The organism is Photobacterium sp. CCB-ST2H9 (genome assembly GCF_023151555.2).
Classification (GTDB): Bacteria; Pseudomonadota; Gammaproteobacteria; order Enterobacterales; family Vibrionaceae; genus Photobacterium.
The window spans coordinates 749,545-979,393 of the sequence record NZ_CP100425.1; the positions used below are offsets into that span (position 1 = coordinate 749,545).

Sequence of the window (229,849 nt, forward strand, 5' to 3'; positions counted from 1 at the left end):
CACGGATACAGTCAGCAAAGTGCTGTGCACCGCCGTCACGCAGATCATCGCGGTCAACGGATGTGACAACCACGTAGCGCAGCTTCATATCAGCGATGGTCTGAGCCAAATGAACCGGCTCTTCAGCACTTGGCGGCAGCGGACGGCCATGGGCAACGTCACAGAACGGGCATCGACGGGTACAGATGGCACCCAGAATCATGAAGGTGGCCGTACCGTGACTAAAGCACTCTGCCAGGTTCGGACAGGATGCCTCTTCACAGACCGAGTGCAGGTTGTTCTTACGCATCGCGTCCTTGATGTCCCGGATACGTTGGGTATCCGCCGGCAGTTTGATTTTCATCCACTCCGGTTTACGCAGCATTTCACGGGGTTTTTCTTCCGCTTCCATGTTACGTACTGGGATCAGGGCCATTTTGTCGGCGTCACGATATTTGACACCTGGTTCTATTACGATCGGTTTGCTCATGATTAATTGCTTTCCGTTATCCACTCTATGCTCTGGTAATCGAGCAAATTCACTAACTCATCGACAAGTATAGGTTGCACATCAGCCAGTTCTGTAGGGCCATTGAACATAGCCAGCTGAGTCATTTCCATACCCGCATAGCCACAGGGATTGATGCGCATGAAAGGCGATAAATCCATGTTGACGTTGAGGGCCAGGCCATGAAAAGAACAGCCGCGACGGATACGTAGACCGAGTGAGCAGATTTTTTTGCCGTCGACATAGACACCAGGGGCGTCCGGACGGGCATTAGAGGTTACCCCGAAACGGGATAGCGTGTTGATTACTGTGTTTTCAATGTGCGTGACCAGCTCACGGACGCCCAGTTTGAGGCGGCGCAGATCGAGCAGAAGATACATCATTTGCTGCCCCGGGCCATGATAGGTCACTTGTCCACCGCGATCACTCTGAAAAATAGGGATATCACCAGGATTCAGCACGTGCTCGGCTTTGCCGGCTTGCCCCTGAGTAAAAACGGGAAGGTGCTCAACCAGCCAGATCTCATCGACGGTGTCGTCATCGCGATCGGCGGTAAAATCATGCATGGCCTCATAAGTGACAGAATAGTCTTTCAGGCCCAGGTTGCGGACAATGAGATTTCTTTGCACATTCACACCCATGTTGTCTGTCGGGATCTGCTGCGAGTCAGAAGATACCAATAATGGTGCATTATAAAACTTGGCGGCTGAAATTTCAGCCGCCAATTGCTCGGTAGGACCAGGTCTCAGAGGACGACACGGACAATCTCAATCTCGCCCAGTTCCTTATAAAGCGTTTCAACCTGCTCAATGTGAGTCGCTGTGATTGTAATTGAAACGGCACTGTAAGTGCCTTTGCCGCTTGGTTTCACCAACGGCGTGTAGTCACCTGGCGCATGGCGTTGAATCACTTCTACCACCAGGTCCGGCAGTTCAGGCTTATTAAAGCCCATTACCTTGTAGGTAAACTGACAAGGGAACTCGAGTAAATCTTTAAGTTTTGGCTGTTCTTGCTGTTGCATGCTGAACTCCCGGAAATGTATGCGGTGTATCACAATTAAGGGCAGCATATTAATGGCTCGCCGTCCAGAACACAAGTCATGCAAAGGGAACGGAACAGTACAAACGATGCCATCAGCGGGTTAAAAAGAAAAAGGACAGCGAGGCTGTCCTTTTTCATGCGAAAGCGATTAGCTCAGCCAGCCCTTAAACAACAAGACGATATAATCAATCAGACGGCTGAAAATGCCTCCCTGATTGACATCGTTCAGTGCCAGCAGCGGGTATTCAGCAACATCGTCATCGCCCAGGCGGTAGTACAGTTTACCGACAACATCGCCTTTGTGGATTGGCGCTTTCAACTCTTTTTCCAGCACAAAGTTGGCTTTCAGATCTTTGACCGAACCACGCGGCAGCGTGACGAAAGTATCCTGACTGACACCCAGTGAGACTTCATCCGTGTCACCCATCCAGACTTTTTCAGTCACGAAGGTCTCGTTGGCTTTATGCGGAGAAACGGTTTCGAAAAAGCGGAAACCATAGTTCAGCAGCTTTTTACTTTCAGCTTTACGGGCGTTGGCATTTTTGGTGCCCATCACAACAGCGATCAGACGCATCTGACCTTCGGTTGCAGTACTGACCAGGCTGTATCCGGCGTTATCCGTATGGCCGGTTTTCAGACCATCCACATTCAGGCTCTTGTCCCACAGCAGGCTGTTTCGGTTGAACTGCTCAATGCCGTTATAGCGGAAAGATTTTTCCTTATAGATTGCGAACTCGTCCGGCACGTCACGGATCAGGCCCTGTGCCAGCAGCGCCATGTCATAAGGGGTGGTGAACAGATTGGCATTATCCAGACCGTGTACGTTGGCAAAATGGGTGGAATCCATCCCCAGTGTTTTTGCCCATCCGTTCATCAAATCGACAAAAGAGTCTTCAGAACCAGCCACATGTTCGGCCATGGCAACACAAGCATCATTGCCTGACTGAATGATGATACCGCGGTTGAGGTCAGACACTTTGACTTCACTACCAACCTCGATAAACATTTTGGATGAGCCAGGGAAGTTTTTCGCCCAGGCATTTTTACTGACCACAACAGTATCATCCATAGAGATGTTACCGCGTTTGATTTCCTGACCGATGACATAACTGGTCATCATCTTGGTCAGGCTCGCAGGCGGCAGCTTCTGGTATTCATTTTGTCCGGCCAGAATTTTGCCTGAATGGTAATCCATCAGGACATAACCTTTAGCGGCTATCTGCGGGGCTTCTGGAACAACGGCTGGTGCCGCTGTCGCGGAAAGGCTTGTCATCAAAACGGCAGAGGCTGTGACAGAGCGAAAAAATGCAGCAGATTTATTCATGATAGTTGTTACTTGGATTGCGGATAACAAAATTGGAACCACTATATCAGATTGAGTCCTGATAAACAGTTCTCAACCCGACGATATAAGGGCCCACACAAGAATCTTATGAAATTTTTACATACTTTTGTCAGACTTCAGGTTGGCAAATTAGTTCAACTCGCGCAACTCGGATACCACAAAAGCTTCCGGGAACTGTGATGCTCTGGCTTGATCACGTAAATGTTCAGCCTCCTGTGAGTCCAGATAGGGCCCCAGGCGCAGCCGGTATACCGCTGCGGATTTTGCTTTTTTCAGTTCCACCTGAGTATTGAATTCAGTTTTGAGCTTCTGAGCTGCAGCCTGTGCTTTGCTCAGATCGCTGAATGCCGCGAGTTGAACGAAAAACCATCTCGGGTTGGCACTTTGCCACTCTGCCTTGTCTGGCTTGGGCATCTGAATCAGTTCAATGCTGACCGGTGCAGTGCCATGACCAATCACGTCCAGTTTGGTCGCGGCAGCCATACTGAGGTCGATAATTCGTCCTTCGTGGAATGGACCACGGTCGTTTACCCGGACGATGGCGGTTTTGCCGTTATTTCTGTTGGTGACTCTGACATAGCTCGGCAACGGCAGGGTTTTATGCGCTGCCGTCATGGAATACATATCGTAAATTTCGCCGTTCGAGGTTTGATGGCCGTGAAATTTTTTGCCGTACCAGGAGGCCAGTCCCTCTTGCGTGAAAGGCTGATCAGACGGCAAAATCGTGTAATGCTGACCATTGAGATTGTAATTCACATTACCGGCCAGACTTTTAGCTTCATATCTTGGCTGGGCATCTTCAATATGATCCAGTGTCGGAGAGCTGTCCGGTGCACGGTCTTCTTTGATTTGATACCGATCTGAAGTCGATGTGGTGCTACACCCGGCCAGCAGCAGGGTGAAGCACAGAGAGAAAATGAACGATTGAGAAGCAATGCGCATCAGTTCGCCTTAGACAGCATTTTTCTGTGAGTGTGGATAGACATCAGGATACCAAAGCCCGCCATCAGGGTGACCATTGAGGTGCCGCCGTAACTGACCAGGGGCAGGGGAACACCAACAACGGGCAGCAAGCCACTGACCATCCCGATATTGACGAAAACATAAACGAAGAAACTCAGGACAATACTGCCTGCCATCATGCGGCCAAAGGCCGTTTGTGCCCGGCTCGCCAGCAGAAGTCCGCGGCCGATGATGAAAATATAGAGAGCCAGCAGGCCGACCACGCCAGCCAGTCCCCATTCTTCAGCGATCACGGCAAAGATAAAGTCGGTATGACGCTCCGGCAGAAATTCTAGCTGTGACTGAGTGCCGTGCAGCCAGCCCTTGCCGGTAATACCACCGGAACCAATGGCAATTTTCGACTGGATGATGTGGTAGCCGGCACCTAGCGGATCTGATTCAGGATTGAACAGCGTCAGGACCCGGGTTCGCTGATAATCATGCATCAGGAAAAACCAGAGCAGCGGGATGAAGGCAGCCACGAGCAACCCGGCAAAAATGATAATGCGCCAGCTGATCCCGGACAGAAACAGGACGAAGACCCCGGAGGCCGCGATCAGGATTGAGGTTCCCAGATCGGGCTGCTTGGCAATCAGAATCGTGGGCACGAAAATCATGAGTGTGGCGATTACGATATTCTTCAGGCTGGGGGGCAGCGGATGATTCCCGATAAACCGGGCCACCATCAGCGGTACCGCCAGTTTAATCAGCTCTGAGGGCTGGAAACGCACCACACCGAGATCCAGCCAGCGTTGCGCGCCTTTGGAAATTTCCCCGAACAGCAGGACGCCAAGCAGTAAGAGCAGGCCGACACCGAACAGGTAAGGTGCCCAGGCTTCGTAGTGTCGGGGCGCGATTTGAGCCAGGATAAACATAATGGCCAGTGACAACAGCATCCGGACCGCCTGACGCTCCATCATAGCCAGATTCTGGCCGCTGGCGCTGTACATGACCACCAGAGCAAAACCCATCACGGTCAGGATCCCCAGTAACAGCGGCACATCGATATGCAGCCGGTCACTCAGGGTTGTTTTACTGCCTGCGGCAGCCATGATACTCATCGGGTTACCTCGGCAAGTGTTGATTTGTTGGTGTCATGTTCATCACTGTGATCCAGTAACATGTGATCGAAGATCTGCCGTGCGACCGGGCCACCGTTACTGGAACCGCCACCGGCGTTTTCCAGCACCATTGCAACCACAACCTGTGGATCATCAAAAGGTGCGAAAGCGGTAAACAGCGCGTGATCCCGCAGATGTTCTTCCAGCTCTTCGGCGTTATATTCTTCATCTTCAGCCAGACCAAAGACCTGTGCGGAGCCTGACTTACCGCCAGCTTTATATTGCGCGCCATAGAAAGCACGCCGTGCCGTTCCCCGGTTGCCGAAAAGCACCCGGTACATGCCGTCTTTTGCTACTCTCCAGTACTTTGGCTCTACGCCGGTCACCGGCGGGAAGATCTCATATTTGGCCGGTGTTTCGCCTTCAGGCCCGATGATATCTTTCAGCAGATGGGGGGCCCGGACTACGCCATTGTTTACCAGAACCGTGGTGGCTTTCGCGATCTGCAACGGGGTTGCCGTCCAGTAGCCCTGACCGATACCGACAGGAATGGTGTCGCCCTGATACCAGGGCTGACGGAAACGCGCCTGTTTCCACTCTCGGGTGGGCATGTTGGCTTTACTTTCCTCGAAAATATCAATACCGGTATATTCCCCGTAACCAAATTTGCTCATCCAGGAAGACAGACGGTCAATCCCCATGTCGTAGGCAATCTGGTAGAAAAAGGTATCAACAGATTCTTCAATGGCTTTGTGAATGGTCACCTTTCCGTGTCCCCAACGCAACCAGTCGCGGAATGGCCGGCTCTTGGAGTTCGGAATTTTCCAGAACCCGGGATCATTACGTGTGGTACTGGTAGTAATCACCCCTTCAGACAAGGCTGCGACGGCAATTGCAGGTTTTACGGTTGAAGCTGGCGGATAAATACCAAGGGTGACACGGTTCACCAGCGGTCTGTCCCTGTCATCCAGCAAGTCCCGGTACGCTTTGCCGGAAATACCATGGACAAAGAGGTTAGGGTCATAACTCGGGCTGGAAACCATCGCCAGAACGGAGGAATCTTTCGGATCCAGGACGACGACAGAACCGCGTTTGGGCTTGATAAATTCTTCGCCGGTTTCCGGATCGACTTTTTTCTCGGTCAGCAATTGCTTCACATAAAGCTGCAGCTCGATATCCAGATTCAGGCGGATATCTTTACCGGGGACGGGCGGGACATATTTCAAAGTCCGGATGATACGGCCCCGGCTGTTCACTTCCACTTCCTGATAACCGGATGTGCCGTGCAGCATCTCTTCATAGTATTTTTCAATACCGAGTTTGCCGATATCCCGGGTTGCCTTGTAGTTGTTCAGGTGGCCCTGGCGATCCAGCATCTCCAAATCACGGTCATTGATTTTAGCAACGTAGCCGAGGACGTGGGTGAGGGCGTCACCATAAGGGTAATAACGCTTCAGATAGGCTTTCACCTCAACACCGGGGAAACGGTGCTGATTCACAGAAAACAGCGCGACTTCTTTTTCAGTCAGCTGATTGCGCAGCGGAACAGAGTTGAAACGGCGCGTACGGCGGCGTTCTTTTTCAAAACGTTCGATTTCTTCATCCGTGATGCCCAGCAAGGCTCTGAGCCGTTCCAGGGTATCATCCAGCATCGGAACCTTTTCTGTCACGACTTCCAGAGAGTAAACCGGCCGGTTTTCAGCTAACAGAACACCGTTACGGTCGTAGATCATCCCGCGGTTCGGGGCGACCGGCACAACCTTGATGCGGTTATCGTTGGAGCGAGTCTTGTAGTCCTCAAACTCGCTGACCTGAATGTGATAAAGGTTACCGACCAGGACACCAATCAGGACCAGAATACCGGCGAAGGAAAAAATAGCTCGCCGGAAAAACAGCGATGATTCTGCCTGATGGTCACGGATCTGAAGTCGCTTCTTGCGCATGCCGTTTTATTCCCTGTGGTATGGATGATTAGCCGTGATACTCCATGCCCGGTACAAGCTTTCCGCCATGACGATACGCACCAGAGGATGTGGCAGGGTTAACGGAGAGAGTGACCAGCTTTGCTCGGCCGCAGCTTTACAGGCTGGCGCCAGACCTTCAGGCCCGCCAATCAGGATAGAGACATCGCGCCCGTCCAGTTTCCAGTTTTCCAGCTGTCCGGCCAGTTGCTCGGTATCCCAGCGTTTACCGGGAATATCCAGCGTGACGATGCGGTTCCCTTTGGCTACTGCGGCCAGCATGGCTTCGCCTTCTTTTTGAAGAATACGGGCAATATCAGCATTTTTGCCCCGTTTTCCGGCTGAAATCTCAATCAGTTCCAGCGGCATGTCTTTTGGAAATCGGCGGCGATATTCTTCAAAACCGGTTTCTACCCACTTCGGCATTTTGGTGCCGACGGCGATCAGTTGTAACTTCATCCGTCAATCAGCCCCAGAGCTTTTCCAATTGATAAAGCTGTCGGGCATCTTCCTGCATGATATGCAGCATCACGCTTCCCATATCAACGACAATCCATTCGCCGTCTTCTTCACCACTGATGCCAAACGGGGGAAAATCGATCAGCTTGGAGGCTTTGTTGACATTGTCAGCAATTGAAGCGACGTGTCGGTTCGAGGTACCGGTGCAAACGACCATGAGATCTGTAATGCTGGATTTGCCGCGGACATCCAGAGTGACGATGTCCTGCGCTTTCATGTCATCAATTTTATCAATGATAAAGTCGTGTAGTTCTTGTACCTGCAAAAGGGGCTCCCTCATTTCAGTTTGCATTCCGGGTGAACAGGCTCTGTTTGTTAGAGTCGGATGAGCCGATCGGGTTCACATTTTAACGCCGGAGTATAGCATGCTCAATCGGTGCTGCTGCTTGCGTGACCAGCAGAGGTCGGTTTTTTTGAGCAGCAGCCAGATTTAACAATATTTTGCCTTCGTCAAAGCAAAGGCAAGTTCTTGTTCATCCCGCACATCAGTGCACAAAGAGTACTTAAATCGGGCCAGACATGGCTGTTGAAGTCTGTTTTCACCTGGCGTTCCAGCTGGGTGAGCTGGTGCAGTGCCTGTAATAACATCGGTAACGTCAGGCGGTGGAGGGCGCCGACATAAAGCTCGCGCCGGTTTTGCCAGACCCGGAAGTTTTCAAAGATCCGGTTCAGCGGAACCCCTTGCCGCCCCATTTCCTGCATCCGGTACAGCTGAGTCAGTTCCCGCTGCAGCGTCCGCAGAATGATGATGGCTTCGACACCTTCAGCTTCGAGCTGGCGGAGGATCCGCTGGCTGCGTTTGGCCTGCCCGGCCAGCAGAGCGTCCAGTAACTGAAACGGCGTGTAGTGGTTGTGCCGGCTCAGGGCATCCTGAATACGAGGAACCGTCAGTGTGTTGTCCGGATAGATCAGGGTCAGTTTGTACAGGCTTTGCGTCAGTGCTAACAGGTTCCCCTCATGCCATTGGGCGAGCAGCTGGATCGACTCGGCGTCTGCGTTCAGTCCAAGCTGCTGGCATCGCTGCTGAATAAACCGGGGTAACTGTCGGGCATCCGGCGTATTACAGGGGACGTAAATTCCCTGCGCAGTCAGCGCTTTGAACCAGGCAGTGGATTCCTGTTTTTTGTTCAGACGGGGACCAAATACCAGTAACAGAATATCCGGGTGCAGTGCATCAATCACCGTTTGCAGTGATTTGGCCTGATTGGCATTGAGGCCATTTTCCGGCAGGGTCAGCTCAATGATCTGACGTGAAGAGAACAGGCTCAGTGCCTGGCAGTTATCCAGAACTTCATGCCAGTCGAGCTGATTATCAATGGTGTAGCTGTGCCGTTCCAGAAAGCCTTCCGCTTTGGCTTGTTGTCTGAGGCGGTCTGAGGTCTCCTGCAATAAGAGCGGCTCGTTGCCAGACAGCAGGTAAGCGGCTGATAACCCTTGTTTCAGCCGCTCACTCAGTTGTTCCGGGTAGATCCTCATTGTGCAACAGTGCCTTTGGTCTCAAAAAGCTGCTCTGCGGCCTGTTTGTCGGCATCTGTTTCCGTTTCAATCGTGGACACGCCCTGTTCGTTTTCAGTCTCGGTGTCCAGCTGATTGAGATCGGCGGTCAGACGGGCAAGTTGGCGCATGATCTGGCGGGCGGCTTGCTGGCGCATTTCATCCAGCAGCATGTCGCGTTCTACGGACTTTGCCAGTGCGGTCAGCGGGTTGTCCAGAAAGCTGCGGTTCACCCTGGTGGTAAAACGCTTTGCGCCTTTTTCCGGTATAACCACCTGATAGTTGACGGTATAGGTCAGCTCGTATTCGGCAGCCCGGCTGTTCTGATAGAGCGACAGGGTACGTTCGCCCTGGGATTCGCTGAGCAGATGCAGGTTTGGAACCTGCGCCGATGGCGGCACTGCTTCAATACCGTGTAATTTGAATTGGGATTTCACCATACGGGTCAACGGCCCGTATTGATCAAAACTGGTCAGAGACAGGCGGGCAATGTCGTCGGGCAGCATGTAGTTCCCACGCAGGTGGAATCCGCAGGCTGTTGTCGTCAGCGCGAGAACCATGACAATGACCAGACGAAAGCGGGACAGTAGAGATGAAGCTGTGCTCACCGTGTCTACTCCTTGTTCAGCAAATACAGAGGTAAAAAGAGAAAACGCCTTCCCGGGGGAAGGCGTTGTTCGTTAGCCTGAATTAGTTGGCAACGATGTTCAGTAACTTGCCCGGCACGTAAATCACCTTACGAATTGTTTTATCGTCGGTGAATTTCGAGACGTTCTCGTCAGACAAGGCCATAGCCTCAACCTGATCTTTGTCAGCATCGGCAGCAACCGTCAGTTTGGCACGCAGCTTGCCGTTGACCTGAACAATGATCAGTTTCTCATCTTCGACCATGGCTTTCTCGTCAGCGACGGGCCACTGAGCCTGATCAACATCAGTTTCACCCAGCGCTTTCCACAGCTCAAAGCTGATGTGCGGGGTGATTGGGTACAGCATACGAACCACTGCTTTCAGTGCTTCGTCCAGCAGGGCGCGGTCTTGCGCAGACGCTTGCGGCGCCTTACCCAGCTTGTTCATCAGCTCCATAATCGCAGCAATTGCCGTATTGAAGGTCTGACGACGGCCAATGTCATCGCTCACTTTGGCAATGGTCTTATGAACGTCACGACGCAGGGCTTTCTGATCAGCATTCAGTGCCTGGGCATCCAGAACTTCGATCGCACCTTTGGCCGTATGTTCATAAACCAGTTTCCAGACACGTTTCAGGAAGCGGTTTGCACCTTCAACGCCGGATTCCTGCCATTCCAGTGTCATATCTGCCGGAGAAGCAAACATCATGAACAGACGCACGGTGTCTGCACCGTACTTATTAACCATTTCCTGCGGGTCGATACCATTGTTTTTCGACTTGGACATCTTGGTCATGCCGGAATGCACCAGCTCGTTACCATCCACATCGGTCGCTTTGGTGATACGGCCTTTCTCGTCGCGATCCAGCGTCACTTCGGTTGGGGATACCCAAACTTTGGCGCCTTTGTCATTGGTATAGTAGAAGGCATCAGCCAGTACCATGCCCTGACACAGCAGTTGCTTGAACGGCTCGTCGCTGGTCACCATACCGCTGTCGCGCAGCAATTTGTGGAAGAAACGGGAATACAGCAGGTGCATACAGGCGTGTTCAATACCACCGATGTACTGGTCGACCGGCAGCCAGTAGTTGGCGGCATCGGAGTCCAGCATTTCATCCGCTTGTGGCGAACAGTAACGCGCGTAGTACCAGGACGACTCCATAAAGGTGTCGAAGGTATCGGTTTCACGCAGTGCAGGTGCACCGTTGAAGGTGGTTTCTGCCCAGCTCTTGTCTGCTTTGATCGGGCTGGTCACGCCGTCCATCACGACATCTTCCGGCAGGATCACCGGCAGCTGATCGGCTGGGACCGGATGCACTTGACCGTCTTCGGTCGTCACCATCGGGATTGGTGCACCCCAGTAGCGCTGACGGGATACGCCCCAGTCACGCAGACGGAAGTTCACGGTTTTCTTGCCTTTGCCTTCCGCTTCCAGTTTGGCGGCGATGGCATCGAATGCTGCCTGGAAGTCCAGACCATCGAACTCACCCGAGTCGAACAGGACACCTTTCTCGGTGTATGCAGCTTCACTGATATCCAGCTCACTGCCGTCAGCAGGTTTGATCACAGGAACAATGTCCAGGCCATACTTGGTCGCGAACTCGAAGTCACGCTGATCGTGGGCAGGAACAGCCATCACGGCACCTGTGCCGTAATCCATCAGAACAAAGTTAGCCACGTAAACCGGGACACGGAGGCCGTTCAGCGGATGAATGGCATACAGGCCGGTCGCCATGCCTTTTTTCTCCATGGTTGCCAGTTCAGCTTCAGCAACCTTGGTGTTTTTGCATTCGTCGATGAATGCGGCCAGCTCAGGTTTGTTTTGTGCCGCCAGCTCTGCCAGCGGGTGACCCGCAGCGATACCGACGTAAGTGACGCCCATCAGGGTATCCGGACGGGTGGTGTACACTTCCAGTGGTGCGTTCTGGCCTTCAACCTCAAAAGACAGCTCAACCCCTTCGGAGCGGCCGATCCAGTTGCGCTGCATGGTTTTCACCATCTCAGGCCAGCCTTCCAGGTTTTCCAGATCGTCCAGCAGCTCCTGCGCGTAGGCGGTGATCTTGATGAACCACTGAGGGATCTCTTTTTGCTCTACAGGCGTATCACAACGCCAGCAGCAGCCGTCTTCAACCTGTTCGTTTGCCAGAACGGTCTGGTCGTTCGGACACCAGTTGACCGAGGACGTTTTCTTATAAACCAGGCCTTTGTTGTACAGTTTGGTGAAGAATTCCTGTTCCCAGCGGTAGTATTCCGGCGTACAGGTGGCAAATTCACGGTTCCAGTCGTAACCGAAGCCCAGCAGTTTCAGCTGGTTCTTCATGTAGTCGATGTTTTCGTATGTCCATGGCGCCGGAGCCGTGTTGTTTTTCACTGCGGCGTTTTCAGCAGGCAGGCCGAAAGCATCCCAGCCGATTGGCTGCATGACATTTTTGCCCTGCAGGCGCTGATAACGGGAGATGACATCACCGATGGTGTAGTTACGAACGTGACCCATGTGAAGTCGTCCGCTTGGATAAGGGAACATAGAGAGACAGTAGAACTTCTCTTTATTCGGGTCTTCACTTACAACAAAGGTCTTATTGTTGTCCCAATGTTCTTGAACTTGCTGTTCAATGTCCTGAGGACGGTATTGTTCTTGCATCGATGACATCCGGGATTTTTGTGAGTTGAATACAAACACAGTCAAAATAATCGACATAGAATAACTAAAGGTAAAGGGAGCAACAATAGCTGAGGCCGAATCGGTGTGCTTATTCTTGTGATATTTCAGACAAGGCAGACCCGAGTTGGCGGATTAGCTTGGGAGAACTGAGATGGTGAAACAAAAAGCTGCGTATGAATCGATGCTGGAAGACATTACGGAAACACTGAAACACAGTCCGGAAGAGTTAAAACACTGGATCGATACCAGCGAGAAATACCGGGAAGCTGCCAGTGACATGACGAAAGATGAACTGGCGTTGATCCGGGAGTATTTCAAACGGGATCTGAAGGAATTCGGCCAGAATGTGCAGGAAAGTCCGGAGCCGTTTTCAGAAAGCCCGTTCTATAAGCTGGTATCCGAAACGATCTGGAGCGGTCTGGCAGAAGTGACTGACAAGACTCAGCTGGAATGGGTTGAAGTGATGGATGATCTCAAGCACCGGGGCGTGTATAAGGCCGGTGAAGTGGTCGGGCTGGGGAATCTGGTCTGTGAGAAGTGCGGTCACCATGAGCAGTATACCCATGTCCGTATTATTGAGCCCTGCGTGCAATGCGGAGGCACCCAGTTCACCCGTCAGCCACTGGCACCTTAGTCTTTGGCACTGCAGGTGCAGGTGGCTCTCTCCCGGCCATCCATGACTGATCTTCAAACACCGAACATCTGGCATTGGGTGAAAAACAAAAGAGGGCCAGAGCCCTCTTTGTGATTTCGCGGTGTGGATGGGGATCAGTGTACCCCTTCCTGCGGATTGGTATCTCTGAAATCTCCCCGACGCCGTTTCACGAGCAGCCAGGACAAGGTGACGGACCATAACAGATAGAGATAGAGCGGCCAGCTGCCCAGCGAGGTAAAAGGCGTCATTCCTTTGGTCGGAGTAACGGTGGCACGCAGGACGCCGGTTTCAAACTGCGGCAGCTCTGCAATAATCTTGCCCTGATAGTCGACCACGGCTGTGACACCGGTATTGGTGGCTCTCAGCAAAGGCTTTCCGGTTTCCAGTGCGCGCATCTGGGCGATTTCCATGTGCTGGTGCGGGCCGATAGAACGACCAAACCAGGCATCATTGGATAATGTCAGCAGCATGTCTGTACCTGAACTGACGTTCTGGCGCACCTGCTCGCTGAACGCAATCTCATAGCAGAGCGCTGGCGCCAGTGCATAACCGTTAGCCTCCAGATTCTGCTGGATAAAGCTACCCCGGCTGAACGAGGACATCGGCAGGTTAAAAAACGGTGCCAACGGGCGCAGCAAGTCCCCGAAGGGCACAAACTCGCCAAACGGTAGCAAATGATGTTTGCTGTACCGGCTCGCCGTATCGTAGTGGTATGCGCCGTTGCGATTGACGCCCAGCGTCAGGATATTGTTGTAATACTCACCTTCACCGGTTCTGTCCAGCACTCCGGTGATCACCGCACTCTGATTCATCCGGGCCGCTTCATCGAGACGACTCAGGAAAGTGCCGACCTGCTGCTCCAGCGCCGGTATAGCGGCTTCCGGCCAGACAATAATATCGGCATCCCAGTTTTCACGGGTCAGATCTAGATATTTCATCAGCGTGGGCCAGCGTTGATCCGGCTGCCATTTCAGGGCCTGCGGAATGTTGCCCTGCACCAGAGCGACTTTCACCGGCTTATATGGGTCAGGCTGAACCCAGTCAATTCCTTTGGCCTGATAAGCCAGCAACAGGAGCAGCGCGGGTATCATCAGTGGTTTCCAGTTGCGGTAGTAACCGGCCGCAACCAGAGCACCGCAGCCGAGAACCAGCGCAAGTGTCAGGCCTTCAACACCCAGTATTGGCGCAAAACTGGCAAATGGTCCGTGAATCTGGCCGTAACCCAGCCATAACCATGGAAAGCCTGTGAACAGCCAGCCACGTAACCAGTCAAGTACTAACCAGAGCACCGGGCCGATGAGCATCAGCTGGTGGAAAGGGCGGCCCTGGCCGAACCGGGCAAGGAGTGCACCAAACAATGCAGGGTAGATCGCCAGATAGCCGATCAGCAGGACCATCAGGAAGAGTCCGGCGGCAATGGGCATCCCGCCAAAGTCGGCAATGCTGACGTGAACCCACCAGACACCACTGCCAAACAGGCCCAAACCCCATGCCAAACCCGTCTGGAAAGCGGTTTTCGGACGTTGGTTTTGCAGCAGGGTAAAGAAAATAATGAGGGAGAGCGGAGCAAGGAACCAGAACTTATAAGGGGCGAAAGACAGGGTCGCCAGCGCACCGGCCGGGACGGCCAAAAGCAGCCGTCCCCAAAGGTTTAGATTGTCGATTCGTCTCATCAGGGCGTCATCGTTGGTTGATGTGCCTCCTGCGGCACCGTCACTTGTAACTGAATGATCCGGCGGCTGTCCGCGGCGGTAACTTTGAACGAATAACCTTCCAGTTCAACCACTTCACCCCGGCTTGGCAGGTGACCAAAACTGGTCATGACCAGACCACCGATGGTATCGATGTCGTTGACGCTGAAGTTGGTCTGGAACAGTTTGTTGAAGTCATCAATCGTCGTCAGTGCCTTCACATTCCAGGTGTGCTTACTCAGTTGACGGATTTCCTGCTCTTCTTCGTCATCGAATTCGTCTTCGATTTCACCGACGATTTGTTCCAGAATATCCTCAATGGTGATCAAACCGGAAACACCACCAAATTCATCGACCACAATGGCCATGTGGTAGCGTTCTTCCCGAAATTCTTTCAGCAGGCGATCAACCCGCTTGCTTTCCGGCACAACAACAGCCGGGCGCAGGATAACGTCGAGGTCAAACGGCTCACTGTCCGGACGCAGATACTGCAACAGGTCTTTGGCCAGCAGAATACCTTCAACGTGGTCTTTGTCATCGCTGATAACCGGATAGCGTGAGTGCTGGGCATCAACAATGATATCAATCAGGTCTTCAACCTTCTGAGAACGTTCAATGGTGACCATTTGCGAGCGGGGGATCATGATGTCGCGAACTCGCATTTCGGAGATCTGCATCACGCCTTCCAGCATGTCGCGGGTATCGTGATCGATCAGGGCATTCTCTTCGGAATCACGGATCACGCTGACCAGCTCTTCCTTATTTTGAGGCTCTCCCTGAAAGAGCTGTCCAATACGTTCAAAGAAGGTCTTTCGACTCGGACCGTCAGAATTTTGGGGGTTATCGTCGTTCATTGCTTTCTATTCAAATAGGTGGCCTGAGCCACGGAAAGCCGGTTCCTGAAAAGCAACCGACTGTATTTCTGGCGATGACGGCCAGGGCTGATGTTAGTATTGGTCAGCCTCGTAAGGATTGGCAAACCCTAAACCTTGCATAATTTCGGTTTCCAGAGCTTCCATTTCTTCGGCTTCGTCATCTTCAATATGGTCATAACCTAGCAGATGAAGCGAGCCGTGTACAACCATATGTGCCCAGTGCGCGAGCAGGGGTTTATTCTGCTCCTCAGCTTCTTTTTCAACGACCTGGCGACAGATAATCAGATCGCCCAGCAGTTCCAGCTCAACACCCGGCGGGGCTTCGAATGGAAATGACAGCACATTGGTCGGCTTGTCTTTCCCCCGGTAGTCCCGGTTCAGGGTCTGACTTTCAGCTTCATCGACCAGCCGGACCGTGACTTCAGCATCCGCCTGAAATGGCGTTACGGCGGCTTCCAGCCAGCGCTGGAAGTCGGCTACCGCTGGCATGCCACTTTCATCAGCAGTGGCAAGCTGTAAATCCAGATAAACTGACATCTGTGTGATTATTCCGTTTCAGAGCTGACCTGACGCGCTTCCTGTTGTTCACGGCGACGCTGTTCAGCCAGTTTACGTTGTTTCTGATCTTCGGTTTCCCAGACTTCGTACGCTTGAACAATTCGGGCGACAACCGGGTGGCGAACCACGTCGGTGGCCTGGAAGAAGTTAAAGCTGATCTCATCAACATCGGCCAGAACTTCAATGGCATGACGAAGACCGGAGCGGGCACCGCGCGGCAGGTCAATCTGAGTGACGTCGCCGGTGATGACTGCACGGGAGTTAAAACCAATCCGGGTCAGGAACATTTTCATCTGTTCGACCGTGGTATTCTGGCTTTCATCCAGGATGATAAAGGCATCGTTCAGTGTGCGGCCGCGCATATAGGCCAGCGGGGCAACTTCAATGACATTGCGTTCGATCAGCTTTTCGACGCGCTCGAAACCCAGCATTTCAAACAGGGCATCGTAGAGCGGGCGCAGATAAGGGTCGACTTTCTGGCTCAGATCCCCCGGCAGGAACCCCAGTTTTTCGCCGGCTTCAACCGCAGGGCGGGTCAGCAAGATCCGACGGATTTCCTGACGTTCCAGTGCATCAACGGCAGCTGCAACAGCCAGATAGGTTTTCCCAGTACCAGCCGGTCCCACACCAAAGGTAATATCATGGCCGACCATGTTGGCAATGTACTGGGCCTGATTTGGGGTACGCGGTTTAATCACCCCTTTTTTGGTCTTGATGTGAATTTCTTTGCCGTAAGGGATGCTTGAACTGACATCCTGTTCCAGAACGCCGGATTCTTTAATGGCCAGATGAATTTGTTCCGGTTCAATATCCGGGATCACATTGCGCACCGGGGCGGTGTCAACATACAGATCTTTCAGGATATTCGCTGTCGCTTCGGCCGTATGTGGCTGACCGACGATACTGAAACTGTGGCTGCGGTGATTGATTTCAACGCCGAGGCGGCGTTCCAGTTGCTTGATGTTGTCGTCGAATGGACCGCAAAGGCTGGCCAGGCGGTGGTTATCGGCGGGTTCGAGATTCAGTTCAACAGTAATAATTTTGCTCAAGATTTGCCTCTCAATAGGCCGCCCACTGTGACGGGCGGCCGGTATAACTGGGCATGGGCAGATATTTCTGTCCTCTTATTAAGGAGTATAAACGCCTACACCCAATTCATCTTCTTTACGGGTTTTCTCCATGACCTCACTCGGAGACATGGCAATACGCAGGTTCATGTCAGCCTCAGTGCGGACCAGTTCACCACGCAGGGAATTGTTGAATACGTCCGTGATTTTGACATCGACAAACTGACCGATCAAATCCACAGAGCCTTCAAAGTTCACGACCCGGTTGTTTTCGGTACGGCCGCGCAGTTCCATAATGTTTTTCTTTGATGGACCTTCAACCAGAATGCGCTGCTCTGTATCCAGCATCTGACGTGAGTAACGCATGGCCTGGGTATTGATCTGCTGCTGCAGTTCATACAGGCGCTGTTTCTTCACATCTTCAGGCAGATCACACGGGTAATCTGCAGCCGGGGTTCCCGGACGAGGGGAATAAATGAAGCTGAAGCTCATGTCGAAATCAATTTCGCGGATCAGCTTCATTGTATCCTGGAAATCCTGATCGGATTCGCCCGGGAACGCCACGATAAAGTCTGAACTGATGGTGATTTCAGGACGGGCCTGACGCAGCTTACGGATTTTTGATTTGTACTCAATGGCCGTATGCGGGCGCTTCATCATCGCCAGAATCCGGTCTGAGCCGCTCTGTACCGGCAGGTGCAGGAAGCTGACCACTTCCGGCGTGTCTTTGTAGACCTCAATGATGTCGTCCGTAAACTCAATCGGGTGGCTGGTGGTGTAACGAATCCGGTCAATGCCGTCGATAGCGGCAACCAGGCGCAACAATTCAGCAAAAGAAGCGATTTCACCATCATGAGTTGCACCACGGAAGGCGTTCACGTTCTGGCCCAGCAGGTTGACTTCACGAACGCCCTGCTCAGCCAGTTGTGCGATTTCGAACAATACATCGTCCAGCGGACGGCTGACTTCTTCACCACGAGTGTAAGGAACAACACAGAAAGTACAGTATTTTGAGCAGCCTTCCATGATGGAAACGAATGCTGTCGGACCTTCTGCCCGTGGTTCTGGCAGGCTGTCGAATTTCTCAATCTCAGGGAAAGAGATATCCATGACCGGCGCTTCAGATGACTGCGACTGAGAAATCATTTCCGGCAGACGGTGCAGTGTCTGAGGGCCAAAAATGACGTCTACGTAAGGAGCACGTTCACGAATGGAATCCCCTTCCTGAGTCGCTACACAGCCACCGACACCAATCACCAGATCCGGTTTTTTGTCTTTCAGTGTTTTCCAGCGGCCAAGCTGATGGAAAACTTTTTCCTGAGCTTTTTCACGGATCGAGCAGGTGTTCAGCAGCAGTACATCTGCTTCTTCTGGTTCTTCTGTTAATTCATAACCGCCATTAGCGTTGAGAAGATCGGCCATTTTGGATGAATCGTATTCGTTCATCTGACAGCCCCAGGTTTTGATAAGCAGTTTCTTCGCCATGTCTAACTCTTCACTCGTAGTGTTAATTCGGTGCATTTTCTGCTGCTGATGCAGCGTCGGCCGGGAGTTGAAGGGCCTAAAATCCCTCTACTGTGGGCCAGCTTAAATTGCAAGCCGCGTATTGTACTGCTTTCGACACGGCCTGACCAGATCATCAATGCTGATTATAAAACCGGCAGGCGTTGTGTTTAGAAACGTAGACAGTCCGGCAGAGATCAAGCTTCAGGGACAAAGCGGATTGAATTGACTGCGGACTTCAGCTTGAAGGTGGTCAACTTGCGGAAAGCCGTTAGAATGTCGGCATTGCAATGAATTGAGATACCAGCATGGAACAGTTTGATGTAGTGATCGCCGGCGGCGGTATGGTTGGTGCAGCAGCGGCACTGGGAATGGCCCGTCAGGGGCGGAAAGTGGCGGTGATTGAGGGGGAGCGCCCCGCACCTTTCAATGAAAGCCAGGCGATGGATCTGCGGGTCTCTGCAATCTCGGCCCAGTCGGTGAAACTCCTGAAGCGACTGAATGCCTGGGACAGTATTTGCGCGATGCGGCTTTGCCCGTTCAGACGGCTGGAAACCTGGGAACATCCGGAGTGCCGGACCCGGTTCAATGCCGCAGATCTGGGACTGCCAGAGCTGGGTTTTATGGTCGAAAATCGTCTGATTCAGCTGGGGCTGTGGCAGGCTTTTGAAAGTCTGCCGAATCTGACACTGATTTGCCCGGCACGGCTTGCCCATTTTGACCGTCATGAAGCGGGTTATCAAGTGACGCTGGATAACGGTCAGGTACTGCAATCCCGTTGGCTGGTTGGTGCGGATGGTGCAAACTCCCGTGTGCGCCAGCAGGCCAACATTGGGATCACCGCCTGGGATTACCGCCAGCATTGTATGCTGATCAATGTGGAAACTGAGTTGCCGCAGCAGGATATCACCTGGCAGCAGTTCACGCCGCAAGGACCTCGTTCTTTCCTGCCATTGCCCGGCCATCAGGGATCGCTGGTCTGGTATGACAGCCCGGCCCGGATCAAACAGTTATCGGCGATGACATCGGTACAACTGGAAACAGAAATTTTCAGGACGTTTCCGGCTGAACTGGGGCCAATTAAAGTGCTGAACCGAGGCAGTTTTCCGCTGACCCGGCGGCATGCGCAGTCCTATTATTCGGATGGTATTGTCTTGCTCGGTGATGCCGCACATACCATTAATCCATTGGCAGGGCAGGGTGTGAACCTGGGGTTCAAAGATGTGGAGGTTTTGCTGGATGAAATGGCAAACGGCGGCCAGTACTGGTTTGAAACCCAGGTGCTTAAGCGTTACGAACAACGACGCCGTCCGGATAACCTGCTGATGCAAACGGGGATGGATGTGTTCTATAAAGCTTTCAGTAATGATCTGAAACCTGTTGTGATGCTGCGGAATCTGGGACTCAGGCTGGCCGAACACACGGGGCCACTGAAGCACCAAGTGCTGAAATATGCTTTAGGGTTGTAATTCAAGATTCAGGATAATGACAAATGCGAAAGCCACCTGTGTGTGGCTTTTTCTTGTTCTGTATTCTGGCAAAGGGGGGCAACAGAGACAAAAAAACCAGCTTTCGCTGGTTGATTGCATGGATATGACAGGGTAGCCTATCCGGATTTTAATAACTTTCTGTATGAGAGAAAGTTGGTGCGGAGGGAGAGACTTGAACTCTCACGTCCTTGCGGACACTAGCACCTGAAGCTAGCGCGTCTACCAATTCCGCCACCACCGCACGTGGTATTTACCTGTCTGAGCAGGAAAGATATCGAGATGGTAAAGCTCGGTACCTTGAATAATGGCAGGGCTACCTGGATTCGAACCAGGGGATGACGGGATCAAAACCCGTTGCCTTACCGCTTGGCGATAGCCCTAGAGTGCAACTTATTTACAAAGAAGTCAATTGGTGCGGAGGGAGAGACTTGAACTCTCACGCCCTTGCGGGCACTAGCACCTGAAGCTAGCGCGTCTACCAATTCCGCCACCACCGCGTGTATTGACTCTTTTTTCCATTTACACCTGGTAGGGGAGTAAATGGTGGCTACGACGGGATTCGAACCTGTGACCCCATCATTATGAGTGATGTGCTCTAACCAACTGAGCTACGTAGCCAATTTACAAACGTAAAAAACGTTTTGTAAATGGCAGGGCTACCTGGATTCGAACCAGGGGATGACGGGATCAAAACCCGTTGCCTTACCGCTTGGCGATAGCCCTGCTGATGATCTGAATCAGATCGAAAGTTGGTGCGGAGGGAGAGACTTGAACTCTCACGTCCTTGCGGACACTAGCACCTGAAGCTAGCGCGTCTACCAATTCCGCCACCACCGCACGTGGTATTTACCTGCTTGAGCAGGAAAGATATCGAGATGGTAAAGCTCGGTACCTTGAATAATGGCAGGGCTACCTGGATTCGAACCAGGGGATGACGGGATCAAAACCCGTTGCCTTACCGCTTGGCGATAGCCCTAAATGGTGCGGAAGGAGAGACTTGAACTCTCACACCTTGCGGCGCCAGAACCTAAATCTGGTGCGTCTACCAATTCCGCCACTTCCGCAAATTGTTGGATGTCTGAGACATCAGAAAAGTCATTGGTGCGGAGGGAGAGACTTGAACTCTCACGTCCTTGCGGACACTAGCACCTGAAGCTAGCGCGTCTACCAATTCCGCCACCACCGCATTGTGTGACTTTTCAATCAGATACATATTCTGTATCTGCTTCCGGTATTCACCGGAGAAGACACCGAGCTGGTAATACTCGTTATCTTTAAACAGATGGCAGGGCTACCTGGATTCGAACCAGGGGATGACGGGATCAAAACCCGTTGCCTTACCGCTTGGCGATAGCCCTATATGGTGCGGAAAGAGAGACTTGAACTCTCACACCTTGCGGCGCCAGAACCTAAATCTGGTGCGTCTACCAATTCCGCCATTTCCGCATATTGTTTGCCTTTACAAGGCCGGATGTCATTGGTGCGGAGGGAGAGACTTGAACTCTCACGTCCTTGCGGACACTAGCACCTGAAGCTAGCGCGTCTACCAATTCCGCCACCACCGCGTGGAATGACATCTTGTTTCTCACTCGAGGTGAGAATGGTGGCTACGACGGGATTCGAACCTGTGACCCCATCATTATGAGTGATGTGCTCTAACCAACTGAGCTACGTAGCCACTTTGTGTTCAACGCCGGCGTTGCCTACGTTTTGAAAATGGCAGGGCTACCTGGATTCGAACCAGGGGATGACGGGATCAAAACCCGTTGCCTTACCGCTTGGCGATAGCCCTGCAGAATGTCACAAAGTATTGTGCTATTCAAGAAAGAAATAATTTTACCGTTATTTCTTTCGTGTTCACCTCAGAGATTGGTGCGGAGGGAGAGACTTGAACTCTCACGTCCTTGCGGACACTAGCACCTGAAGCTAGCGCGTCTACCAATTCCGCCACCACCGCAATACGCTGGGTGAACGATTTGCCTTTCGGGCAAATTATGGTGGCTACGACGGGATTCGAACCTGTGACCCCATCATTATGAGTGATGTGCTCTAACCAACTGAGCTACGTAGCCATCAATTTTGTACCAACGCCGGTCAAAAGACCCACGTTTTGAATATGGCAGGGCTACCTGGATTCGAACCAGGGGATGACGGGATCAAAACCCGTTGCCTTACCGCTTGGCGATAGCCCTACATGGTGCGGAAAGAGAGACTTGAACTCTCACACCTTGCGGCGCCAGAACCTAAATCTGGTGCGTCTACCAATTCCGCCATTTCCGCATATTGTTTGCCTTTACAAGGCCGGATGTCATTGGTGCGGAGGGAGAGACTTGAACTCTCACGTCCTTGCGGACACTAGCACCTGAAGCTAGCGCGTCTACCAATTCCGCCACCACCGCATGGAATGACATCTGTTTCTCACTCGAGGTGAGAATGGTGGCTACGACGGGATTCGAACCTGTGACCCCATCATTATGAGTGATGTGCTCTAACCAACTGAGCTACGTAGCCATCATGCCGATTCAGCCAGTTTTCACTGTTGCCTTTTCATCAGGCGCTGTCTCGGGAACGGGGCGCATTATGCTTATCCCTGTCTGGAGCGTCAATAGTTTTTTTAAGAATCCCCAGAAAATCTGCTTGTTCGGTGGTTATTTGGACGAAATGACCGAATGCCATGCTAGGTCAGTGATTTGGCGGGTAAAAAATCAGCAACCTTGTTCATTCCGCAAAAAAAGGGCCGGCAAATGCCGGCCCTGAAGTGTAGGTTTTTCGCTTTGCATCAGACGTTGAAACGGAAGTGAACCACATCGCCGTCTTTTACGATGTAATCTTTACCTTCCAGACGCCATTTACCAGCTTCTTTCGCACCACTTTCGCCATTGAACTCGATAAAGTGCTCGTAACCGACAACTTCAGCGCGGATAAAGCCCTTTTCAAAGTCGGTGTGGATCTTACCGGCAGCCTGAGGTGCAGTTGCGCCGACAGGAATGGTCCAGGCGCGGACTTCTTTCACACCAGCGGTGAAGTAAGTCTGCAGATTCAGCAGCTCATAACCGGAACGGATCACACGGTTCAGGCCCGGTTCTTCAATGCCCAGATCTGCCAGGAACTCTTCACGATCTGCATCGTCCAGCTCAGCAATTTCAGATTCGATTGCCGCACAAACCGGAACCACGACGGCGTTTTCTTTGCTGGCGTGTTCAATCACCATTTCCAGATGCGGGTTGTTTTCGAAGCCATCTTCGCTGACGTTTGCGATGTACATGGTTGGCTTCAGCGTCAGGAAGTTCAGGTAATCAATCGCTGCTTTTTCTTCTTTCGTCAGCTCAACGGAACGTGCCATACCACCTTCAGTCAGTGTCGGCAGCATTTTTTCCAGTACAGTGATTTCAAATTTCGCATCTTTGTCACCGCCTTTGGCACGTTTGGCCTGGCGCTGAATGGCACGCTCACAGGTATCCAGATCGGCCAGTGCCAGCTCAAGATTGATGATTTCAATATCGTCCAGCGGGTTGATCTTGCCGGCAACGTGCACGATGTTGTCGTTTTCGAAGCAGCGAACAACATGGCCAATCGCATCGGTTTCACGGATGTTCGCCAGGAATTTATTGCCCAGACCTTCACCTTTAGAAGCACCGGCAACAAGACCTGCGATATCAACGAATTCCATGGTCGTCGGCAGGATGCGCTCAGGATTGACGATTGCCGCCAGTTTATCCAGACGCAGATCAGGCACAGGAACCACGCCGGTATTTGGCTCGATCGTACAGAACGGGAAGTTAGCTGCCTCGATGCCTGCTTTCGTTAATGCATTGAAAAGTGTGGATTTACCTACGTTCGGCAGGCCCACGATACCACATTTAAAACCCATGGCTTGAAACCCTTTAGTGATGCTTCCGGCATCCCGCTTTCGGGCGGGATGGTGAAAAAGTCAGATTAAACTTACTCGGCTTTGAACGAATGAAGCCGGTTTTGTGCCTTGGTCAGACCGTCTTTCAGCCAGATATCAAGGCAGCGAACGGATTCGTCAACGGCAGCGTCAATCATGGATTGTTCGCCGACAGGGGCTTTGCCCAGTACGAAGCCGGTTACTTTGTTTTTGTCCCCGGGATGGCCGATGCCGACCCGCAGACGGTAGAAATTCTTGTTGTTGCCCAGTTTGCTGATGATATCGCGCAACCCATTATGGCCACCATGGCCGCCGCCCTGTTTGAACTTTGCCACCCCTGGCGGCAGATCCAGCTCATCATGTGCGACCAGAATTTCTTCCGGAGTGATCTGGAAGAAATTAGCCAGCGAGGAAACGGACTTGCCCGACAAGTTCATAAAAGTTGTTGGGATCAGCAAACGCAGATCTTCACCGTTCAGTTGGATCCGGCCTGTCAGACCAAAATATTTTGGATCGTTTTTCAGGCTGATGTTGTGGATTCTGGCCAGCTCTTCAACCACCCAGGCCCCTGCATTATGGCGTGTTTTGGCATATTCCGGACCCGGATTTGCCAGGCCAACCAGTAAACGGATTTTTTGACTCACGCTGGTCTCTCTATGTCGTCGGGATCAAAACGCGCGCTATGTTACCACCGCTGAGGAGATAAATAAAAACAAACACGCCCCGCACTGGGCGAGGCGTGTTGGCTGTCGTTCAGTTATTCTGAGCGATTAGTGCTCGAACATCGCAGAGATAGACTCTTCGTTGCTGATACGACGGATGGCTTCAGCCAGCATACCAGACAGGCTCAGAACAGAGACTTTGCCGGTATCCAACATGGCTTGAGACAGTGTAATCGAGTCCGTCACAATGACTTCGTCAATCACAGAATTTTTGATGTTTTCCGGTGCATTGCCAGAGAAAACCGGGTGAGTTGCGTAGGCAAAGACACGACGTGCGCCGCGCTCTTTCAGGGCTTCGGCAGCTTTACACAGGGTACCGCCAGTGTCGATCATGTCATCCACGATGATACAGTCACGGCCTTCAACATCACCAATCAGATGCATCACCTGAGAAACGTTCGCACGTGGACGGCGCTTGTCGATGATGGCGATATCGGTATCGTCCAGCAGTTTTGCCGTTGCACGGGCACGGACAACGCCGCCGATATCCGGAGAAACGACAACTGGATCTTCCAGTTTCTTCGCCAGCATATCTTCCAGCAGTACCGGAGAACCGAAGATGTTGTCTACCGGTACGTCGAAGAAGCCCTGGATCTGTTCGGCGTGCAGGTCAACGGTCAGGACGCGGTCAACACCTACGTTCGACAGGAAGTCAGCAACAACTTTAGCCGTGATAGGAACACGAGCAGAACGGACGCGGCGGTCTTGGCGGGCATAGCCAAAGTAAGGGATAACGGCAGTGATACGGCCAGCGGAAGCGCGACGCAGCGCGTCAATCATAACCACCAGTTCCATCAGGTTATCGTTGGTAGGGGCGCAAGTCGATTGAATGATAAAGACGTCGCTACCGCGGACGTTCTCATTAATCTGAACACAGACTTCACCATCGGAGAAACGGTTCACTGTCGCGTCTCCTAGTGAAATGTAAAGACGGTCAGCGATGCGTTGGGCTAGCTCTGGTGTAGCGTTACCAGCAAACAGCTTCATATCAGGCACGGGGTAAACCTCAGTTGCGTCCAAGTTGTATTGACTGACTTTCTGCAGCATGTTCACTCAGGGCCGTCATCAAAGGTGACTGATTCACCCCTTTCGCGACAAAACCACGGAGCCAGTCGGGTAGTTTTTTCAGGGTTGCAGTAGCCGCTTGCTGAGAGCTAAATTCAGCAAAAACACAAGCGCCAGTGCCGGTCAATCTCGACGGCGCGTATTCTAACAGCCACGAAAGCGCCATATCAACCTCAGGGTAAATTCTTCTCACGATTTTTTCGCAATCGTTTTCGTATTTGCTGTCCAACAGCACATTTAACTGGCGTTTCGGCGTATTTCGCGTTAAATCGGGAGCTGTGAATACATCTACCGTTGCAATGCTGACCTCAGGTTTGGCCACCAGGTACCATTTTTCCTCGGGTTCTGCCGGTTGTAACTGCTCACCAATGCCTTCTGCAAAGGCGCTGAAACCACGGACGAAAACCGGTACATCCGCCCCCAGAGCCAGCCCGATTTCGGCCAGTTCATCCGTGCTGAGCCCGGTTTGCCAGAGAAAGTTTAATGCAACCAGTGCGGTTGCGGCATTTGATGAGCCGCCACCCAGGCCTCCGCCCATGGGGAGAACTTTCCGGATGCCAATATCTGCTCCCGCGGTAATCCCGGCTTTGCGGCGCAGCGAATCTGCCGCCCGGTAAATCAGATTATCTTCAAGTGCCACGCCTTCAACGGCTGGCGTTAAAGTGATCACATCGTCCGGGCGGGCGGTGATCGTTAAGGTGTCGCCGTAATCCAGAAACTGAAATAAGGTTTGCAGTTCGTGGTACCCGTCAGGGCGTTGGCCGGTAATGTACAGAAACAAATTAAGTTTAGCGGGCGCAGGCCAGCTTGTCGTTTGTGTGTTCATCATTGAAGTCTGTGTCTGTTATTTTTGAGTCTGCCAGCGGCTGATCACCAGTTTGATGCGTTTATCACCCTGCGAAAGTACCAGTTTGCTGGGTAAGGCCGGGGAGACGCTTTCATCGTAAGCGTTGTAGTCAAGCTGCCACAGCTGGCCTCCGACTTCTTTTGCCAGATAGGCCACCCGGTTTTCAGCATTGAGCTGATACGTATCGGCACCTGTAGGTAATCCCAGCAGCCAGTCCCGCATCTGATTAATCGGCAGGGAGATATGGGTCAGAGACAGCACCAGCTGCGCAGGATCGCTTCCCTGATAGCGTTTGCCGTCATTATCAATGAGAACAGCCCGGCCCGGCTGGCTGTCGAGCTTCAGCAAGGTCGAACCAAGAAAATTGGTCAGCAGCAGATGATCGGAGCCCGTATTGGTTTTCCAGCTCAGGTTTGCGGTAAAGCGCTGCTCCGGGCTGATATAGCCCAGCTTTCCGTTCGCCTGAAAGGCAGAGATGGCGGATAATGCTTTCTGGTGTGTTTCCCAGTCGGTGGTGATCTGACTGATTTTTGGGGTTGTTGTACAACCGGCCAGTAAAATGATCAGGCTGCCCGTGAACAATGCTCGGGCCGGACGGAGCGACCGGATAAAGCGCTGTCCGGCCATCAGACCATCAGTCAGCGCAGAAAGGGGCGAAAACGCCTTTTGCATAAAATTCCCCTGAATGTCAGCAAGAGCTGAATTGCGTGTTTATCTTCTTCATTAAGAAATACATTAAAGCGCTATCATAGCATGACTTTATTTTCAGAATCTGTACGCCTCAGGTTCATGACATTTGTAAAAATTGTCTGTAAAGTCAGTTTTTGAATCGTTGCCGGGACGCAAGAAAACGTGTTCCGGCATACAGAATCGAGTCATATCCTTTTATTACGCAGGGGCATCAAGTAAAATGCGCCGCTGGATCTTTATCATCGAGAAGTAGGTAACACCACCTCCATGACCTTGCTTGCATTAGGAATCAATCACAAAACAGCGTCTGTTGACCTGCGTGAGCGTGTTGCCTTTTCGCCGGAGAAACTGACCGAAGCGCTGGAGACACTGGCACAGCACCCGGAAGTAAGCAGTGGTGTGATCGTTTCTACCTGCAACAGGACGGAAATTTACTGCGATGTTTCACACACCGGCCCGGGTGTCATGATCGACTGGCTGAGCCGTTTTCATGATTTGCCTGCCGAAGAACTGATGCCGAGTTTGTATTTCCATGAGGAGCAGGCGGCGGTCAGGCACTTAATGCGTGTGGCATGTGGTCTGGATTCTCTGGTGTTGGGAGAGCCGCAGATTCTGGGGCAGGTGAAGCAGTCTTATTCGGATTCGCGAAAGCATGAAGTCATGCACGGCATGCTGGAGAAACTGTTTCAGAAAGCATTCTCGGTGGCAAAGCGAGTCAGAACAGAAACCGATATCGGCGGCAATGCTGTGTCGGTGGCATTTGCTGCCTGTACGCTGGCAAAACAAATTTTTGAATCGATGAGTAAAGCGAGCGTGCTGCTCATCGGTGCCGGTGAGACTACTGAACTGGTCGCTCGCCATATGGTAGAACACGGCTGCCGAAAGATTATTATCGCCAACCGCACCCTGGAACGGGCGCAGACGCTGGCCGATGAATTTGGTGCAGAGGTGATCAGCCTGCCGGAGATCCCGGAGCATATTCATCGGGCGGATATCGTGATCAGCGCCACCGCCAGCCCGCTGCCTATCGTCGGCAAGGGAATGGTTGAAAAGGCGCTGAAAATGCGTCGCCATCAGCCAATGTTGCTGGTGGATATTGCCGTGCCGAGGGATGTTGAACCTGAGGTGGGTGAGCTGGAAGATGCTTATCTGTATTCGGTGGATGATTTGCAGAGTATTGTGGAACGGAACCGCGAGCAGCGAAAAGTGGCGGCGATTCAGGCTGAGGCGATTGTCAGTGAGGAAAGTGCAGCGTTTATGCACTGGCTGCGTTCACTGGAAGCGGTCGACAGTATCCGCCAATATCGTTGTTATGCTGATGAAGTGAAGCATGACCTGCTGAGCCGAAGCCTGCAGGCGCTGGCGAACGGCAGTTCTCCGGAAAAAGTCCTGACAGAGCTCAGCAACCGGCTGACGAATAAACTGATCCACGCGCCGACCAAGGCAATGCAGCAGGCTGCGCAAGACGGTGAACCGGAAAAACTGGCTGTGATCCGTGAAACCCTGGGGCTGGATGGCCTCAAAGAGTAACCGGGCCGCAAGGTGCTGGTAACGCGAACTGAATTATTTTCTGACACGCCATGCCGAGCGGGCATCGCGGGTCGTTATTAGGATCTGACGTTGTAAACATGATGAAACCGTCCATTTTAGCGAAATTAGAATCCCTGGTTGAACGCCATGAGGAAGTGCAGCATTTGCTGGGTGATGCTGCAATCATTGCTGACCAGGATAAATTCCGTGCTTTGTCCCGGGAATATTCGCAGCTTGAGGAAGTGAGTACATGCTTCCGTGCCTACCAGCAGGCACAGTCAGATTTGGCCACAGCCGAAGAAATGGCGGGAGAGGATGACCCGGAATTGCGCGAAATGGCGCAGGATGAAATCAAGCAGGCTAAAAGCGATATCGAACGTCTGGAAGATGAGCTGCAGGTTCTGTTGCTGCCGAAAGATCCGAATGATGAGCGCAACTGCTTTATTGAAATCCGTGCCGGTGCCGGCGGTGATGAAGCCGGTATCTTTGCCGGTGACCTGTTCCGCATGTACAGCAAATTTGCTGAAAGCCGCCGCTGGCGGGTTGAGGTGATGAGTTCCAACCCGGCTGAACATGGCGGTTATAAAGAGATGATCGCCAAAGTCAGCGGAGAAGGGGCATACGGCGTCCTGAAATTTGAGTCTGGCGGCCACCGTGTTCAGCGGGTGCCAGCGACTGAATCTCAGGGGCGGGTCCATACCTCTGCCTGTACCGTGGCGATTCTGCCTGAAATTCCTGAAGCGGAAATTCCGGAGATCAATGCCGGGGATCTGAAAATCGATACTTTCCGCGCATCCGGTGCCGGTGGTCAGCACGTTAACACCACAGACTCTGCTATTCGGATTACTCACTTACCAACAGGCATTGTGGTTGAGTGTCAGGACGAGCGTTCCCAGCACAAAAACAAAGCCAAGGCGATGTCTGTTCTGGCCGCCCGTATTATCAAAGCCGAGGAAGAAAAGCGTCATGCTGAAGAAGCCAGCACGCGCCGAAATCTGCTGGGCTCGGGTGACCGTTCCGACCGTATCCGGACCTACAACTACCCGCAGGGCCGGGTCTCGGATCACCGGATTAACCTGACGCTTTACCGTCTGAATGAAGTGATGGAAGGCGAGCTGAACAGTCTGATTGATCCTGTCCTGCAGGAACACCAGGCTGATTTGCTGGCAGCCATGGCTGATCAAAACTGATGAACCCTTCGATTGACTCTGCCCTGAAGCAGGCTGTGGCTCAATTGTCCGCTTCAGGCTCAGACAGTCCGCAAATTGATGCGGCGGTTTTGCTGTGTCATGTGCTTGGCAAGCCCCGCAGTTATCTGCTGACCTGGCCAGAAAAAGCGCTGTCGGATGCAGAGTCGGATGCATTTTCAGCGCTGCTGGCCCGTCGTCAGACCGGAGAGCCGGTCGCTTACATTGTCGGCGAACGTGAGTTCTGGTCGCTGCCATTCAAAGTTGCATCTCATACGCTTATCCCACGCCCGGATACAGAGCGGCTGGTCGAAGTTGCGCTGGAAAAAATTCCTGCAGGCTCCGCCGTGCTTGATCTGGGCACCGGCACAGGCGCGATTGCGCTGTCTCTGGCCTCTGAACGGCCCGATTGCCGCTTCACCGGGATTGATGTCCGGCCGGATGCGGCTGTGCTGGCAGAAGAAAACCGCCAGCGTCTGCAAATCAGTAATGCCCGGATTCTTTGCGGAAGCTGGTTCAGCCCGTTATCTGAGGATGAGCGTTTTGCGGTCATTGTCAGCAATCCGCCTTATATTGACGAAGCGGATCTGCACCTGAGTCAGGGAGACGTCCGTTTTGAACCCCGGACGGCGCTGGTGGCAGAAGAGGCGGGTCTGGCGGATATTCGTCATATCTGCGAACAAAGCAGAAGGTTTTTGACGCCGGGGGGCTGGTTATTGCTGGAGCATGGCTATCAGCAAGGCGAAGCCGTCCGGAATATTTTTGAACAACTCGGTTATCAGGAAGTGATGACCGTTCAGGATTATGCGGGCCTGGACAGAGTAAGCTTAGGCTGCTGGTCTGTCTGATCATTACGATCGGGTCGGTATTATTCGAAGGAAACGATAAAGAGAAAAACCAGATGTACATAGCACTGAAACATTTTCATTTAACGATTATCGCGCTGAGCGCTCTGCTGTTTGTCGTCCGTTTTGGCCTGATGATGGCAGATTCACCGTTGCTGCAGAAAAAAGTCCTGAAAGTGACTCCACATGTGGTGGATACCTTTCTGCTGCTGAGCGGTATTGCGCTGATCCTGTACACTGGCTTTATTCCGTTCACTGCGGGTGCGAGTTGGCTGACTGAAAAACTGACCTGCGTGCTGGCCTATATAGCACTGGGTTTCTTTGCCCTGAAATATGGCAAAAATAAGGTCTTCAAGACTTTCGCATTCCTGGGAGCCCTGGGCTGGTTAGCAATGGCCGGGAAGCTGGCTGTGACAAAACTGCCATTGCTGGGGTAAGACAGATGCAGTTCAACGATGAAAGCCGAGATTACGAAGCGGTGACCCTGGTCGAAGGTGCAATTGATCTGATGATGGATCTGGAACCCGGATTTCCTGCGCAATGGGTACGGTTGCAGCTCGCCAAGTTGGTGAAAGAAGCTGAAGCGGCCCTGATGTCTGAAACGAATCCGCATTTGCGTCTGGAAGGCTTGATCCGCCTGTTTTACCGAGAATGGGGATTCAGCGGCGATCGCAACCAGTACTATGCGGCCGAAAACGCATATCTGGATAAGGTACTGGAGCGACGCAAAGGGATCCCGGTGAGCCTGGGTGCCGTCTTCATGTACATTGCCCAGCATCTTGAATTGCCGGTTTCCGGCGTCGCTTTTCCAACCCAATATATCCTGCGCGTTGACTGGCCGGATGCCGACACCCAGTTTATCAATCCTTTTGATGGTGAGTTTGTCAGTCAGAAAACGCTGGGGGCCTGGCTGAAAGGCCATAAAGGTCCGCTGGCACCGTGGCGGGACAGTTATCTCACGGCTACGAGCCATACCGATGTGCTGGCCCGCTGGCTGACTGTGCTGAAAAGTGCCCTCTTAAGAGAAGAACAGTATGCCGACGCACTGCGTTGCAGCGATCTGGCTTTACTGTTACGTCCGGGGGATCCGCATGAAATCCGCGACCGGGGCTATATTTATCAGCAACTGGAATGCAGTCATGCGGCCGCAATGGACTATACCTATTTCATTGAACAGTGCCCGGAAGACCCGGCTGCCGAGCTGCTGAAGCTGCAGGTGAAAGTCCTGAGTGCACAGACGCAGGTGCTGCACTGAGCGTTCTGAACGAATTGACAGAAAAGAAGAGTAGAAGCATGCAACAGAAAGTGGTTCGTATTGGTGACATTGAGGTCGCTAACGATAAAGCCTTTGTGCTGTTTGGTGGTATGAACGTTCTGGAATCGCGTGATCTGGCGATGCAGATCTGTGAGCACTACGTCAAAGTCACTGAAAAGCTGGGCATTCCTTATGTGTTCAAGGCTTCCTTCGACAAGGCAAACCGTTCTTCGGTTCATTCTTACCGTGGTCCGGGAATGGAAGAAGGCCTGAAAATTTTTCAGGAACTGAAAGATACCTTCGGGGTGAAAATCATCACGGATATTCACGAGCAGTATCAGTGCCAGCCGGTGTCTGAAGTGGTAGATGTGATTCAGCTGCCTGCTTTCCTGGCGCGTCAGACCGATCTGGTTGAAGCGATGGCGAAAACCGGTGCCGTGATCAATGTGAAGAAACCACAGTTCATGAGCCCGGGTCAGGTGGGCAATATCGTCGAGAAGTTCGCTGAATGCAATAACGACCAGATCATTCTGTGTGAGCGCGGTGCGCTGCATGGCTACGATAACCTGGTTGTTGACATGCTGGGCTTTGATGTCATGAAACAGGCATCGAAGGGCAGCCCGATCATTTTCGACGTGACGCATGCACTGCAGTGCCGTGATCCGCTGGGCGCAGCATCTGGTGGTCGTCGTGAGCAAACCGTGACACTGGCGCGTGCCGGAATGGCAGCTGGGATTGCCGGTCTGTTTATGGAAGCGCACCCGAACCCGAATGAAGCGCGTTGTGATGGTCCGTCAGCCTTCCCGCTGGATAAGCTGGAACCATTCCTGAACCAGATCAAACAGCTGGATGACCTGGTGAAGAGCTTCGAGCCGATCGATATCCAGTAATTCGCAGTTAGCAGCAAAAATCAATAAAAAAGGGTGTCAGCAGACACCCTTTTTTATTGTTAAATTTTTATTGTTTATTCAGGAATTCCGGCCCGGTCTGTTAACCGGGCCGGAAGGATCACAGCTTAAAGCGGCTGATTTCCTGTTGCAGTTCGTGTGACAGTTCAGACAGCTGAGCCGCCTGTTGTGCAGCTTCACCGGCTTCCAGAGCCAGTTCGTTTGACACGTCGCGAATGCCTTCCGTATTGCGGGTGATTTCAGAGGTGACCGAAGACTGCTCTTCCGCCGCCGACGCAATCTGGGTCGCCATATCGCTGATGTTGGTGATCGCTGAAATAATCTGAATCAGGCTGGCAGATGCCGAATTGGCATCATCCACACTGGTTTCTGCCAGACGACGGCTGTCGCCCATAATACCGACGGCACGGCCAGTGGTCTGCTGCAGCGTTTCGATCATCTGCTGAATTTCCTGCGTCGAAGCATGCGTGCGCTGACTCAGGACACGGACCTCATCGGCAACCACGGCAAAACCACGACCCTGCTCACCGGCACGGGCCGCTTCAATCGCAGCATTCAGCGCCAGCAGGTTGGTTTGCTCAGCAATGTTCTGAATGGTCGACAGAATGGTGGTAATGCTTTGCGCATGATGATTCAGTTCACTGATGACATCCGTCGCGGTTTCCACTTCACCGGCAAGGCTGGTGGTTGAAGACTGGCTTTGTTCAACCTGCTCGGCACCATGTTCAGCCGCTTTGACCGTTTCGGTCGATGTGCGGGCGGTGTTGTCGGCGTTACCGGCAATTTCCTGGGTTGCAGCAGCCATCTCATTGATAGCCGTGGCGACCATGTTGATCTCATCCTGCTGATGACGAATCCGGGTGCTGCGCTCTTCAGCCTGAGAAGCTGTCTGATGCGCCTGAGAACTCAGCGACTGGGAAACATCCCGCAGGCGGGTGACCATGCCGTGCATGTTGCCCACAAAGCGGTTGAAGTTATGTGCCAGTTGGCCCACTTCATCATCGCTGCGTGGTTCCAGGCGTTGCGTCAGATCGCCTTCACCGGTCGCAATTTCAGCCAGTGCATCAGAGACTCGGCCCAGATCGCGGAACAGGAACCCGACCAGCCAGGCAACGGCTGCCAGGACAATCAGTGTAATGATGATTGAGGTGATGATCAGGCGAGTCAGAAGCTGGCTTTGGCTGGCTTCTTCCGTGGTCTTGTCCATTTCCAGGCCCAGGATCCACGGGGTGCCGGGAACTTCGGCAAAATAAAGCAGCTTGTCTGCGCCATTGATGGATTCGCTGATAATAGTGCCGCGGTTGACCGCCTGCTGGATGTCACTCATGCTCAGGTCCTGGCTGTAACCGTTGACCGGTTTCAGCAGCAGCCCCTGATCATGGTGAGCCAGGAAGGTATTGTCCTGTGTGTTAATCAGCATGGCGTAAGCATTTTTGCCCGCATCCAGACTGATCACATCAGAGATGAGCTGATCAATCAGCACGTCAGAGCCGATCACCGCAATCAGCTGACCGTTCTGCTTCACCGGCTCAGCCAGGGTGACCAGCAAGGCATTGGTCACCGCATCACGGTAGGCCGTGGTGATGATTGGTTTGTTTGCGGACTGGGCATCAATGTACCAGGGACGCTGGCGCGGGTCATAGCCTGCACGGTTACGCTCCGGATAAGAACGGAACATTTCTCCGGCCGGCGTACCAAAATAAATTTCGTCAAAACCACCGGCGTTGCGCGCCTGTTGCAGGAAAGGCACTGGATCAGAGGTTTGTACATAAGGTTTGACGGCACTGGTGACGCTGCGGCGAATGCTGATCCAGTCACTGATCCCTTTGGTCGCAGTTTTGCTCAGGCTGTCAGCGCGGCTGAAAATACTGTTTTGAGTTTGTTGATAAAGTTGATTCGCAGCCAGCCATGTCAGCGCGGTTGCCATAACCACGACGGCAGATAAGCTGGCACCTATGAGTTTTTGCTTTAGGGTCAGTTTCATTGTGAGTCTCGATGGATGGAACGGAAGCTGATGTTGATTTTTTCTCATTTGTTGCACAAAAAATGTGACAAGTGAGGAAAAATAATCCTGAGAATTCTATATAGCTATACGACTGTTGTATATGGAAATTTAAGGGTTATTGGCGACCGATTATTGACGTTCTAAGGATAAAAATTTGTCGGTCAGCGATAAGTGTTACATATTCAACTGGTTAGTTTTTACGGACATCTATGCAGCAAGTTTAATTTATTGAAAGTTTTTCAATTAAATGCATATTTAGATGTTTAGACGTCTAGAAGTTGACACGTGTGGATGTAAGTCTTAGGCTATGCGGCCAATTCAAAATAATATGCTGTAGTGATCATGTCGCACGATTCAACACAACATCCTTCGGAAACCATAGCGCCCTCTGCTTTGGCGTTATTACCGCTTGCTGTCTTTCTGGCTCTGTTCATCGGGGTGGGGAGCTATCTGACCTGGCAGGGCGTCGACTTTGCTTTTTATCAGTTACCGGCACCTGTCGCTGCCTTACCTGCAGTGCTGGTGGGCATTCTGCTGAGTAAAGACCGGCTGAATCAGAGCATCGAACAGTTCATGCGGGGTGTCGGCCACAGCGACATTATTGCAATGTGCATGATCTACCTGCTTGCCGGTGCCTTTGCGGCCGTCGCGAAAGCAACCGGGGGTGTGGATGCCACGGTTAATCTTGGTTTGTCGTTGTTACCATCCAGCCTGATTCTGCCGGGTATTTTCGTGATCGCAGCATTTATTGCGACCGCTATGGGGACATCCATGGGCACGATCGCTGCCGTCGCGCCGGTTGCTCTGGGAATTGCAGAAACTGCGGGCCTGGATAAAGCACTGACTGCCGGGGTTGTTCTGAGCGGCGCCATGTTTGGCGATAACCTGTCGATCATTTCAGATACCACCATTGCGGCAACCCGTTCTCAGGGATGTGCGATGCGCGATAAATTCCGTGAGAACATTGCGATTGCGTTACCGGCCGCGATTGCCGCGATCCTGCTGTTTCTGTTTGAATCGACCCCGACGCAAGCGCCTGCAGTGACCAGCATTGAATGGCTGAAAGTATTGCCGTATATCACGATTCTGGTTCTGGCCGTGGCCGGTCTGAATGTATTTGTTGTTCTCAGTCTCGGGCTCATTCTGGCAGGTGGTGTCGGTTTGCTGTCTGTGCCTGACTATGGTCTGGCGAACTGGGGACAGGATATCTATGCCGGATTCGGCAACATGCAGGAAATTTTCCTGCTCTCTATGCTGATTGGCGGCATGGGTGAGCTGATGCGCCGCCAGGGCGGACTGGCTTTCCTGACCCGGCTGATCAACCGGCTGATTGGCGGCTTTGGCCGTAAGGAAGGGGAGCAGTCACAGAAGGCCAGTGAGCTGGGGATTGCCGGTCTGGTGAGCCTGACGAATCTGTGTACGGCCAATAATACCGTGGCCATTATCGTCGCCGGTGGTGTGGCCCGTGAACTTGCTGAACAAAATGGTGTGACACCGCGTCGTTCGGCCAGCCTGCTGGATATTTTCTCCTGTGTAATTCAGGGAATCCTGCCTTATGGCGCGCAGGGTCTTTTGCTGGGTTCAGTTTTCGGCTTATCCCCGCTGACTGTGGTCAGTCATTCTTATTACTGTTTCTTCCTGGCGGGCAGTGCGGTGATCGCTATGCTGATTAAGCATCAGCAGCGGATAGCCGTCACGGCATAAGCCTGAACGACCCGGAATAAAAAAACACCCCGTTTGGGGTGTTTTTGTTGGTACTTCTGAATCTGCTTTTCTGAAACCAGTCTTGCTGAATCCGGGATTACAGCTTAAAGCGGCTGATTTCCTGTTGCAGTTCATGAGACAGATCTGACAATTGCGCAGCCTGCTGTGCCGCTTCGCTGGCTTCCTGAGCCAGGTCGTTGGACACATCGCGAATGCCTTCGGTGTTGCGGGTGATTTCAGAGGTCACAGAAGATTGCTCTTCCGCGGCAGAAGCAATCTGAGTGGCCATATCACTGATATTGGTAATCGCAGAAATAATCTGAGTCAGGCTGGCAGACGCTGAATTGGCGTCATCCACACTGGTTTCTGCCAGACGACGGCTGTCGCTCATAATGCCGACGGCACGACCTGTGGTCTGCTGCAGCGTTTCAATCATCTGCTGGATTTCCTGAGTTGAAGCATGCGTGCGCTGACTCAGGACACGAACTTCATCGGCAACCACGGCAAAGCCGCGACCTTGTTCACCGGCACGGGCTGCCTCAATTGCAGCATTCAGCGCCAGCAGGTTGGTTTGCTCGGCAATATTCTGAATGGTCGACAGAATGGTGTTGATGCTTTGCGCGTGATGGTTCAGTTCACTGATGACATCGGTCGCGGTTTCTACTTCACCGGCCAGACTGGTGGTGGAGTGCTGGCTTTGTTCAACCTGTTTTGCGCCGTGTTCGGCCGCCAGCACAGTTTCAGTCGATGTACGCGCGGTGTTGTCAGCATTGCCGGAAATTTCCTGCGTTGCCGCAGCCATTTCATTGATAGCCGTGGCCACCATGTTGATTTCATCCTGCTGGTGACGAATCCGGGTGCTGCGTTCTTCGGCCTGTGACGCAGTCTGATGCGCCTGAGAACTCAGCGACTGGGACACATCGCGCAAACGCATCACCATGCCATGCATGTTGCCGACAAAGCGGTTGAAGTTATCAGCCAGCTGGCCGACTTCGTCATCACTGCGAGGTTCCAGACGTTGCGTCAGATCGCCTTCACCGGTCGCAATTTCTGCCAGTGCCTCAGATACCCGGCCCAGATCGCGGAACAGGTAGCCAACCAGCCAGGCAACCGCAGCCAGTACAGCCAGAGTAATGACAATTGAGGTCAGAATCAGCCGGGTCAGCAGTTCGCTCTGGCTCGCTTCTTCTGTGTCTTTGTCCATCTCCAGACCCAGAATCCAGGGTGTGCCCGGTACTTCTGTGAAATACAGCAGCTTATCTTCACCATCGATGACCTCGTTCACCAGCTTGCGGGAACTGACCGCTTTCTGGATATCGCTCATGCTCAGCTCCTGGCTGTATCCGCTGATGGGTTTGAGCAGCAGAGATTTTTCAGGGTGTGCGAGGAAGGTGCTGTCCTGAGTGTTAATCAGCATGGCGTAAGCTTTTTTCCCGGCATCGAGACTGATCACATCAGAAATGAGCTGATCGATCAGCACGTCCGAACCGACGACGGCAGTCAGCTGACCATTACGCATGACAGGCTCAGCCAGCGTTACCAGCAGCGCATTGGTGATGGCATCATGGTATGCCGAGGTAATCACAGGCTGACTGGTCGATTGGGCAGCAATGTACCAGGGGCGCTGTCGCGGGTCATAGCCTGCACGATTCCGTTCCGGATTTGAGCGGACCATTTTACCCGTTGGGGTTCCGAAATAGGTCAGAGCAAACCCGCCGGCATCGCGGGCTTGCTGAAGGTAAGGAACTGGTTCGTTAGCTTCCACATAGGATTTGATCGCACCGGTAATCTTGAGACGTATATTAATCCAGTCACTGATCCCTTTAGTGGCTGTCTTGCTCAGGCTGTCAGCACGGTTGAATATGCTGTGTTGAGTTTGTTGATTGAGTTGGCTTGCGGCCAGCCAGGTCAGCGCGGTTGCCATAACCACGACAGCAGATAAGCTGGCACCGATGAGTTTTTGCTTTAGGCTCAGTTTCATTATGGGTCTCGGTGGATGGAACGGAAACGAAGAACGGTGTTAGCTCATCATGTTGCACAACAAAAAGTGTGACAAAAATGGGGGGTAGCAACACTTGAATTCCATATATTAATACGACGGCTGCCTGAATAAACTTAAATATTAGGCGTGACTAATATTTTGTTTGCATTGGCATAAAAGTTTGTTGAAAAGGGATAAGTATTCCAAATTCAAAGGATTATCTTATGGAAGGCGGAAGGACTGAAAATTTTATCGGTGAGATATTTTTCAGGCATAGTCCTGAATGTCTGATGCCCAGCGGGATCTCATCCGGAGTTTCTTGAGAGGACAAATTTGTCCATTGGCGGATCCTGTCAGTCAATTCAATGACTTGCTGTGGGAAGCGTTTCGGATGACTGTTTCTGCCGGGTTATCACTCCGGAAATTGAGATGTTGAATCAGTCTCATCAGGCTGTTCTGGAATCAGGCTGAATCAAATTTCTTGTTTTGAGAAATGCTCCCCATTTCTGGGATGTTTTTGCTGCTATCTCCTTCAAATATCAAAAATGATATCGATTGCATAGTGATCGGTTTAACACTCTGATGAAATCACCTGCCACGTCGCAATTGAATCTTTTACACTGAACACCGTTTTGGGCACTGCCACCACCACGGAGGGCGGCACGCCATGAGAGTAGACTGTGTAAGGTGATGAAATGACCACAAAACTGTTAACCCGTACTGCCTTGTCTGCGGGACTGTTATTGGCACTGGCAGGATGCGCTAGCCAGGATCAGGCTGCCGGCTGGCAGCAAGACCAGACCTATAAGTTCACAATTCTTCATACGAACGATCATCACGGCCGTTTCTGGACAAACCGTAATGGTGAGTATGGCATGGCTGCCCGTAAGACTTTGCTGGATGAACTGCGTGCTGATGTCGCTGAAGAAGGTGGTACCGCTCTGTTACTGTCTGGCGGTGATATTAATACCGGGGTGCCAGAATCCGATCTTCAGGATGCAGAGCCAGATTTCAAAGGCATGAACATGCTTGGCTACGATGCGATGGCTGTGGGCAACCACGAGTTTGATAACCCGATGGATGTGCTGCGCAAGCAGGAAGGCTGGGCGAACTTCCCAATGCTGTCTGCCAACATTTATGACAAGGCTACAGGCAAACGCCTGTTCCAGCCTTACCAGATTTTTGAACAGCAAGGGATCAAAATTGCCGTCATCGGTCTGACCACGGAAGATACGGCCAAAATCGGAAATCCGGAATATATCGGAAACATTGAGTTTCGCGATCCGAAAGCCGAAGCCAAAGCACTGATTGCCGAACTGAAAGAAACTGAGCATCCGGATGTGATTATCGCTGCGACGCACATGGGCCATTATGTCAATGGTAACCGCGGTGTGAATGCCCCGGGTGATGTTGCTCTGGCGCGCTATCTGGAGCCGGGTGATCTGGATCTGATCGTCGGTGGTCACTCGCAAGAGCCGGTTTGTATGGAAGCGCCGAACGTCGCCAATGACGGATTCAAGCCAGGCGATGACTGTAAGCCGGATCAGCAGAATGGTACCTGGATCGTTCAGGCGCACGAGTGGGGCAAATATGTGGGTCGCGCTGATTTTGAATTCAAGAACGGTGAGCTGAATCTGGTCAGTTATGATCTGGTTCCTGTGAACCTGAAGAAGAAAATCCAGCTGGCTGATGGTTCCTCACAAAGAGTGTTTGTTGAGAAGGAAATCCCTCAAAACTCAGAGGTGAAAGCCTTCCTGACTCCTTATCAGGAGCGTGGTCAGGCTCAGCTGAACGTGAAAATTTCTGAGTCAAACGGCAAACTGGAAGGCGACCGGAATGTGGTGCGTTTCAAACAGACGAACTTGGGACGTTTGATTGCAGCGGCGCATATGCAGCGCGCCAAAGCAGATTTTGCGGTCATGAACTCCGGCGGTGTGCGTGACTCAATTCCGGGTGGTGCGATTACCTATAAAGATGTTCTGAAAGTGCAGCCGTTCGGTAACATGGTGACTTACACGGATATGACAGGTGCAGAAGTGCTTGATTATCTGAATGAAGTGGCCACGAAACCAGTTGACTCAGGCGCTTATGCCCAGTTCTATGGCATCCGGATGGATGTGAAGAACGGCAAAGTCAGCAATGTGAAGATTGGCGGCAAAGCTTTGGTACCGAGCAAGACTTACCGTTTCACAGTGCCGAGCTTTAACGCCGCAGGCGGTGACGGTTATCCTAAATTGACGGGCCACTCAGGTTATGTAAACACAGGTTTTGTTGATGCAGAAGTGCTGAAAGATTACCTGGAAGCCAACAGCCCGGTGAACGTGAATAGCTTTGCACCAAAGGGTGAGATTGTTTACCGTTAATCCGAACTGACGACGGCTCAATGCAAGCTCACCTATGCACTTAGGTGAGCTTTTTTATTGCTGTCTGTATCTCAGTTGCCTTGGCGAAATGAGACCTGTTCGATATAGTGAGGAGCGAAAGATCTCGGAGGACAGGATGACACCCGCAATCAATCTAGCCAAAAAGCATAAAATTGCCCACACAGTTCATCAATACCAGCATGATCCCAACAATAGCAATTTCGGCATGGAAGCGGCTGAAGTGCTGGGGCAGAATCCGGCACGTGTATTCAAAACCTTGTTGTTTGCCTGTAATGGCGATCCTAAACAACTGGCTGTGGCCGTTGTTCCGGTTGCCGGAATGCTGGATCTGAAAGCGGCGGCAAAAGCGGCCGGGGCCAAGAAAGCGGATATGGCTGATCCTGCGATTGCGGAGAAAACGACAGGCTATATCGTGGGCGGAATTAGTCCTTTGGGACAAAAAAAACGACTGCCGACTTTTCTTGATGAATCGGCAAATTCATTCGAAACCATTTGTGTCAGCGCCGGGCGCCGAGGGCTGGAAATTGAACTGTCCCCGGCTGATTTACTGCAACTGACTGGCGGGAAGCTGGCAGCACTGGCCAGATAAACTTTAATTTTGAGACAGGCCTAAATGGCCCTGAGGAGAAGGGATGACTTTGACGATCTGGCTTTCACTACTGATGATTTGCATGCTGGGTGCGATGTCACCGGGGCCAAGTCTGGCGGTTGTTGCAAAGCACAGTCTGTCGGGCGGTAAGCTGCACGGGATAGCGACTTCCTGGGCGCACGCCTTTGGGGTGGGGGTGTATGCTCTGCTGACCTTACTCGGGCTTGCGGTGGTGCTGAAGCAGTCTCCGCTGCTGTTTCAGGTGATTACGTATTCTGGTGCGGCCTACTTAGCTTATTTAGGCATTAACGCGTTGCGCTCCAAAGGGGGCGTGGCTGCGAAACTGTCAGCCGGAGCGTCGGCCAGTCTGGGGGAAGCGGCGAGGGATGGCATCATGATTTCCATTCTGAATCCGAAGCTGGCCCTGTTTTTTCTGGCTCTTTTCAGTCAGTTCGTTGCAGTTGGCAGCCAAATGAGTGATCGCGCGATTATCGTGGCGACGCCACTGCTGGTGGACGGCCTCTGGTACACCCTGATTGCGCTGATCTTATCCCGACCTGCTGTGTTGGAAAAACTGCGCAGCCGGGCACAGCTCATTGACCGTTTGTCTGGCGTGGTTTTACTGATGCTGGCTCTGCGTGTGGTCTGGCTGGCTTAACTGGCCAGCCTAACTCATCCGTTTCTGATGCCGTTCCCGGTTTTCCAGTTTACGCTCCGGACTTTTCTTCAGCATGACGTACAGCGCTCCGTTGCCGCCGTGCTGACGCAGTGCGGAGTGATAACCCATCACGTCACTGATCTGAATTAACCAGGAAGCAACGAAACTTTTCATCAGTGCCGGTGGGGCAGAGCGCTCCCCTTTGCCATGCACAATCAGCACGGTCCGGATATCCATCCGCTGGCATTGCTTCAGGAAACTCAGGACTTCGTCTCTGGCTTCTTTCAGGGATTTCCGGTGCAAGTCGAGGCGGGCCTGAATGTCATATTTACCCAGACGTAATTTGCGAATCACACCATCCTGTACACCATCGCGCTTGAAATCCAGCATGTCGTCGGGTTTGACCATCCGGGCATAATCCAGTGACAGGTATTCAGGGTCACTGTCGGACAGGCTTTGGGCCGCAACCTGACGGGCGAGCTGAGACTCGGTAATCTGGTGTTTTTTCTCTGTAAGTACGGTGTCTTGTTCCAATGGGGCGACATCAGCCATCATTTCACGGAACAGATCCAGTTCATTTTGATCTGACATGGTGAGCTGTTTTTACTGCGGACTTTATGAGAATTATACGTGGCTGGCGGGGAAAAAAAAGAATCCTGGGGCCTGTCAGTGTCCGCAGGATTCAAGAAAGATTGGAGATAACGGAAAATATTACTGTTGTGAATCAGCTTTCATGACTTTGTAAACGAAATAGCCGCCATAAAAGATCATCAGCCCCAACGCACCGAAAATCACAATCATTGACGACAAACCGACCGGGTTACCGAAGAGTAAATCAAGCCAAAATTCCATGTGATGTCCTCTGCTGTATGGAAACTTGTTGCAATCTTAGTTTAAGGGGGTTGCAAGGCAGATGATCTGGATCAAGCTCGGACAAGGTTCCGTCAGTCAGGTGTATTTTTTGTGGTTTGGGCAATAAACCCTGCTCAAAGTGATGATTTACTCATCAAGCAGTAAAAAGAAAGGAAAATTTACTTCCTCCCCCCTTGCGTTTGGCAAATTTGCCAGTATTATAGGCCACCTCGAAAGGCAATGTGATTTGTCTGGCCTTTCAGCAAATTGTCGGTGAATAGCGCAGTTTGGTCGCGCATCTCCGGCTCTTGGGAATAGCGGACCAGAGAAACCCTCTGGAGCAGTCTCAAGGCGAAAAATAAACAATCGGTGAATAGCGCAGTTTGGTAGCGCATCTGGTTTGGGACCAGAGGGTCGGGGGTTCGAATCCCTCTTCACCGACCACTATTTTAAAAGTTTGCTTTTGAAAAGCAGGCTACAAAAATTGAGAGTTTGAGTAACTCTGACTGCAAGAGTTATACTTTCAACAGAACAAAATTATCGGTGAATAGCGCAGTTTGGTAGCGCATCTGGTTTGGGACCAGAGGGTCGGGGGTTCGAATCCCTCTTCACCGACCACCTTCGAAAGCCCGCTCATTGAGCGGGCTTTTTTGTCTCTGATGTTTTTGGTTGATTGTTTGCCTGACGCAGAGGCGCGGGTTCACATTGTGCCGGCCGGCCGTGATTGAGTTGCCGGACCGTGAAGCCTTGTTGCATCAGTAACGCAGGCAGGCCATCGTTCCCCATCATATGATAAGCACCGACAACGACCAGAAAGGTCCCCTTCTGGTATTGCGGCGCATGGGCAAGTTGCCTGGCCCAGTCCTGATTTCTGCGCGTCAGCAGGTGTTGTTCGGTGTCATCAGAGAGGGCGATCTGAGCGCTCAGTTCCGTCAGCACGGTACCATTCCCCTGTTGCCAGGCTTCGAGCAGGCAACGCAGTTCATCTTCCAGTAAAAGCCATTCATTCAGCGTTGTTTGCAGCAGGTTCAGGCCATGATCCGGGAGACTCCTCAGCAGCCGGAACTGTGCTTCAATGCCCTCCAGTTCGTAAACGGGAAGGTGCTCTTTTTGGGCCCGGGCAAATACCACCTGATCGATGCCTTTCTCCGGAGAAAGGCCATAGGCCAGAGACTGGGCCAATTGCAGTTGCATGGCTGTCATCCAGGGCGGATTTTCAAGGAGCGAGTAGGAGGATAATCGGTATTGGTCGGCCAGTGCTTTGAGGGTACGGATATCCTTCGGGGGCAGCAAATGACGTGTTGCGGTGCTTGCGTCAAAGGGCGGCATCTCAAACTTTTTCTGGATATCGGCTTCCAGAATCAGGCCGTTCGCTTCAGGCCAGTACCGGGTAAAGACATCTGGTAACGGATAAAGTGCATCATTGCCGACATGAATGGATCCCATCAGCACAAACTGACGCTGGTGATCTTTGGCAAGCCAGACCTGAGGCTCAGCTGAGGCACTGGTACTGAAGAAGGTCAGAACGATACTTGCTTTGGTAAGCAGAGATTTAAACATGATCATTCCAGTGGTTGGCGGTTGTAAACAGCCTATGGAATACATGGGGGACAGGCAAGTTTCACGCATCAGAAAAGCGGCCGGACAGACAGTCCAGCCGCTGAAGAACTACCGGTTCGGATGAAGCCAGAACCACCAGATGATGAAGCCAATGGCCAGGGCTGCCAGTAATGCCATCATTCCAGGCCTCCTTTGTTGTCCGTGAGTGTGGTTGTCTGATATTGCGCGCTGCCCGGACGGAACAGTCTCAGGCGGTTGGCATTACTGACGACCGTGATGGACGACAGTGCCATCGCAGCCCCGGCAATCACCGGGCTGAGCAGACTGCCGGTAAACGGAAACAGAATACCGGCGGCCAGCGGAATTCCCAGGGTGTTGTAGACAAAAGCCCCGAACAGGTTTTGCTTCATGTTGCGCAGTGTGGCGGAAGACAGTTCCAGCGCATCTGCGACGCCGTGCAGCGAGTGGCGCACCAGCGTCAGCTGGGCGCTTTCAATAGCGACATCACTGCCGCTGCCCATGGCGATTCCGATTTCCGCCTGAGCCAGCGCTGGCGCATCATTAATTCCGTCACCCACCATGGCGACGTGTTTGCCCGATTGCTGCAGCTGACGCACTTCTTCCGATTTGCCATCCGGCAGTACACCGGCAATCACTTTCGTGATGCCAGCCTGACGGGCGATGGCCTTGGCCGTCCGTTCGGTATCCCCCGTCAGCATGATGACCTCAATGCCTTTTGCCTGAAGCCTTGCCACCGCTTCGCCTGAGTCTGCACGCAGGGGATCACTGATGCCGAAAACCGCGGCCGGTTGTCCGTCAATCGCAATGAAGATTGCGGTTGCACCGTCATCGGACAGCGTGAGCGCATCGGCTTCCTGGCAGGCTGTATCAATCCCTTCTTTTACCATCAGGGCACGGTTACCCAGCAGGATGTTGTGCGTTTCGACCTGACCGCTGACGCCATAGCCCGGCTGCGCATGAAACTGACTGAGAGTTTTCAGCGGCAGCGATTGTGCTTTCGCCGCGGCGACAATGGCCTTCGCTAGCGGGTGCTCGGCACCTTGTTCCAGACTGGCTGCCAGTGTCAGTACCTGCTCTTCAGTGTATTCCCCGTAGTAGTGGCTGTGTGTCAGGACAGGTTTACCTTCTGTCAGGGTTCCGGTTTTATCCAGCACGACGGTATCAATCCCGGCAGCCAGCTGCATGGCATCAGCATGGCGGATCAGGATGCCGTGTTCTGCAGCCCGGCCAAGTCCGACGGTGACCGACATCGGGGTTGCCAGCCCGAGGGCACAGGGACAGGCAATGATCAGAACGGTGGTCGCCGTAACCAGCATATAAATCGAGACGGGATCCGGACCGACGTAATACCAGATGGTTGCGGTGACAATCGCAATGATCATGACCGTGGGGACAAAGATAGCTGAGATGGTATCGGCCATCCGGGCCAGTTCCGGCTTACTGCTTTGTGCCTGACGTACCAGACCGATGATTCGTGCCAGCAGAGTCTGATTGCCGACCTGCCGGGCAATAAACAACAGGCTGCCGCTTTGATTGATCGTACCGGCATGCAGTTCATCGCCCGGCTTTTTGTGGGCTGGTACCGGTTCACCGGTCAGCATCGACTCATCCAGATAGCTTTCACCGGTTTCAATCACACCATCAACCGGCACTTTCGCGCCCGGACGCAGCCTGAGTTTCATGCCGGGTTTGATCTCGGCCAGCGGCACTTCGCGTTCGCCCTGATCATCGACCAGAATGGCGGTTTGCGGTTGCAGGTCGATCAGTTTTTCCAGCGCCTTTGAGGTGCGTCCTCTGGCTTTGGTTTCCAGTGCATGTCCCAGCGTGATCAGACCCAGAATCATGGCCGAAGCTTCAAAGTAGACGTGGCGGGCCTGCGCCGGGAACCATTCCGGGGTCAGGACCACAAACATGGAGTAAAACCAGGCCGCCCCTGTACCCAGTGCCACCAGTGTATCCATGCTGGCTCTGTGGTGAAGGAAGGCTTTCCAGGCATCCCGGTAGTAATGTCCGCCGCAGTACACCAGCAAGGCCAGTGTCAGCAGGCCGATGATGCCCCAGCTCCACTGGCTGGTGACCGAATCGATCATCATACTGCCGCCAAATACACCCCAGGCCATCAGCGGTACCCCGAGTGCCAGTGCCAGTCCGGCATTGATCAGGTGCTGACGGTAAACCGCTGAGTTCTGTGCCTGCTGTCGTTCGCGCCGGGTGCGTTCATCTTCACTCAATTCAGCACCATAGCCGGCATTTGAAACAGCCCGGATCACGGATTCAGGATCGATCTCTCCCTGAACCAGCGCGGTGCGTTCGGCCAGATTGACACTGACCGCGGAGACCGCATCAACTTGCCGGATAGCTTTTTCGACGGAAGACACACAGCTGGCACAGGTCATGCCGGAAATCAGAAAGTAGTGACTGTCTGCGTCGGCTTCGTTCGGGCTGTCGCTTACTGTTGCCGTGGTGGCTGGTGCTTCTGGTGCCGTTTCAGCGTTCTGAAGGTGAGCGGCTGCATCGGAACGGGCTTGCTGTCCCGATGTCTCCTGATCATCTGGATGCTCTGATAGAGGGACCTGATATCCGGCAGACTGGATCAGTGCAGTTAATGCATCCTGGTCTAAGGCGCCCAGAACCACAGCACGGGTTTTACTGACCTCAAACTGGGCAATCCGGGGATCTGCGGCGAACACTGACTTCAGCTTGGCAACACATTTTCCGCAGGACAGGCCTGCCAAAGGTAAGTCGTGCTGATAGCCGGCCTCGTATCCCAGTGTCTCAATGGTCTCAATAATCTTTGCCAGATCCAGCTGACCTGAAAGACGGGCGTTTTGCGTGTCAACCGCTACTGTTTCCACGCCATCCAGTACCTGTAATGCCTGGGTGATTTTTCCGGCACAATTCATACAGCGGACTTTGCCAAGCGGCAGCGTCACATCCATACGGGCCGGTATGCTTGTTGAAATCGTCATGGGCTTCCTCAACGCCATTGATGTGGTATATGCTAATCATAAAGCTTCCAGTTGATGGAAGGTCAAGTTAGTTTTTCAGGAGGATCAGATGAACATCAGCGAAGTGGCCAAACAGACGGGATTAACCAATAAAACCATACGCTTTTATGAGAGTAAGGGGATGATCAGTGAACCTTTGCGTGGTGAGAACGGCTACCGCCGCTATAGCCAGAAACAGGTAAACGAACTGCTGATGATTAAGCGCTCGCGGCTGGTGGGGTTCAGTCTGGAGGAAAGCCGGGAGTTGTTGTCGCTGTCACGCGATCCGGAACGGAAAAGTGCCGATGTAAAAGCAAAAGCCGAGCATAAACTGGCTGAAATTGATCATCAGATCCAGGAGCTTCTGGCGATGAAGCAGAGTCTGCAGAGTCTGATCAGTCAGTGTCCGGGGAACAACCAACCGTGCTGTCCGATCATCGATGCGCTGACCGAAGGTGAGTCCGAAGCTTAAGTTCAGAAAGACTGAGCTCTGTCGGCCTAGTTTCAGCCAGCAATAGGTTGTATTCACCGCAGGCCGGTTGGTTTGCCTGCGGTGGACTTGTATCAGTACAGCAGTGAGTAAAGCTGACGACGGTACTGGCTGGCCAGTGCATTCCCCTGACCCAGAGCCGCCAGAATATCCATCATGGTTTTCTTGGCGTTCCCGTCGGCAAAGTTCAGATCTTTGCGCAGTAGGCCCATCAGGATCTCCAGAGCTTCCTGCTGGCGGTTTGCCTGGCTGTACTGGATTGCCAGTTCGTACGCCAGCTGACCATTGTCCGGTTCCGCGGCCAGTTTTTCTTCCAGCTGACGAATTTCAGGTGAATCACTGGCCTGACGGTGCAGCTCCAGTTTGGCAACCAAACGTTTGTAATCGCTGTCCTGATCCTGCATCGGGATCTGGCCCAGCAGGGTTTCAGCGTCATCAAACTGAGATGTTTCCAGCAGACATTCCGCAGCAGCCAGTAACACCAGGCTGTTGCCCGGCAGGCTGGCCATCAGTTCACGTAACAATGGCAGCGCTTCGTTATAGGCTTGCTGGCTGACCAGCTGAATGGCCTGATCCAGCTTCATTTCATCTTCGCTCGGAAGGTGCTTGCTCAGCATCTGGCGCAGGCTCTCTTCCGTTTGCGGGCCGGCGGCGCCGTCGACCGGCTGACCATTGCTGAACAGGGCAACGGTTGGCAGACTGCGGACACCAAACTGTGCCGCGACCATTTGCTGCGTTTCACAGTTCAGCGTCGCCAGCACAAACTGTCCCGGAAGCTGGGCTGCCAGGCGTTCCAGGACGGCATTGACTTCTGCCGTTTCAGGCATCGACGGTGCCCAGAAACTGATCACCACCAGCTGTTGCATGGACTGCTCAATCACCTGATGCAGATTGGATTCGTTCAGTTCAATCGCTAATTTGTCGTTCATACCGGGCTTTCCGTGATCGTTGAATAAGTGATGATGAAGATGTTGGGCTGATTGGCAGGAAAATCAAGGGAAAAGGGTGAATAAAGCGGTGTTCGACGGGTTCAGAGGAAAAAAACGGAGAGCCAGGCTCTCCGTTAGAGTTGAAAGCTCAGAAGCAGAGCAATTGCGACACAGAGACAGAGCGCGTTTATCTGGCGTAATGTCATGCCGATTCCTCCGAAAATGTAGCACTGTTTGTTTAGGGGGATCGCTGGATTACCTTTCACAACAGGTAAGGACCAACTTACCCTGAAGCCTAGATGGCTCAGATGACACATTCATGACATCTGATGAAAAAACAGGCATTCCGGTGTGAGATTTTTCACGTTCGGATCAGGATCAAACTTCCACCACTCTGCATGGTTATTAATCGCTTTTGATTAAGATGCCATCCAGCCAGCGCACCGGCAGAATCCGGCGTAAAAAGCCGAAAATATAGGTCGGCTGGGTAACATAGTAGCGTGCAGCAGGCGTGTGACTGTCGATGATCTTCTGCAGCGGTTTCAGGACGGCTTCCGGCGTCAGGGTGAACTTGTTGGACGGGGACGGCTTGCCAAGCCGGTCCAGCGTATTCTGATAATTCTGGCTGTGGCGGGAATCGGCCATGTCGATGTGGGCTTCAAACTGGCGTTTTGCGTTGGCCCGGAACTGACTTTCAATCGGACCGGGCTCAATCAGGCTGACCTGAACCGGCGTATTGGCCAGCTCAAGCCGCAGGGTGTCGGTATAGCCTTCTAATGCAAATTTACTGGCATTGTAGGCCCCGCGGTATTTCATGGCGACCAGCCCCAGAACAGAGCTGTTCTGGACAATCTTTCCGCCCCCTTGTCTGAGCATCACGGGAATGACGGCCCGGGTCAGAGAATGCCAGCCGAACAGGTTGGTTTCGAACTGTTCGCGCAGCGCATCTGTGGGCAAATCCTCAAGAGCACCCGGCTGGCCGTAAGCGCCGTTATTGAACAGCACATCCAGTCGCCCGTCGGTGATTACCAGTGCGTCCGACAGACCCTGTTCGATGGAAGCTGTGTCAGCAAGGTCGAGCTGAACGCAATGCAATCCTTCGGCGCGCAGACGTTCTACATCCGCCAGTTGCCGGCAACTGGCAACCACCAGATAGCCAGCCTGATGGAGCGATTTGGCGCAGTGGTATCCGATACCGCTGCTGCAGCCTGTGATGAGAATGGCTGTGGTCATGTGAGTCCTTTTCATTGGGGAATGAGGTCATTGGAAATTGGGCGTTGTAAAACCTGGTTACAAAAAAGGTGTGATGGCATTTGTCATGTACTGGGCGATCCAGGGCTGCGCGGCGGCTTTGGGATGGAGGCCATCGTCCATCATCCAGTGGTCACGCAGGATGACCTGCTCCAGGAAAAAGGGCAGCAGCGGCAGGCTGTAGTCTTTGCTGAGTCTGACGTAGATTGCTTCAAACTGGCTGGTATAGCGCTTGCCGTAGTTGGGCGGGATACGGATTTGCATCAGCAATGGCTCGCCGCCGCTATCTTTAATCAGAGCAATCATAGCTCTGAGGTTCTTCTCGATCGCCGCAGGCGGAAAACCGCGAAGCCCGTCGTTGGCACCGAGCTCGATGATGACGTAATCTGGTGCATGCTGTTTCAGCAGTTTGGGTAAACGGGCCAGACCATTACCTGTGGTATCACCGGAAATGCTGGCATTGACCACCTCAATTTTCAGGCCGTTGTCATTCAGCATCGGTTCCATCAGCCGTGGCCAGCTTTGATCAGCTCGCATCTGATAGCCGGCGCTCAGGCTGTCACCGAGTACCATCAATGTGGCGGCAACGCTGCTGATTGGTGTCAAAATAAGTATTAACAGTGCAAGGATCCGCATCATGTCTACATCCGTGATAAAAGCGCAATCAGTATCCAAACAGGTGACGACGGCCACCACAACACTCACCATTCTGCAGGATGTTTCGCTTGAGGTCGAGCGGGGCGAAAGTATTGCTTTGGTTGGGGTTTCCGGCGCGGGCAAATCCACGCTGATGACGTTGCTGGCCGGGCTGGATGTTCCCAGCAGCGGCGACATTGAACTGCTCGGGCAGACTTTGTCAGCGATGGATGATGAATCCAGGGCCGCCTTGCGCAGTCAGGCGGTGGGCTTTGTGTTTCAGAGTTTCCTGCTGATTCCGTCGCTGACGGCGCTGGAGAACGTGACCCTGCCTGCCATCATCAAGGGGGAGACCGGCGATACGGCACGCGCCGCAGCCCTGCTGCATCAGGTCGGTCTGCAGGGCCGGGAAGCGCATTTGCCTTCACAGCTCTCCGGCGGTGAACAGCAGCGTGTCGCACTCGCCCGGGCTTTTATGACCGCGCCTCAGGTGTTGTTTGCGGATGAACCGACGGGCAATCTGGATCAGCACACGGCAGCCACGGTGATCGATTTACTCTTCGCCCTCAACCGGGATCACGGCACCACACTGGTGCTGGTCACCCATGATCCTCAGTTGGCGGAACGCTGTGATCGCGTGGTACGTATTCATGGCGGGCGTGTGGAGGCGGCATGACAGAGATGAGTGAAAGTCAGATCCCGAGCCGACAATCCGATCCGTCTCTGTTGCTCCGGTGGAGCTGGCGCGAATTATGGCAGGGTCAGCTCTGGCCGGTGGCTGTGGCGCTGACGCTGATCATTGCCTGTGTGTTCGCACTGGCATCTTTGGTGGTGCGGGTCGAAAAAATCATGATCAATCAGGGCCGCAGCATGATTGCGGCGGATCTGGTGCTGCGCTCTGCCAACCCGATTGCGGAACCCGTATTGCAGGAAGCCCGGCAGTTAGGCCTGACAGTGACGCAGCAGACCCGTTTTGGCACCATGGCTTTCAGCGATCATGCCATGCAGCTGGTGAGCGTGAAGTCTGTCGCCAGTGATTTTCCGCTGCGGGGAGAATTGGTGCTGCAGGGACTTGAGCAGACCCGGCAGCGGGTCGAACCGGGCGAGTTGTGGCTGTCGGAGCGTTTGTTTTCACTTCTGGATGTGAAAATCGGTGATCAGGTGGCGATAGGGAATGCCGAACTGACTGTCGCAGGGGCAGTGGTTTCAGAGCCGGAGCTGTCGTTTAACCCCTTCAGCCAGATGCCTGCGGTGCTGATGCATGAGTCGGATCTGGCTGCCACGGAAGCTATTCAGCCTGGCAGCCGGGTACGTTACCGGGCGTATTTCAATGGTGATGACTCTTTGCTGAAGCAGTTGCAGGCCGATGTGGTGCTGAGTCCGGATCAGCGGTGGATAAGTGAAACCACACAGGGGCGTACCGGTGAGATGATCGAGCGGGTACAGCAGTATCTGTCGCTGACCCTGATTCTGGTGATTCTGATGGCGACGGCCACACTTGTGCTGACCTGCATGCATTACACGGCCAGCCGCACAGAAACGGTCGCGATGATGAAAAGTCTGGGCGCCCGTAAAGGCTTTCTGGGGCGCTGGCTGGCCCGGCAGCTCGGATTACTGTTTGCCATTGCGGCGGTGGCCGGACTGAGTCTGGGCTGGATACTGGAATGGTTGTTACGCTTGCCGTTGAGTGATGTCTTGCCTAAACCTTTACCGGAAATGGGAGTGATGCCCTGGCTGGTCAGTTTGCTGGTGGCGGTTCTGGTCGCGATTCCTGGGATGGGGATTGCGCTGTGGCGCCTGCTGGATGCACCGGCACTGGCGGTCATGCAGCGGGGACTGAAGACAACGGCCTCAAAAAACCGGTACCTGCTGATACTGATCCCGCTGATTGCCCTGTTGCTCTGGGTCGGGGATAACCCAATGATGTGGCTGACGCTGGCGGGCTTGGTCGGATTGCTGGGCGTTTTAGCCGGGCTGGGCTTGCTGTTGGTTGCCGGGCTCCGCCGGCGTCGCTGGGGAGCCGCAATGACCCTGGCGTTAAGCCGTATCGGTCGCAGTCCGCTGGTGACCGGAGCACAGCTGGCGGCACTGACCAGTTCGCTGATGCTGCTGGCCGTGATCTGGCTTCTGCGAACCGACTTACTGGCAGACTGGCAGCAGACCCTGCCGGCAGATGCACCCAACGTTTTTGCCCTCAATATCAGTCCGACCGAGCAACAGGCGTATCTGGATGTGCTGGACGGTTATGGGCTGATGCGCTCAGACAGTTACCCCATTGTGCGCGGCCGTCTGGTGACGATTAATGGCGTTAATCCGAGAGCGGAAACCACAACGCCGGATGCGCAGCAGGATGATCGTCAGGAAGGGGATGAGTCTTTGCGCCGGGAACTGAATTTTACCTGGCGGGAAACGATGCCGGTGCACAATACACTGATGGAAGGAAAATGGAGTCTTGCGCCGGGCGGCGTGTCGGTTGAAACCGGGGTTGCCGAACGGCTGGGCATTCAGCTGGGCGATCAGCTGGGGTTCAGTGTGAACAGTCAGTCTTTCACTGCGACAGTAACCAGTTTGCGGGAGGTGGAATGGCGGAATATGCGGCCCAACTTTTTCTTCATTTTCACCCCGGATGTGATGGCTGATTTGCCAGCTACCTGGCTGGTCAGCTTCAGGGTGGCAGCGGATCAGAGTGAGATTGTCAATCAGCTGGGCCGGGATTATCCGACCGTCACCTTGCTGGATCTGAGAACTATGGCAACCCGGATCCAGGCGATTTTACAGCAGGTCTCTCTGTCCTTGTCTGTGCTGGCTTTGCTGGGGGTGTGCAGCGGGCTGCTGCTGGTGCTGACCTTGCTGCGTCTCAGTCTGTCGCAGCGGCAGCAGGAAATTAAGCTTTACCGGACGCTGGGGGCCAGCAGGCAACGGATCCGGGCAACGATCTGGAGCGAATATGGTCTGATGGCCGTACTGGCTGGGGTGATTGCAGTCTTTGGGGCGGAAGCCCTGGTTGCAGCCCTGATCAAATGGGGCTTTGAGTTGCCCGTGACCTGGCACCCGGGCTTGTGGCTGGTTTTGCCGCTGCTGTCCGTTCTGCTGATACTGCTGATCATCAGCAGCATGATGAAGCAGTTGCTGCGTCCCTTAGGCCGTTAGATTCGTCCGACAGACAGTACGGTGATTGCTCAGTGTAGGCTGCCGGAGATTCTGAGACCGGGTTACTCCACGCGGGTCACCCGGCTTTCCGGTTCGGCCAGCGCACTTTTCAGTGCCCGCTCCAGATCCGGGTAGCAAAAGTGGAAACCATGCGCTTCCAGTTTGGCGGGCAGTGCCCGCTGACTGTCGAGCAGCATTTGCGCGGATTCACCCATGCCGATGCGGAGCAGCCATTCCGGTGTACTCATGAGATGAGGCCGGTGCAGCACTCTGGCCAGTGTCTGGCTGAATTCTTTATTGGTGACCGGATTCGGCGCGGTGAGATTAAATGGCCCCTGAGCGGTTTCATGGCGCATCAGAAACATAATGCCTTTGACCATGTCCTGCAGATGGATCCAGGGGAAATACTGCTCTCCGCTGCCGATAGGGCCTCCCAGACCCATCTTGTAAACCGGGACCAGTTTCGCCAGGGCGCCGCCGCCTTTGCCCAGCACAATCCCGGTACGCAGCAGACAGACCCGGGTTTGTTCAGTCTGAGCACTCAGTGCTGCTTCTTCCCAGGTCCGGCAGACGGTATGGGCGAAATCATCCCGCTGAACTTCGAGGGACTCATCGAACGCCTTGTGTTGCTGGTTACCGTAATAACCCACGGCAGAGCCGCTGATAAAAGTATGCGGTGGCGTGCTGCCAGCCAGAATTTTACCCGCCAGCTGGCGGGTGAGTTGCCAGCGGCTGTGGCAGATTTCTTCTTTTTGTTTCTCCGTCCAGCGTTTATCGGCAATTGGTTCGCCTGCCAGATTGATGACGACATCAAATTCGTCCAGCGTGTCCAGTTCATCCAGACTGGTGATGACCTTGATGTGGTGGCCTAAGCGCTGATATGCACGATTGGGATGACGGCTGAGAACGGTAACCTGATCATGGTTCAGATGTGGAAGCAGTGCCCTGCCGATAAATCCGGTGCCGCCGGTGACCAGTATCTTCATCGCCTTTCCCCTGTTATAGGTGTTGATTTATCCTTGTTTTGTATAAATTATAATCAACCCCGGGCGTAATCTCCGCTTTTCATCTGCGGCTGGATTGAAGTGGATCGCGCTTTTGCAATTTAGGGCAGCCGGTTTAACGGTCCACATGACCCAGATCGCGTGCCGGATCTAAAACATCCCGGATCCGCTGCTTCAATTGTTTGGCATCCGGAAATCCGCCATCGGTTTTCCGCTCCCAGATCCGAATGTTGTTACAAAAGATCTCAAACCGTCCTCCGGTATCCGGGTGCAGACTCACGGCTTCCAGATCTTCACTGAAGGTATGCAGCAGTTCCTGACACATCCAGCTTGCCCGGAGCATCCAGTTGCACTGGCGGCAGTAATAGATATCAATCACGGCTTTTTTTTCAGGATTGGTGATAGGGTCTGACATAAAGTGTCCTCACAGGCCGAAAAGAAGTTTTGCCCCAATCAGGAAGGTCAGGGCTTCGAAACAGCGTTTAATCAGCTGGTTGCTCTGGCGTCCTGCAAGGTGCGCGCCCAGATAACCACCCAGTAACGAACCGGCGATCAGAACCGGTAGCCACGGCCAGTAAATTTCTGCGCCAGCTGCATACATCGCGACAGCACCGGTTCCGTTCCAGAACAGGCCGACGCTGATTAGAGTGAGTGCGACTGCCTGTCTGTAGTCATAGCCGAACCAGCGGATCAGAAAGAGGGTCACAAACAGACCGCTGCCGGCAGTCAGAGAGCCGTTGACGATGCCGATAGAAGCCAGTCCCAGGCTCCCCAGAATCAGCCCTTTGTTATCACGGCGGCGCGGATTCTCCGCCTGCCCCAGACTGGGCTGATAAAGAGAATACAGCCCCAGACCGAGGATCAGCAACCCCAGTGCGGCTTCGGCCATTCGGCCCGGAACGAACAGGATGGCATTGGCGCCTATGATCACGCCCAGGGTTCCGGCAATAATCACATAGAGGGTCATGGACCAGTTCAGTTTACCGGCTCGAATGTATTTGATTGCGGCGCCCAGTCCCAGTGCGACACTGGCAATCTTGTGTGTGGCTAAAGCCACGGAAAAGGGCAGCCCGAGAAAGATGAGTAATGGAAACTGAATCAGCCCGGCGCCACCGCCGGACAGCGATGCCAGGGTATTGGCCAGCAAAGAGCCGATGAAAAGTCCGAGAGTATTCAACCCGTCCATGGATGATGCCGGAATCCTTATTGATCAAGAACGTACAGCATACGGATTTTGCCGTCTGAGGCAAAGGGGCAGGGAATCGCCGGATAAAAAAATACCCCGGCAGGCCGGGGTATCTGGATGTCGTGTCAGGACAGCGGTTTAAGCACCTTGCTCTTCAGCCTGTTTCGCCTGAATCGCTGTCAGCGCGATGGTGTAGACGATATCGTCAACCAGAGCGCCACGGGACAGGTCGTTTACTGGCTTACGCATGCCTTGCAGCATTGGACCGATCGAAACCAGATCCGCAGAACGCTGTACCGCTTTGTACGTGGTGTTACCGGTGTTCAGGTCAGGGAACACGAATACCGTTGCTTTACCTGCAACCGGAGAGTTCGGTGCCTTGGATTTTGCAACGTTCTCCATGATTGCTGCGTCGTACTGCAGCGGACCGTCGATGACCAGATCAGGACGTTTTTCCTGAGCGAGGCGGGTTGCTTCGCGGACTTTATCGACGTCTGCACCCTGACCGGAGTTACCGGTAGAGTAAGAGATCATCGCCACGCGTGGTTCGATGCCGAAAGCTTTGGCAGAATCAGCAGACTGAATCGCGATTTCAGCCAGTTGCTCGGCGTTCGGATCCGGGTTGATCGCACAGTCACCGTAAACCAGAACCTGATCCGGCAGCAGCATGAAGAACACGGAAGAAACCAGCGACGCGTTTGGCGCAGTTTTGATCAGCTGCAGCGGCGGACGGATGGTGTTGGCTGTGGTGTGAACTGCACCGGAAACCAGACCGTGTACTTCGTCACGCTCCAGCATCATGGTACCCAGAACGACAGTGTCTTCCAGCTGCTCGCGGGCGACCACTTCGGTCATGCCTTTGTTCTTACGCAGCTCAACCAGACGCTCAACATACTGCTCGCGTACGGTTTCAGGATCGATGATTTCCACACCGGCACCCAGAACCACGCCTTGCTGTTCTGCAACACGCTTGATTTCAGCCGGGTTACCCAGCAGAACACAGTCAGCAATACCGCGCTCCGCACAAATCGCTGCTGCTTTCACAGTACGCGGCTCATCACCTTCAGGCAGCACGATGCGCTTGGCGGCTTTACGGGCCAGTTCAGTCAGCTGGTAACGGAAAGCCGGCGGGCTCAGGCGACGCTCACGGGCAGAGCCTTCAGACAGGGATTCGATCCACTGACCGTCGATATGGCTGGCCATGTACTCGTTGACCATTTCCACACGCTCTTTATCGTCTGCCGGTACTTCCAGGCTGAAACTTTGCAGGTTCAGGGAAGTCTGCCAGGTATTCCCCTGGGCCGTCATCACCGGCAGGCCGGTTTCAAATGCGCGCTTACACAGGGTCTTCACGGCTTCTGGCAGCTCGTAACCACCGGTCAGCAGCAGGGCACCGATTTCCACACCGTTCATGGCAGCCAGACAGGCGGCAACCACAACATCCGGACGGTCAGCAGAAGTCACCAGCAGTGAGCCGGGACGGAAGTGCTGAACCATGTTCGGAATGGAACGGGCACAGAAGGTAATGCTCTTGATGCGGCGGCTCTCGATTTCACCTGCGTTGATGATTTCAGCATTCAGGTGATGCGCGATGTCAGTTGCACGGGTCGCGATCAGTTCAGCGTTGAATGGCGCACAACCCAGCACACGGATCGGGCTGGAGTTGAAAACCTGCATCACTTCAACGTGAGTCGGCATAACAGCGTCAGAACCGTCGAAGATTTCAGACAGGTCAGGACGTGTACGGCCTTCCGCATCAACCGGTGCGTTCAGCTTGTTCACGATGACGCCGGCGATGTGTTTGTTTTTGATGCCGCCGAAGTTCGAGCAGGCAATTTCAATGCGCTCTTTCAGCTGAGCCGGGTTGTCTGTACCCGGTGCAACCACGAACACGATTTCCGCGTCCAGGGTTTTGGCGATTTCGAAGTTAATCTGATTCGCAAACGGGTGCTTGCGGGTCGGGACCAGACCTTCGATCAGGGCAACTTCGGCACCTGCAGTCGCTTCTTTAAAGCGTGCAACGATGTCTTCCAGCAGCACATCGCTCTGGTCGCTGCGGATCAGCTCATCGGCCTGTGCCATAGAAACTGGCTCGGCGATTTGCATGTCGCTGTTCGCACGGATAATGGTGGTGGTCAGGTCAGGCTGATCGCCGCCGTGACGTGGCTGGGCGATAGGTTTGAAAAAGGAAACACGGACGCCTTTGCGCTCCATAGCGCGTAGCACACCCAGGCTGACGCTGGTCAGGCCGACTCCGGCACCAACCGGAATTAGCATAATGGTACGTGACACAGTCAATTCCTCAAACTGATGGCAAACGGTAGAAAATGTTGGCAGATGGATTATAGGCAACCCTCTGCCTTATCATCTTTCTGGATAGAAAATGGCCGACTGAGTCGGCCATTTGATGTCTTAGATTTCAGCCAGACGCGCTGTATCTTCAGCAATCACCAGCTCTTCATTGGTTGAAATCACCATAGCTGGGACGCGGCTGTTTTCGGTGGTAATGACACCTTCGCCGCCGAAACGTGCTTTCAGGTTCTTCTCGCTGTCAACTTCGATACCGAAGATCTTCAGGCGGTTCAGCACCATTTCACGGATTGGTGCTGAGTTCTCACCGATACCACCGGTGAACGTGATGGCATCCAGCTGGCCATCCAGAGTCGCCGTGTAGCTGGCAACGTACTTCGCCAGACGGTGGCAGAAGACGTCCATTGCACGGGTCGCTTCTTCTTTCTGGCCGTAGTTGTCTTCAACGAAACGGCAGTCAGAAGTCACTTCAGTCAGACCAGCCAGGCCAGACTCTTTAGTCAGCATGGTGTTGATCTGATCGACGGTGTAGCCCAGCGTATCGTGCAGGTGGAAGATGATTGCAGGGTCGATGTCACCACAACGGGTACCCATCACCAGACCTTCCAGCGGCGTCAGACCCATAGAGGTATCAACAGACTTACCATTTTTGATTGCACAGACAGATGCGCCGTTACCCAGGTGGCAGTTGATGATGTTCAGTTCGCTCTCTGGCTTGCCCATGCGGCTTGCTGTTTCACGGGTGATGAACAGGTGAGACGTACCGTGCATGCCGTAACGACGGATGCCGTGCTCTTTGTACAGTTTGTACGGCAGTGCGTACAGGTAAGCTTCTTCCGGCATGGTCTGGTGGAATGCTGTATCGAATACTGCGACGTTTTTCAGGCTTGGGAACGCTTTCTGAGCTGCTTTGATACCAATGATGTGTGCAGGGTTGTGCAGTGGCGCCAGCGTTGCACAAGACTCAATACCTTTCAGTACAGCGTCGTCAATCAGGGCAGACTGAGTAAACTGCTCACCACCATGAACCACACGGTGACCGATTGCTTTCAGGTTTTCAGCCAGTTCAGGTTTAGAAGCCAGAATAGTTTCTACCATGAAAGCCAGTGCTTCTTCGTGAGCGGCACCATTGCCCAGTTGAGCTTCATGTTTGGCGCCATCAAGTTTCCACTTGATACGAGCTTCCGGGAGGTGCAAACATTCTGCAAGACCTGTCAGATGCTCATCACCTGATACTGCGTCAACGACTGCAAATTTCAGTGAAGAACTACCGCAGTTAAGTACTAGAACCAGCTTAGACATGTGAGTGACTACCTATATAATCTGTCTGAAAGTTGATATTCAATTGAATAAGCGTTACCCATAGAATAGTCGCCGGGTTTTCTGAGGCGGCTAGACCAGGTAAGTGTCGCTTCTGTCCGTAGAAGTGATGTGAACCTGAGGAGTCAGTTATCCTTAATGTTGCGATAACGGGGTTATCGGCCAACAATTACCAAAGGCGTGCATAGGATAGCCCTTGTTGCGCGATATAACAAAAAAATTTTTAAAAATTAATTCGAGTTAGATTGATTGTTGTCTATTTTTAAAATTTCTAAAATTTGTTGAGGCTGGTGCGATATGAATCAGACAAAAATCTGGAAGCAGGTCCAATATGGCCAGCATTACATGTCGGTATGGCCCATGCGCAAAGAGCTGGCCCTGTTATTTCCCGAACAGCGCTATATCAGAGCGACCCGGTTTGCGGTGCGGGTGATGCCTGCAGTCGCGGTGATGAGTGTCCTCAGTCAGATGGCGTTTCACAATACTTCAGGTTTGCCGCTGGCGATGGCCGTTGCCTTATTTGCGCTGAGTATGCCGTTACAGGGACTGTTGTGGCTGGGGAAACGCAGCCGGACGGATCTGCCGCCGTCTCTGGCGAGCTGGTACAGGGAAATTCACGGAAAAATTCTGAGTGAAGGGTATGCGATGCAGCCGCTGAAGGAGCGTCCGCGATATCTGGAACTGGCGATGGTGCTGAACCGGGCTTTCAAGCAACTGGATAAGACGTCGCTGGAGCGTTGGTTCTGAGTTTCACGGATGATTGCGTAAGATGATTGCGTAAAAGAAAACGGACCGGTTTGTACCCGGTCCGTTTTTGTATTCATCTGGCTGAACGGCAGGAATTATTAGTCCAGATACCGGCGGATTTGCGCCTCGATACCCGGGCCGTCGATCTCAAGCTCTGCATGTAACTCAGCCTGAGTGCCCTGATGGATAAATTTGTCCGGTAAACCAATTTGCAACACAGGTTTGAGGCGTTTCTCTTTCATCAGGAATTCAATCACCCCTGAACCTGCGCCCCCGGCAATCGCATTTTCTTCCACGGTCACCAACACATCATGGCTGTCTGCCAGTTCACGGATCAGAGCTTCGTCCAGTGGTTTCACGAAACGCATGTCTGCAACCGTCGCATTCAGGTTCTCTGCGGCTTCCAGTGCAGAGCTCAGGGTCGTGCCGAAGTTCAGAATGGCAACGGTTTCGCCCTGACGACGAATCACGCCTTTACCCAGTTCGAGTGCGGTCATGGTCGTATCCGGCGTTACGCCAGACGCGCTGCCACGCGGATAGCGAACGGCACTCGGTCCCTGATGCAAGTGGCCGGTATAGAGCATCTGACGGCACTCGTTTTCATCGCTCGGTGCCATGATCACCATGTTCGGAATACAGCGCAGATAGCTGAGATCGAAGGCACCCTGATGGGTCTGACCATCGGCACCGACCAGACCACCACGGTCAATGGCGAACATGACCGGCAGATCCATAATTGCCACGTCATGGATCAGCTGATCATAACCGCGCTGCAGGAACGTTGAGTAGATTGCAACGACCGGGTGATACCCGCCAATGGCCATCCCGGTTGCCAGCGTCACTGCGTGCTGCTCGGCAATCGCCACGTCAAAATACTGATTCGGGTATTCTTTGGAAAAACGGACCATGCCCGAGCCTTCACGCATGGCTGGCGTGATGGCCATGAGTTTATCGTCCTGAGCCGCCATATCGCACAGCCAGTCGCCGAAGATGTTCGAGAACGTCGGCTTGCTGCTTTTTGCTTTTGGCAGCGGATTTTCGCTCAGATCGAATTTCGGCACAGCATGGTAGTTGATCGGGTCGGCTTCTGCAGGCGCGTAGCCTTTGCCTTTTTTAGTCATGATGTGCAGGAACTGCGGGCCTTTCAGGTTCCGCATATTTTTCAGGGTGCGGACCAGTTCCTGTACATCGTGACCGTCAATCGGGCCAATGTAGTTGAATCCCAGTTCCTCAAACATAGTGCCCGGAACGACCATGCCTTTCAGGTGTTCTTCAGCGCGGCGGACGAGTTCTTTAATCGGCGGTGCGCCGGACAGGACTTTTTTACTGCCTTCGCGGATACTGGTGTAAAAGTTGCCGGACAGCAGGCGGGCCAGGTGGTTATTCAGAGCGCCGACGTTTTCAGAAATCGACATTTCGTTGTCATTCAGAATCACCAGCATGTCGCTGTGGACATCACCGGCATGGTTCATGGCTTCAAATGCCATACCAGCGGTGATCGCGCCATCGCCAATCACGCTGACGACTTTACGGCCCTGTCCTTCACGCTCGGCTGCGATCGCCATCCCCAGTCCGGCACTGATGGAGGTGGAAGAGTGTCCGACGGACAGAACGTCGTATTCACTTTCTCCACGCCATGGGAACGGGTGCAGGCCGTCTTTCTGGCGGATGGTATTCATCTGCTCCCGGCGGCCGGTCAGAATTTTATGGGGATAAGCCTGGTGTCCAACGTCCCAGATCAGATGATCAAACGGGGTGTTGTATACATAATGCAGGGCAACCGTCAGCTCGACGGCACCGAGTCCAGAGGCAAAGTGTCCACTGGACTGGCTCACCGATCTGAGCAGGTATGTCCGCAGCTCTTCACAGAGAGCAGGCAGACTTTCCACCGGCAGTAAACGGAGTTCGTCCGGTGTGTTGGCTAAAGCCAAATGCGGGTACTTTGAAATATCCAGTGTCATAACATGTCGGCGCTTATACTGTTTTTAGTTGTTGCGCTCGATAACGTATCGGGCAAAAACTTCGAGTGAATCTGTATTGTAGGGGATTGCTTCCAGAGCTTGTAGGGCTTCCTGATACAGCTGCTGTGCTTTTTTCTGTGCACCTTCCAGTCCGAGCAGGGCAGGATAAGTGCTTTTCTCCAGTGCTAAATCCGAGCCCTGGGGTTTCCCCAGTGTCTGAGTGTCGCTGATCACGTCCAGAATGTCGTCCTGTACCTGAAAAGCCAGGCCAATTGCATTGGCATACTGATCGAGCTGCGGCAGAACGGCGACGCCTTTGTCTCCGGCAGCCAGTGCACCCAGACGGATGGCACAACGGATCAGGGCACCGGTTTTATGGCGGTGGATGCTTTCCAGTTGAGTGAGACCGACCTGCTTTTTCTCCGCCGCTAGATCCAGTGCCTGTCCGGCACACATTCCGGAAGCCCCTGCAGCGAGAGCAAGCTCGCGAACCATGGCGATACGCTGGCTGTTACCTGCATCACTGAGTTGTCCGCAGGCCAGAATTTCAAATGCCAGCGTTTGCAGAGCATCTCCGGCCAGGATTGCTGTCGCTTCGTCAAAAGCAATGTGACAGGTTGGTTGACCACGGCGCAGGTTATCGTCGTCCATGGCGGGTAAATCGTCATGGATCAGAGAGTAAGCATGGACACATTCGACGGCGGCTGCCGGTGCATCCAGGTCACTGATTTCGGCACCCAGCATCTGACCGGTCACATAGGTCAGGAAAGGACGGGCTCGTTTTCCGCCCAGCAACGTACCATGGCGCATGGCCTGAACCAGCGGCTGTTCAGCAAACGGCTGCCGGGTCAGCCAGTGTTCCAGTTGTTCATTATTACGGGCCGCAAAGAAGGCCAACTGTTGGGAAAGGCTGTTAGTCATCGCTCGGGTCAAAGTCCGTCAGTGGCGCATTGTCATCAGCTTGTAGCAGAATTTCGACACGCTGTTCAGCCTGGGTCAGTTTCTGCTGGCTGTTGCGTGCCAGGGCAATTCCGCGCTCGAATTTTTTCAGCGCGTCTTCCAAAGGGATTTCACCGGATTCCAGCTCGTTGACAATGACATCGAGTTCATTCATGGCTTCTTCAAAGGCCATATTTTCTGGTTTTTTGGTTGCCATATCCGGTCCATTGATTGGGTTGAGAGCGCGGTCAGGTGTACGCTCGGAAAATGAGGGGAAAATAGCGCACAGGCTAGGCCGGGTCAAATTATGGCACAGGGAAGTGTGCGCATTACAGTGTTATTTTTATGGTTTTCCGTTTGCCGGCTGAAATTGCCAGGGCAGATTTTCAGGGGGCGCTGACACGGGCTTGAGAAGGAATGTGTTTTTTTTCCCAGCAGAGCACAAAACCGGGGTTGAATCCGTGCTAAACCAAAATCCAAAGATGCCGATACAGGGTGAGTAAGTTAGAATGGCGCCAGTGCGAGTTGGCCGGAAAGAAAAAAAATTACATAGGAGTGAGCCGTGGATTTGGCAACCCTCATAGGTTTAGTCGGTGCCTTTGCTTTCGTCATCATGGCGATGCTGCTGGGCGGTAGCCTGGATATCTTTTTTAACATGCCTTCGGTTCTGATTGTATTTTGCGGGACGTTATTTGTTGTCCTGATGAAGTACAGTCTGTCGCAGTTTTTTGGTGCAGCCAAAATTGCGGCCAAGGCGTTTATGTTCAAAACGGACGACCCGGAAGATTTGATTGCTAAGATCGTAGAGATGGCTGATGCCGCCCGTAAAGGGGGGTTTCTGGCTCTTGAAGAGATGGAAGTTAATAACAGCTTCCTGCGTAAAGGCATTGATTTGCTGGTGGATGGTCATGATGCAGATGTGGTGCGTTCGACATTGCAGAAAGATATTTCGCTTACCAATGAACGTCATGAGCGTGGTATCGGTATTTTCACTGCAATGGGTGATGTTGCCCCGGCAATGGGGATGATCGGGACACTGATCGGTCTGGTCGCCATGCTGACCAATATGGATGATCCGAAGTCGATCGGTCCTGCGATGGCGGTTGCACTGCTGACCACCCTGTATGGTTCTGTGCTGGCTAACATGGTGGCGATTCCGATTGCGGATAAGCTGTCCTTGCGTAAAAACGAGGAACGTCTGAACCGTCGGTTGATTCTTGATGGCGTGCTGGCAATTCAGGACGGTCAGAACCCGCGTGTGATTGACGGCTTCCTGAAAAACTACCTCCACGAAAAACAGCGTCGTATCGACGTTGATGAATAAGGAGGTGTCTGATGGACGAGCTCGAGTGCAACTGTAAAAAAGGGGCGCCAGCCTGGATGGCAACCTTTGCCGATCTGGCGACCCTGCTGATGTGTTTCTTTGTGCTTTTGCTGTCTTTTTCAGAAATGGACGTTCTGAAGTTCAAGCAGATTGCCGGATCCCTGAAATTTGCTTTCGGGGTCCAGAATATGGTGGAAGTGAAGGATATTCCGAAAGGGACCAGTGTCATTGCTCAGGAATTTCGTCCGGGCAGGCCGGAACCGACCCCGATTGAAGTCATCATGCAGCAGACGATTGACATGACGCAGCGGACGCTGGACTTCCATGAGGGGGAATCGCAGAAGGCTGGCGGGACCAAACGCGAAGCCGGTAAGCTGACCGGTGGTCGCTCTGAGCATACCGCCACACAGATGAACCAGAACACCCAGTCGGAAATGACGCAGGCACAGCAGCAGCTGGCCGATATTCTGGAAACCGCGCTGGAGCGTGAAATTCAGGAAAATCTGATTGAGGTGGAAAACCTCGGGCAGCAGGTGGTGATTCGTATCCGTGAGAAAGGTGCTTTCCCGGAAGGCTCTGCGTTTCTGCAGCCGAAATTCCGTCCGCTGGTGCGCCAGGTGGCGGACCTGGTGAAAGATGTGCCGGGTGTGATTACGGTCTCCGGTCACACGGATAATCAGCGTCTGGATTCGGAGCTTTACCGATCCAACTGGGATCTGTCTGCGCAGCGGGCTGTATCGGTCGCGCAGGAGATGGAAAAAGTGACCGGTTTTGATCACAACCGGATGCGGGTGCTGGGTCTGGCAGACACTGTGCCGCTGGAAAGCAATGATACTGCGGAAGGACGCAAACTGAACCGCAGGGTTGAGATTGCGATCATGCAGGGTAAACCGCATTTCTCCAATGAACTGACCAGTGACCCGGCAGGTGAATCTGCCGTCCCTTCAAATTAAGCCTACACTCTGAGTAAGGAATCGGAGGCTGTCCGGCTCAGTGCCGGACAGCCCATGGCTGAGCGCAGCGGTTGTCTGAGCACTCTGTCTGGCCTGAAATGTCTGCCCTCACTATGATTCTGATAATCCTTTGTATTTCAGCGACCGCTTGCTTGCTGTATAATCCGCGCCTTTAGTTAGGCCCTGTGAAGCGAAGCATGTTATGAAATTTATTGTAAAGCCCCATCCTGAGATTTTTGTAAAGAGTGAATCAGTGCGGAAGCGCTTTACCAAAATCCTGGAGTGCAATATCCGCATTATTCTTCAGCGCCTGTCCGATCAAGTGGCGGTCTATAACCGTCGCAGTTATATCGAAGTTACCGTGAAGGACGACAGCCTTCGCGAGCAGGTTCTGACCGTGCTGACGCAGACGCCGGGCATTCATCATGTCCTGGAAGTGAAGCAGACCAGCTTCACGGACATGCACGATATCTATGAACAGACACTGGCTCATGTGGCTGATCAGCTGGACGGTAAAACGTTTTGCGTTCGAGCCAAACGGACCGGGAAGCATGATTTCACCTCGATTGAACTGGAACGTTATGTCGGCGGTGGTCTGAATCAGGCCATTGAAAGCGCCAAGGTGCAGCTGAAAAATCCTCAGGTGACGGTACAGATCGAAGTGGAAGGCGAAAAGCTGAACCAGATCCTGGCCCGCCACAAAGGCTTGGGGGGCTTCCCGCTGGGGACTCAGGAAGACGTGCTGAGCCTGATTTCCGGTGGCTTTGACTCGGGTGTGTCCAGCTACCTGCATATCAAGCGCGGCAGTAAGGTGCATTACTGCTTCTTCAACCTGGGTGGCCCGGCACACGAAATCGGCGTGAAGCAGGTATCTCATTACCTGTGGAAGAAATTCGGTTCTTCGGCCAAGGTGAAATTCATTGCGATTGATTTTGAACCGGTCGTGGCTGAAATTCTGGAAAACGTGGATGACGGCCAGATGGGCGTCGTGCTCAAGCGGATGTTCATGCGTGCCGCTGCTCAGGTTGCGGAACGTTTCGGGATTCAGGCGCTGGTGACCGGTGAGGCCCTGGGGCAGGTGTCCAGTCAGACGCTGACGAACCTGCGTCATATCGATAATGTGACCGATACGCTGATCCTGCGTCCGCTGATCAACTGGGACAAAGAAGACATCATCAATGTGGCGCGTGATATCGGCACTGAAGATTTCGCCAAGACCATGCCGGAATTCTGTGGTGTTATTTCCAAGAGCCCGACGGTGAAAGCCGTGAAGGAGAAACTGGAAGCTGAAGAAGCCAAGTTTGACTTTGCAGTGCTGGATCGCGTGGTGAGCGAAGCCCGGGTGATGGACATCCGTGACATCGAGAAAGAGAGCCAGGCTCAGGCGCCGGAAATTGAGCTGGTGGATCAGATTGATGGCAACAGTACGGTGCTGGATATTCGCAGCCCGGACGAAGAGGATGAAAATCCGCTGGAGATTGAAGGTGTGGAAGTGAAACACCTGCCATTCTACAAACTGGCAACTCAGTTCGGTGATCTGCCGCAGGACAAAACGTACCTGCTGTACTGTGCCCGCGGTGTGATGAGCCGTTTACAGGCGCTGTACCTGAAAGAAAATGGTTTCGAGAACGTGAAAGTCTACCGCCCGTAACGGGTCAGGACAGACATATCACTGAAGAAAGCGAGATCTCCGGATCTCGCTTTTTTTGTGTGAACGGTCTTGTCAGTGTGTCCGGGATCAGGCTTTGCCCCCGATGACGTCGAAGCACATGCTTGGCCACATCACCATAGGTTCGGCAACTTCGGCCGTTTTGGATTTGCCCATCAGCAATGTGATGATTTCCAGTGCGAATTCCTGTGATGTACCGGGAGCCTGGCTGGTCAGCAGATTGTTGTTCACATCAAACATGACTCGGCGTCCGGCTCGGCGGCGGTCTTCCGGAATACGTTCGACAAAAGCCGGATGTGCGGTCATCAGCGCTTCCGGATACAGCCCATGATGTTCTAGGACAATCACCGGGGCCGCACAGATGGCTGCGACCAGTTTACCGTCGTATTTATGCTGCTTCACAAATTCTACCACCAGCGTGCTGTCGCGCAGATATTCTGCGCCGGGCAGACCGCCGGGCAGCACGACACAGTCAAAGGGCTCATCAGCAATATCGACCAGCGGACAGTCTGCCGTCAGGGTAATCCCCCGCGAGCCTTTCACCGCCAGCGAACCGTCTTCAGCGGCGCTGGCAATGGTGAGTTGCATTCCGGCACGAATCAGAATATCGGCCGTGTTGATGACTTCCATTTCTTCGCTGCCGGGGGCGATACAAAGCGCGACTTTCAGGGCTTGGTCAGCGGGTTGATAGGCGTTAGTCATAGTGTTGCTCCAAGTCTTTAATGTGTTGCCACAGTCGGGTGTTGGCTGGTGTGGCAATCTGAAAATGGTTCGCTTGCCGGATCAGAAAGCCGGTAATGGCATCAATTTCTGTCGGTCGCTGGTGAGCGACATCCTGCTGCATAGAAGAATAGTTAGCTGCGGTTGCTTCAATGACCTTCATCACCCGTTGCCTGAGTGTCACAGTATCAATCGGATAACCCGCAGCAGTCATCACAGCAGAAACTTCATGGCAGACAGCGGTCAGTTCATCGGCATACCGTGTTTCGGATAATTCACCGTTCCGGCACTGGTGAATCGCTGTCAGCGGGTTGATTGCACAGTTGATGGCGAGCTTCTGCCATTGAGGTTCGTGAATATCAGTCTGCCAGTGACAGGGCGGAAGTGCAGTGTGCAGGAGTTCTGCAAGACCTGAGCAGGCCTGGCCAGCCGGGTTGACGCCGCCGAGATAAGTCGGGCCGTTACCGGTATGGCGGACAGAATGCGGGTCCGGACGGAAGGCAGCCTGAGCGGTGGTGGCGTATAACACCGGATTGTCCGGCAGCAGTGACAGCACTTCGTCTTCTGTTCCCATCCCGTTATGCATGATGATGACTGGTGTGTCTGCACTGAGCCAGGGTAAAAGGGTGGTGACTGCGTCTGCGACCTGAAAGGCTTTGACTGTGATGAAAACAACATCACTGTCTGCCAGTTGTGCAGGCTGATTGCTGTCAAAAAAGAAAGTATCTTCCCGGGAGGAATGGACATCCTGCCAGTTCAGTGTGTACGTATTGCCGGGCTGACGCCGCCAAAGATGTAATTGATGGCCTTGTTTTGCCAGTGCGCCAGCCCAGAGGCTGCCAATTGCACCTGCTCCAACCAGAGAAATCTTCACCTTAAGTCCTGTCCGGAAAGGAATCATTGTTCGTTATTGTAACGGTTGATAAATCAAAGGGGAAAGAGAAAGTCCGGATGAGCAGGAGCTGATCCGGACGATTACGGGGACGGCCAATCAGAATTTATAAGTGACCGAGAAATAATGAGACGGGCCGGTGGATTCAAATGTGTCTGAATCTTTAATCAGATAGACATCATAGAAGAGCTTCAGGCCGTAACCGACAGAGAAACGGTCTGAGTGCCAGTAAAGGCCGTTGAACCAGTTCCCGCCATGCGTTGCCTGCGGATTACCCTGAAATTCAGTGTCGGCACCAAACTGGTAATCAATGTAGCCTTGATAAGAGATAAATGAACCATTTTCAAAGGTGTAAAAGGGCTTGAACCAGTTGGTGGAAACCTGATAACCATTCCAGGCTTTCGCATTTACGTCATACAGGCCATACAGGTTCAGGCCGACTTTGCCGAACCAGGGCACCATGATGTCGGAACCGATGCCCCAGAAGGAGTTGTTGACATCCTGGGCACCACCGCCCCAGTTGAACAGGGTCGCGAAATAAAGTTCCTGCACTGGGCCGAAAGACAGGTCCGTGTTTGTGAGGGCATCCAGTGAAACCCGGGGAGCAAATTTCATGAACATTTTCGGCCGGTCTTTTTTATCACTGGCACCGCTTTCGGTCAGGTCAAAGAAATCGACATAGCCGTAGAGATCAAAAATGCCGGAGCGGCCGCCAAATTCCATTTCCAGGTAATCGTGACCGGATGGGTCATCAGGTGCGCGGGGGTATTCTTCCAGAGCGTACATCAGGTTGAACTGGAACCATTTGTAGTCGTTTTTATGGATATCGCCATCGGTGTAATCTGCGGCGAGGCTGATTCCGGGGACAACAAGTGCAGCTCCAAGAGCCAAAGCTAACGGTGTCTGTTTCATGTTGGCGTTCTCACTTATCGTTTATCGATGCCATTGCTTGTTGCTTGTCGACAGAGGCTTGTTTCTAAACAGAAAGACAATGTCTAACTTAAAAGATTAGTGTATTGCGGGTGGGATGCCTTACCGGCAGGACCGGAAAATATCTGTCAGACGCCCATGTGACGCAGGCTGTGGAAATTTCTGAAGAAAATGAAGTACAAAGCAGGGCCGAGAAGCAGAGAAAAGTTGTCTCAGGAATGGGAAAGAAAAAACAAAGGCGCCTGAAGGCGCCTTTGCTGAAAAGAAATCGTGTCCTGTGACGCGACCTTAGAACTTGTAAGTCACGCTCACGTAGTGGCTGACACCAGATGTTTTGCCTGCCCAGCCACCGTCTTTCAGACCGTATACGTCTTGGTAAGCTTTCAGACCGTAACCCACTGCATAACGGTCAGAGTGCCAGTAGATACCGTTGAACATTGCACCGCCGTTGGCAGTGTTCAGGTTTTTGTTGTCATCGTTCATAGCGAACTGATAATCAATGTAACCCTGGTAAGACATAAAGCTGCCGTTGTCGAAGGTGTAGAAAGGTTTGAACCAGTTGGTCGAGATCTGGTAACCGTTCCAGTCTTTTGCGTTCATGTCGTATGTTTTGTACAGGTTCAGGCCAATTTTGCCCAACCAAGGTACAATCACGTCTGAACCCAGACCAACTTTGTAGTTGTTTACACCAAAAGTGCCTTTAGTCGCATTGGTAGTTACGCCATCCCAAGTCAGTTCTGAAGCAATGTACAGTTCTTGAACCGGACCGAAAGAAAGGTCAGCACCAGTCACTGCGTCCAGAGAAACACGCGGTGCGAATTTCATGAACATTTTAGCGTCAGCATTTGCTTTGTCGCTGTCTGGGCTACCAGTCAGATTGAAGATATCCACGTAACCGTACAGGTCGAAGATACCAGAGCGGCCGCCGAATTCCATTTCCAGGTAATCGTGGCTTGATTCGCCTGGCAGTTCGTCAAACGCGTACATCAGGTTGAATTGAGACCATTTGTAGTCGTTTTTATGGATATTACCGTCGGTGTAATCAGCAGCTTGGGTCGCAGCAGACAGGGAAGCAGCCAGTACACTCAGTGCAACAAGGGATTTACGCATCGTCAACTCTCGCTAATTGTATTAAGACACCGGACTTTTTTAACCAGTCCGTTTGCAATGGCGGGAAGTGTATTGTTTGATGTCACGAATGTGAATGTAACGTTTCACTTCTAATTTTTTGATCGTGAGCTGGATCTTGTGTAATGGATTACAAAAAAATACAAAGGTGATTTTGATCGCTATTTGGCCGTGATTTGATGCAAATATTTCGAACCTAATGAGTGTTTGGTCATTAAGTGTTCATCTCTGGGTGGGGGGAAAGTTATCTGAAATCAAATAAAGTCAAAAAGTGCTGGCATGGCGTCAACAAAATCAGAAAAAACGGGATGGAAGTGAGGGTGTATCTGGCCTGAATTGTTGGAACATTCAGGCCAGAAATAGTTCACAGGACTGAGAAATTAATCCTGATGCGGGGTGTGTTTTTCTACGGCTTTGATCAGGATCAGTACAGGCAGGCCAATCAAAGCGGTACTCAGGAAGAAGATGTTATAGCCGAAGTGATCCACATACAGACCAGAGAAACCGGCCAGGAATTTCGGGAACAGCAACATGATGGAGCTGAACAGCGCATACTGAGTGGCGGAGAACGCCACATTGGTCAGACCCGACATAAAGGCAATGAAGGCTGCTGTCGCAATGCCGGCGCTCAGGTTGTCGATGGAAATGACCAGCGTCAGCATCGGCAGGCTGTTTCCGATGTAGGTGAATGCCATGAAGAGCAGGTTTGTGAATGCTGACAACACGGCGCCCAGTGCCAGAATCCGTAATGTGCTGTAACGGGTAATTAACAGACCACCAAGGCCCGCACCGGCCAGTGTCATGATCACACCATAGATTTTGGAAACTGTGGCAACTTCGCTTTTTGCGAATCCCATATCGACATAGAAGGCATTCGCCATAATTCCCATGACAACGTCTGAAATCCGGTAACAGCCGATCAATGCCAGTAACAGCATGCCGGCTTTGCCATAGCGGCTGAAGAAATCCAGGAAAGGCATGACCGCTGAGGTGTAAATCCAGGCCATGGCTCTGGCCAGCGGGTAGGGGACATTGGCATCCTGCAGACGCAGGCGGATATCCGTTTCAAGGTTGTCGATGGCTTTGCCATCCAGCTGAGGTTCATGGATACACAAAGCGGTAATTAAGCCGACTGACATTAAACCCGCCATGATGAAATAAGCAGTTTTCCAGCCGATAGGATCATAACTGGTGTCTGAACCGAACAGCGCAGCAATAGCCAGTACACCCGCACCGGCCATAATCATTGCCAGACGATAGCCTGTCATATACGCGGCAGCCAGGGCGGCCTGTAAGCGCTCGGTGGCCAGTTCAATCCGGTAAGCATCGATCACGATGTCCTGTGATGCAGACGCAATGGCGACAATGATCGCGAAAACGGCTAACTGAGAGAGGTCTGCCTGGGGATTACTGATCGCCATACCGCACAGCGAAGCGATGATCAGCATTTGTGAGAACACCATCCAGCCACGTCGACGTCCTAAAAGTTTTGAAAAAAGCGGGACGGGAAAGCGGTCAATGAGTGGGGACCAGGCCCATTTCAAACCGTAGGCCAGTGCCACCCAACTGAAGTAGCCAATATCGGTCCGGCTGACTTCCGCTTCCCGTAACCAGAATGACAGGGTTCCGAATACCAGCAAAATCGGCAGACCGGATGAGAACCCCAGCGCCAGCATGATCAGGACTTTTTTTTCTAGATATACACGCCAGCCGGTGCCCGGGCGGTCGTCAACAGCTTGCTCCATCGGAATGGACCCTCTTCAGCATAAAATAAAACGCGTGACGTTCTGCGGGAAGTTGCCGCGGTGCGGGCAGCAGCTTCAAACAGGTCAGAGATATAAAGGTATCAGTATGGCGGGTGGAGAAAAACCATCAGAACGTCAAAACTGAGGCGTCGCTGGAGAGAAATGTGTGTTTAAGGACGAATTCCCTGCATTTTTTCAGGTGCTTCGCCAATGCCCAGCAGATACTTGGCCCCCGCAGTGACCCGAAACTGGATAAAGCAGTTTCCCAGAAGCTGATGCTCTTCCAGCGATTCCATGAGGTGGAGCAGGTACCAGTAGACGGATTCATAAGCTGTGCCCGGCGTGCCACTGGGAACACAGAGCTGCCACCACTCATGAAGCTGTTCCGTACAGGTTTGCCGCAAGGAGTCGTAACTGGTTTCCCCGTTGATGGTTCCCAGCATCGACAGCGCCAACGCTGGGGCATGGTCAGCAATGTGACGGGCAATTCGCTCTGTCGGCACATCCGGCTGTGAGGAAACAAGTCTAAGCATGGGGATCACCTGACCGCAGACTCACGGCCAGGGACGTCAGTCTACTTGTTGATAACGTTGATTGCTTTAATAACTATAGGCTGCTGAGGTACATCTTTCATACCTATTGAGCGGACTGTTGTTGTAGGAACTGCGGCCATTTTTTCAATAACTGAGAACCCTTTCACAACTTTTCCGAACACAGCATAGCCCGGACGGTTTGGCTGACCGTCCAAAAAGGTGTTGTTCTGGTAGTTGATATAGAACTGACGGGTTGCCGAATCGGCAACCTGCGTCCGGGCCATCGCGATGGTCGCTCGCTGGTTGCTCAGGCCGTTGTCAGATTCGCTCTTGATTGGCTCGTAGCTCGGACGGCGGTTCAGTTCGGCATCGAAGCCTCCGCCTTGTGCCATGAACCCCGGGATCACCCGGTGAAAAATGGTGCCGACATAGCTGCCGTCTTCAACATACCGCAGAAAGTTTTTGGTTGTCACAGGGGCTTTTTCTTCATTCAGCTCAACCACAAATTCCCCCAGACTGGTTTCTACGGCAACTTGTGTAGCGGCTGCGGCAGAAAAAGACAGGGTCAGCAGGGCTGCAGTTAAAATTCGGCGCATTACAGGTTTTCCTCCATGTAGCTGTTCAGTTCAGAATCGGTCTGAATATCACGCAGGACAGCATCCATCAGGCCGTTCATGGCCAGCTCCATCGATTCCTTCGAGGCGGCCATGGCACCTTCCCGGGATGACTTGCCTGCATAACGTTTGATGAATTTGCCGTTGGGTGTGTTCAGGACCAGCTGGAGCTGCAGTTTACTGCTCAGCGTGTGGCTGAGCGTGCTTTGCTTCACGTTGACCATGGCTTCCAGAATATCCAGACGCAGCGTGCTCTGGCTGTCGTGATCGATTTGGATGCCCTGAGATTCCAGCTGTCGGGACAGCGCTGTTTGCAGGGTCTGACGCAGGTTTTCCCGGGCATGCAGCGGGTGAACATTTTTGTCGCCGTTATCGATCAAGGCAACAAATTGCGCAGTGCGAAGGTCACGGCTTTCCAGGTTCAGATGCAGGCCCTGTACATTTGGCTGAGCGGCCAGTGCGGGGGTGGGCTGCAGGTTAAGTTGCGTATCCGTCGGCGTTGTACAGGCCGTCAAAGTCAGCAGGGCGGCAGCAAAAACAAGCGGTTTCATCCAGGTGTTCCTTATTCAGCAGGCTGTGAGTCAGCCAGGATGTTCAGAGCGGGTTTATTTTTCAGCTTGATAAACCACAAATTTATTGTTTTGAGCAATTTGATGTACTTTAGCAAACAGGCGCTTGAGTTTCCCGTCATAGCCCAGATGGCGGTTGCCTATCACAATCAGCCGGCCATGACGGCGCAGGCAGCGTTTTGCATCGCAGAACATCTGCCAGGCGATATGGTCTGTAATGGTGTTTTGCTGATGGAACGGCGGATTACACAGCACCAGATCAGCCTCATCATTTACCATACTTTCCAAACAGTTATCTACTTTAGCGGTCAACTGTTTGTTGTTCGTCAGGTTCAGGTCAGCATTTTCACGGCAGGATGCTGCGGCCATGTAGCTTTCATCGACACAGGTAACGCTGGCTTCCGGATTGAGCCGCGCGGCATGCAGCCCGATCACCCCGTTTCCGCAGCCCAAATCAATGATATGTTTCAGGGCCGGATCCTGAGGGATGTGCTGCAGAAGCAGCCGGGCACCGATATCCAGACTTTCTCCGGAAAAGACATTGGCATGATTGGTCAGTGTCAGGTTGTACTCCGGGACTTCCCAGCGCTGAACCGCTGGCAATTGTGCCGCAAGTGATTTGTCTGGCTGACAGAAAATCAACCGGGCTTTTTTCACAGCCAGTGACGTCGTGGTCGGTCCCAGGTGTTTTTCGAACAGTTTCAGTGTCGAAGTATGGATTTCCTTGGCTTTGGCTGCCGCAATCACTGTGCAGTCGTCAGGTAACGCGGCGCACAGTTGCGTCAGTTGCCAGATCAGCAGACGGTTGTTCTTTGGCAGTTTGATTAAGACCAGCTGTGAATTCTCGGGCAGAGCAGCGAGGCAATCCGTAAAGGTCACCGCAGGCAGATTGTTGTCTGCCAGATTCGCTTCACTGGCTTTACGCGCAATATAGGAGTCGCCTGATGAAACGACCTGTCCCTGTTCAGCGAACCAGCAGGCCAGCGTACCAAAGCTGTCGTTCAGGATCACAATGGGACGCTCTGAATTCAGGGACAGTTGCTTGGCTTCTTTCATCGCTTCAACCTGATTAATCAGGTATTCATCGGCCGCATCCCAGGCTTGCAGGGTTTCTCGGTTTCGGACGGGATAACGTTGCAGTTGCAGGCTGCGGCCGTGCAGGGTGAGCTCAGGTTTCATTCAGGCTATCTTTAGGGTATGTTGTCGGGTTGAATATTTTCGCAGATGCTGGCGAAGCTGCAAAGACTAACCTGAACACTGTGGCCGATTGTTGTGTCGTTTCCGCAAGTCGCTGCTGTATTTTTCACCAGGATGGTTTTTCAGGCAGCGGACAGCGCCGTATCAGGAGGACGTATGATCCAGGAACGTATCGAACAAAAATTACAGCAATCTTTATCTCCGGCTCACCTGGAAGTGGTGAATGAAAGCTATATGCACAATGTGCCGGCAGGGGCTGAAAGTCACTTTAAAGTCGTCGTTGTCTGTCATGAATTTGAAGGTCAGCGACTGATCGGTCGCCATAGAATGATAAATACGATTCTGGCTGATGAGCTGGCGAATCATATCCACGCGCTGGCGATTCACACTTATACACCGGATGAGTGGCAGACGCAGCAGGCTGCACCCGATTCACCCGCTTGTTTGGGTGGCAGTAAGTTCGGGTAAGTTAAGCTATACCGGCGTTCAGGACTGACAGATAAAAAACCGCAGCTTTGCGGTTTTTTACAGTCTGAAGTTTGAAGTCGGTAAGTGAGTGATTACTGAATGATGGCGTAAGATGCGTATCGTTCATTTTTTATCCTTGCCGGGTGTGTAAACCTCTTTGACTTCTGCTGGGGCGTCTATACTGACACCCGGATATCTCAAAGGTGGTTACCTGTGTGAGAGAGTGAAAACATATGTTGCAGAATCGATGCGAAATTGCATGGAATTTTGCTGCTTTATAGACATCGAATGCGTGAGTTTAACCGACGGTCCTGTGGTGTTGAAAAATTGATACCGGATTGTAAATAGCAGAAAAACACTCTGATCGTGGCAAGTGCCGGAGGATTCACCGCAAGTGTGCGTTGGGTCAAATTTATCTATCACAGTGATTATTAGCACATCAGCTATCGCTGAATTTCAGTTCGATTAGCGAGGTTTGCCATAGTAAAAACCAGTTGATTAATGCTAAAATCCGGCCCTCGAAAATACTCGTCATCCAGTTGTGTGATGAAAGAGTAAATAGGATGTTGCGGTGCTGGTGGTTTCTGATACCGGCTTCGGACCAAGGAAAGTCGTGTCTAAATTGCGCAATAACAAGTTCTTTTTCCCGTTAATGTAGTGCAAGTGCGTATGATTACAATAAAGAAGGGTCTGGATATCCCAATTGCTGGGACTCCTGCCCAGGCGATAAATGATGGCAAAGCCATCACTCGAGTCGCCTTGCTTGGCGAAGAATACGTCGGCATGCGTCCAACGATGCATGTCCGCGTTGGGGATGTAGTAAAAAAAGGTCAGGTGCTCTTCGAAGATAAGAAGAACCCAGGCGTGAAGTATACTGCTCCGGCCAGCGGCAAGGTTGTGGAAGTCAATCGTGGTGCTAAACGTGTTCTCCAGTCTGTCGTCATCGATGTCGAAGGCGAAGAAACGATCACCTTTAACCGTTACGACAAAGCGCAGCTGTCACAGCTGGACCGCGCTGCTATTGTAGAGCAGTTAGTGGAGTCTGGTATGTGGACGGCAATGCGTACGCGTCCGTTCAGCAAGGTTCCTGCAATCGATGCTGAAACGCAGGCGATCTTTGTCAATGCAATGGATTCCAACCCATTGGCGGCCAATCCGGAAGTGATCATCAACGAACAAGGCGAAGCCTTTGTTGCTGGTCTGACTCTTCTGTCTCGTCTGACAGGTGGCAAAGTTTATGTGTGTAAGTCTGGCGCCAGCCTGCCGCGCAGCAACGAAGCCAATGTCGAAGAGCATGTATTCAACGGTCCGCACCCTGCGGGTCTGGTGGGTACACATATCCACAAACTGTTCGGCGCCGACATGAACAATGTTGCCTGGCACCTGAACTACCAGGATGTGATTGCCTTTGGTCAATTGTTCCTGACTGGTGAGCTGTACGCTGAGCGTGTGGTTTCTCTTGCGGGTCCTGCTGTGAATGAACCTCGTCTGGTCCGTACTGTGATCGGTGCTTCTGTTGATCAGCTGACTGACGGTGAACTGCTGACCGGTGAACTGCGTGTTCTGTCTGGTTCTGTGCTGAATGGTATTCATGCCACAGGTTCGCACGCATATCTGGGTCGCTACCACCTGCAGGTGACTGCGCTGCGCGAAGGCCGTGAGAAAGAGTTCATGGGCTGGATCGCACCTGGTAAGAACAAATTCTCTGTAACACGTGCTTTCTTTAGCCAATTTTTCCCAGGCCAACTGTACAACATGACAACCACTACCAATGGTAGTGAGCGTTCTATGGTGCCAATCGGTAGCTATGAGCGTGTCATGCCGCTGGACATCGAACCAACACTGCTGTTGCGTGATCTGTGCGCCGGTGATAGCGATAGTGCCCAACTGCTGGGTGCGCTGGAACTGGATGAAGAAGATCTGGCGCTGTGTACCTTCGTGTGCCCAGGTAAGTATGAGTACGGTCCAATGCTGCGTGCATGCCTGGACAAGATTGAGAAGGAAGGGTAATTCATGAGCCTCAAGAATTTCCTCGAGCAGATCGAACACCACTTTGAGCCAGGTGGTAAGCATGAGAAGTGGTTTGCACTGTACGAAGCAGTTGCAACCGTGCTTTATACCCCAGGTATGGTGACCCGTACCGGCTCTCACGTACGTGACAGTATCGACCTGAAACGTATCATGATTATGGTCTGGTTGGCCGTATTCCCGGCAATGTTCTGGGGTATGTACAACGTGGGCCATCAGGCTGTTGCTGGTCTGAACCACCTGTATGCCGGTGCAGAACTGGTGAAAGTGATTCAGGGCGACTGGCATTACTGGCTGACCGAAGCGCTGGGCGGCACCTTAGGTGCTGATGCAGGCTGGGGCAGCAAAATGTTGCTGGGTGCAACTTACTTCCTGCCAATCTACGCGACTGTATTTATCGTCGGTGGTTTCTGGGAAGTGCTGTTCTGTATGATCCGTAAGCACGAAGTGAACGAAGGTTTCTTTGTCACCTCGATTCTGTTTGCGCTGATCGTGCCGCCAACACTGCCTTTATGGCAGGCAGCCCTGGGTATTACCTTTGGTGTTGTTGTGGCGAAAGAAGTCTTCGGTGGTACTGGCCGTAACTTCCTGAACCCTGCACTGGCTGGTCGTGCTTTCCTGTTCTTCGCATATCCTGCTCAGATCTCTGGTGATCTGGTGTGGACTGCTGCCGATGGTTTCTCTGGTGCAACAGCACTGAGCCAGTGGGCGAGCGGTGGTCAGGCTGCAGTCGTGAATACTGTGACTGGCGAAGCGATTAGCTGGATGGATGCTTTCATTGGCCGTATTCCTGGTTCAATTGGTGAAGTTTCAACGCTGTTCATTCTGATCGGTGGTGCCTTCATTGTTTACCTGGGTATTGCGTCCTGGCGCATCATCGCCGGTACGCTGATCGGTATGGTTGCGGCTGCAACGCTGTTCAACATCATTGGTTCTGAAACAAATGCAATGTTCAGCATGCCATGGCACTGGCACCTGGTTCTGGGTGGTTTTGCGTTCGGTATGATGTTCATGGCAACTGACCCGGTTTCTGCTGCTTTCACCAATAAAGGTAAGTGGTGGTATGGTGCATTGATCGGCGTGATGGCTGTTCTGATTCGTGTGGTGAACCCTGCGTATCCGGAAGGCATGATGCTGGCGATTCTGTTCGCTAACCTGTTTGCACCGCTGTTTGACCATGCAGTGATTCAAGGCAACATCAAACGGAGACTGGCTCGTCATGTCAAGTAAGAACGATAGCATCAAGAAAACGCTGACCGTTGTTGTTGCCCTGAGTCTGGTGTGCTCGATTGTGGTTTCAACAGCAGCAGTTATGCTGCGTCCGATGCAGCAAGATAACGCTAAGCTGGACGTACAACGGAATATCCTGTCTGTTGCAGGTTTACTGCAAGATGGTGTGAATGTTGGTAAGACTTACAATCAGTACATTGAACCAAAACTGGTTGATCTGAAAACCGGCAACTTCGTCGATAGCGTAGACGGCATGGACGCGGCAAAATATGACCAGCGTGATGCAGCAAAAAATCCAGCTCTGTCTGTGAAGCTTGATCCAGCGAGTGACCCAGCGAAGCTGATTCGTCTGGCAAACGTTGCCAAGATTTATCTGGTTAAAGATGACAACAATCAGATCCAGAAGCTGATCCTGCCTGTGAATGGTAAGGGCCTGTGGTCGATGATGTACGCATTCGTTGCGGTTGAAACCGACGGAAACACAGTGTCTGGCATCACTTACTACGAGCAGGGGGAAACTCCTGGACTGGGTGGTGAAGTCGAAAACCCTAAATGGCGTGCTCAGTGGGAAGGCAAAAAACTGTTTGATGACAGTTTTAAACCTGCAATCCATGTCGTGAAAGGTGGCGCACCTGAAGGTGATGCTCACGGTATCGACGGCCTGTCAGGTGCAACTCTGACAAGTAACGGCGTGCAGAATACCTTCAAGTTCTGGTTGGGCGAAAACGGCTTTGGTCCGTTCCTGACGAAAGTGCGTAACGGAGGCCTGAACAATGGCTGATACTAAAGAAATGAAAAAAGTCCTGTTTGGGCCGATCCTGAGTAACAACCCGATCGCCCTTCAGGTACTGGGCGTGTGTTCAGCTTTGGCTGTAACCACGAAACTGGAAACAGCGTTTGTAATGGCGCTTGCGGTAACTTTTGTTACAGCATTTTCCAACTTCTTTGTTTCTCTGGTACGTAACCAAATCCCGAGCAGTGTCCGTATTATCGCGCAGATGGCGATTATTGCGTCTCTGGTTATCGTGGTTGACCAGATCCTGAAAGCATACGTTTACGACATCTCTAAACAGCTGTCTGTATTCGTTGGTCTGATCATCACGAACTGTATCGTGATGGGCCGTGCAGAAGCATATGCCATGAAGTCTGCACCACTGCCGTCTCTGCTGGATGGTGTGGGTAACGGTCTGGGTTACGGTTTCGTTCTGCTGACGGTTGGTTTCTTCCGTGAGCTGCTGGGCTCAGGCAAACTTTTCGGTATGCAGGTGCTGCCGCTGATCTCTGAAGGTGGCTGGTATCAGCCAAACGGTATCATGCTGCTGGCTCCGTCTGCCTTCTTCCTGATTGGCTTCCTGATCTGGACACTGCGTACTTTCCGTCCGGAACAAGTTGAAGCGAAGGAGTAAGGGAAACATGGAACATTATATTAGCTTACTGGTTCGCTCGATTTTCATCGAGAACATGGCGCTGTCTTTCTTCCTGGGGATGTGTACATTCCTGGCGGTTTCTAAGAAAGTCAAAACCTCTTTTGGTTTGGGGGTCGCGGTTACCGTTGTACTGACCATCTCTGTGCCGGTGAACAACCTGGTTTATAACCTGCTGTTGAAAGACGGTGCAATTGCTGAAGGCGTGGACCTGACGTTCCTGAACTTCATCACCTTCATCGGTGTGATTGCGGCACTGGTACAGATTCTGGAAATGATTCTGGACCGTTTCTTCCCGCCGCTGTACAACGCGTTAGGTATCTTCCTGCCGTTGATCACCGTGAACTGTGCAATCTTCGGTGGCGTATCCTTCATGGTACAGCGTGACTACAACTTTGCTGAATCTGTGGTATACGGTTTTGGCTCTGGTGTGGGCTGGATGCTGGCAATCGTTGCTCTGGCGGGTATCCGTGAGAAGCTGAAATATGCTGACGTACCAGCGGGCCTGCGTGGTCTGGGTATCACCTTTATCACGGTCGGTCTTATGGCGTTGGGCTTCATGTCCTTCTCCGGTGTACAGCTGTAATCAGGATATTAAGGAATAATTCATGAATGTTATTATTCTTGGCGTAGTTATGTTTACCTTGATTATCCTGGCTCTGGTTTTAGTGATCCTGTTCGCTAAATCCAAGCTGGTACCATCAGGTGACATTACTATTCTAATCAACAACGACCCGGAAAAAGCGATTACGACCCCTGCGGGTGGTAAGCTTCTGGGTGCGCTGGCGAGCAACGGTATTTTCGTATCTTCTGCTTGCGGTGGTGGTGGCTCATGTGGTCAGTGCCGTGTGAAAATCAAATCAGGCGGCGGTGACATCCTGCCAACTGAGCTGGATCACATTACTAAAGGTGAAGCCCGTGAAGGTGAGCGTCTGTCCTGTCAGGTCAACGTGAAAGCCGACATGGACATCGAGCTGCCAGAAGAAATCTTTGGTGTGAAGAAGTGGGAATGTACTGTTATCTCTAACGATAACAAGGCAACCTTCATCAAAGAACTGAAGCTGGGTATCCCGGATGGCGAATCTGTACCTTTCCGTGCAGGTGGTTACATCCAGATCGAAGCGCCTGCTCACCATGTGAAGTATGCTGATTACGACATTCCTGAAGAGTATCGTGAGGACTGGGATAAATTTAACCTGTTCCGTTACGAGTCTAAAGTGAATGATCACACAATCCGTGCATACTCAATGGCGAACTATCCGGAAGAGGAAGGCATTATCATGCTGAACGTGCGTATTGCTACGCCGCCACCTCGTAACCCGGATGTACCACCAGGTATCATGTCTTCTTACATCTGGTCACTGAAAGCCGGTGATAAAGTAACGATTTCAGGTCCGTTTGGTGAGTTCTTCGCGAAAGACACAGATGCAGAAATGGTCTTCATCGGTGGTGGTGCGGGTATGGCGCCTATGCGTTCTCACATCTTCGACCAGCTGAAGCGTCTGCACTCTAAGCGTAAGATGACCTTCTGGTATGGTGCTCGTTCTAAGCGTGAAATGTTCTACGTAGAAGATTTCGACATGCTGCAAGACGAGAACGATAACTTTAAGTGGTACTGTGCCCTGTCTGATCCGATGCCTGAGGATAACTGGGACGGTTACACTGGCTTCATCCACAACGTGCTGTATGAAAACTACCTGAAAGATCATGAAGCACCGGAAGACTGCGAATACTACATGTGTGGTCCACCGATGATGAATGCCGCTGTTATCAGCATGCTGAAAGACCTGGGTGTTGAAGATGAAAACATCCTGCTGGATGACTTCGGCGGCTAAGACAGCCTGAAGCATCATTCAAGAATGGCTGATCCTCTGGGTCAGCCATTTTTCGTCAACCAATCCCTGATTTATCCTTTGAGAGCCCAAAGCACTCACACCGTGATACCGGTGTCTGAGTGGATATGTTCTGAATTTTGGAGATCCCTTGCATGAAAAGACTCTTCACCCGAGCGATGATGCTGCTGGTGATGGCACTGGTTATCAGTGGCTGTAGCGAACAACGTCAGCTGATTCACCTGAACGGCTCAACGATGGGGACATACTATTCAATTAAGTTGATTAAGCAGGAAGGCTTACCAAGCGAAGCTGAACTTCAGAAAGAGATCGATCGGCGCCTGGAACTGGTCAATGACCAGATGTCGACCTATCGTAAGCTCTCCGAGCTCAGTCAATTTAACCAGCACACCAGCAGCGAGCCGTTTGAAGTTTCAGCGGATACGGCTAAAGTCGTCAAAGAAGCGATTCGTTTGTCTGAGCTGACAGATGGCGCACTGGATGTGACTGTTGGTCCACTGGTGAACCTGTGGAGTTTTGGTCCGGAAGCACGGCCTGAGGTGATCCCGACGGATGCTGATTTGGAAGAACGGCGTAAGGAAGTCGGCATTGAGCATCTGAAAGTTGCCGGAAATACTTTAATAAAAGATCTGCCTGGGCTGTATGTTGATTTATCATCGATTGCCAAGGGATACGGTGTTGATGTGGTGGCAGATTATATTGCCTCCATGGGTGCTCAGGATTATCTGGTTGAAATTGGCGGCGAAATCCGCCTGAAAGGCAATAATCTGGAAGGTGTGCCATGGCGCATTGCTATCGAGAAGCCGACTCAGGACGGCAGCCGTGCTATCCAGGAAGTGATTGAGCCAGTCGAAATGGCTGTAGCAACATCCGGAGATTATCGTAACTATTTTGAAGAAAATGGTGTACGCTACTCGCATCTGATTAACCCGAAGACCGGGAAGCCAATCACAAACCGTGTTGTGTCTGTGACCGTTTTGCATCCGTCATGTATGACAGCGGATGCGCTGGCAACCGCGTTTTCTGTGATGGGTGAAGAAAAGGCAATTGCACTGGCAAACAAAGAAAACCTGCCGGTACTGCTGATTGTGAGCACAGACGAAGGCTTTAAAGAGTACAGTTCTGAGGCTTTTGCCCCTTACATGCAGAAAAAGTAATCTGAGAGCATAGTATGTTGGTATATGTAGCAACTTTTGGTGTGTTTCTGTTGGTCATCGTAGCGATGGCTGTGGGTTATATCTTCCAGCGCAAAACCGTTGCCGGTAGCTGCGGTGGGTTAGGGGCCGTTGGCATCGAGAAAGAATGTGACTGCCCGGAACCCTGTGATAAGCGTCTGAAGCGTGAAGCCCGCGCTGCCAAACAAGCAGAATGGAAAAAGAATCAGATTATCTGAGAAATTCACTTTTCCCGGAAAGTATTTCAAAGCCCGTGATTTTCACGGGCTTTTTGCTGCTCGCTATCTGACGGTTCGGCGCTTATAATACTGTATATAAAAACAGTTTATTCGATATAAAGCACGTCTGTTATGTCAGAGAATGATTCCGGGCAACCTGCACAGAAGAAAATCATCCATGTTGATATGGACTGCTTTTTTGCAGCGGTTGAAATGCGTGACAATCCGGCACTTCAGCAGGTGCCGATTGCGATCGGAGGTCGCTCTGAGCAGCGGGGTGTGATCAGTACCTGTAACTACCTTGCCAGGAAATTTGGTGTGCGTTCTGCAATGCCAACGGCTCAGGCCATGAAGCTCTGTCCGGATTTAGTCCTGATCCCGGGCAGAATGTCTGTTTACAAAGAAGCATCCCAGCAGATCCGCGAAATTTTCCAGCGTTATACATCCCTCATTGAGCCATTATCTCTGGATGAAGCTTACCTTGATGTCACCCTTTGCCCCTTACATCGGGGGTCTGCAACCCTGATTGCGCAGGATATTCGTCAGGCGATCCGCGAGGAATTGCACCTCACGGCATCTGCGGGTATTGCGCCGGTCAAGTTTATTGCCAAGATTGCTTCGGATATGAATAAACCTGACGGGCAGTTTGTGGTGACTCCGGCAGATATCCCGGCATTTGTCGCGGAACTGCCTCTGGAGAAAATACCCGGGGTTGGCAAAGTGACTATTCAAAAGTTGCATGAACATGGCCTGTATCTGGGCAAAGATGTGCAGGCATACGACAGGACAAAACTGTTACAGCAGTTTGGTAAATTTGGTCAGTCACTCTGGTCGCGGGCACACGGCATTGATGAACGAGAAGTGGTCGTTTCACGAGAGCGGAAGTCAGTGGGCGTTGAACGAACATTCTCGCAAAATATCCGTGAATATGATGAGTGCTGGCAAGTCATTGAGCGGCTGTATCCGGAGCTGGAATCAAGGCTGAAAAGAGTCCGTCCTGATCTTCGGATCGCCCGGCAGAGCATTAAGATTAAGTTTGCTGATTTCCAGCAAACGACAGTCGAACATAGCCAGCCAGTTCTGGAGAAACGTCAGTTTGCGGTCTTGCTGAGTGAAGCGCTGACCAGACAAAAAGGCCGTGAAATCCGGTTGATCGGGATGAGTGTGGGACTGGAACTGGGAACCAAGGCCCAGCAGCTTTCCTTTAACTGGTAACTCATGAAAGAAAAAGGGAGCCTGTGGCTCCCCTTGACATTCAGAGGTTCATTGTGACCGGAATTATTGTTTGACCGGAATCTGTTTCAGGATGGCAACCATTTGCTCCCAGAACAGGCCGACGGTCTCAATATTTACTTTCTCGTCTGGTGAATGCGGGAACTTAATGGTCGGGCCGAAAGAAATCATATCCATCTCCGGATAAGGTTCTTTGAACAGTCCGCACTCCAGGCCTGCATGGATCACCATGATATTCGGAATATTTCCGTAGATATCTTTATAAGTTTCGCGGAACAGGTGCATCACTTCTGAACTTGGATCCGGTTTCCAGCCAGGGTAAGCACCGGAAAATTCACACTGCGCGCCTGCCAGTTGAGTCAGTGCCAGCAGCGTGTGCTCAACATAGCTGCGGCCGGAATCGATCAGGGAACGGATCAGGCACAGCAGGGTAATGCGATCTGAATCTGTGGTGATAACGCCCAGATTCAGTGAAGTTTCTACCACACCCTGAATATCGTCACTCATGCGAACCACGCCGTTTGGGCAGGCATTGATCAGTGACATCAGGCGTTGCTGACTGCTGATCGCCAGAACGTCAGACGGCATTTCTGCCTGGTCAACCGACAGCTGGATGTTGGTTTCCACCTTACCCAGCTCTTCATTCAGGATTTGCTGGAATGTTGCGAAACGGGCATGTAAAGCATCTGCTTGTTCTGCTGGCAGGGTGGCAATCGCAAATGCTTCCCGCGGAATGGCGTTACGCAGTGTGCCGCCGGTCAGGCTGCTGACTCGCAGACCGAGTTCATCTGCTTGACCGAACAGGAAGCGAGCCAGCAGTTTGTTCGCATTGGCACGGCCGGTGTGGATATCACAGCCGGAGTGACCGCCTTTCAGACCCTTGATGACCAGTTTCACGGCAGTGTGACCGGCAGGAACGGCTTCACGGTCAATGGACAGCGACAGCTCGGCGTCGACACCGCCGGCACAACCCATATAAATTTCGCCTTCCTGCTCTGAGTCGGTATTCAGCAGAATGTCGCCTTCCAGCCAGCCTTCTTCCAGACCAAAGGCACCGGTCATTCCTGCTTCTTCATCAATCGTCAGCAGCACTTCCAGCGGACCGTGCTCGATATCTTTCGAAGCCAGTACGGCCAGACAGGTTGCCATGCCGATCCCATTATCCGCCCCCAGGGTGGTCCCTTTCGCGGTGACCCACTCGCCATCAATGTAAGGCTGAATCGGATCGACGGTGAAATCATGATCAGTGTCTTCGTTTTTCTGCGGCACCATATCAATGTGCGCCTGAAGAACAACACCCTTACGGTCTTCCATACCCGGTGTCGCTGGTTTTTTGATGAAGACATTACCCGTGGCATCACGGCGAACTTCCAGACCTTCGCTTTCAGCAAAACGAATGATGTGCTGGGCCAGCGCTTCTTCATGCTTGGATGGATGAGGGATGGCGCAGATTTGATCAAAGAATTGCCACACGATTTGTGGCGAAAGTTGGCTGATTTCAGACACGGAACTCTCCCTAATAAACTGTCATTCATACTGCCTGTTCTGGGCTATCCTTCGGTTTATTTCCAGATCAGGCAGCTGAATATATTACAACAGCTGAAGGGTGCTTGCCATTTTTCCTAAATTTTGAACTGAGAGATTTGCTCATTCAGATGGCGGCCACTGGAGAGTAACTGCTCACTCGCTGCGGCGATTTGTTCTCCCTGTGCAACATGGTGATGACTGTGCTCACTCAGTTCTGCCAGACTCATGTTGATGGCTTCTGCGGCATCTGTCTGCTGCTGGCTGGCGTCAGCGATATGCTGATTTAAATCCCGGATGGTGTTGATTTGCTGACTGATGGCTGCCAGCGCCTGAGCGACTTCCCCTGAATGTTCAACGGTACTGACTGATTGATCCCGGGTTTGAACCAGGGCACGGCTGACATCGGCAGAGCGGTTTTGCAGGCGGGTAATAATGGTTTCGATTTCATTGGTACTGCTTTGGGTCCGGGTCGCCAGGGTGCGGACTTCATCCGCGACGACCGCAAAGCCACGACCCTGCTCACCGGCCCGAGCTGCTTCAATCGCGGCGTTCAGGGCCAGCAGGTTGGTTTGCTCGGCAATATTGCGGATGACATCAAGGACGGCGCCAATGGTTTCAGAATCTTCTGCCAGCGCCTTGGCGCTTTCATTGGTTTCGTCGAGCAGCGCAAGTAGTGCACGCATTTCCTCACTGGAGCGCGAGACAACGTCCAGTCCCTGATCGCTGTGAGTCTGTGCTTCCGTTGCGGCTTCTGCGGCGTTCGTCGCTGAGCGGGCGACTTCCTGATTGCTTGAATGCAACTCAGTCATTGCTGACGCGACTGAATCAACACGCTGATGCGCCTGACCTGCACTTTCTGCTGTGGTATTGGCGACGACATTGAGCTGACTGGCTGCCGCGCTGATGTGTTCACTGACGGGGGAGACGGCTCTCAGCATTTCGCTGATCTTGTCTGCAAACTGGTTGTAAGCCGTGGCAATTTTACTTAATTCATCATTGCCCTGAACGGGCAGGCGGCGGGTCAGATCGCCTTCTCCCCGAGAGATGTCCTGCATGGCTTTCAGCGTTGATTCACAGGGGGCGGTGATGGTCCGGCCGATGGCTCTGGCCAGAATGAGCATGAGGATCAAGGAGCCGCCAATAATCAGACCAAGGCGTTTCAGCTCGGCATAGAATTGAGCTGCCACGTCATCGACATAGATTCCCGAACCGATGATCCACCCCCAGGGGCTGAAGCCTTTCACGAAAGAAATTTTGTCGACAGGTTGGGCATGTCCGGGTTTTTCCCATTGATAGTCGACAAAGCCTTCCCCCTGACGCTGAACAATTTCAGCCATGTTGACGAAAAGCTTGTTCCCGATGGGATCCTGAAACTGAGACAGATCTTTACCATCGAGTTCTGGCTTGAAGGGGTGCATGATCATGCGGGGATGGCTGTCGTTAATCCAGAAGTAGTCATTTTTCTCATATCTCAGGCTGGCAATTGCTTGCCTTGCAAGCTGCTGAGCTGTTTCGCGGTTCAGATTTCCGGTTTTTTCCTGCTGATAGTAGAAGTTCAGCAGGCTGTGGGCACTTTCAACCAGATTCCGCGTCTTATCTCGCTTTTGATCCAAGAGTGAATCCTGGTAACCAGATACAAATGTCATCAGCGGGAAGAGTGTGAGGAGCGTGATGATAAAGCCAAGCAGGTAGAGTCGGCTGCTGATCGATAAAGAACGTAGGTGGTGAAGTATTGTCATAGCGCTGCCTTCCTTGTTTGCACTCATGGCAAATGAGCATGAGTCATGTTGTATTCTTATTTGGCGACTATATATGCAACTTTAGTCTCATTTCTTAATTTTTATGCGTTTGCTAACACTTGTGTTGTAAGAAAAATACTTTCACAAGGGTGAGTTTTGTGGTGTTGATCCAGGAAAAGTGTGATCTAGTTAAAATTAATATTGTAATTAAATTACCTTTTGGTTATCCTGTGACCAAGTTGCAAGAACGATAGTCAGCACAGGGAAAAGGTATGTGCGCGGACTCCAGGGAACCGAGATCAATCAGCTCTGCTTTGTTTGCAACCTCAAAGCAGCATAAGTAATTGAGGAAGTCGTTGTCATGAAAGTATATGAATCCACAGCTAAATTTTGGAACAAGAAAGGCATTTTCGGTGGTTCTTTCAACTATCCAAGTGCGTTTGGTTACTAAGTAAATTCAAGCCAGCTTTGTTTCTGTCTGGCTATCTGCCTGATTGACTCGCAGCGCTGAGGCGGTGCGAGGTTGATATTCACCCCCTAACTTTCAAGACTGTATACAGCGGTTTGGTAGCAATTTTGATTGTTGCTCTCGCCAGTGAGATTAGTTTTGGCGCCACCCAGGATCGGGTGGCGTTTTTTTATTTCTGTTTTTTTATTCATGAAGTTTCATTCATTCTTTCTCATTGAGAGATTGGATAAAAAAGCATGTATACGATTACATCCTGATAAGCCAGCCAAAGCAGGCACTCTTTTTTCTGATTTAAGCGTTTGCCTTGAAAGCAAAAAATAAATTCGGTTAAAAGACATACATCCTTGCATCTGTTTAAGGTGATGATTTTTAATTGTTTTTAATCTTCAGTAATTTTTGCCGAAGAAAATTTACGCATTATTTGCCGTCAGGCGTGTATTCTTGATGAGTCTGGTAATTTATTAGTGATAAGCCTATAATCGCCCCCCAAAAATGGCTGTGACGCAAACGTTTCCCTTTTTGAGGTATAAAATTTCAGCGTTCAGTCTGAACAGATACTTTTCTCCAAGGACCAGAGAACAATGCTTGAGAAACTGTTTAAGTTAGAAGAAAACGGTACGAATGTTCGTACTGAAGTGCTGGCAGGGGTAACGACCTTTTTGACCATGGCCTACATCATCTTTGTCAACCCATCAATGCTGGCCGCGACGGGGATGGATAAAGGCGCGGTTTTTGTTGCAACCTGTCTGGCTGCGATGATCGGCTGTTTCATGATGGGGCTTGTCGCCAACTACCCGGTTGCTCAGGCACCTGGCATGGGTCTGAATGCCTTCTTTACCTATTCAGTTGTCCTTGGTATGGGCCACACCTGGCAGGTTGCCCTGGCTGCTGTGTTTTTCTCCGGTTTATGTTTCATCTTGCTCAGCTTGCTGAAAGTTCGGGAGTGGCTGATCCATGCGATACCACTGTCTCTGAGAACAGGCATCACTGCTGGTATCGGTTTATTCCTGGCCTTTATTGCGCTGCAAAGCGCTGGCATTGTGGTTGATAACCCGGCGACCCTGGTGCACGTTGGTGATTTGACCAGCTTCCCGGCGGCAATGGCTGCGCTGGGATTCATGCTGACCATCGGTCTGGTTCACCGGGGAATGAAAGCGGCTGTGCTGGTGGCGATCCTGATCGTGACCGGTTTGGGCATTGCGTTTGGTGATGTTCAGTACAACGGCATTGTGTCTGCGCCACCGAGTATTGCGCCAACATTTATGCAACTGGATATCAGTGGTGCCATGGATGTCGGGCTGATCTCAATCGTGTTTGCTTTCCTGTTTGTTGACCTGTTTGATACGGCTGGGACTCTGGTCGGAGCCACCACGAAAGCAGGAATGGTTGATAAAGATGGCAAAATGCCGCGTCTGGGCCGTGCTTTGCTGGCCGACAGTACGGCGACATCTGTGGGTGCTCTGCTGGGCACATCCAATACGACCTCTTATGTTGAGAGTGTGGCCGGTGTCGCTGCGGGTGGCCGGACAGGTCTGACGGCGGTTACAGTGGGTATCATGTTCCTGCTGGCACTGTTTTTTGCCCCTTTGGCTGGGATGGTTCCGGCTTATGCGACCGCTGGCGCGTTGTTTTATGTGGCCATTTTAATGGTCTCCGGCCTGGCGGGAATCGACTGGCGTGACTTAACAGAAGCTGCACCTGTAGTTGTGGTCTGCCTGCTCATGCCGTTAACATACTCCATTGCGGAAGGTATTGCGCTGGGCTTTATTACTTATGCAGCGGTGAAACTGCTGAGTGGTAAAGGCCGTGATGTGAATGTCAGTGTTTGGGTCATTGCCGCACTGTTCACAGCTAAAATCGTCTTTTTATAATTTGTTTTATTGACCAGCGGTATTGATTCGCTGATTTAGAGGTTCATCGGATATGACTAAAAAGTTCGTCATCACCTGGGATAACATGCAAAGCTACACGCGCCAACTGGCGGAAAAACTGCTGCCGGCGGATCAGTGGCAGGGGATTATCGCAGTGAGCCGTGGTGGCCTGGTGCCGGCTGCAATTCTTGCTCGCGAACTGGGTATTCGTTATGTCGATACTGTTTGTATTTCCAGCTACGACCATGACCACCAGCGTGACATGAAAGTATTGAAGAAAGCCGACGGTGATGGTGAAGGATTCATTATTGTGGACGATCTGGTTGATACAGGCGGCACCGCGGAAATGATTCGTGCTATGTATCCGAAAGCAAAATTTGTGACGGTCTGCGCCAAGCCAGCCGGTAAACATCTGGTTGATGATTATGTGGTTGATATTGAGCAGGATACCTGGATTGAACAACCATGGGATATGGCTGTCACTTTTGTTGAGCCGATTTCCAAGCGCTCATGATCCAGCCCGGTAGAAAATATATTTGAAAAGGAGCCTTCAGGCTCCTTTTTTGTGTGCCGTGTTTGGGGTAATTATCCCGAAAACATATACAATGAAGCCAGATTGAAAGTAAAACGGGTTTTGAACCTTCCACACGCAGGAGTCAATAGTGTCTGAGCCTTCCAAGGTGAACCTGTCTGAAAAACTGTTCGCACCGCGTCAAACGACCAAAGAAACCTCCAGTCTGGTCAGGCTGGCCCATGCCTCATCTACAGAAGTTCACAATGCGCTTGACGGCGATACCGTTGCTGGCTGGTATCGGGTCTTACGTCGTCCGCTCTGGATTTGGCAGGGAGTCGATCCCATTGAAATGGAAGGGATCTTTGCCAGAATTGCCACCGCGAAAGCAAAGCGGACCAATGATGAACTGCTGGATACCGTGATTGGATATAAGCCCGGGAACTGGGTTTATGAATGGTCACAACTGGGGAGTCAGTACCAGCGTCTCAGCCGTGAACATCTGGACAAAGGCAATAAGGAAAAAGCGGCCGAGATGATGCTGAAAGCCAGTACTCATTACAGCATCGCAGCTTATCCGCATCTGAAAGGGGATGAGCTGGCTGCCCAGGCTGAGCTGCAGGCGACCGTCACTTATAAAGATGCCATGGAACTGATGCCGCATCAGGTCAAAACGATTGATGTGTCTTATCAGGGAAAAACATTCCAGGCCTTTATCCACTTGCCGCGTACCGATCAGCTGTTACCGACCGTGATTGTCAGCGGCGGTCTGGATACACTCCAGACGGAACTCTGGCCGCTGTATCAGCAATATCTGGGACCAGCGGGTTATGCCATGATCACACTGGACATGCCGTCGGTTGGCCACAGTGCAGCATGGACACTCACCGAAGACACCAGTCAGCTGCATCAGGCATTGCTGCAACAGGTCAGGGACGTCCCCTGGGTTGATCACCACCGGGTCGCAATGCTTGGTATCCGGTTTGGCGGGAATGCTGCAATCCGGCTGGGGTTCGTTGAGCCGACCCGGCTGAAAACCTGTATCAGTCTTGGCGGAATTATTCATAGTTTTCTGTCCCAGCCCAAGCTGCTGAACAGTATGCCGCGCATGTATCTGGATATGTTTGCTTCGCGCATGGGTAAAAACGGCGTGTCTAAAGCAAGTCTGGTTTCCCATATGACGGCCTGGTCGCTGAAGCAGCAGGGGCTGCTCGGGCGCAGGAAAGTTGATATTCCGATGCTGGGTGTCAACCTGAAAGACGATCCGGTCAGCACCGACATGGATAATCAGCTGATTGCAATGTCCAGCCGGGGCGGGAAAGCGGTCAGCCTGCCGGCCGCGCCGCTTCACGACGGTTATCACAGAGCCATGACCCAGGTTGTCGAGTGGCTGAAGGATAAGCTGTGACGGCTCGATGATCTGGTCTGAGGATGTAAATAAAATGTTGCCATTTCTCTGTCGCTGTGTGTTAAATGATAGCGATAGGGGAAACAAGTAGGGTCAACAGACCCTTAGCGCTTTTTGTTGAATACCAGACTAAGGATGGACCTATGCCAACACAAGTCACTTTTCCTTCCCATGGCCGTCTGATGACCAAGCTGACCGCACTTGGTCCTTACCTGCGTCAGCAACAGTCATCTGAAGGACACTTTTTCTTCGATTGCTTAGCCAGCTGCATTAATGCCAAAAAAGCACCGGAAGAGCGTGAGTTCTGGGGATGGTGGCTGGAACTGACCCAAAGTGAGGGCGGGTTCCAGTACCATTACTACTTCGGCCGCTATGATATTCATGGTGATTGGCTGGAAGATAAGGTGCCGGCAAAACATCTGGAGCCGGTACAACAGACACTGGAAGATTTTTACCACAAGCTCAGTACGTTACTGGAACAGGAATACGACCTCCCGATTCATCCGGCCCCGGATCTGTCAGCACCGACTTTATCCGTTTCGGCCTGATTTCCGCATGAAATCCTGAAAAAATAGAAAATGCGTCGACTCAGACGCATTTTTCTTGTGCTTTACGGTCGGGGTTGATAAAACAAATGCCATTCTTCCGCATCCTTTAGTTTTCTTCATGGCAGACAATCACAAATTACAAGCAAGTGAGCACCAGGCTCATCATGCAGCTGAGACTGCATCACAGACCATCGTTGTGAAGTTGGGAACCAGCGTTCTGACGGGGGGCACACTGAGACTCGACCGTGCACATATGGTTGAACTGGTCCGGCAGTGCGCCCATCTTCGCCGACAGGGTCATCAGGTGGTGATTGTGACCTCCGGTGCCATTGCCGCAGGTCGCGAGCATTTAGGTTACCCGGAACTGCCGAAAACCATGGCCAGCAAACAATTGCTGGCTGCCGTGGGTCAGAGTCGTCTGATCCAGGAGTGGGAAAAGCTGTTCAGTATTTACGGACTGCATGTGGGCCAGATGTTGCTGACCCGTGCCGACCTGAACGACAGAGAACGTTATCTGAATGCCCGCGATATGCTGCTGGCACTGCTTGAGAACGATATTATTCCGGTGGTAAATGAGAATGATGCTGTCGCCACCACGGAAATTAAAGTCGGCGATAATGACAATCTATCTGCGCTGGTCGGGATCCTGGCCGGAGCAGACAAGCTATTGTTGCTGACAGACCAGCCCGGACTTTTCACTGCGGATCCGCGCAGCAATCCGGATGCGGAACTGATCCGGGAAGTACATACTATTGATGAAACCCTGCGGAAGCTGGCGGGTGGCAGCGTCGGTGGTCTCGGAACCGGCGGGATGGCGACGAAGTTGCAGGCCGCGGATGTTGCACGTCGTGCCGGAATTGAAGTCATTATTGCTGCGGGCAGCCGTCCGGAAGTGATTGCCGGTATTGTCAATGGTGAGCAGGTCGGAACCCGGTTCCTGCCGCTGGAATCACCACTGGAAAGCCGGAAGCGCTGGATCCTCGCGGGACCGCCACCAGCCGGGGATATCATTGTTGATGCCGGTGCCGCGATGGCGGTGACTCAGCGTGGCAGCAGTTTGCTGGCGAAAGGGATCACTGAGGTCAAAGGCCAGTTTGAGCGGGGTGAAGTGGCGCGGATATACAGTGCCGACGGAATTTTGCTGGCCCGCGGGATCAGTCGCTATTCCAGCCAGGATATTGCGAAAATTGCCGGAAAACACAGTCAGGATATTCATAAAGTGCTGGGCTATGAGTACGGTCCGGTTGCTGTCCACCGGGACGATCTGGTACTCATCTAATACAACAGCACAATCATACGGACCGAGAGGGAAACAGGGTGGAATTGCAAGCAATGGGACAAGCAGCAAAACAGGCTGCTTTTACACTGGCGACAACAGCGACCGCACAGAAAAACCAGGCACTGGCTTTTATTGCGGATGAACTGGAAGCCCGTCAGGCTGAAATCCTGGCTGCCAATGAAAAAGATCTGGCTGCTGCGCGGGAAAGCGGGATGTCAGAAGCGTTACTGGATCGTCTGATGCTGAATGCACCGCGTCTGGGGGCAATTGCCGGTGATGTCCGGAACGTGATTGGATTGCCGGATCCTGTGGGTGCTGAGCTGGACTCCCGGGTGCTGGAAAATGGCATGCGCCTGAGTCGTCGCCGGGTTCCGCTGGGTGTTGTTGGTGTGATTTATGAAGCGCGCCCGAATGTGACCATTGATATTGCAGCGCTTTGTCTGAAAACCGGGAACGCCAGCATTCTGCGCGGCGGTCGTGAAACCTTCCATTCTAATATGGCGCTGGTGAGCGTCATTCAACAGGCACTGGAAAAGGCCGGTTTACCGGCAGCGGCGGTGCAGTACATTGCCAAGCCTGACCGTGAACTGGTGTCTGAGTTGCTCACGATGGATCAATATGTCGATATGATCATTCCGCGTGGTGGTGCCGGTCTGCACAAGATGTGTAAGGAAAAGAGCACGATTCCTGTCATTATCGGCGGCTTTGGAATCAGTCATACTTTTGTGGATCAGTCTGCGGATCTGATCCGTGCACTGGATGTGGTTGAAAATGCAAAAGTTCAGCGTCCGTCAGCCTGTAATGCGCTGGATACGCTGCTGGTGCATGAAGCGGTAGCCCCGGAGTTTTTGCCGAAACTGGCCGCGCGGATGAATCAGAACAAGGTCACACTGGTTGCAGAAGCGCAGGCAATGACTTTGCTGAAAGACCACGCTGATCAGGTGCGTGCAGCTCAGGAAGGCGACTTTGATACTGAATGGCTCAGTTATACGCTGGGGGTGAAAATTGTTCCGGATGTCGACGCGGCGATTCAGCATATGCACGCGCACAATGCCAGCCATTCAGATGCGATTCTGACCAATGACCTGATGTCTGCGGAGCGGTTTATTAATGCAGCGGGTTCAGCGGCGGTCTACGTCAATGCATCCACCCGTTTTACGGATGGGGCGCAGTTTGGTCTGGGCGCTGAAGTTGCGGTGTCGACTCAGAAATTACATGCCCGCGGTCCGATGGGACTGGAAGAACTGACCAGTTACAAATGGGTTGGTCAGGCTGATTACCTCTGCCGGAGCTGATGATTCAGCCACTAAACAGTCATAGCCGGTTTTTGAAACCGGCTATTTTTTTTCTTCATTTTCAGCGGGGTGACCTTTGTGGGTCAGGTTTTCTACTTCCTGCTGTTTTTTCAGTAACTCGCTGGTTTTGTCGTGATGGCCAAATTTCATATTGGCCGTGTATTTAATGGCCGCAATGTTACTGACCACAACACTCACGATGATGATGGTGATGACCCAGGGGTTGAGCAGCCAGTCCATATCAGACCTCACAGATGTTGTTGATGTACTTACTATAAAGCGTATCAAGGTTTGCCAGAATATGCGATTTTCCTGCAACAGGTTGATCGGCAATGACAGTGGCAAGCTGGCTTGGCGTCAGCTGAGTTCTGAGCTGACTGCTGAGTGGAAAATAGCTGATGTGCCAGGGTTCAATGGCGACCCCGCCTAAGTCAGCGGCATAAGGGCGGTAAAACCCGAAACGGTTCATATGCGCTGTCAGCCAGTTGTTGAATCCGGCCTGATGTCCGCCGTCAAGATATTCCCAGGGTTCCAGTTGCAGCGATTCTCCCTGAGGCAGGCAGTTGGCTGCGTAGACATCCAGATCGGTGCCCCAGTGGTGGCGGCTGGCACCGGGCAGGGCAGACCAGCGTAAAATGGCGTGGATCTTTTCCAGTTCAGACAGACAGGCCGGATTAAGCGGCTGACTGTTGTTGTCCAGAATGGGTCGCAGGCCGTTGAACTTGCTGTTCCAGATCAGCAGCTGACGGTCAAAGGAGCGAAATGCACTGGCCAGTTTCAGATCAAATCCAGCCTGAGCGGCCGCCTCTTGCAAGGCGGCCAGTGCATCCTGAATACCAGCGTGAATCTGGCGTCCCTGATACTCACAGAGATGGCTTTCATCCAGCCCGGTGAGTTGCGCCAGCGTTAAATGGGGCAGGCTGAGAGTCATACCAGCGTGTTTTCCAGTACTTTCTGGTACATGTCGGTCAATTTTTCCAGATCGGCAATCTTCACGCATTCGTTGACCTTGTGAATGGTCGCGTTCACAGGACCCAGTTCAACCACCTGCGCACCGGTGCGGGCAATGAAACGGCCATCAGAGGTGCCGCCGGTGGTCAGCAGCTCCGGACGCTGATGGTTCACTTCTTCAATCGCACGGACGACAGCTTCCAGCAGGGTGCCCTTGTCCGTCAGGAACGGCTGGCCGTTGAAGGTCCAGGCCAGATCATATTCCAGACCATGAGCATCCAGTACGGAGTGTATTTTGCGCTGGATGTCTTCGTTGGTCAGCTCCGTGCTGAAACGCAGGTTAAACTGAACCTTGAGTTCTCCGGGGATTACATTGGATGCGCCGGTGCCTGCTGCCATATTGGCAATCTGGAAACTTGTTGGCGGAAAATAATCGTTGCCGTGATCCCAGACTGTGGTTGCCAGTTCTGCCAGCGCAGGCATAGCTCTGTGAACCGGGTTGTCAGCCAGGTGCGGGTAGGCAACATGCCCTTGAACACCTTTCACGACGAGATCACCGGTGATTGAACCGCGGCGGCCATTTTTCACCACATCACCCACTTCATGGGTACTGGACGGTTCACCGACAATACACATGTCGATTTTTTCGTTGCGGGCTTCAAGGGTATCAACAACACGGGTGGTTCCGTTGATAAACGGCCCTTCTTCGTCGGAAGTGATCAGCAACGCAATGGAGCCCTGATGGTCAGGGTGCTCGGCCAGAAAACGTTCAATCGATACGATCATACAGGCCAGTGAGCCTTTCATATCCGCAGCACCGCGGCCGTGCAGATAACCGTCGATAATGGTGGGTTCAAAAGGCGGTGTATGCCACTGTTCAGCCGGACCGGCAGGAACGACGTCAGTATGACCGGCAAAGACAAACAGCGGGGCTTCTGTACCCCGGCGAGCCCAGAGGTTGGTGGTGTCTTCAAACACCATGGTCTCTATCTGAAAGCCCAGTTTTTCCAGTCGGGCGATCATGACATCCTGACACCCTTCGTCTTCCGGGGTGACTGAGGCTCGGCTGATAAGGTCTTTGGTCAGGGCGATCACTGGGCTGTCTGACATCCGTGTTTCCTTCTGTGTTCTTTGGGTTGGGAAAAGTAAATATGGGCAGTTACGCGAAAATGGCCTGATATTGCTCAGGCTTAAAGCCGAGGTGGCAGGTTTGGTTGTGGACCAGCAGCGGGCGTTTGATCATCGCCGGATATTCCAGCATCAGTGCCAGGGCATTCTCCCGGTCCAGGTTGTTTTTCTGCTCATCGGTCAACTGACGGAAAGTGGTGCCGCGCTTGTTCAGCATGGCTTCCCAGCCCAGTTCGGCTTCAAAAGACTCAAGAAGAGTGCGATCCAGACCGTCAACACGGTAGTCATGGAAGTGGTATTCAACGCCCTGGGCATCGAGCCACTTCTTCATTTTTTTGATGGTATCGCAGTTTTTGATCCCGTAGGCAATGGTGCTCATAATCTAACCTGTTTTGTGCATGGCAGTTGTTTTGAAACAAGCCCCTTTTATAACGGGAATGAGAAAGCGACGCAATGGGAAAGCCTGTGTATCCGCCACCGAAGCAGACCTGAGTGCCGGGGCTATTTCTCCTGCGTTTGCAGATAAATGACTGTGGCAGCTGTGCGTGACCCCACCTCCAGTTTTTTGAGCAGGCTTTTGATATGGACCTTCACTGTGGCTTCTGAAATGAAAAGTAGCATGGCGATGTCTTTATTTCGTTTGCCCTGGGCAACCAGATGAAGAATTTCTCTCTCCCTGCCGGTGAGTTCCTGCAGCGGATCGTCGGCCTGAGTGTTGTTTTCCAGATATTGCCTGACCTGCTCGCTGAATACCTGCTGTCCGGTCAGCGCCTGCTGAAGCAGCGCCAGCAATTGTTCCGGTTCGGTATCCTTCAGTAAATATCCGTCTGCACCGGCCTCCAGCAAGGTCCGGATGTCGTTTGGGTTGTCGGAAACCGTCAGGATGACCACGATTGCCTGACAGCCCTGTTCGCGCAGAGCGCGTAAGGTGTCGAGGCCGGACAGCCCTTTCATGTTGAGATCCAGTAATATCAGATCCGGTTCTTGTTCCAGGGCAATATCCAGTGCCTGATAACCATTGCTGGCTTCCCCGGCAAGCTCGAAATCTGGCTCCAGTTCCAGTAACTGACTGAGGCCGCGTCGCATCAGAGGATGATCATCAACAATGACGATCCGGTGGGCCGGTGGGTTGTGCATCATGGTTATCCTGTACTTTGTAAGGCGAATTTCAGTTGAACGCGGCAGCCCTGACCGGCGTCGCTGAGGATGGTCAGTTTTCCGCCGAGACTTTCTGCCCGCTCGTTCATGATCGACATCCCATAGTGGGATGTTTTGCTCTGATCCGGATCGAATCCCTGACCATCATCACTGATCTCGACCAGTACCTGATCGCCCTGCGGGATACAGTCGACCGTGATGGTTGTCGCTTTTGCATGCTTGATGGCATTGAGCACAGCCTCCCGTGTCAGCTGAATCAGGTGAATGTGCTGTGGCGCCGTCAGTTGCAGGGAGGGCAGCTGATTATGCAGCAGAATCGTCGCTGTGGTCTGATTCCGGAGCGGTGCCAACATGTCATTTAAGGCGTCGCTGAGCTTGCCGGGTTTAATCGACAGACGAAATGTATTCAGCAGCTCACGAAGCTGACGGTAAGCCTGAGACAGCCCCTGTTCGAGATCATCAATAATGTTGTTTGCGGCGTCCGGGGATGTGGCCAGCTGACGCTTGAGCAGTGTCAGCTGAATTTTCAGATAGGACAGGGCCTGTGCCAGTGAATCATGCAGTTCACGGGCAATGGTGGCCCTTTCCTCCATCAGGAGTAACTGGTCGCTCTGTGTCTGCGTCTGGTGGGCGTACAGCGCCCGGCTGAGCAAATGGCCGACACTGATGATCAGCGCCGGATCCGGACAGGGCAGGGTGTGTTGCCACCAGAGGGTTCCCAGATGCTGGTCTTCCTGTTTGAGCGCATGCTGATGCCAGCTCTGGCTGTCGTCGGGCTTGCCTGCCTGAAATTCAGTGCGAATCCCGTGGCCCTCTTCGACCACCAGCCGGATGACGGCAAAGCCTTCGAGCTGGATCAGTCTGTCCAGAATCTGACTGAAATGTCTGGCCTGAATCCGGTTTACGGACAGCAACTGCGCGCAGTCGTACAGGGTTTTCAGGGCATTATTGGCTTCTTTCAGGCGATGGGTTTTCTCTTCGACTGTGGTTTCCAGTGCCCGGTAGCTCTGTCCCAGCTCTTGTGCCATATGATTGAAAGCCCGGGCCAGGGTTCCCAGCTCATTTTGGCTGTTTTCATCAACCCGGACCGAGAAATGACGGGCCTGAACCTGTTGGCTGGCGGCAAGCAAGCTCTGCAGTGGCGGCACAATACGGCGTCGGCTGTAGTGAATGGCAAATAATGCCAGCATCAGGATTATCCCCAGCCCCAGACCGGAAATTGCGGCCATGATGTGCAGTTTTTGCTGAGAAAAAGCCTGCAATTCATAGACAAAGTGATCAATGCGATCAACAAACTCGGGCACCTGATGAACAAAGTAATCCGGGGTAGCACCGGTCAGCTGTGGACTGATCCGGCGCCAGTCATCCAGCAGGTTCTGATAGCTTTGCAGCAGATTATCCGGTGTCGTCAGGCTTCTCAGCGAGGTCATGGCTGGTGCATTCAGGGTCTGACTGAAATGGGCAATGTCAGTTTCACGGGCTTGGCCGTCCTGGGCCAGCTGAAAAGCAAGCCGGTAACTCTGCATCCGCAGTGACCCGGCCAGATTCACCATTTCTGCATCATATCGACTGGCATTGACAGCCAGCATGGTGGCGCCTGTTGTCAGAAGCGACAGCAGCACAATCGCGAGCATCACGCGGGCAATAACCCCGGTGACGCTGCCGGCACCGGCACTTTTCAAGGCGGCTTTCGTTGTTGTCTTTCGGTACACCACGGTTCCTTTCTGCTGAATCCCCGACGCCCTGTTTTCGCCGATGTCAGTCATTTTGTGAAGGCTGACAATGTACTTTCTTGATCTCAAACAAGCTTACCCCCGAATTACCCCCTTAGAGGTATATTCTGCTACCAATAACCCTTTTTAAACTAAGTCTATACTTTGACCATCATGTTTTGCATACCCCGGTCAGGCAAAACGGAATAACTGCTGTGATGAATCTATGGCTGATTTAGCTCGACGTTTCTGGCTGAGGCGGGGGAACGCGCCGCAAGCCCCCCGGCTTCCCTGGATGACAGAAGACAAGGTGTTCACAGAACAGTGCACACGCTGCCAGGCGTGCCAGAAAGCCTGTGAGGCCAGCATTATTGTCCAGGGTGACGGCGGTTTTCCTCAGGTTGATTTTCAGCGCGGAGAATGCACGTTTTGCTATCAGTGTGCTGAGGTGTGCCCGGAGCCGTTGTTTCGCCCGCAGGCAGAAGCGCCCTGGCAGGTAAGTGCTGAAATCTCTGAGACCTGTCTGGCATTCAACGGGGTGGAGTGCCGGTCTTGCGGAGAGCAGTGTGAGCCGGTGGCGATTCGTTTTGTATTACAGCAGGGCAAAGTGGCTCAGCCTGTGGTCAGTGCTGCGGATTGTACCGGCTGCGGGGCCTGCGTTTCCGTGTGCCCGGCTCAGGCCATCCAGATTCACTCAGACAGCCTTCATGCAGAAAACCATCATTCAGACAACTATCAATCAGAAAACTATTACCCAGACAACTATCACCCAGACAGCCAGGTGGAATAACAGATGATGAAGCAATTCAGACAAGACGCGGATCCGCGTTTTCAGAAATCACCGTCGGCACCTTCCGGAGAGGTCCATATTTCCAGCTTGGTTGTGCACGTGAAACCAGAAGGCCTGGCCCGGGTGAAAACCCGGATCAATGCCATACCGCAGGCTGAAGTTTACGGGGAAAGCCCGGCAGGCAAGCTGGTGGTAGTACTGGAAACCGCAAATCACAGAGAAGTAACCGACATTATTGATGTCATTCAAGCATTTGAGCATGTGCTGACGACCTTTCTGGTGTTTCACCAGGTTGAGCAGCAGGGACCTGACTTTGAGGATACACCATGAAAATGACCAGAAGGGCGTTTGTGAAAGCAAACGCGGCAGCTTCGGCCGCAGCAGTGGCCGGCATTACCTTACCGGCCTCGGCAACCAACCTGATTGTCAGTTCGGATGAAACCAAGATCCACTGGGACAAAGCCCCCTGCCGTTTTTGCGGGACGGGCTGCTCGGTGCTGGTGGGGACGCAGCAGGGCAAGGTGATTGCGACGCAGGCCGATCCTGAAGCTGAAGTCAACCGCGGCCTGAACTGTATCAAAGGCTATTTCCTGTCAAAAATCATGTATGGCGCCGACCGTTTAACGACACCTTTGCTGCGCATGAAAGATGGCCAATACCACAAAGATGGTGATTTCCAGCCAGTCAGCTGGGATCAGGCCTTCGATATTATGGCTGAAAAATGGAAAACAGCCCTGAAAGCCAAAGGGCCAACCAGTGTCGGGATGTTCGGTTCAGGACAGTGGACGGTGATGGAAGGCTATGCGGCCTCCAAGATGATGAAGGCAGGCTTCCGTTCCAACAACATCGATCCCAATGCTCGCCACTGTATGGCTTCGGCGGTGGTGGGCTTCATGCGGGCGTTCAACATGGACGAACCGATGGGGTGTTATGACGACTTTGAACATGCGGATGCCTTTGTCCTCTGGGGCTCGAACATGGCGGAGATGCACCCGATATTGTGGACCCGGATTACCGACAGGCGTCTGAGCTATCCCCATGTGAAGGTGAACGTGCTGTCGACTTACTATCACCGCTCTTTTGAGCTGGCGGATAACGGTATGATCTTCCATCCGCAGTCCGATCTGGCGATTGCAAACTTTATCGCGAACTACATTATCGAAAACGACGCGGTGAACTGGGATTTCGTCAACAAGCATACTCACTTTAAACGCGCCGACACGGATATCGGTTACGGGCTGCGCGACGAAGATCCGCGGCAGAAGGCGGCTGCGAATCCAAACTCAGGTGCCATGCATGACATGACGTTTGAGGAATATAAGGCCTCTGTCGCGGAATACACGCTGGAGAAAACGATTGAATTGTCCGGTGTGGAGAAAGACAAGCTTCTGGAGCTGGCGAAATATTACGCCGATCCGAATGTGAAAGTGATGTCACTGTGGACCATGGGGATGAACCAGCATACCCGCGGGGTATGGATGAATAATCTGGTTTACAACATCCACCTGCTGACCGGAAAAATCTCACAGCCGGGGAACAGCCCGTTTTCACTGACCGGCCAGCCTTCAGCCTGCGGAACCGCACGGGAAGTTGGTACCTTTGCGCACCGTTTACCGGCGGATCTGGTAGTGATGAATCCGAAACACCGTGCCATCGCAGAGAAAATCTGGAAGCTGCCGGAAGGAACCATCCCGCCGAAGCCCGGATTCCATGCCGTGCTTCAGGATCGCATGCTGCATGACGGCGTTCTGAACGCGTATTGGGTGATGTGTAACAACAATATGCAGGCGGGCCCGAACATCAATCAGGAGCGGTTGCCCGGCTATCGCAATCCGGAGAACTTTATTGTCTGCTCCGACCCGTACCCGACAGCAACTGCGCAGTCGGCTGACCTGGTTCTGCCAACGGCGATGTGGGTTGAGAAAGAAGGTGCCTATGGGAATGCAGAACGCCGGACACAGGCCTGGTACCAGCAGGTTGCTGCGCCCGGAGACGCCAAATCGGATCTGTGGCAGATCATGGAGTTCAGCAAACGTTTCAAAATCGAAGAGGTCTGGGACGAAGCACTGCTGGCAAAAATGCCGGAATACAAAGGCAAAACCATGTACGACGTGTTATTCCGCAACGGCCAGGTAGATCAGTTCCCGCTGGAACAGGCTCAGGCACTGAATGATGACGCCAAAGCACAGGGTTATTATGTGCAGAAGGGTCTGTTTGAGGAATATGCCAGCTTTGGCCGCGGTCATGGTCATGATCTGGCACCATACGATGATTATCACAACGCCCGTGGTTTGCGCTGGCCGGTGGTGGACGGGAAAGAAACCCGCTGGCGGTATGCCGAGGGCTCTGACCCTTATGTACCTGAAGGGAAAGGTTTCTATTTCTACGGACAGCCGGACGGTAAAGCGAACATCATTTTTGCCCCATATGAACAGCCGCCGGAAGTACCGGATGAAGAATACGACATGTGGCTCTGTACCGGCCGGGTGCTGGAGCACTGGCATACCGGCACCATGACCCGTCGTGTTCCAGAGCTTTATAAAGCAGTTCCGGATGCGGTGTGTTACATGCATCCTGATGATGCGCGGAAGCGCAACATTCGCCGGGGAGACGAAGTCCTGCTGACGTCTCGCCGCGGTGAAGTTCGCTGTCGGGTGGATACCCGGGGCCGGAACAGACCGCCGGCAGGACTGGTCTTTGTGCCTTTCTTCGATGCCAGGGTTCTGATTAATAAGCTGGTGCTGGATGCAACGGATCCGTTGTCGAAACAGACCGACTACAAAAAATGCCCGATCAAGATTACCAAGGCGTAAATGGAGCTGCTCATGAAGATTGCGAACAAATTGACTGGCGGGCTGATGGTCCTGTTGCTTGCCTTGGGTGCTGCCCATGCCGCTACTGACACAAATGATGAGCTGGTGGGCGGCAATGGCGGCCTGCATTCGCTGCGGGGGCAGACAGAGATTAAAGATACTTTCCCCGGGGAAAGCTGGAAAAACTATCCGAAGGATGGCAAGCCTATTGACAGCGACTACGTGTATCAGCCGCCTTTGATTCCGCATACGATACGGAATTACGAAGTCTCGCTGAATGCGAATAAATGCTTGTCCTGCCACAGCTGGAAATATGCCAATGAAATGGGGGCGACCAAAATCAGTGTGACTCATTATCGTTCGCCGCGTCAGGGGCAGGTGCTGTCTGATGTATCTCCCAGCCGGTATTTCTGTCTGCAATGCCATGTGCCGCAGGCGGATGCAACGCCCCTGGTCGACAACACCTTCAAGCGTGTTGACGCCCTGGAAGATAAATAACCACGGAGCCAGTTATGAATATCATTAAACGTTTCTGGTGCCGTTTAAAATCGCCGAGCAAGGCTGCGGTAGGGGTGGTGCTTTTTCTGGGCTTTATGGGCGGTCTGCTGTTTTGGGGGGCCTTTAACACCGGGATGGAGGCCACGAACACTGAAGCTTTTTGTTCCGGTTGCCATGCGCCGATTGTGAAAGAAATCCGCTCCACTATTCATTACTCCAACCGTTCCGGGGTGCGGGCGATTTGTTCTGACTGCCATGTGCCTCATGAATGGACGGATAAAATTGTCCGTAAAGTACAGGCTTCCAAAGAACTGTTTGCTTTTGCAATGGGGACAATCAACACCGAAGAGAAGTTTCAGGAAAGGCGGGGACATCTTGCGCATCGCGAGTGGAGCCGGATGAAGAAAAACGACTCAAAAGAATGCCGTAACTGCCACCAGTTTGACTATATGGATTATTCAGAGCAGGGTGAACGTGCGGTAAAACAACACTCTCAGGCGCTGGCAACAGGGGATAAAACCTGCGTGGATTGCCACAAAGGGATTGCGCACCGGTTACCGGATATGAAAGATGTTGAAGGCTGGCAATAAGGAGAAAGGAACATGAGTACGCTGGAATCTGTCATCTGGCATGTATTGGGTTATGCCGCGATGCCTGTGATTATTCTGACCGGCTTCCTTGCCGTGGCTGTGGTGTCATTGTGGCTGCTGTCATTCGGGAAAGACAAATCGACTCACCATTCCTAGGAACTTTCCTGATCCGGCTGCCACCAGCTGAGTGCCAGCTGGATCCCCCAAACGGTATATAGTGGCAGCCATTCAGTCAGGAAATGAGTTTGTTGGGTTGGGCCAGTGAGCCAGATTTCACCCAGGTGAAGCAAAGCGATACTGGTCAATCCCAGCAGGCAGATCATTCGAAACACTCGCCGCTCCATAGATTTATCCTTTCAAAATTTATGGATAAGTATAGATGCAAATGCTAATTATTATCAAGTGTGTGGCGTTGATCTGAATCAGCTGAAATATTGCCAGGCCAAAAAGCCGCACCATGACACAGCTAAAAGCAACCAGGGCAGCGCACTGTGTTTCACGATGATCTGCGGTTCGATGTCGTCACGGACTGCATTGGTGTGACTGGCGGCGGCAACTTTTTCTTTCTGTTGTTTCTTCCGGAACTTGTCCCTCTCCCTGGCCTTGGCTTTTTGCTGTTTCTTATAGAGTTCAATCCCTTTCTGGATGCCCTGGGCGATGAGCTTGGTCTGCTCTTTGGTTTGGCCTGGCTTTTGCGTAGCTCTGGCGATTTGCAGTGCTTCCGACTGAGTCTCTGGGGACGGGCGGTTAGCTGATTTGCTCATAGCGTTCTCATTGACGATGAAAATAACGTGAAGTAAGCAGTTTATCCCGGAATACTTCAAAGCGTAAATTGAGATGATTTGTAGGAATTTTCCTACATTTTGGCTGTCGAACATTCACGGTTGAATGTTTCCATGTGACTGACCAAGACTATCAAGTTGATGAAATATCATCAATTCTCAGGAAAATCGTCTGTCTGTTTGCAGATGGAAAAAACGTCACAGACGAATTGTTTGTTAAGTATACGTAAAATCGTGATCGTGATTGCAGGTTAGGCAAATTATTCGTGCGTGATGACGCAGAACGAACGTCTATGTCTTTGCCTATTGATCCATATCATTTATTGTCGAAAAAAATAAATACGTTGTTCAAAACTCTGAGCGAAGGACAGATGTATTCGATTGATGCTTATGACAGTCATGGCCAGCTGAAACCATCAGGCTTGTTATGGCTGAGCATGCTGTTCAGTGCAAGAGGCTGGGGCGCGTTTGTAATGGCCGGAGCAAGTCAGGCGCAGGGCGCCAATCTGCTTCAGCTGTTTTTTCCCCATACGCAGAATCTTTATCTGCTGATGGGAATCGGTTTGCCGGCTGTGGTTTTAATGTGGCTGTGTGGACTTCGACATAAAAAAAACAAAATAGTGAATGGGCTATGGCGATATGGCAGACCAATTCTGCTGATGACATATGCCCTTGATGTTGTATTGCAAGTGTACCACCTGACGTTAATGAGAGGCGCCTTTAGCTGGCCGGCAGCCGTGACGCTGCTGATATCGCTCTGGCTGATGGCCTATCTGGTACGGAGTTCCCGAGTCAGACATACATTTGCCAATTAGCCTATGGAGAAAGTGTCAGATGAATGATTTTGGGAGAGGGGTGGTGCTGTTTAGTGCCTTACTGAGCCCGCTGGCGATGGCAGACTGGTTGCTGAATGTGAACCTTGAACTGTCCAGTGCCGGTTACCACCAATCAGTAGCGACATCCTTACAGCTGCTGCCAGGTGAAGAAACGGTCATTTTCGGCTCCACTGAAGGAGAGCGCCGTAAGTTTTTCGGCAGTGCTGAATTGCTGGAAGTTTCGGCTGAAGAAGTGAAAATCGCCTTTAAGATACAAGAACAGCTGGATGATGGTGCCTGGCGGGTACTGGCTGCACCGGTAATTTCGACAGGACTTGATACACCGGCTTCATTTGAAACGTGTGAAGACGACGCACTGAACTCAGTGAAACTGCAAGTGGCTGTGATGTCTGCGTAACTCTGTCTCTGTTTGATAAAAGTGTATTTTGATGATTTAAAAGCGCCTTATAAGGCGCTTTTTTGTTTTCTCTTTGATGAAGATTTGAGTGATGAGGCGCAGCCTTCACGAGAGTTAACAATTTTGGATTCGATCTCGTCTTGGCTGTTGATGATCAATATGTTTAACTCAGAAGCGACTATTATCATTTTCTAATCATTGATGTTGCAAAGGCAGAGCGCAGTTTCAATGAGTCGGAAAACAGAACGAGACAATCATGGGAGAATGAAGGTGACGCCACAAAGTGCCATATTACCAGAAGCAGGTCCGTTTTCTTTAGTCTGTGTGTTGAACCTGGTCGGAAACAAGGAAAAGGTTATCCGTCAGTGCCAGGGGCTCCCGGAAATCGCGAAAAAGCTCAACCACCAGCATGTGAGTGCTGATATTCATTTGAGTATGGGGTTTGGGAAAGCGTTCTGGCAGCAATTCGAGTTGGGTTGTCCGGACGATTTTGAAGAATTTATCCCACTGGGAAGTGGTGACGTCACGGCACCGGCGACCGGAGGGGATATTCTGCTGCATATTCATTCGAATCGACATGATTTGAATTTCCATTTGCTGAGCAGCTTTTTACAGCCTATTTCGTCGGAAGTGGAACTGCTGGATGAGACCCATGGTTTTCGTTATCTCGACGCCCGGGATTTGACCGGATTTATTGACGGCACGGAAAATCCGAAAATGCAGGAGGCACGCCGTCAGGTTGCAATTATCCCGGATGGGGAGTTTGCGGGGGGAAGCTTCGTGATGGTCCAGCGTTTTGTCCATCAGCTGCCGGCCTGGCATGCCGTGAACATCGCCCAGCAGGAAAAAATTATCGGGCGGACCAAAGCGGACTCAGTCGAGCTGGATGATGTCCCTGAGAATTCCCATGTGGGCCGTGTTGATCTGAAAGAAAATGGCAAAGGCCTGAAGATTGTCCGTCACAGTCTCCCTTATGGTGCGGTGAGTGGTGAGCATGGTTTGCTGTTCATTGCTTACTGTGCGGAGCAGCGAAATTTCCGTGAAATGCTCAGTAGCATGTATGGTGAGAAAGATAGTCAGACGGATAAGTTACTGGATTTCACCCAGGCCGTGACCGGGGGATACTTCTTTGTGCCGTCTGAAGCAATGCTGAAGCAACTCTGATACTGTTTCGAATGTGATTGACAGAGACAAAAAAGCCGCCTGTTGAGGCGGCTTTTTATGTTTCAGTCTCTCAGGAGAGTCTTACTTCTTGATGCGCAGAACTGGGGTTTCGCCAACAGTCACGGCACCGGACAGTTTGCTCAGCTCTTTGATTTCATCCATGTTAGAAATCACAACCGGGGTCAGCGTAGATTTTGCTTTTTCTTCCAGTACAGCCAGATCAAACTCAATGATAGTGTCACCCACTTTCACGGTTTGGCCTTCTTCTGCGACACGGGTAAAGCCTTCGCCTTTCAGTTCAACAGTATCAATACCGAAGTGTACGAACAGCTCTACACCGTCATCAGACTCGATAGAGAACGCGTGGTTGGTTTCAAAGATCTTACCGATAGTACCGTTAACCGGGGCAACCATTTTGTTACCGGCAGGTTTGATAGCGATGCCATCACCAACGATTTTCTCAGCAAAGACAACATCAGGCACGTCTTCGATATTGACGATTTCGCCTGAAAGTGGGGCGATGATTTCAATCGCGCCTGCTTCATTGGTGTCGTCAGAAACCAGTTTCTTCAATTTGTCAAACAGACCCATAGCGTTGCTCCTAAGCGTTGTTATTCTATCTGCTGCTATCTTAGCAGATGGTTTTTTCTGCGATAAATGTCTCTACGTGTGCTTCGATTTCAGCAGCTGTCGGAAGAGCAAGGGCTTGCTCAGCCATCAGTTTTACATCAGCAAAGTTACTGTTACGAATCACTTTCTTGATACGTGGAATAGAAATCGCACTCATGCTGAACTCATCCAGACCCATACCAAGCAACAGCAGGGTTGCACGTTCATCACCGGCTAACTCACCACACATGCCAGTCCATTTGCCTTCCTTGTGGGAGGCATCAATTACTTGCTTGATGACGGTCAGTACCGCTGGTGACATCGGGTTATACAGATGAGAAATCAGTTCGTTACCACGGTCAACAGCCAGAGTATACTGGGTTAAGTCGTTTGTACCAATGCTAAAGAAGTCAACTTCTTTGGCCAGGTGGTGCGCAATTGCAGCGGCTGCCGGTGTTTCAACCATGACGCCGACTTCAATGCTGTCGTCAAATGCCAGACCTTCTTCACGAAGTTCTGCTTTGTAGGTTTCCAGCTCGTTTTTCAGTTCACGGATTTCTTCAACCGAGATAATCATCGGGAACATGATACGCAATTTACCATGCGCAGATGCTCGCAGAATCGCACGAAGCTGAGCGCGCAGGATGTCACGGCGATCCAGGCTGATACGTACGGCACGCCAGCCCAGGAATGGGTTCATTTCTTTTGGCAGATCCATGTATGGCAGATCTTTATCGCCACCAATGTCCATGGTACGAATAATGACCGCCTGGCCCTGCATGGCTTCCGCCACGTCTTTGTATGCCTGATACTGCTCGTCTTCTGTCGGCAGTGCATCACGGTCCATGAACAGGAACTCGGTGCGGTACAGGCCAACACCTTCACCGCCGTTGCGGTTCACGCCATCACAGTCTTTCACGGTACCAATGTTACCGCAGACTTCGACCTGATGGCCGTCCAGCGTAATAGCAGGCAGGTCTTTCAGTTTGGCCAGTTCATCTTTTTCGGCCTGGAATTCATCGCGAATGGTTTTGAACTTCGCCATTTCACCATCAGTCGGGTTGATGACGATCTGGTTGTTGATCGCATCCAGAACCAGCATGTCGCCGTTCTGTACCTGTTTGGTGATGTCGTTCGTACCCACAATCGCAGGCAGCTCCAGTGAACGTGCCATGATTGAGGTGTGTGAGGTACGGCCACCGATGTCGGTGATAAAACCTAACACATAATTCAGGTTGATCTGTGCTGTTTCAGACGGAGTCAGATCGTTGGCCACCAGAATAACTTCTTCATTGATGGCACTCAGGTTGACGATATTGATACCCAGCGCATTTTTGACGAAACGGTTACCGATATCACGGATATCCGTTGCACGCTCTTTCAGGTATTCATCATCCAGCGATTCCAGCGTCATTGCCTGCTCTTCAATCACTGAATAAATAGCGTAGGCTGCTCTCGCTTTGTTTTCTTTAATGAAGGCTATGATTTCCTCTTCAAGCTCTTCATCTTCGAGCAACATGATGTGGCCTTCAAAGATAGCTTCCTTTTCTTCACCGAAGGTCGCTCTTGCTTTTTCTTTGATAACTTCGAGTTGTTCAGAAGATTTCTGACGCGCATTGAAGAAGCACTCGATTTCTTTTTCGATCTGATCGCCAGAAACCGGTGACTTATCAAGAGTAATCTCTTCTTCCTGCAGTAGCAGCGCTTTACCAAAAGCGATACCAGGAGATGCCAGGATACCTGAAATCATAGCCTTACCTTAAAATTAACAAACAACTAGTAGGGAATTTTTGTACTGCGGCTGATTAGTGCAGTTGATCCATCAGGGCAACCAGGTGGTCAACAGCTTCTTGTGCTTGCGCACCTTCAGCAGAAATAGTTACCACAGTGCCTTTGACCAGGCCCAGTGTTTGCAGTTTGAACAGGCTTTTTGCACTTGCGCTTTTACCGTTAGAAGTAACAGTGATGTCTGCGTCAAAACCTTTTGCTTCTTTCACGAACTGCGCAGCAGGACGAGTGTGTAGGCCGTTTTCTGCAGTAATCTCAACTTGCTTCTGATACATTTTTCACCCCGATTCTTGATATCGTCTAATGTAATAATCACGCAACTGAAGGTAAGCTTAATCCCAATAGCGAAAGCTTGCTAATTTAGGTGTTTAATTTCACATTCATTTACATTGATTTAGTGTTGTTCTGGGTCCCATTCTAAGTGGTTTATCACCCAGCAAACATCGACCAGGTCAATTTTTGCCCCTTTATTTCGATGCTGAAAATAAAAGCGTGGTCGGATTTATATTAAAGGTAAGGTCAAAAAGCAATAAAAAAGCCCCCGTTGGGGGGCTTGACATTAACAATTGCTTATCAAAAATGGCAATTTTGTGATCACTGTTGGGTTTCTTTTTCGGTAAAGATGCCAGCAAACAGTGCAGTCGATAAGTAGCGCTCACCTGAGCTTGGTAGCACAACAACAATGTTCTTTCCTGCGAACTCCGGACGTTCCGCCATGCGGTTGGCAGCAACGACTGCCGCACCGGATGAGATACCAGCCAGGATGCCTTCTTCTTCCATCAGACGGCGAGCCATTTCGATGGCATCTTCAGAGCTGACACGCTCAACTTCGTCGATCAGTGTCAGATCCAGGTTGCCAGGAATGAAACCAGCACCGATACCCTGAATTTTATGCGGGGCCGGTTTGATTTCTTCACCGTTCAGCGCCTGGGTAATGACTGGAGATTCAACCGGCTCAACGGCAACTGTCGTAATGGCTTTTCCTTTCTGCTGCTTAATATAGCGGCTGACGCCAGTCAGCGTACCACCGGTACCGACACCGGAAACGAAAACATCGATTTCACCATCCGTTGCATCCCACAGCTCAGGACCAGTCGTTTTTTCGTGGATTTCAGGGTTTGCCGGGTTGTCAAACTGCTGCAGCAGCAGGTACTTATCCGGATTAGATGCAACGATTTCTTCTGCCTTTTCAATGGCACCTTTCATGCCTTTTGGCGCTTCGGTCAGAACAAGGTTGGCACCCAGTGCTTTGAGTAGTTTACGACGCTCCAGGCTCATACTCTCTGGCATGGTCAGAGTCAGCTTGTACCCACGGGCTGCGGCAACAAATGCCAGAGCAATCCCTGTGTTACCACTGGTTGGTTCTACCAGTTCCACACCTTGTTTCAGGACGCCACGTTTTTCTGCATCCCAGATCATGTTGGCGCCGATACGGCATTTCACACTGAAACTAGGGTTACGGGATTCAACTTTGGCCAGAACATTGCCTTTGCTGACACGGTTCAGGCGAACCAGCGGGGTATTACCAATTGTCAGAGAATTATCTTCGTAAATCTTACTCATGCTTGTCGTTCCTTGGTGACACGTTATCAACAGATGATAGTCCAAGCATAATCGCTGACTGCATATTGAAAAGTAATTTATTGTTATATCTTAGAGTTATAAGAAAAGGTGTGAACCGGGCCACCGATTTTGTCGTCAGGCCGCCAGAGAACGGAATCCGGGCGTTGTCAGAAGAATAAAGAAAGAGGCGGTCAATCCGCCTCTGTTGTTACCGGCATTGCCGGGGATGAAGGATTCTGACGGGGTCAGAGACTCATCATGGGTTTTCGGTAGTGATCCACCCACATGGCGGTCGCACCGCAGACGGCAACCGGCATGACGAACAGGTTCAGAATCGGGGTCATGGTACACAGCATCACCAGGCTGCCAAAACTCAGGGACTTGCCCCGATACTGTTTCAGCGCGTCCCGCATGGTAATAAAAGGAACCTTGTGATTATCGAACGGGTAATCGACATATTGGATGGTCATCATCCAGGCACTGAACAGAAACCACAGTACGGGCCCAAGAGTCTGACCGATTGCAGGGATCCACAGCAAAATGAGCAGCCCGATTGCTTTGGGCAGGTAATATTTGAGTTTGACCCACTCGCGATGCAGGATGCGGGGTAAGTCTTTCAGAATATCTTTCAGCCCGCTGTCCGGTGGTGCTTCACCGGTTAATTTGGCTTCCAGATGCTCAGCCAGAAGCCCATTGAATGGCGCGGCAATCCAGTTTGCGATGGTACTGAAAAAATAAGAGAGCACCACCAGCAGCGCAATTGCCAGCAACGGCCACAGCAGATAAGACAACCAGTCCAGCCAGCCAGGCAAGCCTTCCAGCCAGCTGGTAATCCAGTCATTCAGTCGTGTCAGGACAAAACCAAAAGCAGCGCCAAAAAGCAGTATGTTGACCAGTAAGGGAATGATGACAAAACGGCGGGTTCCCGGCTGCATCGCCAGAGAAACGCCACGGAAAAAATATCCCGCACCGCCGATCGGGGTGGTATTTAAAGCAGTATTTGGCATTGCCAGTCTCCTCAAAAACGATCCTGTTGTCGTGTGTACAGGCGACAGGATATTGATGCAGGCATAGTAACGGTTTCTGTTGGGTGTGATCAATCTGCCGTCATAGACCCGGCAAGCCGCAGATGCCAGTTCATTGATGGAATTTTGTGCTCGGATGCACTATATGACATCAATCACAACTTTGAACTTCTCTTTGGGATTTGAGTTTTGATACATTAGGACAATACCTTCACGAGACAGGCTGTCAGGACAACAAAACAGATCCTGGTTACAGCAAAAATGTCTCAGGTGTGGCACGCTTAGTGGGGTCTGTCCCTGAAGCCAAGCGTTTCAGATTGGTCAGATACACAGTTTCAGGCCGACTTTGTCAGGTAAAACAAGTTATTCAGAGTACTCATAATGCAGGAATTGCGTCTGGTTCTAATTATTGTCGGAGTGCTGGCTATCTCTGCACTTCTGTTGCACGGATTGTGGTCGAGCCGGAAGGACAAGCCCGCCAAGTTTGGTGAAAAACCAATTGGTCGTCTGGACGAAGGCAAGACGAAAGACAACGAAGGGTTCGATCAGGACGGTATCGGTTCCGTCAGGGTCATCGCGAATGGCGGGGAACCGGAAGCGCCTGCCAAGCGCCCGGCACGTAAAGAGCCAGAATTGCACTTTGGTGATGAACTGGCAATTGATCCTTTATTTGACGCGCCGGCGACACCGGCTGCACCCGTGGCGGAAGAACGTCGCGGCGAGATATCTCAGGACTCGCAACCTGAGGTGACCGCTTCGGTACAGACATCGGCTTCTGTGGAAGAAGCTGTACTGGAAACGGTCATCCCTGAGGTTGAGGTCCAGGCAGAAGCGGAAGTGATTCAGCAAGCGCCCCAGTCGGAGCCGCAGTTTGTGTCTGCAGACTCTCGGGTATCGGAGCAGGCGATTTTGCCGCAGACTGAAGAGGTACAAGTTGAGGCAGCACAACAAGTTTCAGAGGTGCCACTCGCTGAGCCAGAAGCGCCTGTTGAAGAAGTGAAACTTGAGCCGGACTTTCTGGTGCTGAATGTACATGCGCGTGGTGGCGAAATGTTAACCGGTGTGAAGCTGTTCCAGTGTCTGGAAAGGCATCACCTGATTTATGGTGAAAACTCTGTTTATCACCGCCATGCTGATTTAGCCGGAACGGGTCCAGTTCTTTTCACGGTGGCTAATATGGTGAGTCCGGGATACTTCCCTCAGGACCAGCTGGATGAGTTTGCCACGCCTGGGGTTGCGTTCTACCTGATGCTGCCTTGTCATGGCCGTGCAGATGACAATTTTAATCTGATGCTGCAGACCGTTCAGCGGATTGCGGATGACATGGGCGCAGATATTCTGGACCATGAGCGTAATCTGATTACGCCGCAGCGCTTGAAAGCCTACCGGGAAAAAGCCAAACAGTACCTGTGATGGTGCCGTTTCGCAGTGAATATGTTTTAGGGCCCCTGATTGGGGCCCTAAATGTTGAGAGTGAAGAATCAGAAAAATCGGGTCTTGTGTCTGCCAACTGCTGTCAAAGTCTTCAGGGCGGTATTTCAGGAACAATACCCGATGGTTTTTGCGACAAGAATTGATGTAGGAAAAAAGAATGACAGACATCCAAGCAAGGCTGGCATCTCTGCGTGAACAGCTCACCTATCACGGCTATCTCTATTATGTAGAAGATAATCCGGAGGTTCCGGATGCTGAGTATGATCGCCTGATGCAGGAATTACTGAAGCTGGAAGCGGCGCACCCGGAACTGATCACGCCTGACTCACCGAGTCAGCGTGTCGGAGGCGAGCCGCTGGCGGCATTTACTCAGGTGAGTCATGAAATACCGATGCTGTCTCTGGACAATGCATTTTCCGATGACGATCTCACGAACTTCAACCGTCGTCTGACCGAGCGGCTGGCTGCTGCAGCTGAAGTCTCTTACTGTTGTGAGCCTAAACTGGATGGTCTGGCTGTCAGTCTGATGTATGAAAATGGTGTCCTCGTACAGGCAGCCACACGGGGCGACGGCACTACCGGTGAAAACATTACCGCAAATGTGAAAACCATTCGTGCCATTCCGCTGAAACTGAGGGGAGAGGGCTGGCCGGTTCGTCTGGAAGTACGGGGTGAGGTGTTCATGCCCAAGCAGGGGTTTGATGACCTGAATGCCCGTGCTCTGAAAAAAGGCGAGAAGACATTTGCGAACCCGCGCAATGCTGCGGCAGGTAGTTTACGCCAGCTGGACCCGCGTATTACCGCAACGCGTCCTTTGAGTTTTTACGCTTATTCGGTTGGTGTTGTGGAAGGGGCGGAACTGGCAGGCAGCCAGTATGAGCGGCTCTGTCAGCTGAAAGGCTGGGGGCTGCCAATGTGTCCGGAAACACGCCTGTTACATAGTCTGGAGGAGGTCATTGCTTTCTATCTGGGGATTGGCGAAAAGCGTCAGCAACTGAGTTATGAAATCGACGGTGTCGTGATTAAGGTTGATGACATCGCCCAGCAGCAGCAACTGGGATTCGTCGCCAGAGCACCGCGATGGGCAATTGCGTATAAGTTCCCGGCTCAGGAAGAGATGACAGTACTGAATCATGTTGAGTTCCAGGTTGGCCGGACGGGGGCGATCACGCCAGTGGCAAAGCTGGAGCCGGTTTCTGTGGGCGGCGTGACAGTCAGCAACGCGACCCTGCACAACGCTGACGAAATTGCCCGTCTGGGTGTCATGATTGGTGATACGGTGATTATCCGTCGGGCCGGTGATGTCATCCCCCAGGTTGTTTCTGTTGTGATGTCCCGGCGGCCGGAAGGGGCTCAGCCCATTGAATTTCCGTCTGAGTGTCCGGTGTGCCAGTCTGCTGTGGAGCGTGTGGAAGGCGAAGCCGTTGCCCGGTGTTCGGGCGGACTGATCTGTCAGGCACAGCGGAAAGAAGCCCTGAAACACTTTGTGTCGCGCAAAGCATTGGATGTGGATGGTTGCGGGACAAAAGTGATCGAACAGCTGGTCGATAAAGAGATGGTTGCTACCCCGGCCGACCTGTTCAAGCTTTCAGCCGGAAAGCTGACAGGACTGGAGCGTATGGGACCGAAATCAGCACAAAAGCTGGTCGATGCTTTTCAGGCGGCGCGAACCACAACACTGCCACGATTTCTGTATTCGCTGGGCATTCGTGAGGTGGGCGAAGCTACCGCCGCGAACCTGGCCAATCATTTCCTGACCCTGGAAGCGGTGATGGCAGCGACCGAAGAACAGTTGATTGAAGTACCGGATGTCGGCTCTGTCGTGGCAGCACATGTTTATAATTTCTTCCGTGAAGCACATAACCGGGATGTGATTACAGATTTGCTGGCTCAGGAGATCCACTGGCCGGAAATTGAAAAACCTTCAGAGGACGTGGCGTTGCCTCTGGCTGGAAAAGTGGTGGTGCTGACCGGCACTCTGTCTCAGCTCAGTCGTTCAGATGCCAAAGCGGCGCTTCAGGCGATGGGAGCCAAAGTGACCGGCAGCGTTTCTAAAAAAACGGATTTGCTGGTTGCCGGTGAAGCGGCTGGTTCAAAACTGGCAAAAGCGCAGGAGCTGGGCATTGAGATTTGGGATGAATCTGAACTGCTGGCACAGCTGAAAAACTGAACCTTTATTCTTGCCGAAAAACGCCCAAAAGCCCGTCAAACTGCTGACGGGCTTTTTTGTGTCTGTCGAAAAGAACACTTTTTTTTCTTCGTGTTTAGCTGATTGGGGCGGCATCATTTTTAATTTCATTTGTGAATATAAAGATGAACTGATATGACATAAAAAACATAAGTAGCAGTATCTTACATTGGAATGTAATCAATGTTGTAACATGCAGAAAAGTACAATCAAGATCTCACTAATAATAACAATGTTTTTTTAACTATCTGTATTTAATGGTTTTATTCTCTTTATTGAAAGCGATTTAATGGAATCATGACTAGGATCACTGATACTGGATAAATTTGCACTGAATCATATTTTTTTAATAGAAAATTAACTTTCTGATTGATGTTTTGCGCTGCGAAAGTAGTCTTATCCCTGAACTGATTCAGTTCTCAACCAAACAAAAAATATGATTGCCAAACTCACAACAAGTTTGACTGACATATTGGGGAGAAAGACCTGACGTCAACGGCGGCCAACCTTTTTGACGCAGGTATTCAGCTAGTTTTTAGGAGTTTTCCATGGGTAATGTGTTTAAGCGTTCCGTATTAGGTCTTGCGGTTGCTGCCGCGGCGGTTGCAACTGCAACTTCTGCTCAGGCTGCACCAGCAACTGATACTGTTGATCTGTATGGTCAGGTGGCGGTGTCTGTCTGGCAATATGGTGAAGATAAATTTAAAGATGACAGCGGCAAAGCAGGTGATGCTCCGCTGAAAGTTGAAAACGAATCCCGTTTTGGTCTGCGCGGCTCAAAAGAGCTGGCTCGTGGGCCAAACCTGATCTGGCAGCTGGAAGGCGGTAACGTTGGTGATGACGGTACCGGTTCAGGTCTGGGTGTCCGTGATACTTACGTTGGTGCAAGTTTCAGTGATGGCAGCCGTGTCCGTCTGGGACGTATGCTGACCCCATTATACGAAGTGATTGACTGGCCGTATTCAGGTCAGCGCGCGGGTGCAATCTTCGATTGGGGCGGTGACGTTGTTGGTGGTGCTCGTTATGACCGCCAATCGAACATGGTTCGTTTTGACTCAGGGAACTACAGCGGCTTCACATTCAATGTTGCAGCTGGCCGGGGAACCGAAAAAGATAAAGATTCAAACTTCTACGGTGTCGGCGCTCATTACTCTACCGGCCTGTTTACACTGCATGCGGCCTATGAGATGGGGACTGACCGAACTGTCAGCGCATCTTCAACTTTCTACCGTGCATGGTTAGCTCAGCAGGGCGGCAATCCACCAACATTTGAAAAAGTGGAAGGCGAGACGAAGTCAGATACCGACGCATACCTGTTGGGCTTTGAGTTGAATCTCGGTGACTTTGGCCTCTATGGTGCGTATAAGCATGAAGCGGCTGACTATGAAGATGGCTCATTTAAGGTTGATGGTGCAGAAACTACCTTTACGGACATGGATATTGATCAGGGCAGTTACTCTGTTGGTGTGGTTTACAATGGTGTAGAGAACTGGCAGTTCAAGGCGAATTACGCTGCGAACCTGGAAGCAGATGTGAAAGGCAAATCTTTCTCAGGCAGTGAAGACTATATCGTTTCAACAAACGTGACGTACTTCCTGGATGACTCTGCGATTACTTACTTACGCCCATACATGATCTCGAAAGATGATTCAGACGCTGAGTTTGGTTGGGGATGGGGTGTAGAGTACTACTTCTAATCGCTTAGCGACTGCTGCCTTTTTCATTTGACCGGCTGATCAGGCCGGTCCTTTTCCTTTGCCGGTATGGCAAATGTGAGTCAGGAAACCTTCAATTTTCAAGGAATCAGATTGATAAAAAAGTACCCTCATGGGTACTTTTTTGTTTTTGGCGTCAAATATAGGTAAAGAGCCCTATTAGTTCATATTTTGAATGGCCCAGCTCAGAAAAGCTTTTCGGGTTTCAGGGCTGGCCTGATGAAACCAGTATTGCAGCATCTCTTCCGCTTCCGGATTGTCGGCAACAAGATTTGTTTGGTTGTCTGTATTTGCCGGTTTTGGGATGTGCCTGATTGAAGCGATGCTCTCTGTCCGGTTGTACTCTTTGGTCAGTTGGACAAAATCTGGTGAAAGGGTAAACCCAACGGCTAATTTGTCTGATTTTACTTTCAAAGGATGCCCCTGATTCAAAATGCTGAAATCGGGGGATTTGTCATATGCCTGGCCCTGCGCCAGTGTGTCTATTTTCGGGACTTCAAGCGTAAGTGTTGTGTCTTTGGCATCGAACAGCGCAATGAGAGGCACTGAATCGTATTTGGTCTTCAGACTGCCAGATTCCATGACAATTTTGCCGATACGGAAAACCACCTGATTCTGACCGTTAGGTAAGGCCAGTACTGGCTGATGATTAAAACCGAGTGAAGAGTAGCCGGCATCCTGTTCATTCACTACCAGTAGATGAACGCCTTTGGGCAGTTCAAGACTGACCTGTGCGATGGCCGGTGTGGTGCATGCCAGCAGTGCTGACGACAGGAGTAAATTCTTTATTTTCATTGAGGCAATCCTTTAGCGCCTGCGGGAATCTGCTTATTCATTTGTAAAAATACAGTTTACTGGAGCAATCTGCATGGTAAAGCAGTAAAAGGATCAACTTGAAGGAATCTGAACCAGGTCACTCTCGCTCGCCTGACTTGCAGGCGACTTGCAACGCAGATATCAATCGCAGGTTGAGGATTGCAGCGTCAGTGGTAGAATGCCGCTATTGCAGACTGCGTAAAGTCATGCATCAGCTTACGCCTTTCGTTTGAATCATTTGTTTGAAGGTCTTTTCATGACGGTTAAAACTCGTTTTGCTCCGAGCCCAACAGGCTTCCTGCACGTTGGTGGTGCCCGTACTGCGTTGTATTCCTGGTTGTATGCCAAACACACCGGCGGTGAATTTGTGCTGCGGATTGAAGATACGGATCTGGAGCGTTCAACCCAGGAAGCCATCGATGCCATTATGGAAGGCATGGAGTGGCTGGGTCTGAACTGGGATGAAGGTCCTTACTATCAGACAAAACGATTTGACCGTTATAACCAACTGATCGATCAGCTGCTGGCGGAAGATAAAGCCTACAAATGCTATTGCCCGAAAGATCTGCTGGATGAGATCCGTGAAGAGCAGATGGCTGCAGGTCTGAAACCACGTTATGACGCGAACCATCCTCGGATTATTGAAGCCAATGCAGCTGCGACTGAAGCATCTCCTTTCGTGATTCGTTTCCGGAACCCGAAAGAGGGCAGCGTGGTGTTTGACGACCACATTCGCGGCCGTATCGAAATCAGCAACAGCGAACTGGATGACCTGATCATTCGCCGTACCGATGGCAGCCCGACGTATAACTTCTGTGTTGTTGTGGATGACTGGGACATGGAAATTACCCATGTCGTTCGTGGTGAAGATCATATCAACAATACGCCTCGTCAGATCAACATCTACAAGGCCCTGGGTGCGCCAGTGCCTGAATTTGCCCACTGTGCCATGATTCTTGGCGACGATGGTGCCAAGTTGTCAAAACGTCACGGTGCCGTGAGCGTGATGCAGTATCGTGATGATGGTTACCTGCCGGAAGCGCTGCTGAACTATCTGGTTCGCCTGGGCTGGTCTCATGGCGATCAGGAAATCTTCACGCAGGAAGAAATGATCAATCTGTTCAGCCTGGACGATATCAGCAAGTCGGCTTCTGCGTTCAATACCGATAAACTGCGCTGGCTGAATAACCACTATATTAAGACCTCGGCACCTGAGTATGTGGCGAAGCACCTGCAGTGGCATCTGGACCATCAGGGCATCGACACAACAGGGGGCCCGGCTGTCACTGAAGTGATCAAGTTACTGGCTGAGCGCAGTGATACGCTGGTTGAGCTGGCAGCACAGTCTCGCTACTTCTTTGAAGATTTCTCTGCATTCGATGAAGCGGCTGCGAAGAAACACCTGCGTCCGGTTGCCAAAGAAGCATTGGAGCTGGCTAAACAGAAAGCCGAAGCACTGGCAGACTGGAATACAGAATCTCTGCATCAGCTCATTCAGCAAACTTGTGAAGAGCTGGATCTGGGCATGGGTAAAGTCGGAATGCCGCTGCGTGTTGCCGTAACGGGTCAGGGCCAGTCACCATCGGTCGATGCTGTGATGAACCTGGTTGGTCAGGCACGTGTGATCGCACGTATTCAGATGGCTCTGGACTTTATTGCGCAGCGTGAAGCTAATGCCTGAGTGATATCATTCTGAAGTAACAGGAAGCGGAGGTGATGACCTCCGCTTTTTTTTTTGTGATTTGAGTGGCGTCTTATTTGTTCTGACGCTCATAGGTGTCTACACACACCCAAAAGTTTTGCGCACCGGCACAATATTGCATGGCATCTTTCGGGATCTGAGTTGGTGTTCCGGACAATGTATAGGCCAGCGCATTAAAGCTGATCGCCAGCAGCGCTGCTGTTGCAAACATTGCGAACTTTTTCATAGCTCTCTCCTTTTGTGATGACGAAAAGTGATAGCCGAAAAGCGCACCTTATGCGGTATTGCGCTGGAATCCGTGAATCACTCTGTCTTTATCACTAATAGACTAGAACAAGATCATATTTTTCAATTATTAAAAAGAGTCGGAATCTTGTTGTGGATACAGGCTGCGCTTCTGGCTAAAAATATTGGGATGAAATGGAAAAACAGTATTGTGTCTGACCGGTGAGAGCCAGATAAAGCGGGTCGGTCTGAATAAATCCGGGATTGTCAGGATGACGAGGAAGTGGCGCTCCCTGCAGGAGTCGAACCTGCGGCCTTCCCCTTAGGAGGGGGACGCTCTATCCTACTGAGCTAAGGGAGCCTTCCTGAAAAAGCAGGAAGGCCATTATACTCAAAAGCTGAGACTTTTTAACCCTTTAGTATCTGCGTTGCGGCTGCTTGGTCAGTAAATCACCAGGTTGAATGCTGGCAGCAAGTTCGTTTTGCTGCACGCTGAGTTCGGCTGAGTTTTCATAGACGCGATCCACAACCAGGGTGATTTTCGTTTCCACCATCCGGTTTCGTGAAATCCCGTACTGGTCAATAAAGCCGGCGGTGTGCCATAGTCTCAGGAGATCTCCCTGCTTCACACCGTGAGCTCTGCCTACGTTGACCTGTACCTGATTGCCGTGTGCATTGACCACTTCCGGCAGGCTTGCGCGGCAGGCCAGGGAAGACTCCAAGTCCAGCATGATGTTGCGGCTGATCCGTTGTAAGGCTGCGCCATAAGCTGAAACCCAGAAGCGTGCGCTTTGCGTATCGACCTGGCTGACCCGAGAAAACGGCCATTCTGCAACTTCACGGTACTTACGCTGAACCAGCACCTCACCGGTCTTGCCGTCAAGTACCTGAACTTCCGCTGAGAACTGACGGTTAATCTTATCGCTGGACAGCAGGCTCTGATCCAAAGTGGAAGTCAGATCGGTAATCTGGCCACTCACGATGTACTGGGCGTCATAATCTTCGGCCAGCATCATCATGGCCCCGGGATTATCCGGCTGAACCGGGACAGCACTGGTTCCGGTTACGACAAAACTCTGCGATTGTTTGCCGATTTGCCGTTTCAGTAACTGAGTAAAATCTTTGCCGACCTGATAAATCCCTCCCAACGCCGCCTGTTGGGGGATAGCCAGAGAAAAGTCACTGATCAGCATCCCTTTCTTGTACTGGACGTTGTGGCAACTTTTTGCCGACGGGTAAATATCGACCCGTGCGGTGACGTAATAATTGCCGTCTTTGACAAAACTTTTGCTGATCTGAACATGACGGACTTCTGTTCCATTGAACTGGTATTCCTGCCGGTCTTCCTGCAAATAGGGTTTCAGATTGGAAAAGCTGGAAAAATCAGCTCCTGCGTAATGCATGGCGCGGTATACGGCGTCTTCGATGGCATTGGTCCGGGCCGAAGACTTACTTTCCAGCAGAATCGCCTGACCGGTGACTTCAAACCAGGCGGCCTGCAATGGCATAGCGGTAAGTATTCCCAGACCCAGAAGGGCTTTCCTGAGCGTGTTTTTCATAGATTTTCCAATTTCCGGCGTTTTCGGTACGATAATTGCTTTGTTTTGTCTGTCGTTCAGGTTGAAACCACATTAGGGTTCAAGCCAATTAGCCTAACAGCTTTTTACATTGCCAACATCCTGAGTCGCAAGCTGATGTATGCAAAGAGTGTTCCTAAAAAGTCAAAATGGGAGCGCGGCAATGAAAAGTCATAAAGTTTTCGAGATAGCGGACGATAAAAGGCCATTGTCTCGTTTCTTCCGGAGCAGGGTAGAATGAAAAAATGGACCATCTTGCTGTTGTCGCTGCTGACAGCATCATGTACGTATTCACCAGTTTATAACGGTAAAGAGAGCTATACAGGCAGCAACTTCTTGCTGAAGGAAACGCCTCGCCATACCATAGACTTCTTTATTGAAGGAATGACGAAGCAGCTGGTTGAATCAAACCAGTATCTGACGGCAAAAACGCCGCTGGCTGTGACATCGTTTGTTGATATCCAGCAAATGAATGAAACCAACTGGCTCGGCAATGCGGTTTCTGAAGGCTTCATGTACCATATGCAGCAAATGGGTTTTACGGTTGTTGACTACAAGGCGACTGGTGCTATCCGTGTCACGCCGGAAGGGGACTTCTCGCTGAGCCGGAACTGGAAAGAATTGGCTTCTGAGCAGCCTGTAGACTACGTTTTGACCGGAACTATGCTGCGTCAGGGGGGCGGCGTGCTGATTAATGCCCGTGTGATTGGTATGCGTTCACGGGTAGTGATTGCCAGTGCGCAGGGATTCCTGCCGGAAGATCGTATTGGCCGTGACCTGGATACGCTGAATAAAATGCGCTTGGAAAATGGTGTCCTGATCCGTTCCGAAGCGACGAAATTTGAGAATAACTCGATCATATTAAAACCTTAGGAGCTACTATGCGGTTTTGGTGGATGGCTGTTTTGCTGATTACCCTGTCTGGTTGCCAGCCGTTAACGGAATTTCGCAATGTGAATCTGATCACTGCGGTGGGCTATGCTTCGATTAGCGAGCAGCGGGGTCAAACCATCGAAGAAAAGCGGATCCGTGCGATGCGCGCATCTAAACTGGATGCTTACCGTGAGCTGACTGAACAGGTTTATGGCATGCGGATCAGTGCCAGAGCTGGACTGACGGACCAGCAACTGGGCTCTGAAGAAACGGATGGCGCGGTTGATGGCGTGATCCGTGGCGCTGAAGTGATTCGCAGCTACCCGGTGGGTGATAGCTATGTCACTGAAATGCAATTAGATCTCAACAACATGGAACGGATGAAACGTCAGGGTGAGGTCTATCATGTGCCTGCGAATCAGTCTGTGATGTTCTGATTTGCACAAGAACCAGAAAAAAGCGGCAAGGTGATGCAAAACCTTGCCGCTTTTTTATTTGTTGTTCGGAGCGCCCAAATCAGCTTTTAGCTTCTTCCTGCGTTTTGTCTTGAGCGTCATCAATGCGGAAAACCGGTAGTTGCCAGCTATAGCGCATGGCTGCAAGGCGGAGCAGGAATCCCGTGACCAACGTCACTCCGATTGCAATATTTTCCGGGACTGCAAAATGCAGCTGGGCCATGTAGAGGCCAGCGGCAATGAAGGCGACGGAAGCGTAAAGCTCTTTATGCAGGACCAGCGGCGTCCGTCGGCATATCAGATCGCGCAGCAAACCACCAAACACACCCGTGACGACGGCTGCCATCAGACAGATGATCACAGGTTGTCCCATGTTCATGGCGACCCGGCATCCCAGGATGCTGAAAACAATCAGGCCCAGTGCATCCAGTACAACGAAGACTTTGTGAAAACGCACCACTAAAGGCGCAATCCAGGTGGTCAGTAATCCGGCCAAACAGGTAATCAGCAGGTACTGAGGATTCGCAATCCAGTTCAGCGGGTAATGACCCAGTAAAATATCCCTGACCGTACCGCCGCCAATCGCAGTTGCGCTGGCAACCAGCATCACACCAAACCAGTCCATGTGGCGTTTGCCGGCCGCTAATGCGCCTGTCATCGCTTCTGCAGTAATGCCGACAATATATAAAACGGTTAATAGCATGAAAAATCAGACTCTTAATGAAAAGTGGGGAGAACAGATCGCAATGGTAAATGTGATTTGTGTCAATATCCAATGAAATTTTTCAGTGCTTTCATTAGCTGTCGTAATCCTGACACTGAGGTGGGAAATTTGTATTGAAGAAACCATGGCCTGCCGACTGTCGCCACAATGACGGGTGCGGCAGAGCTTCATACAGGACCGTTATCGTATTGATTGCTTGGGGATAAAAAGCGGAGAGAATGATGGCGCGCAGAAGTCAATAAATTGGCGTTTTCGCCAAGCCTGATGTTTTCCTCAGGCTTTCAGGTTGGTTCCGATCGAACGCAGGTTCTGAGCAATACCTTCTTTATTGTAAGTCTGGTGATGACCCAGACTTTGCTGGAAAAGATTGTTCAGTTTATGAAAGCTGAGCTGAGCGCGTTGCAGGGCTGCGCCATTGAGTTCATTGTGGTGCATGCATTCGCTGAGCAGGTGCTGAATGGTATCGACCTGACTGACAAAGTCAGGATTTTCTTTCAGTTGACTGCTCTGGCTATGTCGGGCAATTTGCTGATCCTGAAGCTGAATTTTATCGACCAGCTCTTTTTTGTCACGGGCAAAACGGGTGATGTCGCCAGACTGACGCTTCACAATGGCCTCTCTTTCCTGTTCAAGCAGGCGTAAGAGGGCCTCAAGTGTGGCATGTTGCTGGGCAAGTAGTTGTTCAATGTTCGGCGACATAGGTCAAACTCCGGAAAAACCGCGGCGAGCGACTGATCATATCAGAGCCCGCGCAGTTCGTCCTCAAAACGCATCATATTACTCGCCAGACGGTCAGCATCGACTTTGTAGGAACCATTGCTGATGGCGTTTTTGATCGCTTCAACTTTGTTGCGGTCGAAGCTCGGTTCAGCAGCCAGCTGCTGATGGATCTGACCAACGGCACGGGCCTGTGAACTGAGTGAAACAGCATCCCTTGGGGTGTGGCTGGTTTCTTCTCGGACTTCAGTCCTGCTCTGATTGGTATTGGTACTGCTGGTGTTACGCAGATTGGCCAGAAGCTGACCGCTGCGCAGGGAATCAATACTTGCCATAATCCTGTAGCCTTAAACAGATATTCATCGGTAATGCCCTGCTATCGGCAAGGCTCTGTATAACTTTAGCATTTTTTTAATATCTGACGGTGACTTCGCCAACAGCTGTAATCGTTGCACTGACGATGCGACGGGACTTATTGTTCTGTACCCGGATTTCCTCACCCAGAGAGCCGTCTGATAATGCCATCCCTTTGGTGACAATGTTCAGGCCGCTCTGTCCCGCTTTGATGAGCACAGAGTCATTCCGGCAAACCAGGCAGATGTCATTGCCTTCCACCGCTTCACCCATATTGATGTTTCGTTTGACTGTTGAGCCGATAATCTGTTCCGGGTATTCAAAAACGACACTGCGCTGAAACCGGGTTTCAACCTGATCGACCTTCAGATCGGATGCCCGGATGACAGCACCGCGGGCCAGCGGCCGGGCGGCAACGACACGCGGGAGCATCAGGCTGACCTGCACCGGTACATAGACCTGCCAGCCTGCGGTCGGACAGCTGACGAGAACGGTGACATTTCCGGTGAGTGACTGTTTACCGGGGACAGAGCTGTTCAGCGGTTCCTGGCAGTCTCCGATACGCAGACGATTGTCCAGTTCCGCGGCGGTAATTTTCAGTTCGCCCCGCTCTGGTCTGAGCACCAGGCTCCGGATGTGATCTGTTGCTGCCTGACGCACATTACTTAGCATATTATCGCTAGCAGCAATTGCATTCGCGCTTAAGAAACCGCAGAGTATGCCGATAAAGATTAAACAGAGTGTGAAATGTGTTCTTTCGGTCACGATTTTCGCTCTTTTTAGGTCGCTTTCAGGGGCTACAATTGCACCATGATAGGGGATTTTGAGTCGGATTACTCGTTTATCCTTCAAAATTGTCTATTTTAACAACAATTCATTTCGACAACTTTGGAGTCAGGTATATGTCGGGGATTTTGGATTCTGTGAATCAGCGCACTCAGCTTGTGGGACAAAACCGTCTGGAGCTGCTGACCTTCAAGCTGAACCGCCGTCAGCGCTACGGTATCAACGTCTTCAAGGTGAAAGAGGTACTGCAGTGTCCGAAGCTCACAGCGATGCCGAATCTCCATCCGCTGGTCAAAGGAATCGCTCACATTCGTGGTCTGACCATTTCTGTAATTGATATGAGTCTGGCAACTGGTGGTCGCCCAATTGAAAACACAGAGAATTGTTTTGTGATCATCTCCGAGTTTAATCGCTCTGTGCAGGGTTTTTTAGTGTCCGCTGTTGAGCGAATCATTAATATGAACTGGGAGGAAATTCTTCCGCCGCCGAAAGGGGCAGGTAGTACCAACTATCTGACTGCGGTGACAGAAATTGATGGCGAGCTGGTTGAAATCTTGGATGTGGAGAAAATTCTGGACGAAATTTCGCCAAGGACAACCGAAGTCTCTGAATCTCTGCGCGAAGAAATGATCAATGAGAATCCGGTGACCCGCCGTGTTCTGGTTGCGGATGACTCCAGTGTTGCGCGTAAACAGGTACAACGTGCCATCGAATCAATCGGTTGCGAATGTATTCTGGTGAAAGATGGCCGTGAGGCACTCGAAAAGTTACGCGCAATGGCAAATGAAGACAGCATTTATAATCAGATTGATTTGGTCATTTCGGATATCGAAATGCCTGAAATGGACGGTTATACGCTGACAGCGGCCATCAGAAATGATGCCAAACTAAAAGATTTACATGTTATCCTGCACACCTCGTTGAGCGGGGTATTTAATCAGGCGATGGTCAACAGAGTTGGCGCGAATGCATTTATTCCTAAGTTCAATCCCGATGAACTGGGTGCAGCGGTCAAAGCGGCCATGCCTGGATAAACTGACGTTAGAGTAGTAGATGACAGCCATAACAATTAAAGACCAGGAATATAGAGATTTTTGCCGTTTTTTAGAAGGACAGTGCGGTATCGTTCTTGGCGACAGCAAACAGTATCTGGTTCGGAGTCGCCTGAGTCCTTTGGTTAGCCGTTTTGGCTTGGCGTCGCTCTCGGAATTACTGCAGAATGTCATTACCGGCCGGAACCGTGAATTGCGGGTTGCGGCTGTGGATGCCATGACGACCAACGAGACCCTGTGGTTCAGAGACAGCTATCCATTCACGGTTCTGGCAGAGAAAATTTTGCCTGAACTGGCGAGTAATAAGCGTCCAATCCGGATCTGGTCGGCTGCAAGTTCCTCTGGTCAGGAACCGTATTCTATTGCGATGACGGTGCTGGAGACGCAGCAGCGTCGTCCGGGGATGTTGTCGCTGGGAACTCAAGTCACAGCGACCGATATTTCTCAAACCATGCTGGATATGTGCCGGACCGGCGTTTATGACAGCCTGGCGCTGAGTCGCGGGTTGTCGCCTGAACGCCGTCAGGCTTTTTTTGAACCGATTGGCAATGGCCGGATGCGGATCAGCAGTAAAGTAAAGCAGATGGTGAACTTCCGTCCGCAGAACCTGAAAGACAGCTATGCGCTGTTGGGCAAGTTCGATGTGATTTTCTGCCGGAACGTTCTGATTTACTTTGCGCCGGACATGAAAGCCAAAGTGCTGAATCAAATGGCAGCCAGCCTGAATCCGGGCGGTTATCTGTTGCTTGGTGCTTCTGAATCTCTGACGGGTTTGACTGACCGTTTCGAAATGGTTCGCTGTAACCCCGGCATTATCTACAAACTCAAGTAAACATGAAGGGCCCGTTTCGGGCCCTTTTGCTATGCCTGCGTTGCTGAGCAGGTGTGGCTGAATCCATTCCGATTAATGTTGGCACGCCCTTTGCAATTATTTCTGCAAGTTATTCAGGAGGCAGATGATGGCCATTTCTTTTGATAAAGCACTCGGTGTACACCAATACACAGTAGGCGTCCGCGGCAAACGGGCGGAAACCCTTGCCAGCAATATCGCTAACGCCAATACACCGGGCTATAAGGCAAAAGATCTGGACTTCCAGCGCGCATTGAATGCGGCAACGTCGGAGGCAAAGATTGGCCTCAGCCGGACCAATGAGCGGCATATTGCTGCCTCTGCAACGCTGATGGGTGAACAGAAATACCGCATCCCGGACCAGCCGGATACCGGTGACGGCAACACAGTGGACGCCCAGCTGGAACAAAACCTGTATATGCAAAACGCACTGGAATATCAGGCATCGCTGGATTTTCTGGGCTCGAAATTCAAAAACCTGAGCAAGGCATTAAAAGGGGAATAATCAATGAGTTTGTTTAACGTTTTTAATGTCACCGGGTCGGCAATGAGTGCAGAATCCGTGCGTCTGAATACCACGGCCAGTAACCTGGCAAACGCCAATACCGTCAGCAGTTCAGCGGCGGAAACCTACAAAGCCCGGCACCCGGTCTTTGAAGCGGCGTTGCAAAGTGCCAGTTATCAGCGTGACGAAAGTGTTCCTGTACGGGTGAAAGCGATTGTTGAGAGTCAGAAACCTCTGACTGCGGAATATAACCCGTCGCATCCTTTGGCCAATGCCGAAGGTTATATCTACAAACCAAATGTGAATGTGATGGAAGAGATGGCAAACATGATCTCGGCTTCACGTTCCTACCAGAGCAATGTTCAGGTCGCAGATGCCAGTAAGCAGATGCTGATGCGAACACTGCAGATGGGCCAATAAGGGTAAGGAGTGACTGACATGACCGGTATTAAAGGCACAGGTCAAAGCCCTTTGTCTTATGTTGACCAGCTCAAAAGCATGCAGGAGAAAAAACTGCAGTCTGAGCAGAAAGTCACGGGACAACAAGAGCTGAAGCAGGAAGATTTTCTGTCGCTGCTGACCAAACAGCTGTCGCAGCAGGATCCGTTTAAGCCTGTTGGTAACGACCAGATGATTGCGCAGATGGCGTCGTTCGCTACGGTTGACGGCATCAGCAAAATGAACGAACAGTTTGGCGGCCTGAACGCAGCCATGACGTCAAACCAGGCGCTGCAGGCTTCTTCTCTTGTCGGCCGTGACGTTCTGGTACCGAACCCGACAGCTTCGAAAGGTTCTGAGGGCGGGATTTCAGGCATGGTGAAACTGCCGCAGTCGCTGAACAGCCTGATTGTCCGGGTTGAGAACGCTGCCGGTGAGCTGGTGCGCTCTTTTGATTTAGGCGCAAAACCGGCGGGTGACCACCGCGTTGCCTGGGACGGTAAAGACGACAACGGCAATATGTTGCCTGCCGGCCAGTACCAGTTGAAAGTCGGCGGCTTTGCTGACGGCAAGAGCACCGAATTTGATGTATCGACCTATGCCAATGTGAACAGTGTGCTGCTGGGCAATGGTGATGGCAACGTGATGCTGAATCTGGCGGGTTTTGAATCCCCGATCAAGCTGACAGACGTGCTGGAAGTCGGTAAAGCATAACAAAAGAACACAGCGCCTGCCGGCAGAGGGTGCGGCAGGTGAAATAAGAAATACGCTGTACACAGAATTCAGGAGAGTTACCCATGGGTTTTAATGTCGCACTCAGTGGTCTGGGCGCTGCTCAGAAAGATCTAAACACCACAAGTAACAACATTGCCAACGCCAATACTTACGGCTTTAAGGAGTCGCGTGCTGAGTTTGGCGATGTCTACTCCCGCTCAATTTTTTCAAATCCGAAGACCACCACGGGTGGCGGTGTACAGACCTCTGTCGTGGCGCAGCAGTTCCATGAAGGTTCCAGTATTTATACCAACAACCCGATGGATCTGCGGATTTCCGGAACCGGCTTCTTTGCCGTAGCCGATCAGCGTCTGGAGCCGAACAACAACAGCTTAACCCGTAACGGTGCATTCCACCTGAACAAAGACAACTACATTGTGAACTCAGAAGATCAGTTCCTGCTGGGTTACGGTGTGGATCAGGAAACCGATCAGGTGGTTTCTTATGAACCCCAGGCACTGAAAGTGCCGGATCAGTTTGGTCAGCCGAAAGCGACCACCCAGGTTGATATCGGTGTGAACCTGCCGGCCAACGGCGATCCGAAAGACATTAATCAGTTTGACTTTTCAGACCCGGATACATACAACAAGTCAACGTCGGTGACGATGTACGATTCACTGGGTCAGCCGTACAAAATGACCAGTTACTATGTGAAGGACAACACGCAGCCAAACCGCTGGGCGACTTTCTACACGGTCACAGACGCCGATGGTGAAAAAGCCCTGAATATCGAGGGTGGTGCAGCGACCAATGTTGGCGGTCATGCCGGGGCCTATGTGGATTTTAACTTCGACGGTACTGTTTCACAGATCAACGGCGGGGATCCAATGATCTCTGAGAGCTTCGCAGCTGCCGGGATCAGCATGAACGGTGCAGACGGAAGCCAGACCCTGAACTTCAACTTTGATGCTCCGACGCAGTATGCCGCACCGTTTGAAGTGCGCAGATTCAGCGAAAATGGTGCAACCACCGGTTATCTGGCGAAAGTTGACGTGGATGCGAAAGGATCGATTGTCGCGACTTACAGTAACGGCGAAAACATCACGCTGGGTCGTGTGGGTATGGTCCGTGTGCCGAACGAACAGGGCCTGCTGAAAATAGGCGGTACGCAGTGGGACGTGAGCCAGGATTCAGGCGCCGCTGTCTGGGGTGAAGCGACCTTCGGTGCATTCGGCTCCGTGAAGAGCGGTACGCTGGAACAGTCGAACATTGATATGACTCAGGAGCTGGTGGATCTGATCACCGCTCAGCGTAACTTCCAGGCTAACTCCCGTGCGCTTGAAGTGGATAACAGTCTGCAACAGACCATCCTGCAGATTCGTTAATTCGGATCTGCTCCGGATTGCCGCCTGATTTTTCCGGGCGGCAATCTTTGTCCTTTCACTTTCCTGCCTCTAGTCATTTCTTTGGCGCTTTGACCGCCACAATTCTGAACCCTGGGAAGTTGCTCCCACTAATTTCCTGATCTTTCATCGCTTTTAACGCCATTTCAAATGGTTTCCTAAAACTGGTACGCATATTGCTTCTAAAGTTGCAGTACTGATTGGGAGACTCAAAATGGATCGTGCATTGTATTTGGCAATGAGTGGCGCAAAGCAGGATATGTATGGCCTGCAGCTGCATGCCAACAACCTGGCCAACGTTCGGACCACAGGCTTTCGCGCTGATTTAGAACAGGCGCGCAGCATGCAGGCGTTTGGTGAAGGGATGCCGAGCCGTGTGTTTGCCATGACTGAAAGAGCAGGGCAGGATTTTGCCCAGGGTGCCGTCATGACGACAGGTCGTGACCTTGATGTTGCCGTTGAGGGACAGGGCTGGCTGGCGGTACTGGATGCCAGTGGTCAGGAAGCCTATACCCGCGCCGGTCACCTGAAAATTGACCAGACAGGCCTGCTGCAAAACAGCAACGGCAGCCTGATGGTGGGTGAAAACGGCGGCCCGATCTTTATCCCGCTGCCAGTCAGTAAAATTCAGGTCGGTAAGGATGGTACAGTATCCATCCGCCCGCAGGGCGCACCCGCCGATGCGATGGAAGTGGTTGATCGCATCAAGATGGTGAAGCCCGACAACAGTGAATTATTTAAAGACGTTGATGGCCTGTTCAAATCGAAAGTACCGGCTCAGATTTTTGATGCCGATGCAGGGGTCACGCTGCTCAGCGGCGCGCTGGAAGGCAGTAATGTGAATGCCGTCGGCGAAATGACCAGCATGATCGATCTTCAGCGTCACTTTGAAATGCAAGTGAAGTTAATGAAAACCGCAGAGGAAATGGACCAGGCGTCTTCTTCTCTGCTGCGTTTGGGCTAATGAGGAAGGAATAACACATGCATCCAGCACTATGGGTCAGTAAAACCGGTCTTGACGCGCAGCAAACCAATATCGCGACGATTTCGAATAACCTGGCGAACGCCTCGACAATAGGCTTTAAGAAGAGCCGTGCGGTTTTTGAAGATCTGTTTTATCAGAATATTAACCAGCCTGGCGGTCAGTCCAGTCAGGATACAACGTTACCGTCGGGTCTGATGCTGGGTGCCGGTGCCAAAGTGGTTGCCACACAGAAGGTGCACACTCAGGGCAACACTCAGACCACCAACAACGCCATGGATATGATGATTGAAGGGGATGGTTTCTTCCAGATCCTGCTGCCGGACGGCAACATCGGTTATACCCGAAACGGTCAGTTTACGGTGAATCAGGAAGGCCAGATGGTGACATCAGGCGGCGGTTATCTGCTGCAGCCTGAAATTGTGGTCCCGGAAGATGCTGTGGCAATCACAGTGGGAACCGATGGTGAAGTCTCCGCCCGGATCCGAAACCAGCAGGCCAATGTGGTGCTGGGTCAGCTGACCACGGTAGATTTCATTAACCCGGGTGGTCTTGAGCCGATCGGTCAGAACCTGTTCCTGCCGACGGGCGCCAGTGGTGATCCGCAGGAAGGGGTTCCGGGTCTGGATGGTTTTGGTCAGATTCGTCAGTCTATGCTGGAAACCTCCAATGTGAATGTGACCGAAGAGCTGGTGAATATGATTGAAGCTCAGCGTGTGTACGAAATGAACTCGAAAGTAATTTCTACCGTCGACCAGATGCTGAGCTACGTGAACCAGCAGCTTTAATCAAGGGGCAAGGGCTATGAAAAGGAACTGGCTGTTCACCGCGCTGATTCTGACGCTGACCGGCTGTGTGCAGTTGCCGGACCGGCAGAATGAGCTGGCACAGGCAACGACCAATGTCGATGCCGTGGAAGGAAAACAGGAGTCACCGGAGGGGGATCTGATTGATCTGGTCCGTCGTCGTGATGATCCGCAGGCTGGCGATCCGGCCTGGTCTGGCGTCCGTCCGCAGGAAAAGCCGGCCCATTATGCGACAGCAACCGGTTCCCTGTTCAGTCAGGCCCTGGCCCAGGATATGTATGATGATACCCGTCCGCGCGGCATCGGTGATATCGTCACTGTACTGCTGGCGGAGAAAAACAAAGCCAATAAAAGCGCCAGTACAGATGTCGGGAAATCGACCGACCTGAGTATGGATCCGCTGGATCTGGGTGGGAAACCGCTGACCATTGGCGACCGCGATATCTCCTACAGTGTGAGTAACGAGAACAAGTTCAAGGGCAATACCTCTGCTGATCAAAGTAACAGTATTCAGGGTTACATTTCGGTCGAAGTTGTAGACGTGCTGGCGAACGGTAATCTGCTGGTGCGCGGCGAAAAATGGCTGACACTGAATACCGGCGATGAATATATCCGTGTCAGCGGCACGATTCGTCCGGATGACATCTCGCAGGAAAACACCATTGAATCGACCCGGATTGCTAATGCCCGGATCCAGTATTCAGGTACTGGTGACCGGCAGGATGTGCAGGAGCAAGGCTGGCTGGCCCGCTTCTTCAACGTGAGCCTGTAAATTGCCTTTTGAACGATGAACCGTAACCCGACGATGAGAACAATGACCGTGACCAGAACGATGCTATGGGCAGGACTCGCCCTGTTAATGGCTTTCCCTTTGCAGGCAGCCCGGATTAAGGATGTCTCTGAAGTCGCCGGGGTACGGAGTAACCAGTTGTCAGGCTATGGTCTGGTGGTGGGTCTGCCGGGTACCGGCGAAACGACGCCGTTTACGGACCAGAGCTTTAATGCCATGCTTCAGAACTTCGGTATTCAGTTGCCGCCAGGTACCAAGCCGAAGACCAAAAACGTGGCTGCTGTCGCTGTGAGCGCGACGCTGCCGGCGTTTACCAAGCAGGGCCAGCATATTGATATCACCGTGTCTTCTATCGGCTCGGCGAAAAGCCTGCGGGGCGGTACGCTGCTGCAAACCTTCCTGCGCGGTCTGGACGGGAAAATTTATGCTGTTGCCCAGGGCAGCCTGGTGGTGGGCGGTTTCAGTGCTGAAGGTCTGGATGGCTCTAAACTGGTGGGGAATAATCCGACCGTCGGTCGGATTGCCAATGGCGCGATTGTTGAACAGGAAGTGCCGAACCCGTTCAGCCGCGGTGATCATCTGACATTTAACCTGTTTGAGTCTGATTTCACCACAGCCCAGCGGATGGCGGATGCCATCAACCAGTTCCTGGGGCCGGATATGGCAGCACCGGTGGATGCGACTTCGGTGCGTGTGCGTGCGCCGCGTGATGTCAGTCAGCGTGTGGCTTTCCTCTCGACGATTGAGAATCTCGAATTTAATCCGGCTGAAGGCGCTGCGAAAATTATTGTGAATTCACGGACCGGAACCATTGTTGTCGGCCAGCATGTCAAACTGAAGCCGGTGGCGATTACACACGGCGGGATGACCGTATCGATTCAGGAGAATCCGACGGTCAGTCAGCCCAATCCGTTTTCCGGCGGAGAGACAGTTGTGGTACCCGATTCACAAATTCAGGTCACAGAAGAAGATTCCCGTATGTTTAAGTTCAATCCGGGGATTACGCTGGATGAGCTGGTCCGTGCGGTGAATCAGGTCGGGGCAGCGCCTTCAGACTTGATGGCAATTCTCCAGGCCCTGAAACAGGCCGGTGCCATCGAAGGGCAACTGATCATTATTTAATTTCCGTAGGTGCAGCCTGCCGGGCTGCACTCAACACAGACTCAAGACGAAACAGATAACTGACGATGAAATCGACGGATCCTGGCTTTATCAATGACCTTGCGAATCTTGACCGCCTGCGGGCCGGAATCAAAGGCAAAGGTGACAAGGAAAATCTGAGAGCGGCTGCACAGCAGTTCGAAGCCCTGTTTACCCAGATGCTGTTTAAGTCGATGCGTCAGGCGAATGAAGTGTTTGAGTCGGATCTGATGAGCAGCTCCAACACCAAATTTTTCGAAGAGATGCGCGATCAGCAAATGTCCAGTGAGCTCAGTACCCGGGGTTCGCTCGGACTGGCGGATCTGATTGTTGAACAGCTGGCTGCTCTGGATAAGCCACCGGCGACGCCGGAAGAGCAGGCAAAAGCTGAGGAAGAAAAATCCGCCAATTTTGAGGCCATGCAAAAGTCCCGTCAGGTTTCTGCAAATGATGTACTGGCGAAAGTGTTTGCGCAGCAGGAAACGGAGCAGCCTTCGAAAGACAAAGCTTCCCTTGCCGCTTCAGCAACAGCTGAGAACAGTGCGCTGCGTCCGCCTCTGCGCCAGCCACAGGATAAACCGTTCGCTTCTCCGCAGGATTTTGTCACCCGCATGCGTCCGTTTGCTGAAAAAGCAGCAGGTCTGCTGGGCACGGACCCGGCTGTCCTGATTGCACAGGCGGCACTGGAAACCGGCTGGGGTAAGAAAGTGGTTCGCAATGCGGCAGGTGACAGTAATAACCTGTTCAATATTAAAGCGGATCAGCGCTGGGCAGGGAACAAAGTTGCCACCCAGACTCTGGAGTATCACGACGGGATTCCGGTCCAGGAGCGGGCCGCTTTCCGTTCCTATAACAGTTATGAAGATAGCTTCAACGATTACGTCCGCTTCCTCAATGACAACCCGCGTTATGCCAATGCACTGGCTTCGCCGGAAGATCCGCGCAGCTTTATCCGTAATCTGCATAAGGCTGGTTACGCGACCGATCCAAAGTATGCCGATAAAATCATTAATGTGATGGATACGGTTCGGAAACTCATGAAATAACAGGATTGCCGCTGCATACCGACAGCGGCAATTTTTATCCTGCTTCCTTTATCCAGCTTCAGAGAACCCATTTGTTATTTGCGGTTTTTTCAGCTGTTCAACCGGTACTTCCTCATACTTGTTGGTTGTGATTCTTCGCATGATGCATTCCGGTCCCGGCAGGTTGGTGATACTGAAATCAGGCACTTCATACGGATTGGCAAAAAGCAGTGTCTGTGAACATTCCCTCATGATGGGGTTGCCTGCATCATCCAACGTTTCGAACCTACCCGTATCGATGTAGCGATGACCATCCGGCCCATGCATGATTTTGGTTTCCGGATCCTGATAGAGCAGGAAGGTATCAACAAAGATTGGATTGCCCTCCGGATCATACGCATTGGGCATATTTTCGGCCTGGGCCAGGCCGGACAGAAATATCAGTGTCGCCATAATGATCCGTTTGTTTTTCTGCATGTGTCATCCCCATGAGTGCGCGCATTGATTCATATTGGTTCAGGCTGTGCCATTCGTCAAACGCGTTGTTTTCCGGATGTTTTTCCGGCAAGAGTTTGCCTTAAGTTCGGCCGGAGGAAACAAAAACTCTTGTAAAACAAAGTGCTAAATGTTGGAGCGATTTTTGCATAATAACCGTCAGTAAAGTAACTCCCTGAGGTTTTCTGGAGGCGCAATGGCGTTCGACTTGCTCAGTTTGGGCTCTCAAGGTGTGTTAACAGCGCAACGGCAGCTGAATACCACCAGCCATAACATCAATAACGTCAACACGGAAGGTTATAGCCGCCAGTCTGTGGTGCAGGAGACGAACGATCCGTTCTGGTCTGCCGGCAATCACTACGGAACGGGTGTGCATGCGGCAGAAGTTCGCCGCGGTTATGATCAGTTTGCCACCAACGAGCTGAACCTCACCACCACGAACCACAGCTATGCGACTGAGCGTGATGGCCAGCTGGAGCGGCTGGACAAGCTGCTGTCCAACAGTGCCAGTCAGGTGCCGCAGGACATGAACCAGTGGTATGACGCTGTGAAAGCCATGGCGGACAGCCCGAGCGATCTCGGTGCCCGGAAAGTGGTGCTGGAAAAGGCGAAGATGGTTGCGACTGGCCTGAACGATACACACCGGGTGCTGGCTGAGCAGAAAGATGTCACCAACGACGTGCTGGCCAAGACACTGAACCGGGTGAATGACATCGGTCGCGAGCTGGTGGAAATTCATGAGGCACTGCTGAAGACTCCGAATAGTGGTGCGAACAACGACCTGATGGACAGACATCAGAGCCTGATCAATGAACTGTCGACCTATACCAAGGTGACGGTCACCCGCAAGAATACGGAAACCTTTAACGTCCTGATCGGCACCGGTCACACGCTGGTCTCCGGGACTCATGCCAGTGAACTGAAGATGATCGACGGTGATCCGGATCCGCAGCAGACCCGTCTGGCGGTCGTGGCAGGTAAGTCGCTGAAAGCCATCAGCTCCGATGATATCGGCGGCAAACTGGCGTCACTATTCGAGTACCGTGACAAGACTTTACCGAAGGTGATGGACGAGCTCGGCAAAATGGCGATCGGCTTTACCGATTCCGTCAATCAGCTGCAGTCACAGGGGCTTGATCTGAACGGTCGGGTTGGTGAAACCATGTTTACCGACGTGAACGCGCCGGAAGTGGCGGCTTCGCGTGCCTTGATCCCGCGAGGCTCCAATGCTCAGGTCAGTGTTTACATTGAGGATCTGAGCAAGCTGAAGGGCGGTGAGTATGAGCTGGGCTTCAATGGCAGTCAGCATACCCTGAAGCTGCCGGATGGCTCGACGCAGACGGTGATCCCCAGCGGTACTCCGCCAAGTTTCAGTGTGGATGGCGTGCGGATAGAAATTGCCGCTCCGATTGCCAGTGGTGACAAGATTCTGCTGCGCCCGACCCGGGATGCGGGCAGAGATGTTCAGGCAGTCATGACGGATCCGGCAAAAATTGCCGCCCAGAGTTACAACAGCTCTTCGACCCAAACTCAGGGCAAAGCGGCTTTTTCAATCACTTCTGCAGGTCCGTTGCGTGAATTCCAGGTAGCGGTATCTCCGGATGCCTCACAGTTTGCCGTGCTTGATATGCAGGGCAATGTGCTGCAGCCGCCGCTGCCGTATCCACCTAATGGCCCGGTGGCTGTGGGGGGTACCAGCTTTACCCTGAGTCACGGCGCGGTCGGTGGCGATGTCTTTGCGGTGAACCTCAATGCGGCAACCGGTGACAACGGCAACCTGATCAAAATGCAGGATCTTCAGAATATGAAGGTCATGAATCAGGGCCGTTCCAGTGTGATTGATGTCTACGAAGGGCTGAATACCGAGATGGGTGTCCAGCGCGCTTCGGCGGCACGACTGAAAGAAGTCGGACGGCAGGAAAAAGAAGCGGCGCAAAGCCGTGTCGCTGAAATTTCCGGCGTGAACCTGGATGAAGAGGCCGCGAACATGATGAAGTTCCAGCAGGCTTATATGGCGTCGTCGCGCATTATGACGGTGGCCAATGAAACCTTTAATACATTGCTGAATGCCGCGCGATAAGGAGTTAAAACAGTATGATTAGCCGAATTGCCAGCTTTCATAACTATCAGTCCGTGGCGAACGATATGACCCGCCAGCAGGTGAAAGTGGCGCACAATCAGGAACAACTGGCGTCCGGGAAGCAGTTGCTGACCGCAGGTGATGATCCGGTTGCCTCGATTTATGTGCAGAATTTTTCTCAGCAGAATACTGAAATTGATCAGTCACTGCGTTCCATTAACCTGGCACGCAATCGCCTGAGCAGCGAAGAAGTGGCGATCTCTGATGCAGAAACGCTGCTGGACGATGCCAAGCGTAAGGCGATGTCTATGGTGAACGGTTCCTTGTCAGATGACGACCGGATCGCACATATGCAGGATCTGCGCGGTCTGTTCGACTCGTTCATGCATCTGGTCAATACCCAGGATGAATCCGGCAATTTCGTGTTTGCCGGTAACCAGTATGACAAGCAGCCTTTCTTTCGGGACGGCAGCGGCACGGTCAGCTACGTCGGCGACAGCTATCAGCGGATGTCCAAGGTGTCTTCCAATGTTGAAGTACCGGTAAACGATCCGGGCGATAAGCTGTTTATGGAAATTGATAACCCGTACGGTGATTATCAGCCGGATTATGCACTGCAGTCCGGATCGCTGTTACTGCTGTCTCATGCCCGGAATGACAACCACAGCGACAATGCCAGCTATACCATTGACTTTACTGATACAGGCACCGGCGCGGTGTACGATCTGTATCAGGATGGTCTGCTGGTCGACAGTCAGCCGTTTGATCCGAAACGCGGGATTGAATGGGGTACGCTGTCGGTTCAGCTGGAAGGCGAAGTGACGGATGGGGATCAGATCACCCTGAAGCCGCAGGAAAAGTTCAACCTGTTTGACTCTTTCAAACGCGGGATTGAAGTGTCTGCATTCGCGCCGTCAGATGCGTCGGCAACCGCTGAGCTGCATCAGGTCGCGGAAGAGTTTTCCCAGGCGTTCAAGCACATCAACCGGGCGCGTTCAGAAGTGGGTACCCGCTTGCAGACACTGGATCGTCAGGAAGACATGCATCAGGACTTTAAACTGGTGATCAATAAAGCCCGCGGCACCATGGAAGATCTGGATTACGGCAAAGCCGTGATCGAGCTGAATGAAAACATGCTGGCACTGCAGGCGTCGCAACAGGCCTTTGCCAAGGCAAAAGATCTGACCCTGTTCAACTATATCTGATCCGGAAAGGATCCGGCTCTGCCTCTGGTTGCCATCAAGCCGGGGGCAGGGTGCTGAAAAAGTTTTTGCCGGGCGGCAACCCTTGTTTGCCACGGCTTCAGTAAGAAAGGCATAGCTTTGCCGCTTAGGTCAGAAATCGAAAGAAAGTACGACTAATGTGCTGAAAATAAAGGATTTAAAATCTGGCACATTAATTGCTAAATGATATTGTGATTTTATGATTAACATTTTTACTAACGCTGGTCCCGCTTCACTCTCTGATGGGTTGACGTTGCGGGTAGCTGTTTCGCTAACAGCGAAAAGTCAAAGGAGAGCAAAATGGGTGTAACAGTAAACACCAACGTGTCTGCCATGACTGCGCAGCGCTACCTCAACAAAGCATCTGAGGGCCTGAGTCAATCAATGGAGCGTCTATCAACGGGTAGTCGTATTAACAGCGCGAAAGATGATGCTGCAGGTCTGCAGATCTCGAACCGTCTGATTGCTCAGACCCGTGGTCTGAACGTCGCGATGCGAAATGCCAACGACGGTATCTCGATTGCACAGACCGCAGAAGGCGCGATGCAGGAATCAACCAGTATCCTGCAACGTATGCGTGACCTGTCCCTGCAATCAGCGAACGGCGCGAACTCTGACAGCGACCGTGTGGCGATTCAGGAAGAGATCACTGCATTGCAGGATGAGCTGAACCGTATCGCAGAGACCACGTCGTTCGGTGGCCGTAAACTGCTCAACGGCACCTTTGGCGAAGCAGCCTTCCAGGTGGGTGCGGATGCCGGTGAGGCCATTGTTGTGGGTCTGGACAGTGTGCGTGCCGATGAGCCGCAAATGGGTGGCAGCCTGCTGGTTTCGTCCAACGCAATTAAGCCGGATGCAACGCTGTCTGCTGATACCAGTATCGAGCTGAGCGTAACGGCGAAAGACGGTACGGTTACGCCAGTGACCATTGGTCTGATTGGCGGTGACGATGTGGAAGAGATCGCAACCCGTATCAATGGTCAGAACAGCCTGATCAATGCATCCGTGACTGAGAAAGGCGAACTGCAGCTGGTTTCCAGCGACGGTACAGTCGGTGTGACCAACGGTGCGATCAGCATGCTGAATACCGATGGTTCAATTACTGCTGGTGACATTGCAGGTACTGCGACCGATGTAACCGTGTCTCAGATCAACGTCTCGACTGCAGGTGGCGCACAGCGTGCAGTGCCGCTGATCGACTCCGCACTGCAGTACATTGACAGTATGCGTGCAGATTTGGGTGCGAAGCAGAACCGTCTGTCTCACACCATCAACAACCTGGCCAATACATCTGAAAACGTGTCTGCGTCGAACAGCCGTATCCGTGATACCGACTTCGCGAAAGAAACAACAGATATGACCAAGAACCAGATTCTGCAGCAAGCCAGTACCTCAATTCTGGCTCAGGCGAAGCAGATCCCGCAGTCTGCACTGAACCTGCTTCAGTAATAAGCAGAAGTTCAACTGCAATTTAAAACGGCAAAGTGGCAACGCTTTGCCGTTTTTTGTTGTCAGATTGATCGCAATTTTTTGTCATTAAAATCATCAAAAATTCAGTAAAGTTTTTCTCCCTGCCGCCGATAACCTTTATAGAACAAGAAAGTGCACTCTATCCCGAACATCAGACGAAATGATCTTGTGTTCAGAATCACACTTTTTTGCCCAGTAAAAAAATTTCAAAAAAAACCTTAAAGCTTTCTTCACCCATGCCGTTAAAGGTGATGTACGAAGAATAACTCGGACTTGCCGGCTGAGCTGGTCAAGCCACCAAGAAACATAAGTAAGGAGAATTACTATGGCAGTTACAGTCAATACTAACGTTTCTGCAATGACCGCTCAGCGTTACCTGAATAAAGCTAGCGACAATACAGCAGCTTCAATGGAGCGTCTGTCTACCGGTTCACGCATCAACAGTGCTAAAGATGACGCAGCAGGTCTGCAAATCTCTAACCGTCTGATGACTCAGAGCCGTGGCCTGGATGTTGCTGTTCGCAACGCCAACGACGGTATCTCAATGTCACAGACCGCTGAAGGTGCGATGCAGGAAACAACCAGCATCCTGCAACGTATGCGTGACCTGTCTCTGCAATCAGCAAACGGCTCGAACTCTGATGGCGACCGTAAAGCGATTCAGGAAGAAGTTACTGCACTGAACGACGAACTGAACCGTATCGCTGAAACCACTTCTTTCGGTGGCCAGAAGCTGCTGAACGGTACTTTCGGTACCCGTGCGTTCCAGGTGGGTGCTGACTCAGGTGAAGCCGTACAGATTACTCTGAAAAACATGCGTTCTGACGGTGCTGATATGGGTGGTAGCTTACTGGTTTCTACCAACGGTGTTGCAGACAAGAACTCTACACTGGATGCAGACACAACAATTGAACTGAGCGTGACTGATGCAGACGGCAACGCGACTGCAGTAAGCGTTGACCTGATCGGCGGCGATGACATCGAAGAAATCGCAACCCGTATCAACGGTCAGAACGATCAAATCAACGCTTCTGTAACTGAGAAGGGTGAGTTACAGCTGTTCTCTTCTGAAGGTACTGTAGGTGTTACTACCGGCACTATCGCAATGACTGATACTTCAGGCAACGCGGTTGATGCATCAATTGCAGGTACTGCAGGAAATGTGACTGTTTCTCAGCTGGACGTGAGCACCATTGGTGGCGCACAGCAGGCAGTTTCAATCCTGGACGGTGCAATGCAGTTTGTTGACTCTCACCGTGCAGAGCTGGGTGCGAAACAAAACCGTATGGATCACACCATCAGCAACCTGAACAACATCAACGAAAACGTGACTTCTTCTAACAGCCGTATCCGTGATACTGACTTTGCGCAAGAAACCACGAACCTGACGAAGAACCAAATCCTGCAGCAAGCGTCGACTTCTATCCTGGCGCAAGCGAAGCAGGCGCCTCAGGCGGCACTGAGCCTGCTGGGCTAATCCGTTCTATGAAGCGGCAGGGGCAAGCCCTTGCCGCTTTTTTCGATCAGAAGGTATCAGACCATGGACGTTAAATCTGTATTAAACCCTTCATTTCTCTCCCGCTTTTCTTCATCAGGTCAAAAATCCACTGTTGGCACGGATGTTGCAAAATCCTCTACTGGTCATTCGCAAGATAATTCTTTGACGGTCAAGACCCAGAGCCCAGGCGCAACAAATGCATCTTCACCGAGTGATGTCAGACGTGTAGAGCAAACTGCAAAACTGGAAGAGCATCGTCAGCTACAGCGCCAGCAATTGGAAAAGCTGGTGGAAAGTATTGAAGATTTTATTGGCTCAATGAACAAAGGCCTGGCATTCCGCATTGATGAAGAATCCGGACGCCAGGTTGTCACCGTGTATGAAAAAGAAAGCGGTGAAGTGGTTCGCCAGATCCCTGATGAAGACATGCTGGTTTTATCCCGTCAGATTGCCTCGTATACGACCGGCCTTCTGACGACAAAAGTCTAACGATTACAGGTTGAGGTTGTAGATGAATATTGGCCCAATGGGTACGGCTTCCGGCTTGGATATCAATGCCATGGTCGACAAGATCGTCGCTGCTGAACGGGCGCCAAAAGAAGAGCGCATCAATCAGCGTCGTGATCAGGCAAATGTCGAGCTGAGTGCTTATGGCCGTTTAAAAGGCGCTCTGGATGGAATGAAAAGCCTGATGGCGGAGTTTCGTCAGGATCAATCTTTATCTGCACGAACAGCATCATCCGATAATCAGGACATGGTGTCGGTTCGCGCCAGCCATGAAGCCCAGCCGGGTCGTTATACGGTTGAAGTGAAACAGCTGGCAACCGCACACAAGATTGCCTCGGCGGCGGTGGATGACAAAGTGGCACTAGGTGCCGGAAAATTGACACTATCGGTGGGCGGTCAGTCTTTTGACGTTTCCATCGACAGTAATGAAAGTAAGCTGCTGGATGTCGTCCGGCAAATTAACCGCCATCCCGATAATCAAGGGGTGCTGGCGTCAGTAATTAAAGACAGCAACGGTGCGCGTCTGGTGCTGACCTCGGACAAAACCGGCGAGCACAATCCGTTGAAAGTCACGGTTGATGCGGCGCCAGGCAGTCCGTTACAACAGTTTGCGTTTGACGGTAATCAGCCTGCCAGTCCGATGCTTGAAATGCAGGCTGCGGCGGATGCAAAAGTATTGATTGATGGTCTGGCTGAAGTCAGCAGCGAGACCAACACGCTGAACGATGCGATTCCCGGCCTGGATATGGATCTGAAACAGCTGTCGGCTGAAAGTGACAAGCCACAGGCCGTGATTGAAGTGGGTTATGACCGGGATAAAGCCGGTGCCCAGATTGAACGTTTCGTGAATGCTTATAATCAGTTTTACGATACGGCGATGGAGCTTGGGAAATTTGACCCGGGCACACAGGATAAAGGACCCCTGGTCGGCGACAGTATGCTGCGTTCATCGGTTCAGCAGCTGCGAAATGCTTTCAGCACACCGCTGGAAGATGGCCCGGCCAGCATCCAGACACTCAGCGAGCTGGGTATCACGACGTCGATGACCGGTCATCTGGAAATCGACTACGATAAGCTGGATAACCAGCTGAACCGGAATTTTGCGGATGTGGGCGAGTTTTTTGGCAGCCGGAAAGGGTTTTCCCGCCGTATCGAGGATCTGTTGCATGCTTATACCGGTGCAACCGGCAGTATCTCGAACCGCGAGAAGAGCATTAACGAACAGGTCATGAAGCTCGGTACCGAAGAGCGTGATCTGGACCGCCGGATGGAAAGCGTCTATCAGCGCACCCACGACCAGTTTTCCGCAATGGATCATGCCATGGGGCAGATGCAGAGCCAGCTGGGTTCAATGATGAGTATGATGCCGCAAATGTAACGGCAGAGAACGGGAGGGAAGGCAATGTCAGTCAAGATGATGCAAACCCTGGCCGACATTGATCAGCAATTGAATCAGTTGATCAATGATGGCTCAGACATTGATGTGGAGAAGCTGCATCAACTGCTGGCGGATCGCCAGACAGTGCTCAACGATCTGAAGGCGATTCCGGAGTTATTGGACAAAGAGAGTTGGCAGGAAGCCATCGACAGAACTTCAGATTTGCTGACAAAGTTACGCGAAAGACGTGAATTGTCGGCAAATCAATTGAAACGATTACAGCACGGACAACGTTCGGTGCAGACATATAATCAATTTCGCTAAGGTAACATCATGGTCATGAGAGGAAATCTACAGGCTTATAAGCGAGTCTCCGTAGACAGTCAGTTAACATCAGCTTCACCACACCGTGTGATTCAAATGCTGATGTCTGGTGCCGTTGAGCGCTTGATTCAGGGCAAAGCGGCCATGGAACAGGGTTCAATCTCCATCAAAGGTGAGCGTCTGGGCAAGGCGTTGGATATCGTTATCAGTTTGCGTGGCTGCCTGTCGTTTGAAGACGGTGGCGAAGTCGCAAAGAATCTGGATTCTCTGTATCTGTACATGATTGAAAAAATCACGATGGCGAACCAGACCAACGACAGCTCACATGTTGATGAAGTGATCGATATGCTGAGAGAAATTAAATCTGCGTGGGATCAAATTCCCCCTGAGTATCACAATATTACACAGATGGAGTATTAATACGTTTAATACTTATCTGTAAACGTTCTCATTTCAAAGCGCAATTTAGAGAACCATAGCCAATAAATTGCGTAACACAGTACATTCCGTGGCACTGGGCTCACAGCTTTTCACAGTGCCCGGTTGCCAAGTCCTGTTCTTTTATTACAATGGACAGCAATTAATAGTTGGTTGCTGTTCCGTTCGAATACGCCATAAGAATAGATAAAGACAGGCAAATATCACTTCTATGCAAGGTTTAGCGAAAACCCTCGTCATTGATGACGACCCGCAGCACCGCCACGATCTCAGCGTGATCCTCAATTTTGTCGGTGAGCAGCATGAAGCGATATCCACCGATGAAGCAGACAGCGCGCTGTGGGACCAACCCTGGGGCGCCTGTTTGATCGGTCATATCCATTCTGTGAAGAAACAGAATCAGGTGCTGGAACAACTGCGTCAGCGGTATCAAATCCCTGTACTGACCATGCCCGAGCTTGAAAAAGCGGTTGCAGGTCTGCCCAATTTCGTTGGGATACTGGCTCACCCGCTGCATTACACTCAGCTGATGGACGCGCTGCGACATTGCCAGGAATTTCTGGGTAAAAACAGCTTCCAGGTGCCGCAACTGGCGCGAAAAAACACATTGTTCCGCAGCATGGTCGGCCGCAGTGAAAGTATCAGCCAGGTCCGTTATCTGATTGAGCAGGTGGCCGGTACTGATGCCAATGTTTTGATCCTCGGTGAATCCGGCACCGGCAAAGAAGTGGTTGCCCGGAATATTCACTATCACTCCTCCCGCGGAAAGGGGCCGTTTGTCCCGGTGAACTGTGGCGCGATCCCGCCAGATCTGCTGGAAAGCGAGTTATTTGGTCATGAAAAAGGGGCGTTTACCGGTGCAATTTCTGCCCGGAAAGGACGCTTTGAGTTAGCTGAAGGCGGCACGCTGTTTCTGGATGAAATCGGCGATATGCCGATGCCGATGCAAGTTAAGCTGCTGCGGGTGATCCAGGAGAGATGCTTTGAGCGTGTTGGCGGAAATCAGTCGATTAAAGCCAATGTGCGGATCATCGCAGCCACGCACCGCAACCTGGATCAGATGATCGCAGAGAATCAGTTCCGTGAAGATCTGTATTACCGGTTGAATGTGTTCCCGATTGAAACCCCGTCCTTGCGTGAACGTCTGGAAGATATTCCGTTGCTGTTGCAGGAATTGCTGACCCGTATGGAAGCTGAAGGGGCGAAGCCTGTTCACTTCACGCCGCGCGCCATTACTTCCCTGATGGAACACGACTGGCCGGGCAATGTGCGGGAACTGGCGAATCTGGTTGAGCGGCTGATGATTCTCTATCCGGGAGAAATGGTCGACGTGAATCACTTGCCAGTGAAATATCGCTACTGCGAGTTACCGGATTTCCGGCCGGAAGAGCGGGCCATGTCCATTGAAGACGAAGAACGTGCTTTACTGGCAGATGTCTTCTCCAGCGGTTATCAGGATAACGAAGAGAACTTTGGATTCAGCGATCTGCCGCCTGAAGGACTGAACCTGAAAGAAATGCTGGCTGAGCTTGAAGTGGATATGATCCGTCAGGCACTGGAGGCGCAGACAGGTGTGGTTGCCAGAGCCGCAGACATGCTGGGCATGCGACGGACAACACTGGTCGAAAAAATGCGCAAGTACAACATTTCGACCAAAGAAGTGAATAACGCTTAATTGCCGGCAGGGCTGATTTTGTGAATTTTTTGCCCTGTCAGAAGAGCGGTGTCAAATTTATGACATCGCTCTTTTTTTATCCTTGATGTTTAACGCATTGATTTTTAATGGTTATTTTTGGCATAAAACATGCTTAACCCCTATGAGTTAGGGAATCGAGTCGAAAGGTGTCAAGGTGGAAGAAGGACAGTCAGTCTCTCCGTTGGGAAACCTCAGCCAGCAGGTCAGCCGTTATAAGCAGGTCCTCGAAGTCATGCCGACAGGCGTGATCTTGCTCGATGGGATGGGAAAAGTATGTGAAGCCAACCCCGAAGCTGTCCGCCTGTTAGGAGAGCCGCTGGCTGGAGAGCGCTGGGTGGCTGTAATCCAGCGTGCATTCGCACCTCAGGACGATGACGGCCACGAAATCTCTCTGCGCAGTGGCCGTAAAGTGAAGCTGGCAATTTCAGCATCGGACAGTGGTCAGCTGATTGTGATTACGGATATGACGGAAACCCGTCTGCTCCAGTCCCGGTTCAGCGAAATGCAGCGTCTGTCGTCGCTGGGCCGTATGGTCGCGTCACTGGCGCATCAGGTCAGGACTCCCTTGTCCAGCGCGATGCTGTATGCCGCCAATTTATCTTCGCCCCAACTGACACCACAGACACGGGACAGGTTCCAGACCAAGCTGATGGACAGGCTGCGTGACCTGGAAAAGCAGGTGAACGACATGCTGTTGTTTGCCAAAGGCGGCGATAACAAAGTCGTTGCGCCTTTCACACTGGAATGTCTGTTTAATGAGCTGGACGCCATGATTGAAGCTCAGGTGGTGGCGAGTCAGGTTGATTTCTCGATCGAGTGTGATGATGAAAGCCCCTGTATTTTGGGGAACGTCAATGCGCTCGCCAGTGCGATTGGCAATCTGATCACCAATGCGATTCAGATGGCGGGCAAGCAGTGTACCGTCAGCCTGTCGGTCCTTTGTGAGGATGACATCATCCACCTGAGTGTGAAGGATAACGGGCCGGGTATTGAGCCCGAGATGCAGCAGAAAGTCCTGGAACCTTTTTTCACCACACGGCAGCAGGGCACCGGCCTTGGATTGGCGGTGGTACAGATGGTCGCGAAGGCGCACAACGGCGGCCTGTCCCTGTATTCCGTACCGGGAGACGGCGCTACATTCACTCTGAGTCTGCCGATGGCTGCATACACAGAGCCTGGTAACTATGAACTGACAGTAACAGGAGAAGGGCGATGACAAGCCGTGTACTGATCGTTGAGGATGACGAAGGACTGCGCGAGGCCCTGGTCGACACGCTGGCTCTTGCCGGCTATCAATGGCTGGAAGCGGAAAGTGCGGAGCAGGCACTGTTACAGCTGAAGTCTGAAAAGGTCGATATTGTTGTGTCCGATGTTCAGATGGCCGGGATGGATGGACTGGGTTTGTTGCGCAATATCAAACAGCACTGGCCCAAATTGCCGGTGCTGCTGATGACAGCGTATGCCAACATCGAAGATGCCGTGGCAGCCATGAAAGATGGCGCGATTGATTACATGGCAAAACCTTTTGCGCCGGAAGTGCTGCTGAACATGGTCAGCCGCTATGCACCGGTGAAAGCGGAAAGCAGTCATGCTGTGGTGGCGGATGAAAAAAGTCTGAAGTTACTGGCACTGGCTGAGCGGGTGGCCCAGACGGATGCCAGTGTCATGGTGCTGGGACCAAGCGGTTCCGGAAAAGAAGTAATGTCCCGCTACATTCATCAGCACTCTACGCGATGTGAAGGGCCGTTTATCGCCATTAACTGTGCGGCGATTCCTGACAATATGCTGGAAGCCACATTGTTTGGTTATGAGAAAGGTGCTTTTACCGGTGCCGTTCAGGCATGTCCGGGTAAGTTCGAGCAGGCGCAGGGCGGTACGATTCTGCTGGATGAAATCAGTGAAATGGACCTGAACCTGCAGGCGAAGTTACTCCGCGTCCTTCAGGAACGTGAAGTGGAAAGGCTGGGCAGCCGCAAAAGTATCAAGCTGGATGTGCGTGTCCTGGCGACCAGTAACCGCGATCTGAAGCAGTATGTGGCGGAAGGAAATTTCCGGGAAGACCTTTACTACCGATTGAATGTATTTCCTCTCGTCTGGCCGGCACTGGCGGAACGGCCGGGAGATATTTTGCCGCTGGCCAGTCATCTGGCTGAGCGACATTGTCAGAAACAGGGATTACCGGCGCCCGTTTTCTCGAAAGCCGCACAAACCCGACTATTGCAGTACGGCTGGCCGGGTAATGTCCGCGAGCTGGACAATGTAGTGCAACGGGCACTGATTCTGGCAGGAGACGCAGAAATCGGCGGTGAACACATCCTGCTGGAAGGACTGGACTGGATGGATGCACAAGGATTACAGCAGGCGGTCACAACCGCAGCGCCTGTCGCTCCGGTTGCCAGTGAATCCCTGTTTATCCCTGTACCAGCCGGTGTCAGTTCGGAAGGTTTGGGCAGTGAACTGCGTGAACAGGAGTTCGCGATTATCCTCGATGCGATTCAGGCCTGTGAAGGAAAACGGAAAGAAGTCGCTGAGCGTTTAGGCATCAGTCCGCGTACGCTGAGGTACAAACTGGCCAAGATGAGGGACGCCGGAATCGAGATCCCAGTTTGACTATAAAAGATGAAATAACAGATTAATTTCATATTTTTGGCGTTAAGCTTGCACAACTTTATCTTTTAAAGACGCGATGGCAAATCAATCGTCAAAAAAAGTAGCACGGAGATAACAGATGAAAGTCAACGGATTACTGTCAGAAATGCAGGCATTGAAAATGGAGGCCACGAATACCTCCCGTCCGGCGACCGGCGCGCAGGTAAGTGCCGATTTTGGTGCTGCCCTGCAAGACGCCATCCAGAATGTGAACGGTCTGCAAAAGACGTCCAGTGAACTGAGCAGCCGTTTTGATCAGGGCGACCGCAGCATTTCGCTGTCGGATGTGATGATCGCCCGGAACAAATCCAGTGTCGCTTTTGAAGCAACGGTTCAGGTTCGGAATAAGCTGGTTGAGGCTTATAAAGAACTGATGAACATGCCGGTTTAATTCAGGAATTAAGTGAGTGTCGGAACAAACATCCAACGAACTCGCCGTAGCGGGTAATGCACCAGCCCCGATCGTTTCCGATAGCGATCTGGAGCTGCAAAATCCGGATCTTGAAGAAAAGAGTGCCACGCGTGTAGACAGCATGCTGGGCAATCTTGATTTGCTGCGTCAGGTGATCCTGGTACTGTCAGTGGCGATTTGTGTTGCCTTGATTGTCCTGGTCGTGGCGTGGCTGAAAGAGCCGGAAATGCGGCCATTAGGAAATTTTTCCACGGAAGAGTTGATTCCGATTCTGGACCATTTTGACCAGAAGAAGATCGAATATCAGCTTGATGGCAATACTATTCGCGTCCCGGCCGATCAGTACGGGGCGATGAAGTTAGAGCTGACTCGTGCCGGGCTGAACAATCCGACTGCGGAAGGAGACGATATCCTGCTGCAGGATATGGGCTTTGGTGTTTCACAACGTCTGGAGCAGGAGCGTCTGAAGCTCAGCCGTGAGCGTCAGCTTGCCCGTGCGATTGAACAAATCAGCCAGGTGCGTAAAGCACAGGTTCTGCTGGCAATGCCGAAGCAAAGTGTTTTTGTTCGTCATAATCAGGAAGCAACGGCCAGTGTCTTCTTAACGCTGAGTACCGGCGGCACGCTGGGGCAGCAGGAAGTCGACTCGATTGTTGATATGGTGTCGACCGCAGTTCCCGGTCTGAAACCGAGCCGTGTCACGGTCACCGATCAACACGGTCGTCTGCTGAGTTCAGGCACGGAAGACCCGGCAGCTACCGCGCGCCGGAAAGAATACGAGCTGGAGCGGAAGCAGGAACAGGCGCTGCGTGAAAAGATTGATGCGATTCTGATCCCTGTCCTTGGTCTGGGTAACTACACCTCACAGGTGGATGTCTCGATGGATTTCAGCGCGCAGGAAGAAACTCAGAAGCGTTTTGATCCGAATACGCCATCGACCCGAAGTGAATACACGCTGGAAGATTACAACAATGGCCGGGCTGTAGCCGGGATTCCGGGGGCACTGAGTAATCAGCCGCCGCAAGATTCCTCTATCCCGCAGGATGTGATCGATCTGCAAACCGGCAAGGGCGGCGACGGTTCTGTCCACCGTGAAGCGACTCGAAACTTCGAGCTGGATACCACGATTCGTCACAAGCGCTCTCAAACCGGAACAATCAGTCGTCAGACGGTTTCTGTTGCCGTGAACTATAAGCAGCAGGTGAATCCGGAAACCGGTGAATTGACCCGGGTGCCGGTGACGGAAGCGGAACTGGTGAAAATTCGCCGCCTGCTGATGGGTGGTGTTGGTTTCCTTGAAGGTCGCGGCGATATGCTGGAAGTGATTTCCGTACCTTTTGCTACACCAGAGCAAGAGCGTGTGGTCGACATGCCGATCTGGGAACATCCGAATTTCAATACCTGGGTACGCTGGCTGGCAGCTGCGCTGGTGATTGTTGCTGTCCTGCTGATTCTGGTACGTCCTGCGATGCGCAAACTGTTGTATCCGAATCAGGCTGCCGATGGTACGCCACTGGATGAAAACGGTATGCCAATTCTTGGAGACGGTGATGAGCTGATTGGTAGTGATCTGGATGGTGTTGAGGGGATTGACCTGACAAACAGTAATCTGGAACTGCCGAATCTGCACAAAGATGATGACCTGCTGAAAGCGGTGCGTGCACTGGTAGCGAATGAGCCGGATCTGGCGGCGATGGTAGTGAAGAACTGGGTATACGAAGATGGCAAATGAAGTCGCGACTACTGAAGAAAAGCCCTTTGACATTGAAAGTCTGAGCGGCACGGAAAAAGCGGCGATCTTACTGCTCAGTCTGAATGAGCAGGATGCTGCTTCGATTATCCGCCACCTCGAGCCGAAACAGGTTCAGCGGGTGGGTGGTGCCATGGCCAGCATGAAGGAACTGAGCACTGAAAAAGCCTCGGCTGTTCACCGTCAGTTTCTGACCGATATTCAGAAATACACCAGCATTGGTATGGGCAGTGCGGACTTCGTCCGCAATACCCTGATTGCAGCATTGGGTGAAGACAAGGCGAATAACCTGGTTGATCAGATCCTGATGGGCAGCGGCTCCCGTGGTCTGGATTCACTGAAATGGATGGATCCGCGTCAGGTGGCCAGTATCATTCTCAACGAGCACCCGCAGATCCAGACCATTGTTCTGTCTTATCTGGATCCGGAGCAGTCGGCAGAGATCCTGTCGCAGTTCCCGGAGCGGGTCCGCCTGGATCTGATGATGCGGATTGCCAACCTGGAAGAAGTTCAGCCGGCGGCACTGCACGAACTGAACGACATCATGGAGAAACAGTTTGCAGGTCAGGCTGGTGCTCAGGCCGCGAAGATTGGCGGCATGAAGGCTGCAGCCGATATTATGAACTACCTCGACAACAACATCGAGGGTCTGCTGATGGAGCAAATCCGCGAGAACGACGAGGAGATGGCGGTTCAGATCGAAGATCTGATGTTCGTCTTCGAGAACCTCGCCGAGGTCGACGACCGGGGTATCCAGAGCCTGCTGCGCGAAGTGCCGCAGGAACTGTTGCAGAAAGCCCTCAAAGGTGCCGACGATATGCTGCGTGAGAAAATCATGCGTAATATGTCCAAGCGTGCTGCTGAGTTGCTGATGGACGATCTGGAAGCCATGGGACCAATCCGTGTTTCTGACGTGGAAGCAGCGCAGAAAGAAATTCTGTCCATTGCCCGTCGTTTGGCTGAAGCCGGTGAGCTGATGCTGAATGGTGGCGGTGGTCAGGATGAGTATCTCTAATTCAGTTGGGGAAACAGAATGACGATGGAACGCCGTCGCGGCTTTGTGCGTTTGAGTGGTCATCAGGCTGAAGAACTGGAACGCTGGGCATATCCGGATTATACCGAAGCCGATCATGCGCCAGCGGACAATGCCCTGAATTACGATCCCAGCTGGCGGCCTGCGGTGATTGATACCGACGAACCTGAACCCCAGCCTCTGACAGCTGCTGAACTGGAAGACATCCGTCAGTCTGCGTATGAAGAGGGGCTGGATGAAGGCCGGGCTGCCGGACATGCAGAAGGTTTTGAAACCGGCCGTCAGGAAGGTGTTGCCGCGGGACATCAGGAAGGTCTGGAAGCTGGCCGGGAAGAAGGGCTGGCTGCCGGTCAGGCGGTGATCGATACACACGTTGCCAGCCTGACAGACATTGTAAATCAGCTGGCTGAGCCTTTACGGCAGGTCGACAATGAAGTCGAGAGCCAGTTAGTCAATATGGTTCTGGCTTTAACCCGGGAACTGATCCGGGTCGAGGCCCTGACCAACCCGCAGGTAATTCTCTCAACGGTCCGGGAGGCGGTGGCAGCATTACCGCTGGCTTCGCAGCAACTGACGCTTCAGTTACATCCGGAAGATCTGGCCCTGGTCGAGTCGGCATACGGCCAGCAGGAGCTGGAAAATCGTCATTGGCAGTTACTGGCTGAGCCGGGGCTGTCACGCGGGGATGTTCAGGTCGCAGCCGGAGATTCCAGTGTTGATTACCGGATGGAGGATCGAATCCGTCACCTGTTGTCGCAGTTTCTCGGTATGAATAACCGCCCGGCCGATGAAGCGCCGCAGGAGTCCGGGGAATGACCCTGACACAACGTCTGGCGGGTTACCAAACACAATCACTGGCCTGCAGGCCTGTCGCCTCCGGGCGGCTGGTCCGAGTGGTCGGTCTGACCCTGGAAGCCATTGGCTGCCGTGCTCCGGTCGGCAGTGTCTGCCAGGTCGAAGCCATTCAGGGCAACATTGAAGCTGAAGTCGTCGGCTTTAGTGGTGAGACCCTTTTTCTGATGCCGAGTGAACAGCTGACGGGCGTGATGCCTGGGGCCAAGGTGACGCCGCTGATGCATGATGGCGGCTTGCCGGTCGGTCCTGAACTGCTGGGCCGGGTGATTGACGGAATGGGCAATCCGCTGGACGGCAAAGGCCGGCTCTATACCGCCTCACGCGCTTCTCTGAATGCTGAGCCGATTAACCCCCTCGCACGTAAACCGATTCATGACCCCCTCGATGTCGGCCTTAAGGCCATTAATGGCCTGCTAACGGTTGGTAAAGGTCAGCGGATTGGTCTGTTTGCCGGTTCCGGCGTCGGTAAGTCCGTGACGCTGGGCATGATGACCCGGGGCACGACAGCACAGGTGGTTGTCGTGGGACTGATCGGTGAGCGTGGGCGCGAAGTGAAAGAATTTATCGATGAGATCCTGGGCGAAGAAGGCCGTCAGCGAGCTGTCGTTGTTGCAGCACCGGCCGATGCCTCCCCACTGATGCGCTTGAAAGGCTGCCAGACCGCACTGACGGTTGCGGAATATTTCCGCGATCAGGGGCTGGACGTGCTGCTGTTAATGGATTCTCTGACCCGCTTTGCACAGGCACAGCGGGAAATTGCATTGTCGATTGGCGAACCGCCAGCGACCAAAGGTTACCCGCCTTCTGTTTTTGCCAAGTTACCGGCATTGGTGGAGCGTGCGGGAAATGGCGGTGAAGATCAGGGTTCTATCACGGCCTTCTTCACCGTTCTGACGGAAGGAGACGACCTTCAGGATCCGATAGCGGATGCCTCAAGGGCCATTCTCGATGGCCACATTGTCTTGTCGCGTGAGATGGCGGACGCCGGTCACTATCCGGCGATCGATGTGGAACGTTCTGTCAGCCGGGTGATGCCCGCCATTGTCAGTGAAGAGCAGATGCTGATGTCGAAAGCTGTCCGTCAGATTTTGTCTATCTGCCGTAAGAATCAGGAACTGGTTGCGATCGGGGCTTATAAACCCGGCACCGATCCGGCCATTGACCAGGCGTTCACGCTGAAACCCAGGTTGGATGCATATCTGCAGCAAGGAATGAAAGAATCGGTTCCTTACGAGATGTGCGTCAATATGCTGCGTTCCACGCTGGGGGCCTGAAGATGATAATCGCGGGTCAGAAAGCAGCGGGAGGCTGTCATGTCTGAACGGGCGCTGGTACTTATTCTTGAACAGGCGAAAGAAAAAGAACACAACGCTTTTCTGGCGCTGGAACAGGCGAAACGCGACCTGGACAGTTTTTATCTGCAGCGGGAACAGATTGAAAAATATCGTTTTGACTATTGCCGGCAGCTGACGGAGCGGGGGCAGAACGGTCTGACCGCCAGCCAGTTCAGTCATCTGCATAAGTTTCTGGGGCAGCTGGATGAAACGCTGGCCCAGCAAGCCGCGGCGGGCAGAGAATTTGAACGCCAGGTTGAGCAGTGTGCAGAGATCTGGCAGGAAACCCGGAAAGATAAAAAGTCCGTGGAATGGCTGCTGGAGAAAAAAGAAGCGGAACGTGAACTGCGCCTGGCACGTCAGGAGCAGAAACTGATGGATGAGTTTGCGACCTTGCAGTCTGCCCGACGAGCCCGCTGAGCGGTTTTTATAAGATGGTTCGTTTTTTGCATGTCTCCCTTTAGCGCGACGACTTGGAACGTCAAATAATTGTCAAAGTAAGGTGGGTATGAAACCGTCCAGTAGCATTTCTGTCGATTTTGGTTCGTCCGGAACCGCTCTCCGCCCGGGGAAGACGGCTCGGCCTGACAGCCGTGAAGAGCAGAGCCCGCCGGGTTTTTCATCCAGTCTTGAGTCAGCGGTTCGCCCTGACAGAAAGGCTGAGAGTGGGCGTCAAAAAATTGAATCTTCTTCTGCCAAAACTTCGAATACCCGTAAACAGCCTGTCAGTGAATCTCAGGTTGAGGGCGGCAAGCGGCAGGAAAAAGCAGGTGGGACCACCGGCAAAGAAAAAATGAAGTCCTCAGACGAGTCGAAAGGCTCGGATGAGCACGACGAAACCGCCTCTGAAGGCAATGAGAATCAAATTCGAGCGGATGCGGAAGCGCTCCTCGACAGGCTGAATGCATCCAGTCAGCAATTGCAAACGGCAAAGGATGGCAAAGATTTGCCACCGGAGGCGGAATCCCTTGAAGGGGAAGAGACTGCGGCGGCATTACTGGCTGACGGAGCTGCCTTACAGTCAGCGCAAACCGGTGCGAAGGCCACTGAAGCCAGCGAGGCCGAAATGGGTCCTGAAGCTGATGTGTTGACGGCTGGCCGTCAGGGGAAACTGGCACAGATGCTGGCAGCACAGGAAAAGACGCAGACCGATCCGAAAACGAAAACATCTGACAGTGCCGTTTTTGCCGGTGTTCAGACATCAGCTCCGCTGGAGACTGCCAGTGCCGACAGTAAAGCGCAACCAGAGTGGCTGAATGAAGCCATTGCCCGGCTGACGGCTTCGAAAGGCGGTGAAGCGGGGATGTCTGACGGCGGCAGTGCCGGAAATCCCCAGAGCAACGGGAATCCCGGGTTGGCAGCGGGCATGAATGCCGCACTGGCTGATGCCGGACTCCAGCTGGACGCTGCTCAGACAGATTCGCAATCTGCAGCAACTGGCGCAGTCTCCGGACAGCATCAATCGTTACAGACCATGGCTGCCGGCCTGCAGCGCGCAGATACGGCACAGGCTCAGCAACCGCCATTGCCTCTGCAGCGTGACATGGCCGGGGAGCAACTGGCTGAACGTGTTCAGATGCTGATGAGCAAGAATCTCAAGCAGGTGGATATCCGCCTGGACCCGCCTGAACTGGGCCGTTTGCAGATTAAACTGCACATTAACAATGATCAGGCGTCGGTTCAGTTCAATGTCGGGAATGCGCAGACCCGGGAACTGGTCGAGCATGCGATGCCGAGGCTGCGCGAATTGCTGCAGCAGCAGGGGCTTCAACTGGCACAGAGCAGTGTTCATCAGGACAGCGGTCAGCAACTGGCAGGCCAGCATACCGGCGGTCAGCAGCAGGGTGAGGCCGGTTCTTCACGCGGCGGGCAAAGTGGTCAGCTTCAGTCCGATGAAGACGTCGGCAATGCGGTTGCCATGACGGTCAGTGAACAACGCGACGGGATTGATTACTATGCCTGAGCCTGAAAAGGTTCAGGTCAGAGCATCACAGAAACAATTTACCTTTAGGTCACGGAATTATGGCTGAAGAAGCGACAACAACTACAAACAGCAAAAAGCGCCTTATTTTATTATTACTGGCTTTGATTCCCGTGCTTCTGGGCGGTGGGGCTGCATGGTATTTTCTGTCGGGCGATTCGTCGTCAGCCGATACGGCCAGTGCTGATATCGCCAAGGCCGCCGGAAAACCCGAGCCTGCTTATTACGTGATTTTGCCGCACCCCTTCATTTTTAATGTCATGGGGGATACCCAGCAGCGTCTGGTCCAGGTCAAGGTTCAACTGATGGTGCGGGGAGACGACAATGATACCCTGGCCCGCCAGCACATTCCGTTGGTTGAGAGCACGCTGCTTCAATCTTTCGGAGCCGCCAGTGTTGAGCAGCTGCGTTCGCCAAGCGGTCGTCTTGAACTGCGTCAGCAGGCGCTGCAATCTGTACAGTCAGCACTGGTGAAAGTGTCTGGCAATCCTGTCGTCGAGCAGGTTCTGTTTACCGGCTTCGTAATGCAATAGGTTTCTTGTGACTGATTTACTTACCCAAGACGAAATTGATGCGCTGCTGCACGGCGTCGATGATGTAGACGATGATCAACCCAAACAACAGGATGGTCCTGGGGTTATCTCATTCGACTTTTCATCTCAGGACCGCATTGTCCGCGGCCGGATGCCAACGCTTGAGCTGATCAACGAGCGCTTTGCCCGTCATATGCGGATCAGCCTGTTCAACATGTTGCGCAAGACCGCAGAAGTTTCAATTAATGGCGTACAGATGCTGAAGTTCGGTGAATACCAGAACACGCTGTACGTACCGACCAGCCTGAACATGGTGCGTTTTCGTCCGCTGAAAGGCACCGCATTGATTACCATGGAAGCCCGGCTGGTGTTTATTCTGGTGGAAAACTTCTTCGGTGGTGATGGCCGGTTCCATGCCAAGATTGAAGGCCGTGAGTTCACGCCGACCGAGCGCCGTATCGTTCAGATGCTGCTCAAGCTGGTTTTTGAAGACTATCGTGAGGCCTGGTCACCGGTCATGGGAGTGGAGTTTGAATATCTCGACTCCGAAGTGAACCCGACGATGGCAAACATTGTCAGCCCGACCGAAGTGATTGTGGTCAGTTCCTTCCACATTGAAATTGATGGCGGCGGCGGTGATTTCCACGTCGTAATGCCGTATTCCATGGTGGAGCCTATCCGCGAACTGCTCGATGCCGGTGTCCAGAGTGACAAGATGGATACCGACGTTCGCTGGAGCAAAGCACTGCGCGATGAGGTGATGGACGTCGAGATCAATCTGCGTGCAAAACTGCTGGATATTGACCTGACTCTGCGTGATCTGATGGAGCTGCGCAGCGGCGATGTGATCCCGGTGGAAATGCCTGAATCGGCCACGCTCTTTGTGGAGGATCTGCCGACTTACCGCGGTAAAATGGGCAAATCCGGCGATCATGTCGCAATGAAGATAACAGAAAAACTAAAGCGGCCCGATACGGTGAAGACAGACTTGGCATTCCTGGATGGGGATGAACTGAGCCCGACATTCTCCGTCACAGACCCGATTGACGATTAATACAGGTGATTTATGTCAGAAAAAGATCAACATGTTGCTGACGACTGGGCCTCTGCCCTCGCGGAACAGACCAGCGACGGCACGATTGAAACAGCACCGCTGGAAGAACTGAAAGACGAGAGTACGCCGATTTCAGATGATGAGCGTCGTCGTCTGGATACCATCATGGACATTCCGGTCACCATTTCGATGGAAGTGGGCCGGACGAAGATCAGTATCCGTAACCTGCTGCAGCTTAACCAGGGTTCGGTGGTTGAGCTGGACCGTGTGGCTGGTGAATCACTGGATGTACTGGTGAACGGCACGCTGATCGCGCATGGTGAAGTGGTCGTGGTCAACGACAAGTTCGGTATTCGTCTGACCGATGTGATCAGCCAGACTGAACGTATTAAGAAGCTGCGGTAATCGGGCATGACGGGAAAGAAAATCATGCTGGCCGCAGTGCTGGCTTTCTCCGGGCTGCCTGCTTTTGCCGCGGCACCAGAAATTGATATGGGCGCGACATTTGGGTCGCTGCTGCTGGTTCTGGTGCTGATTGTTTTTCTGGCCTGGCTGCTGCGCCGGATGAAACTGCCCGGGGTGACCGGGGGCGATAATGGCCTGCAGGTGATTCGTCAGGTGGTTGTCGGCCAGCGTGAGCGGATTGTGCTGGTTCAGGTCGGTGATGAACAACTATTGATTGGCGTCACGCCTCAGAACATTTCTATGCTGACCAAACTGGATCAGCCGCTGCCTGTCGAAACACGCACTGGCAACGGTGAGTTCGCTCAGCAACTCAGTAAGCTGTTGAAAAAACAATGATGCACCGACTGAAATTACTGCCATGGATCGCGGGACTGCTGTGTCTGCTGATGTCCGGGCTGGCCCTGGCACAAAGTGAAGAGAGCGGCCTCGGTAATGTCGCCGGCAACAGTGTGACTGTCAGTGAAATGAAAAGTGACAAAGGTGCCGCGACTCTGATGACCACCAAGGGTGGCGGCGGGATCCCGGCATTTTCTGTTTCGGTGAACCCCGACGGCACTGAAGACTACTCGGTGACGTTGCAGATTCTGGCGCTGATGACAGCGCTGGGTTTCCTGCCGGCCATTGTCATTCTGATGACCTCATTCACCCGGATTGTGGTGGTGATGTCGATTCTCCGTCAGGCGCTGGGCTTACAGCAGACGCCATCGAACCAGGTGATCATCGGGATTGCCCTGTTCATGACTTTCTTCGTGATGTCGCCGGTGCTGGATGAAATCAACACCAAGGCCGTTCAGCCCTATATCAATGAAGAAATGTCTGCCCGGGAGGCGCTGAACGTCGCACAGGTACCGCTGCGCCAGTTTATGCTCAAGCAAACGCGGGTGAAGGATCTGGAAACCTTCGTCAACATGTCTGGTTCGACGGCAACCGATCCGCAGGAAGTGCCGATGACCGTGCTGATCCCGGCTTTCATTACATCTGAGCTGAAAACCGCTTTCCAGATTGGTTTTATGCTCTTCCTGCCGTTTCTGATTATTGACCTGGTGGTGGCCTCAGTGCTGATGGCAATGGGGATGATGATGCTGTCGCCGATGATTGTCTCCCTGCCGTTTAAGCTTATGCTGTTTGTGCTGGTGGATGGCTGGAATCTGATCCTGTCGACGCTGGCCGGCAGTTTTGGCACCTGAAGACTGAAGCAGGAGACGCACAATGACGCCGGAATCCTTTGTTGAAATCTTTCAGGAAGCCCTCTATATGGTCTTGCTGATGGTTGCGCTGATCGTCGTACCTGGCTTGCTGATTGGTCTGATCGTTGCCATTTTTCAGGCGGCGACGTCGATTAACGAACAGACGCTGAGTTTCTTACCGCGTCTGGTCGTGACGCTGGTCGCGCTGATGCTCTTTGGTCATATGATGACCCGGATGCTGATGGATTATTTCTATCGCATCATTGAGCAGATCCCGCAGATTCTTTACTGAGCCGGCCATGCATTATCCTGCAGAGATTATTCTTGAATGGCTGGCCAACTACTTCTGGCCGCTGACCCGGATCGGCGCCATGATGATGAGCATGACGTTCTTCGGTGCCCGTTTTGTCTCGATGCGGATTCGGCTTTACCTGTCTCTGGCTGTCACCTTTGCGGTGATGCCTGTCCTGCCGGCTGTGCCGGATACCATTCCGTTACTGTCATTTCAGGGATTCCTGACCACGGCTCAACAGGTGGTGATTGGCGTGGCGATGGGGCTGGTGACTCAGTTTGTGACCCAGACTTTTGTGTTGCTGGGCCAGATACTGGGGATGCAGTCGAGTCTGGGTTTTGCCTCCATGGTGGACCCGGCAAACGGCCAAAATACGCCGGTGCTGGGCCAGTTTTATATGATGCTGGCCATCATGCTCTTTCTGGCAACAGATGGTCATCTGGCGATGCTGAATCTGGTGGTGCTCAGTTTTACCACGCTGCCGGTGGGAACCTCCATGCTGCAAGCGGTTGATTACCAGCTGCTGGCGGGCTGGTTTGGTCTGATGTTTAAAGCCGGACTGACCATGTCGCTGGCCGGGATTATTGCGCTGCTGACTGTCAATCTGTCATTCGGCGTCATGACCCGGGCCGCGCCGCAGCTGAACATTTTCTCGCTGGGATTCTCGTTCGCCCTGTTACTGGGCTTATTTATCAGCTGGTATCTGCTGGTCGGGATTCTGGCGCAGTATGAAGATCACTGGCAGCTGGGCACAGAGCAAATCTGCAGCCTGATCCGGCTGGATTGCTGAGATAAAAGGGAGAGGCACTGGTGGCTGATTCAGACGGTCAGGAACGTACAGAACAGGCAACCCCCCGAAGGTTGCAGCAGGCGCGGGAAAAGGGTCAGGTACCGCGCTCAAGAGAACTGGCGTCCGTCGCAGTCCTGGTTTCAGGCGCTGTGGGTCTGATGTGGTTTGGCGAAATGCTGGCGACTGCGATGAGCGAAGTCATGCGTAAGCTGTTTACCCTCAGTCGTGAAGAAGTGTTCGATTTCACCAAGCTGCTTTCGCTGACCGGAGATGTCATTCTGCACATGCTCTGGCCGTTGCTGCTGGTGCTGTTGTTTCTTTTTGTCGCAGCTCTGATTGGTGCTTCAGCCCTGGGCGGAATCACTTTTTCCGCTGAAGCCGCGCGCCCCAAGTTTTCCCGGATGAACCCGCTCAGCGGCTTGAAACGCATGATGGGCAAGCAAAGTGCGGTCGAACTGGTGAAGTCAATACTGAAGGTCAGCCTTGTCGCCGGTGTCGCTTACTTCCTGATGTACAGCAGCCTGGAAGGTTTCTTTCAGCTTAGTATCGAAACTTATCCGGGGAATATCTTCCACGCTCTGACGATTTTGCTGAGATTTGTCCTGCTGATCTGTTGTTCGCTGCTGGTGGTGGTGGCGATCGATGTACCGTTTCAGATCTGGCAGCATAACGAACAGCTGAAGATGACCAAGCAGGAAGTCAAAGACGAGTACAAAGATGTGGAAGGTAAGCCGGAAGTCAAAGGGCGCATCCGGATGCTGCAGCGCGAAATGGCACAGCGGCGGATGATGGCTGAAGTTCCGAAAGCGGATGTCGTGATTACCAACCCGGAACACTTTTCCGTGGCGTTACGCTACGATCCGAAGCTTGACCGGGCACCTGTGGTGGTTGCGAAGGGCACGGATCATATGGCAATGAAAATTCGTGAAATTGCCAACGAATACCAGATTGATATCGTGCCTGCGCCACCGCTGGCACGTTCGTTATATCACAGCACAGAGCTGGAGCAGCAAATCCCGGATGGGTTGTTTGCGGCCGTGGCGCAGGTGCTGGCTTATGTCTTCCAGCTGAAACAGTACCGTCGTGGTCATGGAAAGCGTCCGAAACTTTCCCCTGTGGCGATGGATATTCCGTCTGAGTTACGGCACTAAAAAGTTTTGGCTGCAGGTCAAAAAATTGACTTCCCGAAGCGGTATAAAATTTGCTTTATGCGAAGCTTAGCCTGTTCAGTTACACAAAGGTTGTAACTGGCAATTACTTGATTCCAACCCAGTAAGAATGCATGAAGCTGTCGATACCTTTTTCTGATAAATTGCCTTTACACCGATTGCAGTCGTTGCCTGCGATGGGTGCTCCAATCATGGTACTGGCGACGCTGGCAATGGTGGTATTGCCAATGCCGCCGCTGTTGCTGGATATGGCGTTCTCTTTCAATATCGCGCTGGCCCTGGTGGTGTTGCTGGTGACGGTGTACACCCGCCGCCCGCTCGACTTTGCTGCTTTCCCGACCGTCCTGCTGATTGCAACACTGTTGCGTCTGGCGCTGAATGTGGCGTCAACCCGGGTGGTGCTGCTCAATGGTCATGAAGGTTCAGACGCTGCAGGTCAGGTCATCGATGCTTTTGGTTCCGTGGTGATTGGCGGTAACTATGCGGTCGGTCTGGTGGTCTTCCTGATCCTGATGATCATCAACTTTATGGTCGTGACCAAAGGTGCCGGCCGGATTTCTGAAGTCAGTGCCCGATTTACCCTGGATGCATTGCCGGGTAAACAGATGGCGATTGACGCCGACCTCAATGCCGGGCTGATTGATCAGGAACAGGCCCGGACCCGTCGCAGTGAAGTTACCAAAGAGGCTGACTTTTATGGTTCGATGGACGGTGCCTCGAAATTTGTCAAAGGGGATGCCATTGCCGGTATCCTCATTCTGTTTATCAACATCATTGGGGGTCTGGTCATTGGGATGGGCCAGCACGGTCTGGCGTTCGCCGATGCCATTCAGATCTACAGCCTGCTGACCATTGGTGATGGTCTGGTGGCCCAGATCCCGTCACTGCTGCTGTCAATCGGCGCCGCCATGATGGTGACCCGTCAAAATACTGACGAAGATATGGGGCAGCAGATGCTGTTCCAGATGTTCAATAACCCGCAGGCACTGATTATCACGGGCGGCATTCTGTTCGTCATGGGGGTTGTCCCCGGCATGCCGCATATTCCGTTTCTGCTGCTGGCTCTGATTATCGGACTGATTGCATTCTGGCGGATCAAGAAAGAACAGCAGCAAAAAGCACTGGCTGAAGCCGAACCGCCTGCCGAGCTGGACAGCAAACCACCACAGAAAGAATTGTCATGGGATGATGTACAGCCCATGGATACCATCAGCCTGGAAGTGGGTTACCGTCTGATCCCGATGGTTGATAAAGAGCAGGGTGGTGAGTTGCTGGAGCGGGTGAAAGGGGTCCGGAAGAAGCTGTCGCAGGACTTTGGTTTCCTGATCCCGCCGGTTCATATCCGCGATAACCTGGAGCTGCCGCCCAATACTTACCGGATCAGCCTGATGGGCGTGAATAACGGTGAATCGAACATTCACCCGGATATGGAACTGGCAATTAACCCCGGTCAGGTTTTCGGCAGCCTGGAAGGGGAGCGCACTACAGACCCGGCATTTGGCCTGGAAGCGATCTGGATTCTGGAATCGCAGCGTGAGCATGCGCAGGCACTGGGTTATACCGTGGTGGATGCGGCCACTGTGCTGGCAACGCACCTGAGTCAGATCCTCGTCAATAATGCCTCGCAGCTGCTCGGACATGAAGAAGTGCAGAACCTGCTGGAAGTCCTGGGTCAGTCGACACCGAAGCTGGTGGATGGATTTGTACCGGATCAGCTGCCGCTGGGTGCGGTCGTGAAAGTCCTCCAGAACCTGCTGCATGAAGGGGTGCCGATTCGTGATATCCGCACGATTGTTCAAACCTTGTCCGAGTATTCCGGCAAGAGTCAAGATCCTGACATTCTGACCGCCGCGGCACGTATTGGCCTGAAACGTCTAATTGTTCAGGAAATCAATGGTATAGAGGTCGAGCTTCCTGTGATCACCTTGGTTCCAGAGTTGGAACAAATATTGCATAAGACTATGCAATCCAGCGGAGGAGAATCCTCCGGAATTGAGCCTGGTCTGGCTGAACGTCTGCAACGTTCTCTGACAGAAGCCACACACCAGCAGGAATTGAAAGGTGAGCCTGCAGTACTGCTGACCTCAGGGGTACTGCGAGGCACGCTGGCGAAATTTGTGAAAAACACCATCCCGACACTTCGGGTGCTCTCGTACCAGGAAATTCCGGATGAGAAGCAGATCCGAATTGTGAATGCTGTGGGTAATTAGGTGTCACTGGCTGACTGAGTCAGCTGCAACGCGCAGGGTAATCCGTCACCGGATGGGAAGACAAAATTGAAAATTAAACGATTTTTTGCCAAGGACATGCGAACTGCACTGAGCGAAGTGAAGGAACAGCTCGGGGCGAATGCAGTGATCATGTCAAATAAGAAAGTGACCGGTGGTGTGGAGATTGTCGCAGCCGTCGATAATGATACGGCGGAAGCGCCGGTACCATCACCGTCACAGCCTGCACGTGATGCACTGGCAGAGCGCTTTGGTGAGGCCAGACGTAAGCTCGCTGATGATAAAGTTCAGCTGCAGAATGCTGCTGGCGGCCGCTTTGCCAAGGTGCTGCAGAATTACTCTCAGGAACAGGATACGGAAGTCGACTCGCTGTCCGCGTTGTTGCAACGCCAGTCGAAACACCTGGCTCAGGCCGATGAACGTCAGGGATATGACTTTTCGAAACGTGCCAAGGCCGAGACGAACGGTTACGGAAGCGATCGTCGCAAGTCGCAGCATCCTTATGGTGCCGGGGGGCGTCAACCGCAGCGCAGTAACGGTTACGACAATTATCGTCAGAACAATGACGCTGAATCTGCCAGCCATGCGGGCGGACGATATGCGTCGCAGCCAGAGAGCACAGCCAACGGCTATGCCCAGAACCGTCTGGACCCAACCCGTTATGAAGCGCGCTCATCCCGCCGGGATGACGAGCTGGACGCGATGCGCTCAGAGATGGCTTCGATTCGCCGCCTGCTGGAGCACCAGCTGTCCGGTCTGATGTGGCAGGAAGTTGAGCGCCGTGAGCCGATGCGGGCGATGATGATTAAGCGCCTGGAAAAAATGGGGCTGTCTGCAGAACTTGCGGATCAGCTGGCCTGCTATATCCCTGAGGATGTGGCGCCGCATAAGGCATGGAGCTCCCTGCTTCAATTATTGTCCGATCAAATTATTACGACAGATGACTGCATCCTCGAAACCGGTGGTGTGGTCGCTCTGCTGGGTCCGACCGGGGTGGGGAAAACCACCACCATCGCGAAACTGGCCGCCCGGGCTGCCATGGACTTCGGACCGGATGAAATCGCCCTGGTTACAACGGATACTTACCGGATTGGTGCCCATGAGCAACTGGCCACTTACGGACGAATTCTCGGCTGTCCGGTAAGAGTTGCTAAAGATGCCGAGGAACTGGCCGATATACTTCACCAGTTACGGCATCGCCGTCTTGTCCTGCTGGATACAGCCGGGATGGGACAAAGGGATCTGCGCCTGCAGGAGCAGCTGGATACCCTGATGCACAATAGTGGCTCTCATATCCGTAGTTTTCTGGTATTGCCGGCGACCTCCCAGCGCCGCGTATTGCACGAAACCATTGAGCACTTCCGTCGTATCCCGTTATCGGGCTGCGTGCTGACCAAACTGGATGAAACACTCAGTTTGGGAGAAGTGATCAGCGTAACACTGGACAGTGCTTTGCCAATTGCTTATCTGGCTGACGGACAGCGTGTACCTGAGGACATTAAAGTCGCGACAGGCCGCTTCCTGGTGAACCGTGCCAATGAATTGCTGGAAAACGATATGGGCCAGCAACCCCACTTCTGGAACAGCGATAGTGCAGAGAGCCAGGGGGCGGACATTTATGATTGAGAAAATGATGCACGATCAAGCAAGCGGTTTGCGCCGTATGACAAAATTGGCCACAACCAAAGTGATCACCGTCAGCGGTGGTAAGGGCGGGGTCGGCAAAACGAACATCACGCTGAATATGGCGCTCGCAATGGGCCGTCAGGGGAAGCGGGTGATGGTTCTGGATGCCGATCTCGGGCTGGCCAATGTGGATGTGATGCTGGGTCTGCGTGCGGGTCGAAACCTGTCTCACGTGCTGTCCGGTGTATGCGATTTACAGGACATCATCATTGAAGGCCCGTACGGCGTCAAAATCGTACCGGCCTCTTCCGGAACGCAGAATATGGCGGAACTGACCAGTGCGCAGCATATCGGGCTGATCCGTGCGTTTGCGACACTGGAAGATGAAATTGACGTTCTGCTGGTGGATACTGCTGCCGGGATCTCAGATATGGTACTGAGTTTTGCTGGCGCAGCGCAGGATGTACTAGTTGTAGTCTGTGATGAACCGACTTCCATTACAGATGCTTATGCGCTGATTAAAATTCTGAACCGTGAATATCATGTCCAGCGGTTCAAAATTGTCGCCAACATGGTGCGCAGTTATCGCGAAGGTCGTGAGCTGTTTGCCAAGCTGACCCGGGTGACGGAACGTTTCCTTCAGGCAAACCTGGAGCTGGTTGCCTGCATTCCGCTCGACGACCGGGTTCGTCAGTCTATCAAGCGTCAAAAAGTTGTCGTGGAAGCCTTTCCGCGCAGTCCGGCTGCTCTGGCACTGACCACGCTTGCCAATAAAGCGCTGACCTGGCCTGTGCCAAACAATCCGGGCGGACATCTGGAATTTTTTGTCGAAAAGTTATTAGTTAAACCAACACCTGAAGAGGTACCTCTGGGTGAGTAAAGCACTGACATACGGCCGATATCAGGAAACACCCCATGCATTTGTTGAGCGGTATTCGTCACTGGTGAAGCGTATCGCGCATCACCTGATGGCAAGATTACCGCCCAACGTGCAGCTGGAAGACCTGATCCAGGCTGGCATGATTGGTTTGCTGGAAGCACAACAGAATTATGACCCCAGCAAAGGGGCCAGTTTTGAAACCTTTGCCGGTATACGCATTCGAGGAGCCATGCTGGATGATATCCGGCGTGGTGACTGGGTTCCCCGTTCGGTCTACAAGAACAGCCGACGGATATCAGAAGCCATTGCACAGTTAGAGCACAGCTTCGGCCGTGACCCTAATGATCAGGAAATTGCTGAATATCTCGAAATGACACTGGAACAGTACCATCAGGCATTAAATGATGTTAATTGTGGTCGCCTAGTGGGTATGGACGACCTCGGTGTCTCTGAAGATACGGTAGCAACCGAAGATTCAATGGCAGAAAACCTGCCTTTTCAGGATGTCGCGGATGGCAGTTTTCGCCAGGCACTTGCCGGCGCTATCCGGACATTACCTGAAAGGGAAGCACTGGTGTTGTCGTTGTATTACGACGAGGAACTTAACCTCAAAGAAATTGGTGCCGTTTTAGGTGTCAGTGAATCCCGTATTTGCCAGATTCACAGTCAGGCAATGCAACGTTTGCGGGCCAAGCTCTCCGCTTGGACTGCTTCATAAACACACGATTTAGAAGAAAACACTGTGACCTCAGTGGAGGCAACTTTGAACAAAAATATGAAAATCCTCATTGTTGACGACTTTTCAACAATGCGCCGTATTGTCAAAAACCTGCTGCGTGATCTGGGCTTTAACAACACCCAGGAAGCGGATGACGGATTGACAGCGTTACCAATGTTGAAGAAGGGCGACTTCGATTTCGTGGTCACCGACTGGAACATGCCAGGAATGCAGGGCATTGATCTTCTCAAGCAAATTCGTGCGGATGCAAACCTGAAACACTTACCAGTGCTGATGATTACTGCAGAAGCAAAGCGTGAGCAGATCATCGAAGCGGCACAGGCCGGTGTGAATGGCTACATCGTGAAGCCGTTTACCGCTGCCACGTTGAAAGAAAAACTGGATAAGATTTTCGAACGTATGCAGTGATGCCGTCAGTCTGACGCGAACAAGGGTAGACACATATGATTTCACTTGAACAGGCGAGAGAGCTGGTAAACCTGCTGGAGACGAACCAGCGGGCGGAAGCCAATGAGCTGTTCCGGAGCATGGTGACGGATTGCAGAGATCCCATGTATATGGAAGTGGGTAAGCTGACCCGTCAATTACATGATTCACTGCGAAACTTTCGCCTGGACCCCCGGATTGCCGATTTGGCAACCACGGACATTCCTGATGCACGTGGTCGTCTGACTTATGTGATCGATAAAACAGAAGAAGCTGCTAACAAAACAATGGATGCAGTTGAAGGCACTCTGCCAATTGCTGATTTATTGCAGGAGCGCCTGTTGCAAGTGAAACCCCAATGGCAGCGATTAATGCAGGGCGACATCACGCTGAGTGAATTTAAATCGCTTTGTCATGCAATTGATGCGCTTCTGATTCAGGTGGAAGGGGACAGCCAGCAGCTGCACCAGCACCTGACTGAGATTTTGATGGCGCAGGACTTCCAGGATTTGACTGGCCAGGTGATACGCCGGGTTATTGAACTTGTTCATGAAGTGGAGCATCAACTGGTCGAAATTCTGAGAGCAGCCGGGATTGACCAAAATGAAGGCATCGCTGACACCAATCAAAAACAACAGCCACTCTCTCCGGAAGGGCCGATTATCAACACTGCCGGACGTACCGACGTGATGTCTACTCAAGATGATGTTGATGATCTGCTATCAAGCCTTGGATTTTAGGGGAAGCTTATGAGCTTTGATTTAGATGAAGATATCCTGCAGGACTTTTTAATCGAAGCAGGGGAAATTCTGGAGTTACTTTCTGAGCAGCTGGTTGACCTGGAACGTCGTCCGGAAGATTCCGACCTGCTGAACGCGATTTTTCGCGGTTTCCACACGGTAAAAGGTGGTGCCGGATTTTTGGCGGTGACACCTTTGGTTGATGCCTGTCACGGCGCCGAGAATATTTTTGACCTGTTGCGTACGGGTAAGCGAACGGTCACGTCTGAGCTGATGGATGTCATCCTTCAGGCGTTAGATACCATTAATGTGATGTTTTCTCAGCTGCAGGATCGTGAACCGATCGATTCTGCAGAGCAAAGCCTGCTGGATGCGCTGCATTACTACAGTCAGCCACCAGGCCCGGAAGAACTGGCAGCTGAGACGGTTTCAGAGCCTGTTGCCGCCGCAGCCCCAGTCCAGGAAGTAGCACCGAAGGCCGATCCGAATCAATCTGCGATTGCCGGAAATTCTGTCGACGAAATTACCCAGGACGAGTTTGAACGTTTACTGGATGAGCTGCATGGCTCCGGGGCTGGCCCGAGCGCGGCAGCGACAGAAGTGAAAGCACCGACACAACCGGTGTCGACGGATATCGACAACGGTGATATTACAGACGACGAGTTCGAGCGTTTGTTAGACGAGCTCCACGGTGTCGGAAAAGGGCCGGGCGACGAAGTCGCCGCCGCAGCGCCGCAGGCGGTTGTGCCTGAAACGAAAGTCAGTGCGTCAGGCGACAGCGATCTGATGACGGACGATGAATTTGAACGTTTACTGGATGAACTGCATGGCTCCGGTAAAGGGCCTTCTGACGAAGAGCTGGCCATTGCGACCAAACCTGCATCTGCTCTGGCCCCGAAAGCAGAGCCGAAGCCGGTTACACCTCCAGTGGCAGAAAAACCGCAGCCTTTGGCTGAGCGGAAAACTACTGCGCTGAAAGAAAAAAGCAAACCACAGGCTGAGGCAACGGTTCGCGTCGATACGTCGACTCTGGATACCATCATGAATATGGTGGGTGAACTGGTGCTGGTCCGTAACCGTCTCATCAGTCTGGGGCAGAACAGCAACGACGAAGAAATGTCGAAAGCGGTTGCCAATCTGGATGTGGTGACGGCTGATCTGCAGGGTGCGGTGATGAAAACCCGCATGCAGCCAATTAAGAAAGTGTTCGGTCGCTTTCCGCGCGTGGTTCGCGATCTGGCCCGCAGCCTGAAAAAAGAAATCGTGCTTGAAATGCGCGGTGAAGAAACAGATTTGGATAAAAACCTGGTGGAAGCACTGGCAGATCCGCTGATTCACCTGGTGCGTAACTCAGTTGACCACGGGATTGAAATGCCCGATGTCCGCGAGAAAGCCGGTAAGTCACGAATCGGTACTGTCCTGCTGTCGGCAGCACAGGAAGGGGATCATATTCTGCTGACCATCGAAGATGATGGTGGCGGTATGGACCCGGATCGTCTGCGTCAGATCGCTGTTGAACGCGGTGTGATGGACGTTGATGCGGCAGCCCGGTTGTCTGACAGCGAATGTTACAACCTGATCTTTGCGCCAGGGTTCTCGACCAAGAAAGAGATTTCAGATATCTCCGGCCGGGGCGTGGGTATGGACGTAGTGAAAACTGGTATCAGCCAGTTGAATGGCTCCATCCATATTGATTCGAACCTGGGTAAAGGCACGCGCATTGATATTAAAGTGCCGTTGACGCTGGCGATTTTGCCAACCCTGATGGTCGGTGTTGCTGACCAGCCGTTTGCGCTGCCGCTGGCAAGTGTGAATGAAATTTTCCATCTGGATCTCGGCAAGACCAACGTGGTGGACGGGCAATTGACCATTATCGTACGCGATAAGGCCATTCCGCTCTTCTATCTGCAGGACTGGCTGATTGGCCATCGTGTAGAGAAGCGCGACCGTCAGCTGGGTCATGTGGTGATTGTACAGATTGGTCATCAGCGCATGGGCTTCGTGGTCGATACTCTGATTGGTCAGGAAGAGGTGGTGATCAAGCCGCTGGATGAGCTATTGCAAGGTACGCCGGGTATGGCAGGCGCAACCATCACCAGTGATGGTCATATTGCCCTGATTCTTGATGTGCCAAACCTTCTGAAACATTACGCAGGCCGCAGATAATAACAATCAACAGGGGCGCACAGCCCCTGATCATTCGTGCCTGATTGCATACGGAATGAAATAAAATGGCTGTAAAAGTTTTGGTGGTGGACGACTCCAGTTTTTTCCGCCGCCGGGTGAGTGAAATTATCAATGCGGATCCGCGTCTGGAAGTGATTGGCGATGCTGTCAACGGTAAGGAAGCCGTTGAAAAAGCGCGGACTTTAAAGCCGGATGTCATCACGATGGATATCGAAATGCCTGTGATGGACGGTATCACCGCAGTGCGCGAAATCATGAAAACCAACCCGACGCCGATTTTGATGTTCTCTTCTCTGACTCACGAAGGGGCAAAGGCGACACTGGATGCGCTGGATGCCGGGGCACTGGATTTTCTGCCGAAAAAATTTGAAGACATTGCCCGTAATAAAGATGAGGCGGTGTCACTGCTGCAAAAGCGTGTGGGTGAACTGGCCCGTAAGCGTTTGTTCATGAGAGTACCGGCTCGTCCGGCAGTCAGTACGGCCACAGCGGCGACAAGTCGTCCGCTGACCACCGCGCGTACGACGCTCAGTACTGCGTCTGCGACAACGCAGACCCGTTCAGCACCAGCTCGTCCTGCCGCTCGTTTCAAGGCGACAGGCAAGTCTTATCAGCTGATGGCTATCGGAACATCAACGGGTGGTCCGGTTGCGCTGCAAAAAATTCTGACTCAGTTACCAGCTAATTTTCCTTACCCGATTGTACTGGTCCAGCACATGCCAGCGACCTTTACCGCGGCCTTTGCTGCCCGCTTGAACAATTTGTGTAAGATCAGCGTGAAAGAAGCTGAAGATGGTGATGTGCTGCGTGCAGGAACTGCATATCTGGCTCCCGGCGGGAAGCAGATGATGCTGGAAGGCCGTCCGGGCAATGGCCGCCTGCGAATTATTGATGGCGGCGATCGCATGAACTACAAGCCATGTGTGGATGTGACTTTTGGTTCAGCAGCCAAGGTTTATCACGACAAAGTACTGTCGATGATCCTGACCGGGATGGGTGCAGATGGCCGGGACGGCTCTCGCATGCTGAAATCTGCGGGTGCAACGGTATGGGCGCAGGATGAAGAAAGCTGCGTGGTATACGGGATGCCGCAGGCAGTGGCGAAAGCAGGAATCTCTTCCGAGGATTTACCGTTAGATCGAATTGCTGAGCGTATTCTGATTGAGGTCGGCTTAGCTTAAGGAGCGGGTGTGGTAGTCTGGAGTATTGCCAATCAGAAAGGCGGTGTGGGTAAAACCACGACAACTGTCAGTCTGGCGGGCTTGTTAAGTGAGCGGAACAAACGGGTGCTACTGGTGGATACCGATCCGCACTCGTCTCTGACCACTTACTTTAATTTTGATGCTGATCGTCTTGATGCCAGCCTGTTTGACCTATTCCAGCTGTCGACCATCAACCGTGATACAGTCAAACCTATGGTACTGGAGACCCGGTATAAGCACATTCATCTGCTGCCGGCCCATATGTCACTGGCAACACTGGATCGGGTGATGGGGACCCGAAGCGGGATGGGACTGATCCTGAAAAAGGCGCTGCAATGCCTGAATGAAGAGTATGACTATGTGCTGATTGACTGTCCGCCCATTCTTGGGGTGATGATGGTCAATGCGCTGGCGGCCAGCGATCGCATCCTTATCCCGGTACAAACGGAGTTCCTGGCCATGAAAGGTCTGGAACGTATGATGCGAACACTGCAGATCATGCAAAAGTCCCGTCCGAGTGATTTCAAAGTCACCATTGTGCCGACCATGTATGACAAGCGGACCCGGGCGTCGCTTGAGACCCTGCAGGAACTGAAAGTGCGCTACGCCAATCAGGTCTGGGCCTCGGCGGTGCCGATTGATACCAAGTTCCGTGATGCCAGTATCAAGCACATGCCACCGTCTTTGTATGCACGCGGTTCACGTGGCGTCTATGCCTATAAAACACTTTTGAATTACCTGGAGCGGCTTCGTCAAGATGAACGATAACTTCAAGCTGTCCAGTGAACAGGCACTCGATGATTATTTTTTCGGGCTGCTGGATGATTCCCAGCAGCCTGATGACGTATTGACAGACCCGGATTCTGCGGAGCTGGCAGCCCCGGCGCATCAGGAGAGTGAAGATGCCACGCCTGATGATGCACCTCAAATGGTTTCTGAGCTGGCAACAGAGCCGGTTCACGAAGAGCCGCAGGAAGAGCTTCAAGCAGAGCTTCAGGAAGAGGAGCCGGTTGAAGTACTGGCGGATATGGCTGCACAAACCGCAGTTCATCAGCCCTTTGATTTCAACTTGCTGGATGAATCTGCCGATTCAGAGGGTTCGCTGACCGCTGTCGGGGCTGAACCGCCGTCTTTGCGGGCGATGGCGACACCTATTCCATCACCCGTACCGGCGTCATCTCTATCCGGTATTGCGGATGAGGAACCGGAGCTCCGTGTTCCTGAGGTCAGGTTCACACCGCCTCGCAGTAAGGCTGACTTAGACCAGTTACAGCGTTTGCTGGATCAGATGTCAGCCATGCAGGCACAGGTGATCTCCGAGAGTGAAGCCTGGGTGGCAGATCAGCATCAGCTGGCGGCACTGGAACTGCAGGACGATGCAGAGCCGGTTGAAACCGGACTGAATGCACCCGGTTGGTTTGAAGACAGTGAAATGCTGCAGGAATCGGCTCAGGAAGCGTTCCAAACGTCAATTACGGAAACGGTTGAAGATATTTTTCCGGAGCCCTTACCGGAACCAGCTTCGCTCATATTTCAGGAGCCGGAGCCTGCGATTGCGCCTTATGCAGAGCCGGAAGATGATTTTTGGCTGATGCAGACCCTGCCGAAAGTGGCAGAGGCCCCATCCGTGACCGAACCGGAAGTTTCGCGCCCGGTTATGGAAACCAGCTCTCAGCCTGAAGAGGAAATAGTTGTCACTTCTGCTGAGACGGACATCCTTAATGATGTGGCCGTCGAAGAACTATCTGTTCCGGAAGAAACTCAGGTGACTGCGCCGGATTTTGAGCCGGTCCCGGAAACGACGGCAGAGCCTGAACCTGAATTGACCTCAGAACCACCGCCGCCGTCCTGGGAATTGCCGGCATCCAGTGGTCAGTCTGAGTTTCAGGCATTGTTTTTCTCCGTGAATGGCGTGACGTTCGCGGTGTCACTGACAGAACTGGGCGGAATTCATCAATTAGGTGAATTGAGTCACCTGATTGGTCGCCCGAGCTGGTATATGGGGTTGCAGTCTGAGCAGCACCGTAAGTTGGATGTGGTCGACACAGCACGCTGGGTCATGCCTGAATCCATACACAACGATGACCACCGGGAAAACTACCGGTATGTGGTGATGTTGGGTGAAAGTAAATGGGGGCTGGCCTGTGATCAACTTCACGGAACAGAAACCCTGACAAAACATAGTGTTCGCTGGCGTGAAAAGGCAGGCAAACGGCCCTGGCTGGCGGGTATGGTGAAAGAGAAAATGTGTGCTTTAATTCATGTCAACGAACTCATTTCTATGCTGAAAGCGGGTTTAGACGTGAACAGTATTGTGTGACAAAGGCCGGAGAGGAAACAGCATGTCGCAGGTAAATGTTGCCGAAATTCAAAAAGAAGACAGTCACGACCAGGTATTACAGTGGGTCACTTTCCAGCTGGAAGAAGAAACCTACGGTATTAATGTAATGCAGGTCCGTGAAGTTCTGCGTTACACCGAAATTGCACCAGTTCCGGGCGCTCCGGATTATGTGCTGGGTATTATCAACCTGCGCGGCAATGTCGTGACAGTAATTGATACCCGTGCCCGTTTCGGCCTGACACCAGGAGATATTTCGGATAATACCCGGATCGTGATCATTGAAGCTGAAAAACAGGTCATTGGTATTCTGGTCGACAGTGTTGCGGAAGTGGTTTACCTGCGCAGCTCTGAAATTGACAGCACACCAAGCGTGGGAACTGATGAAAGCGCCAAGTTTATTCAGGGCGTCAGCAACCGAGATGACCAATTACTGATTCTGGTTGATTTGAATAAGCTCCTGTCTGATGAAGAATGGGATGAGATGGCGTACCTGTGATGCCAGAACTGTTGCTTAAATGGCTGCCGCTGGCTGTTTCTTTGCTGGCGGTTGTAATTGCTGTTGTGCTGGTCAAGCGTGAACGAAAAGCACGTCAGGAACTTGAATCAAAGTTTTCTGCGGCTGAATTGTTACTGAAAACAGCCAGACAGCAGCAAGAAAGCTTAACCAAACAGTTCCATGAACTGCGTGCCGGCGCAATCGCCATGAGCAATAAAATGGCTGATCTGGCACGTCAGCAGGATGAATTGTCTGAACGTCAGGGAGAAATGGCCATGCAGGATCCTGAGGGCCGTTTGTACAGTCGCGCCAGTAAAATGGTTGAGCTGGGGGCTGACGTGAATGAGCTCATGGAAGAATGTGATCTGCCAAAGGCTGAAGCTGAGTTGTTACTTCGCTTACAGCAACGCATGAGTAAGCGCCGTCGTTAAACAGGCATCCCGGATGCCTGTCACTTCCGAGCTTCATGCTGTTTCATTCACAGGTTGATACCCTTCCCATCCGGGAGGGGTTTTTCCGTTCAGGACCCAGGAAAACGCAATCAGTTCTGCAATTACCACAAAGAGGGCCGGTGGAATATCATCGCCCACCTCCAGTCGGTTCAGATACTCGGCCAGTACCGGATCCTGATGAATTAAGCCGCCTTGAGCTTTCACCTGCTCAATAATTTCTTTTGCCCAGTCATCATAGCCTTTGGCAGCAACGTAAGGCGTTTCATAGCCGTCGTAACTTAACGCGATGGCGCTGTTTTGTTTTTTATTCATACGCTTATCCTGATGCCGCATTGCGGGGCCATGATCGGGTCGTTGTCCTCAGCAACCGGAGTGAGTCGGAAAGAGACCGCTTCGCATTTGATTTCCAGAGCTTTGAGGCGACGGGTCAGCTGAGGTGATAAAGATTCCGCGTGTTGCAAAACTGCAGGTTGGGCACTGTCAAAGCTCAGGCTGAGTTTCTCATCCTGCCAGATAGCCGTTGCCTGCAGGCTGTCCTGTTCGCCAACGGGCAAGCCCAGCGTGACGACCCAACTGCGGCCCGGGCGCTTTTTGGTAGTTTTTGACTGCGTGTCTCTGGATTGCACACTGAGCCGGATCTCACGCCCGTTTGCCTGAGGCAGATGGAGAATAAAGGGGGTGTTTTCATCGCGTCCGACCGGATTACCGGCAATTCTCTGCTCGGCAGCCAGGCGGATCAGTGCTTTGAGCTCACTCTGGACGTTGTCCGGCAAGCTGGCCAGCAGTTTCGCCAGCGGGCTGTCCGGCTGAGATAACTGGGTCACCAGCGCCTTCAGGCTGTCTTTGCCGGCTCCCTGCTGCAGCCACCGGACAATCTCTGCCGGAGACTGAGGCAGCACTAACTGCGTCAGCCATTGTGCAACCGGGGACCCCTGTGTGCTGAGGTTCGGGGGGAGATGGCCGAATAATCGTTGCAACACTTGAAGTTGTGTTAACAAGTGTGAAAGTTGGCTGATCTGATTCCCGGATTGGAATAAAGTCGCACCGGTCTGCTGGGGCGAGGCCGTCTGGGTTACGGTCCCGGTTGCCTGAGATTCTGCTGCCCGCGACGTATTGTTGATGGCTGTCTGATAAGCCGAAGTTTGAGATATAGAGGTCACATTTACTTACCTTGCTACCGGATTGATAACAGCCTGAAACTAACAAAGATATTCGTCGCTGTGATATTATCCGGGGATGATTTAACACACTCAGGATGACGCATCACTATGTTGTCAGTGAACGGATTGAGCTGTACCCGCGATGAACGTGTGCTGTTCGATGATCTTCATTTTTCTGTCACTCCCGGCGAACTGGTTCAGATTGAAGGTCGCAACGGTGCAGGGAAAACCACGTTGTTACGCATTATCGCCGGACTGGGACAGCCGGATGCCGGTGACGTTTACTGGCACGATAACAAGATAGTCCATGTCCGTGAAGAGTATCATAGCCAGATGTTGTTTTTGGGACATCAAACTGGGGTGAAGCGCGAATTAACGGCTTACGAAAACCTGGCTTTTTTCCAGGCAATGCATGAGCTCCGTCACAACGAGGCACTGACGGGGCAGGCTAAAGTGCAGGGTGAGGATGCGATCTGGCAAGCGCTGGCGCATGTCGGTCTGGCGGGCCGTGAAGATGTGCCTGCGGGTCAGCTGTCTGCAGGTCAGCAACGACGAGTGGCGCTGGCAAGGCTCTGGCTGAGTAATCATCCATTGTGGATTCTGGATGAGCCCCTGACCGCGATTGATAAACATGGAGTAAAAGTGCTGGAACAGCTGTTTGTGTCCCATACTGAACGTGGGGGTACTGTACTGCTGACCACGCATCAGGATATGTTTTCCTCGCAGGATCGTCTGCGCAAAATTACCTTGGGGCAGGCGCTGTAGAATGTTGTCTTCGATGTATCAGGTCATCCGGCGAGAATTGCTGATCGCTTTTCGTCGTCAGGCAGATGTGTTTAACCCGCTGTGGTTTTTTATTATTGTCATCACGCTGTTTCCGCTGGGGATCGGGCCTGAGCCGAACCTGTTAGCACGAATTGCGCCCGGCATTATTTGGGTGGCTGCTTTGCTGGCTGCACTGCTGTCGCTGGAGCGCTTATTCCGTGATGATTTTGTTGATGGATCCCTGGAGCAAATGATGCTCATGCCAACGCCTTTACCTGTCCTGGCGCTGGCAAAAGTGATTGCTCACTGGGTGCTGACCGGCTTGCCATTGTTATTAATCAGTCCCTTGTTGGCAATTTTATTGTCGCTGGACTGGTCTACTTGGCTGGCTGTGGTCCTGACGCTGCTGATCGGCACGCCGACCCTGAGTTTTCTGGGGGCGATAGGGGTTGCACTCACGGTTGGATTACGCAAAGGTGGGGTATTATTGAGCTTGCTCATCCTGCCGTTATTCATTCCCGTGCTAATCTTTGCGACCTCAGCAATAGAAGCCGCGTCTTTGGGAATGGGCTATCAGGGGCAGCTGGCCCTGATGGGCGCGATGCTGGCAGGTGCGGCGACACTGGCGCCATTTGCCATCGCAGCTTCGCTGCGGGTTAGTGTGAACTGACCAGAAAAGCTTGGAAGCAATAATTATTATCATCATAGAGTATTGAAAGATGTGGAAGTGGTTACATCCCTACGCTAAAGCTGAAAAATGCTACCAACTGTGCGGCACTCTGCTGCCCTGGTTTGCAGTCTTGTCTTTACTCAGCCTGACGATCGGTTCGATCTGGGGGCTGGCTTTTGCACCTGCTGATTACCAGCAGGGCGACAGTTTCCGGATTATTTACCTGCACGTCCCGGCAGCTATCTGGTCGATGGGCGCTTATCTCTGGATGGCTGTTGCTGCCTTTATCGGGCTGGTCTGGCAGGTTCGTCTGTCTGATATGGCTGCTGCAGCGATGGCACCGATTGGCGCTGTTTTCACATTTATTGCACTGGTGACCGGCGCCATCTGGGGTAAACCGATGTGGGGCGCCTGGTGGGTCTGGGATGCCAGGCTGACCTCTGAACTGATTCTGCTGTTTTTGTTCCTGGGCGTCATTGCGCTTTATAACGCCTTTGATGATCAGAAAACGGCGGCGAAAGCGGCGGGGATTCTGGCCATCGTCGGGGTGATTAATCTGCCGATTATTCATTTCTCAGTGGAGTGGTGGAATACCCTGCATCAGGGCGCGACCATTACAAAGTTTGCCAAGCCCTCCATTGACAGTCGTATGCTATGGCCTCTGCTGCTGAATATTGTCGGTTTTGCCTGTTTCTTTGGCGCAGTGACACTGATTCGCCTGCGAAATGAAATTTTGCTCAGGGAAAGCCACCGTCCCTGGGTACGCCAGTTGATGCAGTGAGGTGAGTATGCATTTTGAATCCATCCGTGAATTTTTTGCTATGGGCGGGTATGCCGGATATGTCTGGACAGCTTATGGTATTTCTGCTTTATCTCTGCTGATTCTGCTCTGGCGCAGTGTCAGCCAAAGTCGTCATCTGGCAGCTGAAATCAAAAATAAAATAGCCCGTGAGCACCGCATTAAAGCTGCTGAGAAGCTGGAGAATACGCTATGAACCCAAGACGTAAAAAACGCCTGACTGTTGTCATTGCCCTGCTCGCTGGACTGGGTGTGACGGTTGGCCTGGTTCTGTATGCCATGAACCAGAATATGGATTTGTTTTACACGCCAACTGAACTGGTGCAGGGTAAGTCGGATGGGACAAAGCCTGAAGTGGGTCAGCGTCTGCGCATTGGTGGCATGGTGGTCAAAGGTTCGGTTTCGCGTGACCCGAGCTCACTGCAGGTCAGCTTTCGGGTAGCTGATGTCGGTCCTGAAGTGACTGTCCGTTATGACGGTATTCTGCCTGATCTGTTCCGTGAAGGGCAGGGCATTGTTGCTCAGGGTGTTCTGGTGGATGCAACGACGGTAGAGGCCCATGAAGTGCTGGCGAAGCATGATGAGGAATACATGCCGCCGGAAGTTGCGGAAGCCATGCAGAAAAACCACAAGCCGCTGGAATACACCGACCAACAAAAACAAGGTAGTGTGCAATGATTGCAGAGTTAGGGCAGTTCAGCCTGATCCTGGCGCTGGGGTTATCGCTCCTGGTCAGCTTTTATCCTTTATACGGTGCTCATCAGGGAAATCCGGTACTGATGCGTCTGGCAAGGCCTCTGACTTACGGCGTCTTTGTGATGTTGCTGTTGTCATTTGTTTTACTGGCCTGGGCCTTTTACAGCAACGACTTTACGCTGACATATGTGGCCAGCAACTCCAACAGTAATCTGCCCTGGTACTATCGGATTACGGCAGTATGGGGAGCGCATGAAGGCTCTCTTCTGCTGTGGGTGCTGATTCAGGCGACCTGGGCGGCCGCAGTTGCAACATTCAGCCGCGGGATGCCGCAGGAATCTGTGGCCCGGGTGCTTGCCGTCATGGGGATGATTTCCGTCGGTTTCCTGCTGTTTATTATTCTGACCTCCAATCCTTTCCTCCGTACCCTGCCTTATTTCCCGGTAGATGGCCGTGATCTGAACCCGCTGCTTCAGGACCCGGGGCTGATTATTCACCCGCCGATGCTGTATATGGGTTACGTGGGTTTCTCGGTCGCTTTTGCATTTGCAATTGCTTCACTGATGACCGGACGACTGGATACGGCCTGGGCTCGCTGGTCGCGTCCCTGGACAATTGCCGCCTGGTCGTTTCTGACTTTGGGAATCGCGCTGGGTTCCTGGTGGGCTTATTATGAGCTCGGCTGGGGCGGCTGGTGGTTCTGGGATCCGGTTGAAAACGCATCTTTCATGCCATGGCTGGCCGGGACAGCGTTGATGCACTCACTGGCAGTCACGGAGAAACGGGGAACCTTTAAAGCCTGGACGGTCCTGCTGGCGATTTCGGCTTTTTCACTGAGTCTGCTCGGTACTTTTCTGGTTCGCTCCGGTGTTCTGGTTTCCGTACATGCGTTTGCTTCTGACCCGGCACGCGGGATGTTTATTCTGGGCTTCCTGGTTGTCGTGATTGGCGGATCCCTGTTGCTGTACGCGTTGCGTGGTGCGAAGATCCGTTCCCACGGCAGCTTCAGCTTGTTCTCACGCGAGAATTTCCTGCTGGCAAACAACCTGTTGCTGGTCACGGGGTTACTGGTGGTCCTGATTGGGACATTGCTGCCGTTGGTGCACAAGCAAATCGGGTTGGGTTCTGTCTCGATTGGTGTACCGTTCTTCAACACACTGTTTACCTGGCTGATGATTCCTTTTGCGTTTTTCCTCGGAATCGGGCCGCTGGTCCGCTGGAAGCGAGAGAATTTTGCCAATATCCGTCGTCCGCTGATCATTTCTGCGCTGATCACACTGCCGTTGTCCCTGCTGGTGCTCTGGCTGCGTCCGGACCCGATCCAGCCGCTCGCTGTTCTGGGGCTGGTGATGGCATTCTGGATCATCATTTTGCAGGGCTATGAGTTGTATGAGCGCGCCACACACCGGCATCCACTGATGGTCGGTCTGGGTAAGCTGGGCCGCAGTCACTGGGCGATGGTGCTGGGTCATATCGGACTGGCGATCACCCTGATCGGGATTACACTGGTGTCGAATTATGATCTGGAGCGTGATGTGCGCCTGTCGCCGGGTCAGTCTGTGAATGTGGAAGGGTTTGATTTCCGTCTGGCCGGTCTGCGCAATGTGGAAGGGCCGAACTACGATGGTTTCATCGGCGACTTTGTGGTGACAGCCAACGGTAAATTTATCACTGAACTGCATGCCGAGAAGCGATTCTACTCAGTGGCGGGCTCAATGATGACGGAGGCTGCAATCGACAGTGGTGTGACCCGCGATCTTTATGTGGCATTGGGCGAGGAGCTGAATGATGGCGCCTGGGCGGTCCGGATATATTACAAGCCATTTGTGAACTGGTTGTGGGCCGGTGCCATTTTGATGGCGCTGGGTGGCGCAATGGCAATCAGCGATAAGCGCTACCGATTCCGTCAGCGTTTCAAAAAAACAGAGCAAGCTGAGGAACATGTTGCTGTATCTCAGGCGGAGGTGAATGGATGAACAAGAAACTGCTCTTTATCCCGTTTGTGATTTTTATCGCGCTGGTGGCTGTGTTTATGGAGCAGCTGACCCGCAATGCGGACGGCGATGATCCGACCCGCCTGGAATCCGTCCTGGTCGGGAAGCCTGTTCCGGCTTTTCGTCTGGAAGATTTAGCGAACGCAGACACGTTGTACCAGCAGGACATTTTCCATGGGGAGCCGCTGCTGCTGAATGTGTGGGCAACCTGGTGTCCGACCTGCTATGCAGAGCATCAGTATCTCAATCAGCTGGCCAGTCAGGGCGTTAAAATTATTGGCCTGAATTATAAGGATGAGCGACAAAAAGCCATCCGCTGGCTGGATGACTTGGGCAATCCTTATATGCACAGCCTGTTCGACGGCAATGGGATGCTGGGAATGGACCTGGGGGTTTACGGCGCCCCGGAGACATTCCTGATTGATGCCAAAGGGATCATCCGCTATCGCCATGTGGGGGATGTGAATCCGCAAAACTGGGAAAGTACTCTGAAGCCTATCTACGAGCGACTGCAGGAGGAAGCGAAAGGATGAAACACTGGATTGCAGCGGTTGTACTGAGCATTGCTGGCTGGCTTTCAGTCTGCCTGCCTGCACAGGCCGCTATTGATGTGTATGAGTTCAAGTCGCATGAGCAGGAAGTGGCCTTTCAGGATCTGACAGCAACGCTTCGTTGTCCGAAGTGTCAGAACAACAATATTGCAGATTCGAACGCCGAGCTGGCGAAAGATATGCGTCAGAAAGTGTTCGAATTGCTGGAACAGGGGAAATCAAAGCAGGAAATCATTGATTATATGATTGCACGCTACGGTAACTTCGTGACTTATAACCCACCTGTCATGCCTTCCACGTTGATTCTCTGGCTGGGACCGCTGTGTTTTCTGCTGATCGGGGCCAGTGTGCTGGTCTACCGTTCCCGACGCGGCGTCGCAGGTACGAAAACCATGGATGCAGCAGAGTCGGCACGTCTGAATGCACTGCTTGAGGAAATGGAGCAACAGGCAGACAACAGCAGTCAGGCTGGTGATAACAAGGTGAAAAAATGACGTTATTTTGGATTTCCACCCTGATTCTGGTGCTGATTGCACTGGCGTTTTTGATTGTGCCTGCTTTCGTTGGCAGCAACCAGGATCAGGTCGCCAGCCGGGATGAGCTGAACAAAGCCTTCTTTCGTGACCGGTTGGGTGAGCTCAAAGAAGAGAGCAGCGAAGGCTTGATTGCCAATCCGGATGAAATGGAAGTTGAGCTGCAGCAGTCCCTGCTGGATGATGTGCCGGCAGGGCAGGTTCAGCAGTATTCATTGTTTAAGCCCTGGTTATTGTTGCCGGGTGTCCTGGTCATTATTGGTGTGTCTTACGGCTTGTACCATATTGTAGGTAATCAGCAGAAAGTTGCAGTCTGGCAGGAAACGGTTTCCAGACTGCCTCAATTGACTCAAAAGCTGATGGTTCAGAATGCTGAGCCGCTGACGGATGAGGAAATGAATGATCTGACGCTTGGTCTGCGGACCCGCTTACATGAGCGCCCGAATGATGCGACCGGCTGGCTGCTGCTTGGCCGGATCGGTATTGCGAACCGGGATATTGAAACGGCACAGGGCGCGATGAAACGTGCCTTGGATCTTGAACCCAGTGATCCAACGCTACAGCTTGAATATGCCCGGACGCTGATGATGGGGGGCGAACCGGGCCAGCTTCAGTTTGCGCGGACGATGCTGAAACATCTGCTGGAACGACATCCGGGAAATTTTGAAGCAATGGCGTTACTGGCATTTGATGCGTTCAGTCAGGGCAATTACCCGGTAGCAATCCAGTTCTGGGAGCAGATGAAAAGCTTGCCGGGGATTGGCGAAGATCGCCTCAGAATGATTGATGGCGGGATTGCTCAGGCCAAAAAAGAAATCGAGCGTGCTGCAAACCCGAGTCCTGGGGTAACCGTGACGGTGAATCTGGCCCCCTCCGTTACCCTGCCGGCGCAAGGAATGGTGATTGTGTCTGTTCACACTGCAGACGGTGCACCGATGCCGTTGGCGGCAAGACGGTTGCCGTTGTCCCGCTTCCCGTTAACGCTGACACTGACAGACAGCGACAGCATGGTGCCTGACCGGTTGATGTCCAAGCAGTCGAACCTCATCGTGCGGGCGCGAATTGACCATGATGGGAACGTCGCGACGAAAGACGGTGACTGGTTTGGTGAAAGTGGTGTTGTCCCGCTGGGAGGGGAAACAACCATTACAATTGATACACAGTTTTAGCAATATCCTGAAACATACTGGCAGTTCTAAAACAGACTGGATATCATTATCCAGTCTGTTTTCGTTGAAATAAGTGGTTAACACATTGAGTCGAAATCTTTTTTTATCCATTCTTCTGAGCATGTCCCTGATGGGCTGTGCCAGTTCTCCGCCTGATCCAGCCCCTGAAAAACTGGCTGGGGATGAATATGGCTTTGATGCTGAAGAGATGGCTGCGGCCGGGCTGACGGCGGAAGAGCTCCAGTCGCTTGAAACGCCGGAAAGTGCGGTTTATGACCCTTTTGAAGGTTTCAACCGTGCGATGTGGACGGTGAATTATGATTATCTGGATCCTTACTTTCTCCGCCCGGTTTCTTTGGCGTATGTAGACTATGTGCCTTCTCCGGTACGTACAGGGCTGAGAAACTTCCTGTCGAACCTTGAAGAACCAGCCAATATGCTCAACAGCTTTTTGATGCAGAACCCGGAGAAAGCGGTTGACCATTTTACCCGGTTCTGGATTAACTCTATTTTTGGCCTGGGTGGTCTGATCGATATCGCCTCAGCAGCAGATATTTCGCCGCCGGGGGGGCAATCATTTCCGGATACGCTTGGATATTATGGTGTCGGGAATGGCCCGTACTTCATGATCCCGGCATACGGGCCGGTCACGTTGCGTGAAGGTGCGGGAGACTGGGTTGATAAATTGTATTTCCCGCTGAATTTACTGACGTTCTGGCAAAGTGCGGGTAAATGGGCACTGGAAGGGATGGAAAACCGGGCAAAACTGGTGTCACAGGAACCGATGCTGAACAATTCTCCTGACCCTTATGTATTTACGCGGGATGCCTATATTCAGTATAAGAATTTCAGGGCCGGCGGGCAGGCTGCGGCACCAGAAGAGTCAGGAAATGAAGAGTACCTTGACGATTATCTGGATGAAATCGACAGCGAATAGGTCATTATCCTGCTTTCCTCATAGAATCCAGAGCTACTGATGGCTCTGGATTTTTTTTAAAGTGAAGGGCTGAAGTGATTTAATGTTAATTTATTGTAAATAAAAACATGAGTTGCGATTTGTCGGGTTTGTTTGTATTTTGCTCACATTTCTGACTTAAAACTGTTAAGAACTGCTTACAATTTTCCATTTTTTCTTTCATTTTAGTAACCTACGTCGCAATCATCGATTGTTTGCTTGATTTATCACTTTCCTGTCTCATCTTGCTTCAGCTTGCATTCCTTCTGGCAGAAGATCACAAAGATTAACATTTGCATCATTTTTTTTACTTTCTTTCTTTGAGACATAAAGAAACTCGACTATTCCTTATACTGCATAGCTTGCTGGCTATGCTTTTTATTTATTTTTTAACTCAAGGAACAAGTCATGTCTTTCAATAAGTTGACTCCTGTCGCAGCTGGCATCGCCGCTGTGACATTGTCGTGGGGAGCAATGGCGGCTCCGGGCACGCCTCAGATTGCCTGGATGGAAACTGATTACGCGATCATTGAAGTGGATCAGGCCGCAAGTGCCTATACAAGCCTGGTGACTGTTAAACCTGCTGCTGAAGTCCCGGTTGCCTGGCAGCGTTACTCCGGTGATCCGGCGGATCATTGGAAAGTGAAATTAAACGGTAATGTTGTTTTTGAAACAGCAATTGCTCCGGCATCAAGTGGCGCGGGCTCCACAACCCTTTCTGTGGCTCAGGGTGGCCAGTATGCCATGACGGTTGAACTGTGCAGTGGCACAGGGGCAGCAGAGGCGTGTACCAGCAGCGCGGCGACGAATATCGTTGTCGCAGATACGGATGGCAGCCATCTGGATCCTCTGCCGATGAATGTCGATCCGAATAACGGAAATTACACGACCCCCCCAAACACTGTTGTGGGTGCTTACTTTGTTGAGTGGGGTGTCTACGGCCGTAAATTCCCGGTGGATAAAGTACCGGCACAAAACCTGACTCACATTCTGTATGGCTTTATCCCAATCTGTGGCCCGAATGACTCTCTGGGTGAAATTGAGAACGGCAACAGTCTGGCTGCACTGAAGCGCGCCTGTCAGGGGACGCCTGATTATGAAGTCGTGATTCATGATCCATGGGCGGCTGTCCAGATGCCACAGGCTGGTCACAGCTACAGTACGCCTTATAAAGGGACATACGGTCAGCTGATGGCGCTGAAACAACGTTATCCTGATCTGAAAGTGATCCCTTCTGTGGGGGGCTGGACACTGTCTGACCCGTTCTATTCATTCACCGATAAGGCGAAGCGCGACATTTTTGTTGCCAGTGTGAAGAAGTTCCTGAAAACATGGAAATTCTTTGATGGTGTGGATATCGACTGGGAATTCCCGGGCGGAAAAGGTGCGAATCCAAACCTGGGTGATCCGGTGAAAGACGGTCCTGCGTATGTCGCCCTGATGCGTGAACTGCGTGCAATGCTGGATGATCTGGAAGCAGAAACGGGTCGTCAGTATGAACTGACATCAGCCATTGGTGTGGGCTACGACAAGATTGATGTCGTGAACTACGCAGATGCGATCCAGTACATGGATTACATTTTCGCCATGACCTATGACTTCTTCGGCGGCTGGAATAATGTACCGGGTCATCAGACTGCATTGTTCTGCGGCACGCATATGTCTGCCGATGAGTGCAATGGTACGGGTGTGGATGAAAACGGTGAGCCACGCAAAGGTCCGGCTTATACTGCATCACATGGGATTGAGCGTTTACTGGGACAAGGTGTGCCCGCCAACAAACTGGTTCTGGGTGCAGCCATGTATGCACGTGGCTGGACTGGTGTGACTGAGGCGAGCATGACGGATCCATCAAACCCAATGACCGGAAAAGGCACGGGTGCGGTCCCGGGTTCCTGGGAAGCGGGCGTCATTGACTATAAAGATGTTGTGAAGAATTACATCAACAACGCCGCGGTTGTGAAAGGGTATGATACTCAGGCTGAAGGCCCTTGGGCTTATGATCCAAGCAACGGAAATCTGATTACATATGACAACCCGCGTTCTGTTATGGCGAAAGGTCAGTATGTTCGTAATCTGGGGCTTGCAGGTCTGTTTGCATGGGAAATCGATGCGGATAACGGCGATATTCTGAATGCAATGCAGGAATCTCTGGCCGGCGGTGGTGGTAACTATGCGCCAGTCGCTAATGCCGGTGCTGACCAACAGGTGAATGGTGCTGCAACTGTAACACTGGATGGTTCAGCCTCAAGTGATCGCGATGGCCAGATTGTCAGCTATCAGTGGGTTCAGACTAGTGGTCCGGCTCTGACACTGACTGGTGCGGGGACTGTCAAAGCCACAGTTGCTGTGCCGGCTGTAACAGCAGACACGCAGTATGTGTTTACCCTGACTGTGACAGATGACAAAGGTGATACAGCGACTGACACCGTGACTGTCAGTGCGAAAGCACCTGGTTCAAATACTGCGCCTGTCGTGGCTGTCTCTGGCCCGACTTCAGCGAATGCCGGGGTTCTGGTGACACTGGATGCGTCTCAGTCGACTGATGCTGATGGCGATACACTGACTTTTGATTGGACAGTGCCAGCAGGCGTGAATGCAACGGTGAATGGTGCGACAGTCAGTTTCACGGCAGGGAGTTATACCGCAGATACACCACTGAACTTTACGGTTGCAGTATCTGACGGCACAGACACTGTGACTCAGTCGGTGACTGTGACTGTCCTGAAAGACGGCGGTTCTACCGGTTGTACCGATGCCTGGAGCAGCGCTGGCGTGTATAACGCTGGGGATATCGTGACGCATGCCGGGAAGTCCTGGAAAGCGAAATGGTGGACCACAGGTGAAGAACCAGGAACCACTGGTGAGTGGGGTGTCTGGGAAGATCTGGGTGCAGCAAACTGCCAGTAAGTGTGGGTTTCCGTAACGAAAACTGAAAATTTGTAAGATGTAAAATGATAAAGCCGCTCAAGGGAGCGGCTTTTTTTAATCTTTCTGCAGTCGTCTTTCTGTTTTTAGAAAGATCTGCTGTACTGTACACCGTACAGCAGGGCATCAGCACGGGTAGTTGCTGAAACTTGAGAAAGCGAGGTGTTTTCAGTCGCCTGGACGTTTTTACCCATCAGATAAGTCAGACCGAAGTCCAGCGTTGACTTGCGGTCCAGGTTGTAGCTGAAGCCGCCTGAGAACCACTGACGGTCTGAATCAGGGACAGAAATTGAGGTTTTCTTGTCTTGTGCACTGGTGTCGTACATGTAACCTGCACGCAGGGTCCAGTCTGAATTCAGGGTGTAGGTACCGCCAACCGCGTAGTGCCAGCCATCTTTCCACTGGTATTCATTCAGGACGACGCCTTTGTTGGTTTTCAGTACATCAAAGGTGCTCCACTCAATCCACTGAACACTATAGTGAACTGCAAACTGGCTGTTCAGCTGGTGGAAACCAGAGAACTCAGCCATATCCGGCAGTGGCATCAGCAGTTTCTGGCCACTCAGTTTACCGCCAGCTTGCTGGGCATAGATATCGCCTTCAGCTTCCAGCTCCGGGCTGTAGTGATAGGACAGACCGAAACGGTTGGCATCGTTCAGCTCATAAACAGTACCCAGGTTGAAACCAACCGCCGTACCGTCGACATCTACGTCAACCAGCGGGCCTTTGGTACCCTTGGTTTTCTCAAGAACTGCCTCGATAGTCTGGTTTGAACGCTGCAGTTCGCCCTGACCGTAGATGATGTCCAGACCACCACCAATGCTCCACTGAGGGTTCAGGCGGTATGCCGCATTTAGGGTCAGGTTCAGGCTCTTCACATCGGTCAGACCGCCGAATTCGTTTGCTGCATAGCTGCTGCTGAACTCAGTTTTGGTGCCGAAGTTGGAGTAGATGCCCACACCCAGTGCCAGTTTGTCATTCACCGGATGAACATAATACAGGTTCGGGACATAGGAGGTGCCACCGATTTGCTCATCATCGAGACGAGCACTGGTCACTGAGCTCGTGAGTGGATTTGTCAGTGCGTAGTTTGCGTTTTTTACCTTAATGTCGGTATCAATAACATTCAGGCCGAGAGAGATTGCTGGCGCATTGAACAGGGTCATTGCCGCAGCGTTACGGGACATCACCGATGCATTATCGGCAATGACGGCATCACCGGCAAAAGCACGGCCAAGTCCGGTTGCAGATTGTGAGTTCAGTTGAAAGCCAGCAGCAAATGACTGCTGAGAAGCCAAAGCGATGGCGGTTGCCATCATGGTTTTTGTAAACAGACGCTTCTTGTACATTTATTTTTATCCTGATCTTTTTATCGGCTGAGACATGGTTGTCTCAGCAAGCAGCCGATTCTAGGAGCAGGTAAAAAAACATCAAATCAGACCAGTATTTAAGTCATTGTTTTATCAATGTTGAATCTGACTGTTTGATGAAAAGATAGGCATTTTTTGCGGCGGCTGCAGAAAACAGCCGCCACAGATTCAGAGATGGTGGGATCAGATATTGGTCCAGTGCAGGGCACCTTTGAGTTTCTCTGCAATGGGCATCACGTTTTCACCTTTATTCCCAACCACAATTAAACTGGCTTCCTGCGAAGGAATCACGACACCCCGCATGTTTTTGTCTTCAAAGTTTTCCATGGCCCGGCTGGGTTTCGGTACGACAAAAACGGTGACTTTACCACTTTGACCTTCCATCACCATGTGCAGTGCATCACCACCATCAAAGCCACAGTGATTCAGGTAATAGACATGAGAAGGCAATGTGCTGAATTTCGGACCGAAAGGTTTCAGTTTGGCATTGACCTGTTTCAGAGAAACGCCTTCATCAATCTGATCGACAAAGGGGGCTTCATTGTAAATATGCTTCAGGGCAATCTGTCCGATATCAGGCGATGAGGCCGGCATGATACGGTCACTGAACTGGCCAATGAACAGACCACACAGGAAAGCAACTGAAGCGGCAATCGCCAGATGCCGGCGAACTTTTTTCTCGGCCTGATAACCTTGACCAGACTGACGAAACAGAATGCGATCAGCCAGATCTTCCGGCACATCAACTTTCATCGCTGCGGCGAGCTTTGAATCGAGCTGCTGTAACTCGTCATGGAGCTTGCGGTTGGCAATCGACGAATTTTTCGCCGCGCACATTTCCGGGCTGTTGTCACTGGGGTCAGCCAGAATTCTGCGACGAAATTCAAGATCGTCCATTATGTTGTCCCCTCCGCTCTGTTTGTTTCTCTAAAGAATCTTTCAATTGATTTCTTGCTCTGAACAGCCGGGTCATCACGGTATTTCTGTTCAGGCCAAGGATACTAGCAATTTCATCGCCGTTGAATCCAGCCATCACCTGTAAAACCAAAGGCTCGCGATATTCCGGCGACAGTTGTTGAATTAGATGCTGCAGCTGGCTCATCTCGGAGTCGCCATAACTGCTCGTGTCGGTGTCCTGAGCCGGTATCGCATGATCGTCAATGTCGACTAGATCAAGCTGTTTACGTTCGAACCGCCGGGCATTTTCCCGTCGGAGAATCGTAATCAGCCATGCCTTGGCCGCACTGTCGTCATTCAGACTATCCAGTGATCGCCATGCGCGCAGACAAGTTTCCTGGACCAGATCTTCGGCAATATGAGGGTCGTGGCATAACCAGTAGGCATACCTGTAAAGGTCTTTGTGCCAGGCCCTGACCAGGGCTTCGTAACGTTTTTGTTTATTCATGTCTACAGAGACCGAGGCATCTGCATTTTTCTTACGAAAAAATTGCTTCATCATGATGTTGCCTATCCGTAACCCTTAAGCCATGCGGACTCTTTGTCGCTGAAAGTGGGGAGGATTCAAGTCACTCTTTGTTGTGTTATTGATTTTCCTCAATATCTGACAGCCTGCTTCAGTTATAGTGATTCCGTTATCGGATGGTTTATCGGTAACGTCCTTTACGGACTGAGTATACCCTTCAACTACTTGCGAACGGGGTTAGCTGGTGTATCAATTGGGAATACTGGCATTTACTCTTCGCACTTTTATTGAGTCTTGCACAAACGGCTGACATTGTGAGTTTAATAACCATACCATAGCGGTGTGGTTTTTTTTTATGTCTCCCTGAATCTCCTTTATTTTTGATTGTTTTTGACGCCTCTCAACTTTTCAAACATTAATTTGAATTAAATAACAATACCGTTACAATCGGTGTGGTCTGACCTCTGGTTTGTCTTACATAATGATAAGGAGTCGCGATGACACGTCGCCAGAATCTCACTACCCAACAGGGTGAGCGCATTGCTGTCGTTACAGGATTGCGTACCCCTTTTGCCCGCCAGGCGACTGCCTTTAATGGTGTACCCGCGCTGGATATGGGCAAAATGGTGGTCAATGAAATGCTGCAAAAAATTGACTTTGACCCGGCATTGATTGAGCAGGTGGTCTTTGGCCAGGTCGTTCAAATGCCGGAAGCACCGAATATTGCCCGTGAAATTGTGCTGGGTACCGGGATGAACATTCACACAGATGCCTACAGTGTGACCCGTGCCTGTGCAACCAGCTTCCAGGCGGCCGCCAACGTGGCTGAAAGTATTCTGTCGGGCACCATTGATATCGGCATTGCGGGTGGTGCAGATTCTTCTTCGGTCCTGCCAATCGGCGTGTCTAAAAAGCTGGCCGCGACTTTGCTGGCGCTGAGCAAAGCAAAGACCATGGGTAAAAAAATGGGACTGCTGAGTAAGCTCAGTCTCAAAGATTTGATGCCGGTGCCGCCTGCAGTTGCCGAATATTCGACGGGTCTGAGCATGGGCCAGACGGCAGAGCAAATGGCGAAAACCCACGGTATCAGCCGTGAGGCGCAGGATGCGCTGGCGCACCGTTCACATACACTGGCCGCTCAGGCATGGCGTGATGGCCTGATTCAGGATGAAGTCATTACAGCTTTCCCTGAACCCTATCGTCAGTGGATTAATCAGGACAACAACATCCGGGAAGACTCGACGGTGGAAGGCTATGCCAAACTCCGTCCGGCTTTCGACCGTAAGTTCGGTTCCGTAACCGCAGCGAACAGTACGCCGCTGACTGACGGCGCAGCAGCCATTCTGCTGATGCGTGAAGGCCGGGCGAAAGAGCTGGGTCTGAAACCGTTGGGTTATATCCGCTCTTATGCGTTTTCGGCAATTGGCGTAGAGCAGGACATGCTGATGGGGCCGTCCTATGCAACGCCACTGGCTCTGGACCGCGCAGGACTGACGCTCTCAGATCTGACGCTGATCGACATGCATGAAGCGTTTGCGGCACAAACCCTGGCCAATGTGAAGATGTTTGCCTCGAAGAAGTTTGCCCAGGAGAAACTGGGTCGCAGCGAAGCGATTGGTGAAATCGACATGGACAGATTCAATGTCCTGGGCGGTTCAATTGCCTATGGTCACCCGTTTGCGGCCACTGGTGCCCGGATGATCACCCAAACTCTGCGTGAGCTGCAGCGTCGTGGCGGCGGTCTGGCTTTGAACACCGCCTGTGCGGCTGGTGGTCTGGGTGCAGCAATGATCCTGGAGGCTGAATAATGACGGATGTAACCATGACTGAACAAGAACAGAACGCACCGGAAGTCCCTGTATCTGCCTTTCGTCTGAGCTATGGCGACAACGGGATTGCCTGGCTGACGATAGATGTCCCGGGTGAAAAAATGAATACCCTGCAGGCGGCGTTTGCCGAGCAGGTCGGTGCTGTGTTGGATGAGCTGGAAAGCAAAAAATCAGAGATTAAAGGTCTGGTTGTGCACTCTGGCAAGCCGGATAACTTTGTGGCTGGTGCTGATATTCGTATGCTGGCGGCCTGTACGACGGCAAAAGAAGCTGAGCAGCTGGCAACGCAGGGGCAGCAAATGTTCCAGCGTATTGAAGACTTACCCTTTCATGTTGTCGCGGCGATTCACGGCCCTTGTCTGGGTGGTGGTCTGGAGCTGGCGCTGGCGTGTCACAGCCGGGTATGTACCGATGCCGGTGCGACGAAGCTGGGTCTGCCGGAAGTTCAGCTGGGTCTGCTGCCGGGTTCCGGCGGTACTCAGCTTCTGCCGCGTCTGATTGGCGTTGCGAATTCGCTGGATCTGATCCTGACCGGTAAGCAGCTTCGTGCGAAAAAAGCGAACAAGCTGGGCGTGGTGGATGAGTGCGTTCCGGAAAGCATTTTGCTGAAAGTGGCTGAAACACTGGCCCTGAAAGGAAAACCGACCCGCAAGCACAGTTTCCAGGACTGGGCGATGGGTGGCAACCCGGTCGGACGGTCTCTGGTGTTTGATCAGGCTCGTAAGAAAACCCGAGAGAAAACCCGCGGTAATTATCCGGCCGTGGATGCAATTCTGGATGTCATTAAATATGGCCTTCAGCACGGCATGGCGAAGGGGCTGAAAGAAGAAGCACGCCGCTTTGGTGACCTGGTGATGAGCCCGGAGTCGGCAGCACTGCGCAGTATTTTCTTTGCGACAACGGCGATGAAGAAAGAAACCGGTGTGCGTGAAGATGTTCAGCCTGTGAACGCGAAACGCGTCGCTGTGCTGGGCGGCGGCCTGATGGGCGGCGGTATCAGCCATGTGTCAGCGACCAAAGCCGGTTTGCCGGTCAAAGTGAAGGATATCTCGAATGACGGGATCCTGAATGCTCTGGCCTATAACTACAAGCTGCTGGAGAAGAAACGCAAGCGTAAGATGATCAGTAAAGCCGAGCTGCAAAAGCAGATGCTGCTGATCAACGGTGGTGTCGATTATCAGGGCTTTGACAAGGTTGATGTGGTGATTGAGGCCGTGTTTGAAGATCTCAGCCTGAAACACCAGATGGTGAAAGAGGTGGAGGCGAATGCCAAGCCGGACACCATCTTTGCCACCAACACGTCATCGCTGCCGATCCACCAGATTGCGTCTGTGGCTGAGCGTCCGGAACGGGTCGTTGGTCTGCATTACTTCAGCCCGGTGGAGAAAATGCCACTGGTGGAAGTAATTCCGCATGAGGGAACATCACCGGAAACGGTCGCGACGGTTGTGAAACTGGCGAAGAAACAAGGCAAAACACCGATTGTGGTGGCAGACAAAGCCGGTTTCTACGTGAACCGAATTCTGGCCCCTTACATGAATGAAGCAGCACTGGCACTGCTGAGTGGCGAACCGGTTGAGCACATTGACAGTGCGCTGCTCGACTTTGGCTTCCCGGTCGGCCCGATTACGCTGCTGGATGAAGTCGGTGTTGATGTCGGCGCCAAGATCAGCCCGATTCTGGAAAAAGAGCTGGGAGATCGGTTCAAGAGCCCGGATGTGTTTGACATTCTGCTGAAAGACGGCCGGAAGGGCCGGAAGTCAGGCAAAGGTTTCTATCTGTATAACGGGAAGAAGAAAGGCGTCGACAAGAGCATTTATAAGCTGCTGAATCTGAATCCGGCACGAAAAGCCAGCGGTCATGATATTGCAATTCGCTGTACGCTGATGATGCTGAATGAAGCGGCCCGCTGTCTGGACGAAGGCGTGGTCCACAGTGCCCGTGACGGTGATATCGGTGCGATCTTTGGGATTGGTTTCCCGCCGTTCCAGGGAGGACCGTTCCGTTACATGGACCAGCTGGGTGCGAAGCGTGTTGTTGAGTTGCTGAATGAGCATGTAGACAAGTACGGTGATCGTTTCCGTCCTTGCGAGCGATTGCTGGAAATGGCAAAGAACGACCAGCGTTTTTACGATTAAATCGTCAGAAATCCATAAATCAAAGGCCTGCAGTTGCAGGCCTTTGTCGTTAGAGGGAGATGGAACATGACGGAAATGTCAGGGAAAACAGAATCTAAACAGTTTTGTGGTGTTTGAAGCCCTGCTGCATGGTGGCATTCAGACGAAAACGGCGATACAGAATTCGGGGTCTGATCAGATGAAGCAGCAGAATTACGGAACCAGCCACCATTAAAGGGTTGAATCCAATCCAGAGCAGGAAACTCAGGCTGCATAAGGCAATCCCGGTCAGCAGGTACAGCATCCCGTCAAACTGGCGGGGATGAATCGCTTGCATACAGGTACGGCAGAAAAGCCGGCTGTGAATACTCTGATTTTTGGCCGTAATTTTTTCACGGCAGATCGAACAGGCGTGTGACATATCAGTTCCTGAACATTGTCCTGAGAAAAAGTGCTTATTCGACCTCATGGCTTCTTGTGTCTATCTGACACAGACTGCCAGCCAGAGGGGGATATATTTTGATTTCTTAATTTAGTTAATCGACTGAAACCAAAGAAAAATTAGCGGAATTCATAAAAATGTAACCGCGGTTCCAATTTTCAGGTCAATGGTGTGCGATGTTGGCATATCCTCTGAGCAAATCACTCAGAGGATATTGAAATGTCAGGGGAAGGACAAACGGTCAGAATTAGCAGGCCGTTTGCTGAAATGCGGAAACGGAAGTGATGGATTCACCGGCTTCCAGCGGGGTCAGGTTGCTGTGTGCTTCACCCTGGGAGTAGGCAATAAGCCGGTTCGCTGTCCGGGGCTTAATGGCTTCGACCATAAATCGCACCAGCTCAGCTCGGGTTAAGGTCGCCATTTCAGCAGCGATTTTCTGGCGCTGGTCGAAATGCTCGTCTTTGTGACCGATACTGACCCAGTATCGCTGTGCCCGGGCGCGCAGATTGGTGTCCGGTTCCGACAGCTGTGCAATCAGCCCTTGTTTACTGGCCTGCCAGTGGCTTTCGTTCAGTTCGAGCAGGACCAGGGCAAAGGCATTGGTAAATTCGTCGATGGCTTCCAGCAATTGCAGCGGTCCGGCAACCGGAGACTGAATATACAGCAACAGGCCGGGATATCGGTTAAGTGGCAGGTTCGCTGTGCCCACCATATAACCCAGTTGCTGTTCGGTGCGCAGTTCGTGGAAGAAGGTCGTCGACATCAGGTGATTGGCCAGCGTATAGACGGCAATTTCCCGGGGAGACTGTTCGCGGGACTGATGATAAATCAGGATCGCTGAATCGGCATGGCCGCAGTCGACTTCAAACCGCAGCGTGCCGCATTCCCCCAGATGTACCAGCGGGCGTTGTGCTTCACCATACAGCTGATCGGTGACCCGGAAGGCATCTTTCAGAACTTCCGCCATCGCCAAAGCATCATCTTTTCGCCAGTCGCCGTAAACAAAGGCATCAATATGCAGCTCGGCAAACATGGCGTCCACAAATGTTGGCAGCTCAGAAATTTCGACGGTTTCCATTTCCTGAATCAGGGCCGGATAGGGCGGATTATTGGGCTGCAGCAGCCCGGTCAGCTGATTAAACAACTGAGAGATCGGTTTATCTTCCGCGGCATTACGCCAGTTTCGCAGCATCTGCGCTTTAATACTGTTGAAACGATCGGGATGGAAAGTCCGGCCGGAGAATTTCTCCAGCAGCAATTTCAGCAGCAGCGGTTGTTTTTCACTGAAACCAGACAACTGCAACGTGACCCCGCCCTGATGGGCATAGAGGTTATAAGCCATTCCGGCAACTTCTGCCGGATAAGCAGCTTCATTGCAGGATTCCATCAGCATCTCGACACAGAGCCGGGTTTTCACGATGTTCCGGACTGAGCTGACGGCATGCGGGCTGTCAATGGCGACATAGACCTGGCCTTTGGGCACCCGGAATTCATGTTCCTGCTTGTACCACAGGCGAAATCCGGGCAGATCCTGAATCAGCTGCGGAATCTCATCCTGCTGGCGGGTCAGCGGGTGGGGATCCAGCCGCTCACACAGATACGGATTAGGCTCCGGCAGGGTCAGGGCCGGATTCTTACCCGGTTCAGCCCATGCTTTTAACTGGGCATCCGTGAAGGGTCGGACCGAGTATGGGGTGTGATACCAGTTAGCGACGCGGTCATGCTCCTGTCCTTTGGCGACCAGTGTCAGGCGCATGTTATCCGGCCGCAGCATCGACAGGACTTCTTTCAGCAGTGACTCGTCGTAGTGACTCATCATGTAATCGCCGTAGACAATATCTTCCGGCGCATAGTGCATCAGATTCATCACCAGATAGCTGACCGTATCCAGCGGACGGCTTTTTTCCTGATAACGGAAGGCCTGCTCCAGCACGGCCCGTTTCTCGCGATAGCGCCACTCGGCCAGTCCTTGCGCTGCGATCAGGTTGATGTACTGAAAAATGGTGGTCACGATGTGATCCGTCTGCTCCAGCCCTTTCGGGGTCAGATTCAGGCCAATCGTGAATTCCCGGAAATTACTGCCGCTGACACCGCCACCGGCAGCCAGGGTATTGATCAGTCCCTCGCTTTTCAGCAGGGACATCAGACTGCCCGTGCCTTCATTTCCCAGTAAATGGGCCAGATAAGACAATGGCTTGCTGCGATAGTGGACTTCCATCGCCGGGAGCGAGAACGACAGCGTCAGTTTTCTGACTTCTTTTATCGGTTCAATAGCAATAAAACGGGCATTCTCCCTGTCTGTTACCAGAGGGACAGCAATGGCCGGTTTTTCTTTACCGTCATTCGGAATTGCGCCAAAAAACTGTTCGGCAAAAGTCTGAAGTTCATCCAGTGACTGGGGTCCCAACAGGACCAGTCCCATCAGATTGGCAGAGTAGTGCTGTTGGTAGAAGGCGATTAACTCGTCGCGGACCGGTAAATCCGGGCGGTCTTCGAGGGTGCTGAGATCCCCCACGGAAAATTTGGCAAACGGGTGCTCCGGATTAATGGTTTCCTTATGCACCTGATACAGACGACGGACATCGTCTTTCAGCTTCAGTTTGTATTCGGAGTCGACGGCCTGCCGTTCTTTATCGACCGAATCGGCATTAAACAGCGGCGCGGTAAAAAATTGTCCGAAGCGTTCCAGTCCGGCTGCAAATGCGGGCGGGACGATTTCGAAAAAGTAGGTGGTGTTCTCGGTGCCTGTCCAGGCATTGTTGCTGCCGCCGTACTGGTTGACAAACGACTGAAATTCACCCGGATGGGGGTATTTTTCGGTGCCGAGAAACAGCATGTGTTCCAGAAAGTGTGCCATACCCTGACGATCCAGCGGATCGTCGAAATGACCAATGCCGACTGACAGTGCCGCTGCCGACCTCGGTGCTGCCTGATCATGGACCAGCAGCACCCTGAGTTGGTTATCCAGGGTCAGATAGCGGTACTCTTTGGGATCGTTCGGACTCTTGAACACAGGAAGCGCCTATTTTTACAGGGAATTAGGCTAATTATGACGCCCAATAATGGCACTGGCAAATTCTGTCTGGCGAGTCGAATTGTTACAGGGAAATGATCCTGTGATCGCGATAGCGATTCAGCCGTCACGCTTTCGTATCGCTTAAGATTAAATGGCTACCCTGTCTGTGCCAGCCTTTGCTAGCATAGCCACAGAAACGCGCAATCGGATTGGAGACTATGCGAATTTTTATCATGCGTCACGGCGAAGCACAGCATTTTGCCCCAAGTGATGCGGAGCGGCCCCTGACCGCACAAGGGAAGTCCTACTCGCGTCAGATGGCGAAGCAACTGGCCAGTCATCTCGACGGTCAGCTGGATCTGGTCTGGGTCAGCCCTTACCTGCGTGCGCAACAGACCTGGCAGGCGATGTCAGAAGAGTTGCCGGTGCCCAAAACGCTGATGACGATTGATGATATTACCCCGTACGGTGATGCCGCGCAGGTAGCCGATTATCTGAAAGCGGTCGTTGAACTGGAAAAACCGGAAACTGTGCTGGTGGTTTCGCACCTGCCGCTGGTGGGCTATCTCAGTGCAGAACTGGTGCCGGGACTGCAACCGCTGATGTTCCGGACGTCCTCGATTGCTGCGGTCGACTTTCATTCTGAAGGTGAACCGTCCGCCTTGTTATGGCAGGAGAACCCTGTTGAGGCCGTTCAGTCGAATCATCGCTAACTTGGGTGCAGGGCGCACTTTTCAATGACCAGACTGTCCTGCCCGGATGGTTCAGGTACAATCCATCTTCAAAGAATGACTGATAATGAACTGGTTATGAAAAAGATACTTTTCGTTCTGTTAGGCAGCCTGGGACTGACTGCCTGTGCAGCCAATATGGTGAAGCCGAATATTGTGGCCAACGGGGCTATTAAATGGGCCAATGGTGTTCGCGAGGAAATGAATATTTCCAAGACGGGCAGTACCTTAACTTTCCTTTCCCCGCCAAGCATTATGGCACCGGGTGGCATTACAATCTTTTCCCGCATCGACAGTGCCCGCAACGGAAACTGCGAACATTACTACAACGAAAGTGCGATGAAAGTGCGCATGCAGATTTGTGACACCGGAGAAGTGACCCTGATTCAGGACGGTCAGGTGATTAACGTCGGTGCCCTGGTGCAGGAAGTGTATTGAAAGTGTTAGCTTAGAGCGCACTTCAGTTCAGAGTCGTCAGGCGTGAACGCCTGACACTCATCGGGCACAAGGAACGGTCAGCGTTCCGGGATCTCAATCAGCACCAGCAGCGCACCGGCACCGCCAAATTCCAGCGGCGCCTGATGGAAAGCCATCACATCCGGGTGCTGAGCCAGCCAGAGCGGTGCTTTCTGTTTCAGAATATGTTTTCCGATGCCATGCATGACGCAGGCGCAGGACACCCCGTCTTTGATACAAGCGGCGATCATTGCTGCTAGCTCGCGTTTTGCTTCCATTTGCGTCATCCCGTGCATATCCAGAAAAATATCCGGCACATAGACACCGCGGCGTAACTTTTTCACTTCATACTTGGACACATCGGAACGGGCATACTGCATCGGACCGTGCTCGCTGAGGTGCGGTTCGAACTCGTCCGAGAAGTAAAACTCGTGGTTTTGGCTGTCTTTGACGTTCACATTGCGCTTATCGGCTTTCGGGCGCTGTCGGCGCGGGGTGATTATGGTATCATTCGACAGCTTTTTAGTGCCCTTAACTGCTTCCTGAAAGAGCGCGAAGTCGTCCTCTTCCAGAGCTGGGTCTTTTTTACTCATCATCAAATTTCCAACTACTTTATCGCGGTATTGTAGCGCCATTTGGAGGCTATTTTGGATAAGATTTTTGTCGACGAAGCCGTCAACGAACTTCACACATTGCAGGATATGCTACGTTGGACCGTCAGCCGATTCAACGATGCGGGCCTGTTTTATGGCCATGGCACAGACAATGCCTGGGATGAAGCGGTGCAGCTGGTTCTGCCGACGCTGCATCTGCCGATTGATATTCCTGCTGACGCGCGCTTCTCGCGCCTGACCAGCAGCGAACGCCGTGCCATTGTTGAGCGCGTGGTCCGTCGTGTGACTGAGCGGACACCGGTTGCCTATCTCACCAACAGCGCCTGGTTCTGCGGACTGGAGTTCTTTGTGGATGAGCGTGTGCTGGTGCCGCGTTCCCCGATTGGTGAACTGATTGAAAATGGTTTTGAACCATTTCTGACCCGTGAGCCAACCCGCATCATGGATCTGTGTACCGGCAGCGGCTGTATCGGCATTGCCTGTGCGTATGCGTTCCCGGAAGCGGAAGTGGATCTGGTCGACATCTCGACCGATGCACTGGCTGTGGCAGAGCAGAACATTCACGACCATGGCCTGGAACAGCAGGTGATCCCGCTGCACTCCGATCTGCTGCGTGATGTGCCGAAAGATCAGTACGACATCATTGTCTCCAACCCGCCTTATGTGGATCAGGAAGACATGGACAGCCTGCCTGAAGAGTTCCGTCATGAGCCGGAGTTGGGTCTGGCCGCAGGTTTTGATGGTCTGGATCTGGTTCGCCGTATTCTGGCTAACGCGCCGGATTATCTGGCAGAAGACGGGATTCTGATCTGCGAAGTGGGTAACTCCATGATTCATATGGAAGAGCAATACCCGCACATCCCGTTCACCTGGATTGAATTTGAAAATGGCGGTCACGGCGTCTTCATGATGACCCGTGAACAGCTGCTCGACTGCGCTGCTGACTTCGCTGAATTCAAAGACTGATACCTTCCCCCTTTCAGTTTTTCAAACAGCCAGACTGAGGTCTGGCTGTTTTTTTATCTGCCTTTTGTTTTCCCGTCGCTTCCCCGCGCAAAGTCTCAAAACAGACTGCCTCATTTCTCATGTTAAAAATTCATGACCTATAAATGCTGCACAAATATCTGGCATCCGTGACTGAAATGTCAGGGGCGGTAGCGTGTCTGCGCCTGAAAATTTCGGCATAACATAAATGGGAGGGGAAAACTGATGCAACAGAATCCATCGAAACAAACACTTGGGATCGGACTACTTCTGACCGCGATTTTTATGACGGTGTCAGGTTCAGCGTTGTCCTCAGTCGAAGGGAATGTCACAAAACTCATCATCAATGATGGGAAACAAGACCAGTTGGTTCTGACTGGGGATGAGCAGGTAAAATTACCTGAAGCAGCAGCAAAAAAAGGAAAAACTGCGCAGAAAGATCAACCTCATGTTGAATCAAGTTACGCTGATAAGAATAAAAGTAAGGTGGAGAAGAATGACAGTCCCTCTGTGCCGTGAGTAACGGAACATAAACGGACTGAAAAATATGGATGCAGCATGAAAAGGAGAATTCGGTGTTTCTGTCATTATTAGTCGTGACTTTTGTGATTGCTGTTTGTGTTTGTTTTATTGTCTCGAAACTGTTCAGTCAGCCAATTGATGTCATTTTAGAAAGGCTGGTGGCGAGTGATATTGCATTTGCCTGGACCAAATATCTGAAATTCGCCATTTATGTGGTGGGTATTTCTGGTGGTGTGAGAATTTACAGCCTGGAAGAATTTTTACGCGCACCGAGTGAAAACTTCACGCCACCTGTGTTAACGACGGAACGCTGGGTGCTGGAAATTTACCGGACGATTATAGAGTCGCTGCAATCTATCGCCTGGATGTTACTGGTGTTCTTTATTTTTGCACTGATTGCCTATGTCATCGTCAGGGTATTTGAGCTGCGCGCACGCAAGAACGATCCATAAACTCCAGTCAGCTCGCTGGTCTATGCTTACGAGACCTGCTTACGCGGCTTATTTTTGATGTCCGCTTTCGTCAGGCATTTCAGAATCAGTGAGATGGGCTGTATATGCGCCATGACAGTGATGAAAAACTCTCTGAGGAGCACCGCCCGGAAGCGATCAGAGAAAAGCTCAGCAGACCCGCGAAGGAAAACGTTGCTTCGGACGTTGTGCTCGGCGGTATTGACGGGTGTGTGACAACTTTTGCTGTGGTGTCCGGTGTCGTCGGCGCCGGATTTTCTCCTGTGGTTGCGCTGGTCCTGGGATTTGCCAATCTGATCGCCGATGGTTTCAGTATGGCGGTCAGTAATTATGAGTCGATTAAGACGCATGGCGAATTTATTCAGAGTATCCGGGATACTGAGCAGGAACACATTCAGAAGATACCTGAGGGAGAGCGGGAAGAGATTCGTCAGATCTTCCAAAATAAAGGTTTCACGGGTGAAACGCTCGAAAAGATAGTAGACACCATCAGCGCCGATCAGCAGTTATGGATTGATACCATGCTGATTGAAGAACATGGGGTACAAAAAACGAACCGGAATCCGGTGAAAGCAGCCATTGCCACCTTTACTTCCTTTGTCCTTGTTGGCTCTGTTCCGCTGATTCCATTCATGATTCCGGGACTGGAACCGAATCTGCAGTTTGCATTCAGTGCGTGTCTCGCTGCACTGATGTTCTTTTCAATTGGCGCTTTAAAGAGCCGACTGTTCGATAAACCTGTTTTCCGCTCAGGAATCAGCACACTTTTCACTGGCGGAACGGCTGCAGTGCTGGCTTTTATGGTTGGCTTTGTACTCAGGGAAATCTTTGGTATTTCGGTGTTATAGGCTGAATGGCTTTATCCGCAGAAAGCTGAAAAGTGAAAGACACATTTTAAAAATAAAATATTGAGGCAGCCATCTGATTCTTTTAACGTACCCGTCCGGTATTGATAAATCATCATTTTTAAACCTGTCAATAATACATTTATCAAAAGGAAAGGATAAAGATGGCAAATAAAATTCTGGTTGGTCCTTTATTAGGGCTGGAGTCTGAATCGCTCTACACTTTTTGTGTATTAACTGACAGGTCTGTAAGTTCAGTCAAGGTGATGACAGACGCGGGTGAAATCGTTGCAAATGCTGTCGGTGATACTCCTCGGGGGAAATTTTGGCGAGCAGAAGGGAGCTTCGCTGCCAAACCGCTTTACCAAAAAATCACTTATCAGGTGAAGCTGGATAATGAGATTGCGGCGGATGGACAGGCGCGTGATGCCTGGACTTTTTATGTACCGGGACAGAATGAAAAACCATTGCTGGCCTATGCTTCATGTAACGGCTTTTCGACATTCGACCTCCGAAATAAGACCGATGATCCTTACCGGTTGTGGCGGGAGATGGCTCAATCTCATGCCAGAATTCCCTATTCATTATTGCTGATGGGCGGAGATCAGCTTTACGCGGATTCAGTCTGGAACGATGTGACAACACTGAAAAAGTGGGGAGAACTGTCACGAAAAAGAAAAGTCGCACAAGCGGCGTCTAATGAAATGCTTAGGCAGCTGGAGCGATTTTATGAGCGTATTTACAGGGAGCGCTGGGCGGATCCTGATATGTCACTGATGCTGGCGTCAGTCCCTTCGGTCATGATGTGGGATGATCATGATATCTTTGACGGGTGGGGAAGTTATCCGAAGGATTTGCATGAATGTGATGTTTACCAGGCAATATTTGGTGTTGCACGGCGATACTTTGAATTATTTCAAATGCGTACGAAAGCGAACCACAGTTTATTAAACCCGTCTGCTGAACATTATGGATTCGCTTTTACATTCAGGGGATATCACATTTTAGCGTTGGATAACCGCGCCGAACGGACGCTGACGCAGGTGATGAGCGAACAACAATGGTCAGATATCAATACTTACCTGTCGAAGACTGTGCAGGGTGGAGATCTGCTCGTCTTATCGGCTGTACCGGTCATCTATCGTGATTTTTCATTCACGGAATCGGTGTTTGACACGACGCCCTGGTCAGAAGAACTCACGGATGATCTCAAAGATCACTGGCGTGCCAAAGAACACCAGGGAGAACGTGCCAGGTTAATCATGCGACTGCTGGATAACACCAAAGCGCGGCAGCAACATGGTAAATACCGGACCCTATTGCTCTCTGGCGATGTACATCTGGGATGCCTTGGCGTGATTAACGACAACAGAGCCGGTGCGAATGTGAAGATCCATCAAGTCGTCTCATCCGGCATTGTTCATCCTGCCCCGAGTCGTATTGCGTGGATTGGCATCATGGCAGTCACCAATGACGATGACGAATTTCTCAATGAAGAACATACGATTCGTATTTCTATGCTCAAACCGTTCAGCTCGGATAAATACATTCGGTCCAGAAATTATGTCAGCCTGAAAGAAGGGACGGATGAAAAATTATGGGTCAACTGGCTCTGTGAGCAAAAAGATCATCCAGCTTATCCGCTGGAATCGTAAAAACGACAGGATATGAATCACACTGTTTTTCGCACTCAGGCAGCATAACCCGAGGAGGCAATTGCGATGAATCCGAATCAGACCAACGTCCGGACAGGCTATGCGCCGGTTAATGATCTCCAGATGTATTTTGAGATTCATGGTTCACCTCATACGGCACAACCGCCAATGGTTTTGCTGCACGGTGGCGGAGATACGATTCAGACATCTTTTGGCGATATTCTGCCCCTGATCGCGCGCGAACGGCAGGTGATAGCGTTTGAGCAACAGGGATATGGCCGTACGGCAGACATTGCTGAGCGGCCATTCACTTTTGAGCAGTCTGCCGATGATACAGCTGCGCTTTTGGATTACCTGCACATCGACAAAGCTGATCTTTTTGGTTTCAGTAATGGCGGTACCATTGCCATGCAGGTGGCGATCCGGCATCCGCAGCGGGTGAGCCGGCTTATTCTAGCGTCGGCGCTGTTTCAGCGCGACGGCGCTTACCCATGGCTCTGGGAAGCGATGAAGCATGCCCGGCTCGAAAACATGCCACAGGAATTACAGGATGCCTATCTTCAGGTGGCGCCACATCCGGAGAATCTGCGCATGTTTCACGATAAGGCTGCCGGGCGGATGGTTGAATTTAAAGACATTTCTAAGGACACGATTCGCAGCGTGACGGTTCCTGCGCTGATTCTTGTTGGCGATGCAGATGTTATACGTCCTGAACATGCGGTTGAAATATCCCGTTTGCTTCGGTACGCACAACTTGCTGTGCTGCCGGGGACGGACCACATGAAAGTCATGACCCGGATTGACTGGCTGGTGCCGATGGTGGATGAATTTCTTGAGAAAACGATAACAATGTGACATCTGTGATTCGGGTGACAGTGGTATTTCGGCTTAGCCCTCGAGGAATGCCCGCACAAAGGAGACGTGAAATGAACAGCTTGATCCTGACAACGTTTGATTGGGTGCCAGAAACGCCGCGCGGATATGTTCGTGATCTTCGGGTGCGCTGGGCGCTGGAAGAGGCCGGATTGCCCTATTGTGTTCGGGGGACATCCTTCCGTGAACGCAGTACTGAGCATTTTGGGAATCAGCCTTTCGGGCAGGTTCCCTGGTTGACTGACGGAGATATCTCGGTCTTCGAAACCGGGGCAATTCTGCTTTATCTTGGCGAGCGCAGTCAGGCACTGATGCCTGCCGATGCGCGCAGTCGCATTGAAGTGATGTCCTGGCTGTTTGCGGCGCTGAACTCTGTCGAGATGGCAGTTTTACCCTGGTCCATTTTTATGTTTACGGGGGATACCGAAACGACACCGGGACGGAAAAGTCTCGACAATTTTCTCGTGTCCCGGCTCAGTCATCTGGAAGAGGCTCTGGCAAAGCGGGAATGGCTCACCGCAAATTTTTCTGTCGCAGATATTGCCATGGCGGACGTATTGAGACTGGTCGATCGGTTCGGCGGGCTGACGGATTATCCTGCTTGTAAGGCCTACGTTTTCCGAGCAACCTCTCGTCCTGCTTTTTTGACAGCTTACGCGGATCAAATGGCATTTTTCGCTGCGGCTGACTGAATAGATGTCGTTCCCGTCTGGCAGTTTCAGGGGATCACTTTTTTCTGGGTACCCAGGTACGGTTTCTCCTTTTCCTTTCTTCTTTTTCCTTACTCCCGAAAACTTCATCAGAACGATGCTTTTCCTCATCCCCTGAGTTTTAACCCATCCCAGAATGATTCAAAAAGCCAATAAATATAACGTTCAGATTAAATCGGTTGTTCACTCTTGGTATGGAGATCGAATAAAAAAAATGTTGAGGGCTATCAGTCACTTGAAAAAAGAAAATTCAGTTATGCTCGTGCTGACTCAGAAATTTAGTGCATGCGCCGTTTTGTTTGGGGAGGAGGGGAGTGCTGTCAGATGGATGACGAGCTTGCCTTTTCTGTGATCGGATTGAGCGCATCAGCGACAAAAAGAAATAAGCCGGAACAAAGCATGAATCATTTTTTTCACTCGAATATTGAATCCCAAAGCGGGAAGCAAGGACTCATTTATATCGATCCGGAGCAAGGGGCTCCACGTATTTATTCAGTTCTTCCGAAAGGGAATGAACTGGGATTGAGTCTGAATTGGGCGACGGCCCTGATGAAAGCCAAAGGCATGACGACACTGACCGATTATTTCAGTGCTGAGCCCGGGTACGAACACAGCCGTATTGCCTGCGATCTCAATGGCTGTTTATATCTGCTGGATGAGAAGCATCAGAAGGCTGAATTCATTCATCACTATGGCATCGATTATACCCAGGCGGTGATGTTGTCTGACGGGCGAACACTGGCTGTGATGTATGAATCCAAAGCGACATACAGCTTTCGTGTTGAACTGTGGCAATTTGTGGACGCTCAATTGTGTCGTTCTGCTCCGATTGAACTGGATTGGGGGGCTGACGACGATGATGAGGATGAAGCAGAGGAAGTCTATCCGGAACCCGCTTATGATATTCGCTTTGATGACCAGCTTTTCGCAGGGCCGGATAACAGTCTGATTCTTTATGCCTGCCGTGATTCCTGGTTTTCCGATCAAATAAATCGCCCGCTGCAATACCTGATGCGCATTGACCTGGATGTGTCGTGCCGGAAAGCCAGTATTCGTACCCAGCAGCTCGAAATATCGCCGAAGAAATGGCAAGCCGAGCACACCACGATTGCAATTGATAAAAAACGAGGCCTGCTGGCGATGCCCAGCACGATAATTCAGGCGGATGATCTTCAGAATGCTGGGCAGCAGAACTATCTGCACGCTGTGAACCTCATTGATTTAAACCGGATACCACGGGCTGGTGAACCGCGATTACCTGTTCAGGAACTCACGATCCGGGTACCGGTGCGTGTCTTTACACAGGCAGAGCTGGGTGAGCGAATTCAGCCTGATAATCATCGTCAGGTGTCTCAATTTATCAACCGGATGTCCGGCTTACAGATGAGTGAGTCGGAAGATGCGCTCTGGATTTGCTGGCAGGATGGTGCCGTCCGTAAAGTGGCACTGGACGGCCAATGGCGTTCGCCCATTCTGGCCGTCGCGGATCAAGACAATCCGGAGCGGATCCGACAATCGGGCGGTGGAGACTATTTGCTTCGTCCGCCTGTGTCTGCATCGCACCCTCAGATACTGATAGGGAGCTGGCATTCTCTGCATACGCTGAACCTGACGACAGAACAGCTGGTCGCTTTATCTCTGGAAAGTCCGGGGGCTGCGCTGGAAACATGGTCTGCCGTACAGGAAGAAAAATGTTATTGGGGTGAAGACTGGTCCCGGCCTGAAAATCAAAATGATGACCAAAAATATCAACTGGCGATGCTGGGGAAACAAAAGGTATGGGTTTCAGATTTTCAATCTGAGCAAGCGCTGGGGACGGCGCTGCACCGATTGTCTCTGAAATGTACTGAAATAGAAACATTGTGCACCGGCAATTATCTGATGTTTGCGTTTACGGATGGTCACACGGTCTGGGACGAAGAAAAGTTCTTCAGCACCGTGATTCAGCTCCCCAATGTTTCCAGCGCAGAATGGATGGCAGATATCCTGAACAGCTTTATTGGTTACGATGGGTCGGATTACTGTTTTGGTGAAAATGATAAGCCTGCGCTCGCGGGCTGTGCGCTGCATCTGGGGTTATCCGACAGTCGCTGGCTGCCGCTCATCAGTCGCTATCTGAATGCGATTGACCCCGATCATGAAGCGTTTTTCGCTGGGGAAGGGGTGGACATACTTGCATCACGCCATGGCAACAGTCCTGAATGGGAAAGCTTTTATCAGTCTTTACCAGACACAATGGCTTACCATGAAGACGATGATGATTATTTCGATCATGATGACATTGATGGAGCAGATGCGGATGAAGACAGTGAGGTCTGTCATCGTTCCGATGAAGCGATTCTCGCCAGCATTCCTGCTGAGTTGCTGGCGCAACTCGCCGAGAAAAAACAAGCGGCTAAAGCAGCCTATCAGCAGTTGTTAGACAGAATTGATCAGGCCGAAACGCAAGCGCAAATTGGAGTATTGCTGGACGAGTGGTTGCACGAAAGCCATAACGCAGAGATAGATCCGGAGATTGCCAGCTTTATTTACTGGTATCGGTTTGAGGAATGGTTTAAGACGAAAGAACACAAAGCACTGGAAGCTGAGATTGAAAGCTATTTTTCAGACCCGATGGACAGTTTTGTGATGTCGTTGAGTGATGATGACGATATCGATTTCGATCTGGATACTTATCTCGATGCCCTTTTTGAAAAAGCGGAGGCGCTGCAATGCTGGGAATTGCTGGCACGTTATTTAAGACAGCAAATTCAATGGATCAAAGAAATCAATCATGGGGACGCCTTGTATGCAGAAGAACTGCCTTATGGCAACTATGCTGCGGAAGCCTTGTTGCGTCATGACGTAACAAGGTATGGCGCGCTGTATGTGGAGTTTCTCTCCACATTCCAATACTCTGTTCCGGAAGAAACCGTGGGGGAATTTCTGCGCGAGATCATCCCTGAACTGGGGATCACAACAGAGACTTACCCAATCATCCTGGCTCGCCTGACCTTCGCAGCAGACCAGCATGGCCGGGAAGATTTTGCCGACTGGTGTGAGACGCTGTCGATCCGCGACTGGTTATATGAGCACAATCTGGTTGAGTCGTTTGTGGCCGCTGTTCGGGCACATGTCGAGCGGTATCATCATGACGAAGATGATGTGAAAGAAAGTGTGGATGAGATTCGGGAAATGCTGCAACTCGAATCATAACGGAATAGTAAAGGCCGTATTTGAAGCATTGAGTTCCGATGGTGGTTACTGAAATATGAATAAAAATTAATTCAATTAGCAGGGCTTTGTCTTTCAGATTTGAACGATAAAGCCCTTTTTTGTTTGCGAAGCAATTTCTTTATGAAGATAACGCTTTGTGATATTTCATATGTTACTATATGAGAAATTAATTTTTACTCTGTATTTTGAAATCATGAATGCTGGAATTAACTATCTTTTTGTTGTGATATTCTCTTTAACTCTGGTTGGTTGTGAAACTTTCCGTAGTATAAAGTCAACACCTTATAACCCTCCTAAAACAGGTGCTATAGCCGAGGTTAAATTTCAGCAGTCCACCCCCTTCATCTATGGGACGACTGAAACAGGAATTGAGCCTGATACTTCTCTGATGAGTGCAGCGATTCAATATGGCTTTGCTGATTTTAAAGTTTTTCAATACGATGACTCGCAGAAATGCACCGATTATCAAGAGTTGGTTTCGGATAGAAGACTGAGTGGCAAGACATTCATGATCAAAGCGGATGAGCTGGCTACTTTTCAATTAAGACCATTTGGTAAATTTAATAATCCTGATTTTTATTTGTACTGCCCAAATATTTTCACATTTACCCCAGAGGCAGGGAGAAGCTATGTTGTAGAGTACGATCTGATAAAGTCTGGCGGCCGAGCGTTCTCTTGCAGAGTACATGTCTTCGATGAGGAAAATCCAATGACGCCGGTGCAAGTCATCTCTAGGAGCAAGCCGATTCAGTGGACAAAAAATAGTCCTCAATGCGATAAAGATGACTTAGAGAATATGAAATTAAAACTATTATCAGCTGAGCGTTTTACATATGGCAATCAGATGTGAATATTTAGTGATTTGATAGAAAAAACTGAACTTCGTTTGATCATGAGATAATTCAATTGCTGAATCGATGGCCATTTTTTCAATGGCCATCAGGTCAACTCTTAATTTCCCTGAATGTTCCTCATCAATTCCGCACTGAGCTCACGCAGTACACCGGGAGCCGGGCGGGTATGGGAAAACGCCCGGATGCCGTATATTCCCATCACGAGAAAACGAGCCAGCTGTTCGGCACTGCGTGATGTGGTGATTTCTCCCTCGCGAAGTGCCTGTTCAAACTGGGCGGTGAACAGGTTTTCCCATGATCGGAGCATGGTGCTGATGATGCACTCGATCTCTTCATCCTGTTGTGCTAGCTCACTGAGGGCTTTCTGCAGCAGGCAATCTTTGATGTTTTCCTGCTCGCATTCCGTCACCATTTGATCCAGGTAAGCCGTAATGCCAGCCATGACCGTCGGTTGATGGTCAAACAAGGCTTGAAAGGCCTGACCCCGCTCAGACTGGTATTGCTCCAGTGCCGCCATCAGCAATCCGCGTTTATTCGTAAACGCACAATAGATAGAGCCCGGATGAAGCCCGGTTGCCTGCTTCAGATCCTGCATGCTGGTTTTGCTGTAACCCTTTGCAATAAAAGCATCCATTGCTGAATGTAACACCGCTTCGCGGTCAAATTCGGCACTTCGCATCAATTCACTCTGTATCCTTAAAACCTGCAGGGATTTTAGCTGAACTTGAACACGCATTCAAAAAATACTTGAACGATTATTCAAGTTAGACTAATTTGAATGGGCATTCAAATTACAAACAAGGTGTACAGCGCATGGAAAATTTGTTTCAGCCGGTAGAACTGAATGGTTCTATCACACTCAAAAACCGCATTCTGATGGCGCCCCTGACCCGTTGCATGGCAGATGATGCACTGGTGCCGACTCAGGCGATGGTCGATTATTACGCGCGCCGTGCAGATACCGGATTGATTATTTCTGAAGCAACGATTATTCGTCCGGATGGGCAGGGCTATCCGAATACGCCTGGATTGTATACCCTGGAACAAATCGCGGGCTGGCGGAAAGTCACCGATAAGGTTCATGACAACGGCGGTAAAATCTTTGCCCAGTTATGGCATACCGGCCGGGTTGCGCATCCGCATTTCTTCGGCGGTGAGGACGTGCTGGCCCCTTCGGCATTGGGCGTTGAAGGCTCAGTACCCCGTATGCGTGAACTGAATTACGTTGTACCGAAAGCTGTGACCAGAGAAGAGATTGAAGAACTGGTTGCTGATTATGCTCAGGCTGCAATTAATGCACTGGAAGCGGGCTTTGACGGGGTTGAGATCCACGGTGCAAACGGCTACCTGATTGACCAGTTCCTGCATTTCAGCAGTAATGTCCGTGAGGACGAATTTGGCGGTCATGCTGAGAATATGGCTCGTTTTCCGCTGGCTGTCGTCGATGCCGTGGTGGAAGCGATTGGTGAAGATCGGACCGCGCTGCGTCTGTCGCCTGGTGCTTATTTTAATATGACGCCGGATGCCCGCGACCGTGACGTGTTTGATTATCTGCTGGCCGAGCTGGAAAAACGTCACTTAGCTTATCTGCACGTAGGGATTTTTGACGATAACATGGCGTTTGATTATCTGGGCGGTACGGTTTCTCAGTATATGCGGGCGCATTACAGCCAGACGCTGGTTGGTGTGGGCGGTTTTACACCGGAAACCGGAAGTCAGGCGGTTTCAGAAGGTAAGTTTGACTTACTGGCGATTGGCCGTCCGCTCATTGCAAATCCGGATTATGTTGCCAAAGTCAAAGCTGGTGAAGCCTTGGTGGAGTATTCGGACACCATGCTGGCTGAGCTGGTTTAATTGCATCATTGACTGAGATAAACGGAAGGCTGCGGCCTTCCGTTTTTATTTGCAGAGCAGAATGACAAGCTGCCGCGATGCTGACTTGCTTTGCCGGGATAATTGGTTCCCTGGCCTGTTTGGGTTGCCAGCAAGTGACATTGGCTCTGAAAAAGCGATACATTGTGTCAATTGATTCGGGCTGTCTTGCCGGGGTGATGCGAATGACACCCGCCACCAAGGCAGAAAAAGAAACCGGGTGGCTTCAGTGCTCTGGCTGCACAGAGAAGGCACTCAAGTCATTGTTCAGGGAAAGATAACCGTGATTGAAATCAAACGCTCTCAGGATCTGGCGCGATTACGGCGCCTGGCTTTATCCGCGCAAGGCTTGCTTCATACCCAACCCTTTGGGCGAGGCATTCAGGGGGCACGCAAAGCGGTCGAGCATTTAGGTTATGTGCAGATAGACACCATTTCTGTGGTGGAACGGGCGCACCACCATGTTTTTCACGCCAGAGTGCCGAATTTTAAGCCGGACATGACGCATCAGCTGCTGCTGGACGGTGACATTTTTGAATACTGGACACATGCGGCGGCGTTTATCCCAATCCATGATTTTCGATTTTCCTTACCTTATAAACACGCAATTAAATCCGGCCAGACGCACTGGTATAAAGAACGTGATCACAAGCTCATGCACGAACTGCTGGCACGTATTCGTACTGAAGGGCCGGTACGTTCCCGGGATGTGGAAAGCAATACACCCAAGCGAGCGGGATGGTGGGACTGGAAACCGGCCAAAAAGGCGTTGGAACAGTTATACATGGAAGGTGACCTGATGGTCACTAACCGCGAAGGCTTCCAGAAAACGTACGATTTAACCGAGCGGGTGTTGCCGGCACACGTCAATACACAAATGCCCGGAGCGGAGGCGTTCGCAGTGTACCTGCTGGAGCAGCAACTCCGTTGTCATGGTTTGGTTTCACTCAAAGGGCTGACCTATCAGCGGCGAATTCCCGGTCTTCGTCAAGCCATGAAGATGCTGGTGAGTGAAAGGTTAGCATCCGGTGAATTAGAGCAAGTAAAAATCAGCAGCGGTGACATGTTTGTTCTGGAAACCGGCGCACTGGAGCGTCCGATTCCCCGCCTGAACAACCGGATGCTGATCCTGTCGCCATTCGATAACAGTGTTATCCAGCGGGACCGGCTCAAAGCGCTGTTTCAATTCGACTATCAGATTGAATGCTATGTGCCCGCCGCCAGGCGTCAGTATGGTTATTTCTGCTTGCCGTTACTGTATCGCGGTGTATTCATTGGACGGATGGATTGTAAAGCGCATCGAAAAATCAGCCATCTGGAGATCAAATCACTGCATATTGAAAATCATCCCTTTGATGAAGAGCAGGTGATTGAGGCGTTTGCAGAGGCGATCCGGCATTTCTGTCAATTTCAGGCTTGCAGTACGGTGTCTCTGACCGAAGCTCAGCCCCGGCATCTTGAAGGGCGTTTACAACGTGTTCTGAAACTGCTGGACGAACATCAGGATATCGTGACAGGAACATGAGGAAGGAGAGCTGCCAGCAAGTTCATCTGGCAGCTTCAATGATGCAGTCTGGGTCAGCCGCAGCACTTTTTGTATTTTTTGCCGCTGCCGCACGAGCATGGGTCGTTGCGGTTTGGTGTTTTCTCAAACGTCACGGTGGCAGGTTTGTTCAGCAGGGTATCCAGCTCAACCGTATTTTCTTCCCGGGTCGCATCCACGACAATATTGGCCACAATTGCGTGTTCCGCAATGATTGCCTCAATTTCAGCTTTTCGCGCTTCAGTATTCACCACGACCGACACAGGGGCTTCTTCCGTACCTGCTTTGACGTTACGGTTGACGTTATAGCCCGACTGAGCATGGTTTTGCATCACGTCGATGCGGCCTTTGTAATAAAATTTGGACATGGGGACTCATCACTTGCTGGTATGACGTAACAGAGCGGCGATTATACGCAGAAATGGTTATTGATAAAGCAGGGATGAAACAAACACACCGAGAAAATAACCTCAGCGAATTGTTGCAGGGCAGCCTGAATGCCGCCCTTGTGTGTTGCTTTGTTTTCGTTATTTTTTGAAATGCGTTACAACCCATATCCGCCGTTGACTTCCAGGACGGCATTTCGCATTGCAAGCGACTGATCAGAAAGCAAAAATGAAATGGCTCCAATTTGGTCTTCTGCGGACATCACTCTGCCCAAAGCCGTGGTATGCATTGAGCCGAATAACTCACTTTGCTGATCTGCCGTCATGCCCGCCTTTGATTGAATTTCTGTGGCAGTGACGCCCGGCCGGACGGAGTTAATCCGAATCCCGTCTGCAGCGAGTTCGAGATTGGCAACCAGGGCAATGGCTTCAAAAGCGGCTTTGCTTGCCGAATAGATCGCGGCGCTGGCAAATGCGTTGGTGACGGCAATGCTGGAAACAAAGACGACACTGGACGGATTGTTCAGGACCGGGTGAAGCTGTTGCAGCGTCATCCAGGGGCCTTTGGTATTGATGTTCATGGTCAGATCAAATGCTTCTTCCGTGGTGGACAGAACTGAGTCCGGATAAAAGACCCCGGCGTTCAGGACCAGTCCATCCAGGCGGATATTGTCTGCCTGCAGTGTGGCTGCCAGTTGCTTGAGCTGGGCCGGATTGGCGCTGTCTGCAACATAGCCGTCACAACCCAGCGACTGTGTCACCTGATTGATTCTGTCCTGATTGCGGCCGGTAATGATCACGTGATGACCCGTTTTCACCAGATGCTCTGCCAGAGCTTTGCCAATCCCTGATGTACCACCGGTGATTAAAATCGTTTTGCCATTCATGGTGTTTTTCCTTTTCGTAACACATGCTTGAGAGATGCGAGGAGAATATCAGCTTGATTGGTTAACAATAAGGCACCAATATGGACACTTAATGGTGCTGAAAAAGAAACAAAGGAGCAGGGATGGACTTATCTTATCTCAACCTGCCGTTGCTGCATGTGTTTCACCGGGTGGCGGAACGCGGCAGTTTTCAGGCGGCAGCGAATGAGCTGAATTTACCCCGGTCATCGGTCAGCAAGAAGATCAGGCAACTGGAGGCGTTTGTGGGTCAGCCTCTGCTGCATCGTTCAACGCGTCAGCTTCATCTCACGGACGTGGGCCGAAATTTGCTACAGGGGACGGGGGATCTTCGCGCTGTGCTTTCGAACCTGCATGGCATTGTGGATGAAACCCGGGACTCACCGAAAGGGCGGGTCAAAATCAGCGCCAGTATCCTGATGGGCCAGTGTTTTCTGGTGCCTGTCCTGAAAAAACTGCGCCAGACTTATCCGGACATTGTGATTGAACTGAGTCTGGATGATCAGACCGTCGATTTGCTGGAGCAGAATATCGATATTGCCATTCGGATTGGGCAACTGCCGGATTCTTCATTAATCGCCCGGAAGATCGGAGAAAAACGCTGGGGTTGGTTTGCCTCAGAAAGCTATTTGGCTGAACGGGGGTATCCGGCGTCTCCGCAGGAACTGACGCAGCATGATTGCCTGGTGTTCGGCAATGCTTCCAGTACGTTTAATTTCTGGCCTTTCCAGGATAAGGACGGGCAGACGGAAACGCTTGAAGTGATTCCGGCCATTCAGACAGATAACAGCCGGGTGCTGGTGGATATGGCCTGTGATGGCCTCGGCATTGTGATGGTGGACCCCGGATTCATCCAGAAGGAATGTCAGTCGGGGCAGCTTGTTCCGGTACTCACGGACTGGCGACATCCGGAAAGGAGCCCGATTCATCTGGTCTGTATCGGGGAGCGGACCAAGGCTTCGCAGGCGGTGTGGCAGTTTTTGCTGGAGCATTGGCAGCGCACCGGGGATATCGGGTAGACGCATCGGATCGCTGTGTCAAAAGGCGCAGGATTATCCGTGTCATCAAATCAATCCACCCGATACGTTATTGTATTGCATTATCCGGAATAAAAAGGACGGGAAGCCTTGGACAGTCAGACAATCAAGCTGATATTGACATCAACGGTGGTGTCCGCACTCGTGGGCGGATTGGTGACATTGCTGTCTCAGCAAAGGTTATTAGCCAGGAAAGCTCAGCTCGACTACGAATTTGAAGCAAAGAAGCGGTTGTATGAAGCCGTTGGCCCATTGCGGTTTCAGTTGTTACTGGCGGTCAGGGATGTGGTTCGCCGGTTTCACGCGCATCATGGCACCAACTGGAATATGGATCCGAATGAATATTACGTGAAAAGCTGTATCTACCGGATCCTGGCGCCTTTAGCGGTCGGGCAACTGATTGAAAGGCAGATGAGTCTGGTTGATTTTGCGGTAGACAAAGAAGCAATCAGTCTGCTTTCTTTCGTGACGGCAGCGGAAAGGATGCTCACTGGCAGTGATATTGTCCTCAATCACCCTGATCTGGATTGGTCTTCTCAAACCCAGCACCTGTTCAGAGATAATCTCCGGTCAGCGGCGGATAAGCTGATTGTCCCGGAGCCCGGCAAACCGGAGCGGGTGATGTCCTTTGCGGAATTTGATCAACAATATGACCTGCTGAAAACAGAGTCTCTGCGAGGTTTGGTCCGGATATTTGCGCATTGTCAGCATTCATTGACCGAAAATCCAATCTTCTGGGTGCGGATGATTGGCTATACCCGGGTCTGTTCCATGCATCTTCAATCCAGATCAGCCGCGAATCTGGGATTTAATGCGCGAGAAATTCCGGTTGATGAAATGATTATGGCAACCCGAGATCCTCATTTTATGTCTCAATTAAATCTGTTCCGGCATTGTCTGAAGGGGATGTTGAATGACGGCATTTAAAGGGTTGCATGTGCCCTGCGACTTAATTTTCACACGTCGTACTGAACAATGAATCGCAAACTGCAATGGCAGCAATGGGCGGCGGCATTAAAACAAAATACCTATGCGCTGTATTTAGCTTCACGGGATCAGCGCGTGCCTTGGCTGGCAAAAGTGCTGATCGCCGTGGTGGTTGCTTACGCACTGAGCCCAATTGATCTGATCCCGGACTTTATTCCCGTTCTGGGTTATCTGGACGACCTCCTGTTGTTACCGATTGGGATCTGGCTGGCGATTCGGCTGATCCCCAAAGATGTCTGGCGAGAATGCCAGCAGCAGGCCGAAGAAACGTTCGCTGCATTGCCGAAAAGCCGACGGGCCGCAGTGGTTGTGATGGTGATCTGGGGACTCCTGTTTGCGGGGCTGGCTGTTTTATGCTGGCCGTTCATTGAGGAAAATCTGAGCCGATCATAATCCCGGCATCAGTCAGCTTAAAGCGGTGACGAACCGGCAAAAGAATTCGCGGAAGAAGAAGGAAAAAGGACGAAGGATATTATGGAAGTCATACTCTACAGTGCGGAAGGCTCAAACAGCGCTGCACGGGTTGAATGGGTACTCAACTACAAAGCCGTGCCTTATACACGCGTTGAAGTGACAGGAGAGGCACTGAAAACAAGTTATTTGCAGGTGAATCCGTTCGGTTATGTGCCCTGTCTGTCCATTGAAGGGCATCTGGTGTCTGAATCGATGGCTATTATCGAATGTCTTGAAGAGCTCTTTCCGCAGCCCGGTGTGTTGGGATGTTCTGTTTTCGGCAGAGCCGCGGTGCGTGAAGTGTGCGAGTATGTGAATTCAAGTATCCATTCACCGCAAAACCGAACCGTCCTGAACACATTTCGTCCTGAACTCTCCGGGCAAGCGAAACGCGAACTCCGGGGCCAGTGGATCTCGGCCTGTCTTCACACGTTGATGAAGAAGCTGTGCCAAACTTCTTCCTTTGCCGTTGGCGGGCAATTTTCGATTGCTGATATTTTTGTTGCTTCTATTTATAAAAAGGCGCTGCAGCATGGTGCTGCCGCGATCCCTTTTTATGACCGGCATTTAGACTGGTTACGACAGGATGAACAGATTGCAACAGCAGAACCCGTTGCGATGTGATGCGCTGACGTCGCAAGATTTCTTAATTTCACGGAAGCACCGGTTTGAAAGAGTGCTTTTTATGTGACTGGCCGCAATAAAAAGGAAAGTGACTTGTTTGTTACTTTCCTTTTTTTATGGCTGATTTCTTCATGGGGTTCTCTCAGAGAAATGAGACTGGGTGCGGCCGATTCATCTATTAATGAGTTGTCTATCATAAGTTATTGTTTTTATTGTCACTTGCTGTCACTAGGCTGACACCTTTGTGAAATAAAAGTGTCATAAACCCGGTGTAAATTTTCCGACGCAAATTTGTCATTATTCTGAAAATAATTTGTAACGTGAAACAATATAAATAAAAAATGGAGCGTCTGAAATGTCAGTCTGTAATTTATTAGACTTTTCTGAATCTGGTGGCTGCGGATGTAAAATCCCGCCTCAGATGCTGACTAATATTCTAAAAACAACACAAAAGAAAAATACCGTTAAAAATGAAGATATATTATTAGGGTTTGAAACTTCTGATGACTGTGCCATTTATAACTTCGGTGGTAAAAAGCTATTATTTTCAACTGACTTTTTTAGTTCAACCGTCAGTTCTCCTTATTTGTTCGGAAAAATTGCAGCGGCAAATGCACTGAGTGATATTTATGCGACGGGAGGCCGTCCTTTAATTGTGAACTCTATTCTGGCATTTCCGCCGGATGATATCCCGATGCCGTACATTGAAAAAATGATCGAGGGTGCACAGGAAGTGATGGCGGAATGCGGGGCAACTGTGGTTGGTGGCCATACCATTAAAAATGCGCAGCCGTTATATGGGTTTGCCGTGATTGGTGAGGCCGAGGATGCGCACATCCGGCAGAATAATACCCCCCGAAATCATGACCTGGTGATTATCACCAAACCATTGGGGATTGGCATTATTTCAAATGCCCTGAAGGCGGGACGCCTGCTTGAAGAAGAGCTGCCTGAGTCAACGCTTGAAATTATGAGCCGGGTGAACCGGATTGGTTACTCGCTGGCTCAGTATCACGGGGTCAGTGCGATGACCGATATTACCGGTTTTGGCCTCGCGGGACATTTGAGCGAGCTGGTGGAAAATACCGGGTTTAACGTCAACATCGACGGGGATGCCGTGCCTGTTATTGAGGGGGTGGAAGCACTGAGCCTGGCGGTGACTAAGAACCCGAGCGGTACTTATAACAATATCAGCCGTTATGCCCGGTTCATGAAATATGAAGCCGATATCAGCGATGAGCTTCGTCTGATTCTGCACGATCCACAGACGAACGGCGGATTATTATTTACCGTCGACGAGGAAAGCTATCGGGAACATATTCTGCCGTTGTTTGAAGCGGAACAGTCTGAACATTATGTGATTGGGACAATCAGCGAAGGACAAGGGCAGATCATCGTCAAATGAGTCAGGAAATTATCGTTGGCCTGTTAGGGATCATCACAGGCAGTCTGTCGGGTTTACTGGGTATCGGTGGCGGCATTTTGCTGGCACCCTTACTGATTATTTGCATGCCTTGGCTGAACGGAATGGCACTGCCGATGGTCACCATTACCGGATTGACGGTTGCACAGAGCTTCTTTGGCTCCGTCAGTGCACTGTTTCATCACTCCAAATATCAGCAACGGGATAGAAATCTGATTTTCCGTTTCGGCGTACCCATGGGCGTCGCCAGCCTGGCGGTTTCTTTATTCACGTTTCATTTATCCGACGAGGTAATTTTAATCACGTTCTCTGTGCTGGCGATCAGTTCAGTTGTGATTACCACCTTAGGCCCGGATTTCTGGAGAAAGTGGCTGGGTGAAATCAGACTGGATTCCGTGGTCCTGCCGGTTATTGGCCTGTTGCTCGGGTTTACTTGCGGGATTGTCGGCCAGGGCGGCGGCTTTATTTATCTGCCGGTGATGATTGCCATATTTGGCTGCCTTCCCAAGCTGGCAATTGCAACAGCGCCTGTGATCGGGATTATTTCTTCTTTCTCGTTATTTTTCGGACGTGCGGCTTCGGACACCCTGGACTGGACGCTCTGCGGCTATCTGGTGGCTGGTATATTCGTCGGCGCAAAAGTCGGCAGCTACCTGTATTTCCGTCTGAATGAAAAGGTACTTGCGCGCTGCGTGAATATTTTCGTGCTGCTGAGTTCTATCAAAATTATGTCGATGGCTATCGGCTGATCAGAATCGATTGGTGGAAAAATGATTAATGCGGATGTAAGCGGGTCTGACTGGATCAAGCCCGAGGTTTTTGATTACCTGAAAAAGCAGTTTTCAGAAAAACGTTTTGGTAATCCGAACTCGAATCATTTTATCGGAAACAGATTGTTTCAGGATATTGAGATGGCGAGGGGAACGTTGTGTGGTTTGTTGTCCTGTGACAGCAACCAGCTGATCTTTAATGGCGGTGCAACCGAAGGGATCAGAAATGTGTTTTACAGTTTCTTTGAGCACCATAATTATCAGGATGCAGTGATTCTGCATTCGCCCTATGAGCATTCTGCGACGCTGGAAAATATTCGTTACTGTCGCTCGAAAGGTGCAGAGTGTATTGCCCTTGTGCATGAACAAAATGGGCTGCTGGATATGGCCGGGTTGCAGGCTGCACTGAAAGACTGCCAGGGGAAAGCTGTTCTGGTAGCGGTGATGGCTGCGCATAATGAAACGGGGGTGATCCAGGACTATCAGCAGATTGCTGAATTGTGCCACGCATATGATGCGGAATATCTGTGTGATACGACGCAACTGATTGGCAAGCAGTCGTTTGATTTTGAGCGAAGCGAGGTGGATTACGCTGTCGCTTCCGGTCATAAGTTTGGTGCTTTACCCGGCACTGGATTTCTGCTGGTGAAAAATTCCTGGCATTTCAGCCCGCTTTTGCTGGGCGGCGGACAGGAATCCAGCCTGCGGGCGGGCACCCAGAATTATCTGGGCATTGCTTCTATGGCCATTGCTTTGCCGCTCGCGCATCAACGGATGGCGAACCAGGCGGAAGTCACCGCTGCACAGCGACACTTTGAACAGGCGCTGAAGCACCACTTTCCCGGAACGGTCATTATCGGAGAAGCGGCACCGCGTGTTCCGGGGCTGACTTTCTGCGCCATTGGCGGCGTCAGCCGGGAAGCTTTGCAGGCGGTTCTGGAAGATGCCCGCATCATGGTGTCGTCCGGCTCGGCTTGCTCAGACCGGAAATCAGCCTTGTCGAAAGTGGCAGCCGGGCTGGGGTACAGCGATGATGTGGCAAAAAATACCCTGCGTTTCAGTTTGGCGTACTCCGGGACGGAAGCAATCTACGTCAGTCTGGCAGAAACGCTCCGGCGTGTTGAGCCTAAAGCGCTGGTCGCCTGATGTTCACGGATGATGTTTAAGTAAAGAGCCAGCTGAAGATGCTGGCTCTTTTTGTTTTCATTGTCTCAGTACGACAACGGTCATTCTCAAATCAGTGCTGATAGTCGTCCGGCGGGCTCAGAGCCACCAAGAGAAGAGGCTCGCCGTCAGAAAGGGTGAAACTTATCTCATATCGATTTATGATGCTCCGCCATGCGCTGCTTGCAGGCGCTGAATCGATCATGCTGAATCATGGAGGAGGTTGCCAAAGATGTGGATCAGAAACGAAAAGCTTGAGGGTCAATGGGTTATTTTAGAGCCTTTGGAAGAAGTACATATCGGGCCTTTGAAAAAAGCGGTTTCAGATGGTGAATCCTGGAAGCTGTGGTTTGCCAGTGTCCCGACAGCGGACGCTATGGCTGATTATGTGAACCGCGCCATGCTTGAGGCCCGGGCCGGTGATGTTGCATACGCGGTGCGGCTGAAGTCTTCCGGTGAGATTGTCGGAACCACGCGCTATTACAACGTCGATGAAACGAATCGCAGAGCGATGATCGGATACACCTGGTATTCGGATTCGGTGAAGAGAACCCCGGTGAATACCGAGTGTAAGTATTTGCTCCTGAGCCATTTGTTTGAAGATGCCAATGCCATTGCGGTCGAGTTCAGAACTCATTTCTTCAATCAGGTTTCCCGGGCCGCGATCGAACGTCTTGGTGCGAAACAGGACGGGATTTTGCGCAACCATCAGATCATGAAAGATGGCTCAATCAGGGATACCGTGGTGTATTCGATCATTGCCGGTGAGTGGCCGGCGGTGAAAGCTAACTTGCTCAGTAAGCTCAAAGATTAAGGGAAGGTCGCGCTTCATGCGTTGGTTTCATGGTTGATCAAAAAAGCCGGCGCATGATGCGGCCGGCGTTTGCGGTGATGATTCAGGCAATTATTTAATTAAGCCCGGTTTTCTGCCTGTTTATCGGTCAGCGACTTCATCACACCATCTTTGTCATTCAGATAAGATTCCAGACCTTCACGGCGCAGGTCGCATGACGGGCAGTTACCACAGCCGTCACCAATGATGCCGTTGTAGCAGGTCAGGGTATGGTTGCGGATGTAATCCAGCTTCCCGTGCTGATCGGCCAGTGCCCAGGTCTCGGCTTTGTTCAGCCACATCAGCGGCGTCTCAATGTTCAGCGGACGATCCATCCCCAGCACCAGCGACTGGTTCAGCGATTTAACGAATGCATCGCGGCAGTCCGGGTAGCCGGAGAAGTCGGTTTCACACACACCGGTGATCACCGCTTCTGCGCCGATCTGGTATGCATAAATACCGGCTAAGGTCAGGAACAAAATGTTGCGGCCCGGCACAAACGAATTCGGCAGACCGTTGTCCTGCAACGCATGCGAGACCGGGATGTTGTCCCGGGTCAGTGAGCTGATCGCCAGCTCATTCAGCAGGCCGACATCCATGACTTTGTGAGCGGTCACCCCCAGGTCTTTGCTGATGGCCTCGGCGATTTCGATTTCCAGTTTATGGCGCTGACCATAGTCAAAGGTGATGCAGTGAACTTCATCATATCTGGCCATGGCCTGAATCAGACAGGTGGTTGAGTCCTGTCCGCCACTGAAAACGACAACTGCTTTGCGCATCATGCTGCTCCGGATTTGGTATTGACTGATTGGAGGCACATCCTACCCTGAGAGTCAGGATATGCCAAGCTGCAGTCGCTGCCATTCCTACCAGCTCAGGATGCCGGTCTGCTCGAAAGCCGACAGCTGATCAAAGTATGGCTGAATGTCGCCGATGTTTGCCTCGACCCAGTCTGGATTGAAGTACGTGTCCAGATAGCGCTCACCGCTGTCACACAGCAAAGTCACGATCGAACCGGTTTCGCCCCGCGCTTTCATTTCACTTGCCAGCTGAAGAACGCCGTATAAGTTGGTGCCGGTTGACGCGCCCGCTTTGCGGCCCAGCAGTTTTTCCAGCCAGAGAATCGTGGCAATGCTGGCTGCATCCGGAATGGTGCGCATTTCGTCTACGACATCCGGGATGAAGCTCGGCTCGACCCGCGGGCGGCCAATCCCTTCAATCCGGCCGCCGCGCTGACCTTTCAGGGCCGGGTTGCGGGTGAGGTAGTAGTCGTGAAACACAGAGAATTCCGGGTCGACTACACAAAGCTGTGTCTCATGCCGCTGGTAACGGATATAACGGCCAATGGTGGCAGAAGTACCGCCGGTGCCGGCGCTCATCACGACCCATGCCGGGACCGGATGCTCTTCCAGCTTCATTTGCTCAAAGATGCTGTTGGCGATGTTGTTATTCCCCCGCCAGTCGGTGGCACGCTCTGCGTAAGTGAACTGATCCATGTAATGACCGTTCAGGCTCTCAGCCAGACGGCGGGACTCGTCATACATCTGGCAGGGATCATCGACAAAATGTGCCTGACCACCATAGAACTCGATCTGCTCAATTTTTTTACGCGCCGTATGACGCGGCACTACCGCAATAAAAGGCAGGCCGAGTAACCGGGCAAAGTAAGCTTCTGACACTGCGGTACTGCCGGAGGATGACTCGATGATGGTGGTGTTTTCACCAATCCAGCCATTACACAGACTGTACAGAAACAGTGAACGTGCCAGTCTGTGTTTCAGACTGCCTGTCGGGTGGGTGCTTTCATCCTTCAGATAGATGTCGATACCGTCAAGCACCGGGATATCCAGTTTGATAAGGTGAGTATCTGCCGAACGTTGAAAATCGGCTTCAATTTTTCTGATGGCCTGGTTTACCCAGCGAGGATCATGACGCATGACATACCCTTGGAATTTGATATCTGACTGATTGATGAAAAGTTTACTGAATCCAATGGAAAAATCTTTGCTATTATTGTTGTCATTAACCTTAATTGTAGAAAGTTTTTCTACCAGATGAGTTTTTCGGGGGAATATATGGCTGAGATTGATGCAACTGACAGACGACTGCTGGACATGCTGCAGACGGATGCCAGTCTGTCTTTGAACGAACTGGCTGACGCGGTGAATCTGACCACGACGCCTTGCTGGAAAAGACTGAAACGGCTGGAAGAAGCCGGGATTCTGAAACGACGGGTGGCGTTGCTGGATCCGTTGAAACTGGGGCTGTCTTTTATTGCTTTTGTACAAATCAAAACCAGTGATCATTCTCAGGCATGGTATAACCGCTTTGTGGTCACCGTGAGCGAGTTTCCTGAAGTCATGGAGTTTTACCGGATGGCCGGAGAATATGATTACATGATGAAAGTACAGGTGGCAGATATGTCGGCGTTTGATGCCTTTTATAAAAAACTGGTGAACAGTATTCAGGGTTTAACCAATGTGACTTCAACTTTTGCCATGGAACCGCTGAAGTACACCACCGCACTGCCTTTATAAATATCTGAGACTGAACAGAAAAGTACTGTATGAAAACAGATCTTTTCTTATGACGATAAAAATGCGCAGCATCACCTGCTGTTTTCCAGATTCACCTTATTTTTGAGTTGAAAAACAGGCAGCCTTTTTGCCAATATGTTGCTTAATTGTCACCCTGAAGTGACAGAGTTTCTCCCTCTCAACAGCCCCTGGAACATCATAATTTTCTGTTTTAGCGCTCACCCGGTGTGAGCGTGCCGTATTTTGCTGGAGGAAAAATGCAGGTTTTTTGGCAACTCAGGTGGTATTTCCGGCAGGAATGGCGGCGTTATGGCGGTGCGATCGCCATCTTTGTCGTGATTGCGATTTTTGAACTGATCCCGCCCCGAGCGGTGGGCTGGATCGTTGATGGTGTGGTGGATGGCCAGATCTCTCTGGACACCATGCTGCTGTGGCTTATGAGTCTGGCCGCCATGTGGACGGCGGTGTATCTGCTGCGCATTGTCTGGCGGCTTTGGTTGTTTGGCAGTGCCGCGAAGCTGGGAACCGTGCTGCGGGATAAGTTGTATCATCATTTTACCCGGCAGGCGCCGCAGTTTTTTGAGCGCCATAAAACCGGTGACCTGATGGCCCGTTCGACCAACGATGTGAATGCGCTGGTAATGACTGCCGGGGAAGGCGTCTTAACCGCGGCGGATTCACTCATTACCGGCTTTGCCGTGTTGCTGATCATGACCACGCAACTGAGCTGGCAGCTGACCATTCTGGCCTTGCTGCCCATGCCGGTCATGGCGCTGCTGGTGTCCCGTTTTGGCAGTCAGTTACACGACAGATTCGGCGAATCACAGGCGGCGTTTTCTGCCCTGACAGACACGACGCAGGAGTCGCTGAACGGCGTCCGTATGATCCGGGCCTTTGGTCTGGAGCAGCGCCAGCAGGCAGCGTTCGAGAAAGTGGTCGATGCTGCGGGTGACAAAAACTACCAGGTGGTGAAAGTGGATGCCAAGTTTGATCCGGTGATCCAGCTGACCATTGGCATGTCGTTTTTCCTCAGTGTCGGCGGCGGCGCATATTTGATTCACATTGGTGAACTGACGCTGGGGGACCTGACGGCTTTCACTCTGTATCAGGGATTGATGATCTGGCCGATGCTGGCCATTGCCTGGCTGTTCAATATTCTCGAACGCGGTTCTGCTGCCTGGAAACGTCTGCAGGAAATTCTGAATCAAAAGCCGGATATTGTCAGCGGTTATACGCCGTTGCCGGGGCTGCGACAGCCGCTGGAAATTGAGGTGGAGGCATTCAGCTGGCCGCAACAGCGTGAGCCCGCACTGAAAGATATCAACATTCATCTGGCCTCCGGACAGATGCTGGGGCTGGCCGGTCCGGTCGGAAGCGGGAAGTCGACACTGCTGGCGCTGTTGCTGCGTCAGCAGGAGCTGATCCAGGGTCAGATCGCTTATGGCGGGGTGACGATTCGTGAGGCGGTGCTGGATGCGTGGCGAAGCCGTTTTGCGGTGGTGAGCCAGAGCCCGTTTCTGTTTTCTCGCTCCATTGCAGAGAACATTGCGCTCGGAAAACCGGAAGCCAGCCTGTCGGAGATCCGCCGTGCAGCGGCGCTGGCGTGTATCGATGACGATATCATGCTGTTCCCGGAGGGGTATGACACCCTGGTTGGCGAGAAAGGGATCACCTTGTCCGGCGGTCAGAAACAGCGGATTGCCATTGCACGGGCTTTACTGCTGAATGCTGAGATTCTGGTCCTGGATGATGCACTGTCTGCGGTGGACGGCAAAACAGAGCACCGCATCCTGCATAATCTGCGTTCACAGCCACAGCGTCAGACCGTGATTGTGATTGCTCACCGGCTGACTGCCCTGGAGCAGGCGGATCAAATTGTTGTTCTTCAGCATGGTGAAATCAGTGAACGGGGAACGCACGCCAGCTTGCTGGCTCATGAAGACTGGTATGCCGAGATGTATCGTTACCAGAAACTGGAACAAGCGATTGAGGAGGGCCAATGAAGGAACAGGCCGTAAATAATGCAGTTCTGAAGCGGTTGCTGGGCTATGCGCTGGCAGATAAGCGTACCCTGGTGGCTGCGATTGGCCTGCTGCTGATTGCTTCTCTGGCTGATGTATCCGGCCCATGGCTGATCCAGCACTTTATCGATAACAACATCACGCGGGATGAATTTCCGGCTACGGAAGTTGCGGTGCTGGTCGCGGCTTATCTGGCCCTGATGATTCTGGCGGGCGTGTTCAAGTACGCGCAAGCGCTTCGCTTTAATCGTCTGGCGATTGATGTGGTCCAAAAAGTGCGGAAGCAGTTATTTGCCAGCGTGATGAACCAACCGTTGTCGGCGTTTGACTATACCCCAAGCGGCAAGCTGATCTCCCGGCTGACCAATGACACCGAATCAATCAAAGAATTTTATGTCTCTGTCATCGCGACGTTTCTGAAGAACATCATTCTGATTCTGGTGATGCTGGTTGTCATGACCATCATCAGCTGGCGTCTGACGCTGGTGGTTCTGGCATTGCTGCCCGTTGTGGTGGGCGTCATGGTGGTGTATCAGCGTAAAAGTGCCGGGGCTTACCGGCGGATGCGCGATCTGCTGTCGGATATCAACTCTTCAATGAGTGAATCGATTCAGGGCATGAGTCTGGTACAGCTGATGCGTCAGGAAGAAGGCTTCAAATCGCATTTTGCCAGTCTGACAGACCAGCACCTGAAGGCTCAAATCGGAGTCACCAGGCTGAACAGTTTGCTGTTGCGGCCCCTGATTGACCTGCTGTCAGGAATCGCTTTGCTCACGCTGGTTGCTTTATTCGGCTTCAGCGGGACAACCGTGATTGGGGTGGGGGTTCTTTATGCTTTCCTGAGCTATCTGGGGCGGGTGACGGAACCTTTGATTGAGATGACTCAGCAGCTGTCTTTATTGCAGCAGGCGCTGGTTGCCAGTGAGCGCATCTTTGCCCTGATCGACGCCCGTCAGCAGAGCTATGGTGAGGATCGCAGGCCGATTGAAAGTGGTCAGATGGCTTGCCGGAATCTCAGCTTCAGCTACGACGGCAAACAGAAAGTGCTCAGCCATATCAACATTGCGTTGCCGCATCAGGGGTTTCTGGCGCTGGTCGGTCATACCGGCAGCGGAAAAAGTACGCTGGCTTCACTATTGATGGGCTTTTACCCAACATCAGAAGGTGTGGTTGAACTGGATGGCAGACCGCTGGAGAGTTTGAGTCAGCCGGTGCTGCGGCAGGGGATTGCCATGGTGCAGCAGGATCCGCATGTGCTGAGTGATTCGGTGCGTGAAAACGTCAGTCTGGGGCGGGATGTGGCTGATGCAGAGATCTGGCTGGCGCTGGAAACCGTTGGACTGGCCGGTCAGGTGCGTCAGTATACTCAGGGGCTGGATACATTGCTTGGCAGCGGTGAAGTGAATTTGTCGGCCGGACAGCGGCAGTTGCTGGCGCTGGCACGGGTGCTGGTGGAGAAGCCCAAACTGCTGATTCTGGATGAAGCCACCGCCAATATCGATTCGGGGACCGAACAGAAAATTCAGCATGCGCTGTCGGTGCTGCGGAAAAATATGAGTATTGTGGTGATTGCGCACCGGCTTTCCACCATCATGGATGCGGACGAAATTGTCGTGCTGCACCATGGCGAAATCATTGAGCGAGGGACGCATTTCAGTCTGCTTTCTGAGCGGAAACAGTACTGGCAAATGTATCAGCTGCAGCAGGCTGGTGATCATCTTCACCAATTGGAAGATACATCGACTGAGACAGTA

The 229,849-nt window shown here is 52.0% G+C and carries 219 protein-coding genes, 23 tRNA genes and 1 pseudogene (2 of these 243 running past the window's edge); 138 read left to right on the forward strand and 105 right to left on the reverse strand.

All coding sequences use genetic code 11. The features are described 5' to 3' along the window. The 12 genes from lipA to leuS all read right to left on the reverse strand — a co-directional run. Window positions 1-469, reverse strand: the start of a protein-coding gene (gene lipA / locus L4174_RS03540) for a lipoyl synthase (RefSeq protein WP_248143427.1). 503 nt of this gene lie to the left of the window's left edge; 469 of the gene's 972 nt are visible here — the first part of the coding sequence; the start codon lies at window positions 467-469; its stop codon lies off the left edge, out of view. A 2-nt stretch (window positions 470-471) separates the two neighbouring features. After that, a complete protein-coding gene (gene lipB, locus L4174_RS03545) occupies window positions 472-1,116 on the reverse strand; it encodes a lipoyl(octanoyl) transferase LipB (RefSeq protein WP_248143832.1) in 645 nt (214 codons plus the stop codon). A 116-nt stretch (window positions 1,117-1,232) separates the two neighbouring features. Beyond that, a complete protein-coding gene (gene ybeD / locus L4174_RS03550; protein ID WP_248143428.1) occupies window positions 1,233-1,508 on the reverse strand; it encodes a DUF493 family protein YbeD in 276 nt (91 codons plus the stop codon). 168 nt (window positions 1,509-1,676) lie between these two features. Beyond that, window positions 1,677-2,852: a serine hydrolase gene (locus L4174_RS03555; RefSeq protein WP_248143429.1), complete on the reverse strand. Its 1,176-nt coding sequence runs from the start codon at window positions 2,850-2,852 to the stop codon at window positions 1,677-1,679. Window positions 2,853-3,002: 150 nt separating this feature from the next. Then, window positions 3,003-3,815 (reverse strand): septal ring lytic transglycosylase RlpA family protein, encoded by an 813-nt coding sequence (locus L4174_RS03560; protein WP_248143430.1) that lies wholly within the window; start codon window positions 3,813-3,815, stop codon window positions 3,003-3,005. After that, the gene (mrdB, locus tag L4174_RS03565) at window positions 3,815-4,936 is read right to left on the reverse strand and encodes a peptidoglycan glycosyltransferase MrdB (protein ID WP_248143431.1); all 1,122 of its coding nucleotides are present in this window, start codon (window positions 4,934-4,936) and stop codon (window positions 3,815-3,817) included. Before mrdB ends, L4174_RS03560 begins: the two co-directional genes overlap by 1 nt. Next, complete coding sequence (gene mrdA, locus L4174_RS03570) at window positions 4,933-6,879, reverse strand: penicillin-binding protein 2 (RefSeq protein WP_248143432.1); 1,947 nt, start codon at window positions 6,877-6,879, stop codon at window positions 4,933-4,935. Before mrdA ends, mrdB begins: the two co-directional genes overlap by 4 nt. Before the next feature lie 6 nt (window positions 6,880-6,885). Then, complete coding sequence (rlmH, locus tag L4174_RS03575; RefSeq protein WP_248143434.1) at window positions 6,886-7,356, reverse strand: 23S rRNA (pseudouridine(1915)-N(3))-methyltransferase RlmH; 471 nt, start codon at window positions 7,354-7,356, stop codon at window positions 6,886-6,888. A gap of 7 nt (window positions 7,357-7,363) precedes the next feature. Continuing rightward, the gene (gene rsfS / locus L4174_RS03580; RefSeq protein ID WP_248143435.1) at window positions 7,364-7,681 is read right to left on the reverse strand and encodes a ribosome silencing factor; all 318 of its coding nucleotides are present in this window, start codon (window positions 7,679-7,681) and stop codon (window positions 7,364-7,366) included. Between the two features lie 185 nt (window positions 7,682-7,866). Continuing rightward, a complete protein-coding gene (gene holA, locus L4174_RS03585; protein ID WP_248143436.1) occupies window positions 7,867-8,892 on the reverse strand; it encodes a DNA polymerase III subunit delta in 1,026 nt (341 codons plus the stop codon). After that, entirely contained in the window at window positions 8,889-9,518 is a 630-nt protein-coding gene (gene lptE, locus L4174_RS03590; RefSeq protein ID WP_371929370.1) for an LPS assembly lipoprotein LptE, read from the reverse strand. Before lptE ends, holA begins: the two co-directional genes overlap by 4 nt. Window positions 9,519-9,600: 82 nt before the next feature. After that, window positions 9,601-12,177 (reverse strand): leucine--tRNA ligase, encoded by a 2,577-nt coding sequence (gene leuS, locus L4174_RS03595; protein ID WP_248143437.1) that lies wholly within the window; start codon window positions 12,175-12,177, stop codon window positions 9,601-9,603. A 172-nt stretch (window positions 12,178-12,349) separates the two neighbouring features. Between leuS and L4174_RS03600 the strand changes: the two genes are divergently transcribed. Continuing rightward, window positions 12,350-12,832 (forward strand): zinc ribbon-containing protein, encoded by a 483-nt coding sequence (locus tag L4174_RS03600; RefSeq protein ID WP_248143438.1) that lies wholly within the window; start codon window positions 12,350-12,352, stop codon window positions 12,830-12,832. 134 nt (window positions 12,833-12,966) lie between these two features. On the opposite strand, the gene lnt is transcribed toward L4174_RS03600, so the two are convergent. The 5 genes from lnt to miaB form a co-directional block, all read right to left on the reverse strand. Then, window positions 12,967-14,526, reverse strand: a complete 1,560-nt coding sequence (gene lnt / locus L4174_RS03605) for an apolipoprotein N-acyltransferase (protein ID WP_248143439.1) — start codon at window positions 14,524-14,526, stop codon at window positions 12,967-12,969. Beyond that, window positions 14,526-15,398 carry a CNNM family magnesium/cobalt transport protein CorC gene (gene corC / locus L4174_RS03610; protein ID WP_248143440.1) on the reverse strand — a complete coding sequence of 291 codons (873 nt, stop codon included), beginning with the start codon at window positions 15,396-15,398 and terminating at the stop codon, window positions 14,526-14,528. Before corC ends, lnt begins: the two co-directional genes overlap by 1 nt. Window positions 15,399-15,491: 93 nt before the next feature. Beyond that, window positions 15,492-15,956 (reverse strand): rRNA maturation RNase YbeY, encoded by a 465-nt coding sequence (gene ybeY, locus L4174_RS03615; protein ID WP_248143442.1) that lies wholly within the window; start codon window positions 15,954-15,956, stop codon window positions 15,492-15,494. Between the two features lie 8 nt (window positions 15,957-15,964). Next, entirely contained in the window at window positions 15,965-17,029 is a 1,065-nt protein-coding gene (locus tag L4174_RS03620; protein WP_248143834.1) for a PhoH family protein, read from the reverse strand. 75 nt (window positions 17,030-17,104) lie between these two features. Beyond that, window positions 17,105-18,529 (reverse strand): tRNA (N6-isopentenyl adenosine(37)-C2)-methylthiotransferase MiaB, encoded by a 1,425-nt coding sequence (gene miaB / locus L4174_RS03625; RefSeq protein WP_248143444.1) that lies wholly within the window; start codon window positions 18,527-18,529, stop codon window positions 17,105-17,107. Window positions 18,530-18,855: 326 nt separating this feature from the next. On the opposite strand from miaB, the gene L4174_RS03630 reads away from it, so the two are divergent. Next, complete coding sequence (locus tag L4174_RS03630; protein ID WP_248143446.1) at window positions 18,856-20,016, forward strand: 2-octaprenyl-3-methyl-6-methoxy-1,4-benzoquinol hydroxylase; 1,161 nt, start codon at window positions 18,856-18,858, stop codon at window positions 20,014-20,016. A gap of 175 nt (window positions 20,017-20,191) precedes the next feature. Here the strand turns inward: L4174_RS03630 and L4174_RS03635 are convergent. The 25 genes from L4174_RS03635 to lolB all read right to left on the reverse strand — a co-directional run bounded on the left by L4174_RS03635 (window position 20,192) and on the right by lolB (window position 27,232). Then, a tRNA-Leu gene (locus L4174_RS03635) sits at window positions 20,192-20,278 on the reverse strand. 64 nt (window positions 20,279-20,342) lie between these two features. Further along, a tRNA-Gln gene (locus tag L4174_RS03640) sits at window positions 20,343-20,417 on the reverse strand. Window positions 20,418-20,447: 30 nt separating this feature from the next. Then, a tRNA-Leu gene (locus L4174_RS03645) sits at window positions 20,448-20,534 on the reverse strand. A gap of 44 nt (window positions 20,535-20,578) precedes the next feature. Then, window positions 20,579-20,655 (reverse strand) — tRNA-Met (locus tag L4174_RS03650). A gap of 30 nt (window positions 20,656-20,685) precedes the next feature. Further along, a tRNA-Gln gene (locus L4174_RS03655) sits at window positions 20,686-20,760 on the reverse strand. 27 nt (window positions 20,761-20,787) lie between these two features. Then, window positions 20,788-20,874, reverse strand: a tRNA-Leu gene (locus L4174_RS03660). A gap of 64 nt (window positions 20,875-20,938) precedes the next feature. After that, window positions 20,939-21,013 (reverse strand) — tRNA-Gln (locus L4174_RS03665). A gap of 3 nt (window positions 21,014-21,016) precedes the next feature. Next, window positions 21,017-21,101 (reverse strand) — tRNA-Leu (locus L4174_RS03670). A 35-nt stretch (window positions 21,102-21,136) separates the two neighbouring features. After that, window positions 21,137-21,223: transfer RNA gene (locus tag L4174_RS03675), tRNA-Leu, on the reverse strand. A 97-nt stretch (window positions 21,224-21,320) separates the two neighbouring features. After that, window positions 21,321-21,395: transfer RNA gene (locus L4174_RS03680), tRNA-Gln, on the reverse strand. A gap of 3 nt (window positions 21,396-21,398) precedes the next feature. Beyond that, a tRNA-Leu gene (locus L4174_RS03685) sits at window positions 21,399-21,483 on the reverse strand. Window positions 21,484-21,515: 32 nt separating this feature from the next. Continuing rightward, window positions 21,516-21,602, reverse strand: a tRNA-Leu gene (locus tag L4174_RS03690). Between the two features lie 36 nt (window positions 21,603-21,638). Then, window positions 21,639-21,715, reverse strand: a tRNA-Met gene (locus tag L4174_RS03695). Between the two features lie 39 nt (window positions 21,716-21,754). Then, window positions 21,755-21,829 (reverse strand) — tRNA-Gln (locus tag L4174_RS03700). A gap of 78 nt (window positions 21,830-21,907) precedes the next feature. Continuing rightward, window positions 21,908-21,994: transfer RNA gene (locus L4174_RS03705), tRNA-Leu, on the reverse strand. Between the two features lie 38 nt (window positions 21,995-22,032). Next, window positions 22,033-22,109, reverse strand: a tRNA-Met gene (locus tag L4174_RS03710). A gap of 45 nt (window positions 22,110-22,154) precedes the next feature. After that, a tRNA-Gln gene (locus tag L4174_RS03715) sits at window positions 22,155-22,229 on the reverse strand. 3 nt (window positions 22,230-22,232) lie between these two features. Further along, window positions 22,233-22,317: transfer RNA gene (locus L4174_RS03720), tRNA-Leu, on the reverse strand. Between the two features lie 32 nt (window positions 22,318-22,349). Then, window positions 22,350-22,436: transfer RNA gene (locus L4174_RS03725), tRNA-Leu, on the reverse strand. Between the two features lie 35 nt (window positions 22,437-22,471). Then, window positions 22,472-22,548 (reverse strand) — tRNA-Met (locus L4174_RS03730). A gap of 268 nt (window positions 22,549-22,816) precedes the next feature. Beyond that, a complete protein-coding gene (ychF, locus tag L4174_RS03735; protein ID WP_248143448.1) occupies window positions 22,817-23,908 on the reverse strand; it encodes a redox-regulated ATPase YchF in 1,092 nt (363 codons plus the stop codon). A gap of 71 nt (window positions 23,909-23,979) precedes the next feature. After that, window positions 23,980-24,570, reverse strand: a complete 591-nt coding sequence (gene pth, locus L4174_RS03740) for an aminoacyl-tRNA hydrolase (RefSeq protein WP_248143449.1) — start codon at window positions 24,568-24,570, stop codon at window positions 23,980-23,982. A gap of 126 nt (window positions 24,571-24,696) precedes the next feature. Next, on the reverse strand, window positions 24,697-25,644 hold the full coding sequence (locus tag L4174_RS03745; RefSeq protein ID WP_248143451.1) for a ribose-phosphate pyrophosphokinase: 948 nt from the start codon (window positions 25,642-25,644) through the stop codon (window positions 24,697-24,699). A gap of 10 nt (window positions 25,645-25,654) precedes the next feature. Beyond that, window positions 25,655-26,539: a 4-(cytidine 5'-diphospho)-2-C-methyl-D-erythritol kinase gene (ispE, locus tag L4174_RS03750; RefSeq protein ID WP_248143835.1), complete on the reverse strand. Its 885-nt coding sequence runs from the start codon at window positions 26,537-26,539 to the stop codon at window positions 25,655-25,657. A gap of 18 nt (window positions 26,540-26,557) precedes the next feature. Beyond that, window positions 26,558-27,232, reverse strand: coding sequence for a lipoprotein insertase outer membrane protein LolB (gene lolB, locus L4174_RS03755; protein WP_248143452.1), 675 nt, complete (start codon window positions 27,230-27,232; stop codon window positions 26,558-26,560). A gap of 285 nt (window positions 27,233-27,517) precedes the next feature. Here lolB and hemA point away from each other — a divergent pair, with 285 nt between their 5' ends. From hemA to kdsA, 6 genes are all read left to right on the forward strand, one after another. Beyond that, entirely contained in the window at window positions 27,518-28,780 is a 1,263-nt protein-coding gene (hemA, locus tag L4174_RS03760; RefSeq protein ID WP_248143453.1) for a glutamyl-tRNA reductase, read from the forward strand. Window positions 28,781-28,881: 101 nt separating this feature from the next. Further along, entirely contained in the window at window positions 28,882-29,970 is a 1,089-nt protein-coding gene (prfA, locus tag L4174_RS03765; protein WP_248143836.1) for a peptide chain release factor 1, read from the forward strand. Continuing rightward, entirely contained in the window at window positions 29,970-30,815 is an 846-nt protein-coding gene (prmC, locus tag L4174_RS03770) for a peptide chain release factor N(5)-glutamine methyltransferase (RefSeq protein ID WP_248143454.1), read from the forward strand. The genes prfA and prmC overlap by 1 nt, the downstream gene beginning before the upstream one ends. Window positions 30,816-30,868: 53 nt before the next feature. After that, a complete protein-coding gene (locus tag L4174_RS03775) occupies window positions 30,869-31,249 on the forward strand; it encodes a SirB2 family protein (RefSeq protein ID WP_248143455.1) in 381 nt (126 codons plus the stop codon). Between the two features lie 5 nt (window positions 31,250-31,254). After that, entirely contained in the window at window positions 31,255-32,067 is an 813-nt protein-coding gene (locus L4174_RS03780; RefSeq protein ID WP_248143456.1) for a SirB1 family protein, read from the forward strand. A 38-nt stretch (window positions 32,068-32,105) separates the two neighbouring features. Continuing rightward, window positions 32,106-32,957: a 3-deoxy-8-phosphooctulonate synthase gene (gene kdsA / locus L4174_RS03785; protein WP_248143457.1), complete on the forward strand. Its 852-nt coding sequence runs from the start codon at window positions 32,106-32,108 to the stop codon at window positions 32,955-32,957. 118 nt (window positions 32,958-33,075) lie between these two features. Here the strand turns inward: kdsA and L4174_RS03790 are convergent, their stop codons facing one another. Next, the gene (locus L4174_RS03790; protein ID WP_248143458.1) at window positions 33,076-34,959 is read right to left on the reverse strand and encodes a methyl-accepting chemotaxis protein; all 1,884 of its coding nucleotides are present in this window, start codon (window positions 34,957-34,959) and stop codon (window positions 33,076-33,078) included. 363 nt (window positions 34,960-35,322) lie between these two features. Between L4174_RS03790 and L4174_RS03795 the strand changes: the two genes are divergently transcribed. After that, window positions 35,323-36,684 carry a Na+/H+ antiporter NhaC family protein gene (locus L4174_RS03795; protein WP_248143459.1) on the forward strand — a complete coding sequence of 454 codons (1,362 nt, stop codon included), beginning with the start codon at window positions 35,323-35,325 and terminating at the stop codon, window positions 36,682-36,684. Window positions 36,685-36,781: 97 nt separating this feature from the next. Here the strand turns inward: L4174_RS03795 and L4174_RS03800 are convergent, their stop codons facing one another. Beyond that, window positions 36,782-38,665, reverse strand: coding sequence for a methyl-accepting chemotaxis protein (locus L4174_RS03800; RefSeq protein ID WP_248143460.1), 1,884 nt, complete (start codon window positions 38,663-38,665; stop codon window positions 36,782-36,784). Between the two features lie 695 nt (window positions 38,666-39,360). Here L4174_RS03800 and ushA point away from each other — a divergent pair. The 3 genes from ushA to L4174_RS03815 all read left to right on the forward strand — a co-directional run bounded on the left by ushA (window position 39,361) and on the right by L4174_RS03815 (window position 42,296). Continuing rightward, complete coding sequence (gene ushA, locus L4174_RS03805; protein ID WP_248143461.1) at window positions 39,361-41,028, forward strand: bifunctional UDP-sugar hydrolase/5'-nucleotidase UshA; 1,668 nt, start codon at window positions 39,361-39,363, stop codon at window positions 41,026-41,028. 136 nt (window positions 41,029-41,164) lie between these two features. After that, window positions 41,165-41,638 (forward strand): Cys-tRNA(Pro) deacylase, encoded by a 474-nt coding sequence (gene ybaK, locus L4174_RS03810; RefSeq protein ID WP_248143462.1) that lies wholly within the window; start codon window positions 41,165-41,167, stop codon window positions 41,636-41,638. A gap of 43 nt (window positions 41,639-41,681) precedes the next feature. Then, window positions 41,682-42,296, forward strand: a complete 615-nt coding sequence (locus L4174_RS03815; RefSeq protein WP_248143463.1) for a LysE family translocator — start codon at window positions 41,682-41,684, stop codon at window positions 42,294-42,296. Window positions 42,297-42,305: 9 nt separating this feature from the next. Here L4174_RS03815 and smrA read toward each other — a convergent pair whose 3' ends face one another. Together smrA and L4174_RS03825 are read right to left on the reverse strand one after the other, a co-directional pair. After that, window positions 42,306-42,887: a DNA endonuclease SmrA gene (gene smrA / locus L4174_RS03820; RefSeq protein ID WP_248143464.1), complete on the reverse strand. Its 582-nt coding sequence runs from the start codon at window positions 42,885-42,887 to the stop codon at window positions 42,306-42,308. A gap of 120 nt (window positions 42,888-43,007) precedes the next feature. After that, entirely contained in the window at window positions 43,008-43,148 is a 141-nt protein-coding gene (locus tag L4174_RS03825) for a DUF3149 domain-containing protein (RefSeq protein ID WP_036754542.1), read from the reverse strand. Window positions 43,149-43,515: 367 nt separating this feature from the next. Between L4174_RS03825 and L4174_RS03830 the strand changes: the two genes are divergently transcribed. Together L4174_RS03830 and L4174_RS03835 are read left to right on the forward strand one after the other, a co-directional pair. Beyond that, window positions 43,516-43,592 (forward strand) — tRNA-Pro (locus tag L4174_RS03830). A 97-nt stretch (window positions 43,593-43,689) separates the two neighbouring features. Then, window positions 43,690-43,766: transfer RNA gene (locus tag L4174_RS03835), tRNA-Pro, on the forward strand. Between the two features lie 15 nt (window positions 43,767-43,781). Here the strand turns inward: L4174_RS03835 and L4174_RS03840 are convergent. Further along, the gene (locus L4174_RS03840; RefSeq protein WP_248143465.1) at window positions 43,782-44,708 is read right to left on the reverse strand and encodes a TraB/GumN family protein; all 927 of its coding nucleotides are present in this window, start codon (window positions 44,706-44,708) and stop codon (window positions 43,782-43,784) included. A 176-nt stretch (window positions 44,709-44,884) separates the two neighbouring features. Then, window positions 44,885-47,698, reverse strand: coding sequence for a cation transporter (locus L4174_RS03845; protein WP_248143467.1), 2,814 nt, complete (start codon window positions 47,696-47,698; stop codon window positions 44,885-44,887). An 88-nt stretch (window positions 47,699-47,786) separates the two neighbouring features. Between L4174_RS03845 and cueR the strand changes: the two genes are divergently transcribed. Beyond that, window positions 47,787-48,188: a Cu(I)-responsive transcriptional regulator gene (gene cueR, locus L4174_RS03850; RefSeq protein WP_248143469.1), complete on the forward strand. Its 402-nt coding sequence runs from the start codon at window positions 47,787-47,789 to the stop codon at window positions 48,186-48,188. 92 nt (window positions 48,189-48,280) lie between these two features. Here cueR and L4174_RS03855 read toward each other — a convergent pair whose 3' ends face one another. The 3 genes from L4174_RS03855 to tesA form a co-directional block, all read right to left on the reverse strand. Next, on the reverse strand, window positions 48,281-49,135 hold the full coding sequence (locus tag L4174_RS03855) for a co-chaperone YbbN (RefSeq protein ID WP_248143471.1): 855 nt from the start codon (window positions 49,133-49,135) through the stop codon (window positions 48,281-48,283). 405 nt (window positions 49,136-49,540) lie between these two features. After that, on the reverse strand, window positions 49,541-50,368 hold the full coding sequence (locus L4174_RS03860) for an SDR family oxidoreductase (RefSeq protein WP_248143473.1): 828 nt from the start codon (window positions 50,366-50,368) through the stop codon (window positions 49,541-49,543). A 57-nt stretch (window positions 50,369-50,425) separates the two neighbouring features. Next, window positions 50,426-51,025 carry a multifunctional acyl-CoA thioesterase I/protease I/lysophospholipase L1 gene (gene tesA, locus L4174_RS03865; protein ID WP_248143475.1) on the reverse strand — a complete coding sequence of 200 codons (600 nt, stop codon included), beginning with the start codon at window positions 51,023-51,025 and terminating at the stop codon, window positions 50,426-50,428. Between tesA and L4174_RS03870 the strand changes: the two genes are divergently transcribed. Both L4174_RS03870 and L4174_RS03875 read left to right on the forward strand, forming a co-directional pair. Further along, window positions 51,024-51,698, forward strand: coding sequence for an ABC transporter ATP-binding protein (locus tag L4174_RS03870; protein ID WP_248143476.1), 675 nt, complete (start codon window positions 51,024-51,026; stop codon window positions 51,696-51,698). The two genes, tesA and L4174_RS03870, sit on opposite strands and share 2 nt — an antisense overlap. Continuing rightward, window positions 51,695-54,172, forward strand: coding sequence for an ABC transporter permease (locus tag L4174_RS03875; RefSeq protein WP_248143477.1), 2,478 nt, complete (start codon window positions 51,695-51,697; stop codon window positions 54,170-54,172). Before L4174_RS03870 ends, L4174_RS03875 begins: the two co-directional genes overlap by 4 nt. A gap of 62 nt (window positions 54,173-54,234) precedes the next feature. On the opposite strand, the gene L4174_RS03880 is transcribed toward L4174_RS03875, so the two are convergent. From L4174_RS03880 to L4174_RS03900, 5 genes are all read right to left on the reverse strand, one after another. Then, on the reverse strand, window positions 54,235-55,158 hold the full coding sequence (locus tag L4174_RS03880) for a TIGR01777 family oxidoreductase (protein WP_248143479.1): 924 nt from the start codon (window positions 55,156-55,158) through the stop codon (window positions 54,235-54,237). 133 nt (window positions 55,159-55,291) lie between these two features. Further along, window positions 55,292-55,591, reverse strand: coding sequence for a SelT/SelW/SelH family protein (locus L4174_RS03885; RefSeq protein ID WP_248143481.1), 300 nt, complete (start codon window positions 55,589-55,591; stop codon window positions 55,292-55,294). A 9-nt stretch (window positions 55,592-55,600) separates the two neighbouring features. Continuing rightward, a complete protein-coding gene (locus L4174_RS03890) occupies window positions 55,601-56,362 on the reverse strand; it encodes a sulfite exporter TauE/SafE family protein (protein WP_248143483.1) in 762 nt (253 codons plus the stop codon). Window positions 56,363-56,500: 138 nt separating this feature from the next. Next, entirely contained in the window at window positions 56,501-58,654 is a 2,154-nt protein-coding gene (gene pta / locus L4174_RS03895; RefSeq protein ID WP_248143484.1) for a phosphate acetyltransferase, read from the reverse strand. Between the two features lie 120 nt (window positions 58,655-58,774). Beyond that, window positions 58,775-59,974: an acetate kinase gene (locus tag L4174_RS03900; protein WP_248143486.1), complete on the reverse strand. Its 1,200-nt coding sequence runs from the start codon at window positions 59,972-59,974 to the stop codon at window positions 58,775-58,777. 315 nt (window positions 59,975-60,289) lie between these two features. On the opposite strand from L4174_RS03900, the gene yfbV reads away from it, so the two are divergent. Next, window positions 60,290-60,739: a terminus macrodomain insulation protein YfbV gene (gene yfbV, locus L4174_RS03905; RefSeq protein WP_248143488.1), complete on the forward strand. Its 450-nt coding sequence runs from the start codon at window positions 60,290-60,292 to the stop codon at window positions 60,737-60,739. 98 nt (window positions 60,740-60,837) lie between these two features. On the opposite strand, the gene dxs is transcribed toward yfbV, so the two are convergent. Genes dxs through xseB form a run of 3 tightly spaced genes read right to left on the reverse strand, consistent with a single transcriptional unit; the run spans window position 60,838 to window position 63,856 of the window. Next, window positions 60,838-62,700 carry a 1-deoxy-D-xylulose-5-phosphate synthase gene (dxs, locus tag L4174_RS03910; protein ID WP_248143490.1) on the reverse strand — a complete coding sequence of 621 codons (1,863 nt, stop codon included), beginning with the start codon at window positions 62,698-62,700 and terminating at the stop codon, window positions 60,838-60,840. Between the two features lie 24 nt (window positions 62,701-62,724). Next, window positions 62,725-63,621, reverse strand: a complete 897-nt coding sequence (gene ispA, locus L4174_RS03915; protein ID WP_248143492.1) for a (2E,6E)-farnesyl diphosphate synthase — start codon at window positions 63,619-63,621, stop codon at window positions 62,725-62,727. Then, window positions 63,614-63,856, reverse strand: a complete 243-nt coding sequence (gene xseB, locus L4174_RS03920; RefSeq protein WP_248143494.1) for an exodeoxyribonuclease VII small subunit — start codon at window positions 63,854-63,856, stop codon at window positions 63,614-63,616. The genes ispA and xseB overlap by 8 nt, the downstream gene beginning before the upstream one ends. A 345-nt stretch (window positions 63,857-64,201) precedes the next feature. On the opposite strand from xseB, the gene pomA reads away from it, so the two are divergent. The 3 genes from pomA (at window position 64,202) to thiI (ending at window position 67,567) form a co-directional block, all read left to right on the forward strand. After that, a complete protein-coding gene (gene pomA / locus L4174_RS03925) occupies window positions 64,202-64,963 on the forward strand; it encodes a flagellar motor protein PomA (protein WP_248143496.1) in 762 nt (253 codons plus the stop codon). 11 nt (window positions 64,964-64,974) lie between these two features. Continuing rightward, complete coding sequence (locus L4174_RS03930) at window positions 64,975-65,916, forward strand: flagellar motor protein MotB (protein WP_248143498.1); 942 nt, start codon at window positions 64,975-64,977, stop codon at window positions 65,914-65,916. A 202-nt stretch (window positions 65,917-66,118) separates the two neighbouring features. Next, window positions 66,119-67,567 (forward strand): tRNA uracil 4-sulfurtransferase ThiI, encoded by a 1,449-nt coding sequence (gene thiI / locus L4174_RS03935; RefSeq protein WP_248143500.1) that lies wholly within the window; start codon window positions 66,119-66,121, stop codon window positions 67,565-67,567. Between the two features lie 87 nt (window positions 67,568-67,654). Here the strand turns inward: thiI and L4174_RS03940 are convergent, their stop codons facing one another. The 9 genes from L4174_RS03940 to L4174_RS03980 form a co-directional block, all read right to left on the reverse strand. Beyond that, window positions 67,655-68,287 carry a DJ-1 family glyoxalase III gene (locus L4174_RS03940; protein ID WP_248143502.1) on the reverse strand — a complete coding sequence of 211 codons (633 nt, stop codon included), beginning with the start codon at window positions 68,285-68,287 and terminating at the stop codon, window positions 67,655-67,657. Continuing rightward, on the reverse strand, window positions 68,280-69,179 hold the full coding sequence (gene panE, locus L4174_RS03945) for a 2-dehydropantoate 2-reductase (RefSeq protein WP_248143503.1): 900 nt from the start codon (window positions 69,177-69,179) through the stop codon (window positions 68,280-68,282). The genes L4174_RS03940 and panE overlap by 8 nt, the downstream gene beginning before the upstream one ends. Window positions 69,180-69,296: 117 nt before the next feature. Continuing rightward, the gene (locus L4174_RS03950) at window positions 69,297-70,109 is read right to left on the reverse strand and encodes an outer membrane protein OmpK (RefSeq protein WP_248143504.1); all 813 of its coding nucleotides are present in this window, start codon (window positions 70,107-70,109) and stop codon (window positions 69,297-69,299) included. Between the two features lie 306 nt (window positions 70,110-70,415). Beyond that, entirely contained in the window at window positions 70,416-71,237 is an 822-nt protein-coding gene (locus L4174_RS03955) for an outer membrane protein OmpK (RefSeq protein WP_248143505.1), read from the reverse strand. A gap of 398 nt (window positions 71,238-71,635) precedes the next feature. Further along, window positions 71,636-73,000: an AmpG family muropeptide MFS transporter gene (locus L4174_RS03960; protein WP_248143506.1), complete on the reverse strand. Its 1,365-nt coding sequence runs from the start codon at window positions 72,998-73,000 to the stop codon at window positions 71,636-71,638. Window positions 73,001-73,170: 170 nt separating this feature from the next. Further along, the gene (locus L4174_RS03965) at window positions 73,171-73,533 is read right to left on the reverse strand and encodes a hypothetical protein (protein WP_248143507.1); all 363 of its coding nucleotides are present in this window, start codon (window positions 73,531-73,533) and stop codon (window positions 73,171-73,173) included. Between the two features lie 41 nt (window positions 73,534-73,574). Beyond that, window positions 73,575-74,129 (reverse strand): peptidylprolyl isomerase, encoded by a 555-nt coding sequence (locus L4174_RS03970; protein ID WP_248143508.1) that lies wholly within the window; start codon window positions 74,127-74,129, stop codon window positions 73,575-73,577. Then, window positions 74,129-74,698, reverse strand: coding sequence for a YajG family lipoprotein (locus tag L4174_RS03975; protein WP_248143509.1), 570 nt, complete (start codon window positions 74,696-74,698; stop codon window positions 74,129-74,131). The genes L4174_RS03970 and L4174_RS03975 overlap by 1 nt, the downstream gene beginning before the upstream one ends. Before the next feature lie 54 nt (window positions 74,699-74,752). Then, window positions 74,753-75,895, reverse strand: a complete 1,143-nt coding sequence (locus L4174_RS03980) for a methyltransferase (RefSeq protein WP_248143511.1) — start codon at window positions 75,893-75,895, stop codon at window positions 74,753-74,755. Window positions 75,896-76,069: 174 nt separating this feature from the next. Between L4174_RS03980 and bolA the strand changes: the two genes are divergently transcribed. The 10 genes from bolA to dinB all read left to right on the forward strand — a co-directional run bounded on the left by bolA (window position 76,070) and on the right by dinB (window position 85,524). Next, entirely contained in the window at window positions 76,070-76,381 is a 312-nt protein-coding gene (bolA, locus tag L4174_RS03985) for a transcriptional regulator BolA (RefSeq protein WP_248143512.1), read from the forward strand. Window positions 76,382-77,050: 669 nt separating this feature from the next. Then, window positions 77,051-78,391 (forward strand): Na(+)-translocating NADH-quinone reductase subunit A, encoded by a 1,341-nt coding sequence (locus tag L4174_RS03990; RefSeq protein WP_248143513.1) that lies wholly within the window; start codon window positions 77,051-77,053, stop codon window positions 78,389-78,391. Between the two features lie 3 nt (window positions 78,392-78,394). After that, window positions 78,395-79,639, forward strand: coding sequence for an NADH:ubiquinone reductase (Na(+)-transporting) subunit B (locus L4174_RS03995; protein WP_248143514.1), 1,245 nt, complete (start codon window positions 78,395-78,397; stop codon window positions 79,637-79,639). Beyond that, on the forward strand, window positions 79,629-80,420 hold the full coding sequence (locus L4174_RS04000; protein ID WP_248143515.1) for a Na(+)-translocating NADH-quinone reductase subunit C: 792 nt from the start codon (window positions 79,629-79,631) through the stop codon (window positions 80,418-80,420). Before L4174_RS03995 ends, L4174_RS04000 begins: the two co-directional genes overlap by 11 nt. Continuing rightward, window positions 80,413-81,045 (forward strand): NADH:ubiquinone reductase (Na(+)-transporting) subunit D, encoded by a 633-nt coding sequence (locus L4174_RS04005; protein WP_248143516.1) that lies wholly within the window; start codon window positions 80,413-80,415, stop codon window positions 81,043-81,045. Before L4174_RS04000 ends, L4174_RS04005 begins: the two co-directional genes overlap by 8 nt. Before the next feature lie 7 nt (window positions 81,046-81,052). Next, window positions 81,053-81,649, forward strand: a complete 597-nt coding sequence (nqrE, locus tag L4174_RS04010) for an NADH:ubiquinone reductase (Na(+)-transporting) subunit E (RefSeq protein ID WP_248143517.1) — start codon at window positions 81,053-81,055, stop codon at window positions 81,647-81,649. Between the two features lie 22 nt (window positions 81,650-81,671). Continuing rightward, on the forward strand, window positions 81,672-82,898 hold the full coding sequence (gene nqrF, locus L4174_RS04015; RefSeq protein ID WP_248143518.1) for an NADH:ubiquinone reductase (Na(+)-transporting) subunit F: 1,227 nt from the start codon (window positions 81,672-81,674) through the stop codon (window positions 82,896-82,898). 152 nt (window positions 82,899-83,050) lie between these two features. Continuing rightward, a complete protein-coding gene (locus L4174_RS04020) occupies window positions 83,051-84,073 on the forward strand; it encodes an FAD:protein FMN transferase (RefSeq protein WP_248143519.1) in 1,023 nt (340 codons plus the stop codon). 14 nt (window positions 84,074-84,087) lie between these two features. Next, window positions 84,088-84,309 (forward strand): (Na+)-NQR maturation NqrM, encoded by a 222-nt coding sequence (gene nqrM, locus L4174_RS04025; RefSeq protein WP_248143521.1) that lies wholly within the window; start codon window positions 84,088-84,090, stop codon window positions 84,307-84,309. 132 nt (window positions 84,310-84,441) lie between these two features. Then, window positions 84,442-85,524, forward strand: coding sequence for a DNA polymerase IV (gene dinB, locus L4174_RS04030; protein ID WP_248143523.1), 1,083 nt, complete (start codon window positions 84,442-84,444; stop codon window positions 85,522-85,524). Between the two features lie 63 nt (window positions 85,525-85,587). On the opposite strand, the gene L4174_RS04035 is transcribed toward dinB, so the two are convergent. Together L4174_RS04035 and L4174_RS04040 are read right to left on the reverse strand one after the other, a co-directional pair. After that, complete coding sequence (locus tag L4174_RS04035; protein WP_248143525.1) at window positions 85,588-87,048, reverse strand: aminoacyl-histidine dipeptidase; 1,461 nt, start codon at window positions 87,046-87,048, stop codon at window positions 85,588-85,590. A gap of 116 nt (window positions 87,049-87,164) precedes the next feature. Continuing rightward, complete coding sequence (locus L4174_RS04040; RefSeq protein WP_248143527.1) at window positions 87,165-88,808, reverse strand: methyl-accepting chemotaxis protein; 1,644 nt, start codon at window positions 88,806-88,808, stop codon at window positions 87,165-87,167. Between the two features lie 1,050 nt (window positions 88,809-89,858). Here L4174_RS04040 and L4174_RS04045 point away from each other — a divergent pair. The 6 genes from L4174_RS04045 to L4174_RS04070 all read left to right on the forward strand — a co-directional run bounded on the left by L4174_RS04045 (window position 89,859) and on the right by L4174_RS04070 (window position 96,189). Beyond that, complete coding sequence (locus L4174_RS04045) at window positions 89,859-91,148, forward strand: NCS2 family permease (RefSeq protein WP_248143528.1); 1,290 nt, start codon at window positions 89,859-89,861, stop codon at window positions 91,146-91,148. 52 nt (window positions 91,149-91,200) lie between these two features. Continuing rightward, window positions 91,201-91,662: a xanthine phosphoribosyltransferase gene (gpt, locus tag L4174_RS04050; protein ID WP_248143529.1), complete on the forward strand. Its 462-nt coding sequence runs from the start codon at window positions 91,201-91,203 to the stop codon at window positions 91,660-91,662. 148 nt (window positions 91,663-91,810) lie between these two features. Next, window positions 91,811-93,067, forward strand: a complete 1,257-nt coding sequence (gene frsA, locus L4174_RS04055) for an esterase FrsA (RefSeq protein WP_248143530.1) — start codon at window positions 91,811-91,813, stop codon at window positions 93,065-93,067. A 143-nt stretch (window positions 93,068-93,210) separates the two neighbouring features. Further along, complete coding sequence (gene crl, locus L4174_RS04060; protein WP_248143531.1) at window positions 93,211-93,615, forward strand: sigma factor-binding protein Crl; 405 nt, start codon at window positions 93,211-93,213, stop codon at window positions 93,613-93,615. A 118-nt stretch (window positions 93,616-93,733) separates the two neighbouring features. Then, window positions 93,734-94,894 carry a glutamate 5-kinase gene (gene proB, locus L4174_RS04065; protein WP_248143532.1) on the forward strand — a complete coding sequence of 387 codons (1,161 nt, stop codon included), beginning with the start codon at window positions 93,734-93,736 and terminating at the stop codon, window positions 94,892-94,894. 38 nt (window positions 94,895-94,932) lie between these two features. Continuing rightward, window positions 94,933-96,189, forward strand: coding sequence for a glutamate-5-semialdehyde dehydrogenase (locus L4174_RS04070; protein WP_248143533.1), 1,257 nt, complete (start codon window positions 94,933-94,935; stop codon window positions 96,187-96,189). 42 nt (window positions 96,190-96,231) lie between these two features. Here the strand turns inward: L4174_RS04070 and L4174_RS04075 are convergent, their stop codons facing one another. The 6 genes from L4174_RS04075 to narQ all read right to left on the reverse strand — a co-directional run bounded on the left by L4174_RS04075 (window position 96,232) and on the right by narQ (window position 101,138). After that, on the reverse strand, window positions 96,232-96,429 hold the full coding sequence (locus tag L4174_RS04075) for a DUF2897 family protein (RefSeq protein ID WP_248143534.1): 198 nt from the start codon (window positions 96,427-96,429) through the stop codon (window positions 96,232-96,234). 1 nt (window position 96,430) lies between these two features. Then, a complete protein-coding gene (locus L4174_RS04080) occupies window positions 96,431-97,120 on the reverse strand; it encodes a M15 family metallopeptidase (protein ID WP_248143535.1) in 690 nt (229 codons plus the stop codon). After that, complete coding sequence (gene dapE / locus L4174_RS04085; protein WP_248143536.1) at window positions 97,117-98,250, reverse strand: succinyl-diaminopimelate desuccinylase; 1,134 nt, start codon at window positions 98,248-98,250, stop codon at window positions 97,117-97,119. Before dapE ends, L4174_RS04080 begins: the two co-directional genes overlap by 4 nt. Window positions 98,251-98,299: 49 nt before the next feature. Then, window positions 98,300-98,647 carry an ArsC family reductase gene (locus L4174_RS04090; protein ID WP_248143538.1) on the reverse strand — a complete coding sequence of 116 codons (348 nt, stop codon included), beginning with the start codon at window positions 98,645-98,647 and terminating at the stop codon, window positions 98,300-98,302. 122 nt (window positions 98,648-98,769) lie between these two features. Further along, entirely contained in the window at window positions 98,770-99,408 is a 639-nt protein-coding gene (locus L4174_RS04095; RefSeq protein ID WP_248143539.1) for a response regulator, read from the reverse strand. A gap of 2 nt (window positions 99,409-99,410) precedes the next feature. After that, window positions 99,411-101,138: a nitrate/nitrite two-component system sensor histidine kinase NarQ gene (narQ, locus tag L4174_RS04100; RefSeq protein ID WP_248143540.1), complete on the reverse strand. Its 1,728-nt coding sequence runs from the start codon at window positions 101,136-101,138 to the stop codon at window positions 99,411-99,413. Window positions 101,139-101,364: 226 nt separating this feature from the next. Here narQ and napF point away from each other — a divergent pair, with 226 nt between their 5' ends. Genes napF through L4174_RS04130 form a run of 6 tightly spaced genes read left to right on the forward strand, consistent with a single transcriptional unit; the run spans window position 101,365 to window position 105,985 of the window. Next, on the forward strand, window positions 101,365-101,928 hold the full coding sequence (gene napF / locus L4174_RS04105; RefSeq protein WP_371929371.1) for a ferredoxin-type protein NapF: 564 nt from the start codon (window positions 101,365-101,367) through the stop codon (window positions 101,926-101,928). 3 nt (window positions 101,929-101,931) lie between these two features. Beyond that, complete coding sequence (locus L4174_RS04110) at window positions 101,932-102,258, forward strand: chaperone NapD (protein WP_248143541.1); 327 nt, start codon at window positions 101,932-101,934, stop codon at window positions 102,256-102,258. After that, window positions 102,255-104,741 (forward strand): periplasmic nitrate reductase subunit alpha, encoded by a 2,487-nt coding sequence (napA, locus tag L4174_RS04115; protein ID WP_248143542.1) that lies wholly within the window; start codon window positions 102,255-102,257, stop codon window positions 104,739-104,741. Before L4174_RS04110 ends, napA begins: the two co-directional genes overlap by 4 nt. 18 nt (window positions 104,742-104,759) lie before the next feature. After that, window positions 104,760-105,239, forward strand: a complete 480-nt coding sequence (locus L4174_RS04120; RefSeq protein WP_371929392.1) for a nitrate reductase cytochrome c-type subunit — start codon at window positions 104,760-104,762, stop codon at window positions 105,237-105,239. A gap of 14 nt (window positions 105,240-105,253) precedes the next feature. Further along, entirely contained in the window at window positions 105,254-105,829 is a 576-nt protein-coding gene (locus L4174_RS04125) for a NapC/NirT family cytochrome c (RefSeq protein WP_248143543.1), read from the forward strand. Between the two features lie 12 nt (window positions 105,830-105,841). Beyond that, on the forward strand, window positions 105,842-105,985 hold the full coding sequence (locus L4174_RS04130) for a TIGR02808 family protein (protein ID WP_248143544.1): 144 nt from the start codon (window positions 105,842-105,844) through the stop codon (window positions 105,983-105,985). Here the strand turns inward: L4174_RS04130 and L4174_RS04135 are convergent. Together L4174_RS04135 and L4174_RS04140 are read right to left on the reverse strand one after the other, a co-directional pair. Continuing rightward, window positions 105,982-106,161 carry a hypothetical protein gene (locus L4174_RS04135; protein ID WP_248143545.1) on the reverse strand — a complete coding sequence of 60 codons (180 nt, stop codon included), beginning with the start codon at window positions 106,159-106,161 and terminating at the stop codon, window positions 105,982-105,984. The genes L4174_RS04130 and L4174_RS04135 overlap by 4 nt on opposite strands. A gap of 90 nt (window positions 106,162-106,251) precedes the next feature. Continuing rightward, complete coding sequence (locus tag L4174_RS04140) at window positions 106,252-106,593, reverse strand: DUF2956 domain-containing protein (protein WP_248143547.1); 342 nt, start codon at window positions 106,591-106,593, stop codon at window positions 106,252-106,254. 389 nt (window positions 106,594-106,982) lie between these two features. Here L4174_RS04140 and L4174_RS04145 point away from each other — a divergent pair, with 389 nt between their 5' ends. The 3 genes from L4174_RS04145 to L4174_RS04155 all read left to right on the forward strand — a co-directional run bounded on the left by L4174_RS04145 (window position 106,983) and on the right by L4174_RS04155 (window position 109,008). Further along, complete coding sequence (locus tag L4174_RS04145) at window positions 106,983-107,426, forward strand: DUF2919 domain-containing protein (RefSeq protein WP_248143548.1); 444 nt, start codon at window positions 106,983-106,985, stop codon at window positions 107,424-107,426. A 19-nt stretch (window positions 107,427-107,445) separates the two neighbouring features. Beyond that, window positions 107,446-107,844, forward strand: a complete 399-nt coding sequence (locus L4174_RS04150; RefSeq protein WP_248143549.1) for a hypothetical protein — start codon at window positions 107,446-107,448, stop codon at window positions 107,842-107,844. A gap of 228 nt (window positions 107,845-108,072) precedes the next feature. After that, the gene (locus L4174_RS04155; RefSeq protein WP_248143550.1) at window positions 108,073-109,008 is read left to right on the forward strand and encodes a Dyp-type peroxidase; all 936 of its coding nucleotides are present in this window, start codon (window positions 108,073-108,075) and stop codon (window positions 109,006-109,008) included. An 81-nt stretch (window positions 109,009-109,089) separates the two neighbouring features. Here the strand turns inward: L4174_RS04155 and crr are convergent, their stop codons facing one another. The 5 genes from crr to cysZ all read right to left on the reverse strand — a co-directional run bounded on the left by crr (window position 109,090) and on the right by cysZ (window position 113,975). Then, entirely contained in the window at window positions 109,090-109,599 is a 510-nt protein-coding gene (gene crr, locus L4174_RS04160) for a PTS glucose transporter subunit IIA (RefSeq protein ID WP_036748389.1), read from the reverse strand. 40 nt (window positions 109,600-109,639) lie between these two features. Further along, window positions 109,640-111,367, reverse strand: coding sequence for a phosphoenolpyruvate-protein phosphotransferase PtsI (gene ptsI, locus L4174_RS04165; RefSeq protein ID WP_248143551.1), 1,728 nt, complete (start codon window positions 111,365-111,367; stop codon window positions 109,640-109,642). A gap of 55 nt (window positions 111,368-111,422) precedes the next feature. Further along, on the reverse strand, window positions 111,423-111,680 hold the full coding sequence (locus tag L4174_RS04170) for an HPr family phosphocarrier protein (RefSeq protein WP_248143552.1): 258 nt from the start codon (window positions 111,678-111,680) through the stop codon (window positions 111,423-111,425). Between the two features lie 319 nt (window positions 111,681-111,999). Further along, complete coding sequence (gene cysK / locus L4174_RS04175; protein WP_248143553.1) at window positions 112,000-112,968, reverse strand: cysteine synthase A; 969 nt, start codon at window positions 112,966-112,968, stop codon at window positions 112,000-112,002. Window positions 112,969-113,213: 245 nt separating this feature from the next. Next, window positions 113,214-113,975, reverse strand: coding sequence for a sulfate transporter CysZ (cysZ, locus tag L4174_RS04180; RefSeq protein ID WP_248143554.1), 762 nt, complete (start codon window positions 113,973-113,975; stop codon window positions 113,214-113,216). 399 nt (window positions 113,976-114,374) lie between these two features. On the opposite strand from cysZ, the gene zipA reads away from it, so the two are divergent. The 3 genes from zipA to L4174_RS04195 all read left to right on the forward strand — a co-directional run bounded on the left by zipA (window position 114,375) and on the right by L4174_RS04195 (window position 119,312). Further along, window positions 114,375-115,406, forward strand: a complete 1,032-nt coding sequence (gene zipA / locus L4174_RS04185) for a cell division protein ZipA (protein ID WP_248143555.1) — start codon at window positions 114,375-114,377, stop codon at window positions 115,404-115,406. A 178-nt stretch (window positions 115,407-115,584) separates the two neighbouring features. Further along, window positions 115,585-117,597 (forward strand): NAD-dependent DNA ligase LigA, encoded by a 2,013-nt coding sequence (ligA, locus tag L4174_RS04190; protein ID WP_248143557.1) that lies wholly within the window; start codon window positions 115,585-115,587, stop codon window positions 117,595-117,597. 566 nt (window positions 117,598-118,163) lie between these two features. Continuing rightward, the gene (locus L4174_RS04195; RefSeq protein WP_248143559.1) at window positions 118,164-119,312 is read left to right on the forward strand and encodes a porin; all 1,149 of its coding nucleotides are present in this window, start codon (window positions 118,164-118,166) and stop codon (window positions 119,310-119,312) included. A gap of 177 nt (window positions 119,313-119,489) precedes the next feature. On the opposite strand, the gene L4174_RS04200 is transcribed toward L4174_RS04195, so the two are convergent. Then, window positions 119,490-120,125 carry a DUF2057 domain-containing protein gene (locus L4174_RS04200; protein ID WP_248143560.1) on the reverse strand — a complete coding sequence of 212 codons (636 nt, stop codon included), beginning with the start codon at window positions 120,123-120,125 and terminating at the stop codon, window positions 119,490-119,492. A gap of 277 nt (window positions 120,126-120,402) precedes the next feature. Here L4174_RS04200 and gltX point away from each other — a divergent pair, with 277 nt between their 5' ends. Then, complete coding sequence (gene gltX / locus L4174_RS04205) at window positions 120,403-121,827, forward strand: glutamate--tRNA ligase (RefSeq protein ID WP_248143562.1); 1,425 nt, start codon at window positions 120,403-120,405, stop codon at window positions 121,825-121,827. Window positions 121,828-121,900: 73 nt separating this feature from the next. Here the strand turns inward: gltX and L4174_RS04210 are convergent, their stop codons facing one another. From L4174_RS04210 to L4174_RS04220, 3 genes are all read right to left on the reverse strand, one after another. Then, window positions 121,901-122,074 carry a hypothetical protein gene (locus L4174_RS04210; protein WP_248143563.1) on the reverse strand — a complete coding sequence of 58 codons (174 nt, stop codon included), beginning with the start codon at window positions 122,072-122,074 and terminating at the stop codon, window positions 121,901-121,903. Between the two features lie 283 nt (window positions 122,075-122,357). Beyond that, a tRNA-Arg gene (locus tag L4174_RS04215) sits at window positions 122,358-122,434 on the reverse strand. Window positions 122,435-122,489: 55 nt separating this feature from the next. Then, window positions 122,490-123,632, reverse strand: a complete 1,143-nt coding sequence (locus tag L4174_RS04220; protein WP_248143565.1) for a flagella assembly protein FlgT — start codon at window positions 123,630-123,632, stop codon at window positions 122,490-122,492. Window positions 123,633-123,887: 255 nt separating this feature from the next. On the opposite strand from L4174_RS04220, the gene L4174_RS04225 reads away from it, so the two are divergent. Together L4174_RS04225 and L4174_RS04230 are read left to right on the forward strand one after the other, a co-directional pair. After that, window positions 123,888-124,523 (forward strand): FlgO family outer membrane protein, encoded by a 636-nt coding sequence (locus tag L4174_RS04225; RefSeq protein WP_248143567.1) that lies wholly within the window; start codon window positions 123,888-123,890, stop codon window positions 124,521-124,523. Window positions 124,524-124,531: 8 nt separating this feature from the next. Next, window positions 124,532-124,960 (forward strand): LPP20 family lipoprotein, encoded by a 429-nt coding sequence (locus L4174_RS04230; protein ID WP_248143569.1) that lies wholly within the window; start codon window positions 124,532-124,534, stop codon window positions 124,958-124,960. A gap of 79 nt (window positions 124,961-125,039) precedes the next feature. Here the strand turns inward: L4174_RS04230 and L4174_RS04235 are convergent, their stop codons facing one another. From L4174_RS04235 to flgA, 4 genes are all read right to left on the reverse strand, one after another. Beyond that, a complete protein-coding gene (locus tag L4174_RS04235; RefSeq protein ID WP_248143571.1) occupies window positions 125,040-125,681 on the reverse strand; it encodes a trimeric intracellular cation channel family protein in 642 nt (213 codons plus the stop codon). Between the two features lie 294 nt (window positions 125,682-125,975). Beyond that, the gene (locus tag L4174_RS04240) at window positions 125,976-126,401 is read right to left on the reverse strand and encodes a flagella synthesis protein FlgN (RefSeq protein ID WP_248143573.1); all 426 of its coding nucleotides are present in this window, start codon (window positions 126,399-126,401) and stop codon (window positions 125,976-125,978) included. 41 nt (window positions 126,402-126,442) lie between these two features. Further along, window positions 126,443-126,754, reverse strand: coding sequence for a flagellar biosynthesis anti-sigma factor FlgM (flgM, locus tag L4174_RS04245; RefSeq protein ID WP_248143575.1), 312 nt, complete (start codon window positions 126,752-126,754; stop codon window positions 126,443-126,445). Window positions 126,755-126,830: 76 nt separating this feature from the next. Beyond that, complete coding sequence (flgA, locus tag L4174_RS04250) at window positions 126,831-127,445, reverse strand: flagellar basal body P-ring formation chaperone FlgA (protein ID WP_254589113.1); 615 nt, start codon at window positions 127,443-127,445, stop codon at window positions 126,831-126,833. A 230-nt stretch (window positions 127,446-127,675) separates the two neighbouring features. On the opposite strand from flgA, the gene L4174_RS04255 reads away from it, so the two are divergent. The 11 genes from L4174_RS04255 (at window position 127,676) to flgJ (ending at window position 137,285) form a co-directional block, all read left to right on the forward strand. Then, window positions 127,676-128,593, forward strand: coding sequence for a chemotaxis protein CheV (locus tag L4174_RS04255; RefSeq protein ID WP_248143578.1), 918 nt, complete (start codon window positions 127,676-127,678; stop codon window positions 128,591-128,593). A gap of 19 nt (window positions 128,594-128,612) precedes the next feature. Further along, window positions 128,613-129,443 (forward strand): protein-glutamate O-methyltransferase CheR, encoded by an 831-nt coding sequence (locus L4174_RS04260; RefSeq protein ID WP_248143580.1) that lies wholly within the window; start codon window positions 128,613-128,615, stop codon window positions 129,441-129,443. Window positions 129,444-129,570: 127 nt separating this feature from the next. Next, window positions 129,571-129,966, forward strand: coding sequence for a flagellar basal body rod protein FlgB (flgB, locus tag L4174_RS04265; RefSeq protein WP_248143837.1), 396 nt, complete (start codon window positions 129,571-129,573; stop codon window positions 129,964-129,966). A 3-nt stretch (window positions 129,967-129,969) separates the two neighbouring features. Beyond that, window positions 129,970-130,386, forward strand: a complete 417-nt coding sequence (gene flgC / locus L4174_RS04270; RefSeq protein ID WP_248143582.1) for a flagellar basal body rod protein FlgC — start codon at window positions 129,970-129,972, stop codon at window positions 130,384-130,386. A gap of 18 nt (window positions 130,387-130,404) precedes the next feature. Next, window positions 130,405-131,118 carry a flagellar hook assembly protein FlgD gene (locus tag L4174_RS04275; RefSeq protein WP_248143583.1) on the forward strand — a complete coding sequence of 238 codons (714 nt, stop codon included), beginning with the start codon at window positions 130,405-130,407 and terminating at the stop codon, window positions 131,116-131,118. 83 nt (window positions 131,119-131,201) lie between these two features. After that, window positions 131,202-132,503: a flagellar hook protein FlgE gene (flgE, locus tag L4174_RS04280; RefSeq protein ID WP_248143585.1), complete on the forward strand. Its 1,302-nt coding sequence runs from the start codon at window positions 131,202-131,204 to the stop codon at window positions 132,501-132,503. 232 nt (window positions 132,504-132,735) lie between these two features. Then, window positions 132,736-133,485, forward strand: a complete 750-nt coding sequence (gene flgF / locus L4174_RS04285; protein ID WP_248143587.1) for a flagellar basal-body rod protein FlgF — start codon at window positions 132,736-132,738, stop codon at window positions 133,483-133,485. Between the two features lie 17 nt (window positions 133,486-133,502). After that, the gene (gene flgG, locus L4174_RS04290; RefSeq protein WP_248143589.1) at window positions 133,503-134,291 is read left to right on the forward strand and encodes a flagellar basal-body rod protein FlgG; all 789 of its coding nucleotides are present in this window, start codon (window positions 133,503-133,505) and stop codon (window positions 134,289-134,291) included. A 16-nt stretch (window positions 134,292-134,307) separates the two neighbouring features. Beyond that, window positions 134,308-135,081, forward strand: a complete 774-nt coding sequence (flgH, locus tag L4174_RS04295; protein WP_248143590.1) for a flagellar basal body L-ring protein FlgH — start codon at window positions 134,308-134,310, stop codon at window positions 135,079-135,081. A 42-nt stretch (window positions 135,082-135,123) separates the two neighbouring features. Beyond that, window positions 135,124-136,221 (forward strand): flagellar basal body P-ring protein FlgI, encoded by a 1,098-nt coding sequence (locus tag L4174_RS04300; protein ID WP_371929372.1) that lies wholly within the window; start codon window positions 135,124-135,126, stop codon window positions 136,219-136,221. A 65-nt stretch (window positions 136,222-136,286) separates the two neighbouring features. Beyond that, the gene (gene flgJ / locus L4174_RS04305; RefSeq protein WP_248143591.1) at window positions 136,287-137,285 is read left to right on the forward strand and encodes a flagellar assembly peptidoglycan hydrolase FlgJ; all 999 of its coding nucleotides are present in this window, start codon (window positions 136,287-136,289) and stop codon (window positions 137,283-137,285) included. Between the two features lie 48 nt (window positions 137,286-137,333). Here flgJ and L4174_RS04310 read toward each other — a convergent pair whose 3' ends face one another. Beyond that, window positions 137,334-137,741 carry a hypothetical protein gene (locus L4174_RS04310; protein ID WP_248143592.1) on the reverse strand — a complete coding sequence of 136 codons (408 nt, stop codon included), beginning with the start codon at window positions 137,739-137,741 and terminating at the stop codon, window positions 137,334-137,336. Window positions 137,742-137,955: 214 nt separating this feature from the next. On the opposite strand from L4174_RS04310, the gene flgK reads away from it, so the two are divergent. The 38 genes from flgK to L4174_RS04500 all read left to right on the forward strand — a co-directional run bounded on the left by flgK (window position 137,956) and on the right by L4174_RS04500 (window position 177,173). Beyond that, window positions 137,956-139,839, forward strand: a complete 1,884-nt coding sequence (flgK, locus tag L4174_RS04315) for a flagellar hook-associated protein FlgK (protein ID WP_248143593.1) — start codon at window positions 137,956-137,958, stop codon at window positions 139,837-139,839. Window positions 139,840-139,853: 14 nt separating this feature from the next. Next, on the forward strand, window positions 139,854-141,044 hold the full coding sequence (gene flgL, locus L4174_RS04320) for a flagellar hook-associated protein FlgL (RefSeq protein WP_248143594.1): 1,191 nt from the start codon (window positions 139,854-139,856) through the stop codon (window positions 141,042-141,044). A 318-nt stretch (window positions 141,045-141,362) separates the two neighbouring features. Continuing rightward, window positions 141,363-142,511 carry a flagellin gene (locus tag L4174_RS04325; RefSeq protein WP_248143595.1) on the forward strand — a complete coding sequence of 383 codons (1,149 nt, stop codon included), beginning with the start codon at window positions 141,363-141,365 and terminating at the stop codon, window positions 142,509-142,511. A 346-nt stretch (window positions 142,512-142,857) separates the two neighbouring features. Beyond that, window positions 142,858-144,009, forward strand: a complete 1,152-nt coding sequence (locus L4174_RS04330) for a flagellin (protein WP_248143596.1) — start codon at window positions 142,858-142,860, stop codon at window positions 144,007-144,009. Window positions 144,010-144,072: 63 nt separating this feature from the next. Continuing rightward, complete coding sequence (locus L4174_RS04335; protein WP_248143597.1) at window positions 144,073-144,519, forward strand: flagellar protein FlaG; 447 nt, start codon at window positions 144,073-144,075, stop codon at window positions 144,517-144,519. A gap of 22 nt (window positions 144,520-144,541) precedes the next feature. Further along, complete coding sequence (gene fliD / locus L4174_RS04340; RefSeq protein WP_248143599.1) at window positions 144,542-145,915, forward strand: flagellar filament capping protein FliD; 1,374 nt, start codon at window positions 144,542-144,544, stop codon at window positions 145,913-145,915. A gap of 24 nt (window positions 145,916-145,939) precedes the next feature. Next, window positions 145,940-146,239 carry a flagellar rod protein FlaI gene (locus tag L4174_RS04345; RefSeq protein ID WP_248143600.1) on the forward strand — a complete coding sequence of 100 codons (300 nt, stop codon included), beginning with the start codon at window positions 145,940-145,942 and terminating at the stop codon, window positions 146,237-146,239. 15 nt (window positions 146,240-146,254) lie between these two features. Next, window positions 146,255-146,659, forward strand: a complete 405-nt coding sequence (fliS, locus tag L4174_RS04350) for a flagellar export chaperone FliS (protein WP_248143602.1) — start codon at window positions 146,255-146,257, stop codon at window positions 146,657-146,659. 229 nt (window positions 146,660-146,888) lie between these two features. Further along, complete coding sequence (locus L4174_RS04355; RefSeq protein ID WP_248143604.1) at window positions 146,889-148,352, forward strand: sigma-54 dependent transcriptional regulator; 1,464 nt, start codon at window positions 146,889-146,891, stop codon at window positions 148,350-148,352. Between the two features lie 175 nt (window positions 148,353-148,527). Next, a complete protein-coding gene (locus L4174_RS04360; protein ID WP_248143605.1) occupies window positions 148,528-149,589 on the forward strand; it encodes a PAS domain-containing sensor histidine kinase in 1,062 nt (353 codons plus the stop codon). Continuing rightward, window positions 149,586-150,983 (forward strand): sigma-54 dependent transcriptional regulator, encoded by a 1,398-nt coding sequence (locus L4174_RS04365; RefSeq protein WP_248143606.1) that lies wholly within the window; start codon window positions 149,586-149,588, stop codon window positions 150,981-150,983. Before L4174_RS04360 ends, L4174_RS04365 begins: the two co-directional genes overlap by 4 nt. A gap of 118 nt (window positions 150,984-151,101) precedes the next feature. After that, entirely contained in the window at window positions 151,102-151,413 is a 312-nt protein-coding gene (gene fliE / locus L4174_RS04370) for a flagellar hook-basal body complex protein FliE (protein ID WP_248143607.1), read from the forward strand. Window positions 151,414-151,429: 16 nt separating this feature from the next. Continuing rightward, a complete protein-coding gene (fliF, locus tag L4174_RS04375; protein ID WP_248143608.1) occupies window positions 151,430-153,166 on the forward strand; it encodes a flagellar basal-body MS-ring/collar protein FliF in 1,737 nt (578 codons plus the stop codon). Next, complete coding sequence (fliG, locus tag L4174_RS04380; RefSeq protein WP_248143609.1) at window positions 153,156-154,199, forward strand: flagellar motor switch protein FliG; 1,044 nt, start codon at window positions 153,156-153,158, stop codon at window positions 154,197-154,199. Before fliF ends, fliG begins: the two co-directional genes overlap by 11 nt. Window positions 154,200-154,217: 18 nt before the next feature. Further along, window positions 154,218-155,033, forward strand: a complete 816-nt coding sequence (gene fliH, locus L4174_RS04385; protein WP_248143610.1) for a flagellar assembly protein FliH — start codon at window positions 154,218-154,220, stop codon at window positions 155,031-155,033. Beyond that, window positions 155,030-156,346, forward strand: coding sequence for a flagellar protein export ATPase FliI (fliI, locus tag L4174_RS04390; protein WP_248143611.1), 1,317 nt, complete (start codon window positions 155,030-155,032; stop codon window positions 156,344-156,346). Before fliH ends, fliI begins: the two co-directional genes overlap by 4 nt. Window positions 156,347-156,385: 39 nt before the next feature. Continuing rightward, entirely contained in the window at window positions 156,386-156,826 is a 441-nt protein-coding gene (gene fliJ / locus L4174_RS04395; RefSeq protein WP_248143613.1) for a flagellar export protein FliJ, read from the forward strand. Between the two features lie 88 nt (window positions 156,827-156,914). Then, window positions 156,915-158,369: a flagellar hook-length control protein FliK gene (locus L4174_RS04400; protein WP_248143615.1), complete on the forward strand. Its 1,455-nt coding sequence runs from the start codon at window positions 156,915-156,917 to the stop codon at window positions 158,367-158,369. Window positions 158,370-158,428: 59 nt separating this feature from the next. Further along, window positions 158,429-158,920 carry a flagellar basal body-associated protein FliL gene (fliL, locus tag L4174_RS04405; protein ID WP_248143616.1) on the forward strand — a complete coding sequence of 164 codons (492 nt, stop codon included), beginning with the start codon at window positions 158,429-158,431 and terminating at the stop codon, window positions 158,918-158,920. Window positions 158,921-158,927: 7 nt separating this feature from the next. After that, entirely contained in the window at window positions 158,928-159,974 is a 1,047-nt protein-coding gene (fliM, locus tag L4174_RS04410; RefSeq protein ID WP_248143618.1) for a flagellar motor switch protein FliM, read from the forward strand. Window positions 159,975-159,986: 12 nt separating this feature from the next. Continuing rightward, the gene (gene fliN / locus L4174_RS04415) at window positions 159,987-160,379 is read left to right on the forward strand and encodes a flagellar motor switch protein FliN (RefSeq protein ID WP_248143620.1); all 393 of its coding nucleotides are present in this window, start codon (window positions 159,987-159,989) and stop codon (window positions 160,377-160,379) included. A gap of 6 nt (window positions 160,380-160,385) precedes the next feature. Beyond that, complete coding sequence (gene fliO / locus L4174_RS04420; RefSeq protein WP_248143622.1) at window positions 160,386-160,775, forward strand: flagellar biosynthetic protein FliO; 390 nt, start codon at window positions 160,386-160,388, stop codon at window positions 160,773-160,775. Next, complete coding sequence (gene fliP / locus L4174_RS04425) at window positions 160,775-161,626, forward strand: flagellar type III secretion system pore protein FliP (protein WP_248143839.1); 852 nt, start codon at window positions 160,775-160,777, stop codon at window positions 161,624-161,626. The genes fliO and fliP overlap by 1 nt, the downstream gene beginning before the upstream one ends. 22 nt (window positions 161,627-161,648) lie before the next feature. After that, window positions 161,649-161,918, forward strand: a complete 270-nt coding sequence (gene fliQ / locus L4174_RS04430) for a flagellar biosynthesis protein FliQ (RefSeq protein ID WP_248143624.1) — start codon at window positions 161,649-161,651, stop codon at window positions 161,916-161,918. Window positions 161,919-161,925: 7 nt separating this feature from the next. After that, on the forward strand, window positions 161,926-162,708 hold the full coding sequence (gene fliR / locus L4174_RS04435) for a flagellar biosynthetic protein FliR (protein ID WP_248143626.1): 783 nt from the start codon (window positions 161,926-161,928) through the stop codon (window positions 162,706-162,708). A 20-nt stretch (window positions 162,709-162,728) separates the two neighbouring features. Then, entirely contained in the window at window positions 162,729-163,859 is a 1,131-nt protein-coding gene (gene flhB / locus L4174_RS04440; protein WP_248143627.1) for a flagellar biosynthesis protein FlhB, read from the forward strand. A 131-nt stretch (window positions 163,860-163,990) separates the two neighbouring features. Then, window positions 163,991-166,087: a flagellar biosynthesis protein FlhA gene (flhA, locus tag L4174_RS04445; protein ID WP_248143629.1), complete on the forward strand. Its 2,097-nt coding sequence runs from the start codon at window positions 163,991-163,993 to the stop codon at window positions 166,085-166,087. A gap of 66 nt (window positions 166,088-166,153) precedes the next feature. After that, window positions 166,154-167,731, forward strand: a complete 1,578-nt coding sequence (flhF, locus tag L4174_RS04450; protein WP_248143631.1) for a flagellar biosynthesis protein FlhF — start codon at window positions 166,154-166,156, stop codon at window positions 167,729-167,731. Beyond that, the gene (locus L4174_RS04455; protein ID WP_248143633.1) at window positions 167,724-168,611 is read left to right on the forward strand and encodes a MinD/ParA family protein; all 888 of its coding nucleotides are present in this window, start codon (window positions 167,724-167,726) and stop codon (window positions 168,609-168,611) included. The genes flhF and L4174_RS04455 overlap by 8 nt, the downstream gene beginning before the upstream one ends. Beyond that, on the forward strand, window positions 168,604-169,329 hold the full coding sequence (locus L4174_RS04460; RefSeq protein ID WP_248143635.1) for an RNA polymerase sigma factor FliA: 726 nt from the start codon (window positions 168,604-168,606) through the stop codon (window positions 169,327-169,329). The genes L4174_RS04455 and L4174_RS04460 overlap by 8 nt, the downstream gene beginning before the upstream one ends. Before the next feature lie 57 nt (window positions 169,330-169,386). Next, the gene (gene cheY / locus L4174_RS04465) at window positions 169,387-169,758 is read left to right on the forward strand and encodes a chemotaxis response regulator CheY (RefSeq protein ID WP_211649870.1); all 372 of its coding nucleotides are present in this window, start codon (window positions 169,387-169,389) and stop codon (window positions 169,756-169,758) included. Between the two features lie 35 nt (window positions 169,759-169,793). Continuing rightward, window positions 169,794-170,516 (forward strand): protein phosphatase CheZ, encoded by a 723-nt coding sequence (locus L4174_RS04470; RefSeq protein WP_248143637.1) that lies wholly within the window; start codon window positions 169,794-169,796, stop codon window positions 170,514-170,516. 9 nt (window positions 170,517-170,525) lie between these two features. Further along, entirely contained in the window at window positions 170,526-172,682 is a 2,157-nt protein-coding gene (locus L4174_RS04475; protein WP_248143639.1) for a chemotaxis protein CheA, read from the forward strand. A gap of 65 nt (window positions 172,683-172,747) precedes the next feature. Further along, entirely contained in the window at window positions 172,748-173,884 is a 1,137-nt protein-coding gene (locus L4174_RS04480) for a chemotaxis response regulator protein-glutamate methylesterase (RefSeq protein WP_248143640.1), read from the forward strand. A gap of 9 nt (window positions 173,885-173,893) precedes the next feature. Next, window positions 173,894-174,673 (forward strand): ParA family protein, encoded by a 780-nt coding sequence (locus tag L4174_RS04485; RefSeq protein ID WP_248143641.1) that lies wholly within the window; start codon window positions 173,894-173,896, stop codon window positions 174,671-174,673. Beyond that, a complete protein-coding gene (locus L4174_RS24100) occupies window positions 174,663-176,225 on the forward strand; it encodes a chemotaxis protein CheW (RefSeq protein WP_371929373.1) in 1,563 nt (520 codons plus the stop codon). Before L4174_RS04485 ends, L4174_RS24100 begins: the two co-directional genes overlap by 11 nt. Window positions 176,226-176,247: 22 nt before the next feature. After that, entirely contained in the window at window positions 176,248-176,742 is a 495-nt protein-coding gene (locus tag L4174_RS04495) for a chemotaxis protein CheW (RefSeq protein ID WP_248143642.1), read from the forward strand. Continuing rightward, complete coding sequence (locus tag L4174_RS04500) at window positions 176,742-177,173, forward strand: DUF2802 domain-containing protein (RefSeq protein ID WP_248143643.1); 432 nt, start codon at window positions 176,742-176,744, stop codon at window positions 177,171-177,173. Before L4174_RS04495 ends, L4174_RS04500 begins: the two co-directional genes overlap by 1 nt. A 33-nt stretch (window positions 177,174-177,206) precedes the next feature. Here the strand turns inward: L4174_RS04500 and L4174_RS04505 are convergent, their stop codons facing one another. Further along, a complete protein-coding gene (locus L4174_RS04505) occupies window positions 177,207-177,506 on the reverse strand; it encodes an EscU/YscU/HrcU family type III secretion system export apparatus switch protein (RefSeq protein WP_248143644.1) in 300 nt (99 codons plus the stop codon). Continuing rightward, window positions 177,503-178,354: a hypothetical protein gene (locus L4174_RS04510; protein WP_248143645.1), complete on the reverse strand. Its 852-nt coding sequence runs from the start codon at window positions 178,352-178,354 to the stop codon at window positions 177,503-177,505. Before L4174_RS04510 ends, L4174_RS04505 begins: the two co-directional genes overlap by 4 nt. Before the next feature lie 108 nt (window positions 178,355-178,462). Here L4174_RS04510 and ccmA point away from each other — a divergent pair, with 108 nt between their 5' ends. The 11 genes from ccmA to L4174_RS04565 all read left to right on the forward strand — a co-directional run bounded on the left by ccmA (window position 178,463) and on the right by L4174_RS04565 (window position 189,396). Further along, the gene (gene ccmA, locus L4174_RS04515) at window positions 178,463-179,119 is read left to right on the forward strand and encodes a cytochrome c biogenesis heme-transporting ATPase CcmA (protein WP_248143646.1); all 657 of its coding nucleotides are present in this window, start codon (window positions 178,463-178,465) and stop codon (window positions 179,117-179,119) included. 1 nt (window position 179,120) lies between these two features. Then, window positions 179,121-179,789 (forward strand): heme exporter protein CcmB, encoded by a 669-nt coding sequence (gene ccmB / locus L4174_RS04520; protein WP_248143647.1) that lies wholly within the window; start codon window positions 179,121-179,123, stop codon window positions 179,787-179,789. 49 nt (window positions 179,790-179,838) lie between these two features. Next, the gene (locus L4174_RS04525) at window positions 179,839-180,570 is read left to right on the forward strand and encodes a heme ABC transporter permease (protein ID WP_248143649.1); all 732 of its coding nucleotides are present in this window, start codon (window positions 179,839-179,841) and stop codon (window positions 180,568-180,570) included. A 7-nt stretch (window positions 180,571-180,577) separates the two neighbouring features. After that, window positions 180,578-180,784: a heme exporter protein CcmD gene (gene ccmD / locus L4174_RS04530; RefSeq protein WP_248143650.1), complete on the forward strand. Its 207-nt coding sequence runs from the start codon at window positions 180,578-180,580 to the stop codon at window positions 180,782-180,784. Next, window positions 180,781-181,266, forward strand: a complete 486-nt coding sequence (ccmE, locus tag L4174_RS04535; RefSeq protein ID WP_248143651.1) for a cytochrome c maturation protein CcmE — start codon at window positions 180,781-180,783, stop codon at window positions 181,264-181,266. Before ccmD ends, ccmE begins: the two co-directional genes overlap by 4 nt. Beyond that, complete coding sequence (locus L4174_RS04540; RefSeq protein ID WP_248143652.1) at window positions 181,263-183,260, forward strand: heme lyase CcmF/NrfE family subunit; 1,998 nt, start codon at window positions 181,263-181,265, stop codon at window positions 183,258-183,260. Before ccmE ends, L4174_RS04540 begins: the two co-directional genes overlap by 4 nt. Continuing rightward, window positions 183,257-183,811, forward strand: a complete 555-nt coding sequence (locus tag L4174_RS04545; RefSeq protein ID WP_248143653.1) for a DsbE family thiol:disulfide interchange protein — start codon at window positions 183,257-183,259, stop codon at window positions 183,809-183,811. The genes L4174_RS04540 and L4174_RS04545 overlap by 4 nt, the downstream gene beginning before the upstream one ends. Beyond that, window positions 183,808-184,323: a cytochrome c-type biogenesis protein gene (locus tag L4174_RS04550; protein ID WP_248143654.1), complete on the forward strand. Its 516-nt coding sequence runs from the start codon at window positions 183,808-183,810 to the stop codon at window positions 184,321-184,323. The genes L4174_RS04545 and L4174_RS04550 overlap by 4 nt, the downstream gene beginning before the upstream one ends. Further along, complete coding sequence (gene ccmI, locus L4174_RS04555) at window positions 184,320-185,531, forward strand: c-type cytochrome biogenesis protein CcmI (protein WP_248143656.1); 1,212 nt, start codon at window positions 184,320-184,322, stop codon at window positions 185,529-185,531. Before L4174_RS04550 ends, ccmI begins: the two co-directional genes overlap by 4 nt. Before the next feature lie 85 nt (window positions 185,532-185,616). Continuing rightward, complete coding sequence (locus L4174_RS04560) at window positions 185,617-186,468, forward strand: MlaA family lipoprotein (protein WP_248143658.1); 852 nt, start codon at window positions 185,617-185,619, stop codon at window positions 186,466-186,468. 426 nt (window positions 186,469-186,894) lie between these two features. Further along, on the forward strand, window positions 186,895-189,396 hold the full coding sequence (locus tag L4174_RS04565; protein WP_248143660.1) for a glycosyl hydrolase family 18 protein: 2,502 nt from the start codon (window positions 186,895-186,897) through the stop codon (window positions 189,394-189,396). A gap of 104 nt (window positions 189,397-189,500) precedes the next feature. Here L4174_RS04565 and L4174_RS04570 read toward each other — a convergent pair whose 3' ends face one another. The 3 genes from L4174_RS04570 to L4174_RS04580 form a co-directional block, all read right to left on the reverse strand. Continuing rightward, complete coding sequence (locus L4174_RS04570) at window positions 189,501-190,763, reverse strand: outer membrane protein transport protein (protein WP_248143661.1); 1,263 nt, start codon at window positions 190,761-190,763, stop codon at window positions 189,501-189,503. Window positions 190,764-190,967: 204 nt separating this feature from the next. Next, window positions 190,968-191,681, reverse strand: a complete 714-nt coding sequence (locus L4174_RS04575) for a DUF3379 domain-containing protein (RefSeq protein ID WP_248143663.1) — start codon at window positions 191,679-191,681, stop codon at window positions 190,968-190,970. Beyond that, window positions 191,668-192,243, reverse strand: coding sequence for a sigma-70 family RNA polymerase sigma factor (locus tag L4174_RS04580; RefSeq protein WP_248143665.1), 576 nt, complete (start codon window positions 192,241-192,243; stop codon window positions 191,668-191,670). Before L4174_RS04580 ends, L4174_RS04575 begins: the two co-directional genes overlap by 14 nt. A 461-nt stretch (window positions 192,244-192,704) precedes the next feature. Between L4174_RS04580 and fadI the strand changes: the two genes are divergently transcribed. Both fadI and fadJ read left to right on the forward strand, forming a co-directional pair. After that, window positions 192,705-194,015, forward strand: a complete 1,311-nt coding sequence (gene fadI, locus L4174_RS04585) for an acetyl-CoA C-acyltransferase FadI (RefSeq protein ID WP_248143666.1) — start codon at window positions 192,705-192,707, stop codon at window positions 194,013-194,015. 14 nt (window positions 194,016-194,029) lie between these two features. Then, on the forward strand, window positions 194,030-196,174 hold the full coding sequence (fadJ, locus tag L4174_RS04590; RefSeq protein ID WP_248143667.1) for a fatty acid oxidation complex subunit alpha FadJ: 2,145 nt from the start codon (window positions 194,030-194,032) through the stop codon (window positions 196,172-196,174). A gap of 94 nt (window positions 196,175-196,268) precedes the next feature. On the opposite strand, the gene L4174_RS04595 is transcribed toward fadJ, so the two are convergent. Next, a complete protein-coding gene (locus L4174_RS04595; RefSeq protein ID WP_036748566.1) occupies window positions 196,269-196,574 on the reverse strand; it encodes a hypothetical protein in 306 nt (101 codons plus the stop codon). 268 nt (window positions 196,575-196,842) lie between these two features. Next, complete coding sequence (locus L4174_RS04600; protein ID WP_248143668.1) at window positions 196,843-199,608, reverse strand: insulinase family protein; 2,766 nt, start codon at window positions 199,606-199,608, stop codon at window positions 196,843-196,845. Between the two features lie 221 nt (window positions 199,609-199,829). Here L4174_RS04600 and sixA point away from each other — a divergent pair, with 221 nt between their 5' ends. Further along, a complete protein-coding gene (gene sixA / locus L4174_RS04605; RefSeq protein ID WP_248143669.1) occupies window positions 199,830-200,324 on the forward strand; it encodes a phosphohistidine phosphatase SixA in 495 nt (164 codons plus the stop codon). Window positions 200,325-200,420: 96 nt separating this feature from the next. Then, window positions 200,421-200,780: a hypothetical protein gene (locus L4174_RS04610; protein WP_248143670.1), complete on the forward strand. Its 360-nt coding sequence runs from the start codon at window positions 200,421-200,423 to the stop codon at window positions 200,778-200,780. 77 nt (window positions 200,781-200,857) lie between these two features. On the opposite strand, the gene smrB is transcribed toward L4174_RS04610, so the two are convergent. After that, on the reverse strand, window positions 200,858-201,391 hold the full coding sequence (gene smrB, locus L4174_RS04615) for an endonuclease SmrB (protein WP_248143841.1): 534 nt from the start codon (window positions 201,389-201,391) through the stop codon (window positions 200,858-200,860). Window positions 201,392-201,445: 54 nt separating this feature from the next. Here smrB and prmB point away from each other — a divergent pair, with 54 nt between their 5' ends. The 9 genes from prmB to L4174_RS04660 all read left to right on the forward strand — a co-directional run bounded on the left by prmB (window position 201,446) and on the right by L4174_RS04660 (window position 211,537). Continuing rightward, window positions 201,446-202,378: a 50S ribosomal protein L3 N(5)-glutamine methyltransferase gene (gene prmB / locus L4174_RS04620; RefSeq protein ID WP_248143672.1), complete on the forward strand. Its 933-nt coding sequence runs from the start codon at window positions 201,446-201,448 to the stop codon at window positions 202,376-202,378. Between the two features lie 243 nt (window positions 202,379-202,621). Beyond that, window positions 202,622-202,915, forward strand: a complete 294-nt coding sequence (locus L4174_RS04625) for a hypothetical protein (protein ID WP_248143674.1) — start codon at window positions 202,622-202,624, stop codon at window positions 202,913-202,915. 56 nt (window positions 202,916-202,971) lie between these two features. Continuing rightward, window positions 202,972-203,370 carry a hypothetical protein gene (locus L4174_RS04630; protein WP_248143675.1) on the forward strand — a complete coding sequence of 133 codons (399 nt, stop codon included), beginning with the start codon at window positions 202,972-202,974 and terminating at the stop codon, window positions 203,368-203,370. 104 nt (window positions 203,371-203,474) lie between these two features. Beyond that, on the forward strand, window positions 203,475-204,236 hold the full coding sequence (locus L4174_RS04635; RefSeq protein WP_248143676.1) for a VIT1/CCC1 transporter family protein: 762 nt from the start codon (window positions 203,475-203,477) through the stop codon (window positions 204,234-204,236). Window positions 204,237-204,397: 161 nt separating this feature from the next. After that, a complete protein-coding gene (locus tag L4174_RS04640; protein ID WP_248143677.1) occupies window positions 204,398-205,888 on the forward strand; it encodes an alkaline phosphatase D family protein in 1,491 nt (496 codons plus the stop codon). Between the two features lie 66 nt (window positions 205,889-205,954). Continuing rightward, a complete protein-coding gene (locus L4174_RS04645; protein WP_248143678.1) occupies window positions 205,955-206,743 on the forward strand; it encodes an alpha/beta fold hydrolase in 789 nt (262 codons plus the stop codon). A gap of 71 nt (window positions 206,744-206,814) precedes the next feature. Next, window positions 206,815-207,453: a glutathione S-transferase family protein gene (locus tag L4174_RS04650; RefSeq protein ID WP_248143679.1), complete on the forward strand. Its 639-nt coding sequence runs from the start codon at window positions 206,815-206,817 to the stop codon at window positions 207,451-207,453. Window positions 207,454-207,870: 417 nt separating this feature from the next. Beyond that, the gene (locus tag L4174_RS04655) at window positions 207,871-210,666 is read left to right on the forward strand and encodes a hypothetical protein (protein WP_248143680.1); all 2,796 of its coding nucleotides are present in this window, start codon (window positions 207,871-207,873) and stop codon (window positions 210,664-210,666) included. A gap of 169 nt (window positions 210,667-210,835) precedes the next feature. Then, window positions 210,836-211,537 (forward strand): hypothetical protein, encoded by a 702-nt coding sequence (locus tag L4174_RS04660; RefSeq protein ID WP_248143681.1) that lies wholly within the window; start codon window positions 210,836-210,838, stop codon window positions 211,535-211,537. 101 nt (window positions 211,538-211,638) lie between these two features. On the opposite strand, the gene L4174_RS04665 is transcribed toward L4174_RS04660, so the two are convergent. Further along, window positions 211,639-212,220 carry a TetR/AcrR family transcriptional regulator gene (locus L4174_RS04665; protein WP_248143683.1) on the reverse strand — a complete coding sequence of 194 codons (582 nt, stop codon included), beginning with the start codon at window positions 212,218-212,220 and terminating at the stop codon, window positions 211,639-211,641. A 134-nt stretch (window positions 212,221-212,354) separates the two neighbouring features. Here L4174_RS04665 and L4174_RS04670 point away from each other — a divergent pair, with 134 nt between their 5' ends. Beyond that, window positions 212,355-213,395: an alkene reductase gene (locus tag L4174_RS04670; RefSeq protein ID WP_248143685.1), complete on the forward strand. Its 1,041-nt coding sequence runs from the start codon at window positions 212,355-212,357 to the stop codon at window positions 213,393-213,395. Window positions 213,396-213,633: 238 nt separating this feature from the next. Then, window positions 213,634-214,938, forward strand: a complete 1,305-nt coding sequence (locus L4174_RS04675; protein WP_248143687.1) for a winged helix-turn-helix domain-containing protein — start codon at window positions 213,634-213,636, stop codon at window positions 214,936-214,938. 53 nt (window positions 214,939-214,991) lie between these two features. Here L4174_RS04675 and L4174_RS04680 read toward each other — a convergent pair whose 3' ends face one another. Further along, a complete protein-coding gene (locus tag L4174_RS04680) occupies window positions 214,992-215,324 on the reverse strand; it encodes a PBPRA1643 family SWIM/SEC-C metal-binding motif protein (RefSeq protein ID WP_248143688.1) in 333 nt (110 codons plus the stop codon). Window positions 215,325-215,500: 176 nt separating this feature from the next. After that, window positions 215,501-216,229 (reverse strand): SDR family NAD(P)-dependent oxidoreductase, encoded by a 729-nt coding sequence (locus L4174_RS04685; RefSeq protein WP_248143690.1) that lies wholly within the window; start codon window positions 216,227-216,229, stop codon window positions 215,501-215,503. 122 nt (window positions 216,230-216,351) lie between these two features. Here L4174_RS04685 and L4174_RS04690 point away from each other — a divergent pair, with 122 nt between their 5' ends. The 8 genes and pseudogenes from L4174_RS04690 to L4174_RS04725 all read left to right on the forward strand — a co-directional run bounded on the left by L4174_RS04690 (window position 216,352) and on the right by L4174_RS04725 (window position 223,519). Further along, window positions 216,352-217,266, forward strand: coding sequence for a LysR family transcriptional regulator (locus tag L4174_RS04690; RefSeq protein WP_248143692.1), 915 nt, complete (start codon window positions 216,352-216,354; stop codon window positions 217,264-217,266). A gap of 108 nt (window positions 217,267-217,374) precedes the next feature. Further along, a complete protein-coding gene (locus L4174_RS04695) occupies window positions 217,375-218,211 on the forward strand; it encodes a hypothetical protein (protein ID WP_248143694.1) in 837 nt (278 codons plus the stop codon). A 105-nt stretch (window positions 218,212-218,316) separates the two neighbouring features. Beyond that, window positions 218,317-218,509: pseudogene (locus L4174_RS24105) on the forward strand (YkvA family protein); the annotation flags it as partial. Window positions 218,510-218,745: 236 nt separating this feature from the next. Further along, window positions 218,746-219,348 (forward strand): glutathione S-transferase family protein, encoded by a 603-nt coding sequence (locus tag L4174_RS04705; protein ID WP_248143697.1) that lies wholly within the window; start codon window positions 218,746-218,748, stop codon window positions 219,346-219,348. 355 nt (window positions 219,349-219,703) lie between these two features. Beyond that, window positions 219,704-220,753: a selenide, water dikinase SelD gene (selD, locus tag L4174_RS04710; RefSeq protein WP_248143699.1), complete on the forward strand. Its 1,050-nt coding sequence runs from the start codon at window positions 219,704-219,706 to the stop codon at window positions 220,751-220,753. Then, a complete protein-coding gene (locus L4174_RS04715) occupies window positions 220,750-221,520 on the forward strand; it encodes a sulfite exporter TauE/SafE family protein (RefSeq protein WP_248143701.1) in 771 nt (256 codons plus the stop codon). The genes selD and L4174_RS04715 overlap by 4 nt, the downstream gene beginning before the upstream one ends. A gap of 21 nt (window positions 221,521-221,541) precedes the next feature. Continuing rightward, entirely contained in the window at window positions 221,542-222,687 is a 1,146-nt protein-coding gene (locus L4174_RS04720; RefSeq protein WP_248143703.1) for a cysteine desulfurase family protein, read from the forward strand. A 250-nt stretch (window positions 222,688-222,937) separates the two neighbouring features. Further along, complete coding sequence (locus L4174_RS04725) at window positions 222,938-223,519, forward strand: GNAT family N-acetyltransferase (RefSeq protein ID WP_248143705.1); 582 nt, start codon at window positions 222,938-222,940, stop codon at window positions 223,517-223,519. Between the two features lie 98 nt (window positions 223,520-223,617). Here the strand turns inward: L4174_RS04725 and queC are convergent, their stop codons facing one another. Then, window positions 223,618-224,316: a 7-cyano-7-deazaguanine synthase QueC gene (queC, locus tag L4174_RS04730; protein WP_248143842.1), complete on the reverse strand. Its 699-nt coding sequence runs from the start codon at window positions 224,314-224,316 to the stop codon at window positions 223,618-223,620. An 87-nt stretch (window positions 224,317-224,403) separates the two neighbouring features. After that, a complete protein-coding gene (locus L4174_RS04735; protein WP_248143707.1) occupies window positions 224,404-225,474 on the reverse strand; it encodes a PLP-dependent cysteine synthase family protein in 1,071 nt (356 codons plus the stop codon). Window positions 225,475-225,612: 138 nt separating this feature from the next. Between L4174_RS04735 and L4174_RS04740 the strand changes: the two genes are divergently transcribed. The 3 genes from L4174_RS04740 to L4174_RS04750 form a co-directional block, all read left to right on the forward strand. Next, complete coding sequence (locus tag L4174_RS04740; protein WP_248143709.1) at window positions 225,613-226,074, forward strand: Lrp/AsnC family transcriptional regulator; 462 nt, start codon at window positions 225,613-225,615, stop codon at window positions 226,072-226,074. 257 nt (window positions 226,075-226,331) lie between these two features. Then, window positions 226,332-228,077: an ABC transporter transmembrane domain-containing protein gene (locus L4174_RS04745; protein WP_248143711.1), complete on the forward strand. Its 1,746-nt coding sequence runs from the start codon at window positions 226,332-226,334 to the stop codon at window positions 228,075-228,077. Beyond that, a protein-coding gene (locus L4174_RS04750) for a SmdB family multidrug efflux ABC transporter permease/ATP-binding protein (protein WP_248143713.1) crosses the window boundary here: on the forward strand, window positions 228,074-229,849 show its 5' portion. It continues 9 nt past the right edge of the window; the window shows 1,776 of its 1,785 coding nt (coding positions 1-1,776); the start codon lies at window positions 228,074-228,076; its stop codon lies off the right edge, out of view. Before L4174_RS04745 ends, L4174_RS04750 begins: the two co-directional genes overlap by 4 nt.

What these genes read in the sequence shown, in the direction of transcription:
- ybeD (WP_248143428.1), bottom strand. Translation starts at nt 1,508, where the DNA reads ATGCAACAGCAAGAACAGCCAAAACTTAAAGATTTACTCGAGTTCCCT.
- L4174_RS03555 (WP_248143429.1), bottom strand. Translation starts at nt 2,852, where the DNA reads ATGAATAAATCTGCTGCATTTTTTCGCTCTGTCACAGCCTCTGCCGTT.
- L4174_RS03560 (WP_248143430.1), bottom strand. Translation starts at nt 3,815, where the DNA reads ATGCGCATTGCTTCTCAATCGTTCATTTTCTCTCTGTGCTTCACCCTG.
- mrdB (WP_248143431.1), bottom strand. Translation starts at nt 4,936, where the DNA reads ATGAGTATCATGGCTGCCGCAGGCAGTAAAACAACCCTGAGTGACCGG.
- mrdA (WP_248143432.1), bottom strand. Translation starts at nt 6,879, where the DNA reads ATGCGCAAGAAGCGACTTCAGATCCGTGACCATCAGGCAGAATCATCG.
- rlmH (WP_248143434.1), bottom strand. Translation starts at nt 7,356, where the DNA reads ATGAAGTTACAACTGATCGCCGTCGGCACCAAAATGCCGAAGTGGGTA.
- holA (WP_248143436.1), bottom strand. Translation starts at nt 8,892, where the DNA reads ATGAGGATCTACCCGGAACAACTGAGTGAGCGGCTGAAACAAGGGTTA.
- leuS (WP_248143437.1), bottom strand. Translation starts at nt 12,177, where the DNA reads ATGCAAGAACAATACCGTCCTCAGGACATTGAACAGCAAGTTCAAGAA.
- L4174_RS03600 (WP_248143438.1), top strand. Translation starts at nt 12,350, where the DNA reads ATGGTGAAACAAAAAGCTGCGTATGAATCGATGCTGGAAGACATTACG.
- lnt (WP_248143439.1), bottom strand. Translation starts at nt 14,526, where the DNA reads ATGAGACGAATCGACAATCTAAACCTTTGGGGACGGCTGCTTTTGGCC.
- corC (WP_248143440.1), bottom strand. Translation starts at nt 15,398, where the DNA reads ATGAACGACGATAACCCCCAAAATTCTGACGGTCCGAGTCGAAAGACC.
- ybeY (WP_248143442.1), bottom strand. Translation starts at nt 15,956, where the DNA reads ATGTCAGTTTATCTGGATTTACAGCTTGCCACTGCTGATGAAAGTGGC.
- miaB (WP_248143444.1), bottom strand. Translation starts at nt 18,529, where the DNA reads ATGGCGAAGAAACTGCTTATCAAAACCTGGGGCTGTCAGATGAACGAA.
- L4174_RS03630 (WP_248143446.1), top strand. Translation starts at nt 18,856, where the DNA reads ATGGAACAGTTTGATGTAGTGATCGCCGGCGGCGGTATGGTTGGTGCA.
- ychF (WP_248143448.1), bottom strand. Translation starts at nt 23,908, where the DNA reads ATGGGTTTTAAATGTGGTATCGTGGGCCTGCCGAACGTAGGTAAATCC.
- ispE (WP_248143835.1), bottom strand. Translation starts at nt 26,539, where the DNA reads ATGAACACACAAACGACAAGCTGGCCTGCGCCCGCTAAACTTAATTTG.
- lolB (WP_248143452.1), bottom strand. Translation starts at nt 27,232, where the DNA reads ATGCAAAAGGCGTTTTCGCCCCTTTCTGCGCTGACTGATGGTCTGATG.
- hemA (WP_248143453.1), top strand. Translation starts at nt 27,518, where the DNA reads ATGACCTTGCTTGCATTAGGAATCAATCACAAAACAGCGTCTGTTGAC.
- prfA (WP_248143836.1), top strand. Translation starts at nt 28,882, where the DNA reads ATGAAACCGTCCATTTTAGCGAAATTAGAATCCCTGGTTGAACGCCAT.
- prmC (WP_248143454.1), top strand. Translation starts at nt 29,970, where the DNA reads ATGAACCCTTCGATTGACTCTGCCCTGAAGCAGGCTGTGGCTCAATTG.
- L4174_RS03775 (WP_248143455.1), top strand. Translation starts at nt 30,869, where the DNA reads ATGTACATAGCACTGAAACATTTTCATTTAACGATTATCGCGCTGAGC.
- L4174_RS03780 (WP_248143456.1), top strand. Translation starts at nt 31,255, where the DNA reads ATGCAGTTCAACGATGAAAGCCGAGATTACGAAGCGGTGACCCTGGTC.
- kdsA (WP_248143457.1), top strand. Translation starts at nt 32,106, where the DNA reads ATGCAACAGAAAGTGGTTCGTATTGGTGACATTGAGGTCGCTAACGAT.
- L4174_RS03790 (WP_248143458.1), bottom strand. Translation starts at nt 34,959, where the DNA reads ATGAAACTGACCCTAAAGCAAAAACTCATAGGTGCCAGCTTATCTGCC.
- L4174_RS03795 (WP_248143459.1), top strand. Translation starts at nt 35,323, where the DNA reads ATGTCGCACGATTCAACACAACATCCTTCGGAAACCATAGCGCCCTCT.
- L4174_RS03800 (WP_248143460.1), bottom strand. Translation starts at nt 38,665, where the DNA reads ATGAAACTGAGCCTAAAGCAAAAACTCATCGGTGCCAGCTTATCTGCT.
- ushA (WP_248143461.1), top strand. Translation starts at nt 39,361, where the DNA reads ATGACCACAAAACTGTTAACCCGTACTGCCTTGTCTGCGGGACTGTTA.
- ybaK (WP_248143462.1), top strand. Translation starts at nt 41,165, where the DNA reads ATGACACCCGCAATCAATCTAGCCAAAAAGCATAAAATTGCCCACACA.
- L4174_RS03815 (WP_248143463.1), top strand. Translation starts at nt 41,682, where the DNA reads ATGACTTTGACGATCTGGCTTTCACTACTGATGATTTGCATGCTGGGT.
- smrA (WP_248143464.1), bottom strand. Translation starts at nt 42,887, where the DNA reads ATGTCAGATCAAAATGAACTGGATCTGTTCCGTGAAATGATGGCTGAT.
- L4174_RS03825 (WP_036754542.1), bottom strand. Translation starts at nt 43,148, where the DNA reads ATGGAATTTTGGCTTGATTTACTCTTCGGTAACCCGGTCGGTTTGTCG.
- L4174_RS03840 (WP_248143465.1), bottom strand. Translation starts at nt 44,708, where the DNA reads ATGTTTAAATCTCTGCTTACCAAAGCAAGTATCGTTCTGACCTTCTTC.
- L4174_RS03845 (WP_248143467.1), bottom strand. Translation starts at nt 47,698, where the DNA reads ATGACGATTTCAACAAGCATACCGGCCCGTATGGATGTGACGCTGCCG.
- cueR (WP_248143469.1), top strand. Translation starts at nt 47,787, where the DNA reads ATGAACATCAGCGAAGTGGCCAAACAGACGGGATTAACCAATAAAACC.
- L4174_RS03855 (WP_248143471.1), bottom strand. Translation starts at nt 49,135, where the DNA reads ATGAACGACAAATTAGCGATTGAACTGAACGAATCCAATCTGCATCAG.
- L4174_RS03860 (WP_248143473.1), bottom strand. Translation starts at nt 50,368, where the DNA reads ATGACCACAGCCATTCTCATCACAGGCTGCAGCAGCGGTATCGGATAC.
- L4174_RS03870 (WP_248143476.1), top strand. Translation starts at nt 51,024, where the DNA reads ATGTCTACATCCGTGATAAAAGCGCAATCAGTATCCAAACAGGTGACG.
- tesA (WP_248143475.1), bottom strand. Translation starts at nt 51,025, where the DNA reads ATGATGCGGATCCTTGCACTGTTAATACTTATTTTGACACCAATCAGC.
- L4174_RS03875 (WP_248143477.1), top strand. Translation starts at nt 51,695, where the DNA reads ATGACAGAGATGAGTGAAAGTCAGATCCCGAGCCGACAATCCGATCCG.
- L4174_RS03880 (WP_248143479.1), bottom strand. Translation starts at nt 55,158, where the DNA reads ATGAAGATACTGGTCACCGGCGGCACCGGATTTATCGGCAGGGCACTG.
- L4174_RS03885 (WP_248143481.1), bottom strand. Translation starts at nt 55,591, where the DNA reads ATGTCAGACCCTATCACCAATCCTGAAAAAAAAGCCGTGATTGATATC.
- L4174_RS03890 (WP_248143483.1), bottom strand. Translation starts at nt 56,362, where the DNA reads ATGGACGGGTTGAATACTCTCGGACTTTTCATCGGCTCTTTGCTGGCC.
- L4174_RS03900 (WP_248143486.1), bottom strand. Translation starts at nt 59,974, where the DNA reads ATGTCTAAGCTGGTTCTAGTACTTAACTGCGGTAGTTCTTCACTGAAA.
- yfbV (WP_248143488.1), top strand. Translation starts at nt 60,290, where the DNA reads ATGAATCAGACAAAAATCTGGAAGCAGGTCCAATATGGCCAGCATTAC.
- dxs (WP_248143490.1), bottom strand. Translation starts at nt 62,700, where the DNA reads ATGACACTGGATATTTCAAAGTACCCGCATTTGGCTTTAGCCAACACA.
- ispA (WP_248143492.1), bottom strand. Translation starts at nt 63,621, where the DNA reads ATGACTAACAGCCTTTCCCAACAGTTGGCCTTCTTTGCGGCCCGTAAT.
- xseB (WP_248143494.1), bottom strand. Translation starts at nt 63,856, where the DNA reads ATGGCAACCAAAAAACCAGAAAATATGGCCTTTGAAGAAGCCATGAAT.
- L4174_RS03930 (WP_248143498.1), top strand. Translation starts at nt 64,975, where the DNA reads ATGGACGAGCTCGAGTGCAACTGTAAAAAAGGGGCGCCAGCCTGGATG.
- thiI (WP_248143500.1), top strand. Translation starts at nt 66,119, where the DNA reads ATGAAATTTATTGTAAAGCCCCATCCTGAGATTTTTGTAAAGAGTGAA.
- L4174_RS03940 (WP_248143502.1), bottom strand. Translation starts at nt 68,287, where the DNA reads ATGACTAACGCCTATCAACCCGCTGACCAAGCCCTGAAAGTCGCGCTT.
- L4174_RS03950 (WP_248143504.1), bottom strand. Translation starts at nt 70,109, where the DNA reads ATGAAACAGACACCGTTAGCTTTGGCTCTTGGAGCTGCACTTGTTGTC.
- L4174_RS03955 (WP_248143505.1), bottom strand. Translation starts at nt 71,237, where the DNA reads ATGCGTAAATCCCTTGTTGCACTGAGTGTACTGGCTGCTTCCCTGTCT.
- L4174_RS03960 (WP_248143506.1), bottom strand. Translation starts at nt 73,000, where the DNA reads ATGGAGCAAGCTGTTGACGACCGCCCGGGCACCGGCTGGCGTGTATAT.
- L4174_RS03965 (WP_248143507.1), bottom strand. Translation starts at nt 73,533, where the DNA reads ATGCTTAGACTTGTTTCCTCACAGCCGGATGTGCCGACAGAGCGAATT.
- L4174_RS03970 (WP_248143508.1), bottom strand. Translation starts at nt 74,129, where the DNA reads ATGCGCCGAATTTTAACTGCAGCCCTGCTGACCCTGTCTTTTTCTGCC.
- L4174_RS03975 (WP_248143509.1), bottom strand. Translation starts at nt 74,698, where the DNA reads ATGAAACCGCTTGTTTTTGCTGCCGCCCTGCTGACTTTGACGGCCTGT.
- L4174_RS03980 (WP_248143511.1), bottom strand. Translation starts at nt 75,895, where the DNA reads ATGAAACCTGAGCTCACCCTGCACGGCCGCAGCCTGCAACTGCAACGT.
- bolA (WP_248143512.1), top strand. Translation starts at nt 76,070, where the DNA reads ATGATCCAGGAACGTATCGAACAAAAATTACAGCAATCTTTATCTCCG.
- L4174_RS03990 (WP_248143513.1), top strand. Translation starts at nt 77,051, where the DNA reads ATGATTACAATAAAGAAGGGTCTGGATATCCCAATTGCTGGGACTCCT.
- L4174_RS03995 (WP_248143514.1), top strand. Translation starts at nt 78,395, where the DNA reads ATGAGCCTCAAGAATTTCCTCGAGCAGATCGAACACCACTTTGAGCCA.
- L4174_RS04000 (WP_248143515.1), top strand. Translation starts at nt 79,629, where the DNA reads ATGTCAAGTAAGAACGATAGCATCAAGAAAACGCTGACCGTTGTTGTT.
- L4174_RS04005 (WP_248143516.1), top strand. Translation starts at nt 80,413, where the DNA reads ATGGCTGATACTAAAGAAATGAAAAAAGTCCTGTTTGGGCCGATCCTG.
- nqrE (WP_248143517.1), top strand. Translation starts at nt 81,053, where the DNA reads ATGGAACATTATATTAGCTTACTGGTTCGCTCGATTTTCATCGAGAAC.
- nqrF (WP_248143518.1), top strand. Translation starts at nt 81,672, where the DNA reads ATGAATGTTATTATTCTTGGCGTAGTTATGTTTACCTTGATTATCCTG.
- L4174_RS04020 (WP_248143519.1), top strand. Translation starts at nt 83,051, where the DNA reads ATGAAAAGACTCTTCACCCGAGCGATGATGCTGCTGGTGATGGCACTG.
- nqrM (WP_248143521.1), top strand. Translation starts at nt 84,088, where the DNA reads ATGTTGGTATATGTAGCAACTTTTGGTGTGTTTCTGTTGGTCATCGTA.
- dinB (WP_248143523.1), top strand. Translation starts at nt 84,442, where the DNA reads ATGTCAGAGAATGATTCCGGGCAACCTGCACAGAAGAAAATCATCCAT.
- L4174_RS04040 (WP_248143527.1), bottom strand. Translation starts at nt 88,808, where the DNA reads ATGACAATACTTCACCACCTACGTTCTTTATCGATCAGCAGCCGACTC.
- L4174_RS04045 (WP_248143528.1), top strand. Translation starts at nt 89,859, where the DNA reads ATGCTTGAGAAACTGTTTAAGTTAGAAGAAAACGGTACGAATGTTCGT.
- gpt (WP_248143529.1), top strand. Translation starts at nt 91,201, where the DNA reads ATGACTAAAAAGTTCGTCATCACCTGGGATAACATGCAAAGCTACACG.
- crl (WP_248143531.1), top strand. Translation starts at nt 93,211, where the DNA reads ATGCCAACACAAGTCACTTTTCCTTCCCATGGCCGTCTGATGACCAAG.
- proB (WP_248143532.1), top strand. Translation starts at nt 93,734, where the DNA reads ATGGCAGACAATCACAAATTACAAGCAAGTGAGCACCAGGCTCATCAT.
- L4174_RS04075 (WP_248143534.1), bottom strand. Translation starts at nt 96,429, where the DNA reads ATGGACTGGCTGCTCAACCCCTGGGTCATCACCATCATCATCGTGAGT.
- L4174_RS04080 (WP_248143535.1), bottom strand. Translation starts at nt 97,120, where the DNA reads ATGACTCTCAGCCTGCCCCATTTAACGCTGGCGCAACTCACCGGGCTG.
- dapE (WP_248143536.1), bottom strand. Translation starts at nt 98,250, where the DNA reads ATGTCAGACAGCCCAGTGATCGCCCTGACCAAAGACCTTATCAGCCGA.
- L4174_RS04090 (WP_248143538.1), bottom strand. Translation starts at nt 98,647, where the DNA reads ATGAGCACCATTGCCTACGGGATCAAAAACTGCGATACCATCAAAAAA.
- L4174_RS04095 (WP_248143539.1), bottom strand. Translation starts at nt 99,408, where the DNA reads ATGATGCACAACCCACCGGCCCACCGGATCGTCATTGTTGATGATCAT.
- napF (WP_371929371.1), top strand. Translation starts at nt 101,365, where the DNA reads ATGGCTGATTTAGCTCGACGTTTCTGGCTGAGGCGGGGGAACGCGCCG.
- L4174_RS04110 (WP_248143541.1), top strand. Translation starts at nt 101,932, where the DNA reads ATGATGAAGCAATTCAGACAAGACGCGGATCCGCGTTTTCAGAAATCA.
- napA (WP_248143542.1), top strand. Translation starts at nt 102,255, where the DNA reads ATGAAAATGACCAGAAGGGCGTTTGTGAAAGCAAACGCGGCAGCTTCG.
- L4174_RS04125 (WP_248143543.1), top strand. Translation starts at nt 105,254, where the DNA reads ATGAATATCATTAAACGTTTCTGGTGCCGTTTAAAATCGCCGAGCAAG.
- L4174_RS04130 (WP_248143544.1), top strand. Translation starts at nt 105,842, where the DNA reads ATGAGTACGCTGGAATCTGTCATCTGGCATGTATTGGGTTATGCCGCG.
- L4174_RS04140 (WP_248143547.1), bottom strand. Translation starts at nt 106,593, where the DNA reads ATGAGCAAATCAGCTAACCGCCCGTCCCCAGAGACTCAGTCGGAAGCA.
- L4174_RS04145 (WP_248143548.1), top strand. Translation starts at nt 106,983, where the DNA reads ATGTATTCGATTGATGCTTATGACAGTCATGGCCAGCTGAAACCATCA.
- L4174_RS04150 (WP_248143549.1), top strand. Translation starts at nt 107,446, where the DNA reads ATGAATGATTTTGGGAGAGGGGTGGTGCTGTTTAGTGCCTTACTGAGC.
- L4174_RS04155 (WP_248143550.1), top strand. Translation starts at nt 108,073, where the DNA reads ATGAGTCGGAAAACAGAACGAGACAATCATGGGAGAATGAAGGTGACG.
- crr (WP_036748389.1), bottom strand. Translation starts at nt 109,599, where the DNA reads ATGGGTCTGTTTGACAAATTGAAGAAACTGGTTTCTGACGACACCAAT.
- ptsI (WP_248143551.1), bottom strand. Translation starts at nt 111,367, where the DNA reads ATGATTTCAGGTATCCTGGCATCTCCTGGTATCGCTTTTGGTAAAGCG.
- L4174_RS04170 (WP_248143552.1), bottom strand. Translation starts at nt 111,680, where the DNA reads ATGTATCAGAAGCAAGTTGAGATTACTGCAGAAAACGGCCTACACACT.
- cysK (WP_248143553.1), bottom strand. Translation starts at nt 112,968, where the DNA reads ATGAGTAAGATTTACGAAGATAATTCTCTGACAATTGGTAATACCCCG.
- cysZ (WP_248143554.1), bottom strand. Translation starts at nt 113,975, where the DNA reads ATGCCAAATACTGCTTTAAATACCACCCCGATCGGCGGTGCGGGATAT.
- zipA (WP_248143555.1), top strand. Translation starts at nt 114,375, where the DNA reads ATGCAGGAATTGCGTCTGGTTCTAATTATTGTCGGAGTGCTGGCTATC.
- ligA (WP_248143557.1), top strand. Translation starts at nt 115,585, where the DNA reads ATGACAGACATCCAAGCAAGGCTGGCATCTCTGCGTGAACAGCTCACC.
- L4174_RS04195 (WP_248143559.1), top strand. Translation starts at nt 118,164, where the DNA reads ATGGGTAATGTGTTTAAGCGTTCCGTATTAGGTCTTGCGGTTGCTGCC.
- L4174_RS04200 (WP_248143560.1), bottom strand. Translation starts at nt 120,125, where the DNA reads ATGAAAATAAAGAATTTACTCCTGTCGTCAGCACTGCTGGCATGCACC.
- gltX (WP_248143562.1), top strand. Translation starts at nt 120,403, where the DNA reads ATGACGGTTAAAACTCGTTTTGCTCCGAGCCCAACAGGCTTCCTGCAC.
- L4174_RS04210 (WP_248143563.1), bottom strand. Translation starts at nt 122,074, where the DNA reads ATGAAAAAGTTCGCAATGTTTGCAACAGCAGCGCTGCTGGCGATCAGC.
- L4174_RS04220 (WP_248143565.1), bottom strand. Translation starts at nt 123,632, where the DNA reads ATGAAAAACACGCTCAGGAAAGCCCTTCTGGGTCTGGGAATACTTACC.
- L4174_RS04225 (WP_248143567.1), top strand. Translation starts at nt 123,888, where the DNA reads ATGAAAAAATGGACCATCTTGCTGTTGTCGCTGCTGACAGCATCATGT.
- L4174_RS04230 (WP_248143569.1), top strand. Translation starts at nt 124,532, where the DNA reads ATGCGGTTTTGGTGGATGGCTGTTTTGCTGATTACCCTGTCTGGTTGC.
- L4174_RS04235 (WP_248143571.1), bottom strand. Translation starts at nt 125,681, where the DNA reads ATGCTATTAACCGTTTTATATATTGTCGGCATTACTGCAGAAGCGATG.
- L4174_RS04240 (WP_248143573.1), bottom strand. Translation starts at nt 126,401, where the DNA reads ATGTCGCCGAACATTGAACAACTACTTGCCCAGCAACATGCCACACTT.
- flgM (WP_248143575.1), bottom strand. Translation starts at nt 126,754, where the DNA reads ATGGCAAGTATTGATTCCCTGCGCAGCGGTCAGCTTCTGGCCAATCTG.
- flgA (WP_254589113.1), bottom strand. Translation starts at nt 127,445, where the DNA reads ATGCTAAGTAATGTGCGTCAGGCAGCAACAGATCACATCCGGAGCCTG.
- L4174_RS04255 (WP_248143578.1), top strand. Translation starts at nt 127,676, where the DNA reads ATGTCGGGGATTTTGGATTCTGTGAATCAGCGCACTCAGCTTGTGGGA.
- L4174_RS04260 (WP_248143580.1), top strand. Translation starts at nt 128,613, where the DNA reads ATGACAGCCATAACAATTAAAGACCAGGAATATAGAGATTTTTGCCGT.
- flgB (WP_248143837.1), top strand. Translation starts at nt 129,571, where the DNA reads ATGGCCATTTCTTTTGATAAAGCACTCGGTGTACACCAATACACAGTA.
- flgC (WP_248143582.1), top strand. Translation starts at nt 129,970, where the DNA reads ATGAGTTTGTTTAACGTTTTTAATGTCACCGGGTCGGCAATGAGTGCA.
- L4174_RS04275 (WP_248143583.1), top strand. Translation starts at nt 130,405, where the DNA reads ATGACCGGTATTAAAGGCACAGGTCAAAGCCCTTTGTCTTATGTTGAC.
- flgE (WP_248143585.1), top strand. Translation starts at nt 131,202, where the DNA reads ATGGGTTTTAATGTCGCACTCAGTGGTCTGGGCGCTGCTCAGAAAGAT.
- flgF (WP_248143587.1), top strand. Translation starts at nt 132,736, where the DNA reads ATGGATCGTGCATTGTATTTGGCAATGAGTGGCGCAAAGCAGGATATG.
- flgG (WP_248143589.1), top strand. Translation starts at nt 133,503, where the DNA reads ATGCATCCAGCACTATGGGTCAGTAAAACCGGTCTTGACGCGCAGCAA.
- flgH (WP_248143590.1), top strand. Translation starts at nt 134,308, where the DNA reads ATGAAAAGGAACTGGCTGTTCACCGCGCTGATTCTGACGCTGACCGGC.
- L4174_RS04300 (WP_371929372.1), top strand. Translation starts at nt 135,124, where the DNA reads ATGACCGTGACCAGAACGATGCTATGGGCAGGACTCGCCCTGTTAATG.
- flgJ (WP_248143591.1), top strand. Translation starts at nt 136,287, where the DNA reads ATGAAATCGACGGATCCTGGCTTTATCAATGACCTTGCGAATCTTGAC.
- L4174_RS04310 (WP_248143592.1), bottom strand. Translation starts at nt 137,741, where the DNA reads ATGCAGAAAAACAAACGGATCATTATGGCGACACTGATATTTCTGTCC.
- flgK (WP_248143593.1), top strand. Translation starts at nt 137,956, where the DNA reads ATGGCGTTCGACTTGCTCAGTTTGGGCTCTCAAGGTGTGTTAACAGCG.
- flgL (WP_248143594.1), top strand. Translation starts at nt 139,854, where the DNA reads ATGATTAGCCGAATTGCCAGCTTTCATAACTATCAGTCCGTGGCGAAC.
- L4174_RS04325 (WP_248143595.1), top strand. Translation starts at nt 141,363, where the DNA reads ATGGGTGTAACAGTAAACACCAACGTGTCTGCCATGACTGCGCAGCGC.
- L4174_RS04330 (WP_248143596.1), top strand. Translation starts at nt 142,858, where the DNA reads ATGGCAGTTACAGTCAATACTAACGTTTCTGCAATGACCGCTCAGCGT.
- L4174_RS04335 (WP_248143597.1), top strand. Translation starts at nt 144,073, where the DNA reads ATGGACGTTAAATCTGTATTAAACCCTTCATTTCTCTCCCGCTTTTCT.
- fliD (WP_248143599.1), top strand. Translation starts at nt 144,542, where the DNA reads ATGAATATTGGCCCAATGGGTACGGCTTCCGGCTTGGATATCAATGCC.
- L4174_RS04345 (WP_248143600.1), top strand. Translation starts at nt 145,940, where the DNA reads ATGTCAGTCAAGATGATGCAAACCCTGGCCGACATTGATCAGCAATTG.
- fliS (WP_248143602.1), top strand. Translation starts at nt 146,255, where the DNA reads ATGAGAGGAAATCTACAGGCTTATAAGCGAGTCTCCGTAGACAGTCAG.
- L4174_RS04355 (WP_248143604.1), top strand. Translation starts at nt 146,889, where the DNA reads ATGCAAGGTTTAGCGAAAACCCTCGTCATTGATGACGACCCGCAGCAC.
- L4174_RS04365 (WP_248143606.1), top strand. Translation starts at nt 149,586, where the DNA reads ATGACAAGCCGTGTACTGATCGTTGAGGATGACGAAGGACTGCGCGAG.
- fliE (WP_248143607.1), top strand. Translation starts at nt 151,102, where the DNA reads ATGAAAGTCAACGGATTACTGTCAGAAATGCAGGCATTGAAAATGGAG.
- fliG (WP_248143609.1), top strand. Translation starts at nt 153,156, where the DNA reads ATGGCAAATGAAGTCGCGACTACTGAAGAAAAGCCCTTTGACATTGAA.
- fliH (WP_248143610.1), top strand. Translation starts at nt 154,218, where the DNA reads ATGACGATGGAACGCCGTCGCGGCTTTGTGCGTTTGAGTGGTCATCAG.
- fliI (WP_248143611.1), top strand. Translation starts at nt 155,030, where the DNA reads ATGACCCTGACACAACGTCTGGCGGGTTACCAAACACAATCACTGGCC.
- fliJ (WP_248143613.1), top strand. Translation starts at nt 156,386, where the DNA reads ATGTCTGAACGGGCGCTGGTACTTATTCTTGAACAGGCGAAAGAAAAA.
- L4174_RS04400 (WP_248143615.1), top strand. Translation starts at nt 156,915, where the DNA reads ATGAAACCGTCCAGTAGCATTTCTGTCGATTTTGGTTCGTCCGGAACC.
- fliL (WP_248143616.1), top strand. Translation starts at nt 158,429, where the DNA reads ATGGCTGAAGAAGCGACAACAACTACAAACAGCAAAAAGCGCCTTATT.
- fliN (WP_248143620.1), top strand. Translation starts at nt 159,987, where the DNA reads ATGTCAGAAAAAGATCAACATGTTGCTGACGACTGGGCCTCTGCCCTC.
- fliO (WP_248143622.1), top strand. Translation starts at nt 160,386, where the DNA reads ATGACGGGAAAGAAAATCATGCTGGCCGCAGTGCTGGCTTTCTCCGGG.
- fliP (WP_248143839.1), top strand. Translation starts at nt 160,775, where the DNA reads ATGCACCGACTGAAATTACTGCCATGGATCGCGGGACTGCTGTGTCTG.
- fliQ (WP_248143624.1), top strand. Translation starts at nt 161,649, where the DNA reads ATGACGCCGGAATCCTTTGTTGAAATCTTTCAGGAAGCCCTCTATATG.
- fliR (WP_248143626.1), top strand. Translation starts at nt 161,926, where the DNA reads ATGCATTATCCTGCAGAGATTATTCTTGAATGGCTGGCCAACTACTTC.
- flhA (WP_248143629.1), top strand. Translation starts at nt 163,991, where the DNA reads ATGAAGCTGTCGATACCTTTTTCTGATAAATTGCCTTTACACCGATTG.
- L4174_RS04455 (WP_248143633.1), top strand. Translation starts at nt 167,724, where the DNA reads ATGATTGAGAAAATGATGCACGATCAAGCAAGCGGTTTGCGCCGTATG.
- cheY (WP_211649870.1), top strand. Translation starts at nt 169,387, where the DNA reads ATGAAAATCCTCATTGTTGACGACTTTTCAACAATGCGCCGTATTGTC.
- L4174_RS04470 (WP_248143637.1), top strand. Translation starts at nt 169,794, where the DNA reads ATGATTTCACTTGAACAGGCGAGAGAGCTGGTAAACCTGCTGGAGACG.
- L4174_RS04475 (WP_248143639.1), top strand. Translation starts at nt 170,526, where the DNA reads ATGAGCTTTGATTTAGATGAAGATATCCTGCAGGACTTTTTAATCGAA.
- L4174_RS04480 (WP_248143640.1), top strand. Translation starts at nt 172,748, where the DNA reads ATGGCTGTAAAAGTTTTGGTGGTGGACGACTCCAGTTTTTTCCGCCGC.
- L4174_RS24100 (WP_371929373.1), top strand. Translation starts at nt 174,663, where the DNA reads ATGAACGATAACTTCAAGCTGTCCAGTGAACAGGCACTCGATGATTAT.
- L4174_RS04495 (WP_248143642.1), top strand. Translation starts at nt 176,248, where the DNA reads ATGTCGCAGGTAAATGTTGCCGAAATTCAAAAAGAAGACAGTCACGAC.
- L4174_RS04500 (WP_248143643.1), top strand. Translation starts at nt 176,742, where the DNA reads ATGCCAGAACTGTTGCTTAAATGGCTGCCGCTGGCTGTTTCTTTGCTG.
- L4174_RS04505 (WP_248143644.1), bottom strand. Translation starts at nt 177,506, where the DNA reads ATGAATAAAAAACAAAACAGCGCCATCGCGTTAAGTTACGACGGCTAT.
- ccmA (WP_248143646.1), top strand. Translation starts at nt 178,463, where the DNA reads ATGTTGTCAGTGAACGGATTGAGCTGTACCCGCGATGAACGTGTGCTG.
- ccmB (WP_248143647.1), top strand. Translation starts at nt 179,121, where the DNA reads ATGTTGTCTTCGATGTATCAGGTCATCCGGCGAGAATTGCTGATCGCT.
- L4174_RS04525 (WP_248143649.1), top strand. Translation starts at nt 179,839, where the DNA reads ATGTGGAAGTGGTTACATCCCTACGCTAAAGCTGAAAAATGCTACCAA.
- ccmD (WP_248143650.1), top strand. Translation starts at nt 180,578, where the DNA reads ATGCATTTTGAATCCATCCGTGAATTTTTTGCTATGGGCGGGTATGCC.
- ccmE (WP_248143651.1), top strand. Translation starts at nt 180,781, where the DNA reads ATGAACCCAAGACGTAAAAAACGCCTGACTGTTGTCATTGCCCTGCTC.
- L4174_RS04540 (WP_248143652.1), top strand. Translation starts at nt 181,263, where the DNA reads ATGATTGCAGAGTTAGGGCAGTTCAGCCTGATCCTGGCGCTGGGGTTA.
- L4174_RS04545 (WP_248143653.1), top strand. Translation starts at nt 183,257, where the DNA reads ATGAACAAGAAACTGCTCTTTATCCCGTTTGTGATTTTTATCGCGCTG.
- L4174_RS04550 (WP_248143654.1), top strand. Translation starts at nt 183,808, where the DNA reads ATGAAACACTGGATTGCAGCGGTTGTACTGAGCATTGCTGGCTGGCTT.
- ccmI (WP_248143656.1), top strand. Translation starts at nt 184,320, where the DNA reads ATGACGTTATTTTGGATTTCCACCCTGATTCTGGTGCTGATTGCACTG.
- L4174_RS04565 (WP_248143660.1), top strand. Translation starts at nt 186,895, where the DNA reads ATGTCTTTCAATAAGTTGACTCCTGTCGCAGCTGGCATCGCCGCTGTG.
- L4174_RS04570 (WP_248143661.1), bottom strand. Translation starts at nt 190,763, where the DNA reads ATGTACAAGAAGCGTCTGTTTACAAAAACCATGATGGCAACCGCCATC.
- L4174_RS04575 (WP_248143663.1), bottom strand. Translation starts at nt 191,681, where the DNA reads ATGGACGATCTTGAATTTCGTCGCAGAATTCTGGCTGACCCCAGTGAC.
- L4174_RS04580 (WP_248143665.1), bottom strand. Translation starts at nt 192,243, where the DNA reads ATGATGAAGCAATTTTTTCGTAAGAAAAATGCAGATGCCTCGGTCTCT.
- fadI (WP_248143666.1), top strand. Translation starts at nt 192,705, where the DNA reads ATGACACGTCGCCAGAATCTCACTACCCAACAGGGTGAGCGCATTGCT.
- fadJ (WP_248143667.1), top strand. Translation starts at nt 194,030, where the DNA reads ATGACTGAACAAGAACAGAACGCACCGGAAGTCCCTGTATCTGCCTTT.
- L4174_RS04595 (WP_036748566.1), bottom strand. Translation starts at nt 196,574, where the DNA reads ATGTCACACGCCTGTTCGATCTGCCGTGAAAAAATTACGGCCAAAAAT.
- sixA (WP_248143669.1), top strand. Translation starts at nt 199,830, where the DNA reads ATGCGAATTTTTATCATGCGTCACGGCGAAGCACAGCATTTTGCCCCA.
- L4174_RS04610 (WP_248143670.1), top strand. Translation starts at nt 200,421, where the DNA reads ATGAAAAAGATACTTTTCGTTCTGTTAGGCAGCCTGGGACTGACTGCC.
- smrB (WP_248143841.1), bottom strand. Translation starts at nt 201,391, where the DNA reads ATGAGTAAAAAAGACCCAGCTCTGGAAGAGGACGACTTCGCGCTCTTT.
- L4174_RS04625 (WP_248143674.1), top strand. Translation starts at nt 202,622, where the DNA reads ATGCAACAGAATCCATCGAAACAAACACTTGGGATCGGACTACTTCTG.
- L4174_RS04635 (WP_248143676.1), top strand. Translation starts at nt 203,475, where the DNA reads ATGCGCCATGACAGTGATGAAAAACTCTCTGAGGAGCACCGCCCGGAA.
- L4174_RS04640 (WP_248143677.1), top strand. Translation starts at nt 204,398, where the DNA reads ATGGCAAATAAAATTCTGGTTGGTCCTTTATTAGGGCTGGAGTCTGAA.
- L4174_RS04645 (WP_248143678.1), top strand. Translation starts at nt 205,955, where the DNA reads ATGAATCCGAATCAGACCAACGTCCGGACAGGCTATGCGCCGGTTAAT.
- L4174_RS04650 (WP_248143679.1), top strand. Translation starts at nt 206,815, where the DNA reads ATGAACAGCTTGATCCTGACAACGTTTGATTGGGTGCCAGAAACGCCG.
- L4174_RS04655 (WP_248143680.1), top strand. Translation starts at nt 207,871, where the DNA reads ATGAATCATTTTTTTCACTCGAATATTGAATCCCAAAGCGGGAAGCAA.
- L4174_RS04660 (WP_248143681.1), top strand. Translation starts at nt 210,836, where the DNA reads ATGTTACTATATGAGAAATTAATTTTTACTCTGTATTTTGAAATCATG.
- L4174_RS04665 (WP_248143683.1), bottom strand. Translation starts at nt 212,220, where the DNA reads ATGCGAAGTGCCGAATTTGACCGCGAAGCGGTGTTACATTCAGCAATG.
- L4174_RS04670 (WP_248143685.1), top strand. Translation starts at nt 212,355, where the DNA reads ATGGAAAATTTGTTTCAGCCGGTAGAACTGAATGGTTCTATCACACTC.
- L4174_RS04680 (WP_248143688.1), bottom strand. Translation starts at nt 215,324, where the DNA reads ATGTCCAAATTTTATTACAAAGGCCGCATCGACGTGATGCAAAACCAT.
- L4174_RS04685 (WP_248143690.1), bottom strand. Translation starts at nt 216,229, where the DNA reads ATGAATGGCAAAACGATTTTAATCACCGGTGGTACATCAGGGATTGGC.
- L4174_RS04690 (WP_248143692.1), top strand. Translation starts at nt 216,352, where the DNA reads ATGGACTTATCTTATCTCAACCTGCCGTTGCTGCATGTGTTTCACCGG.
- L4174_RS04705 (WP_248143697.1), top strand. Translation starts at nt 218,746, where the DNA reads ATGGAAGTCATACTCTACAGTGCGGAAGGCTCAAACAGCGCTGCACGG.
- selD (WP_248143699.1), top strand. Translation starts at nt 219,704, where the DNA reads ATGTCAGTCTGTAATTTATTAGACTTTTCTGAATCTGGTGGCTGCGGA.
- L4174_RS04715 (WP_248143701.1), top strand. Translation starts at nt 220,750, where the DNA reads ATGAGTCAGGAAATTATCGTTGGCCTGTTAGGGATCATCACAGGCAGT.
- L4174_RS04720 (WP_248143703.1), top strand. Translation starts at nt 221,542, where the DNA reads ATGATTAATGCGGATGTAAGCGGGTCTGACTGGATCAAGCCCGAGGTT.
- L4174_RS04725 (WP_248143705.1), top strand. Translation starts at nt 222,938, where the DNA reads ATGTGGATCAGAAACGAAAAGCTTGAGGGTCAATGGGTTATTTTAGAG.
- queC (WP_248143842.1), bottom strand. Translation starts at nt 224,316, where the DNA reads ATGCGCAAAGCAGTTGTCGTTTTCAGTGGCGGACAGGACTCAACCACC.
- L4174_RS04735 (WP_248143707.1), bottom strand. Translation starts at nt 225,474, where the DNA reads ATGCGTCATGATCCTCGCTGGGTAAACCAGGCCATCAGAAAAATTGAA.
- L4174_RS04740 (WP_248143709.1), top strand. Translation starts at nt 225,613, where the DNA reads ATGGCTGAGATTGATGCAACTGACAGACGACTGCTGGACATGCTGCAG.
- L4174_RS04745 (WP_248143711.1), top strand. Translation starts at nt 226,332, where the DNA reads ATGCAGGTTTTTTGGCAACTCAGGTGGTATTTCCGGCAGGAATGGCGG.